Raw genomic sequence first — 230,686 nt, forward strand, 5'->3', positions numbered from 1 at the left:
AAACATTTCCAGCCGTATTATATATTTCAGCTTCACCGTCAATCACTATGTCTACACTTCTTTCCATCAAATCCGGAAAATCAATAAGACAGCCAAGCAGTGCTTCATACTCATTCGAAAGAGCAGGGCGAATTATTTTGTTTCCATCATCAAAGGTTTGCACATCATATGTATGTTGAATCAATTTCTTCTTTCTCCTATCACATTTCTTTGGCACAGGCTCAATATATAAACTTCAAAATGTCACGTGCTACATACTTTCTTTAATTTCTCCATACCAGCTCATCAATTCTGACACAGGGGATATTCCACTTTTGGTATAGTCATCATAACGATAGGACGCATCAAATTTATGAGTTGCAACATCAAACTCCAGCTTATATTCATTCGGACATTTTTGTTGGTACATATCACACAACTCAACTAGCTTACTAATATCTTTTGTTCCAATTGATAAAAATTCATCAGAGGCTTCATCATCAGCAAAATTACCGGCAGGTATGACCCTATCTCCTTTGACAAAAATAGCATTGAACATTTTCTGTGATGCATCCTGATAAATATAGATATATATTTTATCAACGCATCCGCCCGTATATTCCATACACAGAGAAACAAATTCTGACTGTAAATCAGTGAACGCATCTTCAAAAACCATATCAACATCTCCTTCATTAGCCGCAAAGCCTGTACATCTTATCTTTTCATTAAATTCTGCTTCATCGAATCTGAACAAATTCTCTGAAATTTCATATTCTTCATCCATCGGTTCTATGATGAATGCAGGAGTCAATGAGACTCCTTTTAGGAATTTTTCATATACCATTCTGTTATCCAAATCAAGATGTTCAGATTGTAAAAAATCATTTATAAGCTCCGATGTATTCGAACCGTATTCATCTCTCTGGTAATCTTCTATAAACTCCTCAAAACCATCAAATACTTTTTTCGTAATTGGAATATATTTGTACCATAATAGTATATTTATAAAATCATCTACAGAAGCTGCGATATATCCGGCTCCACCTTCCGAATCAATCATGGAAACATATTGATTATCCACCAATACACATACTCCACCATCACCATCACTGGCAAATGGAATAAGTTCATAATTCTGTTTACAGCCACCCTCCATTAGAGATTCCAAGTCATCCTGTAATTCGTTAGGTTTCCATATTTCCAATCCACATTTCCAATATATTTCATCCTTAAGCTCGGTGCTATTATTTATCCTGTCCAAGTAATAAAATAGTTTTTCTTTCTGTGTCATTTTTCAATCCTCCTTTTCTGCTGCAAAATCTACTGCTTAAATGCGAAAGTTTCTTATTTTTTAGACTTCAAATGAGCAGAGTACAACATATCCAAAAACAAAGAAAATGAATCCGCAATCTAAATTATAGCAAATCCGATGCTATATATTTTGAATCGCAAAGCTTTCTCCTATTCCATCCTTTTGCGTATTTCCCTTGCAGGTTACTGTCTACCATAGCTATAACTGCCTGATTATCATCAAGTTCTCTGATTACCACAGGCATTACATCAAGACCTGCCCATTTACTGGCAGCCTTTCTTCTATGCCCGGCAATCAGCTCATAGCCGCCTTCTGCTCTCGGTCTTGCCAATGCTGGAACAATGACACCCTCTTTTTCAATACTCTGCATCAGCTCAAAAAGTGCCATATCATTTTCTACCTTAAAGGGATGCCCCTCAAAGTCGTGTAAATCCGCAATGGGAACCATCTTTATATCCGTTTCAGCCATTGCATTGTGGTCTTGTTGCGAACAAGAATACAATTCTTCCTTTTTCTTCATAAATTCAATTACCTCCTAAAAAATACTGTTTGCCAGATAATCTCTGTCAAAACAAAACGAGCCGCTTATTTTCAAAATCACTTGAAAATAAGCGGCTCAAACCTCTTTGTTACCTTATTGAATTGTTAGTTATTATTGATGAAATATGAACGATAGATTTTTGTGTTTCCGAACTACACCTTCACAACCACTTGGACATTTACTCCGTTGGAAATTGCCTTTTTCTTCTCTTTTCGGTCACTTTGTGAAAACAGGACATGTCGCTCAAAGTGCCTAAATTCAAGGAGTTTCAGGTATTTTTCCTTTGGAGCAATGTCACGCACTCTACATGCCCGCTATGGCAAAACTGATCAACAACCGCCACCTTTTTCGCCTCATACCCCTTCTCCTGAAGTATCTTCACATCCCTCGCCAGGGTTGCCGGGTCGCAGCTCACGTAGACGATACGCTCCGGTGCCATGTGGATCAGAGTGTCCAGAAGTACCTGATCGCAGCCCTTTCGCGGTGGGTCTACGACCACAACGTCCGCGTGGGAGCCGTCGCCACCCTTCTTATATATATCTGGAACGACTTCCTCGGCCTTGCCGACGAAGAACTCGGCATTTGTGATCCCGTTGATCTCGGCGTTATGTCTTGCGTCATCTATAGCCTGTGGAACGATCTCCACTCCGTATACCTTCTTTGCCTTCTGTGCGAGGAACAATGATATGGTTCCTATTCCGCAGTACATGTCCCACACGGTCTCATCGCCTGACAGGTCCGCATACTCCAAAGCCTTGTTGTACAGGACATTTGTCTGGACAGGATTTACCTGATAGAAAGACAATGGGGATATCTGATATTTGATGTCGCCGATATAGTCCGTGATGTATGACTGTCCCCAGAGGGTTATGCACTTATCACCGAGTATCCGGTTCGTATTCTCCATGTTGACGTTCAGGCAAATGGATGTCATGCCGTCTATCTTAACCAGTTCATCTATCAAAGCCTCGCTGTGCGGAAGCTTGTTGCCATTTGTCACAAGACACACCATGATCTCTTTGGTGGTAAATCCGACTCTGATAAGGATATGTCTGACCAGACCTCTTCCGGTCTCCTCATCGTAGGTTGATATGTGATTGTCCTCAATGAAGCTTCTGACGATAGCAACTATCTTGTCATTTATAGACGCACCGATAGCGCAGCTCTCTGTGTCTATGATATCGTGGCTTCTTCCAGCGTAGAATCCGATGACAACATCGCCGTTCTTGTCCCTTCCGACAGGGAACTGTGCTTTATTCCTGTAATGGAATGGATTGTCCATGCCGTAGGCTGGCTTTTCCATGATGGCTTCCACGTTCTCCATCTTGCCGATCCTCTGCAGACAGTTTTTCACCTTGTTCCACTTGTATTCGAGCTGCTGCTCATAGGAAACCTGCTGCATGGTGCATCCGCCGCACCTCTTCGCTTTGTCGCACACCGGCTCCACACGGTATGGAGATGGTGTGATGAGCTTCATCAGTCTTCCATAGGCTATGTTCTTCTTCACCTTGACGATCTTCACCTCCGCCAGATCGCCCACCACGGCATCCTTGACAAATACAGTCATGCCCTGAACATGTCCAATGCCCTCTCCATCATTGCCCATGTCCTCGATGAGTACCTGGTAGTTCTCATTTTTGACAAGTGTGACCTTATCAACATTCGCCATATTCCGGATCGATGTTTTTACGCACGAGCCAACATTCGATTCATCTGTTCCAGATGTTCTAACAACTGAACTGGCATTATTCACTGCCTCCCCGGTATTTTTTCTCTGCACACCATTTACTCGTCTGTTGTTCTTAGGGCTTCTATTGTTCCTAATATTTGACATACACTATCTCTCTTCCTATTGCCGTTATTAATTATCCGACGTCTTCCTTATATTAGACTGCAATGCTCTGTTGAAGCCCAGCCAGCCATTGTTGTCCTTTGCCGCATCCAGCTCCTGGATAAATGTCTGAATCTTGGCGTCTGTGTTGTCCGCCATGGACAGTGCCAGAGCCTCGATGAGTGCCGGCTTCTTTGGTGAGCCGTACTCAAGCTCCCCGTGGTGAGCCAGTATGCAGTGCTCCAGCTCATTTGCCGCCTTGGCAGGGAAATTGTCTATGGTATTGATCTTATCGCGGATCATCATCGTTCCCATGACTATGTGTCCCAGAAGCTGACCTGCGTCTGTGTAGTCGTTCTCAGGGAACTTGGAGATCTCGTAGACCTTGCCAATGTCGTGGAGAAGTGCCGCTGTAATCAGCAGATCCCTGTTGAGCACCGGATAATATGTGGTGTAGTAGTCACACATCTTTGCAACTGCCAGTGAATGCTCAAGTAAGCCTCCTATGTATCCATGGTGTATAGATTTTGCCGCTGAATGATTCTTGAATTCCTTGACAAATGCAGGATCCTCGGCGAAGAATTTCTTCAGAAGCACCTTGTAATAATCCTTGTCGAGTGATTCCACGAGAGCCATAAGATCCTTGTACATCTGCTCTATATCTTTCTTGGTACACGGCATATAATCAGCCTCTGAGTATTCTCCCTCATCTGCAATACGAATCTTCTTGATATTGAGCTGAAGCTCATTGTTAAATGATGTGACCTGACCATCCACCTTGATAAAGTTCTTTGACTCAAAGTGTCCTATCGCATTGCTCAGCTCCCAGACCTTTCCGGCTATACTTCCTGTCTTATCCACAAGCTCCAGGTTGTAATATGTCTTTCCTGATTTTGTAGTTCCTGTCTGCTTGTTCTTGCAGAGATAGACATTCGATATCATGTCGCCTTCGTTGAAATCTGTTATAAATACCATTTTTCTTTTCCTCTTTCTATGTTTAATTATTATTGTATGCTTTAATTTTAATCATATATAAGAATACAATAGGCGGTTATGAAAATCCAGTATTTACTGAACATTTCCACAACCGCCTATATTACTATATTCCCCCACATCACATCTTATCATACTCATGAAGCTTATCTGAAGCAGCCTTCCCATTCTTCCGTGATTCTTCCCTGTCAAGCTTTCTCACTCCAAACAGCCCCTTGATGACAAATGCTATTCCCACGCAAAGTGTTCCAAGGATCAGTGTGAGCTCAAGTCCTGACATATATCTCAGTGAAACATTCAATGATATTATGATGCATACAAAGAATGCTATACAAAGTCCTGTGAACACAAGTCCTGTTCCCATGTTCGGCTTAACCAAAAGTGCGATAAATGCGATGACCAGCAGGACAATAAAGATTCCTCCAATATTCACACCACCACCTATACGAAACAGTGAACTTAAAAGTCCCCAGTCGGACACGACGACATTCTTAAGAAACATCACACCGCCTGCTATCATCAATACTATCCCCAACAAAAACTGCAATAACTCTTTCATCCGCTTTTTCTCCTCTTCCTTTTGTAATACGTAACTCTCTTTGTCTTAAGTCATATATCGCTTTATTTTTCCCAGATCAAACTGTATTTTATAATATCAGCTTTGTGTTCCTCCCGCAACCACAGCCGCTGAATTAATCAGGGAAAATGTGCCTATTTCTACACCTGCAATATGTTGACGCTCTATAATTATAAGGGGTATAATCAATTATGTATGTGTAGAATTAGAGACTTTATGTATATTTAATTATGCTTTTCATGCACTTATCATGTTTAGTACCTATCCGATTCAAAATCTACATATTATATACATAAAATATAGAACACGACATTAAAAACAAATAAGGAACACAGAAAATGAATCTAAGAACATTAAGAGTTATAGAATACAACAAAATAGTTGAGATGCTGACAACATTTGCCTCATCACCCATGGCGAAGAGGAAGTGTCAGCGCATAAAGCCCCGCAAAGACCTCTCCATGATCGAGACGCTCCAGCAGGAGACAAGGGATGCTCTCCGCCGTCTGAACACACAGGGCAATCTGTCATTTGCAGGACTTAAAGATATCGGAGCATCTCTAAAGAGACTTGAGGTTGAGGGAATCCTCACAACCGCAGAACTGCTTGATGTGGCAAGCATGCTGGACCTCGCACTCACCGCCAAGAGATATGGTGAGAACGAAGGCACCAGCATGACAGATACGAGAAGACGCAGCAAGGAGCAGATCGAGGAGGAGAAGGCCTCCAACAAGATGCTGGGATTGAGCATGAACCCGGATGGCACCACATGTCCGGACAGCCTGCGCACGAGATTTCTGGAGCTCATGCCTCTGGAGCATCTGTCCAGAGAGATCCACAGATGCATAATTTCCGAGAACGAATTTGCCGATGACGCTTCATCAGGGCTCAAGGCCGTGCGAAGGAACAAGCGTCTGACAAATGAAAAGCTGCACAACCAGCTTGCAAAGCTTGTCAGCGATACCAGCAAGCAGACCATGTTCCAGGATAACCTGGTAACCATGAGAAATGGCAGATACTGTATCCCGGTCAAGGCCGAGTACAAGAACCATTTTCCTGGTATGATACACGACCAGTCGTCGACCGGAGCAACAGTGTTCATCGAGCCTATGGCCATCGTGAACCTGAACAACGAGCTGAAGGAGCTGGACAATCAGGAGCTTGCCGAGATTGAGAAGATACTTGAATCTCTGTCAGCGCAGACCGCAGCGGAGATCGAATACATAAAATACGACTTCGACACTCTGGCTGAACTGGATTTCATCTTTGCAAGAGCTTCATTTGCAAGAAGCTACAAGGGAACCGAACCGGTATTCAACACCGATGGGATCGTCGATATAAAGCAGGGAAGACATCCGCTGCTGGAGAAGCACACCGTCGTACCTGTGGACATCAAACTGGGTGAGGACTACAACCTCCTCATCGTGACCGGTCCTAACACCGGTGGTAAGACGGTATCGCTTAAGACTCTGGGACTCTTCTCACTCATGGGACAGTCCGGACTTCATATTCCGGCACTTGACGGTTCAAGACTGAATGTATTTGACGACGTATTTGCCGATATCGGAGATGAGCAGAGTATAGAGCAGAATCTATCCACATTCTCATCCCACATGAGCAACATCGTGTACATACTGGATCACGTAACTCCGGGCAGTCTGGTCCTCTTCGACGAGCTGGGCGGCGGTACGGACCCTATAGAGGGTGCAGCACTTGCCATCGCCATCCTGTCACACCTGAACGACATGGGTGTCAGATGTATGGCGACCACACACTACAGTGAGCTCAAGACATTTGCCATGAGCACACCGGGTGTCGAGAATGCAAGCTGCGAATTTGACGTGGCAACACTCCAGCCGACATATAAACTGATGATTGGTATTCCTGGAAAGTCAAATGCTTTCGCCATAGCGAAGAAGCTTGGAATCGACGATAGCATCATCGAGAGCGCCAAGGCCAATATCGACAGCGATACAGTTGACTTTGAGACCCTGATTGCGGATCTTGAGAGAAGCAAGAGGGAGATTGAACAGGACAAAGCCGACATTGCAAGACTCAAGGAGGATGCAAAGCAGCTTCAGGAGCGCGCACAGATGAAGGATACAGAGCTCTCAGACAAGAAAGCCGAGATTCTGGCAAAGGCGCGCCAGGAGGCATCCGAGATCATAGAGGAGGCGAAGGCTGAGGCCGATGCCGCCATCAGGAAATACAACAAATGGACCACTAACCCGGCAAAGGCCGATGCCAAGGCGATGGAGGCCGAGAGACAGAAACTCCGCGCGAAGATCAACGACCTCGGCAGGATGAACGAGGAGAAGCGCAAGACTGTAAAGTCAGATCACAAGGCATCCGACTTCAAGGTTGGCGATACCGTACATGTTATCAGCATGGATTCCGAGGGAACCATCATGGCACTGGCTGACTCCAAGGGTAAGCTGAAGGTCCAGATGGGTATAATCAGCGCGGCTCTTCCACCTACTGATCTTCTGCTGGTTGAGCATGAAAAGAAGAAACCGCAGAAGGCCACAGTCACAGGTGGCAAGAGCATGAACAGGATGATGAATATCAAGCCTGAGATAAATGTACTCGGTATGACGGTCGACGAAGCCACATCACTTGTGGATAGATTCCTTGATGATGCCCTTATGGCTCATCTGCACAGAGTCACCATCATCCACGGAAAGGGCACCGGAGCCCTCCGAAAAGGAATACATCAATTTCTGAAATCACAGCCACATGTCAAGTCCTTCCGTCTCGGAGAATTCGGAGAGGGTGATGCGGGAGTCACCATAGTGGAACTTTAAAATAATGCTTCAACAATGAAATCGGTGTACGCCTTCGGATTTTTTACAAACTATATTATTATAAATTTACTGGGAGGGTTATATATATGAGCAAAAATAATATTCTCATCGTTGACGACGACGAGAACATCGCAGAGCTTATATCACTCTACCTCAACAAAGAGTGTTATGAGACCGAGATAGCCGCAAGCGGAACGGAAGCTCTACAGTTATTTGAGGAATATTCACCTGATCTGGTTCTCCTGGATGTCATGCTTCCGGGAATGGATGGCTACCAGGTGTGTACAGAGATAAGAAAGACATCGAACACGCCTATCATCATGCTCTCTGCCAAGGGTGAAGTATTCGACAAGGTGCTGGGGCTTAAGATCGGTGCAGATGATTATATCGTCAAGCCATTTGACTCAAATGAGCTTGTGGCAAGGGTCGGCGCCCTTCTCAGAAGGTCAGCCATGACTGAGAGTGCACAGAAGCAGCCACAGAGCGCAGCTTACGATGTCACAAGTGCGGACCATGTAGGTACATTTGTGGAGTATGACGGGCTGGTCGTAAATATCTCCAACTACACTGTAACCTTTGAGGGACACAATCTCGAGATGCCGCCAAAGGAGCTGGAGATCCTCTACTTCCTCGCCAGCAGACCAAATCAGGTATTTACCAGAGAGCAGCTTCTGGACAAGCTGTGGGGATACGAGTATGTGGGCGACACTAGAACCGTGGATGTACATATCAAGAGACTTCGTGAGAAGCTGAACAACAATCATAACTGGAGCATTGCCACTGTATGGGGCATAGGCTACAAGTTTGAATGGAGATCATAATGAAGAAAACAGCATTTGACAAAATCGTGGTCGGATTCGTAGTGCTGGTTGTGATCATATTTGCACTGCTCATGGTGTACAGTATATCAACAGCACAGAATTCTGTTCTCTCAGAGCGCAAATCCACCATGAAGAACGAGATCACAATGCTTGCCGACGGCGCCATGACTGATTACAGCAACGGAGCCATTGACAGCAAGGAATTATACAAGGAGCTTCAACATGCGGCGGATACCCTGGACATGGGAATCTGGCTCACCGATGAACGCAGCAACATTATTTTCAGGTCGGGAAGCTCTTCAGGAAGCAGTGAATCCGGTGGGTCTTCCAAGGATTCAGATTCACACAGCAGCACAAATGACAACCTCAAGAATTATGTGGAACCGGATGAATTGTTTGCATCATTCTGCTTCGAGGATACATTTGGCGGCTATTTCTCGGAGGACACTCTGGTGATCGGCCAGCCTCTCTACTCGTGGAACAATTACATGGGAACTATCATCCTGACATCACCTATGACATTCAAGCAGGATATAAAGAGCAGGATGCTTTCAACGACATTTGTGCCATTCCTGATCCTCATGCTGATCGCCATGATCGCGCTTATGCTCATGTCAAACAGCCTGCTCAAGCCTATACGTGAGATCATCAAGACGTCCAAGTCATACGCCCAGGGTAACTTCAATGCCAGGGTAAATGTGACCGCGAAGAACGAATTCGGCGAACTTGCGAGATACATGGAGGAGATGGCAGATGAGCTGAGCCGTTCAAATGAGTACAGGAAGTCATTTATATCAAATATATCCCATGACTTCAGATCGCCACTCACATCCATCAAGGGTTACATAGAGGCCATGCTGGACGGCACTATTCCACTGGAAAAGCATGAGAAGTACCTCGGCATAGTGTTAAATGAGGCACAGAGACTGACCAAGCTGACACAGGGACTTCTGGAGCTGAACAACTTTGACTCATTTGACCTGCAGCTTGACAAGTCCAACTTCGATATCAGGGATATCATCACACCGACCATCAACACATTTGAGAAAAGGTGCAAGGACAGGGGAATTTTCCTGGACAGCGTATTCCTCACCGACAACACAGTGGTATACGCCGACAGAACCAAGATACAGCAGGTTATATACAATCTGGTTGACAACGCCATAAAGTTCACACCTGAGGGACGCCAGATCAGGGTTCAGGTGACTGAGAAGGACAACAAGATATATACAAGCGTCAAGGATGAAGGCGTGGGAATTCCAAAGGATGCCCAGAAGAAGGTATTTGAGAGATTCTACAAGACGGATCCGAGCCGTGGCAAGGACAAGACCGGAACCGGACTGGGACTGGCCATAACCAAAGAGATCATCAAGGCTCACGGCGAGCAGATCACCCTCACATCCGAGGAGGGCGAGGGAAGCGAATTTATCTTCTCTCTTCCTAAGGAGAAGGATATGCAGGTGCCTATCAAGCCTGTGCATGTCGAGCACACTGAACACCACTCCGATACAGACATATCATCGTCTGGCGTGAAGAGCAATGGCAAATTCAGGATCAAAGATTCATAACATATCGCAGAATATTAAAGCCCGGGTATTACCCCAGAGAATGTCTCTGTTGTAATACCCCGGCTCTATTTATTTCACTTTACATTTCCTACCATCTATCCACACATTTTTCACCTGTGAAACATCTATCGGCTTAGTGAAGTTCAACTCCATTCTCTGTATGCTGTCGCCATCACCGGTCTTGCCGATTCCATATACTACATCTTTCAATTCTTTATTGTCTGTCATCTCAAGTATTATATTCTCCAGCGAGTCATCATCGACCGCCGCATTTTCAGCAATGTCAATGGTTATGCCCTTTGTATTTATTGTACATTTTTCAATGCCATCTATGCCGGATACATCCACACTATGTCCCTGCATATCATCCTGAACCTTAAACTGTAAGGTCCAAGGGCCATCCACCTCGTCTGCTACATAGGTGACCGCGCCATCACTTGATTTATTTTTGTTGAACAGGGTAATGCTGTTACATCTCATGGTGATGACATCCCCCACCTTGTATGCATTTTTCTTTTTTAACTTGTATACAATATCAGACATTGTCTGCTTGTTCGTGAGCGAGATTCCATCGCCAGGAGCCGTGCTGCCCGCATATTCACTGACGATGTTCGCACCGCCTTCTATTATCTGCATCTGAGCATCAAAGCTCTCATATTTTTCTGTGTCAAAGTCATCGTATGTTATCACCATCGCAATGTTGACCTGATTGCCATCCACTGCTACCTTCTTCAGATCAAAGCTTACTTTTGCATCGGACTCGGTTATCACCTTTACACTGCCCTTATACTCGTTATTTATGTAGCTCTCGTCCACATATTTTGATGGAATAACACTTCCTGTCTCCCTGCTCAGACTGTCAAAAAACCATGCCAGCGAGCCGTTCTCTGCCGCATATGTCAGTCCGCCTCCCGACAGGATCAGAACAGCCGCCACTGCCGCTGCCGCCGTCTTCCATCCATGATTTCTTCCGGTTTCCCTCGCCTTCACCTTGTGCCTGAGCCTCTTCACACAGGCATCCTTCTCTTCATCCGACATATCCATGGTCTCAATGTCCACATTTACATCGTTCATAACATCATATACATTTCTGTCTTTTCCGTTTTTCATGATCATTCACCGCCTTTACACTTGTTTCAATCGACTTCTTGCTCTGGACATTCTGCTGTAGATAGATGATGAAGATACCCCATAATCTTCCGCTATCTCATCTACACACTGGTCATCCCAGTAGTACCTCAGAATGATGTCCCTGTCTTCGTCCGACAGACCACTCAGCAGCTTTTCCATGCTGTCCGATATCTCCTCATTGAGTATCTCCAGCAGGTTGTCATTTGCAAGCTTGTTCTCATAGTCTGCTATGTCTTCCTCCGAACATCTTCTGCTGTATCTTCTCAGATAATCTATGGATCTGAATCTTGCAATTGCCGTTATCCAGCTTCTGAACGAGCCTTTGCTCTCGTCAAATCTGTCTATATTGTTCCATACATCCAGAAACACATCGTCCATGCACTCTTCAATTTCCTCCGGCATGCCCGAAAGATTCTTGTACACAGCAGCTTTCACCTGCCCTCCATATTCCTGAACCACAAACTCCAGAGCTTTCTCATTATGCCGTTTCAGCTTCGATATATAATTGTTCCTAGTTACCATATCATTCACCTCCCCGTGTGTTTCTAATATATATTCCGATCAAAATCTGTGTTTTCTTGCGGTAAAAGCGATTTTTTTTATAAAAAAGCTGCCAGTTTTTTGAATTATACTGACAGCCATCTCTTTAATTATTATATTTGTTATTCATTTCCTTTACAGCCTCACCGATCTGGGCTCTGAGCTCTGTGGGATAAATGACCTCCACCGAGGTTCCATACTGCATCGCCCAGTGCGCCATCGCCTGACGGCTGCACACAAGCCGCACGTAAGTTACATCATCATCAGTCTCCCTGAAGCCTTCGTACTGTCTGGCTATATTTTCATCGACCACATCAAAGTTTCTTCCAAACCAATCCACCACATCCGATATGGCAGCCTTTCTGACACGCATCACTATGGTCACCGGCTCATCGGCAAACATATAGATATGCTCAGCCATATGCTTTGGAAGGTTGAGTCCATGCTCCATTCCCTTTACCTCTGTGCGGTTCTTCACAGGCCTGTCAACTATCTGGACCTGTGTCATCTTATCCACTCTGTAATTCGACAGATTGTCATACTTGTCGTAATTGCAGATGAGGTAATACTTTCCGTCATTCGCCACCATCTGATACGGATTGACTACGTACGGCTCCTCCCGCCTCGGATGAAGCTTCTTGTCCTCACCATAATTATTGTAAACAAATGATATCTGCTTCTTCTCAGATATGGCATCGTCTATCATTCCCACGTTGAACAGTGTCTGCTTGTTGCTGGTGTGCTCGAGACCCGGAAGACTGCTCACATGCGTCATCTTGTTTGTAAAATATATATTTGACAGACCTGCTATCTTGTCTATGAGCTGACTTGCCTGACCAGCCGGTATGGTCTTGGAGAACAGGATACTGTCTATCATCATTCGAAGCTCTGCATCGTCAAACTCGTGGTTGTAATACCAGTTCGACGTGAGTATCTCCTTTGTGCCATCCTTCTTTTCTCGCTCAGTCTCGGTGTACTCAATGTCATAGCCATAATCCACCAGACAGTTGAGATTTGCCTTTACGGATTTTCTGTCCACAGTTATATCATAATCCTCTTTGAGCTTCGCAATGATATCCTTCTGATCCATGGTGTGGTCACAGTCCGTATATTTCTTCAGTATATCCAGAATGCATATGTTCAGCATCTTTTTTCCACTTGTAGGATACGCCATGTATATTCCCCCTCTATCACTACATGTCCCAACTAAGACGATGTAGATTTCCCGCTTCCTCTAGACCTGGGAAATCATTCTGTCTGAGTGCTTCATACAGCACTATTGCCACAGAGTTGCCCAGATTCAGTGAACGAATGTCTGGGAACATCGGAATCCTGATAGATGTATCCTTATAATCAACCAGGATCTCCTCAGGTATACCCGCGCTCTCCTTGCCGAACATGATGTATGCGTCATCCTCAAACTTCACATCTGTATACTTCTTCCTGGCTTTGGTTGTCGCCATGTATATCTTTGCTCCGGGATTCTTTGCAAGGAAATCCTCGAAATTCACATACGTTGTCACATCCAGCTTGTCCCAGTAATCAAGCCCGGCACGCTTCAGCTGTTTCTCATTTATCTGGAAGCCCAGCGGCTCTATGAGATGCAGTCTTGCGCCTGCTGCCACACATGTTCTTCCTATGTTGCCTGTATTGGCCGGGATCTCCGGCTCATGTAATACTATATTTAGCATACTACTCCTCCTATAAAAACCTTGGCGGTGTAAGAAATCTCCTCTCGTCGTCGTGCACCACAACCCTATCGCTTTTTTCCGTAAGATGGCCTATGACTGAAGCCTCATATCCTGCCTCATAGAGCTTATCAGCCAGCAATTTTCCATCCGGAACTACGAAGAGTGCAGAACCACAACCATCTATCATATACGGATTATCCCCGGTGTGCTCACATATCTCTATTGTTTCCTGAAGTATCGGTATATTGTCATGACATACCTCAAGCCCGCACTTCAGCGCATCTCCCATCTCCCAGAGAGCTGCAAATACGCCGCCCCTCGATATGTCGTGTGAATATATACAGCCATGATCTAATGCTATGTCAACCTGGCCGCCAAGCAGTATAAGCTGCTCGAGCTGCTCCACAGGTCTCAGATAGCTCTCCGAATACCTCTCAAAAAGTTCCTTCTGATTGTCATAGTAGAGCTGCAAAGTTCCCCCAACGCCAGTCTGTCCACACATAACAATGTCCATACCGGCCAGTCGTTTTGATCCACACAGGTCTAAATCATCATATCCTGCATGTTCCTGACCTACAGATATTCCCATCATTGTCAAACTTATAATTGGCTCGGCAACAGCACTGTTCACCTCAGTATGTCCCGTCACTATGTCAACGCCGTACTCCGCACATATGCCCGCAAGCTTTCTGAGCAGTTTCTTCATGCGTCGTTCATCGTCATCAGGCATAACTATGGTATCTACTGCCGCCCATGGCATATATCCGCCAATCCTTATACTGTTGTAAAGTCTCGCTATATCAAGTCTGAGTCCCATATACCCGCTGTCACAGCACACACCAGCCGCAACATTCACGCTTTTAGCTGCGCCGGTGTCTCCGCTACCCCCATCACGCAACAAGAGCCGGGCATAGTCATCTCCTATTCCGGCTCTTGTCACATCGTCGTGGACAGTACGTGGCAGACTCTTAAGTATCGATCGCACCGTCTGGTGCTCTCCAAACTTTCCTCTCATATCTACTCTCCAATTCGACCTGTTTTCCTATTAGAATGCTGAAACTAAAAGTGTAACAACCATAGCGATACACAGAACCACAACAATTATTCTGGATACCAGTGTCTTACCTTTCTTGCTGCTAAGATCTATCATCTTTCCACACTCCTTATCAAAGTATCTTGCTCTACAAAATTAACTTAATAATAACAAAATATAAACCGTAGTTCAACAGCAATTATTTTTACAATCCCTGCCCCTTAAGGTAGTTGATAAACTGCTGTGCAGTACGTCCGCTTATGCCGCCATGTGCAAGCTCCCACTTGTTTGCCTCTGCGCAGAGCTCCTTCTCGTCCATGGTGATGTGCTCCTTCTCAGCAAGTCCCTTGACGATCTCAAAGTATTCCTTCTGTGAAGGTGCGCTGTAGCTGATCGTGACTCCGAATCTGTTGACCAGTGACAGCTTCTCCTGAATGGTATCACTTCTGTGAATACCATTGTTATTCTCCATATCATTCCTGTCGTTCCATGTCTCCTTGATGAGATGACGGCGGTTGGATGTGGCATATATGAGCACATTGTCAGGTCTGATCTCAAGTCCACCCTCGATGACAGCCTTGAGGTACTTGTACTCTATCTCAAATTCCTCAAATGAAAGGTCATCCATGTATATGATAAATCTGTAATTTCTGTTCTTGATAAGCGATATGACCTGCGACAGATCCTGGAACTGATGCTTGTATATCTCTATCATACGAAGTCCTCTGTCATAGTACTCGTTGATGATCGCCTTGATCGTGGTTGACTTTCCTGTTCCACTGTCACCAAAGAGAAGTGCATTGTTCGCCTTGCGGCCCTCCACAAATGCCTCAGTGTTGTCCACGATCTTCTTCTTCTGGATCTCATATCCGATGAGATCATCCAGCATGACATCCTCTGTGTTATTTATAGGTACAAACTCCAGATCTCCATGCTCACGGGTGATCCTGAACGCTTTGTTGAGACCGAACATACCAACACCATATGCCTTGTAGAATGATGTCACTATGTCAAATATCTGGTCCTCGTTCTCAGCCTCCTCTATCGCATTGCTGACAGCCTGAACCTTCTCGCTGACATTCTTATTGTACATTCTCTCCTTCTTGCCAATAGACCTATAGTTGTTGATAGTTGAGAAACAGTCTATTCCAAGTGCGCTCTCTATCTCTGAGAAATCAAAGTCGAACAGCTTCTTGAATATCCTGAAATCATTCTTGGCGAAATAATTAACGGTTCCGTCATTTGCTCCTACCTTCTCACTTGTTATACTGAATGAGTTCTCATTGGTGATAAGTATAAATGCCAGATAGTTGTGCCACAGATTCTTGTCGAATCCATAGCTGGTCGCAAGATCGAGCAGTCTCTTGATCTGATCGTATATGCGGGCACACAGCTCCGCATTCTCACACCTCTTGAGATCAAAATCCTCAAATATTCCAGACAGCTTCATAAGTATGCTGTCCTCTCCTAGATCTCTGTATAAAACCAATTTCGCTATGTCTCTGTACATGTGTATATCCTTCTTTCTGAACGGCTATATGTATCACCACACAGATGATGCCATATATGAGCCGTCATTTTTTTCTCTTCTTGTAGTTTTTATTTCTGTTACTGTTTCTGCCTGTGTTATTTCTTTCTATGTTATTTCTTTCTGTGCTATTTCTGCCTGTATTATTTTTTCCAGAATTGCCGCTTCCGGCTGTACCGCTCGGTGCATTTGACTCATTCGTCCCGGTCTGCCCGGCGTCCACCTTGCTGACATCAGACGCACATTCCTCATCCAGCCTTCCATTCCATCGCCCCTCGGGGATGTTGCATGCCAGATTATATTTCCTCCACGATATGCCCTTGTCTCTGAGTCTCTTAACCACATATTCTTCAGACATCGCATACAGGACGGAGAAAAGCGGTACAAATATGAGCATACCCAGAATGCCCAACATATCACCTCCAAGCATGACCGCCACAAGTACCCATATAGATGGAAGTCCCACCGAACCGCCAACAACATGAGGATATATGAAGTTTCCCTCTATCTGCTGCAACACGACAAATATGATCAGAAACACTATGGCACGCTTCGGATCCTCTACCAGGATCATAATCGTTCCGGCAAAACATCCGACAAATGCTCCAACAACCGGGATCAGTGCAAATACTGCTATGATGATGCTGACCGTAAGCGCATACGGAATACGGAATATGGTCATCGTAATGAAAAACATAAGTCCAAGTATGCACGCCTCAAGGCACTGACCTGAGATAAACTTGGAGAAGGTCTTATCCGCAAGAACACAAGTCTGAATGAATCGGTCCGCCTTTTCTTCCCTGAACACCGCATACAATACACCCTTTACCTGCTTCTCCAGAGTCTCCTTCTGAGCCAGTATGTAGCACGCAAAGAACAGTCCCACCAGAACATCGACCACGGCGCCTACCACACTGCTGGCAATGGAGAACGTGGAAGACAATACACTGCTGCCGCCGTTCTTCACAATACCAACCACATTTGATATAAGTGCATCCCAATTAATATTGATACTCTTTATCTTATCCACTATCTCCGGCTGGTCCTTCATCAGCTTGATCGCCTTCCTCTGTATATCATCCATGGCCGATGGCAGCTTCTCTGCAAACATAGTTATAGTCTTGGACATCTCAGGTATGATCATAGTTATTGCAAACGTGAGAACAGCTATTATGCACAGGAACGACAGTATGAGGCACACTGGTCTCCTGAACCTGTACAGTCTGCTGTCTTTATTCTTAAACAATACCTTTTCAAGTCCCTTCATAGGTACATTCACCACAAATGCTATGGCAAATCCTATGACAAATGGCATGAGTATATTGATGAGCCAGCTGAACATACTGGACACCTTATCAAAATTAAACAGTACATATGCAAACAGCACCACACCGCACAATATAATCACGGTCCTCACTGTATCCCTCTTATTCCAGTTCATGAAGTCCTCCTAATAATCCACATTATTATTCTATGTAGTCATCAATTACATATCTATTCACCCAGATGTATATCTCCAAATGCCTCGGACAGGGAATATGTCAGATTCTTCTTGGGCTTGTACACATCGATGACCGGGGCCATGATCCTGAAAAAATTCTCCTCATCCTTTGAGAGCTTGAACACCTCAGCGGTATTCCTGGCATCCCACAGGGCATCATGCTCTGCCCCCTGAAAGTTTTCTCCCAGATAAAACACAGCGTCCGACAGTGATATCCTTCTTGACGTTCCTATGAGCTTGGCATATTCCTTCTGGAAATCCTTCCACCTTGATATGATACTTTCCAACCCGGGGTGCGTGTATTCCTTCAGCCTGGCCTCCTTGCGGAGCTGTCTCAGGTCATTCTCACTCCATGCGTATATCACATCGGCATCAGCACACCACTCTATAAAGCTCCCCATGGCAAAAGCATATGAAGGAGCATCCTCCACCATATCATCTGTTATTCCTGTGAGCTTTATTATACGCGAAGCCATGGTTCCATATGCCGGCTTCACATAACTCTTAAACGAATCTATCTCATTATAATCTTCATCCAGTTTAACCGCACCGATCTCTATGATCTCACTCTTACATATTTTCTTTTCCTTCTTATACTCTGAATCTATCATATTCATTTCAAAGTCCACAAATACGTATATCATACACTGTATTTCCCCTTACATTGCCGATTTAATCATTGTAACACTGTGACCGGAAAACTGTAAACAAGCATATTAGGTATTTGTCAGCATTTCCGCAAATATTTGAGTATATTTTTGTCCTATTATGAGTTAAAATTTCTGTGACGACATAATCTGCACTTATACGGCAGCATACGACACGAAAGGAATATACATATGAAAAATATAATCTTTGATATTGGCATGGTCCTCGTAGACTTCCACTGGAAAAGCACCATGGAGAAGCTTGGCATACCAGCGGACGTGATAGATACTCTTGATCACAACATGATAAACCACCCTATGTGGAATCATTTTGACCTGGACGATATGCCTGAGCCAGAGCTCATCAAACGTTTCAAGGAACTCAGCCCGGAATGCAGCAGCTACATAGACCTGTTCATGAACAATCTCGATGAAGTGGTGGACATGTTCCCGGGAGCCGACATGTGGCTCAAGGATCTCAAGTCCAGAGGTTACAACATCTACCTCCTGTCCAACTACCCAAGAAGACTGTTTGCACTCCACACGCCTAGATTCCACTTCCTGCCTTACACGGACGGAAGAGTGGTCTCCTATGAATACCACGTGACCAAGCCAGACGCCGCCATCTATGAGCATCTCTGCAACAAATATAACCTTGTCCCTGAGGAATCCATTTTTCTTGATGACAGGCAGGCGAATCTCGATGCCGCCGCAAAGCTTGGTTTCCACACTCTTCTGGTCACAGATCCTATAGGAGTGAGGGGTGCACTTGACGACATACTCGCACGCGAATAAGGAGATGCCAGATGAAAACAGATACAACTCAAAGCAGACACTGTGGTCTGCTGTGGCGTTCCATATTCTTTCCGCTAGCCTTTATTTATATGGAGCTCCTGTTTCACATTGCAATTTATGGATCTGCAGGCAGCAGCATACTACATCCCCTGACATTTGCGCTGGCATGCGGACTTACCCTGTCAGCACTGACCTCCTTCTGGCACAGATATGCAAATGCAGCCATAGCCTACCTGCTGTGGAGTATATTTACGATCTACTATATTGCACAATTTGTATACTATAAGATATTCAGAACATTTTTGAGTCTGTTGTCCATCGGCGGTGCTCAGGATGCTATGAACTTCAGGACTGTGCTTTTTTCAGCATTGCGATCCAACTGGTATATCATAGTGCTGTTCCTGCTGCCACTTATATGTCTTATCATCATGAACAGGTTCTGGTTTTCATTTGGCAGATGCCGCATCGGGCAGAAGCCTGGTGTGCTCAGGGCAGTGCTGGTGCAGCTGGGTATCTCCGCAGCTGCATGGGTACTTGCCATCTGTATTCTGGCAGTGCACGGGACTGCGGCCTACACTCCATATGCGCTGTTCCACGGACGCTATGTACTTGAACTGTCCATGAACAAGCTTGGAGTCATGGTCACCACGGGAAGAGACTGTGTGACCATGGTGACTCAGAGCAGCCAGAGCAAGACATTTGAGCTTGCAGATATTGGAGATAATCAGTCAGATGCACAGACTGCCGCATCAGATATCAATGCCGCATCTGCGGACGAGACAGATTTTTCATCAGCTTCTCAGACCGGCGGCTCAGATCAGGCGGCAGGATCAACCCAGGCCGACGAGCCTGTATATGTTCCGCAGGTCGATGAAAGCATAGATTTCCAAAGTCTGTACAATCAGACAGATGACGAGGAGCTTAAAAGCCTGACGGCATATTTCTCGGGGGTACAGCCAACTTACACGGACGAATACACCGGCATGTTCGAGGGGTACAATGTGGTATTTGTCACCGCTGAAAGTCTCAGTACATATGGAATATCCAGGGAGGCCACACCGACACTGTACAAGATTTATCACGAAGGCTTTGAATTTACTAACTTCTACAACCCACTGTGGTATCACAGCACCATAGACGGCGAATATACCAACTGCCTCAGCCAGTATCCGGCATCCTCCAAATGGAGCTTTGAGGCATCCGCGGACACCTACCAGCCATACGCCCTCGGCAATATGCTGAACGCACAGGGCTACAAGAGCTACGGCTACCACGACTTTGATGCCACATACTACGACAGAACAAGAACCCATCCGAATATGGGCTACACCACCTTCAAGGCCATCGGCGCAGGATTGGATATTCCTGACCACGTTATGTATTCCGATCTCGAATGTATGGAGGCTGTGTATGGGGATTTCATTCAGGATGACAAATTCAACATGTATTTTATGAGTTTCTCCGGCCATCTGCCTTACAATTACGACAATCAGTATATATGTATGATTAACAGGGATGGAGCCGAGAATGTCCTCTCCGAAAAAGGGTACTCAGATGAGGCCATAGCCTATGTTGCAGCCCAGATGGAGCTTGACAAGGCTCTGGAATTCCTGATGGATAAGCTGGAAAAGACTGGCAAGCTGGACAACACTCTGTTCATCGTGGCACCTGACCACTATCCTTACGGACTCAGCGACGGCACCTACAACGAGCTTGCGGGCAAGGACATAGAGAATGATGACTTTGAGCTTCACCACAACCAGTTTGGTATATGGAGCTCATCCATGGAGAAGCCAGTAGTTGTCGACAAGCTCTGCTCCAGTGTGGACATACTTCCAACTGTGTTAAACCTTCTCGGAGCCGACTTTGACTCAAGACTTCTGGCTGGCCGCAACATTTTGTCCGACTCCGATGAGCTTGTGATCTTCGCGGATCAAAGCTTTATGACCGACAAGGTCAGATATGATGCCAGCACGGGGGAGACCTCTTACTTCGTCCCTGAGTCACAGATCCCTGATGGATACGTGGATCAGATGATCGAGGAGGTTGAAAACCGACTGTATATATCGGACGAGATGATAAACACGGACTATTTTTCATTTGTATATAACAGATAAAAGGCCGAGACAATCCCCGCCAGCACATCGGCGGCGGCCTGGACAAAAGCCACTCCATCTACGCCATACATGTGCGGCAGTATGAATACCAATGGTATAAAACATACTCCCTGCCGCAGGGCGGATATGAGGGTGGCTTTTCCATATGCTCCAAGAGCCTGATAGTACATTCCGGTCACCAGACACACAGCTGCAAACGGCATGGATATGGCATGCGCCCGGAGAGACAGCGCCGCAAGCTGCATAGCTTGAGTGCCACCTTCATGCAAGAATACACCGGCCACCTCGGATACCCACACCCAGGTCGCAGCACCCATAGCGCACATGAATATCACCGCAGTTATCATGGTAAATCTCAGCGACCTTTTCACTCTGGATTCAAGTCCTGCACCATAGGCAAACCCGCACACCGGGGCAAATCCCTGCCCATAGCCCACCAGCGCCGCAAATATGACTGCAAATATCTTATTTGCAACTGTGACGCCCGCCATGGCTCCATCTCCGTACTGCCTACAGCTTCTGCTTATCATGATCGCCGCAAGGCACATGAGCCCCTGTCTCAGGAAGGATGGCAGCCCTGTTCTCACTATACGCACCCCATATCTGAAGCTCCACACATCAGACACATGAAGCCTTACCACGCTGCACCTTGACCTGACACATATATACATTATGGCAAGACTTATCCCCTGTCCGGCAAGGGTCGCTATGCCTGCACCGGCTATTCCAAGTCCAAGCACTCTCACCAATATATAGTCAAATAACGCATTTGACAGTCCTCCTGCCAGAATACCCAGCAGAGCAAGATACGGCTGCCCCTCAGCCCGCAGGGCATTGTTCAGAACATAGGCACCGCACATGACCGGAGCCGCGAGCATGATATATATTCCATACTGCCCAGCAGGAGCAAGACTTGTGTCCGTGGCCCCCAGAAGTCTTACCACATCCTCCCTGAACACGGCAAATATAACCGCCATGACCGCGCCCGACAGTATTCCTCCCGCCAGTGCCGTGGCAAGCGTCTGCTCCGCCTCACGCTTCTTCTGCTTACCGAGGAGTCTCGCTATCTCACTTCCAGCTCCCATGCCCCAGGTGTAACCCACAGCCTGTATCAATGCCATAACAGAGAACATGATCCCAACTGCGGCCACACTGCTTTCTCCAAGATCTGAGACAAAATAAGTGTCCACAATATTGTAGGAGGTTGCAATCAACATGGTGAATATTGTAGATACCGAAAGTGACAGTATGAGCGAAGGCACAGGAGTCTCAGCCATTTTGCTGTGATTCTCCTGTGCCTTCTTCTGTGTATCCACACTCTCAGGAATGTCCATTCCCGAAAGTATCAATCTGTCATATATTCCATTATCGGGTCTGCTGTGTAACCGCCGTCTGTTGCTGCGCCTGTCCATGTGTGTAGTCCCTGCTTTCTTCCTTACTCTCACGCAGGAATTTCTTAACCTGCTGCAATTTCTCCTTTGCATCGTACACACCCAGCTCATACATGGCCTCGATCATCTCCGGCTTCTTCTCAAGCCTTGATATCTCTATAGTCTCACTCGGTCTGATTATCAACGTATCACCCTCCTTTTCAAGCTCCTCCAGCTTGTCCAGGGTCTTGTTGTAATACATGTGTCTCATGTGACATCTTTTAACGAACTCAGGGTACTCCCTGTACCTTCCGGCCTCCAGCCTGAGCATCTTGTCCGGGCCCTTGCGGTATCCCTCCGGTCTTGTCAGAACTACTATATTTCTCCTGTAGCCCATCCTTCTGAATGCAAATATCGGTATGCTGTCGGATACACCTCCATCCAGCAGCTTCATTCCATCAACCTCTACAATATTGGACACCAGTGGGAGGGATGCCGAAGCCCTCACCTTATTCACATCCTCAGGCTTTCTCATATCTGTACACTCCAGATACTCCGCCTCTCCTGTATCCAGATTAGAACATCCCACATAGAGCTTCGTAGGATTTGCAAGGAATGCATCGTAGTCAAGTGGATCCAGTTTCTCCGGGATATCGTGGTAGCAGAACTGCTCACCACATATATCTCCTGTAGTTAAAAGGGAGTACAGGCTCATGTAGTGCTTGTTGTTCCTGTACTTCATATTGTAACGCATGTTGCGTCCCCTCTGTCTCGCAACAAAGGAGAGTCCATGTATGGCTCCCGCCGACACCCCTATGACACCGTCGACCTCTATATCATTGTCCATGAACACATCCAAGACTCCGGCGGTATATATGCCTCTCTGGCCGCCGCCCTCAAGTACCAAACCTGTCTTTGCCATATCGATCACCTTTCATCCAAATATTTATATGTCCGTCTTTGTCTGAAAAATCCTCAGACTCCTGTCAAGAATCCCATTCATATGAGCTATAGCAGTTCCATAATTCGTCATCGGGATACTCTGCTGCTCCGCACTTCCCTGACGACTCTTCATCTCGCGTTCATTCAGCATACAGCCTCCGCAGTGTATCACCAGATCATATCCTGTCAGATCCTCCGGGAATTCCGTTCCTCTGACAAATGTAAATTCAGGCTCAAGTCCCGTGTATCTGCGTATCCATCCTGGCAGCTTTACAGTTCCTATATCATCACACTGTCTGTGATGGGTGCAGCCCTCAGCTATGAGTATCCTTGGAGGTCTGCTGTCCGCATCTGTACGCTGGCCTTCATCCCTCAGCCTGTCCAGGACATATGCGCCATTTACCGCCGCATCAAGCTGCCCTTTAAATCTTGCCATCAGTATTGAGAATGACGTCAGATATATGTCATACGGCACGATCTTCATAACCTTTGCAAATGCCTGGGAGTCAGTGACCACCAGAGATACATTCCCCTCCAGCCGTCTCAGAGTATCCTCAAGCTCCGTGTCCCTGCACACCACAGCCGTAGCTCCGGTCTCAAGAACATCCCTTATGACCTGCTGCTGCGGAAGTATCAGCCTGCCCTTCGGAGCTGCAGAATCTATCGGTATGACCAGCACCACCATATCACCCGGCTGTATCAGATCTCCGACCAGTCTCCTGGTCATGGTGTCTGTCACCGTGAGCTTTCCTATCAATTCCTTCAGCTCCTCTATTCCCTGTCTGTGCTCTGCGCTGACCCATATGGAATTCTCCGCTGAATTCTGAACCTGTGTATCATCCTTAACTAGATCACTCTTATTGTACGCAATTATATAATTTATATTCTTCTCTTTGAAAAGCTCTGTGAGCTCCCTGTCCGCCGCCGAAAGGCCAACCGAACCATCAACCACCAGCACAGCGACATCTATCTTCGCAAGCACCTGTCTGGTCTTCGACACCCTGAGTTCACCCAGCTCGCCGGTATCGTCTATTCCCGGTGTATCTATGATGACCACCGGTCCAAGCGGAAGCAGCTCCATGGACTTGTACACCGGATCCGTGGTGGTTCCCGCCACATCCGACACAACAGCAAGGCTCTGCCCCGTCACTGCATTTACCAGACTGGACTTGCCTGCGTTCCTGCATCCAAAGAAACCTATATGCACTCTGTTTGCCGACGGCGTATCGTTTAAACTCATTTTGCTCCTCCACAATGTGTTAGAATCTAAAATCTCTGTCTCCGTGCTTTATCCTGTCAAGTCTCTCGACCACTATCTGTCTGACTTTCTCATTCGGAATGTTCTTAAGCTCATCCTGTATGAGTCTCCTGCCTATCTCCGCAGTCTCCGGAGATGCATAATCTACCAGATATTCCTCCAGTGTCATGAGCGCATTCGGATGACAGCAGTTCTGTATCTGTCCGCTCTTGCACAGGCTCATAAATCTGTCACCGGTTCTTCCCTCTCTGTAGCACGCTGTACAGAATGATGGTATATACCCCTTGGTCATCAGCCAGTTGACAACCTGATCCAGAGTTCTCGTGTCGCTGACATCGAACTGCTCCGACTTCTCATCCTCTGGCTCCGGCTCATAGTAGCCACCCACACTGGTCTTGGAACCACCGCTTATCTGCGACACTCCAAGCCTTATGATCTCGTCCCTGACCTTTGGATTCTCCCTTGTGGAGATTATCATTCCTGTATAAGGAACGGCGATTCTGATACATGCTGCGATCTTGCAGAATACATCGTCGCTTATTCCGTTGTCAAATGCCTCAGGATCTATGTCATCAGCCTTCTTGACTCTTGGCACACTGATGGTGTGCGGACCAACTCCATGAACAGCCTCAAGGTGCTCCGCATGCATCAGCAGCCCCGCAAATTCGTACCTATACTTGTCCAGACCAAAGAGCACTCCCAGACCCACATCGTCTATACCACCTTCCATAGCACGATCCATAGCCTCTGTGTGATATGCATAGTCATGCTTTGGTCCGTAAGGATGAAGCACCTCATATGCCTTTTTGTCATAGGTCTCCTGGAACAATATATATGTTCCTATCCCAGCTTCATGAAGTTTCCTGTAATTCTCAACGGTCGTTGCCGCTATGTTTACATTTACACGGCGGATTGCTCCATTCTTATGCTTTATACTGTAAATAGTATTGATACATTCAAGTATATACTCTATAGGATTCATCTGAGGATCCTCACCGGCCTCGATGGCCAGTCTCTTGTGCCCCATATCCTGCAGTGCTATGACCTCCCGTCTCACCTCTTCCTGGGTGAGTTTCTTTCTGGCTATATGCTTATTCTTGATGTGATACGGACAATACACACACCCATTTACACAGTAGTTGGACAGATACAGCGGCGCGAACATAACTATTCTGTTGCCGTAGAAGTCCTTCTTGATCTGCTCCGCCAGATCATATATCTCATTTATCTTGTCCGGCATCTCACACGCAAGAAGCACGGATGCCTCCCTGTGGGTAAGCCCCTTCCTGAGCTTTGCCTTCTCTATGATACTGTCGATAAGCTCCACATTGTCCTTGTTCTGATCCGCATAGTCCAGCGTCTCACGGATCTCGCCATCATCTATGAAGTCCTCTGCCTTCATGGATCTCACATCATACATTTTTTGTCAGCCTTCTTTCTTGTATACTGTATGCCCTTCCAATCTTATACACACAATATTATTCAGTGATCTCCGCCTCTGTTGTCTCCTCACTGTCAGCATCCCCGGAATCGACCGGCGTACTCATGCTGTCTATTTCATCCGGCATACGGACATAGTCCACATACCAGCCATCGTCGCACTTCAACATACATTCCTGAACGTGTACCGTGACCTCGCCGCCATCCTTGCCTGTCACTATCCAGTCGGCTTCCACACTTCTGTACTGGGACACGCCCTTAACTCCGTTGTCCGCAAATTGCTGCTGCACATCCTCTATATTGCTCACCGCCTGTATATCGGTGACCTTGCACTCGATCGTATCTATATCCCCGACCTGCTCATCTGTATACGCTCTGAACTTGTTTATATATATGTCCTGTATGTCACTCACCGACAAAACCTTTGACGAATCCTCAAACTTCTTCACGTATCCCGGGGCTATCATGTCAGCCATCTCTCCGCCATCGCCAAATGCGTATATGCGGGCGGTCTCCTTTGCCAGCTTGTCCGCCTGATATGAAAATCTGTAATAGATCACATAAAATACCGCAAATACTACCACGATCGCCACTGCCAGAACTATTATAAGCTTCTTGAGGAATCCGCTTTTTTCATTACTGTTTCTCTCTTTACTCTGTCCCATATCTCTACTTCCCAATCCTTGTTTTTGTGGTTAAATACCCTTTTATATTGTATTCACCTGATTTGATATAGTCAACACCAAGCTTCCGTAACACCCGAACGGGCAGATCATCAACATGACCTGCCCGTTCAGAATAATTATCCATATATCGTTACCAACAATTCATTGTCTCCATCGTATCAAGCTTCCTCTGGATCTTGTCAACGACCATATCCCTGATCTCTGTGGTAGTCTTATCAGCTATAACCTCATATGGGATCGGCTCCAGAAATGCAAGCTGTGTCGTCACACGCCTCAGTGACCATCCCTCAAATGGCTTGAAGGAATCATACAGCACGACTGGAACGATAGGACACTTCGCCTTCTTGGCGATCTTGAAGCTTCCCGGCATGAACTCCTTGAGCTCATTGTGACTGTGATCGTATCCTCCCTCCGGGAATAAAATATATCTCCTTCCCGCCTTGATTTCCGTGGATACATCGTTTATAACCTGTACCTGCTGCTTTATGTCTTCCTTGTCAAGTCTCTGTGCCTTCACAAGATCCGTAAGCTGATCTGCTATGAACAGCTTCGACCTCTTGGCATCCATGACATACGTAATCGGTTTGTCATGGGAAACTATAACTCCCAGTACATCATACTTACCCTGATGATTGGCATACATGATATATCCGCCCTCCTTAGGAAGGTTCTCCATACCCGTGGCAACCGTCTTGATAAAAGCACGACGTCTCACATGATTGCACATAACCTGTGCCATCTGATAACATATATCTTCACCATATTTTTCCGGGTGTCTAGCATAATACGACATCTTTGGCACATAGTACATGATCAGAAACAAGCACGAAACTATTACCCAAATAAATCTTAACATAAATACCTCTAACCAAATACCTTTAACTCAAAAATGTGTGCATATACATGCACACGTCCTCTTTTTCATAAACTCTTATATACATAGTTCACTGTATATACAGTTCACCATATACTATCTAGTAATTTTCTCAGTAAAGGCAAAAGTTGTCAAGTAACATTTTACCTATTGTGTCTGCACATAAAAAGGCAACGCCACATCGGTTTCATCGTCCCGCTGCTGGCACTGCCTTTTATAATAGACTCGAAGTCCCGCGCTGACGCGCTCTATGTTCGGCTTACGCCGAACGACTTCTCGTTAAAACCGCTTGAAACCCCCAAATGCCTGCAAGCAGGCGCTTGGGGTTTCTGCGCTGGGTTTTATATCTTTTCTGTTACTTTGAGTCTTGTGAGTGCACGGGCAAGGGATGCCTCGCTCTGCTTGTATTCTTTCAGACTCTCTTTCTGTCTGAGTCTCTCTTCCGCTCTGATCTTTGCCTCCTTGGCTCTGACCCTGTCGATATCCTCCGGCTTCTCTGCGGAATCCACGATAAGGACAACTCGGTTATTTACTATCTGAACAAATCCTTCGCCCACAACACCGATGACCTGTTCACCTTTACTCGTGGTGATCCTGATCTCTCCTATGCTGGTAGCTATGACCATATTCTCATGATGTGCAAGAACCGCTTTCTCTCCATCTTCAAGTGGAAGAACTATTTTCTCTGCCCGGCCGTCGAAGAATATCTTATTACTGGAAATAACTCTCAGATAAAATGTATTCATCTATGCACTTCCTTTACTGGCCCTTCTCGGCCTTTTCCTTTACTTCCTCTATAGTACCTACATTGAAGAATGCCCACTCAGGATACTCGTCCATCTCACCGTCAACGATCATCTTGAAGCCCTTGATCGTATCCTTGAGACTTACATACTTTCCAGGAATACCTGTGAAGTTCTCAGCAACATGGAATGGCTGTGACAGGAATCTCTGAACCTTTCTGGCTCTGGTAACTGTAAGCTTATCCTCATCTGACAGCTCCTCCATACCGAGGATTGCGATGATATCCTGCAGCTCCTTGTACTTCTGAAGTATCTCCTGTACACGTCTTGCAACATTGTAATGCTCCTCGCCGACTATATCAGCCTCAAGAATTCGTGAGCTTGACTCCAGCGGATCTACTGCCGGATAGATACCCTGCTCAACGATCTTTCTTGAAAGAACTGTATTTGCATCCAGATGCGCAAATGTTGTGGCTGGGGCAGGATCTGTAAGGTCATCGGCTGGCACATATACGGCCTGGACTGACGTGACTGATCCTTCCTTGGTAGAAGCGATTCGCTCCTGAAGCTCACCCATCTCATTTGCAAGTGTTGGCTGATAACCAACGGCTGATGGCATACGTCCAAGAAGTGATGAAACCTCTGAACCTGCCTGTGTAAATCTGAATATATTGTCGATGAACAGAAGCACATCCTGATGATTTACATCACGGAAATACTCTGCCATTGTAAGTCCTGTCTCTGCAACTCTCATTCTGGCTCCAGGTGGCTCATTCATCTGTCCGAACACCAGGGCGGTCTTGTCGATAACGCCTGACTCGCTCATCTCTGTCCACAGATCATTTCCCTCTCTTGAACGCTCTCCAACACCGGTGAATATTGAGTATCCACCATGTACGGATGCGATATTCTGGATAAGCTCCTGGATAAGGACTGTCTTACCAACTCCGGCACCGCCGAACAGACCGATCTTACCACCCTTTGAGTAAGGTGCAAGAAGATCTATGACCTTGATACCTGTCTCAAGTATCTCGATGACAGGACTCTGATTCTCAAATGTTGGCGGCTCTCTGTGGATTACCCAGTGCTCTGTGTCTGAGAGATCCTCCTTGCCATCTATTGTCTCACCAAGCACGTTGAACAGACGTCCAAGTGTCTGATTTCCTACTGGAACTTTGATTCCTGATCCGGTCGCAACGACTTCCATATCTCTTGAAAGTCCCTCGCTGGCGGACAGCATGATACATCTTACTGTATTATTTCCTACGTGCTGTGCTACTTCCATAACACATTTTTTTCCATGATTATCTACTTCAAGAGCATCCTTGATGTATGGCAGATCGTTGTCTGGAAATTCTACGTCTACGACAGGTCCCATGACCTGTACTATCTTACCATTTTTCAAAACATCAGACCTCCTTTACAATTATTTATTGAGCTTATTAGCTCCTGTCTCTCTGAGCTCTGGCGCCGCCCGCGATCTCTGTGATCTCCTGCGTTATGGCTGCCTGCCTTGCTCTGTTGTATTTGATATTGAGATCATCCAGCATCTCCTTGGCACTCTTTGTGGCTGAGTCCATCGCCATCATTCGGCTGTTCTGCTCACTGCAGAAGGACTCTACCAGAGCGCCGTATATATATCCCATGACACAGTTTGGTACGATTCGGTCAAGCACTGCCTTCGGTGAAGGCTCCATGGTAATCTCCTCGTGGAACACATCCGCAGGAACGCCTGCGAAGTCAGTCCTCTTCATAGGGAGGAGCTGTATCATCTGCGGTTCAACGACCACACTGCTCTTCATGTTGGTATATATGATGTATACCTCATCTATATCGCCATTCTCATAGTTCTCAAGCATCTTGTCCGCTATGACTCTGGCTCTGTGAAGACTAGGATTCTGCGCTGTATACTGGAAATGTATATCTATAGGCACTCCCTTCTTTGCGAAGTAGTGTCTTCCCACCTGGCCGACTACATACAGCTCACTGTTTGGGTGGGCTGCAAGCTCCTGCTCAGCGATCTTGATTACATTGTGGTTGTAGGCACCAGCCATACCTTTGTCGGCGGTAATGACCAGATAACCTCGCCTTCTGTCCTCTTCCTTGATTCCCTCTCTGCTGTCGAAATACAGATGCTCCATCTCAGGAACATGTCTGAGCATTCTGGCAAGAGCAACCTGGAGTGTGTAGAAGTAAGGCTCCGTGTTCTCAAGATCTGTCCTCGCCTTTTTAAGCTTGGAAGATGAGATCATATACATTGCATTGGTGATCTTCTGAGTATCCTTGATACTCTTTATTCTATTCTGGATTTCTTTGGTATTTGCCAATCAAATCACCTCTCAACGAATCTTCTTATTTCTCCTGAGATCTATCTCTCGATAAACTCCTTAGCGGCTGCGACTATCTTGTCCTTCAGCTCATCGGTAAGCACCTGCTTCTCCTCGATCTCATCCACGATATCCTTATGGGCACTGTGGAAGTATTCAAGCATCTCAAGTTTCTTCTTCTTGACCTCTGAAACCTCAACTGGAAGGAATACCTTATTGGTAGCTGCTACCAGAATGATAACCTCCTCGGCCATTGACAGCGGATTACACAGAGGCTGCTTTAAAAGCTCCATAAGTCCCTTGCCATACTGAAGCTGTTCCTTGGTGTTCTCATCAAGATCTGAACTGAACTGTGTGAACACCTCCATCTCTCTGTACTGTGCCAGATCGATACGGATACTTCCTGCGGCCTTCTTCATCGCCTTTGTCTGCGCTGCACCACCAACTCGTGATACCGACAGACCGACGTTGACAGCAGGTCTCATACCTGAGAAGAACAGATCGCTCTCGAGGAATATCTGTCCATCTGTGATAGATATAACATTTGTAGGTATATAAGCAGATACATCGCCTGCCTGTGTCTCGATAATAGGAAGGGCTGTGATGGAGCCTCCGCCAAGCTCATCCTTAAGCTTACTTGATCTCTCAAGAAGTCTTGAATGGAGATAGAATACATCTCCAGGATATGCCTCACGTCCTGGTGAACGTCCGAGAAGCAGTGACAATGTTCTGTAAGCAACAGCGTGCTTTGACAGATCATCGTACACGATCAGCACATCCTTGCCCTTATGCATGAAATACTCAGCGATCGCTGTACCTGAATAAGGCGCAATATACTGAAGTGGTGCTGAATCACTTGCTGTAGATGCAACGACTATCGTGTAGTCCATGGCATCATATTTGTTCAGGTTATTTACAACCTTGGCTATTGTTGAAGCCTTCTGGCCTATAGCCACATATACACAGATGACATCCTTGCCCTTCTGATTCAGAATGGTATCTATCGCTATGGATGTCTTACCTGTCTGTCTGTCTCCTATGATCAGCTCTCTCTGTCCTCTTCCGATTGGGAACATGGCATCTATCGAGAGGATTCCTGTCTGAAGCGGCTGGTTGACCGACTTACGATCAACTATGCTTGGAGCCGGATTCTCTATTGGACGATAATCCGTTGACTCTATGCTGCCCTTTCCATCTATAGGTGCTCCAAGGGCATCAACTATACGTCCGATAAATGCATCGCCTACAGGGATGCCTGCACGCTTTCCCGTTCTGCTGACCTTTGTTCCTTCTTTGATTCCTGTATCACGACCGAACAGAATACATCCTATCTCTGTTCTTCTGATATCCTGAACCATACCTTTGACACCATTCTCAAAAACAACGATCTCACCGTACATGGCATTGTCTATACCGTATACGGTTACGATTCCATCACCTACATAGATGACCTTACCGACTTCTTTGTCCCTGGAGTCAAAATCATAATTCTCTATCTCTTCTTTGAGTATAGAAATAATATCCTCTGAACTAATTGAACTCAATTTATCACCTCATAACCAGTTTCTGTCTAAGGGATTTGTACCTGCCCAGAATGCTTCTGTCGTACTCGCGGTCTCCCGTTCTTATGACAAATCCACCTATCAATTCTTTTTTCTCCACCATAGAAAGCTGTACCGCCTTGCTTCCATACTCTTTCATAAGGAAGTTCTCGATACCTGCCTTCTGCTTATCAGTTGGCGGTGTGACATAATAGAGAGTTGCCGAAAGGATATCCTGCTGCTCTCTGGCATACTTCTCATACTCGTCAAATATGTCATGTATCATGTCAAATCCATCGTTGTCACACAGGGTCTTCATGAAATTTACCAGATCCTTATTGCCAAATCTGTCAAATACCCTGTCAACGACCTTGCGCTTGTCCGCGTGGCTGACCACCGGATCTGCCAGTGCATATACCAGCTCCGGACTACCATCCACAAGCGCCTTTATCTCCTCCACCATGTCCTGACTGATTCCAAGCTGATAGAGGACAATTCCGTAATTAATTGCCTTCTGTGTCACCTGAATCACCTACTTCATTCAAAAACTCGTCATACATGGCAGCTCCTGCTGATTCCGCATCACCTTCACCGCCCACGATCTTGCCGGCTGCTGCCATTGCAAGCTCTGCGATCTGTGACTGCATATCAGAAAGTGCCTTGTTCTGCTTGATCTCTATGGTCTTCTCCGCATCCTTTATCATCTTGACTGACTTTGCATCAGCCTGATCTATGATACGGCTGTACTCATTCTGGGCCTCCACACGGGATTTCTCACGGAGATCCCTGCACTCAGCATCAACCCCTGCAAGGGTATCCTCATACTGAGACTTGAGTTTCATTGCTTCAGCCTTCTGATTGTTGGCATCCGATATGGTGCCAGCGATCATATCTTCTCTCTTCTTGATGACATCGTTGAGCGGTCCTATCAAGAACTTCTTCAAAAGAAGAAACAGAACTATTAAGTTGATAATGGTGAATGCTATTGTAGAAAATTCTATATCAATCATATAGCCACTCCTATCTTTCTGTTTCTATTATCCGCATCTCTTCTGCAATTCCAGATTTCTATTAGATATTTCTATTAAAATATCCATCTGACCAAAAATCTGATTACTTAAGAAGAATGATTGCAAGAAGTCCGATTACGAAACCGTAGATAGCTGTTGCCTCTGCAAGGGCACAACCGATGATAAGAAGCTTTGTGATCTTTCCGTCTGCCTCCGGCTGTCTAGCTACAGCCTCAACTGCCTTTGATGTTGCAAGACCGATTCCAAGTCCTGCGCCAAGTCCTACTAATGCTGCTATACCTGCTCCAATTGCTAATAATCCGTTCATATCATTTTCTCCTTCTTATTTTCATTTTTAAAATCAGATAATCTTTACTCCATCGCTTCCTGCATGTAAAGCGTAGTCAGGAAAGTAAATACAAATGCCTGTAAAAATCCATCAAAAAAATCAAAGTACAGGCTGAGTGGGATAGGGACAATGAGTGGAACTACTGCCTCTATCAGCTTCATGATGACGAATGCTCCGAGAACATTACCAAAAAGTCGCATACACAGCGACAGCGGCTTGATGACAAGCTCAAGTACATTAAGCGGTGCAACTATTGCTACCGGCTCTGCAAAACTCTTGACCCAGCCTTTTGTCCCCTTTCCTCGTATTCCTGCCACCTGTACGAGTATGATACTCATGATGGCCAGTGAGGCTGTCACATTCAGATCCTTTGTCGGTGGTTTAAAGCCAAATACACCCATGATGTTGGCCATGCCGATGTACAGAATAACCGTTATCAGATACGGAACATACTTCATGCCCGCCTCTCCGATAACACCTTTGAACAGGTTGTTAAAAGTAGTTATTATGGTCTCCAGCACAAGCTGTTTCTTACCCGGATTCTCAACTTTGAGATTCCTTACAAGGATAATCGACAACAGCACAAGCACTGCCATAATGATCCATGTTACCACCACAGATTCCGTTACCGGTATTCCACCAAATATTGGTATTGTAAATACTGTTTTGCATTGGAGTTCATTGGATAACTCTTCTGCCAGATCCGTAAGACATCACTTCCTTTCACACTGTTTTATTGTATGTCAAAATGCTATTCCAGTTTATTATTGGTTTATTATAGAAATAGCATTCATGGCATCTGCCTCAGACAGCCCCACAAGTACGTTCTCTGTGTTGATCCAGTGAGAATCGAGTTCATGAGCCTCCCAGTCCATATCCATGTCATCAAATATGACATATCCCTCTACGGAATTCGCAACCACATAATCCTTGACTGCACATGCTCTGGTATAATCCCCGTACTTGTTTCTGAGCTCATCCCCTGAAGAAGTTGCCCCATATACTTCCATTCCAGCATCCGCAAGTCTGTCTATCAGTTCCCTTACGTGTGCCTTACTGATATCCTTATCAATCACCTGTTTTCTCCAGTCACTTGTCATGACCAGCTTCGCTCCTGTGGCATCCACAACCATCTTGAGGTTAGCCACATTCTTAGGATTGATAAACTCCCCATGCTTCTCACACAGAAATTTCTCCGAATTCAGTACGCCGTCTACATCAAAAAATACTACATTCATACGGTCATACTCCCCTATCTTTTTTTCTAAAAAGCTACTCTCGCTCCTTGCTTGCGTATTTTATCACCATTCAAAACAAATTTAAAGTCATTTATTTGCCCTTATAGTCAAATTTTAATCATTTTTTATTTTTGTATTATTTTTCGTAACAAAAACAGTTTTTTGTCACAGTTTTCCCAAGAAGCCCGCATAAAACCTAGTGTATCACCAGTTTATACTTTTTTTATAATTTTAACATTTCGTTTATAATTAGCTTTTCTTCCAAATCATCAAAGTAAAATTCGCCACTCCCATCACCCTTCCGCCAGAAACAGGCTGGGTATTCTTCCGCGGCTGTATATCATCTGCTATATATGTGGTATCGGTAGCGAATACGACTGAGCTTCGGTGCTTCTTGCCGAGTTGGAAGCCGCATCGCCCTTATCGCGGCCGGAAACGAGTGCATATAGAAGCTAAGCCGAAGCGAAGGAAGTAGAGCGTGATACCACATATATAGCAGATGATATACCCGCCCCGCGGAAGAATACCCAGCCGTCCGTCCTTCGCCCCCACGAAAAAAGGCTATCTCGTGTTCGACGCCCTAACGCTCGACACGTGATAGCCTTGTTCCCTCTGCCGTAATCCGTCACCCCCATTGTGACAGACTATTGTAGAAAATGACCCCCTTGTCATCTCTCGATGTAACAGATAAATTCATTATATCATATTTAATTTCATATTAAAGAGCAGTTCATACACTTTCCTGCGCATACACAAATCGCAAAAGTGTATATTCTTACACTTTTCAACTGGACAAGCCTGTTTCTTCTATTATATAATGTTACTGAGGTGAATTACATGCAGCAACAATACGATATAGGGAAAAGACTCAGGGAAGTCATGGCTGAACGCGGGGTTACGATCAGTCAGTTAGCTGAGTTGACAGATGTCTCTGAGGATACGATAAAAGCCATCAGGAGCGGCAAGACCAAGAGCCCGGGAATACAGCTTATGATATCCATCGCAGACGCACTTGGATGTACCATGGATGGATTTCTCCATAGGCGCAGCCTTACGGACGAGGAATTGTATCTCCTGCAAAAATACAGAACACTCAACATCCACGGCAAGCGGATGGTCATGCTAATGGCGGACTCTGAAGATCACATGCAGAAGAAGCTTCCTTCAGCGGATGCGTACCGCGCCAAAACGCGCAGGATTCCGTGTATTTCCTCAACTCACACGCTTGCTTCCAATTCAGACTACTCAACACACGCGACAGAATTTATAGAGATACCCGCCGATTATTTTCCAAATGCAGATTATTGTCTGAGGCTCACGACCAATATGCTCCATCCTATCTATATTAAGGATGATATTATAGCCGTGGAACAAAACTTTCCTCATTTCGGAGATATTGCGTTATTCCTGAACGAGAATGGAGTCGAGATGATCAGAAAATATACAGAAAAGGATGGCTCACCATACCTTGAAGCTGTCAGCAGATGTGATAGATCCCTGTATCTCACAAGTGATATCATTTGTCTGGGAACGATCCTCGGAATCGTCCGTCTGGAGGACACAAGAAAACCGCCTATTACATAAAGGCGGTTTTTCTTATATATAAATATTATGATGTCGATTACTCTGCTCCACCGGTGATAAGCCATGGTGACGGCTGGGTAACGAACATGTTGTCCTTGTTGGTTTTGGATACAGATATCTGAATAGCCTCCATATTCTTTATTCCGAGCTTGTCAAATATGAGCTTTGCCTGTGCAAGTATTCCAAGATCAAGTGTGTATATGACAAACTGCATATTCGGATTGATCTTGAGCAGTCTCTCCATATCTGACTCCAGATAATGATTTGCAACTATGAATGCCAGTCTCGGAACAGGTATGGCTGCCAGAGTGTCCTCGCTCATATCTGGGATTATCTGTACATTATGTACTCCGAACTTGTCAACATTCTCCTCCATGGATCTTCTCGAACCCTCGTCCGGCTCAACGGCTATAATGTTGCCCTCGCTTGCCACGATCGCAGCCTCAATGACTATACTCTCGGCCTGGAGTGCCAAGATGGTGTCATGCGTATCCACATCCAGCAGACTCATGATGACTGCTCTTATCTCCTTGCCGACATAGTGTACTGTTCCAGCCGAGAAGAAATCATTTGCAATTCCGTATCTGACGGATTCCCTTGTCTTCTCATTCATGATGAATATAACTGTTGGCCCTGTTATCTTCCTGTTCAGCACCTTCTCCAGCTTGTCATGATGAACCTCGCCGCCGGGCTCCACACCCTCTGCATACCACATGTCATACTCGCCAAAGCCCTTCTCCCAAAGCGTATACAACAGATCCTCATGACTCTGATCTGCAAATATAAGAACTCTCTTGTGTGTGTCTATAGTCGGAACAACGTTCTTCTGCTTTCCGCATATATTCAGCATCTTTATCTTCTCAGGACTGACCTTCATCATGTCTGCAAAATAGCCAAGCCAACTGAGCATATCCTTGTTCTCGTACATAACCATAACCCTCCTTTAGTTGTCCGTCCAATCTTTTATATAGCACATTTATTATACTATTTTATCGATCTTCTGTACACCCAAAGAGAGGCAAACAGACACTTTTTTGACTGTCATCAACTTACCACGTTCAGCTTGTGATCTCTATACATATTGTATACGGACTCCGGAAGCTTATCGTCGGTTATGATGGTGAATTCAGGCTGGAGATCACTGAGCTTGAAATCTCCCTTTGTCTCGAATTTCGTGCTGTCCGCCAGCAGAAATACCTCGCTAGCATGGCCTATCAGCATGCACTGATTCTCATAGGTCTCCCTTATAAAATCATGTGCGCCATCCTCGACCGAAAGTGCCGAAGGTACTACAAATGCCTTTGAAAAATACAGTTTCTGCATCGCCTCATGTGTCAGGAAGCCATAAAACAACTTCTCCTTCGGGAGATATTCACCGCCCAGCAGGGTTATCCTGTAATTTCCACATTCCGATAATATGGAGAACACCTCCGAGGAATAGGTTATGACGGATAGTGAGTCAAAATTGCGCGCCTTCAGTGCCATGGCGAACAATGACGCCGTGCTGCCTGAATCTATCGCTATGGTGTCTCCATCCTTCACATACTCAAGCGCTTTCCTGGCTATCTGCTCCTTGAGTTCCATATTGGATGTGCCCCTGACATCCATATCCTCAAACCGGTATCTCTTCTTCACAGAAACCGCACCGCCGTGTACCCTCGTGAGCATGTTGTTATTTTCAAGATCCTCAAGATCACGTCTCACCGTCTCGGTCGACACGCCCAGCAGCTCAACCAGTCTGGCAACAGTAACCGAATGATTAAGATTTACCTGATCCAATATTATCTGTTTACGCTGATCTGCTAACATCTGTCCCCTCCCTTACTTCCTTATAAACTGAGCCCTATGTTTTCTGACCTGCAACATGATTGTATCAAAATAAGCGGTGCCGTGTAAACCTTTATTCCGACATATCCAGTCCATACAGCCTGCAGAGAACCGCAGTATATCCCTCTATACAGTCGAGGATCCTGTCGATCTCCACATGCTCCTGTGCCTGATGCGCCTGACTCATCATCGCACCCGAATATCCTATAGTCGGTATGTTGTATTTGCCGCATATAACGCTTCCGTCGGTTCCAAACTGCCAGTATATCTTCTCAACATCCTGACCAAGCTCCTTAAGCGTCCTGTATGTCAGCTCGACATACTCATTATCCTTGCCGGTCACCCACGCCGGATGCTGCTTTGCCGCCTCCGTCTCATAACCGGTGTAACACGTCCTCTTATTCATTCTCGGATGAACGACAGCTCTGAGCTCAGGATCCTTTTTCTTCTGCTCATCCAGGAATTTCTGAACCCTGCTCACCGTATCCTCTATGGTAATAGGTGGCACATATCTCTGATCCACTGTGATTTCACAATAGTCCGGCACACAGGAATACTTCTGTCCCGGTGTTACCACCACATCAGTGATGACCATGGACGTCTTACCCATCTCATGTACGAGCGGTTCACTGCCAAAGTTATGCATGATCGCATCCATTATAGGGAGCGCTTTCTCAACAGCATTTATGCCCTCCTGCGGAGCGGACGAGTGCGCCACCTTACCGTACACCTCTATGACAAGCTCGATCTTGCCTCGCTGTCCGATGGCAAGATTGCCGTCTGACGGCTCCCCCAGATAGCACAGGTCAACATCAAGGCCGTGCTCCGGAAGAGTGTGCTCCATAAGATAAATCGTTCCGATACTCTCCGCCGGCTCCTCATAGACGACTGTAGCAAATATAAGATTGCCCGATATCTTCGCCCCGGCATCCACCAGCTTTTTGATCTCCATAAATGCAAAGAATTCCGAAGTCAGGCCAGCAAGCATATCGCTTATGCCTCTGCCGTATAACTTTCCATCCTCCACCTTCGGCTCAAATGGCAAATACGGACTCCATGCATCTATGCTTCCCTCAGGCACAACATCCATATGTCCAGTCAGAAGCACGTTTGGACCGTCACCCTCTCCGCGGATGACTCCGACCACGTTGCCGCACTCATCGCGGAAATGCTCAATACCAAGCTCATCCATGGCCTGCATAAACACCTCCGAGGTGGCTTTCTCCTCCCCGGAATATGCCTGTGCGCGTATATTCTTACTGACAAATTCTACCCATGAATCTTCCATATTCTTATAATAATCCTTCATGCTATACATCTCCCTTTCCTGAACCGGTTTCATAATACGATCTGCTGATCATCAACTGATACGGGTACTCTTCTCCCTCGCAACGTCGAGCCAGTAATCCAGCCTTGAATCGAGCCAGAAATGCTGCAGTCTCGCCATCTTCTGTCCATACCAGTTCATGTAATCAAACTCCACGTTGGAGCTGGCCGCCTGATACAGTGCCCAATACGCCCACTTGATATCGCAGGCTATCTTGTTCAGCTTCATTCTAGCAAATGCTCTCTCATCAACCTTGCCTCCGCCGTATATCTTCATCATCTCCACGTCCATATCCTCGGTGAAATAGTTCACAGCAGATATCAGCCCCAGATCCACATAAGGATCATTCATGGACGCATACTCATAATCTATGATCTTCAGATCATCTGTCTCCTCGTTGTACATCAGGTTGTTTGTCCAGAAATCATTGTGGCACGGACACAGCTCCTCACTGCCCGCCAGCGCCTTCTCAATAGCAGAGAGCAGATACTCCATCTTGTCATTAAACGGTGATATATAGCCGCCCTTCTTCGCCCTTGCGTTCATATCCCACGCCTGTTCAAATATGCTCTGCTTCAGGTTCAGCGGCTTTGTCTCGAGATGGTGGAAGTCCCTGATCCTCTCGAATATCGACTGGAATATATCTTTGTCATACACATCGCCAAATGTCACCTGGCGGTAGCCGTCAAGCCACTGGAATATCTCAACACCTGTATCCTCGAAATAATAATAGACTCTTGGGCCTGCCTTGCTCTCGTCCGCGATCACATTTGCCTCGTGGCATACTTCACGGTTTATGTAATCCGTGCCGGCTCCCGGTATCTTGAGGAAGAAATGCTCTCCCTCCACATCCACTTTGAAATTCGGATTCGTTATTCCTCCTGAAACGGGCTTGTAACTGATCTCCTTGCCCTTCCAGTCATCGACCCTTGCGATCGCCTCATCAATTGTTGTCTTGCGCATAAAAAAGCCTCCTCTCCTACTTGCTCTCATCAATCAATGCTTCTCTTCCAACCTCTCCGGTTCTAACCTTCACAACATTTTTCACATCGTATACGAATATCTTGCCATCGCCATAGTTACCGGAGTACAGCACCTTCTCCGCAGTTTCCACAACCCTGGACACAGGTACAGTGCTGACTATGACCTCGACCTTCACCTTAGGGAGCAGGTTCAGATCCGCATCCGAGCTGCGGTAATATTTGTCATTATTTCCCTTCTGTATACCATATCCGGTCACATCCGTGATCGTAACTCCAGTTACATTTATGTCATTCATGGCGTGAAGCAGTGCGTCAAGCTTGTTCTTTCTCGCTATGATGACCACCTTGGATATGTTAAGATTCTCCGCATTTTCTGTGCTGTCAAATGCCTTGCCATCGATCTCAGGCACATTCATCATAGGCGCGCTTATTCCGTCTGAGGACAGCACCTCTGTGTAAGTATTTGAAAATCCGTGCTCACTGATATCCAGTCCATCCATCTCATCCTCAGCCGATACACGAAGGCCGATGGTCTTCTGAACGATCTTGAACAGTAGTGCCGAAGCTGCAAATACATACAGGAACACAACTATTCCGCCAAGGATCTGGATTCCGCACTGGTAGCCACCACCGCCGAGCAGCAGGCCCTTTGTCTTTGTGGCGGTTCCGTCTGAGAACAATCCAACCGCTACAGTTCCCCACAGGCCACCGAATCCGTGTGCCGCGATGGCTCCCACAGGATCATCTATCTTTACCACGTTCTCTATGAAATGCATTCCCCCAACTACTATCGCTCCGGCCACGATTCCGACCAACACCGCAAGTGGTGTACTTATAACGTCGGCTCCCGCAGTGATAGAAACCAGGCCTGCCAGAGCGCCGTTGAGTGTCATGGCGATATCTGGCTTCTTCTTCCACGCCCAACTTATACACATCGCTGTGACTGCTCCAGCCGCAGCGGATAGATTGGTGTTACAGAACACCTTGCCAACTAGCGACACCGTATCTCCTGTCAGTGGCAGAACCGAGCTTCCGTTGAAGCCGAACCAGCCAAACCACAGGATAAATATTCCAAGCACTGACAGCGGCATGCTGTGTCCCGGTATCTTCTTCGACTTTCCGCTTCTTGAATACTTTCCGATACGCGGGCCGAGCATCCACGCTCCTGCAAATGCAGCGGCACCGCCCACCATATGTACAACTGTGGATCCGGCAAGATCATGGAATCCGAGCTGTGCCAGCCAACCGTCTCCCCATATCCAGTGTCCCGATATAGGATAGATCACCAGACTTATCATCAGACTGTAGATACAATATGCTGCAAATTTAGTTCTCGCCGCCATGGCACCCGACACGATGGTCGCCGCCGTCGCAGCGAATACTGTCTGAAATATCAGGAATGCCCAGAATGGGATCCCGTCAGGAAGCATGCCGCCTCCATATACCGATTCCATTGCCACACCTTTGATCTTACCCAGTACAGCTCCGTCGCCGCCATACATAATTCCGAATCCTATCAACCAGAACGTCACCGAACCGATACAATAGTCAACCAGATTCTTCATGGCGATATTTCCTGCATTTTTTACCCTCGTCATGCCGGTCTCAAGCATCGCAAAGCCCGCCTGCATGAAGAAAATGAGTACCGTTCCTACCATAATCCATATCGTACTGACTGCACTATATTCCATCACGATTCCTCCTTAATCTCTGTTATATCTGTCCTGCCTTGTGACAGCGAACCGTATGTCCCGGTGATACCTCTGTCTCCTCCGGGCGCTCCTTCATGCAACGTTCATCCGCATATATACAGCGTGTACAGAACGGACATCCCGGCATCGGCTTTGCCGGATCAGGTATATCACCTGGCTTAAGGTCTATGTCAAAGCCCGCATCCTCAAGTCCCTTGCTTATACTCGGAGCCGCCTTGAGCAGAACCTTTGTATATGGGTGCTGCGCATTCTTGTATATCTCGCTGCTCGGTGCACTCTCGACTATCTCTCCGAAATACATGATCTTTATCTGATCCGCGATCTGTCTCACCACAGCCAGATCGTGGGCGATCAACAGCATGGACAACTTATATTTGTCCTGCAGATCCATCAGCATATTTATGACCTGTGCCTGCAATGACACGTCCAGTGCCGATATAGGCTCATCGGCAAATATGATCTTCGGTGTGACAACCAGACACCGCGCTATGATTATCCTCTGTCTCTGTCCACCGGATAACTGATGCGGGTATCTGTCAAGGAACATCGGTGCCATTCCGACCTGTGAAAGTGTGTCCAGAATGATCTTCTCCCTCTCCTCCTTGTCCTTCACTCCATTCAGGATCAATGGCTCCTCAAGTGATTCACGGATACTCATTCTCGGATGCATCGATCCCAGAGTGTCCTGAAAGATCATCTGTATCTTTGCCTTCATATCGCTCTTTTCCTGGGGCGTCATATCGTCCACTGATTTCCCTTCAAATATGATACTTCCGTCCGTCTTGTCCTCAATTCCCAGCAGGACTCTCGTCAGCACCGTCTTGCCACAGCCCGACTCTCCGACGATCGCAAGTGTCTTGCCCTTTTCCAGCTCCAGCGAGACATGGTCGACTATGTTCTTCTGTCCGACAACCTTGTTGAACATTCCCTTTTTCACCGGATACTGCTTCAACAGATTATCGCAAGATAATACTATATCCTTCATATGATCACCCCAATTCTGTATCTTCGTTAATGTCATAATCCAGTGGGAAATGGCAGGCACACATATGTCCCTCTCCAACCGGTTTCAGTGCCGGCACCTCTTTATGACATATATCTTTCGCATATTCACAACGGGAAGCAAATGGACATCCCTCCGGGACATTTGACATATCCGGCGGGAATCCCGGAATGGATTTCAGTCTCTTCGTCTTACGAGCCTCGAGAAGCGGAACAGAACGGATAAGTCCAACCGTATAAGGATGCTTTGGATTTCTGAGCAGATCCTTCTTGGATGCCGACTCCACGCATCTTCCCGCATACATGACAAATATGTCGTCTGAGAACTGGGACACCACGCCAAAGTCGTGGGTGATTATCATGATGGAGATGCCGGTCTGCTTCTGCACCTCACTGAGGGCTTCGATGATCTCCGCCTGAATGGTGATTCCAAGACTTGTTGTAGGCTCGTCCGCTATGAGCAGATCCGGGTACAATATCATTGACATCGCTATGAATATCCTCTGTCTGAAACCCGCTGAGAACTCACACGGGTATTTCTTTATGACCTCCTCGCCGTTGGTTATTCCGACAAGCTTGAGAACTCTCATTATCTCCTGTTTTGCCTTTTCTGAACCCGATGGGGTATGTGCGTTATAGGCCTCGGCAAGCTGTGCTCCAATTGTCATGTAGGGATTGAACGATGTAGTAGGATCCTGGAATATCATGGAGATCTCATTTCCACGGATGCTCTTCATCTCCTTCTCCGGGAGCTTCAGTATATCCTGACCTTTGAACCTGATCTCGCCGCCTGCTATGTAACCCGGAGATTCCACGATCCTCAGTATCGATCTCGCCGTCACGCTCTTGCCGGAACCACTCTCTCCTATTATTCCAAGCACCTTGCCCTTCCGCAGTGAGAAGTTGACTCCCTCAACTGCTTTCACGACTTTGTGCGGACCGGTCTTGAAATAGGTCTTTAAATCCTTTACCTCAAGGATCACATCTGTATCTTTTTCTGTATTATTATCCATACTGTTATCCTCCTATTTGCGAAGCTTTGGATCGAAATGAACCTGAAGATTGTCACCGATAAAATTCAGTCCGAGAACCATGATGATAAGAACGATGCCGGGGATCATGATATACCATGCATCAGATGCAATATAGCCACGGGCATCGGACATTATGTTTCCAAGGGATATCTTTGGCGGATTTATACCGAGTGACATGTAGCTGAGCAAGCTCTCGTTGATGATCATTCCGGCGATATCAAGCGGTATAAGAGGAAGCATGGCAGGGATCAGATTCTTGCCGATATACTTCGTGGATATCCTCCATGAGCTCGCCCCCATGAGCTTTGCCGCTGCGATATAATCTGTGCTCTTCTGGGGTATTACATTTGACCGCACCGTTCTCGCATAGGCCGGCCACAGTGCCAGACTCAGCACTATGGTTACCGACACCTCATTAGGTGCGAACAGTGTGAGTGCGATCATGGCAAGTACGATAAATGGGAATCCCATCTGTACATCGGTGATTCTCATCAGCACTGAATCCAGAGGTCCCGGACTTGTGAGACCGGATATGATTCCGACTATCAGTCCTATGAGAGCGGCCAGCAGAACGCTGCAGAAACCAATTATGACTGAGGTACGGATTCCATACAAAAGTCTCGAGAACAGATCACGTCCTATGGCATCAGTTCCCAGCCAGTGTGCCGGATCCTGAAATGGTTTCAATAATCTGATGGATGGATTTGCCTTGCCCGGGTCCGACGGCGCGATGAGCGGCGCAAAGATTCCGGCAAGGAGATAGATTCCTACAATAATGATTCCAAGTGTAAATAATTTGTTTTTACCAATCCACTGAAGGACTGATCTAAATTTACTTTTTTTCTTCATAATTACAGTCCTCCCTGTGCTTTTCTCATTCGTGGATCAAGACGGATACTTCCAAGATCAATGGCAATATTCAAAACAATAAAGAATACGGAAAACAGAATGATAATTCCCTGGACCAGGTTGTAGTCTCTTCGAAGGATCGCATTTAACACCGTGTATCCGATTCCCGGGAAGTTAAATACATACTCGACAACAACGATACTTCCTACCAGAAAGCCAAGCTGTGTTCCTAGGGATATCAGTACAGGGATAAGTGAATTCCTGAGTGCGTATTTGAAATATATCGCCACTGTCGATATTCCTCTCGCATATGCAACCTTGACAAATTCCTGATTGTAACTGTCGATCAGTGAGGAACGCACCACCTTGGTGAGCACCGCCGTAAGCGGAAGTGCCAGTGCAACTGTCGGGAGCACGCAGGATGCAGGTCCCGAATAATCCATTGACGGCAGCAGTCCAAGTCTGACTGAGAAAATAATGATCAACACGGAGGATACCCAGTAGTTAGGCATTGACTGGAACAGTACCGCAATACTCGAGATGAGACGATCCTCCCATTTATTTCCATTTAGTCCTGCGATGGTTCCCAGGATCAGGGATAATATGATCGATATGACCACTGAAGATATCAGCAGTATCAATGATAAAGGTGTGGCCTGCTCCATAACATTCAGGACTGTATCGCTCTTGAAATATGACTCTCCAAGATCTCCATGGAACAGATTCACCATGTACATTTTAAACTGCTCCGGGATGGACTTTTCCAGTCCCATACTGTCTCTGATCGCCTGCTGCTGTTCTACTGTTGCTGTCGGAGCCATGACCTTCGCCGGATCTCCCGGTATCATTCGAAGTATTACAAAGCTGATAAATATAACGCAAAAGGTAACAAAAATGCCCTGTGCAAGTCTTTTTAAAACGGTTCCCAGCACTTTGATTTCCTCCCTTCTTAAAAAGGGCCACATGCTGTATCCTTACACATGCAGCCCCTTTTTGTGAATCTAATATATTGCTATACGCTTACTCTTTTGTGACATTTGTGAAGATATAATCTGCACCACTTGTGTACTCAAGACCCTTGACATTTGATCTTACTCCGAAGATAGTCATGGACTTGATGATAGGGATATCAGGCATCTCCTCTGCCAGGGCCGGAAGGTACTCGTCCTGAAGGATCTGCTTTCTCTTATCTGGGTCTGTCTCAGTTGCGAATCTGTCCATGATGTCCTGAAGCTCTGCCGTAGGCTCATAGTGGCTGATTCGACCTGCTGCATACCATGAATTCAGCTTCAGCTCAGGCTCGATACCTGATGGCTGCCATCCACAGTCGATCATGTAGCAAGGAGTTTCTTCATATAACACATCGCCCCATGATGAAGTATCAAGTGGAACGACCTTACAGTTGATACCGACAGCCTGTAAACAAGCTGCAATGTACTCGTAATATTCCTTTGTTTTAGGGTAAAAACCAACGGATGTGTAAATGTTGAGCTCTGGAAGGCCCTCGCCATTCTCATAGCCGGCTTCCTTCAGGCACTCTGCAGCCTTCTCAGGATCATATTCACCAACTCCGCCAACTGCCTTGTATCCCCAGATAGTTGAGGAAATAAAGCTGTCTGCCTTCTCTGCATATCCGCCAAATATATCATTTACGATTCCGTCATAATCGATCGCGTAGGCTATCGCCTTTCTGACGAGCTTCTCATTCATAGGCGGCATCTTGAACTTTGGAATAAGGTGCTTACACTCTGTGGTGAGAAACTTGTCAACCACGATATTGCTGTCTGACTCAAGCACAGACACCGCATCGGAATCAACACGCTCGATGACATCGGCCTCACCTGACTGCAATGCTGACAGACGTGTTGTGGCATCCGCAACGTACTTGTACTCGATCTTCTTTATCTTAGGAAGAGTTCCCCAGTAATCGTCGAACAGCTCATATGTCGCTGTATCGTTCTCAAAGCTTACCATCTTGTATGGGCCGGTTCCGTTGTATCTCTTATCCAGAGTGTTCTCAGGATCTGCAAGATCGTCAGCGGACATTATCGGAGTTGAACAAAGCATGTTGACCAGAGAGCCAAGAGGCTTTCCCGATGCCGGAGTTATGGTAAATGTATAATCGTCTATGACCTTACACTTTAACTCATCTGCCCACCATGAACCGGATACGTTCTGTGAGCTTGAATATGCCTCACATGATGCTGCGGCATCCTCTGCGGTAAAGTCTGAACCGTCGTGGAACTTTACGCCCTCACGAAGCTTGACCGTCAAGACTGTCTGACTGTCGTCATATGACCACTCAGTAGCAAGATTAGGCTGTGGCTCCTGTGTCTTCTCATCCATGACCAGTAGATGTTCCAGAGCTATGGCCTCTGCGTGAAGCATCATCGTGGAAGTGTGCTTCAGTGGGCTGAGTGATGCCTGCCAGTTCTCTGCTCCCAGGATCACCAGTGTGTCCTTGTCCGTCTTGGACTCAGAGCTTGTTGTCACTGCCTGTGTGCTCCCATCTGTACTTCCTCCAGAGCTTCCACATGCAGTCACCGTAAGTGCCAGTGCGGCTGCCAAAAGTATTGAGCAAATCTTCTTTTTCATAATTCTTCCTCCTTTTCGTGTGTTATCTATGACTCAAGCTGATGCAGACATTTATCGAGGGTTGATGCTATCCAGTCGATATCGCACTCCTGGAATGCCATAGGCGGACGAAGCTTTAAGACATTTCCATAAGGGCCTGCAACAGAAGTCAGTACATTGTTGTCTCGCAGAAGTTCGATGGCATCCAGTGCCTTCTGCTGATCCGGAGTCTTCTTGCCGTCATTCTTCGCAAGCTCAAATCCAATGAACAGGCCTGCGCCTCTGACGTCTCCCACAGAATCAGGATGTCTGTCCTTTACCTCCTGCAATGCTTTCAGAAGCTTTGCACCGACCACCTTGCAATGATCCTGCAGCTTTTCTTCTTTTATGACATTAAGCACAGCCTGTGCGGCTGCGATAGCCACTGGATTTCCTCCAAATGTATTGAAATATGGAAGTTTGTCGCTGAATGCGGCGAGTACCTCATGCTTGGCGGCAAGTCCTGATATCGGGATTCCGTTACCCATAGGCTTTCCTGTTGTCACCATGTCAGGTATGATCCCATGTCTGGCGAATCCCCAGAACGCATCTCCCGTTCTTGCAAATCCCGGCTGCACCTCATCAGCTATGAATACACCGCCATTCTTATGTACCACATCGATGGCCGCCTTCAGGAAACCGACCGGATTCGGATGTACTCCATCTGATGAGAATATAGAATCTGCAAGGAAGCATGAGAACTTATATCCTGCAGCCGCAAGCTCATCGATCTTCTTCTGCATCTCTCCTGAGTACCATGCGGTGAACTCCTCAGGTGTACCGCCATGTCTGTAATAGTCAGGTGTCTCAATGAGTCTTACATTCGGAAGCAGTGGCTGCTCACTTCCAAGGGCTGGTGAACATCCAGATGTCAGAGCACTTGTTCCGTGGTACGCCTCCCTTGAAACTATGATTCCGGTGCCGCCCGTGTATTCCTGTGCCACTCGGAGTGCCAGGTCATTTGCCTCAGAACCGGTACACATGAACATTATCTTGTCTATCTCGTCCGGCATCATCTTCAGCAGATCCTCACTGTAATCAATGATCCTCTCATGCAGATAACGTGTGTGGGTATTTAAAAGCTTCATCTGCTCTGTAACTGCCTCGACCACAGCAGGATGGCAATGACCGATTCCTGCCACATTGTTGTACATGTCCAGATATTTATTCCCCTCTGCATCCCAGAGGTACTGTCCCTGTCCTCTCACAAGGTTGACCGGCTTTCTATAGAAAAGTCTGTATGCGCCACCCATCCATTTCTCACGGCGGTTTATCATATCCCTTGTCGTGTTACTGAGCAGTGAACTGTAGTCATCACTGTAGCTGTTAGTGTCCATAATGCTTGATTTAGTAGCCATATTCCACCTCCAAAAGATTTCCCTGTTAAAACAAAAGGGGCACAGAGATGAAACTTTACAGTTCTATCTCCGTGCCCCTTTGCACTCTAAAATCAGATACGCGCTTCTGTTTTGCTTTGTATCATAGCCACGCCATGTGGGATTGTCAACACATTTTGTGGGTTTTTCTGGTTTTCATTTGTTTTTCATGTTTTTTTGTGTTGTTTTGTGGTTTTATTAGTTTATGTCCCCCAAATATTTATTTTATTAACCTGGGGCAGCGCACAAAAAAACATCACCCCTGTGTCTGAAGTGATGTTTTCCTGTTATATGTAATTATCAGTAATCCTGCCTGTATTATGCCTCGAACTTCTTCACAAGTATACTTGCGTTGTGTCCGCCAAATCCCAGTGAGTTGCTGAGCGCATATGTAATATTCTTGTGTACACCTTCGCCCATGGTGTAGTTGAGATCCATCTCACCCTCTGTCTCGCGGAGACCAACTGTTGGATGGATGTATGAATCCTCTATGGACTTCACACATGTTATGAACTCAACTGCTCCGGCAGCTCCAAACAGATGTCCTATCATGGACTTTGTGGAATTGATGTTCACGTTGTATGCGTCATCGCCCATAGCATACTTGATGGCTCTTGTCTCAAAGAGGTCATTGTGATGGGTACTTGTTCCATGTGCGTTGATGTAGTCAACGTCAGCAGGTGTGATTCCGGCCTCCTCCATGGCAAGCTTCATGGCACGTCCTGCACCACTTCCATCCTCCTTAGGGGATGTGATGTGATATGCATCACAGGTTGAACCATATCCGACTACCTCAGCCAGGATCTGGGCACCTCTCGCCTGAGCATGCTCAAGTGACTCAAGTACAACAACTCCTGCGCCCTCTGCTATTACAAATCCACATCTGTCCTTGTCAAATGGTATGGACGCTCTCATAGGATCCTCTGCACTTGAAAGCGCTGTCATTGAGATAAATCCTGATACATTTGTCTCACAGATAGGTGACTCTGCACCACCTGCAACCATGACATCGGCCTCTCCTGCCTGTATATATCTGTAAGCCTCTCCTATAGAGTTTGTTCCTGTGGCACAGGCTGTAACTATGTCAGTACATTTGCCCTCAAGGCCAAACTGTATTGCAACATTGCCCGCAGCCATGTTGGATATCATCATAGGAACCATCATTACACTGACTCTGTTCGCTTTGCCCTCTACAACCTTCTTGTGCTCCTTCTCTATGGTTGCCACACCGCCAAGTCCGTTTCCTATACATGTTCCGATCCTTGTTCTGTCTTCCTTCTCAAGGTCAAGACCTGCATCCTTGATCGCCTCGCCTGTAGCTGCTATGGCATACTGACAAAATGGCTCCATACGTCTTGCCGCCTTTGGATCCATATACTGCTTTGGATCAAAGTTCTTCACCTCAGCAGCAAGCTTGCACTTGTAATCGCTGACATCAAACTTTGTGATCTCTCCGATACCAACTGTATTCTTCTTTATATTATCCCAGAATTCTTCTACACTGTTTCCTATAGGTGTCACAGCACCCATGCCTGTTACAACTACTCTTTTCATCTCATACCTCGTATTTTTCATTCTATCTGCTGACAGTGCATTTTTGCACCCCAGATAAAAACAATTTTACCACAATGTAATATATATAACAAGGTTAAATAGTTTTGATTACTACATAGTTTGCTATTTGAGCAGTCCGCGGCTCTCCTTCAGGGTGAGTATCCTTCGGACGCTCTCGTCTATCCTGTCCTCTGACAGCTCGCCGTCCGCCACTGCCTGTTCTATGGAATTCACCGCCGACGCCATATCCTTCGGCTGCAGTATCATATCCATTCCGGCTTTTACCGACATCACTACCGCATCATCCACACTGTAATTGTCCGCTATGGATTCCATCTCAAATGAATCGGTTATGGCAACTCCTTCAAACTTCAGTTCATCCCTGAGAATACCGGTCGCTATCTTGTATGAGAGAGTGGCTGGAACCTCGTCTATATCCGGGACGATAAGATGTCCGACCATGACAAATTCTGCCCCCGCCTCTATACCCGACCTGAACGGCTGCATCTCATCCGCCATAATCTCTTCCTTTGTTCTATGCACATAGGCACTGCTATAATGTGAGTCCTCCGCCGTGTCTCCATGCCCCGGGAAATGCTTCAGGGTGCACATGACTCCTCCGTCGTTGAAGCCCTTCACCGCATTTCCAACGAGCTCTGCCGCCTGGGCGTAGTCATCACTGTATGCGCGCTCGCCAATAACCGTATTGTCTGGGTTCGACCATACGTCCGCCACCGGCGCAAAGTCGAGATTGAAGCCAAGCGCCGACATATCATTTGCTATGGTGTATGCGTTCTCATATGCCGTTTCGTCTCCGTCGTCCTTGTAATAGTACATGGAGCCTATATATGTGGTTCCGACAGTATCCATCAGGCGGTTTACTACGCCGCCCTCCTCGTCGGTCGCCACAAATAATCCTATACTGCTGTACTTCTGGGAGTTGTCGATCATCTCCTTCACCTGATCCTGACTCTCAAGGTTCTTCGCAAAGTACACGATACCGCCAACAGGATAATTCTCCAGAGCCTGTCTGGTCGCATCCCCTGCCACAGTCACGCCGTCCTCTCCCGTGAGCTCCTCCGGAGTCACAAACATCATCTGACAGACCTTTTCATGAAGCGTCATCCCAGCAAGTGTCTCATCCACCAGACTCGGCTTCTCCTCCTCGGTCACCTCCGTCGTTTCCTGGCTATCCTCGGTCTGCTCTTCTGTCGTAGTTCCTCTCTCCGTGACATCAGCAGCTACGCCTGTATTTCCATTGTCATTTTCTACGTGGCCCCCGGCTTTCCCCGCACTGCCTCTCAGCATGAAGATTCCCCATATTCCTGCTGTCAGGCACACCATTACGATCAATACCACAATTGCTTTTTTCATTGGTTTTCTCCGTGATTCAATTACAACTGGAACACAACCACCAGAAGCATCTTGAACTGCTCCTTGCCGTATACGGCATGTGGATGCTTTGCAGGCATTACTATTGACTCGCCCTCGTGGAGTTCATACTTGACACCGTCTATTGTCACCTCGCCCACACCGTCAAGGCACGTCACAAATGCATCTCCGTCAGACTCGTGTGTGCTGATCTCCTCATCCTTGGCAAATGCAAATAAGGTTATACTCATACATACATTCTGGGCAAGTGTCTTACTTACGACCTGTCCCTCCTGATATGCCACCTGATCCTTGAGCTTAAGTACCTCTGACTGTGCGATATTCTTCATGATTCCCATGTTCGTTACCTCCTGATATATTCTGATATATTGTTCGCTTATAGTATTATTCCACTTTTTAGTATTCTAGTATGTTGAAAAATCAACGTACTAGAATTGTTGTAATGATTTATTATGACATTTGTACGAATCAAAACAACCTGGCATGCACACATTACTATCAGAGTACATCTGATCAATAACAAATGCCCAAAATATGACAAAAAAAGCCATTTTTCTATTATAAGTATAGTTTTATCTTTTGTAAACCCAATACCATTCAGCTATTATTAATTAGTGAGGGTCACTACGTTTTTTTGGATTTAAAGGAGCTCTGATTATTATGATAGGTGAACAATTAAGAACACTGCGCACCGCGAACAAGATGACACAGAAAGAGCTTGCAGGGGAGTTATCAGTGGCATTCCAGACTATAAGCAATTGGGAGAACAATTCCATCGACCCGTCTGTGAGCATGATTCTCCGCATCGCTGAATATTTCAACTGCTCCACTGATTATCTTCTCAAAGGGGATGATTCAAGTGCCAAGTATATTGATACAACCCAGTTGACAGAACATCAGCACGCACAGCTTCTTGGGCTTGCAAAGGAATTCTCCAAACTGAACAAGAAATAAAATATAACTTTATAATGTTCATATTACAGATACAGGGTATCACAACATTGTTGCGATACCCTGTTTTCTATTTGTATTATTCCAGATCGTGATCTGTATATCCTACAGGCTCATTCCACCGTCAACCTTGATGACCTGTCCTGTTATATATGATGCCTTGTCCGAAGCAAGGAACGCTGCTGTCTCAGCGATGTCTGATACTTCACCAAGTCTCTTGACTGTGATATGGTCAAGCATAGCCTCCTTTGCCTTGTCTGAGAGTGCATCTGTCATGTCTGTCTTGATGAATCCAGGAGCGATGGCGTTCGCTGTGATTCCACGGCTTCCGAGCTCCTTGGCTATAGACTTGGTGATACCTATAACTCCAGCCTTGGATGCTGCGTAGTTCACCTGTCCTGCATTTCCCTCTATACCTACTACGGATGACATGTTGATGATACGTCCGTACTTCTGCTTCATCATGGTTCTGTACACATGCTTGATACAGTTGAATGTACCCTTGAGGTTGATATTGATAACATCGTCGAAATCAGCCTCCTTCATTCCAAGTACAAGATTGTCTCTTGTGATTCCCGCATTGTTCACGAGAATATCTATTCTTCCATATGTAGCAACTGCGAACTTCATGAGTGCCTCTGCCTCAGCGAAATCTGCCACATTTGCCTTGAAAGCCACTGCCTCTCCGCCTGCTGCCTTGATCTCCTCAACCAGGCTGTTTGCACGCTCCTCTGAGCCATTGAAGTTTACTACTACCTTTGCGCCATATCCGGCAAATGTCTTTGCTATCTCACGTCCGATACCTCTTCCGGCACCTGTTACTACTGCTACCTTATCCTTAAGCATTCAGTTCCTCCAATTTCGCTAAATCGTCTACAGTTGCAATATTTATACTCTTTACCTCTCTGTTGATCTTCTTCATGAAGCCTGTGAGAGTCTTGCCTGGGCCAACCTCGATAAATGTATCAACGCCGTCAGCTATCATGTTCTCTATTGTCTGCTGCCATCTTACTGATGAGTACACCTGTCTCTTCAGGAGCTCCTTAACCTTTGCTGCGTCTGTGATCTCCTCTGCGTCTGCATTGCAGTAGTAAGGAGCAAATCCCTCTGCAACATCCACGCCCTGAAGGAAGTCGTAAAGTTTCTCACCTGCAGGCACAAGCATCTGTGAGTGGAATGGACCACTTACGTTAAGTGGGATAACTCTCTTGGCTCCAGCCTCTGCAAGTGCTGCTGATGCTGCCTTAACAGCCTCTGCCTCACCTGATATAACGATCTGTCCAGGACAGTTGTAGTTTGCTATCTGTACCTTGCCAGGTGTGTTCTCACATATCTCGGCAATCTTGTCAGCGTCCATTGCTATGACTGCTGCCATTCCGCCCATTCCGAGAGGTACTTCGTTCTGCATAAGGATACCTCTTCTTCTAACTGTCTTGATGCCGTCAGCGAGAGTCATGGCTCCTGCTGCAACAAGTGCGCTGTACTCACCGAGTGAGAGTCCTGCAAATACATCAGCCTTGAGACCTGCGTTCTTCAGGTGCTCATATATGGCAACCTCTGCAGCAACCATGGCCGGCTGTGTGTACTCTGTCTTGTTGATGTCATCGTTCTCCTCGAAACAGATCTTCTTAAGCTCTATATCCAGAACGTCATCTGCCTCGTCAAATACCTTCTTGCTGTCCTCAAAACTGTCATAAAAATCCTTTGCCATGCCCACATACTGTGCGCCCTGACCTGGGAATATAACTGCTGTCTTACCCATTTCTTTTTTACCGCCTTTATTATATTTTGTAATTGATTTACATTCGCATATCATTGATGTCTGTCTGTACTGGATTTTATCAACCATCTCTCATGCTACATCCAGAAGCCAAGTCAACCATCCCTTATTATAGAACAGGGCTCCGCAAATCGCAAGGTCAAGAATTAATACTGCGTTAATACTTCAGCTTGCTCCGCACTTCGTAATGCCGGATTTTTTCAAGCGAGCTCGAAAATCCGGCATCGCTTGGCGGTGTATTAACGCATAAAAAAAGCACATGCCATCAAGCCCCACGGCTCAAAGCATCTGCTGTAAATAAACTCTCATATAATATATATAACCTTGGATGGTCAGTCAGGACTCATGTCCTGGCTGGCTACCAAAGTTATGTCATGTCCGATACATGACAACTTTGAATAACAAATGTATTCAAAACAGTCCAATCTGTTCAGTTAGCAATATTACTCCTCAACACCCTTGCTCTTAAGGTAGTTAAGTACGTCCTCAAATGTAGCTACGTCATCGAGCTCCTCAGCAGGGATCTCAACATCGAACTCATCCTCAAGCTTCATAACGATCTCGTAAAGATCAAGTGAATCAACACCAAGATCATCCTTGAAGTTTGTGTCAAGCTTCATCTCGTCCTGTGAAACTCCTAACTGCTCCTCGAATATTGCCTTAACCTTATCAAACATGTTTTAATCCTCCTAAACTATAGTAAATGTTACCATTATCCTCACGGACGCTTATACTATAACCTAAGGCTACAGTAAAGTCAACACGAAGATTTTCATTGTTTTTTCGCTTATTTTTCAGCGTCAGACTTGATCGCATCTGTCTCATATATGAACTTAACTGTGCTCTTTGTACCATCGATCGTACCTGTGAAGCTTGTGTAAGTTGTGTCGTCTGAGAAGAGTGCCTCTATATAATCAATGTCTGCCTGATAGTTGCCTGCAAACAGCTTTGTGATCTTCTTGATACCCTCTTCGTTGAACTGCTTCATTCCATCGCTGAGAGTCTTTGAACCTGTTACAAGCTCCTTTGCTCCGTCATTCAGAGTCTTGCTTCCGCTGTCAAGCTGTGATGCTCCATCACTGAGGGTCTTTGCTCCTGCTGCGATCTGGCCTGCACTTGAATCAAGAGTTCCTGCCGCTGTCTTTAACTGGCTGCTTCCATTTGCCAGTGTTAAGCTTCCCTGATACAGTGTGTTCATATTTGTTGATATTGTAGCTGCTCCATCGCTGAGAGTCTTTGTACCCTTCTTGAGTGCTGCTGCACCTCTTGAGAGATCTCCAGTTCCCTTTGCGATTGCCTTGACACCTGCATATGCGGAATCGATTCCTGTTGAAATGCTTGAAGCACCGTCACTGATGGTCTTGAGTCCTGTTGACAGCTCGCCCATCTTGGTATCCAGTGTCTCAGCACCCTGCTGTAATGCTGTTATCTGTGCTGTTGTCTCCTCTGAAGTCAAAGTAGCTGTGAGGGTCGTTCCTATCTGATCGATCGCATTGAGAGCACCCTTTGCCTTTGCAAGGCCTGTGTACTGTGCAAAATATGCATCGTATGTTCCATCGCCCTTTGCCGCATCCAGAGTAGTCTTACCTAGTGCAAGTGCTCCTTCAAGCTGTGACATAGCCGCATCTATTCCGGCCTCGCTTGTTATGGAACCGCCGAGCTGGCTGTATACATTTGACTGAGCCTGGCTTACGATCTGTGATGGCATTCCTGTCAGCATGGTGATCAATGTGTTCACACCATTATTGAGCTCTGTAGCGCCCTTTGCAAGCGCCTGTGAACCTGCATATGCATTGCTTGCTCCTGATGCCAGTGAGCTTGCGCCCTTGGAAAGTCCAGGATTGCTGTCTGTTCCCTCAAAGCCTGCCTGAAGTTCCTTTGCACCACTGCTCAGCTTGTCAGCTCCGCTCTTGAGTGTGCCAACGCTTGTATCGACTGTCTTTGCTCCTGTTGCCAATGTCTTTGCACCATCGTTGAGAGCTGATGAACCATCCTTTATGGACTTGATTCCATCGTCCAGAGTTCCCATGGCTGTTGATATCTGTGAAGTACCTGCTGCAAGCTGGCTTGTGTAAGTCTCAAGTGAAGCTGCACCGTCTGCCAGTGTGTCAGCGCCCTTCTTCAGTGAGTAAGTACCATCCTTCAGAGTCTCCAGACCATTTGTGATCTTTCCTGAACCCTCCTCGAGCTGATCTGCAGAATCACCGAGCTGACCTACGCTGTCTGTGAGTGAGCTCACATCTGCCTTGTCCTCAACCTCGTCTATGGCATCCTCTGCGCTTGATCCAAGAAGGTCACTTGCTGCAACCGTCATGGTCATTGAGAGCTCGAAGTCTGTGACATCCGCTGTAACCTCAACATAATCAGGTACATCTATGTTATCAAGTGCTGTCTCTATCTTGCTGTCATTTATACCATCCTGTAAGCACTGCTTGAATCCAGGAACTGCATATCCGACTACGATCTGGTTGCTTCCCTCTGAGATGACCTTACCATTCTCAACCTGAACGTTTGAGAACTTATCTACAGGAAGGATCATTCCTGAGAGCATTACAAATGGTGAGATGACCTCTGTATTCTTGCTGTCCACTGTAACTGTCTTCTTGGTGTTGTTGGTATAATCAAATCTGATGGTGACCTTACCGCTCTTGCCTGCAAGCTCTGAAGGCTCTATCTCCTCGCCGTCCAGCTTGTATGTTACCTTTACGTCAACAGGGAGCTCCTCATTTGACTTGCCCTGATAGTAGATATCTGATCCATTTGCAGCCCATGTTATAGTGCCATCGCCGTTGTCCTTGTATTCCTCATAGCCCTTTACGTTCTGGATGTCTGTGAGGTTTGTCTTGTCGTTGAGTCCCTCTGCACCGTCTGAGTTCTTCAGCCATGTGCTGACTGTAACGTCATTTGCATTTCCATTTGCATCGGCAAGGACATATACTGTCTCTTCCTTGTCTGCGTCAGATGCGCCATCCTTGGATATCTCAGATGTAAGTGCATCCTGAAGTGTGTCTGACTCGCTCTCGGTTGTAGCCTCGGCCTTGTCTGAGGATGAGCTGTCATTTGTATCTCCGCATCCTGTTGCCAGTGATGCCATCATAACTGCTGATAATGCAACGCATATATATTTCTTCCATTTGATCATATTATTACCTCTTTTCATAGATTACAAAAGTTCCGTAGTTACATCTGTTTATAACTGCTATGCCTGAGTGGCTGCAGTGTCCTCATCGCTAACCTTCGCTGATGGTCCATCCATCAGGTTCTTCCTGTATCTGAACATGATGACCTTATCGAAGAGCATCAGTGCTGATGGAAGCATCAGGATAACTGCACACATACTTATGAGTGCTCCACGAGCCATAAGTGTACACAGCGCGCTGATCATATCTATATCTGAGTAAAGACCTACGCCAAATGTTGCAGCGAAGAATGAAAGTGCGCTGACAACTATGGACTGTACTGACTCCTGGCATGCTGTTGCCACGGCGTCAAACTTTCTGTATCCGTTCAGTCTGTTTCTCTTGTACTTCGTTGTCATCAGTATGGCGTAATCAACCGTCGCGCCGAGCTGGATAGTACCGATAACTATTGAAGCTATGAACGGTATCTCTGTTCCGGTGAAGCACGGGATACCCATGTTGATGAATATCGCAAACTCTATGACTGCCACAAGTACGATTGGCAGTGATATTGAACCGAATACACAGAGGATGATGATGAATATCGCTCCGATGGATACTGTACTTACAGATGCGAAATCCTTATCTGTTATAGTGATAAGATCCTTTGTACAAGGAGCCTCACCAACCAGCATGTTCTTCTCGTTGTATGAATCGATGGTATTATCGATCTCTGTACACTGATTGTTAACCTCATCTGAAGCAACCTCGTACTCTGATCCGACGAGTATCAACTGCCAGTCATCGCTCTTGAGCGCCTCTGTGACATCTGAAGGTATGAAGTCGGTTGGAATACCTGCTCCAATGATGCTGTCAAGTCCGAGACAGAACTTAACTCCATCGATGTTCTCGATATCTGACATCATGTTTCTTGTGTCCTTGTCACTCTGATCATTTGTGACAAGTATCATATGTGTTGAATTCATGTTGAATACCTCAGCCAGCTCTGTGTTGGCCTGAACACTCTCCAGGCTGTCTGGAAGTGATGAATCCAGCTTGTAATAAACCTTTGTATGATTGTATCCGTATATTGCAGGGATCAGGATGATCACGAACAATACAAGGAATACTTTGTAGTGCTTAGCTATGAATTTTCCTAATCCCTTGAACTCTGGAAGTATTACTCTGTGTGTTGTCTTCTCTATCGCCTTGTCAAATACAAGGATGAGTGATGGAAGTATCGTTACACATGCGATAACTCCGAGTACGACACCCTTTGCCATGACGATACCAAGGTCAAGTCCGAGGGTAAAGCTCATGAAGCACAGTGCAACGAATCCGGCAACTGTTGTTATGGAACTTCCCACAACTGATGATATTGTCTCTGCGATGGCGTGTGCCATAGCCTCTTTCTTATCCGTGTATTCCTTCTGCTGTGCCTTGTAGCTGTGCCACAGGAATATGGAGTAATCCATTGTAACTCCGAGCTGAAGTACCGCAGCCAGCGCCTTTGTTATGTATGATACCTGACCCATGAGGATATTTGATCCAAGGTTGTACACGATCGCCATTCCTATACTTGCAAGGAAGAGTACCGGGATCATGATAGAGTCCATTGTGATCGCCAGGATGATACTACTCAGGATAACCGCTATAAGTACGTATATCGGGGTTTCCTTCTCTGACAGCTTCTTGGTATCGACGACAACCGCTGACATACCGGACAGGAAGCACTGCTTGTTTGATATGCTTCTTATCTCCTCGATGGCATCCATTGTGCCGTCCGCCGATGTGGTATCATCAAATATGATGGCCATCATGGTGGCATTCTTTTCGTCATTATTAAATGCATCATAAAGGCTTTCAGGAAGCATATCCTTTGGTACTGACAGGTCTGCAAAGCTGTCATACCATATAACCTTTGATACATGGTCTACTTTTTCAATCTTTGATTTCAGTGCGGATACATCTTTGTCTTCCATCCCCTCTACCACATACAGCGAGAAGGCTCCTGTACCGAACTGGTCAACCAGTATATCCTGACCTTCCATGGTCTCGATATCCTTCGGAAGATATGACAGAATATCGTAGTTTACCCTGGTCTTGATATAACCGTATGCCGCTGGTATGAGAAGAACTAAGCTGAGAATCAGTATTACGACCCTCGCACTTACTATCTTTTCTCCTAGTTTTAACATAGCCATAACATCTCCTTTTTCTATTCTGTGGTGGATTATACAACCTGATATTTCTTAAATAAACTACCCAAAATACGAAAACGTTTACATTTTGTTACAAATATGCTAATCTGTAACAAACGTTTGAACACATATTCAAAATTGATTATAAACAAATTATAAACTGAGGGAGGTTTGGGAAAGTGCCTAATCCAAGCGAGGAAAAGACTGAAGATAAAATTATCAAAAGCTTCAAAAAGCTTGTAAACGAATATTCCTTTGATAAGATCACTGTCACGATGATCGCTGAAGACGTCGGAATATCAAGACCGATATTCTACAGACATTTTAAAGACAAATATGAGCTGATGGATTACATGCTCTACAATGAGGTGACCAAGGAACTGGAGGTACTGCTTGAGCACAACATGATCCTTGAGGCCATAAAATATCTCTTCACACACATTATTAATGAAGCGAAGCTTTACAGAAAGCTTTTTGAGACAACCGGGCAGAACAGCTTTGAGCAGGTCATGATCGAACAGTTCACCAGTTTCTTCAAGGAACACCTGAAGATATTTGACACGGATCAGATTCCTGACAATCCTATGCTGTCTCCTCTTATTATATGTAAGTATCTGGTAATGGGTCTCACCGTTGCCATCAAGGGATACCTGAACAGCCCGGAGATCACGAGTATCAACGTGGATCAGGCTGTGGAGGCTTATTACTTCTTGGTGTCACACTCCATATTCGAGCTCACCAAGGAGGACTTCCGGCCGAAGCTGTTCCAGGCGGTGGATCGAAATTACATTACGCTGCCTTCCAAGAATTAACTGCCGGACGCCCATGGGTGCTGAGACGGACGCCCATAGGTGCTGACGAGGGATTGTGCCCATCCGGGAAAGCGCAAAAAGCCTACACGGTGGTAATCTACTTTTTCGTTAACACCTATGGGCTGGTTTTTTATAACATTAAATTACACTATATGTCATTTAATATTTTCATAATTATACAATTCCTCCTTATTCCTTCTTTTCCATTTACTTCTATGTTTTCGCTGCATGATGCATTCTGATTTTACTTCCGGCAGTTATTGGAAGCATGTGGAATTACAAAACTTGAAAATACAGGTTGCCAGTTACATATACATACGTCCTTATACCTCTTATCATTTAGCCTCTGACTGTAATCTGGCTTGATATATCTCGTTATTTCGGATGATCTCGTCAGCGGTGCACGGCATGTAGTTGTTGATCATGCAGCCTACATTGTAAGCACGTCCCTGGCCGGTCATGAAGCTGTACACTTCAGGACTGCTCTTGTGGATATGTCCATAGAAATGGTATGCCCCGCTTTTCTTCTTATTCCACTCAGCTATCGGAAAGTGACACATAACTATCAGCTTACCTCTGTCGCTCACATAGTCCATCTTCTGTATATCGTCGAAGTAGGACTGCAGCTTCTCACTTCCCATTATTACCTGATCGTGATTGCCAAGGATGAGGCGCTTGTGTCCTTTAAGTCTTGCAAGGATCGGCTCCGGATCTTTCAATTTAAAGCAGAAATCCCCGAGAATATACACTGTATCATTCTTTCCTACCCTGCTGTTCCAGTTATGTATCATTCCATCAGCCATATCATCCACATCTGTAAATGGTCTCTCATCAAATTTTATAGCATTTGCATGTCCAAAATGAAGATCTGACGTATAAAATATCATACAATATCACCTCTCATTCCTACTCAGCGTACCATGTAAATATATGCAGCAGCCTGGATAATTTTCTATGTCTGGCTGCTGCCATGATATAACATAACCCGTCAAACATTCACCGTGTTATCTCTTATGATCACCTATATCAGGCTATCGCCTTCCGCCTGCTTCATGTCATTATAAAACCATCTTCTAAGCGTGCATATATCCCTCGGAACATTTGCGGGATCCTCTGTATCGTGAAGCTTTCTCACCCACGCATAGTACTCATTTGCAAGAGGGGTGGTGAGTGCCGATGTCTTCTTGATATATCCGTTTCTGATAGCCTCATAGGATATTGTCCTCATAAACTTCCAGAAATTGTAGTATGCAAGCTTGAGCTTTGTCATATATCCGGCGCTGTCCTCGATGACAAACCCCTCTATGACTCTGCCGTTATACTCGTAATCATCCTCAAGGATATCATAATACCAGTCATAGAACTCCTGCCAGGTTGCAAGCTCGCAAGCCTTCTTCTTTGGTGTCAGGCCGAACCGGTGGGCTGTATCACACATCGCATCGTAATCATACTTTGCATAGTTTATCTGGTTGTAAACTATATCAAGCAGATACAGATTGCTCTCCGGGTACTCTATGATGTGAGGATCATGCTTCATATCAACACACTCAAATACAAATGTCACATTATTGTCCTTCGCAAACCGCTTCATATTCTCTATATTCTCCGGTGTCACCTTCTCATATATCATATCCTTCAGCCAGCCGGCGGATGGTCCCTCTATGGTGGATTTGCTCGCTATCAACAGATCGTCGTTGTACTCATCGTAGCTCACGAGTCCCAGGAAACCGTTCTCCTTGACATAGGCAGTCACCGGAAACTGCAGCTTATTCTGCAGCATATCAAACTTTGTCTCAGGGCGCTCATTGATATTAAAGAACTTGTCATACGCCCTCGCTGCGACTCTTCCCTTGAATGTGTCAATGTACAAGCCCCTTGCTCTTGTGGTCTGCTCATCCCACACCCTGTCATTGAATGCCTTGCTCGTGAAGTTGAATGACGAAATATTGCCAAATGTCTTCTCCTGTATGTACCTGTTCCCCCGCAAGGAGATGATCACATCTGCAACAGAGCTTGTGGTAACGGTCTGTTCCTCCTGTATCTCAGGTGCCTTGAACACATCATTGTGGATCTCCACCTCATGGATTCCATCAGCATCCACCCGAACGCATCTGAGTTCCCCGCCATACTCGACTCTGCCCTCAAGGTTGAACACTCTGTCATTCACCCGCACCGGGAGCAGCTTGGTGTTCCTGTGTCCATGGATCTGATAGTAATTCGCCGGCATCTTCCCGTAGAATGTCTCTGCGATCTTCTCGAAATCATTGTAAGCTCCGACTCCATGTATCATCTGATCAGTTGCCACAAATGTGAGATTGTCGGGAATCACACTGAGTCCCGCATGGGTCACCAGATATACATTATCACCGTAGCTATAGTAAGCACACTGTCCAAACCTTCTGTAAAGCTTCCGCACCTCCTTCTTGTCGATTCCGGAAGCATCGAGGATTGGTCTTGTCACAAGCTCAAACTCCTTCGACCTGCCGGTGCAGTCATTTGCCCACAGCCACAGCCATCTCTCGTGATTGCCCTCAAGCATGAGAACATTCTTCCTGTCCATGATAGATATCAGGAAATTTACAACCTCCGCATTCTCCACGCCTCTGTCGATATAATCACCTGTAAATATATAGAACTCATCATCCTTTATACCGCCATTGTCATCCAGATACTTCATCAGCGCTGTATAGCATCCGTGAACGTCCCCGATGTGATGGATCCTCTTATACTGGGAGAAATCCCTCTTCTTCATCCAGATGCTGTCAAGCTCGTCCGGCTTTATGACCGTGATTCCCGAAGGGATCTTTTGTGTGGCAAAGCGGGAGTACATCTTGTCAATAACGTCATCTGATACCCTCTTGAACTCCTCCCTCCCGGCATTTCTTCTCTTCACCTCTTCTATAGGTATATCTGTAAAATCTACACAATACATTCTGTATCTGTACGTCTCACACATATTCTTATATCTGTTTATCTCCGAAGTCTTGGAATTCGTGGCATCTATCACCGTAAATTCGCCCTTCTGCATGCGGATCTCAAGAAGGCTGAACAATGTCTTCCACACCGTACCATCATTGTTCTGACTGATTCCTCTCGTACCATCCACCTGCAGCACCGGACTCTGACAAAGCAGTCTGATGTCGTCCGCTGAAAGTGTGTATGGTTTTAATCCATTCTGCTCGATCCATGTAGATTTGCCACAACCGGCAGATCCCCTAAGCAAAAGCAATACTCTCATATTCTATCTGCCTCCTTCTTTACAATACTATTTTGTCCAATATACCCTATCTCCCTATATTTTTCACCCAACCTGTAGTTTAATCTATCTGTTTTCTAAATTGTGTTTCTTGGATGGTGTTTCTTGGATCGTTACAAAGTCATGGACAAACATAGAATTCGGCTCGCCGCAGATTTAGACGATAACACGGGCAAGCAATTCCATTTTCAATCCATTTTCTGTGCAAGCATTACTCTTGCAAATAAAAAAGCTCCCCGGCAAATGATTCTTTCAATAACATCATTCGTCCAAAGGAACTTTTTTATATTTTTATGTCATATATCTTTGTCTTGTATATCTTTGTCTTCCGGCCATCAGGCACGAACAAGCACCATCGCACTCATCTTCGGAGCTTTGATCGTGAGTACGTTGTGCTCCACCATGAAATCCTGTGGCTCCAGCGTGTACCCCTCTTCATTTGTCAGCATGACTCTTCTGAGGATCGAATGGTTGTACACTCCGATCTGACGGATATGAAGCTTCAGATCCACATCCTCATAGTTGGTGTTCATGATGACTACCACCTGCTTGTTGTCAGTAAATCTTCCATAGCAGAGTATCTTGTGTCCGCCGTGGAGATATAATACAGAGCCAGACTTAAGTGCCTCGTAGGACTTGTGTATTCTTATCATATCCTTGTGGAACTGTATAAGCTCCTTGTCCTCGTGGCCCCACGGATAAGTCCTTCTATTATCAGGATCTGTCCATCCGCACACACCAGCCTCATCTCCATAGTATATGGTAGGAGCTCCCGGCCACGTCATCTGGAATACGACAGCCTGTCTGAATATACCCTTGTCCACGCCCTGATCAGCAGCATCCGCTCCCATGGTGTGAAGACGTCCGACCTTTCTGTTGGTTCTCGTAAGGAATCTGGAATGGTCGTGGTTGGACAGCTCATTCATGGACACGTCTATCGATGGTCTCAGGAATCTGGACATGTGATAGTTCATCGCGCCCTTGAACGCGTCATAATTACCCAGAAGGTCACCGCGGAACTCGTCGCTGTGCTTCTCAACACCGCAGAGGAACCATGTGATAGGCTCCATGAACGCATCGTAGTTCATGACAGTATCCCACTGATCTCCCTTCAGCCAGCTCTTTGGATCACCATAGTGCTCAGCCAGAATTATCGCATTCGGATTTGCCTCTTTAACATTTCTCCTGAACTCCCGCCAGAACTGGTGGTTGTACTCTGGGGAATGTCCCAGATCCGCAGCCACGTCAAGTCGCCATCCATCTGCATTATACGGAGGTGACACCCATTTCCTTGCTATCTTCATGATGTACTCAACCAGCTTCGGCGAATCCTCGTAGTTGAGCTTTGGCAGGGTGTCATGACCCCACCAGCCATCATATGTTGTATTGTATGGCCATGCATTGTCATTGTAGAACTTGAAGAAAGTGTTGTAAGGGCTGTCCTTCGATACAAACGCACCCTTCTCGTAGCCCTCCTGATTCTCGTATATACACTCCCTGTCCATCCATTTGTTGAATGAACCACAGTGGTTGAACACGCCATCCAGGATGACCTTCATGCCACGCTTGTGTATCTCCTCAACCAGCTCGGCAAAGAGCTGATTGCTGGCCTCAAGATTCTTTTTATTTGTAACTCTGTTGATATATCTCGACGACTGCTTGTTCTCAAGGCATCCGCCCGGAAGGCAGTCACCCTCATCGTCAACTATTCTTCCATAGTGTGGATCAACGTAGTCGTAATCCTGTATATCATACTTATGGTTGGATGGTGATACGAATATAGGGTTCAGATATATTACATCCACTCCCAGATCCTGCAGATAATCAAGCTTATCCTTGACACCCTGGAGATCTCCGCCATAGAAACGTCCCACATCCATGATGCTCGGCCTTTGATTCCAGTCCTTTACCTGAACTGAACCGGTACCTATATATGCGTACTCATTATCCAGCACATCATTGGAAGTATCCCCGTTGCAGAACCTGTCCACAAATATCTGATAAAATACCGCACCCTTTGCCCACTCCGGTACCTTGAATCCCGGACATATCTCAAAGTCGTACTCTCTGTCGTTCTGCTTCGTAGGTCCCAGCTTGTCATAAAAGCATGTGACCCTTCCCGAATGTATCTCAAAATGATATCTTATGAATGGCAGACCTCCAGGTATCGTTGCGGTATAAAAGTCAAATATTCTGTTGGAACTCTCCTTTGTCATCTGTATCTTTTCTTCATTATATATAAGGAACACTTCATCCACATTATCGGCTGTAGTCCTGAATCTGACATTCACATCCTGATCCACATCCGGCTCCTGTGGGCTGACATAATATTTGCTTCCGTCCGCAAACAGTCCGCCTTTATTTAGTATGGGCTTTACATTATATACATAATCATGTATCTTCTGCCCATTGGTCTTCTTTTCCACCATACAATAAAATCTCCCTTGCACATACTCTTTTTTATATTAATACTTTTCGGGAGATTAGGCAACAAGATAAAACATATATTAGCTGCAAATATACAGCAGGAATCGCCTCATATCAGACCATCCTGCCCAATTTCTGTTTTCACCAAAAGTAAAAGAGACAGTCACCGAACGACTGTCTCTTTTGGAGAAGGTATTTTGTTACTTTTATGGGGTGTAGCCAAAACTATATAATGTATTGGGGGTTACAAGTATTATTATATACAATTCCCGTCAAAAGTCTGCCCAAACATTTTTTTATTTGGCAAATGTCATTGTGCAATATCACAATACATTTCCTGAATATTACCTGATTTTTACTTTTTATTGTTCACATTAGACAAAACACCTGGCATTTTCTAAAAACCGCGTCTCTTCAGGTCACTCACAAGCTCCACATAAAATTCCCTCACATCAAATGTATCTATATTTTCCCTGTTCAGGTCTATCACGTCTCCGTGGGAGATTCCACGCCTGCCCTGAGGCTTCAGATATATGAAGTTTGAGCCCCATTTGAAAGATTCATATCCGACAAGTCCATCGTTCTCACCATCAAACTGCTTTACGAATGCGTTGGTGGTGTTGAGCGGGAAGCGTCCGCCGGAAGGCTTCTTCATACATGAACCCGTGCTCTGTATGTATACCCCCTGCGGATCAGGGAGCTCTCTGTTCAGGTTTTCACACGCTGATGCCGTGAGATCCGTCACCGCAGCTATGAAGTCCGGGTTTGTGTCACCCAGCTTCTTGAGTGCAGAATTGTAGGCATTTGCCACGGTCTGCTGCTGTTTCTCCGGTATCTTGCCCAGAAGATAATCCGCAAATTCGCATCCCCTATGCGGAGTGTTAATCGTTGTGAGTGATGCTACATAAGGGGCCATGCCGAGCTTCGATATGGCATATCTGCTGTCAAGGCCTCCCTTGGAATGGGCTATGATATTCACCTTCCCGCATCCTGTTTCCTTCAATATCTGCTGTATCCTGTCAGCTATCTCCCGTCCGGAGTCAGCCACAGATGCGGCGGACTGATGGTTTCCGTAGAATATGGTCGCACCATTCGCCTCAAGTGCCGCAGGGATCCTTCCCCAGTAATTCAGATACCTGAAATCCCTGAAGAACACTCCGTGTACCATGAGTATTGGATATCTGGTGGCGCAGACCCGGTCAGCCTGTCTTGCCTTATCCTTTATAATCTTCTCGTTCTCCAGAACCGTCTCACCTGATGCCAGACTTATCAGCTTGCCAAGGACTATCAGATGTACCACCGGAATCCAACCGCACAGTATACCGATCACTCTCCATTTAATACCGAGCTGCCTGGATGACACATATATCCTTATTATTCCAACCCAGAATGTGACCGCCAGCACAGTCACCGCCGTGAGTATGTACAGAACCCAGTTCTTCCATGTCCACGCACCAACATCTATCACATGCACCAACATTAGTATCAGCACAGCCACAGACATGACCGTTGCCGCCAGGAAAGAGTACAGATTCTCGCATCCCCTCTGACACCTTCTGATCCCACTCGACTGGATATTTTTCAGTCCGAGAAATGGCATAGCGGTCAGCAGTACATATACTGCTATGAACACCACAACTATAAGCGGCATGAGTGGTATATTCCACTCCGGACACCTTGCCAGCAGATATACATTTGCCAGCAGGAACGGTATCACCGCATTTATCCCTCTCTTTATTATCTTCATCCCTTGTTCTCCCTTCCGTCATATATCCAACATAAGCCAAATGCCCGCAAGAAAACTGCGGGCATCTGTATTGTCTTTATATATTACTGTTTGTCTGTCTGAGTCTCAGCTTTCTGCTCTGCAACAGCATTATCTGCTGCATTTACATTCTCTGCTGTACTCTGCTCTGCACCGTTGCTCTGAACATGTGCATCTGCATCCTTAGCATCGTCTCTATCGAACAGTGCTTCAAACTCAGCTCCTGTTATTCTCTCCTTCTCAAGAAGAAGCTTTGCAGACTTGTGAAGAACATCCACATTCTGCTCCAGAATCTCATAAGCCTCCCTGTAACACTCGTCAACGATCTGCTTAACCTCCTCATCTATGGCGGCGGCTATCTTTTCGCTGTATGGCTTGGTATGTCCAAGATTTTTCCCGAGGAATACCTCCTCCTGATCATCGCTCTCATAGTTGATAAATCCAAGATTTTCGGACATTCCATACTTCGTAACCATGGATCTTGCATAACCGCTGGCCATCTTGATATCCTGTGAAGCACCCGTGGTAAAATTGCCAAATATGATCTTCTCTGCAATTCTTCCGCCCATGCTAACTTTTATCTCGTTGAGCAAATGCGCTTTAGTAATATATTCCTGATCACCCTGTGGAAGCGGCATGGTATATCCTCCGGCTCCGGTACCTGTAGGTATGATAGACACAATATGCACCGGGCCAACATATGGAAGGAGATGGAACAGTATCGCATGTCCCGACTCGTGATATGCCGTGATTTTACGATCCTCCTCGGAGACCACATGGCTCCTCTTCTCACCACCGACTCCAACCTTGATATATGATTTGTCGACATCTTCCTTATTGATATATTCCCTGCCGGCCTTCGCAGCAGAGATCGCAGCCTCATTCATCAGGTTCTCAAGATCAGCTCCCGAAAATCCGGCTGTTGTTCTGGAGATCTCGTTGAGATCAACATCTTCTGCCAGAGGCTTGTTCGCAACATGAAGCTTGAGGATTTCCTCTCTGCCCTTGATATCAGGAGGATTGACAGATATCTTTCTGTCAAAACGTCCCGGACGGAGGATCGCTTTATCCAGTATGTCCACACGGTTGGTAGCTGCAAGAACTATGATTCCCTCATTCGCTCCGAATCCATCCATCTCTACAAGGAGCTGGTTCAGAGTCTGCTCACGCTCGTCATGTCCACCGCCAAGTCCTGTACCTCTCTGTCTGGCAACGGCATCGATCTCATCTATAAATACGATACATGGTGCGTTCTTCTTTGCCTGTGCAAAAAGATCTCTCACTCTCGCTGCACCGACACCGACGAACATCTCCACGAAGTCTGATCCTGAAATACTGAAGAACGGAACCCCCGCCTCTCCTGCTATGGCCTTTGCCATGAGTGTCTTACCTGTTCCAGGAGGGCCGACAAGAAGAACTCCCTTCGGTATACGTGCACCGACCTTGATGAATCTGCCCGGGTTCTTGAGGAAGCACACTATCTCTTCGAGATCCTCTTTCTCCTCACTGAGACCGGCAACATCGTCAAATGTTATTTTCTTCTTATTATTTTTCTTATCTTCCTTCTCTTTCTCATCAGGCTCTGTCATTTTCGCCCTGCTCTTGCCAAAGTTCATCATCTGGCCTCCACCGCCCTGTGATGATCTCACGAACAGCAGCATGACAAAGAACATGACGATCATGACAAGGGCATACGGAATTATCACACTCCATATGCTCGTCTTCTCCACATCGTTCAGGCTGCATCTGGCAACGACCTTCTTATCGTCATCCGAGCTTACGGTCGCATTATACTTGTCCACACTTGCCTGATAGTCGTTATAAATCTTCACGACATCATTGACATCTGTGGAATAAAATGCAAGAGTCTTTCCGTTGGTGAACTGCACCTGAACTACCGCCGTAGGAATCTCTGCATTTGGCTGTATCGACAATGCCAATATCTTGCCATCATCCAAATCCTCTGTCAGATCTGTGTAACTGTAAGTGGTGGTCACTTCAATCTTGTCGCTCTGCATCCATCTGTTTATGAGGATGAAAGCAACTATCAGGATCAACAGATAGATTATCATTCCATTCCTGAATTTTCTCTTATCCATATTTTCCATGTATATGCTCCTTAATCAATATATTACTGCTCTATGACACCTATATATGGAAGGTTTCTGTACTTCTGGGCACAGTCAAGGCCGTATCCCACAACAAATCTGTCAGGGATCTCAAAACCTGTCATATACAGCTCAACCGGGATAACTCTTCTGTCCGGCTTGTCAAGCAGGGTCACAACCTCAAGGCTTGCAGGCTTTCTCTCGCCGAGAAGCTTCACAAGGTATGAAAGGGTTCTTCCCGAATCAAGAATGTCCTCCACGATGATTACATCCTTTCCCTCTATAGACTCATCAAGGTCCTTGTTCAGCTTGACAATACCTGATGACTTTGTTCCATCGCCATAGCTGCTCACAGACATGAAGTCCATGGTGACCGGACTCTTCATTCTCTTCGCAAGCTCACACATGAAGAACACACTTCCCTTAAGGATTCCGATCAAATGTATCGTCTTTCCCTCATATGCCTTATCTATGGCTGCTGCCATCTCGCTTATTCTGTTTTCCACCTCACTGCTGCTGAGCATAACACCAATCTGTTCTTTCAACTCTGTTTCCTCCTGTTAAAATTCAACTCAATTATCTTTTGTGTATCTTCTGTCACTTTATAATTCTCGCCAATCCTAAGTCCCACGGCCCACACGACCTCCTGCCCGGATGTCACAAGTGGAATATGACGCCGCTTGTCCACCGGTATCTTACAGTCAGTATACAGACGGTTGAGCTTCTTTCTCGAGCCCGCAGAATTAACGACTATATAATCCCCGTTTTCAAATGTCCGCAACTGCAGACACTGTTTTATTTTACCATAATCAAGAAACTTCGTACACTCTTTTTTTGCAAGATCAAGGGCTTCAGGTCTGTCGTAGATCCTGACCGTAAGCCTTCCCTCACACAGCTCATACTCACCATCACAGGTGATGTCTATGTCCACGCAGCCCGGCAGCCCGCCGTCCTGACAGCTCTGGTCACCGGCGCGGTTCTCACCGCCGGCAAATACCAGTCTGCCGTACTCCAGCCACACCCTCGCACCGGCAGGAAGATTGATCCCCGCCCCGGTGTCAGCCGAGTACAGCTTCGTAACCTCCGACACATGGCTCATGCCGATATCCTTCAGGCCTCCGCACACCATTCCGATGAGCTTTCTTATGACAAGCTCCTGCACGAGCCTGTCCTGCTCCTTGAGAGCCGCCATGTCCAGCTCATATCTCCGGTCAGTGCTGTCTCCGGTCCAGCCACAGCCTTCACTTCTGACATCAATTCCCTGTCCCGTCAGGAAATCATCAACCAGTCCGGCAGCAAGCCGCTCGTAATCAGCCGCCATCATGGCCATCTGGCAAATGTGCTCCGTGGCCTGTCCATTTATCTCATTCATAAGAGGAAGTATCCTGTGTCTTATCTTGTTCCTAGTGTAATCATCCTCATTGTTGGTGGCATCCGTACAGTATCTGATCCCCTTCCGGTCAAGATATTCCTCTATGTGGCTCCTGTCGCTCCCAAGAAGCGGTCTCACTATGTGATCCCTCACCGGGGCTATACCCTTTATGCCGCCCATTCCGGTTCCCCTCGCCATGTTGAACAGAACCGTCTCAGCCACATCGTTGCGGTTGTGGGCGACTGCGATCACACAGCCCTCATCCGCATACCTGGCACGCATCCTGTCAAATGCATCATATCTTGCATGGCGTCCGGCCTCCTCCACGGTCTGTCCGGCCTGCTCCGCAAGCTTCCTGACATCGATCCTGTAAGAGTCGCATGTGACACCATATTCACCACACAAAGTCTCAACGTAGCTCTGGTCACCATCCGCAGCCTCACCGCGTATCATGTGATTTATGTGTACAACGTGTATATCTATTCCCAGCTCCGCCCTGTGCCTTGCCAGCACCGTGAGCAGGCTCACCGAATCCGCGCCGCCGGACACACCGCACACGCAGTGACTTATACCATCAAACATGTGGTATTTTCTTATATACTCAAGAACATCTTTTTCAAATACATCCATACATTTATCCTTCTGTAAATATCATAATTTCATATTATAGCATAGAGTTACTCAGGCTGCGCTACTTTTCTCAGATCCTGATATCACCGCCGCCATGACCGTCACATCATCCCGAAGCGACACATCCCCCTGTCCTATCATGGCGCCCAGTATATCATCGACCATCCGTCTGCTGTCACCCACTCTTATTCCCTTGAGCACATCCTGCATGTGATCGGACACATCCATATCCGAGAGCCCATCGCTCACCATGACCACGGCATCCCCCGCCGCAAGTTTCACATCCGCCATGTCGCACTCGGCATCGTCCAGCACGCCCACGGGAAGAGTAGTGCTCGTTATCTGGCGGACCTCATTTCCATCATCGCCTGGGTGTATCACATAGGTCACCGACGCCCCCTGCTTGAAGCTCCTCATGGTGCCGTCGTACATGTCTATGACCACCATATCAAATGTCGTGAATATTCTGCCCTTATTTCTCCTGGACATACATCGATTGGCAAATGCAATGCTGTACTCCGGGGCAAATCCCGCCTCCAGCAGCTCCTCCATGGTGTCCAGCATCATGCAGCTCTCGCAGGAGGCCAGGCTTCCGCTTCCCATGCCGTCAGACAGCATCATCACCAGCCTGCCATCCTCATACTCCTTCACCGAGAAATTATCCCCCGACACCGGAGAGCCATATTTCTTTATCCTTCTGACATGGTAACGCCCCTTGTAACGCGCCGCCTCCTCGTACACGGCAGATCTGTACTCATCGAAGAAAAGGCTCGGCGAATCCATGCCCGCCCTTATATTCTTCCTGAAATACCCACTCAGTACATCAGCCACCTGTCTTGACAGCACCATGCCCTGACCTGACGTTCTTCCCGCCACATAGTATCGGCTCCTGTTGCCACTGTCCATGGATGCCGTGACCCTGACCTCGTCCATCCCCAGCGATCTTATCTGCCCCAGCAGCTTTTCATCGGATATCTCCCTCGCCTCACCTATCAGATCTATCTGTCTCCTGAAGCCATCCACGAGTTCGCCGATCTGTCCCAGGCTTATCGCCGGCTCATCGCTCCCGGCAAATGTATAATCGAGCCGTCTGAACACATTTGCCATATCTTCTATCTTGCAGACCGTGAGTCTGTTAATCTCCGCAGCAGCCGCCTGAAGACACGCCGGATCTGTCTCCTCGTCCATGGCGCCCAGCAGAGCACCAGGTATACACGCAAACAATACGACCGGAACGGCGATATTTATATAGTAAAATGCGGTCTCCCGCCCAGAGCCGTTCCACAGCACTGTTCCATCCGCCACGGAGGCAAGAACGCACCCCAGAACATAGAACAGACTTGCAGACACCTTTCTTCTCCCGGTGAGTGCCCGGCCTATGAGCATGACCAGCGTCACAAGGAGCATCCACATGAGCCACCTGCTGTCATTCAGCTTGACCGACACGATGCTTCCCGCCACCGCCGCCATTCCGCATCCGTACACCGCTCCAGTTCTATACACCGCGTACAATATCAGAACCAGAGCTAGCATAAATGCCGGATTCACACCGTAGATATCCTCACCCGGAACAACCCACAGAACGACCGCCGCCAGCGCCATGAGGCTCACTATGCCCTGACTTATATTCCAGCTCTCATCCCTCTCCACATCCGAGGCATCCCCGCAGATATATGTATATAGAAGTCCAATCCCCGGTTTCAGTATCACACTGGCACACATGAATATCGCAGCCTCCACCACTCCATAAGCTGCAGCCATAAGCATGTTATCCGCATATACCACTATGTTTCCCATAAGCACGGCAGCCGACATGACGACGATCACCCTTACATACGATCTGGAATTTCTGGAGTACACGATCTTCATAAGACACATCGCAAGTCCCAGCAGCACCAGATATTTCTCCGTCACCATCACACCGGAATACACAGGCCCCGGTATCATATACTCATATGCGTGCAACAGCCCTGCTATGCCCATAGATCCGGCTGCGACTCCCGCCGCACACCCGATGCAGGTTATCATGTATCTCCCACACACCGCACAGGCCGCCACATACACAGCCAGAACCACCGGGGCTATCCCCCAGACCATGCATAAGCCGCTGACCATACACAGAATAGCCACCGCCATCACTCCGACGAACCCATTCACCTTTTCTCTCATCAACATTTTCCCGCCTTCCTGTTCATAGTGACAAGAAGTATATCCGTCAAATGCGCAAAAAAATAGCGAATGCTGAAATCAGCATCCGCTATGTTCTGACTTTATTCCTCAGGCTTTACCACGATCTCGTCAGGATATATGAGACCGAGCTGTGATCTGGCCACATCCTCAACATACTCATCTGTCTGCATATATTTCTCACGCTCTTCAAGCTTCTTATAATCTTCCTTCGCACTGTCAAGCTGTTCCTGAAGCTCCGCAGCCTGAACCTGCAGGCTCTCCTTCTGTGCTTTCAGGCTCTGTGCTTTGTACAGTACAACCACTGCCAGCAATATCAGACAGCTCACAACCAGAACCATTCCAAGCTTCGTTGTGATCTTGTTATTCTTTTTTGACTTTGATCTGCCGACCGTCTTATTCATTAGAAACTCCCCATTCATTACTTTATTACTTGTCTTTTCTTGTAATAATATACAAAAAGTTCGTAGCCAAACGAACATATTGACATAATTTTACTATTTAAGACTAATTATGTCAACGCACTTTTTGCCGTCACATTTTCACATTTTTTGAATCTTGTTTTTTCTTACACAATATATGGTTTGCAATTTTCGAAGCAGCCCAATTTATAGTAAAAAATACAAGTAAAAAGCTTGAAAAAAATCCTAAAAAAATATATAGTCTCAGATCTCCGTCACAGCATATGTAACTGACCGCCATAACTACTACACTTAATATCAACCAAAGTGTAATATCGCATATCCACGCCACCGCGCGGCTGTTCCTAAAGAGCTTTGAGATGAACCAGAACAGCGATCCCAGTACACCTGAGCACGCTCCGGCTGCAACACATATCCCATATCCCCAGAGCTGCCCTGCCGCCATATCGCTCATCACTTGAACAACCCCTTTATAGAAAAAGCACCTTCCTTGTCACCCGAATATATCATGGAGTTGATATTTCCTGTGAGATCCAGCATTCCCTTGTCAAGGTCCAGATTTGTCGCCTGCATATTCTTGCCTATTATCTTGAGTTTCCCCTGCTCGGTCACCAGCAGAACCAGATCAGGATCTATGGATGTGACCTTGCTGATCCCTGTCATGGACAGACTGTTCCTGTTGTCCATGACCACCTTGTGGGTTTTTGCCTTATTAACTTCCCCCATGTTCAGAAACCTTCTCAAGCTATTTAATAAACTATATGAGCCCACAAAAAAAATATGCTGGAATACACTATGTATATTCCGGCATATTTTTACACATACTCAAACATATCCTTGGCATCTTCCTTTTTAGTGGAATCTGCAATCATTGTAACTCTGACCTTCACCGTCTTGTTGCCAAATTCTATCTCGATAACATCTCCAACCTTGACATCGGTTCCGGCCTTAGCCACTTTGTCGTTGACCATGACTCTTCCGGCATCGCATGCCTCGTTCGCCACGGTTCTTCTCTTGATGATTCTGGATACCTTAAGGTATTTATCAAGTCTCATATCAAACCCTTAAAGATTAGTTGATTGAATCCTTTAATGCCTTTCCAGCCTTGAACTTAGGTGCCTTTGAAGCAGCGATTGTCATTGTCTCGCCAGTTCTTGGGTTTCTACCCTCTCTAGCTGGTCTCTCTGATACCTCGAATGTACCAAATCCAACTAACTGAATCTTCTCACCTTTCTTTAACTCATCTGCTACAACGTCTGTGAAAGCCTTTAATGCTGCCTCAGCGTCCTTCTTTGATAATTCTGTCTTCTCAGCGATTGCTGCAACTAATTCTGTCTTATTCATTAGATAATTCCTCCTTTAAAAAATAAATGCTCTCTGTCATCCGCCTGCTACCCGCAAAAGCAGAAAACTCTGAGCTCAACATGTATAGTTATACCTAAAATGGTTATATTTGTCAAGGAAAATAAGGGATTTCGAGGCCGAAACCCCTTGATTTTACTCACTTTTTGCCAAATTCTTGCATTACCGGCTACCCTTCCATCTGTTTGCCCAGAAATGCCGCCGCGATCACCGCTGCTTTTTGCTCTATCTCACCTATTCTGTGTCCGCTGTCACGCACTATCACGATGACAGAGCCCACTGCATCGCCCTCTGATATAATGGTCTGCACCACCTGTCCATCGTAATCCAGGTCGTCTGTGGTTATGTGTATGAACTTCGCATCGCCTTTGCGGGCAACTATCGCTTTCCTGTCGTTTATCACGCTCTCAAGCTCACTGTGAAGCTCCTTGCCCATCAGCTCCTTCTTCGGCATTCCCGCCACCGCTATGACTGAATCCCGGTCCGTGATGGCAACCGGCAGTCCAAGGCTCTGGGATATTGCCTCCACATACTGCTGTGCAAATGCAGTCAGATCAGCCATGGGCGAATACTTCTTGAGAACTATCTCGCCCTCCTTGCCGGTAAATATCTCCAACGGGTCCCCCTCTCTTATCCTGAGAACCTTTCTTATCTCCTTCGGAACGACTATCCTTCCGAGATCGTCTATCCTTCTCACTATTCCTGTCGCCTTCATAAACAGTATTAACCCTCCATTGCATGTTAAATAATTGCTTTGGAGTTATTATGTGGAAAATCATCAAAATTATTCTTCCACGATCCCAGCCAGCGTCATCTTTAGATCCTCTGCGCTTATCGGCTTGGCTATGTATCCGTTCATGCCCACCTCAAAGGCTTTCTTACGGTCTTCGTTGAACGCATTTGCAGTCATAGCGATTATAGGTATATCCGCCAGGCGTCTGTCGTCCAGCTTTCGTATGATCATGGTTGCCTTGTAACCATCCATGTTCGGCATCTGTATATCCATGAGGATGAGATCGTAGTATCCCGGCTCCGCTTTCTCCAGCATGTCTATACACTGGATTCCGTCTGCGGCTCTGTCGACCTCCATGCCCGCACCGGCAAGTATCGTCATTGTTATCTCAGCGTTCAGATCGTTATCCTCCGCCAGGATTATCCTTCTGCCCTCAAATGAATAATCCTCGTTGCGCTTCTCTACCGAACCAGCATCCTCAACATTCTGGGATATACGATGCTCAAGTGTAACAGTAAATGTCGTACCCTTTCCCGGTTCACTCTGCACATCTATATCTCCCCCCATAAGGTCGACTATCTTCTTAACTATAGCCATGCCAAGTCCTGTTCCAAACTGTCCGCTCTCCGTGGATGTCTGTTCCCTGCTGAAATCCTCAAATATATGCTCCAGGAAATCCTCCGACATTCCAATTCCCGTGTCACTGACCACTGTGCGTATCCTCACATAACCATCCCTGTCGCATGGAAGCTCATCGATCTTCACCGCAACGCTGTCTCCTGGAAGAGAATACTTATATGCGTTGTTGATGATGTTCATGAGTATCTCTTTTATCTTCACTACATCACATAGAATATTGTTATGCTTCACATTCACATTCCATGTAAAGTCTATGTTCTTCTCCTTCATCTGACTTTCAAACAGCCAGTACACCGAATCAAGACTTTTAAGTGATATACTGCTCTCGTCCAGTTCTGTCTTGCCGCTCTCTATCCTTGCCATCTCCAATACATTGTTGATAAGGGACAGCAGATAATCACTTGATGATCTGATCTTGGCTATATAATCGCGCGCCTTGTCCTGGTCGGACAGGTTGTCATTCAGAAGGTCTGTGAAGCCTATTATCGCGTTCATAGGGGTTCTTATATCATGAGACATGGAGTTGAGGAACACCGTCTTAGCGTTGTTAGCCTTATTCGCCATATCCAGGGCATTCTCCAGCTCGTGGTTGGCCTTCTCGATAACCTCAAGCTTCTCAACCTTTCTGATATCCTCCATGCAGAGCTCTATATACACGAACATCGCCGAAAGCGTCAGTCCAGCCAGAACATAAGAACCACCCGCAACAATCTGCAACACTGAACATATAAGCGCAGGTATGAGTGCTATAGTTAAGATGACGGCAGATCTTTTCTCTCTTCTGGTAATGGAATATACTATCGCACTGACGAGTGTCACAAATACATAGGTATATGGAAGTACCACCTGAAGTGCGAACAATGCTCCTCTGCGATACATGCCCGTATCATCCACGTAGAAAAGCCAGCCTGTCCACCACGAGACCACACACAGCACAATCATCAGAACAAGCGGAATACTGCGCAATGCCCGTATTATCTTTTTTTCCACAAATAATGAATTCTGTATGCTCTCGAAAAAATAAAACCATTCATATGTCACAAATGTCTCTGCGATCATGAATCCGCAATTCAACACAAAAACCACCGTGGCCGGCATACGCACCAGTCCTGCGTCAACCATTCTTACAGGTATATTTATTATCTGGAAAGCAATTACTCCGAATACAAAATGAGAAAACGATCTTATGATCTTATTATTTCTTTGATTAAGACATCTCACACCTATATAGAGCATGATTATCAGTATGGTGTATTCACACATCATCGTCTGCAAGTGCTGTGTCATATTTATCCCCCCCTTAGCGCAATACGCTGAATTCTCTGTTATGACTGCTCCATACCTCGTAGAGCATTTCCTCAAACTTTCCTATGTTCACCGGCTTGGACAGATGTCCATTCATCCTTGCCCTTGGTAGCATTGAACTCATCAACCAGATCATCAAATATCGCCTGCTGGGTTCCATTGTAGTAATGCCATATCTTCAGTGATACCGGATGATCTGGATCAAGGTTCACCTTCTTCGCTGTATCGCCGTCTGAATCACCACAACCAGCAAGCATACTCACGGCCATAACAGCTGCCATCATTCTGGCAATAGTCCTCTTCTTCATCTCATAAATCTCTTCTATTTTCTCACACTACAATGATCTATTCAACACTCTTAAGAGCATTTACAGTTATCTTATACTGCTCACTGACCTTCTCATACAAAGCCTCATATCCATCAAGCTCTCTCCCCCTGAGCTTCTCTGTCAGATCCGAGCTCACTGTATACAGATTCTTAAGTCCAAGGTTCAGACATATCCCCTTCAGTGTATGTGCTGCCCTGAATGCCTTCTCAGCATTCTTCTCCGCAAGAGCCTCTGTCAGTTCATTGTAGCTTCCATCATCTATAAACTTAAGTGCGAATCTCTGTATAAGGCTCTCACTGCCAAGTCTGCCAAGTACATCCTCAAAATCTGCTCCTATTGTATCATAACACTCTCTGATGTTCATATCTGGTTCTCCTTCTTCATCTCATATCTGCACACAAGCTCTTCAAATTCCTGTCTGGACTCCTTGAAGCACTCTATAAGTCTCGGTGAAAATGTTCCACACTCTCCATCAAGTATCATCTGATATGCCTTGCCCTTCTCTATCGCTTTCTTGTACACGCGATCACTCACAAGAGCGTCATACACATCCGCTATGGACACAAGCTGTGCCGATATCGGTATATCCTCACCGGCCAGTCCGTCAGGATAGCCCTTTCCATCATATCTCTCATGATGGTGGCGGCATATCTCATAGCTGATCTTCTCGTATTCCTCACTCCACGTGCCTGCAATCTGTGTAAGTATCTCACAGCCCTTTGTCGTGTGGGTCTTCATATATTCAAACTCTTCATCTGTAAGCCTGCCCGGCTTCAGGAGCACACTGTCCTTAATGGCTATCTTGCCTATGTCATGAAGTGGACTGGCTGCAACTATTACAGCTATCTTCTCCGGTGTAAGGCCGTACTCCGGATATTTCTCCGCAGCCTTCTCTGCAAGTATATTGGTAAATTCCTTTACCCTCTTGATATGCTCACCGCTCTCAAGATTTCTGTATTCAACAACCGTGCCTAAAACATCCACTATCTTCTCATTGGTCTCACGTATCTGCTCTGCCTGAGCCTGAAACAGTTTGTTCTTCTCCTCCAGCTCTCTTGTCTGCAGTCTGACTTTATCCTCCAGATGATTCTTGTACATGAACAACTCGGCTGTGTTCTTGACTCTTCTCCTGACCGTAACACTGTCAAATGGCTTTCTTATGAAATCCGTAACACCCATCTCAAGACATTTCACCTCAACATCCCTTGCGGATTCAGCACTTATGACGATAACCGGTATCCTCTCCAGCAGACCATGCTCTCTCATATAATCCAGTACAGCGTATCCATCCACATTCGGCATGATGAGATCCAGCAGCATAACAGTTATCCCCTCGCTATCCGTTTTCAGGATCTCTATCGTCTGTACACCATCTGATGCCTGCAGTACCTCGTACTCATCGCCAAGCGCAACCGCCAGAATCTCTCTGTTCAGTTCGATGTCATCAACAATCAAAACTTTTTCTCTCATTTGATCCACTCCTCAATGTAGTATTATCACTTGCAACTGCTTTTGTATTTTTCACATATTGGATCTTTTGTATAATTACGCAAAATCTTTGTAAATACCCGCATTAATTCTATTGTCTTTAACAAATATTGTCTATGGAATTAATTGACATTAATATGGATTTTTTCTCTCAAAATAGGTAAAATTGTCTTAAAAACAGAGCTTTATGTATTAATATATCAAAAATCTACACACCTAAAGGGGGGGTATTTTATGGATAATTTTGTTATACTACAGCAGATGGTTGCCATTGACAGAGCCCAGAACCGTTTTGAACTCCGAGCATCCATACAGACTCTGCTCCGTATCATCGGAAGTTGCACTTCGTCAGAACGAGTTTATATTTTTGACTGGGATGAGACTGACAACGTATTCCGCAACTCATATGAGTGGTGCGGTGACAATGTGCAGCCATGGATTGACAATCTTCAGTCCGTGGATTCCGCCGACATGCCTTACTGGCTGGAAGCATTTGAGCGCGGCGACAGTATGATCATAGATAACGTGGAGGATGTGAAGGATCTCATGCCTTCCGAGTATCAGCTTCTGGTCATGCAGGATATCCACTCTGAAATAGCATTTCCTATCTTCTATAAGGACCAGCTCAAAGGCTTTATCGGTGTGGACAATCCCCACATAGAGAGTTCGGAATCCTTTATAAGTCTGCTTGGGGTTGTGGGCGGTCATCTCGGAAATGTAAGGGAGACTCTCAGAATGACCGAGCTTCTTGAGCAGCGCAATAATTCTCTCGAAAAGAGCCTGTCGGATCTGAACCGCGAAAGGACGTTCATGTCTGTTCTGTGCACGGACTACATATCCGTCTACTGCGTGGATCTTCAGAATGATTCTCTCGAGCCTTTAAAGCTTGACCCAGCGGCAAATGCTGCCCACATACACGACATCAAAGCTGGGAAAACATTCTGCTACTCAGAGCTGATCGGACAGTATTACGAAAAATATGTCATCAAAGAATCTGCCCCGGACTTCACAGAAATCCTCAGCGCAGAGCATATACAGAATCATCTTGCCGCTCACCCTAAGCTTTCTTACAGATACCGGGTGACTCCGAACGCAGCGGGCCAGGAAAACTTTGAGGCTGAGATATTCCCTTTTTCAGCGGCTTCATCTTCAAGGGTGCTGATTGGCTTCAAGCAGATAGACGAGCTTGTGAGCTTTGAACAAAATTCGAGGAGGCAGCTCCAGGAGGCACTTGACGAGGCTAACCTGAACAATGAGATCATATCTGCCATAAGCAAGATCTACTTCTCAATATACAGGATAGATCTTACACAGGACATGTACGAGGAGGTGTCCAGCGATAACAAGGTACACAGACTTACAGGCCGCATGGGAAGAGCTTCCTCCAAGATGAAGGAGCTGTGTCACCGCTTCGTCGTTCCCGAATATCAGGACAAGATACTTGATTTCTTTGATCTGTCGACCATCGCAGAGCGTCTCCACACAGACGAGACCATAGCCATGGATTATCTTGCCAACGACGGCAACTGGCACTCGGCAAGATTTATTGTGAAGAAGCGAGATGCTCTTGGCAACGTGACCAACATACTGTATGTAACAAGGCTTATCAGCGAACAAAAGAGACGTGAACAGAGCTGGATGCTCCTGGCAGAGGAGGCCAACAAGGCAAACGAGGCAAAGTCCGAGTTTCTGTCCAAGATGGCTCACGACATAAGAACACCTCTGAATGCCGTAATGGGATTTGCCGACATAGCAAAGCGATCACTAGGCGATCCAAGCAAGATAGACGACTGTCTGGGCAAGCTCAGGACGTCCGGGGCTTATATAGAACAGCTCGTCAGCAACATCCTTGACATAACGAATCTGGAAAACGGCAGACAGCAGCTTAAGCCTTGTGAAACATCTGTATCCGAGCTGTGTCATACTCTGAACATGGTTTTCGATCAGGCTCTCATGAACGACGGACTCAATATAACCTTCAACTGTCACGATATATATCACGACTGCATCCTGGCCGATGGACTCAAGCTGAAACAGATCTACTCTAACCTGCTGTCTAACTCCATCAAGTTCACACCTGGTCATGGCGACGTTGGGTTTGAATTATATGAGGAGAATATACCGGGCTCCGATAAGATACGTCTCGTCGCCAGAATAAGCGACACGGGAATTGGAATAAAGCCTGAATATCAGGCGAGCATGTTCAACAAATTCTCCCGCGAGACAGACACCAGGATCAGCAAAGTGCGCGGAAGCGGTCTGGGGCTCGCCATAGTGAAGGAGCTTGTGGATCTAATGCAGGGTACCATCACAGTACAGAGCAATCCGGGTGGTGGAACTATCATCGAGGTAAGCATCGACGTCCCTTATATCATAAAGGATGATCTGTGGTCTGGACAATCCGGTGATAGCAGCGACGCAGAATCCCTGTGTGTAGGAATGCACCTTCTGGTGGCAGAGGATAACGAACTCAACTATGAGGTCGTGTCTGAACTTCTGGGTATGAATGGTATTTCCTGTGAGCGCGCTGAGGACGGCTCCGTGTGCGTTGCCATGTTCTCCACATCTGCTGCCGGAACCTACGACGGCATCCTTATGGATCTTCAGATGCCTGTGATGGATGGAATCTCGGCGTCCTACGCCATAAGAAAGCTTGAGCATCCGGATGCACAGAACATTCCTATCATCGCCATCACCGCCAACACATTTGCTAAAGATCTCGAAAGATGCCGTCTGGCGGGCATGAACGAACACCTGTCAAAGCCGCTGAACATAAGACAGCTTATAAGCATCCTCTCAAAATTCAAGAAATAAAAAAGTCAAGAAATAAAAAAGTCCCTGTATGATATTTCAATCATACAGGGGCTTTGCCGTTATTACTTATTCATGATCGCATCTATAGACTTAATGCATGCACTCCTGAGGCCTGACTCCTCGAGGGATGCAACACCGCAGATGGTTGTTCCCGCAGGGGAACATACATTGTCCTTCAACACGCCGGGATGCTCCCCTGTCTCTAGCTGAAGTTTTGCTGAACCAAGTATCATCTGTGATATGAGTCTGTACGCAGTCTGTCTAGGCACACCATACTTAACCGCTGCATCCGCATATCCCTCTATGAACAGATCCACAAATGCAGGACCACAGCCGGTTACTGCGCCTCCTATTCCCATGAGATTCGATGGAAGCTCCTCCACAATTCCCACAGCCGCGAACAGCTCTTTGATCTGTGTCCTTTCTTCCTCCTCAAGGGAATTCTGTGCTTCAAAGAGCATAACTCCCTCATATACCATTGCCGGAGTATTCGGCATCACAAACTGCACTCTCACCGAACTGTCAAAATACTCACTGTACTTCTTAAAATCCCAGCCAGCTGCCACCGACACAAGAGCCTTGCCGTGAAGTCTCTCTCCTATCTCAACGAGAACGTCATTGATCTGATAAGGCTTGCATGCCATGATGACCGTATCCACGGCATCCACCAGCTCTGCAAGTGTCTTACACGGAGTAAATCCATACTTCTCTGAGTTCTTCACCAGCTTGTCATAGTGTGGTGCATATGCATATACACTCTCAGCCGCTATCTTCCCTGAATTCACAAATCCTGCACAGAGTGCCTGTGCCATATTACCCATGCCTATGAAACCTAATCTCTCCATGATACATCCTCCTTCTTTCAAGCCTTTATATATTTTGTCTTTTATATCTGTCTTACTCAGCCATCCGGCGAAGCTTCTTTGCACGCTTCTCCTGATAGAGAAGTCTGTCGACAGTTGCAAGCGCCTGGAACACATCCACATCCTTGCCATTATCTATGGTGCAGAACATGAACAATCCTCTGGTACCTTCAGAAGCAGTCTCCATATATCTGTTGACCATCTCCGGGCATCTGTCTGCAAATCCTCCGATTATGCCCTAGTGCAGCAGACTGCTTATAGTAGCCGCCACATCTTTATCTCCTATGAGAGATATGTTATTTATACAGATAAAATCATTGACCTTTTTGCTCTTCACAAAGTCAAGGATGTTTACCTGTGAATATCTGTAATCTATGATATATATTTTGGAGTAGTGATCCACGAGAAATGGAATAAATGCATTTCCGTAGGACTCCTTCATTACTACACACGATGAACCGTCTGTCACCTTCGGGTTCTCTATCACTGCCATCGGCGTGTCACCGCCCACAAATGTAGAATACATGGTTCCCTTATCCCATCCATTCACATCCATTATGACATTCCACTTCTGCTCCGAGCCATCCTCGTTCCAGTAGGTCATGTCATTTGTTCCTATCGGTTCGTAGGCGTATATCGTATCAGGATTATTCTTCATGTCAGAGTTCTGCAGGGTGCTGTAGAAGCTTCCGAGGAATCCCTTGAAGGTATCCGTCTTCCTCTTGTCACGTGGAATGGCCGTTATGCCCTTCGTCTTGCAGAAATCCTCATACGCATAGTACGCGCCATCCGCGGTCCAGTGGTGATCTGTCCTGAAGAATATATATTCATCCTTATGCGCCTTTAACGTGTCAAATATATCGACCGTCTTCACGCCATTCATCATGCCATAGTAATACTCTATCGCCTGTTTCTGATCGGAACCGCCAAGCTTATCCAGCTCGTCATCCGATAGCAGGACACCTGAATTGTTCGGCACAAGAATATCGTACACATTTGTCTGGCCCGAGAGCTGTGCCGCTGCATTGTTGATAGCATCTATATATTCTGTTGCGGAGTCCTGAACGAAATAGTACAGGCTGTACGCAGAACCATCCTTCACATACAGGTTGTCCTGAAGCTGCTTCTGGAACGCATTGTCCATAGCCTTTGAATCTGGTGGATCGACCGTCTGGACCGAACCGCTCTCAGTTGTCGCATCCTGCTTGTTCTTCGATGTCAGACTCGCAGGAAGTCCTATCTCAGGATCCTCTGTCGTAACCTCCGTGGTACTCTCAGTTGTCGCCTTGCCTGCATCATCAGGAGTGGCGGTCACCGCACTCTTGTCCACATCAGGTATCTCATCGCCCTTGGCATTTCCTCCAACCACCTGCGTTCCGAGCTGTATTCCGTACAGCTTCTTAAGGCTCTGGTCAGCCGACACAAGCTTATCCCTCATAGGGTATGTGTCAGAATACCACAGTGACACGTCCTCGAAGTATGATCCGTCGAGGAATGACGTTATGGTGAATGACGGAAACTTTGCAAGTGTCCTCTTCTCCATCATGGATTTCTTAGGTCTGACAAAAAACAGCAGACCGATAAATGCTCCTATCGCCATAACTGCGGCAAATATAAGAACACCCAGAGTTCTGAATTTCTTTAATTGTTGTCTCTGACTTCTGGTATATCTTCTCTTCATAAAAATCACCCATTAAAACTGGAAATACAGGAAAGGATTATAGCTTGCACCCACAAGCGCCAGCACTGAGATCACGAGCATAAGTACCGGTGTTATCATCTCAGTTACATTGAACACGTTGAATACAAGTGGGTTGACCTTTCCAACTTCTATAGCCCATTTTCTGAGTCTCTTGCCCAGATCCGTACACGCAATACATGCAAATATCAGGAAGAATATGTTCTTCACAAATATTGTTCCAAGTGCCATATTTGCAAATCCCGATGTTCCTATTCCAAACATTCCCGCAAGCACTGTTCCAAGCTCACGAAGGCTCTCAAATCTGAATATGGTCCATCCGAACAGGATAACGAGCAGCGTATATATTCGGGATGCCACAGGGCCGAGTCTTCCGCCCAGATAAAACTTCTCCAGAAGGAGGAAGCCCAGATAATAAATTCCCCAGAATATATAATTCCAGCTTGCTCCGTGCCACATTCCCGTGAGAAACCACACGATAGCCATGTTGCGGATGTACTTCGCTGTGCTGCATCTGTTGCCGCCAAGCGGTATATATACGTAATCCCTGAAGAATGAGCTGAGTGATATATGCCATCTCCTCCAGAAATTATTTACCGATGTAGCCATATATGGGTAGTTAAAGTTCTCATCATAGTGGAAACCTACCATCCTTCCCATTCCGATGGCCATGTCTGAGTATGCTGAGAAATCAAGGTATATCTGAAGCATATACGCTATCATTCCAAGCCACATTCCAAGTGTCGTCTGAGCCTTGAGGCTCGCTACTCCCGCCGGGAGCAGGGTGTCGGCTATGCTGGCACAGGAATTGGCCAGTATCGCCTTCTTTGCCAGTCCGACTGAAAATCTTCTCAGTCCCATGTATATGTCGTTCGCTGTTATCTTCCTGTTGTCTATCTGATCAGCAACGGTCTCATATCTGACGATAGGTCCCGCTATACACTGATGGAACAGACTTGAATACAGAAGGAGCTTCCAGTATTCTCTCTGTGGTCTGACTTCGTTCCTGTACACATCCACCACATATGATATGAGCTGGAATGTATAGAAAGAGATTCCTATTGGGAGAGCTATTCCAGGCACGGTCTTCGGCACGCCGAACACTGCCTTTATGTTACCGAGGAAAAATCCCAGATACTTGAATATCGCAAGACAGCCAAGCATTATCACAAGGTCACACACAAGATAAAACTTCTCAGATCTCTTAGTATATCCGGCACGTGCCTCATCTATGCGAATGGCAAACAGCCAGCTCACCAGAGTCTCTCCCGCCAGGAGCAGAAGATATCTCGGGCCTCCCCAGGCATAGAACACCAGTGAAAATATCAGCAATACATTATTGCGTTTCTCAGGGCTCACCGCAAAATATGCTATCAGGTTTGCAGTGAGAAAAACAAACAAAAATATTAAACTCGAAAAAACCATAAATATTCTCCCATCATGTCAATCGGCTGTATTATACTTCACAACAGTCAACAACACAATATTAATAATGATTAACTGTACGCTTCGGAATAGGCGCCTACAGATCGGCCATCTGCACTTCCCTGTTCTTTGATATTCCGTTCACCATGAAGCTCACTCTGCCGTTACCGATCACGATATTTTTCTCCTCTGCACCTATATCAGTTCCCACACTGTTGATCACCTGTGTGTTGATATCCGAGTTGGAGAATTCCAGTCTGGCGGTGTGGGTGCTGTTACCCATGGCGTAGGCATCCTTGCCCTGTGCCACCACCTTGACGTAAGCGTACTGTATGCTGACGTCCGTATCGCCCTCACGGCAGCCTATACCATAACATTCATTTGCCCTGATGTTCATGGTAATATTGATATTCTTCATGGCAACCCTGCAGGACTTTCCATTCATGGTTCCTATGACTGCTGTAGAGATGGATGCCCCGGATATCTTGCCGGATATATTGTCAATAGCTATATCCGCGCTTCCGTTATATGAGCCTATGGATACACTTCTGGCGATTCCATTGTATATCTCCATGTCGCAGTTCTCTATGTGAAGAGTGCAGTCGCTGTCCATACAGCCTATCATCACACCCTCCTGACCTCTCTGATCTATCTCGTATCGTCCGTGTCCAATATATATATTACCGCCAAGGCCGGATCCTATTCCAATGCCCCTCATTCCGGTGGCCGTTATGGACAGCGTTCCATCCTGATTGAAATACAGATCTCCGTGTCTCGACGCAAAATCGTTTCCTATTCCAAAGTATCTGCCACCCGCAAGGGTGATCCTCAGATCTCCATCTCCCGCAAGCTCGAGCTTTGACGACTCGGCTACCTGTATACCGCCTGTGCGCAGCTCATTGTCCCCGGTGAGGACTATCCTGACATCGCAGTTGTCTTCTATCTTTATACAAGGTATGCCCTTCTCTCCTCCAAGGCTTATGCTGTCCACCCTGAGCTCGCCTCTGAAGCCGTCTCCTATGGTTATCAGCATGTTGGACTTGAAGCCCGGTGTACCTGTCATGTTGACGTACCTGTACTGGTCATCTATCTTCTTGAAATCAAGCGCCGTATATTTGTTAAATGCAAGCTGAACCATCGATATCTCGTCTTCATCGGTTATGACATAGGTCTTCTTGCCATACTTTGTGATCTCGTTCTGATTGTACTGGACTATCTCGTTTATGATCCTCTTATCTATCTCGGCAATCGCCTCCGGTGAAGGCTTCGCCGTGTAGTAACCCTGAATGAGATCTGCGCCAAGTCTGATGACCTCCTTGAGTTCAACATCCAGCTCAACGCCCTCCGCCAGAGTGACGATATCATTGTCATGCGCAAATTCTATAATATCCTTAACAAAATGCTGCTTCTGCGGATCCTCATGTATATTTGTCATGAGCATCCTATCTATCTTCACGTAACGCGGCATATATCTGAGAAGATTGTTGACATTTGAATAACCTGAGCCATAGTCATCTATGGCGGTCTCTATGTTCATCCTGCCGTACTTGTCCTTTATCTGATCCAGTAGCTGGTCGCTCATCTCAGCCTCCTCGGTGAATTCCACGACCACCTGTCCACCAAATTCCCTAAGTTTGCTCTCTATGACAGCGGTGTCCTCCTCCGACAGCCTGCAGCCCGGTATACTGTTAAAGAATATCTTTCTGCCCTCAAGTTCCTCTCGCTTGTCCTCAACGAGTCTCAACACATTGATAAATGTGGCTCTCTCCACATCGCTCAGACGTCCAAGTCTCTCAGCACTCTGTATTATGTCGAGAGGAGACATGTACTGCTCTCCTGCCGATCTCATGAGCACCTCATAGGCATAGATCTGACCTGTGCGGGCATTAACTATAGGCTGGAAATGATATGTGAGCAGATTCCTGTCAAGAATCTCCGTGGCAAGCTTGTCCTTCTCTATATCCTCCTGTGACAGCTCTGCATTTCTCGTGCTCTCAATGTACGCCTTCATCTTGGCATTGTTCTTGTTGCTTATGAGTGCGTTCACATAGTTGTCCAGAGCCTCCGCATTCGCAACCATCTGTCTGTCCACCGCATAGCATATCTCCATGACAAAATTGTCGCCATTTTTTCTGTTAAACTCCCTGGTACGGCTCTCCACACTCTTAACTATGGCGTCTGCGTGATCCTCCGCATCTCCCATCACCTGATATGCCACGATGAACTCATCGTTACACATTCTCATACATACGTCGGATTTCTCAAGGGATGCCGAGATCATTCTGGCAAGTGCCTGTATGGCCTCGTCCCCGACCTTTCTGCCGAGACTTGCATTTATCTGTCCCAGTCCCTTTATATCTATAGCCAGCAGCTCAATGCTCCTGCCATGTGCAACGGCATCGTTACACATATCCCTGCACCTCGCCATAAATCCGTTATAATTGTACACTCCGGTCAGATCATCACGGATCTGCGATGCATTGACCTTGTCCAGAAGCTTCTGAAGACTCGCCTGTCTGTAGAACGCCTCCATGCCCTGCATGATCTGCTTGATCCATGTGCTATATGAAATATCGTACGCCCTGCACTCGCTTCCATAGCTCACAACCGCATATCCAAAACATCTGTCGTCGAAATTGAGTGGAGTGAATATGTAAGCCTCAGGTCTGTCCCTGTCTGCATCCAGCTCAGGTATCAGTCTGGACACGTCAAAACAGTCATCGAAATCTATCGCACCGTCTCCATCACCGCAGCTTCTGATGACCCTGTACATATTCTTCGTGTATCCGACTCTCAGTGCATTTGACCCCATCATGACCTCAGGAAACTTCCAATATTCATTCAGGCAGAGACTGAAACTGCTCATGTTGCCATCCGTGTGGGCATACTGGAATATGGTATTGTAGAATTCCCTGTAATCTCTCTGGGATAACAGATCCTCCATCATATGGTTATAGTATGAACCATAGCTTCTCGGCTGAGCGTTCATATCCCATGCCGTCACGTCTCTCTTTCCCGGCTTCTCCGTACACTGCTCACATCCACAGCTTTTTCCCCAGTGTATAGACGCACTGCTCCTATAGTTCTCCAGAGATCTTCCGTTTATCTCTGCGTCTATCCATTTTGCGGCGTACTCGCCGTCAACCTTTGCAGGTATATCAACCGATGTCAGCGGTATGACTCTGTCATCGTTCGTCTCCGCAGCGTCATATCCCGTTATCGCTATATCCTCAGGGACCCTCACGCCTCTCTGTTCCAGCTCAGCCGCCAGCCCCAGTGCCATGTGATCACTGGCACACACCACAGCCTGTGGAAGTCTGTCTCTGTTCTCTGTTATCTCCATTGCGGTCTGGCGTCCTGAGTCAAACCAGTTATTGCCATAGTAGACCGACGATTCATCCACATCGATACCATGACTCTTCATGCTGTCAAAGAATCCCTGCTTCTTCAGCTCGGAATTGGCAGTATTCTCCCAGCCATCAAGCAACACTATATCACGGTATCCGTGCACTTCTATGAGATGATCCATAAGCCCGCATATATTCTTTCTGTGATCAATATTTATGGATTTATATCCTTCTATCTCGTCGCCGACTATCAGTACCGGGCCATCAAACTCATGCTCCACACGCCACCGGAGTCCCTCCTCTGTTCCCGGCGTCCTGATCCTGTCAGTACATATGACCACCGCATCATATTTGTCAAATTCTATCAGGTTGAATATGTTGGCGTCCCCCACTTCTCTGCTAGCTGTATCCTGATACTTCAGATACATTGAGAACACGCACACATCATAATCAAGCTGAAATGCCTTCTCAAAAAACCCCGAGAGGAATCTACCCTGGGTGTACTCATCAGCCTGGGCTGTCAGTACCGCAATCCTCTTCCTTGTCATAACATATACACCCTTTACCCTTTTAATTTTTACCCCCTGGGCATCGTATCCACCAAATAACATGCCCATAATTAGTATAATTCTATCACGTTCTGTCGAAAGTGTATATCTTTTTTATTTTGCCGTATCACCCATGCTTCCGGCACGCAAAAAGGACGCATATACGAAAAATCTGTATTCCGGTATGCGTCCCTTTGTATGGCTTTATAATATGCTCTATCTCACGATTAGAACTCTGCCTCAACACACTCAAGTGCTGCTGCGATTACCTTGTCCATATCATAATACTTGTACTGTCCAAGTCTTCCGCCGAATATTACATCCTTGCGTGTCTCTGCAAGCTCCTTGTACTTCTCGTAAAGCGCATTGTTCTTGTCGTTGTTTACAGGGTAGTATGGCTCTACGCCCGGCTTCCACTCTGCTGAATACTCACGGCTGATAACTGTCTTTGGCTGCTTTCCAAACTCAAAGTGCTTGTGCTCGATTATTCTTGTGTATGGAACATCTCTGTGTGTGTAGTTCACAACAGCATTTCCCTGGTAGTTCTCCTCATCGAGTACCTCTGTCTCGAATCTTACTGAACGGTACTCAAGCGGTCCGTACTGGAATCCGAAGAACTCATCGATCATACCTGTGTATACAGTCTTGTCTGCGATGTCAGGATTCTCCTTGATAAAATCGAAGTAATCTGTGTCAGTCTTGACCTCAGCGCCCTCAAGCATCTTCTCAATGATCTGTGTGTATCCGCCCATTGGGATTCCCTGGAAACGGTCATTGAAGTAGTTGTTGTCGTATATGAATCTCAGAGGCAGTCTCTTGATAATGAATGCAGGAAGCTCTGTACATGGTCTTCCCCACTGCTTCTCTGTGTATCCCTTGACAAGCTTCTCATACACATCTGTACCGGCAAGCTTGAGTGCCTGCTCCTCAAGGTTCTTTGGCTCTCCAATGTTCAGATCTGCGATCTGCTTCTCGATGATTGCCTTTGCCTCTGAAGGCTTCTTGATTCCCCACATCTTGCTGAATGTGTTCATGTTGAATGGAAGGTTGTACAGCTCATCCTTGTATGAAGCTACAGGTGAGTTAATGTAGTTGTTGAACTCTGCAAACTGGTTTACATACTCCCAGATCTTCTTGTCAGATGTGTGGAATATATGTGCGCCATACTTGTGAACATTTATACCCTCCACCTGCTCTGTGTAAATGTTGCCGGCAATATGTGGACGCTTGTCTATAACCAGACAGCTCTTGCCTCTCTTGCCTGCCTCGTATGCAAATACTGCGCCGAATAATCCGGCTCCTACTATGAGGTAATCATACTTTGCCATGTTACTTAATCCTCCTTATCTTCCGCCAATCTCTTATCTATAATTGGATATGCTCTATAACCCTCAAACTCCTTAGGTCTGAACAATACTTCCTTAAGCCATGCAAGGGATCTCTCCCTCTCTGACATAAGTATCTTATTAACATTGTCGTAATCCACAGGCTTCAACAGCTCATCATTTCCAAGAATGTCTGCCGCATCCTGAACGTAATGATCTCTCACCTGGAATACATCCACGAGGGATTCAAATCTTGTCATTCCTCTTGCACTGTTTGCAAGTCCGATAAAGTTTGTCTCAAATACAAGTGAGAAGCTTATTCCGTGGCATGAATCAGTGAGAACGAAATCTGCATTTCTGAAATAGTTCAGCCAGTCCTCGACTGTTATGTCGTCGACGATCTTGTCGTCCATATCCATGATCTGACGGTTCTTCACCGGGTCCTTTGGACGTCCGTCCAGAAGAACAACTACCTCAAGGCCGAGCTTCTCTGAAACCTCAACCACTGCGGCTCTCTTCTCCGGAGTTGGATCAAGTATATATGCAAGCATATATTTGCCATCGTGCTTCTTCTTTGCCTTGTCTGCCAGTGAATCGAATACCTTTCTGTCTGCAACAAATACAGGATCGAGAACTCTCACCGCATCTATTCCATACACATCCTTACAGATCTCAACTCCACTGGTCTCTCTAATGGATATTCCATCAAACTGTCTCATGTATTCAGATATCGTCTCCCTGTCCTGTACATTACAGAAATCCCTGTCATGTCCAAATGATGCAGAGAATGCGATTTTCTTCTTATCCGGCTCAACAAAATCGAAATAGAATGAGAAGCCGAAGCCTCTGCTTATACCTCTGTTCCACACCTGATCTGATCCCATGATGAATGTATCGACCTTGGAATTGAGCTCCCTCATATCCTTCAGTGTGTATCTCTTGCTCTCATGGTAATGTGCCTTTGCAAATCTTCTCGCATGGGTGTCAGGCTTGCCGGCTCCGGTCTTGGCTGCAGGCATGTCTATCATGAGCACTGACAGACCAAATGATCTGATGATCTCGTGAAGTGCGTAATAGGTAGCAACACTTCCGTAGTTTGCACCGAACCACACGCCATATATACCTACATCGTACTTGTCCTTTATGGCATAATCGTATGCCTTCTCCATGGATGAGCCATTCTTTATCTGCTCAAAATATCTCTGTCTGGCAGGATGATTCTTGAAGCAGTGGTCAAATGGCTGTCCTGTCTTGAGTACATCATCACAAGGTATCTCCTTGTTCAGGAGCAGCTTGTCTGCTATGGCAGCATATATCTTCTCACCCTGTGGACTGTTGACTGACACAATGGATGTTCCCTTGCCGTCAGTGTAATCTCTGTTGTACTTCTGGATTCCCCAGAAATCTGCAAGTGTTATATCACCTGTTCTCGGAAGCTTCGCATATGCGCAGTGTCCACAGAACTTTCTCGTCGATATACAAGGAAGGAATGCTCTGTAATATGGATCCTGTGTCCTTGTTCTGTGATAAACTGTTCCGTCAGTGTACTTTACAGTCATCTCTGTAGACCAGCCGAAGTAGTCCTTGTCTCTGAATCCAACATCAGCAACCTTGCCCTGATCCTTGCCGTGGTATTTGTTCAGATAATCATCGAACAGCTTTGGCGATGGGCCGCCGTGGCACATCAGATCTATTGTGTAGAGATTTGATATATCCACATTCTTGAGTGTTGCGTAAAGTCCTGCGACCTGACATCCGCATCCGCAGAATACTACCACTCTGCCTTCCTTGAGTATCTTCTTAACGTCCGCATACACCTTCGATGCATCAGCCTGAACATACTTGGATTTTCTGAGCTTGTCCAGATCATCCGGGCTCTCTATGATAAAGTGTTCAACCTTGAAATCGTCTGTGTATCCTGCTCCGCATACAGCTCCACCCTGCTCAAATGCATACTCAGCCAGCAGTGTGAATATTCCACCTGACGAACTCTTTGCCCTTATCTCATCGTCTGCATATGCCGCATAGCATGCAGGCTCGACAGTGTTCTTATACTCAAGATTTATAGATGGACAGATCTTTCTGCACAGACCGCAGTTTGTACATTTGCTGCGATCCACTACAGGAGCAAGAAATCCCTCTGAATCATACTTCATGCTTATAGCATTTACCGGACATACACTGTAGCACGCGCCGCAGCCACAGCAGTAATCAGGATGTATGCATCCGACTGTCTTGTCGCTGTCGCGTCTCACCGCTTTCTTTCTCCACTCTACTCGCTCTTCTTCTCTCTGTCTGGCACTCTCCTGCTTCTCAAACACTTTGATCTCAGGCTCTGCTTTTTCCTTCGTGGTGAATACCTTATTCATCCTGATCTCAGCAGGCTCGACCTTTACAACAGGCTTTTTGCCGTCTCTGAGAGCGTAATCACCGCTCATCGCCCTCTGCGCCGCATTTACTCGCTGGGACGCCTTGAGCTTATCCTTTGGCTTCGAACCGTTCTTCTCTGAGGTGTAATCTCCCCCCAGTGCTCTTCCCGCAGCCGCCAAACGGTTTTTTATACCTTTAATAGTAGCCATACCCTAAAGATACTCCTTCCATATCACTTTATATATGCAGATATTCCTTCCAGAACTTAGTTGTCTTCATCTCGTCAAATGCATTTCTGTAAGCCTGCTCAACTTCCACATGTGTCTTCTTGTATTTAGCCAATACTTTTCTATATCTCTTTATAAGCGCAAAACAACGCTTTCTGTTGATTGTTCTTCTGACTCCTGTTCCACCGTTCTTGTTCACGGCAACGAGAGTCTTCTTCATGTAATTCTTTCCCGGAACAAAGAACCAGTCGTACGCGATGATATACGGTGTTCTTCTGAGCATGAAGTTTGGAAGAAGATGTCCGTTTATCGTGAGCACATACATTGCCTTGCGGAACAGATTAAGACTCTCATACTTGTATGGATCTGTAGGGAGATCCCCTGCATAGCCAAGCTCTGCCAGCGGCACAAGCTTCTCGTTCTTAGCATTGTGCTCCTTGAGGCTCTGCTCTCCGTCAAGATGCATGATATACTCTGGTCCCTTGAGGTAATCCTCAATGGAATCTATGAGCAGCTCAGCATTGTTGTATGCAAATCTGGTTATATCCTTCCAGAACATTCCCTTTACTCTCGCAAGGAAATCCACATCCTGGCATATTCCGCTTGCCGCCTGGATAACAAAACTGTTTCTGTGAACCTGATAAAGCTCCATGGCGGCGTTGAATTTGCCTGCAAATCCCACATGCCATATACAGATACCATTAAGTGCTATAAATCCCGGCTTATTTCTCAGTGAGAACTCTACATCGTCACCTCTGACAAATACCGGAAGTGGTAAGCCTCTGTCCTCGATGTGCTCCACAGGTATACAGCAGTACCACCAGCCTGCATATGCATCATCGACATTGAAACTGTAGTTCTCATTTGCAACTATGTTCTTGAGAAGCCTCATATCCATAGCTGACTTGACCGGACCGTATGATCCGTCTGCCTTGTGGACAAATCCCACGTCCTCATACTGCTTCTGGCGTATGTCGTAATCGAACATGGCTCCACTCAGGAAGCACTTCTTGTACTCGTCTTTGAGGAGTCTGAGCAGATAATATGTTCTGAACAAACTCTCTGGCATGACCATAACGTCATCATCCATGAGGAGTACATGTGTAGGCTTCTTTGGAAGCTCCAGTGCCTCTATCATTCCACGGGTGAAACCGCCGGCTCCACCTACGTTGTTATTCATATAAACCTTGAGATCCTCACTGTCGAGCTCTGATGGATCGAGTTCTCTGTCATTGTCAATGACATGTACGAACATGTGTCCCTTGATGTCGCTTCCATCATAGAGTACATTTGACTTGATGAGGTCTATATTACGCTTGATATATTCCTGCTTCTTGAATGTTGTTGTGACAAGAGAGATATTTACATCTCTTATTCTGTCCTCCTCGATGTCAGCAGAATAGTATCCGCTGTATATCTCTGTATCTTCCAGGGTATCCATATAAAAACCTACAAGAGCCTTATCTGTCTCTGGTATGTTCACAACCACCTCTGAAACCTCATCACTCTCAACTACCTGTGATACAAGTGGATTGTAGGTAACCGCAACGGATGCTGAATATATTGCATATACGGATATTGTAGCTTTTCCCTTCATTGTGAGGTGGAGCTTGAAGTTCTTTACCCCTGTATACTCTGACCAGCGTTTTACCTGAATGCAGTTGTAATAGCTCATGAAATTAACCTTTGTGAGCTTCTCAACAACATGACATTTCTTCTCTGAGTCGTATATAAATGGTGATTCCTCTCCCTTTCCAATGGCGCTGAATTCAGGATACTCTATCAAGTTCACATCCAGATTCATCTGCAGCATCACATTCTGCAACTTCACATTCTGTAACATTATCCAATCCTCCTGTGTTGTATATCAAACATCTTGCCTGATTTCTTGTTATTTCTTGTCCTTGCTCTGGGCCTTTGCCGGTGCAGGTGCATCCATCTCGGCCTTGAATGCATCGCATACCGTATCGGCATCTCCCACCATAACTACATTTCCATGATCCAGCCACATAGCCTTGTTACACTGCTTCTTGACAGCAGCTATGTTGTGGGATACATACAGCAGGGTCGTTCCATCCTCCAGCATGGCAGTCATCTTGGCCGCACACTTCTTCTTGAATCGCATATCACCTACAGCAAGTATCTCATCCGCAATGAGAATATCCGGCTCAACCGCCGTCGCTATGGAAAATGCAAGTCTGGTCTTCATACCTGAAGAAAAGTTCTTGACCGGAGAGTCAAGGAAATCCTGCAACTCTGAAAACTCAACTATATCGTCAAACTTTGACTCTATAAATGCCTTTGAATATCCCAGCAGAGTTCCGTTGAGAAATATATTCTCACGGGCCGTGAGCTGTGGATCGATTCCGGCTCCAAGCTCTATGAGGGCTGCCACAGTTCCCGATACCTTAACAGTACCGCTGGCAGGCTTCAATATTCTGCTGACTACCTTGAGCAGGGTGGATTTTCCGGCACCATTGGTTCCAAGGAAGCCCCACGCCTCGCCCTTCTTTATATCAAGATTGATGTCCTTTAACGCTATGAACTCCTGGAACATCAACTGTTTTGTCACAAGTCTTATAAAATACTCTTTCAGATTGTCCACCTTCAGATTGTTCTTGTTGAATCTTATGGTCACATCCTTGAGCTCTATAATGGTCTCACCCTTTGCCACAGTTGTTGTACGCTGTGCATTTGAGGTGAAAATCTTCTTATCATCAAGTTCGTTCTTTTTCTCTTCTACGTTAGCCAACTGCCACACCTCCTAAATATACAGAATGAACTTGTCCTGATTCTTCTTGAAACACAGCACTCCCAGTCCAAAGAAAAAGAATGCATAGAGGAATCCGAGACCGATAGTAGTGAGATCAGGCATCACTCCCTGATGCGCTATGCATCTAAACTGCTTGATATATACATACAGTGGGTTGAAGTAATTCACAAGTAACTTCAACCAGTCTGGCAGCATATCTATAGGATAGAATATCGCTGAACAGTACATCCACGCTGTGGTGACCGCATTCCATATATATCTTGTATCTCTGAAGAATACATGGAGCTGTGCAAGAAAAAAGCCCAATCCGCAGGCAAATATATAGGCCTGAAGGAATATGAATGGGAACAACAGCATCGTCCAGTAAAATGGTGAACGTGTGAATATGATAACGATAAGAAACGCTCCCAGTGAAAACAGGCAGTCAACAAGTGAGCTTGTGATCTTTGCCAGCGGGAACATAAACTTTGACACATACGTTTTCTTAAGCAGTGACGAATTATCTGTTATACTTCCAAGTGCCTTACCACATGCACCTATTACAAATTCGTACAGTATACGTCCTGCAAAAAGGTACACAGGGAAGTGTGGTATCGATCTGTTGAACATCTTGGAGAATACGATAACCATTACGATCATGATGAGCAATGGGTTCAGGATACTCCACACATATCCAAGAAAACTTCTTCTATACTTTAACTTTATATCTCTTGAAACAAGCTGATTTAAAAGATCTTTATAATTAAAAACTTCTAAAAAGCTTCCGCTTTTTACTTTCATTTTTCGTTAATCCTCCATAGTAAATCTATTCAAAACTCTTATTGTGCCTTACCTTGTTGTAAAGCTTTGAATTAAGCATTTTGTTGTAGCCTTCCAGACCCACATGCGCAGCATTCAGAAGCTTAAGTATCTTATAATGCTTCAATGTCATATCAACGACGTGTCTGTCTCTCTTGACTATATAACTCATAAGCTGATCTACCCGTGCAACACCTCTCTTTCTGTCGGAATCGCATAGCATGGAAGTTACCATGAAGCTCAGCAGAAGAAGATGTATCTTCTTGTCGCAGTATTCAAGAGCCCACTGCTCCGAGATGTCCTCTCTGTTCTTGAGCATCTTTACTATGACCATCTTGGTATGGTCGATTCTCTTGAACTGATTCTGCGCGGATACGCTCTGGGACACATCCCCGATCCTGTACTCGTACACGAACATATCGAGTGGCAGTATGGTTTTTGCCAAGCAGCATGGATATGTCGCATATTCGTGATCCTCGTAGAATACTTTTTCTGCAAGTCTGACTCCATTCTCACGGTAAAACTGTGTTCTATATGTTATTCCATGGAATGTGAGGCTTCTGTCAAATTTTTTCCAGTCTGACATGACCTCTTCCATAGTATATTCTCTGTCGAATTCATCAGGGAAACATCTCCAGTTCTTTATCTCCCCTGTTGTTATATTGATGGTGTGGTGACATGTCAGAACAACATCCGCACTGGCATTCTCGAGCTTTCCTATAAACTCAGGAATACTCTCTGTGAGAAACCAGTCGTCGGCGTCAAGCACCTTCATGTATCTGCCCCTGGCCTTCTCAGCTCCGGCATTTATCGCTGAGCCATGTCCTCCGTTCTCCTTATTAATAAGTGAATAGCTGTCAGGATACTTCTCAATGTACTCCTCACATATACTCTCACTGCCGTCTGTCGAGCCATCGTTTACCACTATCACGTCTATTTTGTCCATAAGCTCCGGAACAACAAGTGATCCAAGACATTTGTCAAGATATGGCTTGCTGTTGTAAGACGGAATTATCACACTTAATATTTTTTCACTCATTTCTTCTTCCCTAACCTGTTCTCATGTATTCCCTTCATAATAAGTCTGAAGGCCTTAAACCATGATATATCACTGTCAAACTGATGTCTCTTCCTTATGCTGTAATACGCTGCGTACAATACCGCCGGTACATAACCCATGATGTATCTTGTCGTATTACCTCTGTTTATGAAAAATTCTTCGTTATACCCCTTAAACCATGTTGACTTTGTCTGCGCAACATCCGCTATGACAAATGGTACATAATATATTGCAAGTCCGTTCTTCCTGCAATCCGTGAGGAATCTGAATTCCTCTTCAGCTCCGTTGCCCGAGCCCGCACCCATGTGCTCATCAAAATATACATTATTATTGACTATGCTCTCTCTCTTGAATGATATCTGCCAGGATGCCACATGCATGAGATCCAGATATCCAAGCTTCTTAGGCATGTCGCCCCAATGGGCAGGTCTGTTGCCTATGTTGAATATGATGACATCCGCCTCTGGCAGATCTCTGTACGCAGTCAGTATCCCTTCTTCGTAATTCCTGCTGAACACCTCATCGTCATCACACAGCAGACACACATCCGCCTCGGAATGCTTTATAGCATAGTTCCTGCTCTTGGTAAGACCCTTGTCATTCACCGAAAAAATTCTTGTCTTATGTCCGTTCCTGTCATATTCATTGTACCCATCATATCCACACTGGTTGACTATGATCGTGTCGGACTCTATATGGGATTTCGTTATGATATCCTCATCCTGAAGGTTCATACACGAAAGCAGTATTTCTAGTCTCATATGTCAAACACCCATTTCTATCTGATAAAGCCCTAAAAAAGGGCATAATTAACAAAGACCGCAGAAAGCGTAGTTTACTTACTTATACAACGTCTCTTTTAAAAAGTCAATACATAGAAAAGAGCACCGGCAAATCTACATCTGATTATATATAGTATTTGTCGGTGCTCTGCCGCTTTATGTTATTTATATTTTGGAATTAGTCATTATATCCATTTGGATTCATCGACTGCCACTTCCATGAATCAGCACACATCTCGTCGATTCCGTACTGAGCCTCCCAGCCAAGCTCCTTCTTGGCAAGTGAAGCGTCTGAGTAGCATGTTGCAATATCTCCAGGACGTCTCTCCTTGATCACATATGGAACGTCATGTCCACAGGCCTTGCTGAACGCCTTGATAACATCAAGGACACTGTAACCATTTCCTGTTCCAAGGTTGTATACCTTAACTCCAGGATTCTCCTTGATCTTGTTGATAGCCTTTACATGTCCAACTGCAAGGTCTACTACATGGATGTAATCTCTCACACCTGTTCCATCCGGTGTGTCGTAATCATTGCCAAATACGCCAACGCTCTGAAGCTTTCCGATTGCAACCTGTGCAACATATGGAAGAAGGTTGTTAGGAATACCCTTTGGATCCTCTCCGATAAGTCCGCTCTTATGAGCTCCGATTGGGTTGAAGTAACGGAGAAGAATTACATTCCACTCTGGATCTGCTGTGTGGAGGTCTGTGAGAATCTGCTCGATCATCCACTTTGTCCAGCCATATGGGTTCGTAGGTGTTCCCTTTGGGCACTCCTCCGTGATAGGGATAAATGCAGGATTGCCGTATACTGTAGCTGATGATGAGAAGATGATGTTCTTGCATCCGTTCTTTCTCATAACCTCGCACAGATTAAGAGTTCCTGTGATGTTGTTCTGATAGTACTCAAGTGGCTTTACAACTGATTCACCAACTGCCTTGAGTCCTGCAAAATGTATTACACAGTCAGGCTTCTCATCTGCAAATATCTTGTCCATAGCTTCCTTGTCAAGGATATCTGCCTTGTAGAATGTGAGATCCTTTCCTGTTATCTCCTTGATTCTGTCGACTGCCTTCTCGCTGGCATTGTAAAGGTTGTCGAGAATTACTACCTCGTAGCCTGCATTAAGCAGCTCAACACATGTATGACTTCCTATATAACCTGCTCCGCCTGTTACTAAAATCTTCATAATGTTTTCCTCCTTTATGATACTGTGACTCATAACCATCTGCCGGACACCTGTGCTTTTTGGGGCACTGTTAATGTCTTGCGCAAATGTCGATCACCAGTTTATAAACATTTTTATTTTGCAATGACGTTTTCTCCAACACTATACCACTACATCCTGTTATGCACAATAAAATGTGGCATTAATAAATATTAGTTATGGAATACGTCTGTCACAGATACACATATATTATTGCATTTTTAGTGCACACTATATTACTGTGCATTCACATAATCTACGAACTTGAGGAATGCAGCCTTTCCGGCCTCATCTCTCTTGTAAACGCCTGCACACTCAAGGATCTTTGCGAATACATCGCCGATCTCATCCCGAAGTATCTTGTGTACGTTATCCGCATTTATATCGTACTTTCCAATGAAAGTCTGTACCCAGTCGTAATGCTTTGCTATATTCTCGTGGGCCTTGATGTCTCCACCTGCCACAAGAACCTCTGCAAGCTCTTCCATCTCGCCCTTGAGTCTTGCAGGAAGCACCGCAAGTCCCATAACCTCGATGAGTCCGATGTTCTCCTTCTTGATGTTGTGATACTGCTCCCATGGATGATAGAGACCAAGTGGATGCTCCTCTGTGGTGATGTTGTTACGAAGGACTAAGTCCATCTCGTACTTGCCATCTCTCATTCTTGCGATCGGAGTGATCGTGTTGTGAGGCTCTCCGTCTGTCTCCGCGAATATGTACGCATCCTCATCTGTGTAGCCTCTCCATGCGCCGAGAATCTTGTCGGCAAGCTCTATGATCTTGTCTGGATCCTCTCCGTCAAGTCTAATGACTGACATAGGCCACTTCACGATTCCTGCCTCAACATCCTCATGTCCTGCAAATGTAATCTTTGTCTCAACAGGTGCCTTTGTCATGGCAAATGTATAACGTCCGCCCTGGAAGTGATCGTGTGTGAGGATAGATCCACCTACTATAGGAAGGTCTGCATTTGATCCCAGGAAGTAATGTGGGAACTGTCCAACAAATGAAAAGAGTTTCTGGAATGTAGCCTTTTCTATCTTCATAGGGATGTGCTGTCCGTTGAACACGATACAGTGCTCATTGTAGTATACATATGGAGAATACTGGAATCCCCACTTGCTGCCATTTACCTCTATAGGAATGATCCTGTGATTCTCTCTTGCTGGATGGTTGATCCTTCCCGCATATCCCTCGTTCTCCATACACAGCTGGCACTTTGGATATGATGACTGTGACATGGTCTTAGCAAGGGCAATCATCTTCGGATCCTTCTCAGGCTTTGAAAGGTTGATGGTGATGTCGATATCACCATACTCTGTAGGCTTTACCCACTTGATGTCCCTTGCAACTCTGTATGTTCTTATATAATCTGTTGCTCTGCTGAGCTTATAATAGAAGTCTGTCGCCTCCTCTGGGGACTTTGCATACTTCTCTCTGAATGTCTTTATGATCTGGCTTGGCTTTGGAACCAGTGCGTTCATGATCTTCGTATCGAACAGGTCTCTGAGAACAACTGAATCCTCTGCGATAAGTCCGTTCTCAACTGCGTAATCCAGGATACCCTTGAGACACTCCTCAAGTTTTTCCGGTGTATCTATAGCTGGCACCTCACCCGGCTCCTCGTAGCTGTCCTTCTTCAGCATCTCGAGGATGGTGTTGGTCGTATATATTCTATCCTCTTCCTCTATCAGCTCATTTGCAATTCCGTACTCAACGAGCTGCTTGATATTTGTATCTATCATGGTTGTAACCCTTCTTTCTACATATCCTTATATTTTTTCACGCACAGATATTTGCGAAACCCATAAACCTGTATTATGTTTGAGGTAATTTAACATTACCAAATCAGGGGAATACGAGGCCGCCGGTCCTTAGGTAATAGTCAATGCTAAAAAATCAGCATTGACTATTACCCGCAACAGCTGGCAAGCCAGCTGTTACATGCGCTGCAGGCTGAGTTAAGTGGAAACGACCCCTGATTGGTATGTTAAATTGCCTCAAACACTATACACTGTCATGTTTCGCAAATATCTATTCAACTACCTTGATTCCGCCGTAAGGTCTTACCTTGAGGACGTGGCATGCGCCCTCTCCGAAGATCGACTCGATGTTCTTCTTGTACTCAGCAACAGCCGCATTCTTGACAAATGCCTGGATTGTTCCGGCAAATCCGCCGCCGTGTACTCTGCACACACCGTTCTTGCCGATGAACTTCTCCGAGAAGCCAAGTGCTATTGATACATTCTGTGTGAGTGGATCCTTTGCGCTGTATATATTCTGAAGAAGCTTGAATGATGAATCTCCGCTTCTCTTTATAACATCGAGGAAATGGTCAAATTCCTGATTCTCAAGTGCTGCAACACCCTCTGCAACTCTGTCCTGCTCTGTGTAGAAGTGGAGTGCGCGAAGGACTGCTCTGTCATTCACCTTGCCGCTTGCTCTCATCTCGCCAACCTTACTGATGAAGTCCTCCTCTGAAACTCTGCTGAGGAGCTCCTCTCCGAAGTAATTTGCTACCTGCTTCATCTCTACAGGGATCGCTGCATAGTCGTCTGTGAGATCTGCATGTGAACCCTTTGTGTCAACGATACACAGGCTGTACTGATGAGCCTCAAAGTCAACCGGAACCTGCTTGATGACAGGATTTGCCTTGTCAAAGAAATCGATATATATAAGTCCTCCGACTGCACATGCCATCTGATCCATAAGTCCGCATGGCTTGCCGAAGTATACGTTCTCTGCGTACTGTCCTATCTTTGCAACATCAACTGATGAAACCTTCATGTCATTGTAGAGGCCTGAAAGGATAGTTCCTATAAGACTCTCAAATGCTGCTGATGATGACATTCCAGCTCCCATGAGCACATCGCTTGTCACAAATGCTGTGAAACCGCCTACCTTGAATCCGTAGTCTCTGATCCCTGCAACAACGCCCTTGATAAGCGCTGTTGTTGTTCCCTCAAGTGCAGGATCCTGCTCGATATCATTTACATTGATAACTTCCTTTGGCATATCGTCTGACACAAGCTCGATCACGCCGTCCTCTCTAGGTGCCACAATTGCTATGGCATCAAGGTTGATCGATGTAGCAAGTACATGTCCGTTCTGATGGTCTGTATGGTTTCCACACACCTCGCTTCTTCCGGGAGCGCTGTAGATAGCAACCTCCTGATCTCCGAATAACTCTGTAAATTTATCAAGAGCTTTTACATATCTTTCCCTGTTGTATGGGATCATATCCTTGTCGAGATAGATCTGTGCAAGCTTCTCGTCAAACTCTCCACCTGCGATAATTTCCTTTAATTCTGCGATTTTCTTCATTGACTGTAACTCCACCTTTCTCCATCTTTTTATATTTTTTTCTTAATGTCCGTTATTTTGTTGTCCATATTGCGCACATTTTCTGCGCTACGCCGTTGCGCTTCTTGCTTTGTGAATATAATTCTATAACAATATACAGATTTTGAACATGGCATAGCGTTGCAAATATATGTCCATTTGTTAGATTGTTTTTTCTGGCGGAACATATTATTGTATGGATAATCCGGTTGAATGTATGTTATACTCTTATATAATGAGAGAACGAGTTCATATGCCTTCATTACAGAAACGTTCAGATCTTATAAATTTAGAACAGTACGAGAATCTGTATATGGGCTTTGCCAAAATCTCCTGAAGATTATCAGATCAATTTATGAAGTTACTTTATTAAGAAAATGCGGAGTTTGTAAAATGGAAAATAAGATCGTAATGGAATTCCCTCAGGAAAATGACACAGACCTCTACCTGAACGTGTTCGGTCACTCAATAACCGAGCCTCTTCATAAGGCAGGTCCTGCGGTCAAGACCTTCTACCTCATACATTTCGTGCTGGAGGGAGAGGGCGACTTCTATGTAGGGAACGCACACTATCATCTGAAAAAGGGTCAGGGATTTCTGATTGAGCCGGACACCCCTGCCACATATATATCAGACGAACACCATCCATGGAGGTATGTCTGGTTCGGATTCTCTGGCAGATGTGCCCAGGACACGCTGAGCAGTATTGGTCTGACACAGAACCAGCCTATATTCACCTGCGAGGATGGCGACAAACTGAAAAAGTACGTATTTGATATGCTTGCTCACAACACCTCGGATCACGCAGATCACTTCAGGCTCATGGGCATGCTCTACCTCGCTCTGTCTGTCATCGCAAATGCACAGAAAGACAAGCTGGAGACTCCATCGGGAAATGCCTACGTAAACCACGCCATCTCCTACATTCAGAACCACTACAGTATGCCTATGAAGGTGGAGGAGCTGTCGGATTACGTAGGCATCAACAGAAGCTATTTCTCTGACCTGTTCAAGCAGTACACCGGGATGAGTCCTGTGAAATACCTGCAGAATTTCCGCATAACAAAAGCCCAGCATATGCTTACCATATCTGAGCTTTCTATAGAAAGTATTGCATTTTCATGCGGCTACCAGTCCGCCGAGGCTTTCCACAAGATTTTCCGCAAGACCACTGGCATGTCGCCTAATGCCTACCGGCAGGAGAAACGCCAGAGAACCATCTCCAGCCAGGAGACCATGAACAACAACCGGCCGGATTATATTGATACAGATGATGATTTTTAAAATTATCTCCAGTGGCAAAGGCACCAGACATTATTACTGTATGCTAACCAAAAGTAAATCAATGCCATCAGCATATTCTTCTAAAAATCAGCAGGCGTCTGTGTGCAAAATTCTCCAATATGGTGAGCCTGTGATCGTCATCTGTGATATTACAGAATATAAGTGCTGACACATATTACAAATTCCTACTTTCTTTTCCACCAAATTATCATCATAATAATAGATGCACATACGCACAATCCCCCTACAGCAAATGCCACAACAGCTATTTCCTGCCACATTTGTGCATTATACAATTCTACCCCCGTAACTATTATGCAAATACCTAATAATGCCATTGCCGTAATCACCAAAGGCATCTTTTTAGTCGCTATACCAACTATTGATACAAGGACTGCCACAACTCCGATGGCAGCCACAACAATTGCCATATTCATATTTTCTTCTCCTCTACTTCTTTTTTGACGGAACCTTTATCGATGTTTGACACGCGACATAGCTCGCACCAGTATTTTTCATTGCTATGTATCTTGTTGTGGTACTCCAGCCATCGTGGACCACCAAAAACGTATACACCTTTCCCGTTCTCATATTCTTATATTCCTTATAACCTACCACTGCAACAGTATGATTATAATAGTATCCATTTGCAATAGAAAACATACACGGATTTCCACTGTCAATTTGTTTCTTCAAAGTTGAATATGTCCACATATAGTTACTGTTTCCAGTGCCTGAAGAATAACCAAATCCCTTTTGCCACGTCCTTTTCACCAAGTTATTATTTTTATTAACTGGCAATCCCCTTTTCTTTGTATAGCCAACATCTATCGCGCACTTTTTTACTATATCATACATCTTGTTATTATCTTTTGGTATTTTATTATATCCCTGTGTTCTATAATATTTTAATATATTATAAAATGCTGTCAACGTACAATTATTATTTCCTCCTAAAGAATTACATTTTGTATTTCCAATGCCCGGCAATATTTTCGAGCTTTTTAGGCTATAAACATCTGTCTTTTTACCAACATTCTTTTTCAAATAACTTACAGGATTTTCTATCGCCGAATTAACTTTCGGATTGTTCTTACCTCCAACAAATTTATTAGAATTTATTAGCATTTAATATTTTATCGATTTCTTTTTGACTTTTCCCAATTAAAATATTATTATCTGTATTAATTTTGTTTGATGTTCGTCCATTATATTTATTTTTTCCCTCTTTTCCATATGCCTGCTGTGAACTTTCTACAGGCACTTCCGCCCCATAAACTTTAATCACTGTAATTTTTTAAAAATTAACGGAGCATATAATAGCCAACATTACCAGAATTAGTCTTATTTTTTTCATTGTGTTTTATCCCCCTCTTTAATTATATATAAGTTCAGATCAACCTAGTTTGTAATTCAATAATGTAGTATATCTATATTGATGTCAACAAATTATTTTGCTAATATGTTCAGTTACAACGACATCTCTATATGCCAATGAAGGTGGAGGAGCTGTCTGACTACGTTGGAATCAACAGAAGCTATTTCTCCGACCTGTTCAAGCAGTACACCGGGATGAGTCCTGTGAAATACCTGCAGAATTTCCGCATAACAAAAGCCCAGCATATGCTTACCATATCTGAGCTTTCTATAGAAAGTATTGCATTTTCATGCGGCTACCAGTCCGCCGAGGCTTTCCACAAGATCTTCCGCAAGACCACCGGAATGTCGCCTAATGCCTACCGGCAGGAAAAGCGCCAGAGAACCATCTCCAGTCAGGAAACCATGAACAATAACCGGCCGGATTATATCGAGACGGACGACGAGCTGTGATCTTTACAAGGCCACAGCTCGCTTATCATTTTGACATATTCTATTTATCATAAGCACAATATAAACGCAATTACATGAATCACCAGATCATTGTCGGATGCCACATTATCAGCAATAACAAACACAAACCAAATCTCCTTTGAATCAAACGCATTTATATTTTAAAAAGTGTTAGCAGTAGAATACTTACCATTTCCATACCTTGACTATAGTTCAAGAGATTACATATGTAATCTCTCTTTCTACCATTAACACTATGTTCTGATTTAGGTTAAACTCAATCTTTGTCATTTGCTTCACGATATTATAATCTTTACTAATTTATCTTATAAAGTTCGTCTGGTTGCCTCTCTCCGTGTCAGGGAGTGCAACACCTGCTGCCTTGCCGGCTTCAAAGCATTTGAGCATCCATGCAAGGTTCTTAGCAAGATTCCTCATGGTCTGCATACCCTCCGCATCCAGCTCAGCCTCTCCAGGCACGCGTCCGTGTACAAGATTCCAGTATGTAGAGCCAGCCACCGGCATCTGTGATATTCCAAAGTATTTATTCATCACATCGAATGATGCTGATGTTCCGCCACGTCTTGCAACTGCCACAGATGCACCCGGCTTGAATGCAAATGCACGGCCGCTGCTGTAGAATACTCTGTCAAGGAATGACTGCACACGTCCGCTTGGATGAGCATAGTATACAGGTGTTCCAAATACCAGTCCGTCTGCTTCCTTTGCCTTGGCAACGAACTCATTTACCTTATCGTCATCAAACACACAGCCTTTTTCCGTACACTGTCCACAGCCTATGCAGTCTCTCAGTGGAGCTGCTCCGATCTGGAATATCTCATAGTCTATTCCCTCTTTCTTGAGCTGCTCGCCTACCTCGTAAAGTGCACGGTATGTATTGCCCTGCGGCTTCGCGCTTCCATTCAACATTAAAACCTTCATATTCAGTTCCTCCAATCATTTACACCACTATTTATATGTAACTGTCGATTACTTATCAGCAGTTCTCTTTTCTTTTATATATTTGACTAAAAATATTATCGCCAGTACAAGCAAAACGCTGACACAGAATACCATCATGCCCAGGGAATACACTGACTTTTTTATCAGCTTAGCCACCACAAATACTATAGCCAAAATTACAAATAATATTGATTTGTATAAATTGCTGCTCACGTTTTATCCCTCCATGTTAATTTCCACCGCCACACACACATGGCAGTTTCTTCTATATTATATATACACTTATTGATAAATTTTTTCCAGTTATTTGTCAATGTCTGAGCGACTTCCTATACTCCATAGGTGACATACCCTTTTCCTTCTTGAATACTCTGCTGAAGTAGAGCGGATTATCGTATCCAACTATCTTTGCTATCTCCGTCATGTTGTAGTCCGAGCTCTCGAGAAGCATCTGGGCGTTGGCTATACGCTTTGACATAATGTACTGTGTGGGCGTGGTGCCGATGCGCTGTCTAAAGTTCCGTATGAACCAGCTCACGCTCATGTTATGCTCATTTGCATAACTTTCCACCACTATCTCTTCGTTATAATGCTCTCCCAAATATGCCGCCGCACGGTCCATCTCCTCTGCCATGACCGAAAAGGTTTTTGAATCATCCTGCTCCTGCTGTCTGTGAGCTGAGATAAGCATCTGTCTGAATATGTATTCCAACATCTCCTCATAGTCATCCCGGCAGAGCTGTAGCTCCTGTATCATTTGCCTGAACAAAATTCTGTACTCAGCATGGTCTCCACCATAGAACATATTCACATCGTCATTTATTCCGTATCGCCTGAGTGTCTGCTTCACCTCTCCCCCGGTAAAATGCACCCAGAACACCTCCGTGTGTTCGTCTCCGTAATACACATACCGTTGCATCTGTCTCGGCCTGTATATCACCATGCTTCCGGGACAGGCGATCACATCCTGCCCATCTATCTCAAAATATGCCTTTCCCGCCGCCACATATATGAGCTGATAATCCTTACGCCCCTTAGGTCTGTAGGTCGTAAACTCTTTCTGTGTATACAGCTTGTACGTTCCGCAGCTTGTGACTATGAGCGGTCTGCTCTTGTCCACTATGTCGAGCAGTGAGTTGTGAAGATATGCTGAGTTTGTATACATGTGTGGCTCCTTTCTATATGGCAAATCACACTATTATTTCACTATTTTTACACTATTTTGAAGCGTGTGCAGACACATCCTGTATGCTTTATACTTTTTCTTTTGTCTGTTCAGAGACTTCACCCTGCAAGCGGACTTGCAGGGTGCGGTGTATCCGCCTTATAAAACTAGAATGTGCATATTTTGTCTCATTATATGTATGGACTTTTCATGTGCCGTTATCTTATAATATATCTAACAAACGACGAATATACAACGTTTTATATATTAAATTAACCACAGGAGGTATTGTTATGATCATTCCGCGTCACTACGAAAATCTGCATATTCTGCATGAGAACACCATGCCGGATAGGAATTACTATATTCCTGCTGGGAAGGCATACAGCACATCCCTTGATGCAAGGGATCTCTCGGACAGAGTACAGTTTCTGAATGGAACCTGGAAGTTCCGCTACTACGACAGCATTTACAAGCTTCAAGACGAATTCTACAGTGAGGGATATGATATATCCGGTTTCGATGATATTCCGGTTCCATCAGTATGGCAGATGCACGGATACGACTATCATCAGTATACCAATGTCAGGTATCCATTTGCATTTGACCCACCTTATGTTCCAAAGGACAACCCATGCGGAGCATATGTGACCGACTTCGACTACGATCAGAACGAGGACGCACCACTCGCGCACTTGAACTTTGAGGGTGTAGATTCCTGTTTCTATGTATGGCTCAACGGCAGGTATGTTGGCTACAGCCAGGTGTCCCACTCAACCAGTGAATTTGACATAACCGGATTCATAAGAAACGGCTCCAACAGGCTCTGCGTGCTGGTCCTCAAATGGTGCGACGGAAGCTATCTTGAGGATCAGGATAAGTTCCGCATGAGCGGTATTTTCAGGGATGTATATATCCTGAAACGCTCTGAGGGTGCTGTATACGACTATTTCATAAAGACCAGCTGTGACGATATAAAGGATCCAACTAAGGCAGATGTAACCATAGACTTCACAGCATTTACAGAATATTCCTGCGTTGAAGACCGTTTTTCATCAAAACCGGAAACAGTGGTTGATAAAGGCGCTGATTCAAATGTTGATATTGAAGTTACTATTCTGGACGCCGATGGCAGCATATGTTCATCAGGCTGTGTAAAATGTGAAATTTCCGCTCAGAGCGATGCCAATACCAATGCAGACGAAGGCAAAACCGCAGCCAGCTCCAGCAGCATTACTTTGTCGATCGACTCCCCTGTGCTGTGGAATGCAGAAAAGCCATATCTCTACACTGTCATCATAAGATGCGCCGGTGAGGTCATCACTGACAGGATAGGAATCAGGGAGATAACGATAGAGAATAAGATCGTGTACATCAACGGCATGCCGATCAAGTTCCATGGAGTGAACAGACATGATTCCGACCCTGTGACCGGTTTTACGATCAGCAGAGAACAGATCATCAGGGATATGTCTCTCATGAAGCGGCACAATGTCAACGCCATAAGGACAAGCCATTATCCAAATGTTCCTTATTTCTATGATCTCTGCGACGAATATGGATTCTATGTGATAGACGAGGCTGACATAGAGGCACATGGTCCAAGTGAATTGTTCTATTCTGATAATAATTGGGATAACAAGGCAGCAAGGTGGAATGAGCCGATCGCCAACAATCCTGAATTCTGTGAATCCATTCTTGACCGCATCAGGCGCTGCGTCATCAGGGACAAGAACCGTGCCAGCGTGGTCATCTGGTCCATGGGAAATGAAAGTGCTTACGGCGTGACATTTGAGGAGGCTCTGGCATGGGTCAAGTCCTATGACAGCTACCGTCTCACCCACTACGAGAGTGCCCAGTATACAGACGGCAAGAGAAAATACGATTACAGTAATCTGGATCTCTACAGCAGAATGTATCCATCCATATCCGAGATGGCTGAATATATAGATGGTGATGGCGACAAGCCTTACATCCTGTGTGAATATTGTCATGCCATGGGCAACGGCCCTGGAGATCTGGAGGACTACTTCCAGTTCTTCGACAGCCATGAGACCACCTGTGGCGGTTTTGTATGGGAGTGGTGCGACCACGCCATATACAGGGGCAAAGCGACAAACGGCAAGGATATGTACGCCTATGGTGGAGACAGCGGTGAGACTATCCACGACGGCAACTTCTGTATGGACGGTCTGGTGTATCCGGACCGCAGACCACACACAGGGCTTCTTGAATTCAAGAATATCCACCGTCCGGCCAGGATCGCTAACTATGATGGGGCAAATGGAGTTCTGACGCTGCACAACTACATGGATTTCACTGATATCAGGGATTACCTCACTATGAGCTATGAAGTCACTTGTGATGGACAGGTGGTTACATCCGGGAATATTGATGTTCCTTCCGTGGCACCTCACGGCGATGTAACTGTCAGCCTGAGCCCTGTTACAAATATACAGAAGTCATTGTCAGACTTACATGCAGCAAGTCATGCTGACATTTCTGGCAGCTCAGATGTTACCGATTATTCAAGTGTTGTTGAATGTTCAGATGTCGCCGATTGCACAAAAGATATTATTACACACAGAATGTTTCTCCGTGTGATATATAAGGCAGCTTGTGACAGTGCATTTGTCAAGGAAGGTGATGTGTTGGGATTTGACGAGATAGAACTTGCCACACAAAAACAGAACGCAGACAAGGTCCTGGATAAAGCATCGTCTTTGGACAAGGCGCAGAATTTGGCGGAACAATATCTGACTACTCAGGATACAGCTTCTGCCCATCTTCATGTATCGGAAAGCGACACAGAATTTGTTGTCAGCGGAAGTAATTTTGAATATATATTTGACAGGAATACAGGAAACTTTACGGACATTGTGGTTGATGGTCAGGAACTTCTATCTGCACCATGCGACAAGACTATCTGGCGCGCACCTACGGACAATGACAGAAATATAAAGAACGAGTGGTTAAGAGCCCACTATGACATGATATCCGAGAGGACATATGAGACTGGCTGCATTATAAAAGATGGATGTGCCGTGATATCGTGCACGTCAAGCCTCTCAGCACCAACGGTACAGCCTGTTCTGAGGATAAACGCTGAATGGATAATAACACCTGAAGGAACTATAAAATCAAAAATGCATGTAATGAAAAATGCTGAATTCCCTACGCTCCCAAGATTTGGCGTGAGGATGATTTTGAGAGAAGATATGCGAAATGTAAATTATATCGGTATGGGTCCATATGAAAGCTACGCAGACAAGCACCATGCAAGCTGGCATGGCTCATTTTCTGCATCCATTGACGAGATGCACGAGGACTATATCATGCCACAGGAAAATGGAAGCCACTTTGACTGTAGCCTTGTTCAGGTCAGTGCCCCTGGAGCAAGCGACGAGTCTGACAGGAATAGCTCCGACAAAAATAACTTTGTCAACGGTTCATCATATCAGAGCATTTGCAATGCGCAGACAGCCGAAACGATCGCAGCTACAACAGCCCACAGCATAACCGTGACATCCGCTGTGCCATTTTCAATGAACGCCTCGCCTTACACCGCAGAGGAACTCACAGTGGCAACCCACAACTACGAGCTGCCAGAGAGTGACAAGTCCGTCCTGTGCATAGACTATCGCCAGAACGGAATCGGCTCCAACAGCTGCGGCCCCGAGCTTGATGAGAAATACAGATTTGACGAGGATGAGTGGGAATTTGGATTTACCATGCATGTGAAATAGATACAAAATTATCGCTAAATTAAGTTTATCTCATGAAAAAGGACAAAGCCTCCAAACTTTGTCCTTTTTTCCGCTTATATGAGTATTTAGATACAATTTTGTATCTTTTTCACCATTTTGACTGTGATTAGCGAGAATCAATTATCAGATTTACCCGAAATCTGCCAAGCAGCGGTATTCCTCTTCATCCGGCGCATCTTCTCCGGATCCTTGCCCGATTTTTGGACGCCACCTACCACATCGTACTCTATGCCAGATGACACATCGACTACGTCAGGATGCACCTGCTCTATCGCCCGCCGCACATTGTCCGGCGTGAGACCTCCGGCAAGCACAAACAGCCTTCCATCTCTGTCGATATCCGTCAAACTGTTCCAGTCAAATGTCTTGCCACTTCCAGGTTCACCGGCATCGAACACATAACCTGCAACATTCGAAAGGCTTTTATAATGTGGGTACATATCCATATCCTTCACATTGAACGCCTTCCACACAGGCAAATGCGCACTCTCTATAAGCTCATCGCTGGTCTGTCCATGAATCTGTATCACATCAAATCCCAGCTCACCTATCTCCGCTATCTGCTCCGCATCCGGGGATACCACCACTGCAACCTTCTTCACATCTTTCCTCAGTTCTTCAAGCAACCTGCGCGCAGTCTCCACGCTGACATTTCTCTTTGACTTTGGGAAATACATCACCATTCCTATATAATCAGGTCTCACCTCATTCACCGCGGCCACATCGGCCGGGGTCGTGATTCCGCACATCTTTATCTTCATGCTGTCTCTCCTATTTTTTTAACATCGGCTCGCCAACAGGCGAAAACTGATGCTACATATCCTTATCGAACGTCACCCTGAGAGGTCGAGTTTATATACCGTATCAGCCATCTTTTCGTTTTCCAGAAACATTGTCATATATATCGGAAAATATACTTTTTTGCCGCTGACCTCTACATTTCCCTCCGAAAAAACATATGCATATTCTATTCCGTAATTTTCATCAGCCAAGACATTGCACAGCGCAGAGTGTCGTTTGTAATCCTTACCCGATTTTATCTCCAGTGGAACTACTTTACCATTCAGTTCTATTACAAAATCAAGCTCACCCTGCTTTTTGCTGTTAAAATAATATTCTTTATGACCTTTGCTGAGTAGTTCCTGGGAAACCACATTTTCAAATAGCGCACCATTGTTTATAGACTTTTCTTTATTCAGTATCGCCATTTTCACCTGATCCGAATACCTACTTGTCAGCAGCCCTACATCGGAGAAAAATAGTTTAAACAGATTCCTATTCTCACTGATCACAAGCGGAAGTTTCGGCTCACTTATATTATAGACCGGTATCGCAACCCCAGCATCCTTAAGCCACAGAAAATCATTTGCAACCCTATCATAACTGAGGCCTTTACCTATACTATTGATCTGGAATCGTTTATTTTTCTGATCAAGCTGTCCCGGCATAGCATCATATATCTCCTGCAGTTTCAGCTTGTATCTTGTCTCATACTTTGTAACTTTTCCAACCTTTTTTCGGCAAATTATGCAACTTTGCGAGCTTTAGTAACAATTTTCTTTTATTTTACAGCGGGTCCTCCTTATGAAAATATCTGTCCGGGCAGTGTCTTTTTCTCTTTATATAGAAACTGCCTGTCGAATTCTTCCACAGCCTTTTCGTCCACGAAATATCCTTCTGGCGGAGCGTACTCACCCGTGACTCCATCAAGATATCCGGAAATCAGCTCCTTGCAGAGGAAAAACGATGCATCCTCCCCCTCATCAAGTCCATGATAGCGAATGCCAAACTCGCTTGCCGGTCTGAATCCGCTTTTGCCATAAAAATCAATATTCCCCTCAAAGCATAGTGCACCGCAGCCGAGCTCTGCAGCTTTCTGCAACGAATAATCCAGCAGTATCTTTCCATAGCCCTTACGCTTAAGTTCATTCTTTATGCATATAGGGCCCATCGTCATAACCTGAATACTTCTTCCGTCATCCGCAGTTATTTCTGCTCTCATAAACATATTCTGGCCGATGAGTTCTCCTTTTTGCAGCATAACCAAATCCAGTTCCGGGACAAATGCACTGTCATTTCTCAGCTGATTGAGCACATAGTGTTCCAGGCAGCCGGGACGATACACATTCCAGAAACTGTCCCGCACCAGGTTCTCGACTTCCCGGTATTCATCCTCTTTCTCCAGCCGTATAACCAGATCATCATTATGACTGACTTGCGTAATATTTATGTGAATTTGTCAAGCATTTTATATATTATTTTCTTACCTGTCTGGCAGCCTCAACCATATTTCTGAGGCTGGCGTCAGTCTCAGGCACACCTCTGGTCTTAAGACCGCAGTCCGGATTGATCCAAAGCTTATCCCTGCCTATCTTCATGAGCATGATATTTACCGCCTTCACGATCTCTGCCACCGACGGAACTCTTGGAGAGTGAATATCATATACGCCAGGTCCCACCTCTGTCTCGAAGTTGTTCTCCCTGAGAGAATCCAGGATCTGCAGATCGGATCTTGACGCCTCAAATGTGATCACATCCGCGTCCATATCATCTATGGCAGGTATGATATCCGTAAATTCACTGTAGCACATATGTGTGTGTATCTGTGTCTCAGCCTTCACACCGCTGTGTGTCAGACGGAATGCAGGTATCGCAAAATCAAGGTACTCCGTATACCAATCAGATTTTCTGAGTGGAAGCTTTTCTCTGAGTGCAGCCTCATCTATCTGTATCATCTTTATTCCATGCGCCTCCAGATCCAGCACCTCATCTCTGATCGCAAGCGCTATCTGTGATATAGATTCCTTGATTGATATATCCTCCCTTGGGAATGACCAGTTGAGTATCGTCACCGGACCGGTCAACATTCCCTTCATGATCTTGTCTGTGAGCGACTGCGCATATACAGACCAATCAACCGTGATCGGCTTTTTGCGGTATACGTCACCCCATATCACAGGCGGCTTTACGCATCTCGTTCCATATGACTGTACCCATGCTTTCTCAGTGAACAGGAATCCGCCAAGTGCCTCACCGAAATATTCAACCATGTCATTTCGTTCATACTCGCCATGCACTAGCACATCCAGTCCGATGTCCTCCTGCCACTTTACACATTCCTTTATCTTTCCCTTTACAAAGTCCACATATTCCTGCTCAGATATCTCTCCCTTTCTGAGCTGTGCTCTCTGTGACTTCACATCCTTAGTCTGTGGGAATGAACCTATAGTGGTTGTCGGAAGCTCAGGAAGCCCAAATTCCTTCTTCTGAAGTGCCTGCCTCTCGCTTCTCTTCGGAAGTCTTGCATAATCTGCCTCAGTCACTGCCGCAAGCCTCTGTCTCACCTCGTCGCTGTTGCAGTCTCTTGTTCCCGCAAATAACTCCTGATTCTTGTGGTATGCCTCAAGCTCTGTATAGTTATAACTCTCGGCAAGTGCCGCAAGCTCCGAGAGTTCAATAAGTTTCTCCTCTGCAAATGCAAAGAACCTCAGATAGTCCTGTGATAGCTTCGTCTCTTGCTTAAGTGTGTATGGCACATGAAGCAGTGAGCATGATGTAGACAGAACCACATCTATCTTCTTATCGCGGAGCTGCCCTACTACATTGAGAGTCTTGTCGTAATGATTTCTCCATATATTTTTGCCATTTACCAGGCCGGCAAAAAGTACCTTATCCCCAGGGAAGCCGTATCTGTCTATAAGCTGACCGGTCTGTTTGCCCTCTATAAAATCAAGGCCTATTCCGGCAAATGGCATATTTATGATATCTTCATACACATCCCTCACATCACCGAAGTATGTCTGGAGAAGTATCTTACAGTCTGCACGATCTGCAAATACCCTGTCATACACCCTGTGGAAAAGTGCCTTATCATCGTCATCCATATCTCTCACCAATGATGGTTCATCAAATTGCAGCCACTCCACATTCTCTTCATCGCACTCGGCGATAAGCTGTCTGTAAGCCTCTGCCACATCATCAGCAAAATCTTCTGCATTCTTTGATCCCACATATCTGCATAGCTTAAGCATTGTGTATGGTCCTATAACCACAGGCTTTGTCTTGATCCCCAGCTCCTTGGCCTCCTCGTATTCACCTGTAAGTTTCTCGCAGTCAAGGCTTATCACTGTGTCATCCTCTATCTCCGGAACTATGTAATGATAGTTTGTGTTAAACCACTTCTTCATCGCAAGAGCCTTCACATCCCCGGATTCTCCCTGATACCCCCTTGCCATGGCAAAGTACGTGTCAAGCTTTGAGACATTTAGCTCTCTGTATCTCTTTGGCACTATTCCGAGAAGAACTGCTGTATCAAGCACTATATCGTAAAATGAAAAGTCGTTGCACGGAATAAAGCCTATCCCTGCTGCCACCTGTGTCATCCAGTGTCTGTGTCTGAGATCCGCTGCAATTCCTGTAAGCTCCTGCGCCGTTATCTCATGTCTGAAATATTTTTCAGATGCAAATTTTAACTCTCTTAATGTTCCCACCCTTGGAAATCCTATAACCGATGTCTTCATCATATCCTCCTGTAATTTCATGCGTCTGCTCCACAAATTTTCGTAAGGAGGACCCGCTTGCGGGAGATTCCTTGCGTAGTACGCAGACGCCGTGCGAAGCGCCTTTCATGCGTCTGCTCCACATTATATAAAGACATCCCTCACTTGTATAATACATAAAAATATAGCGTGAATATAGTTTTACGCTATATCCGCGCTATATTTATATCTTGTATTCTATGTCAGCTATGTGGCTTTAACCCTTCTCATATGTTCCGCAGCCTTCTCCGTCACATCTCCACAGGCAGGCTCTCCGTCATCCCTCATCTCGTTGAAGCGTCCCCTGTGCTGGAGCTTTCTCTGAGGAATTTTTACTGAATCTTCCGGCTCGTCACTGCCAGCCGTGAGATAATTTGCCAACGCACCGAGATAGGTGTTTCCAAGTCTGCTGAGGATCGCCTTCCTGTGGACGATATACCCTATCCTCATATCGCTCTCATCCGCAAGTGGCACCGATATAATGTCCTTGCCGTTCAGCTTTTCATCTATGACACCGCTGCACACAGTATATCCATTCAGACCTATCAGCAGATTGAACAGTGTCGCTCTATCCCTGACTCTTATATTCTTCTTTCGCTCCGTCGTAGAGAATATTTCCTCCGAGAAGTAAAAAGAGTTGTGCTCCCCCTGCTCAAATGACAGATATGGATACGCCTCCAGTTCTTCATTTGTTATGATATCATTCTTCGCCAATGGATGCTTTCTGCTTATGAACACGTGAGGCTTTGCCACAAACAGCTCATGAAATTCCAGGTCATTTGCCCGGAGGATCTTGTTCAGCACCTTCTCATTAAAGTCATTCATGAACAATATTCCGATCTCGCTTCTCATCCTGGCGACATCATCTATGATCTCATAGGTCTGTGTCTCCCTTATGCTGAAATCATATTCGTCCTGTCCATACCTCTTTATCAGGTCAACAAATGCATTTACCGCAAATGAATAATGCTGGGTGGACACGCAGAAGCTCTTCTTTCCGCCATCGTCCCCCTTGTATTTGTCCTCAAGGACCTTCGCCTGCTCAAGCACCTGTCTCGCATAGCCGAGGAAGACCTCGCCCTCTATGGACGGACTTATTCCCTTATTTGACCTGTTGAATATATTTATCCCCATCTCTTTTTCCAGCTCATGGATGGCATTTGTCAGGCTTGGCTGGGATATATACAGCCGGTTCGCTGCCTCGGTGATCGTGCCCGTATCCGCAACCATCACCACATATCTAAGCTGCTGAAGTGTCATATTCTCACCTGCTTTCTACTATTATTTTCTTGAACTGCTTTGCTGCCTCATTCAGCGGGTGCAGGCAGTCATACACAAGACATACATTCCTGTCCGGAAGCTTTTCCTCAAGTGAAAGTTTTACAACCTCTTTGTTCTTTACTGCCTCCCTCGCCATCAGTTCCGGTATAAATGCAAGTCCAAGCTCACACTTCACAAGTGGCAGTATCTGATCCGTGGTGGCCGCCTCCGTGTCCGGCGCAAGCTCCACGCCATGCTCCCTGAATATTCTGTCGTAGAATCTGAATGTCATAGTCTCCCTGCCCAGACAGATCATAGGATAGTTCCTCATCTCCGCAATGGACAGTTTTTGCTTTTTAAGTGAAGAAAATGTCGTTCCGCCGATAAGTATCTCACGATATGACTGCAGCACGATCTTCTTGAGAGGAGCCTCCACATCAGCCGGAGTTGTAACTACTGCAAAGTCTATACTTCCATTCTTCACTTCATCCACAGCCTGAGGTGTAGAATGGTTGTATATCTTGAGATTTATACCCGGATACGCCATGTGAAATGCCCGCAGTCTGTCCAGCAGATATATATTTAACGCCGTCTCACTGACACCTATCGTTATACTTCCGTGAGTGAGATTCTCACCATCTGCCAGCTCATCCTCCGCCGTCAGAAGCTGTGACATTGCAGCCTCCACATATGAATAGAGCTGTTCCCCGTCTCTTGTGAGCTGTACACCCCTGTTTGTCCTGACAAATAGTATCCTTCCAAGCTGCTGCTCCAGGCAGTTCATCGCCCTGGTCACATTTGGCTGACTGTTTCCAAGAACCTTTGCGGCTTTGGTAAAGTTATGATATCTCGCAACATAATAAAATATCTTATAATACTCGAAATTAACGTTCATAATCTATTGTTAGCCACAGACTATATTACATGTCTGCTATACTCCCTTTCTTAAAATTATTTTCCATGCAGCATCCCCAACATATCATTTTATTATCACTGCCATATCAATTATGATTTTCACTTATTGCTACTCCAATAGTATAATCTAACCAGATTTAAATGACAAGACAGCATTTATCATATGAAAGGATGCGCATATCTATGGAAGGAAAGACCATTTTCCCAAGGGAAGAAAAATCAGAAATATTATTTGAAAAGATCCTCAGGGATCCCTGGGCATGTGAAAAGCTCATGGACACATTCTGTAATTACCTGTTCTGCAATGATGACTTCGACTGCAATCTTTCACCGGAAGAATTTACAAAATCACTGCTCTCAGCTTATCTGGACAGAGATATGTCGGCATTCCTCATGTCCATCTGCAACAATACAATGTTCGATCTGCTAAGAAATTCCTACCTCATCCCATATCGCTTCAACGCCGATGGCAAGACCAATCCTGTCATCATGACCGGTGAGCACGGCGAACTTCTGCCTGAATTCAGAAACTCTGTAAGAGAAAAGGATTATCAGCACTTTCACGATATATACACACATATGACACACAACGAGAATATGTATCTTGCAAAGGCGTACAGATACAGCCATGAATACACTTCTGACAACATGGAAGTCGGGCAGAAGATCCTTGAAGAGTGCACCGGAGTCCTGCTCATCAGGGAGCTGCCGGACACGGTAAAGCTCAAGGAGACCGAAGCTGAGGCATACTGTGCTGTGTGGGATATCATGGTTGAACTGGAGAAGAATCTTCCCATGGCATTTGTATTCTACGGTCAGGATACTTTGGGCAAACAAGGCATGCGATATGACGAGCTTGGAATATTCCTGCCGGATTCACTGCTCATGAAGAATCTGGAAAGACACGTTGCGAAAGCCGAGGCGATCATATATGCGGAAAAGTAAGAATGCAAAAAACGCAAATGCAGAATCGTACATAGACATTATGGAGAAAAATCACATGGAGATCCCATGGCATGACTACGCCAGTGCCGACAGCAATGTACTCATATGCAAGGCAGGTCTGATTGAAAAGGCTTCTGTCATAGGCAGAGTCGGTCTTATCATGCTCTCATGCGGAACAGGTGCATGGCGTGTCCGTACTTCCATGAACAGGCTTTCCAAGGAACTGGGCGTCACATGTACCGTCGATGTCGGACTCATGTCCATAGAATTCAACTGTTTTGACGGTCACGACTGTGTATCACAGTCCCTGTGCATCGCCAATACAGGCGTGAACACCTCAAAACTCTACAGAATGGAGCAGTTTGTTGACAATTTTCCAAATGAAGAGGCGCATCTGACCGGTGAGGAAATCCATCAGAGACTTGATGAGATAGAAAAAATACATACCTTGTACTCTCCTCTCCGTCTCGGACTTGCCTCTGCCCTCGCTTGCTGTGCCTTCACATTTCTTCTAGGCGGCGGGCCTGTAGAAATGATGCTGGCATTTGTCGCAGCTGGAATTGGAAACCTCATAAGGACAAAGCTTATCAAACACCATTTTACTTTATATATGAACATAGCGGTATCCGTGTCAGCCGCTTGTCTTGTGTACGCACTGCTGCTAAAGGCCGCTGAACTGGCATTCCATATACCCGCCTTCCACGAAGCCGGATATATCTGCTCAATGCTGTTCATCATACCGGGTTTTCCATTCATCACCAGCGGCATAGACCTTTCAAAGCTGGATCTGAGATCAGGACTTGAGAGGCTTACATACTCGATCATCATTGTGCTTGTGGCAACGATGTTCGCATGGATCATGGCGCTTCTGCTGAAGCTTCACCCACAGGATTTTGTAGCACTCGACATAACACCAGGACTTCATCTGGTATTCAGATTGATTGCCAGCTTCTGTGGTGTGTTCGGATTCTCCATCATGTTCAACAGCTCCATACACATGGCCGCCACAGCCGCTGCCATCGGTGCCATAGCCAACACTCTCCGTCTTGAACTGGTAGATCTTGCCGGCATCCCTGCAGCTGCCGCCGCATTTGCCGGAGCCCTCACGGCCGGACTGCTCGCTTCATTCATCAAAAGCACCAACGGTTATCCGCGAATCTCTCTGACAGTCCCATCCATAGTCATCATGGTTCCAGGGCTTTATCTTTATCGTGCAATATACAACTTTGGAATCATGTCACTTTCCGATGCCGTGTCCTGGTTTGCAGCTGCCATCATGATCATCATAGCCCTGCCACTTGGACTGATATTTGCAAGGATCCTGACGGACAAAACCTTCAGGTACTGCACCTGATCCCCAAATGGGGACAGGCACCTCCGTCCCCCAGATGGGATCAGCGCCTGAATGTCAAATCTACAACCAAGGAGTATATGAACCATGAAGTTTTATCCACATAGACAAATGTCAGAATCTTTCATCACTGCGGCCTTCCTGTCAGTATCAGGAGGTCTGCAGGATGCATATACCTATATATTCAGAGGAAAGGTATTTGCAAATGCACAGACAGGCAACATAGTTCTTCTCGGTCAGAATCTTGTAGACCGAAACTGGAGAATGTGTGTACACTATGCCGTTCCTCTATTATTTTTTGCGCTTGGAATTGCTGCTGCCGAGTGTATAAAACAGAAATTTCAGAATATGCAGCAGTTTCACTGGAGACAGATCGTTGTATTGTGTGAGATTTTTCTGCTTCTTATCGTGGGATTTCTTCCCATAAAACTCAATCTTCTCGCAAATGCCATGGTTTCATTTTCATGTGCCATGCAGGTTCAGGCATTCAGGAAGGTCAATGGCTATGCATTTGCCAGCACCATGTGCATTGGAAATATCCGAAGTGGCACCGATGCCCTGTGTGCATACTTCAGAACAAAGGACAGGAACACACTGTTCAAATCCCTATGCTACTGGGCGATCATCCTGCTATTCGGAATCGGTGCCGCTGTGGGCGGTCACTTCATCCGCATATTTGATATGAGGACCATCTGGTTCTCCTGCTGTCTGCTGTTCGTGAGCTTCCTGTTCATGTTCATCAAGGAAGAGAGAGAGTAAAAATGAGCTTACGCGGGTCCTCAAGGAGCAGACGCAGATCAGTAGTCTCCTCTATCGACAACTACCTGGAATCCGAACGCCTCTGCGCGCCTGTCAAGGCAGCCGCGGCACTGAGCTGATTCCTCCCCCGTGCATATCTTGTTGTCGTAGAGCTCGTATTTCTTTCGGACAGACACAGGAGACAGATTCGGCATGACCACATTCGCACCGTGCATAAACCCACGCTCCCTGCCATCCGCCGCTATCGTTCCGAGAGATGTGGTGGATGGTATGAGTGCCTTCGGGAACATCAGTCTCAGCATGCTTATCATCACCAGCGTCTGCCTGACCGTTCCCTGCTCCATCTTCGCAAATGGCGTCTCCTTGTGAGGAACATACGGCCCGATCCCTATCATCTGTGGCTGCAGCTTCGCAAGGAAATGCAGATCCTCGGCCAGATTCACCGGCGTCTGATACGGCGATCCCACCATAAATCCACTTCCCACCTGATACCCAAGACTTTTAAGATCGTACAGACATCTGACTCTGTTGTCATAGCTCATCGAATCCGGGTGTAATCTTTCATAATGCACCCTGTCCGCGGTCTCATGTCTCAGAAGATATCTGTCCGCCCCAGCCATCCGCCACAGCCTGTAAGTCTCATATGGATGCTCGCCAAATGACAGCGTGACAGCACAGTCCGGATATCTCTCCTTGATGCACCTCACTATGTCAGCTATAGCCTCATCCGAAAAGCCTCCGTCCTCGCCTCCCTGAAGCACAAATGTGCGAAATCCCAGCACATATCCCTCATCGGCGCAAGCCAGAATCTGATTCTTTGTCAGACGGTATCTGTCAACGTGGCTGTTGCTCTTTCTGATGCCGCAGTAGTAGCAATCGTTCTTGCAAATGTTCGTAAACTCGATAAGTCCTCTTATATATATCCTGTTGCCAAAACTCTGATGAGCCAGATCGTAAGCCTTCCTTCTGAGATACTCAAAGTCAGTGAGATCATCCTGAGAGCTCTGAGGGTTTTCTGAATCCGACAAAATTCTTATAGCTTCAGCCAGCTCATTGACTCCCGGCAGTTCACCTCTGCCCTGTCCATATTCAAATGTCTTATCTATGATATCTCTAACTTTTCCCATATAAACTCTATACCCTGTTTTTACATTTATAACTCTGTATGATCAAGTGATTTCCGATACAAGGTAAACAAAGTTACATCCAGATACTCCATTCCATCTCTTTCTACTCCGTCATACACAGCAGACTCCGTATGTGCGCAAGCCTGGCATCAAACTGCTCATAGAAATCTGCCTTTTCATCATACATTCCCACATACATGACCTGCAGCACCAGCATAGTCTGGTTTCTGGCTGTCTCATCCTCTCCGGCACGCATATACTCTATGAGATTCTTCTGCATGTCCTTCTGGAACTTGTGCCAGTCATTTATATATTTCGTGTACCGCGGCAAGTCCTCTGTATCTATCCATTTCGACACCTTGACCTTAGTCCTGCCCGCGCGCTCACACTCATGTATCTGCAGGATGTATCTGAATCCGTCATCGGTGTAATATCTGCCAAGTGGAAAGAGTCTGCAAAAGCCAGGTCTCGCGCTATGGATGCTGCATCTGCCCTCATCGTTTAAGAATGGGCACTTATCCGCCGTCATCCTTATATTTGGAAGCACCAGACCATCCACCACATTGACCTCAAGCTCCTTTTCAAGCAGCTGTGTAAAGTTCTTTCCGGTCTCCTTACAAAGTCTCATCACGTCCAGTGGATCAAGGATGATGGAACTCCCCATCCCTGTGCAGCAGGCATGGCACCCCTTGCACTCATCGCAGTACGCCTTCACCATATCATTTGCATCGTATAATCTTCCATCTGAGATATCTTCCAGTTTCTCATTTCTTATCATAGCAGTAATCCTCAATCATTTTATTATTTGTCTACAGAACACCATACTTGAGCCGCACCCTGTCAAGCTTCTCAAGAAATGGTCTTGCCAGCAGCCACAGGAATATCACCGTTGCAGTTCCATGCACCACGTCAAATGGGAATCCCGTCACATATGACGCTATGATCATGCTCCTGTTCACAGCCGGCTGCCAGATTATCACCGACGCCGGATTCATTATTCCGCCGTATATCAGGATACAGATAAGTGCACCGAATATGCACAGTCCAAGCTTTGTCGTGTTCTTTGTCCGCACTCCGCTTTTGGAGAAGAAGAGTCCCGCCATGAACCCCACCAGTCCCATGGCAAACATCTGCCACGGAGTCCACGGGCCCTGCCCCATCAGAAAATTAGACACGAACATGGACATTGCGCCGACCACAAATCCTCCTTCGCAGCCAAATGCCACTCCGGATATGATCACTATGGCCATGGTCGGGCTGAAGTTCGGGAGCACGAAGAATGCCGCCCTGCCCGTGACGGCCAGAGCACACATAACCGCCAATATGACTATATCCCTTACCTTGGGCTTTCTTCCCTCAAATGATACGAAGAACGGGATCATTGCCTCTATTATAATCAGCAGAGATATAAAATAATATTTTTTGTCTCCAAGTCTCTCGCATCCAAACCATATCGTAAGTGGAATCACAACGAGCATAGCCGCTATGCTGAATATCGTTCTCCTGACGGATCTGTGACCGGCAGCTTCCATGACGATATCCTCGTTCTTCTTTCTGGTGACAGGCCTTATAGCAAGGAGCAGCCCCGCTATGGCACATATCATCACTCCATACATAGCCAGATATTTCCATCCCTTTGACGTGATGGTCATCCCTCTCTGCACAAGATCTGCCAGATTGGACTGGGCCATGGTCTGCCAGAAGCAGAATATGATGATCACCGACGTGACAGATATCGTGAGTATCTGCCACCATTTCAGGGGGTCCGTCTCCCGCTCCTTCGTCAGCACAATATCTCTGGTTATTTCAGCGTCAGGAATCCTGTTATCATCATCCACATCTGCATCTTCACATCTGGGCTCACGTGAGTCACCACCAGAGCTGCCTTCCCCTCCGGCTTCGCTGTCAGAAACGCCATATGCCCTCAATATGTCGGTCACAGTAACCGCACCGCAAAGTATCCCCTGGGAGATCCTTGCCGCCGCAGTGGTGAAGAAATTGTTACCTGTCAGATATTCCTGAACACCGCTGACTGTAGCCAGTTCCCCATCAAACAACAGAGCTATTCGGTCTCCCGCCACAGCGCAGAATTCCACATCATGACTCACCACCACTATGGTCTTGCCATGTCGCTGCAGATCTCTGAGCATACACTTGAGTTCTGCCTTGAACCCATTATCAAGCCCCTTTGTCGGCTCATCCATGAGCAGAATATCAGGATCATACAGAAGTACCTTTGCAAGTGCCAGCCTCTGCTTCTCTCCTCCTGACAGATCGTAAGGATGTCTGTCCATCAAATGCTCCAGCTTACAGAACCTCACTATGTCCACCAACTTTTTTCTGTCACTTGCGTCCACCAGTTCTTCCCGTACAGAACGTCTTGTGAAAAGAAGCTCCGGGTTCTGTGGGAGCATGCCCACACTTTTACCCTGTTTTATCTTTATTCTTCCACGGTACGGCTTATTTACCCCCGCTATCAGGGAGAGCAACGTCGACTTGCCGCATCCGTTGCTTCCATTTATCATGAGTATCTCATTCTCGTATATGTCAAGATCCAGACCGCGAAGTACTTCCTGCGAACCCTTGTCGTATCTGAAGTGAACCTCATCTATCCTGACTGCCCAGGACTTGTCCTGACGATTCGCAATTTTTCTTGTAGTTTCTACAGCACCATGGTCAGTTTTCTGACCATCTGCCTCCCTGGCATCCCCTTCATCCACCAGCACATACCCAGGCGCAACCTCATGCCCCGATTCCCTGTACTTACTGTCAAACTGTGACAACCAGTTTCGCCCCTCCGCTACGGTCACCGGAGATTCATCCGAGCCATCAAGCCCCAGATACACCTGGACAGCCGCCGGCATGGAGAGATACAATCCATTTCTGTTTATACCTTTTTCCTTTAACCTCTGTCCTTCATTTTTCAGGGTGGCAGCTACCTCCTTGACAGTTCCCTGACACAGCACTGTGCCTTCATCCATGACCACCGCTCTGCTGCACACCGGAAGCACCTCCTCCAGCCTATGCTCAGTCATGATGATGGTCGTGCCAAGCTCCCTGTTGATTCTCACAAGACATGCTATGAATTCATTCGCAGCTATCGGATCGAGCTGGCTAGTCGGTTCATCCAGTATCAGCACCTCCGGAGACAGAGCCATGACCGACGCAAGATTCACCATCTGCTTCTGTCCGCCAGACAGCTCTGCGACACGCCTGTGGAATATCCCGGATAACCCGAAGAATGAACACATCTCCGCAACGCGTCGTCTGATATATCCATTATCGTATCCCAGACTCTCCAATCCAAATGCCAGCTCATGCCACACTTTATCAGTGACAAGCTGTGCATCGACATCCTGCTGTACAAATCCGATCTGCCTTGCTGATGTCCGGTCATCCATCTCCTCCAGGCTTCTTCCTTTGAACTCTATCTTCCCGGACGATCTTCCGTGAGGAGCGATACTTGTCTTCAACTGCCTAAGAAGTGTGGTCTTTCCACATCCGGAACTTCCCAATATGACCACGAATTCCCCCTGTCCCACTGATAGTGTCACATTTTTCAATGCATCAGGCAAATATCTCTCGCCCGAATCATCATTGCTATCGGGATATGCAAATGTCAGTTCTTTTATATCTAATATATTCACCGCTTCTCCTTTGTCACATTTTGCGAATCTTAAAATTTTCTTTTGCCTGCATATATATTGGAACACATATAAGACATACATACACTACATACATACTTACAGTAAGTGTACCACTTATACTTCCTCTTATAGACGGATAATACCAGAACGCAAATCCTCCGCACACACTGCCGGCCAGCACATACAATCCACACACAAGTATAAATGCAAGCGCTTTAGTATCACTTTTTCTAAATCTATACAGTGAATATGCAGATCTTCCGGAAAGTCCATATCCCCTTGATCTCATACTGTCTGCAGTGACAAGCGCCCGTTCAAGAGCCCAGGTTACAACGGCAGAAAACACATGGCAGCCCGTTCTAATTCTCACAAAATACGAACCTTTTGGTTTGTATCCAGATGCCCTCTGAGCTCTGTACACCTTTCCAAACTGTCCTGCTATGTCCGGAATAAACCTCAGTGTCATGGAAAGTATCAGAGACAACACTGGCGCCGCCTTGCCGAACAGATACACCATCTTGTCCGATGATATAACGCAGTTAAAGCACGAAAACCAGCATATCACTGTCACCAGCATAAACGCAGCCATGATTCCATACATTATAGACTCCAATGTCAACGGATTTCCAGACGGAAAATATGTGAGTATCGTCACTCCCTGATGGCTGAACGCCGGGTTGATGAGCGCCGTCAGCAATATAAGTGGGATCATATATTTTATATTAGTCCTGAAGCCATCATATCCCCTAAGCAATACCGAATACACAAATGCCCCTATAAAAGACATGCCCAGGCAAACCGGATGGGTAAATGCCAGGGCATATCCTATAGTGAATATAAAGTATACCAGATTGACTATAGGGTGATATGTGGAAAATGAATCCTGTCTTTTCACAATTATATTTTTATCTCCTATCAATCACTATGTCCAGTACCCATGTCTCAACGAATCTGTCAATGCATCTCGGATCCAACATCTGCTCCCAGGTCACATGTATAGAGCCATTTTATCACATCTCCCTGCTTGAGTTCATAGCTTGAACAGCCATAATTCGGGAACCAGCCATTTACCGAGTACATCCAGCCTGAGCCATCACCACAGTCAAATTCATACAGATTGTGAATTCCTTCTATATAATAGCTTCCGTACATAGGTGTCCATGAATATTCAAGCTGTATACCATAATCCCTGCACACCGACTTAAGCACTTCGAATACTGTGTCCCCCTCTTCAAATGTGGCTGTCACAGTTCCCAGAATGACACCATCATCAGGTACATAGTCCTTTTTCTCCGGTCTTAGCAGTTCCAGATTGTCAAATATTGTGGAACATCCTATTGATATAGTGCAGCTGTAGGTTTTCTTCGGCGCCTCAGTTGTATTCTCTGTGGTTGCCTTTGTCGTGGCAGAAGAATCAGCAGTTGTCTTATCCGGTTTCCGCTTTTCCGTAGTCGCCGTGGTACCCGGCTTATTCTCCGTTGTTTTTTGAGACTCCGTGGTGGTATTCTTCTTTGTAGTAGCCTCCGTCTTCTTCTCCGTGGTAGTCTCAGAATTTCGCTCCGTCACATTCTCCGATGTGCTCTCAGCGGAAGTCTGATATTCTGTTTCCGATGTATCAGAATCCGAATGAGTCTCTGAGGAGATATCGGTTACAGAACTGTCTGATTTCTTTTTCCTGTCATTCCCTGCATCAGTATTTTCCTCTGTCGCACTCTTCGTTGTCTCCGTCAGTTCCGCACCGCCTACAGCTTCAGTTGTGAGTCCCTCTTCGGTCTTTTCCAGCTTGAAGCCTCTGGCTCCCGGCGCATTCCCCCCGTACCAGAAAGCCCACACCAGGATCAGCAGAACAATCACAGCTCCGCTTATGTGTTTCTTATATTTTTTTACAAATTCTTTGATCTTATCCATATGCCTACTTCTTTCGGATCACAACGTTTACAGTCTTGCTCCATGCTCCGTAATAATAAGTCTTTCCAACCTTCTTGAATCCCTGAACTCTGACATAATACCGCTTTCCCGCCTTGAGTCCGCTCAACGTCACATTTGTCTTCTTGTTTACCGATGCCCTGTACACCTTGACATTCTTTTTAAATGTCTTATCCGTGGAATACATCACCCTGTAACCCGAAGCACTCGCATTTTTTTTATAAGTCACAGTGCACTTTTTCTTCACCGTTGACTTTATCTTTGTTATCTTTTCCTGATTGACCCTGTATATTGTCTGGGTCGTATACGCAGCCTCCCCGCCACTTCCAACAGGCTTAACTGCATAGATATATTTCTTGCCATTTGCGACCTTCCGGTCAGTGTAGCTCAGAGATTTTGTGGTGGCCACAGTCGTCCAATTCTTTGCATTTCCAACCTTTCTGAGCACCACATATCTGTCAGCCCGTGCCGCTTTCTTCCACTTTACTGTTATGCCTGCTGCTCCATTACCCGCCGACACACTCGTCTTAGCCGGCGCAGCCATCTTTATGACAAATGTCTTGCTGGCTGAGCCCTTGAATATTCCCTTTCCGGTCACCACTACCTTTGCCGAATTGCCAATATTGACATTGTTCTGATATGAAATGGTGTAATCCACGCCATCCTTAAGCACTCTGTCACCAATCTTCACCGTCACGCCCGGCTTCTTGGCCTTGCCGTCGTACACATACGTGCTGGTGCTGAGTTTCACATCCGCTGTCGCCACGGATCGGATATATAATGACTTTGCATCAGACATATCATACAGTGTGTTCTTTCCTTTTTTGAATCTGTCATAGGCAACCAGAGCATATCCAGCCTGCTGCGAAGCCATTCCATTTACAACCAGTTCTCCATTCTGATTTGCCGCATGCGCAAATCCACCGGCACTTGCAACATAGAATTCCATCAAAGCATCCAGCACAGAATGTCCATTTTTGACAAATGCCTCATCTGTTCCGGCATCCCTGCCTATATCAAGCAATCCACATATCACCTGCGCACAGCTCTCAGAATTCACAGTTCCCCATGAAGCAAATCCACCATCAGCCTTCTGCAGCCCCGACATTACATCAAGCGCCCTGTCAACCGCCGTCTTAACCTCTGTGTTAGACTTGTAATACGGCGCAAGTGCCTGAATTGTCATACCTGTCATATCCGGGTCAGCATTACTACCAGAAAATGCCCAACCACCACTAGAAAGCTCCCGTCCAAGGATATATTCAACAAGTCCTTCTCTTGTCGTCTGAACACCGTCACTTCCATCCGGAAGCTTCGGAATATCATAACCTACCGTGTCAAATGCAATCAACGCAAACACCGGGCCATTGATTCCCTGTGTTGTTACATAATTCATATCGGCCAATGGCTCAAGCAGATTGTATCCACCAACATCTGTGGCATCAGCGCCAATCGCAGTTAAGGCCAGTATAGTTCTTGAATTGTCCGTACTCTTATTCTTGTGAAGCTTTGCCGAGCCTTTTGCCTTAACATACTCCACAACATTATCATAGTATTCCCCATACCATGCCTCATCCTCATAACCATATCTGGCAAGAGTCATCACGTTCCACTCAGCTCCAAACTGAGGATCATCCGCAGTCTTCCGCAGATATACAAGAGTATTGCCAAGGGCCTGTGTGTAATCAACTGCAGCCACATCTGCAGTTTCCTCTGTCGCAGTTCCTGTCACCGGATCCGTCTCGTCATTCGTCGCTGTAGATACTGCTGGATTCGTCATATCGTCTGGCACTGTGTATATCGTAGAATCTGTTACACCATCCGACTCTGCATATATCGTAGAATCCGTTACATCAGCCGCCGCATACACGTTCACAGCATTTCCTGTTGTTCCCGTGAACATAACCATTGCCATCGTGCACATCGCCATACACACAGCAAAAATTCTTCTCTTCATAATCGTGTCTCCTTTCACATTATTCCGAATGGATATATAGCAAGCGATCTGACTTGCCAGAGTCTATGCTCTGCATACAGTAATGGCTGTTGCGACGGATTCTCACCGCACTTCTCTTCTTACTGAGCACACCTCGTTTACAACATCCTCCCAGGCACCATAAGCTTCCTTATACGCCCAGTCCACAATGTGTGTGGTATGTCTCATTCGCCGGAATTCTCCGGGACTATACACCCAACATATTATATTGTCACAATTACCCCAATCTTATCAACGCCCATGTTCTATGTCAACCTGAAGCAAGCAAGTCAAATAGCACAAAATTTTATCTTTTTTGCAAAAAAGCACCTAAAATAACACCAATTCCCAGAAAAGGGGGTACTGTGATATCTGCAATCGGTAGCGCGGACTACAAAGCTTCGATGCTTCCTGCCGAGGTGTAAGCAGCAACGCCCTTATCGCTGCTGGAACCGCATATAACGCAAATGTCCTTCCTCACACAACGTAAGACCCGCTTGGTAATATATATATCCGACAATCGTTAGCGCAGACGTCTGTGCTTCGATGGTGCTTGCTGGTGCACAGATCCGCCGACGCCCTTTTGGCGGTCGGAGCACCATGCAGATAGCACCCAATCGAAGTGCAGTAAGTCAAGCGTGATTGCGGATGTATATATTACCAAGCGGGTCGTCTGTCACAAAAGCTTCTTAAAATCCTCCAGACAAACCGGTCTGGAGAAATGATATCCCTGATAGTAAGTGGAACCATACCTATGAAGATAATCGAACAGTGCCTTGTCCTCGACACCTTCAATGCAGCTCTTGTATCCGAGTTCATGTGCACAGGACACAACCGCCTGTACAAGGACCTGATTAGGCTTGCTCTCCTGTATTCCCCTGACAAATGACATATCGACCTTAAGCTCATCTATCGGTAATTCCGTGAGCAGATTTAAGGTAGCATTTCCCGTTCCAAAATCATCGATAGCGATCTTTATTCCAAGTTTCCTGAAATATTCCAGCTCGTTTTTCAGAAATGCTATATCCATATTCTTACATCTCTCTGTGAGCTCTATGCACAAATACTCAGGAGGGAACTTCGTCTTTTTTAATATATCCACAACAGCCTGCCTGAAGCCATGATTCTCAAGCTGAGTCGCTGATATATTGACATTCACCACAAAATCAGGTCTGATCTTGCGAACCTCCATACCATCCGTGAGTGCCTGCTCTATTATCCAGTTGCCAAGTTCAAAGAAACACGGCTCCATCTCAAGCCACGGTATAAATATTCCCGGTGGAACCACTCCAAATTCCTTGTGTTTCCATCTGAGAAGAGCCTCCATACCTACTATGTGTCCCGTCTCGGAATTTGCTATAGGCTGATAGCACATGAAAAAGCCTTCCATGTTGTTTGCCACACATTTGTGTATTGTGCTGTACAGCTGCAGTCTCATTCTATCATTGTCCTTGATCTCCTCATTGAAGAATACAAGTTCACCATGATGATCCTCCTTGGATCTCTCCAGGGCATATTCCACACTGCTCTTTATCACATCCTCATCGGCTCCTACATGGTCATATATCAGACCACCTCCGTACAATTTAAGCGGGATCGATGTGCCACTCAGACCTACATTGTCAAGTGCAAGATTCTGTACATGTCTGTATACCTCTTTGAGTTCCTGTTTGGTATACACGTTTGAACAAATCGCAAATTTTGCACCGTCAAGTCTGAACACGAGTCCCTTTCCACCGACAACATTTTTGAGCTTTGTGGCAAAATCCTTAAGAACAGCATTGCCATATGCATATCCATACATCATATTGATACTGTTGAACATGGATATTCCTATTGCCAGAATGCTCATCATCTGCTTGTTTCTCAAATGTATTGATATATACTTGGTATACTCATGCTGATTGTGCAGGTTAGTCACCGGATCAACCCCATCTATGACACCGTGGTTTATGACAGTGCCCACAAAGAACTCCGGATCACCATTTTCTTTCTTGGTTATGAAACCTCTGCAGGTGCAGACCACATATTCACCCTTTTTGTTTCTCATTCTATATTCTACATCATGATACTTTTTGCGCCCCGCAAATACCTCTGTAATATCCTGTTCAAATATTGCTCTGTCATCTGGATGTATAAGCTTCTCCCACACTTTCTGTGTATCATATATGTATTGCCCCGGAAGCCCAAAGTAATCCACCGCACTTGCAGACCATTTTGTAACATTCGTATCGAGATCATCCATAAATATATAATTTCTGAGTGTTGTAGCTGCAAGGGCATCAAATATCCTGTCTGTCTTTCCAAGATTCCTGTAATGCGGGACTCCATCCTTTGTAGTTCCTACAGCTATATTTGCCTCATTCTCCACGCTCTCGCGCCTCTTGACCTCAGGATGCTTCGAATAGAATCTCTTCTTATCCTCATACATCAGTCTTTCGGCTTCGTTCATTATCTTGTCTATGGAATCAGCCTCAGCCTTCCAGACTGCGCCGAACGCAACCGGAGCCTCCTCCTGCTCATCAATTACCTCTTTATATCTGGCGATCATTGAGTTAAACGACTGCTCAGCAATATCCATAATGATGACAACAAATTCATCGCCACTTATCCTGTAACATGCATTTTCGCCAAAATGCTGTGCCAACATCTGCGATACCCTCTGAAGATATAGATCTCCTTCTTTATGTCCATAATGATCATTCACGTACTTCAATTTGTTCACATCGTTGAATACGAATCCGACCGACCGCTTATCATTTCGGTCTGCATACGCGTCGCACAGAATGTTAAATGCATTTCTATTGCCGAGACGAGTGAGTGTATCCTTGTAACTGTAAAATTCCAACAGCTCCTGTTTCTCTATGCTCTCAGAATACTCCTCATGTATATCCCTCGTATAAAGATAGAATACCTTATTGTCATCTCTATAGTCAGCAGTAGGTATGACCTCTGTCATCACCCATCTGTACACCATATCCATTTTACGCTTATATCTAATGGTAAATCTGTCATGTCCATTTGCAAAATATTTTATGAGGAACTCAGGAGACAGGCACTTTCTTACCCTGTCCACATCGTCAGGGAATATCTCACCACCCATAGTCATGTCTTTCATGTAATCTCCAAGGCAGTCATGCTTAACCTCATCTCTGCTTCTTATATATCCGCCTCTCAATGTCTCGCAAATATTGTGCGTCACATCAATCCTGAATATACGCCTGTATACCCTTGTCAGTGTCCTGAGACTATCCTCCAGCACCAGGGTGTCAAGGCTGACTGCCCTCATGCCGAACACAACCCATTGTCCGTCCTCTCTCGGCTCTTTCTCAGCTTCTATATCCATGGAAACCCACTCATAGTCCTCGCCAAGTCTCAATCTGAACCTGAAATTACGCACGATGGATCTGGCTCCGGCTTCTATGAGTGCTTTGACATGCTTCATATCACACATATATGCAAATTCTCTGACTTCATCAGGATGACAGCAGTCCAGTCCCTTGTTATCTTTAAAATAGGAAGATACGTCAGAGGTACTTTTATAATTATCTGCATTCTTGTCCACACTGATAACACTCACATACTCCCCAGTATCAATGTTGACCAGCGCCAGTTTCACATAATTATCATATAATATGTTCTGTATATGTTCTTTGTAGTATTGTTTATCAAGTGATACTTCTTTCAAAAGATCCCTCCTTGCAGCAGCATCCAGCCTGCCATATATTCCCACGCAACCGTTTCCATTATAGCATTTACGCCATAATATAAAAAGGATGTTTTAACTAATTACATGTCTAAATAGATAAAAATAGCTGATAAAAAAGTTACACAAACAATTTTACCAGCTATTAATAACCATCAATTAATACAATATTAAATTATTTATACACCAGACAACAGCTCTGTTTATTTGCTCTGACGTTTCTTGTAATCCTCAAGCAGCTCCTTAAACAGCTTATCATGCTCAGGATATGCCTTTCTGATGAACACAAGCTTGTTGTTGCCATCCAGCAGACAATGTGAGCTTGTGCAAAGTGTTCTAAGCTCGCCTGTCTTCTTGTCCACGATCTCATATGAAAACCCTACACGGACACCTGTATACTCCGAAAGACTGACATGTATCAGCACATCATCGCCGAAGTGGCACATACTCTTATACTCAGCCGTCACACCAAGCACAGGAATTATATATCCGTCATCCTCTATAGACTTGTAATCCCAGCCTATCTGCTTCATCCAGTCCAGCCTTGCCTCCTCGATCCATCTGATGTAATTGGAGTGGTGTACTATCTGCATCCTGTCCGTCTCATAATAATAAACCGATCTATCATATGGCTTGATCTTACTCATATCTATCATTTTTCTTCACCTGATTTCTGACTTACTTCCAGTCCTTTTCCTTGATCTCAACACGTCTTACCTTGCCGCTGATGGTCTTTGGCATCTCATCAACGAACTCGATAACTCTAGGTCTCTTGTAGCTTGCGATGTTCTCTTTAAAGTATCTCTTGAGCTCCTTCTTGAGGTTCTCATCGCCAACTGTACCCTCTGTGAGAACTATAGTGGCCTTTATTGCCTGACCTCTTGTGCTGTCAGGTACTGATGTAACTGCACACTCAAGGACATAAGGTATTCTCATGATCTCATTCTCTATCTCGAAAGGTCCTACTCTGTAGCCTGCAACCTTGATGATATCATCCACACGTCCAACGAACCAGAAATATCCATCCTCATCCTGGTAAGCCGTATCACCTGTGTGATAGAAGCCGTCATGCATAACCTCGGCTGTTCTCTGTGGATCCCTGTAGTACTCCATGAACAGTCCGTCCGGCGCACCGTCTGCGATGTTGATGACGATCTCACCTGTCTCACCAGGTGCAGCAAATGTTCCGTCTGCCTTCATGATCCTCACGTCATACATTGGGCTTGCCTTACCCATTGATCCCGGTCTTGGAGTAGTATTCTCTAGGTTACCAATGGTAAGAGTCGTCTCTGTCTGACCAAATCCTTCATATATAGTGAATCCTGTCTTCTCCTTGAATACGTCAAATACCTCAGGGTTAAGTGCCTCACCCGCTGTTGTACAGTATCTGAGGGATGAGAGGTTGTACTTACTCATATCCATACGGATAAGGATTCTGTACAGTGTTGGAGGTGCACAGAATGTTGAGATATTGTACTTCTCTATAAGCTTGAATATAGTGTCCGCACTGAATGTATCAAAGTCAAATACGAATACGCATGCCTCGCACAGCCACTGTCCGTAGAGCTTGCCCCAGAGAGCCTTACCCCAGCCTGTATCTGAAACTGTGAGATGAACCTCACCAGGTTTGTTGCAGTGCCAGTATTTTGCTGTGATGTAATGTCCAAGTGGATACAGATGATTGTGTGCAACCATCTTTGGATGCTCTGTTGTTCCCGATGTGAACATGACGAACAGTATATCATCCTTTCCTCCTACGGCATCCTCGCCTGTAGGTCTTGGAAACTCGGTGCTGCACTCCATGATTCCCTCATCGAAGAAGTTCCAGCCTTCTACTGGATGATTTACAACGATCTTTGTCAGCTTGTCATCAGCAAATGTATCTATGGACGCCGTGATTCCGTCATCTGATGTACACACAACCGCTGATACGCCTGCTGCCTCAATTCTATACTGATAATCTGTTGCCTTTAATATATTTGTCGCCGGTATAGCTATGGCACCGATCTTGTGGAGAGCCATCATGGTGAACCAATACTGATAATGTCTCTTTAACACGAGCATTACCTTGTCACCCTTCCTGATGCCCAGGCTCTTGAAGTAATTGGCTGCCCTGTTGGAATAATCCTTGATATCCTGGAATGTGAATTTCTTCTCGATCGTTCTATCCTTTGATACATAGATGAGCGCTGTCTGATCAGGCTTCCTCTCTGCCAGAGCATCCATTACGTCGTATGCGAAGTTGAAATTCTCGCTGTTGGTGAACTCAATCTTGCTGAGAACTCCATTCTCATCAAGAGCTGACCTCACAAACTTTCCTGCTATTCCCTGCTCTGGTCTCATTTCTGTTGACATGTTAATTTCCTCCATAAACTATAAGTTCTGATAATATATATGGTAAAACGGCTTTTCCGCCTTTTAACGCCGGCGATACATGCCGTTTTTTATCACATTATGTATTAACTTAGTATAAAAAGTCTTCTAAGTTCGTATTTCTATCTAGCAATCAAAATAAACATTACTTTAATTTGCGTTTTCAATTAACTTTACATGTAGTTTCGATTACTACATCCATATATTATCATATCTCTTTGTCATGTCAACAGAAAAATAAAAGTTTTAATTTATTTTCACATATTGGTATTACATTTTGACTGCACAGGTTTTTCCCTCAATCCATAAAATTAAGGCGTACAGCAATGAATCCCCCCGGATAAGTCCAGTTTCATCTCCATCGCTGCACGCCTTAATTTTCTTATTATTTCATTATATATCACAGTCTCTACTGATCCTGTACCTGCTTGGAATCCTGTGTCTGCTGCCGGCTGTCCCACTGAAGCTTCTTCTTACGCATCTGTGACTTGTATACAAGTATCGCCGTAACCACCGATACGCACACAAATATAAGCACACATATCACAAATATCAAAACTGTTGTCATGTCTTTGTCCTCCATGCACTAATCTCTCACCATATCAATCTTGTCTGCTCCCTGCTTCTCAAGATTCTCTGTGATGTTGATATCTGTAGAATTATCAAGGGCTGCCTTTCTGTCACGCATCGCCATGTTCGGATCCCTGTGTCTTGAAGGGCCGCCCACGCAGCCACCTTCACACGCCATACCTTCCATGAAGTCATCCTGGAATCTGTTGAACTTCATGAGAGTCAGTGCCTTCTTACATGCATCTATTCCATCGCATTTGCACACCTTAACCTCGTCCTCGCAGCCGAGTTCCTTCATGCTCTCTATGACTGCCGCTGTGACTCCGCCTGCATTTGCAAATTTCTTGCCGAACAGTGTGGACTGGTCGTTATCTTCAGCCTCAGGCTCAAGCTTGACATCCTTTGCTCTCAGCATGGCTCTGATCTCTCCGTATGTCAGCGCATAGTCCGCAGATTCCTTCTCTCCGGCTGCGCTCTCCGCCTTCTTGCCGATACAAGGGCCTATGAATACTGTCACGGCATCCTCATAATTCTCCTTGATGTATCTCGATACTGCACACATAGGTGATACGGTCTCAGATAACCTGTCTGCCAGCTCAGGGAAATGCTTCTCCACCAGAAGCTTGAATGCAGGACAGCATGAGGTTGTCTTCTTCCTGCCCTCTGCCTTGGCCTCCATCCATTCCTTTGCCTCTGCCATGGCTGTCATGTCGGCACCAAGTCCCACATCCACCGCATCGTAGAAGCCTATCTTCTTCATGGCTGTTCTCCAGCTCGCCATGGTGATATCCGCACCGAACTGTCCGTATGTGGCAGGTGCGAACATGGCAAATACCTTCTTGCCGGCTCTCATGTCATTTATTATATCTACTATATAAGACTTTGATCCGATCGCACCAAATGGGCACTTGTGGATACATGAACCACAGTCTATACATTTGTCCTTGTCTATGACCGCAATACCTGTTCCATTCTCAGCCACAGATATGGCACCAACCGGGCAGCTCTTGATACATGGACGCATCAGATCTGCAATGGCATTGTACGGACATGCTTTGGCACACTGTCCACACTCCTTACACTTTGATGGGTCGATGTAGGACTTGTCACGTCCCATGCTGATGGCACCGAAACGGCACGCCTGCTGGCACGCTCTTCCCATGCACTTCTGGCAGTTATCAGTTACTACGTAACGTGAGATCGGACAACCCTCACAGGCAGAATTGATGATCTGGACTACATTCCCATCATCCTCTGTTCCAGGGGCTTTGCCCTCGGCAAGTCTGATCCTCTGTCTGATGACCTCCCTCTCTCTGTATATACAACATCTGAAAAATGGCTGTGGACCGGGAACCATCTTATATGGAAGATTGTCCCTCTCATCATCCAGCCTGCCTTCATACGCAAGCTTTGCCACCTCATAAAGCACCTCGTGCTTTACCTTTAATAATGTAGCGTCATTTGTAATCATATGTTAACCTCTACTCATATTATATTGATCTTTGCCCCTGTATACCTAATATGTATACCTCTTAGATCCAGTTATAATCTCCGCCCGTTATAGCCAGGCTGAGCAATGCATCCATCTTCTCTACCTCTTCTGCGCCCTCTACGATCCGCATGAGCTTTGCAGTTTTCTCCTCAGCTTCCATCACACTACCTCCATTTATAACATAATTTTCGTTCAATAACAATCTATGCAATTGACCAAAACCATTTATTTTCATTTGAGGGCAGTTATGCTATAATAAAAAACACTTTTAAATATAGTAATCAATCTTTTATATAAGGAAGGCGAAATACAAATGTACAAGATCAATTTTTCAAAGCCAATCAACGTCCATTTCATGGGAATAGGCGGAATAAGCATGAGCGGTCTCGCAGAGATACTTCTGAAGGCCGGATTCAAGGTTACCGGATCAGATATGAAAGCATCCGAAATCACCGATCAGCTTGCCGACATGGGAGCGCTTATCAACATCGGTCAGTGTGCATCTAACATAACAGACAACATAGATCTGGTCGTATACACAGCAGCCATACATCCTGACAATGAAGAGTTCAAGGCCGCAGTGGAGAAGAACATTCCTATGCTCACCAGAGCCCAGCTTCTCGGCCAGATCATGGAGAATTACAAATATTCCATAGCCGTCAGTGGAACCCACGGCAAGACAACAACGACTTCCATGCTGTCCTACATCCTCATAGATGCGGACACTGATCCTACCATATCAGTCGGAGGAATCCTCGACAGCATCGGCGGCAATATCCGTGTAGGCAAATCTGAATACTTTGTAACAGAGGCATGTGAGTACACCAACAGCTATCACGCATTTAAGCCTTTTATCAGTATCATACTGAACGTGGATGCCGACCACCTTGATTTCTTCAAGGATATAGATGAGATCGCTGAGTCATTCCATGTATTTGCCACCAAGACTCCAAAGGAGGGCCTGGTCATCGTGAACGGCGATATGAAGTATTATGATACCGTTGTCAGAGACCTCGAGTGCCGCGTGGTAACATTTGGAAAGGGCGCACAGAACAAATATTCAGCACACAATATACGGTTCGATGACTTCGGCCATCCAACCTATACACTGGTTGTGGACGGCAAAGAGATCACCGACATAACTCTCAAGGTATTCGGTGAGCACAACGTATACAACTCACTGTCAGCCATAGCGGCATCCCTTGAACTTGGAATCTCCATAGATGTCATCAAACAGGGACTGTCAGAGTGTGTCGGTGCCGAGAGACGTTTTGAGTACAAAGGAACCATCCTCGACAACGTGAGAGTCATGGATGACTACGCTCACCATCCAACTGAGATAGCAGCCACACTGAAGGCAGCAAAGAACACAAGCTACAACGAACTGTGGTGCGTATTCCAGCCACACACTTACTCAAGAACCTACGCTCTGTTCGATGAGTTTGTAGACGCACTCAAGGTATGTGACCACGTCATCGTGGCAGATATTTATGCAGCCCGAGAGAAGGATACCGGACTTGTCTCAGCAAAGCAACTCGCCGAGAAGATCGCCGAGACGGGTACTGATGCGTTCTATCTTCCATCTTTCGACGATATAGAAAATTATCTCTTAAAAAATTGCAAAAAAAATGATTTGTTGATAACTATGGGCGCCGGAAACGTCTATTCTATCGGAAATGACCTGATAAAAAATTAGTTATCCACATTATCCACACAGCTCTGTGGGAAAGTTTTCCCCACAGAGCTTATATTTTTTTGTTGACATAATTTTTACAGAAATATTACAAAGCCCTGTTAAACTATGACTTTTGTATTTTTATGTCTCTTTTTCGTCCACATTATCCACATTATCCACATCCCCACCATTTTTCCCAACCGACTGTATGTTCTGTTTGCATTCCAAAAAGTTCATGTTATAATGCATTTGCGCTAAGGGAAATGCGCTATTTCAGGAGTATGATCAAGGAGTTTTTTGACATGAGCTACATTACTATTACAACAGAAAAAAACGAAACATATTCCTCTATATCAAACTTTTTTATAGACTATTACATGACCTCCGCCAGCGGAGAGTTTGTTAAGGTATATCTGTATCTGGTCAGACTTATGTCTTCCAGTAAACCCGTGTCTGTCGCCAACATAGCAGATCATTTTAATCTCACAGAGAAGGATATTTGCAGAGCCATAAAATACTGGATAAGCCAGGATGTTATGAAACTCAACTACAACAAGAAGAAGGAGCTTACAGGAATAACTCTTCTCCCTCTTCACGACAAGGGCATCTCCTCCGACAGCGGAGTTGACGACCTCTCTATTCTCGGCATGGATTATTCCACCGGGGATGACGATAACAACAGCGAGATCACGGCGACGATCACAGACGAAGACAAGGCCGAGGTGCCGGAGCGCACTCTGCCTGACAAGATAACAGTTACACCAGAATTTCTTAGGAAGAAACAGGAGGACGAGGTTCTCTCTGATATTATGTTTGAGACAGAGGCATATTTTGGCAGACCGCTTTCCATGCCTGAATCAGAAAGTCTCATATACATATACGACCAGCTTGGCTTCTCCCAGGAGCTCATCGAATATCTGATCGAATACTGTCTGACCATGGGCAAGGCAAGCTTCAGATATGCGGAGACCGTAGCCATAGCATGGTATGAAAAAGGAATCGACACGGTTGACAAGGCCAAGGCAGACAGCTCCGCCTACAACCCATTTTACAGAAAGGTCTTCTCTGCACTCGGAATACGCAGAAGCAATCCTACCAGCATAGAGACCGCATACATTGACGCGTGGACAGGTGAGATGAATTTCTCAGAGGATCTTATCCTTCTGGCATGTGAGAAGGCCATAATCTCCAAGCCACAGTCCGCCAACTTCGCATATGTCAATGGAATTCTTGAAAACTGGCATAAGAATGGTGTACAATCCATTAGGGATGTCGAACTGCTCGATCAGGAGTTCCTCAAGAAGAAATCAGCGGCCACAGCGCAGCCTGCAGCCACCAGGAATCCGAATGGATTTGCGAACTTCAAGCAGACAGACATGTCCAACCAGTTGGACAAGCTGGAACAGATGCTTGCAGATGAACTCAATCTTGACAAGAGGTAATATATACATATTATGGGCAATATAAATTATGATGATATTTTGTCCCGACTGAGCAGGATCAGACAGGACAATCTTCGCAGACAGGACAACAGAAAAGCTGAGGTATATGCCAGGATCCCTCGTATAAAGGAGATCGACGATGCCATCGCCCACAGTGCCGTCCAGGCATCAAGGGCAAGGATACTGCATCAGGAAGTGGATGAAGAAGCACTCTCCATGAAGAACCACGCTCTCCGCGATGAGAAGCATCAGCTCATGGCACAGACCGGATACCCTGACGATTATCTGGCACCGATATACAACTGCCCCGCATGCAGAGACAGCGGATATGTAGATGGTAAGCCATGTTCATGTCTGAAACACATGGTCATCAGCCAGTTGTACCAGCAGTCCACCATAGAGAAGGTGCTGGAGACGGAGAATTTTGCCAGCTTCAATCCTGATTTCTACAGAGATGAACACATTGCTGGCTACAATTACACTCCTTACCAGAATGCACAGAGCATATTGTCTGCATCAAGACAGTTCACAGAGAATTTTCAGGACAGCAGACCGGGCATTCTTATATATGGAGAGACCGGAACAGGCAAAACCTTCCTGACAAATTGTATCGCTAAGGAACTTTTAGACAAAGGTTATACAGTTTTATACTTGTCGGCGATAAATTTATTTGATAATATCTTACAGGACATTATAATAAAGGGTGGTCATGAACCGCATCAGAAGATGCTGTATGACTACATATATAACTGCGATTTTCTTATAATTGACGATCTTGGCACAGAGTACACCAACTCATTTGTCCTGTCTCAGTTATTTGAGATTATAAATACGAGAACTATCAAGAGACAGTCTACTCTCATTTCTACCAATCTTGATCTGCAGGAATTCAAGAACAGGTATACAGAGCGTATCATGTCACGAATAGTTGATAGCTATCTCATCTTCAATCTCTACGGAGATAACATCCGCTATGTAAAAAGAATGAAAAGCATAGCCAGGAACAAAAGGTAGACAACGAAAGCAGATTAGGAGGATTTTTATTATGCCAGACGATAGCAAGTTGGAAACAATACCTGTAGGAAGCTTAGGAATCATTGCTCATAAGAGCATTGTACCTCTCGGAGAGAAGGTCGATTCTTATATCGTAAAATGGAGAAAGAACCGTCAGAACGAGAACAAGTCAAGCATCGTATTCCACGGTTACGAGAAGGACTCTTACCTTATCAAGGCAGACTGCCCTAGATTTGGTTCAGGTGAGGCAAAGGGTATTGTCAACGAGTCAGTCCGCGGTAAAGACATATATATCATGCTTGATGTAGGAAACTATAGCTGCACATACACCATGGGTGGCCAGACTCAGAGAATGTCTCCTGACGATCACTATGCTGATCTGAAGAGAATCATCTCTGCCATGACAGACAAGCCTAGAAAGATCACTGTCATCATGCCTTTCCTGTATGAGAGCCGTCAGCACAAGAGATCAGGACGCGAGTCCCTCGACTGTGCAGTTATGCTCCAGGAGCTTCAGCAGTATGGTGTAGACAACATCGTTACATTTGACGCTCACGACCCACGTGTTGTAAATGCTATTCCAAAGAGCGGTTTCGAGAACGTAAAGCCTACTTACCAGTTTGTAAAGGCACTTCTTAGATCAACTCCTGATCTTGAGATAGATAACGACCACATGATGGTTATATCACCTGACGAGGGTGCTATGCACAGAGCTATCTACTTCGCTAACCTTCTCGGTGTAGATGTAGGTATGTTCTACAAGAGAAGAGATTACTCAAGAGTTGTGGACGGACGTAATCCTATCGTTGCCCATGAGTTCCTCGGTGATTCAGTTGAAGGCAAGGATGTTATCATCATCGACGACATGATCGCATCAGGCGAGAGTATGATAGATGTTGCCAAGCAGCTCAAGGCAAGAAAGGCTAAGAGAGTATTTGCACTTGCTACATTTGGTCTCTTCACCAAGGGTCTTGAGGTATTTGACAAGTGTCACGAGGAAGGTCTCATTGAGAAGGTCATCACAACCAACCTCACTTATCAGCTTCCTGAGCTTGCAGACCGCGACTGGTATGTATCAGCCGACATGAGCAAGTACATTGCACTCATTATCGATCACCTCAACCACGATGCATCTCTCAGCGATCTTCTTGATCCATCAGAGAGAATCAGTGCGAGAATTGCTGAGTACAAGGAGAAGCACACTATCTCAGATAACTACGAGAATTACTAATATACAATTATAGACTTACAAAAAAGACCTACGGAAGCTCACCTGATACATACCATGTATCGCAAACTTCCGCAGGTCTTTTAATTATTTATTATTAGAAACTTTCTACAATGTCACCACATTGCATGCTATATGCATATCCTCAAGTCTGTTAACCAGATCCTTATCGGATGTAAGCAATATCGTCTGCTCCGTGTTCACCATACTCATCGCCTTGAGCACTCCCGTGAGCTGACTCTCATCGGTCACATCTATCACATCGTCCAGCACAAGTGGCATTTTCTCGTTGTTAAGTATCTCTGCAACAGCCAGCCGCACAGCCAGATACACCTGCCGAACGACCTCATGTCCCAGGAATTCCGCCCTGAAGAAATGGTCATTCTTTTTCACTGCAACATGCATCTCATCATCGAGCTTTGCCTCCTGATACTGTCCACCGGAGAGTGCGCTAAGAATATCCGATACTCTGCCGTCTATACCGGCAAACAGTCCTGAGAACTCCTCCGATATGTCCATTATGGTATTGATAGCCTTATCTATGGCCTTCTTCTCAGTCTCAAGCACATCATAATCGGCAAATATGGCGTCTCTCTTCTCCTTGAGTTCATAGTAGGCATCCCTCTTCTCTATGGCATCATGCTCCTGGAACTTGAACATATCAAGCTTCCTGTCATGCTCCTCCTGAAAAGCTCTGTCTATCTCAACGCGAACCGTCCTCGACTCAGTTGCTCTTCCCATCTCATATATGGTTCTCCTGAACTCCTCCTCAGACGGAAGCTTATCACCGTCAAATGCGCCTTTCCTGAACAATCCATCTATGATGGTTATAGCAACAAACGCAATCGTACATATCGTGAATAGCTGCTGTATGGACTTCTGAAAACCAACAAGGTGAACCACTAGCATGACCACTGCAACAACCAGTATTCCTGTTGCCATTATGACAAATATATTGTCCGTCAGCTTCTTGTCCTTCTTCTCCTGCTTCTTTTTCTCCTTCAGCTCGTCCTCATCATCTATAGCTTCAACCTCGAGGAATATTCTGCTTCGCTCCCTGTCCTCATCATCGTCAGGGATCTCAGCATCCTTTTCATTCACAAGCTGCCTTGCCTCTCTCTTCAAACGTGCGATCTCCATATTATAAGCATCAAGCTCCTCACGTCTGGCAGTTCGGATGTCTTCAAGCTCCTTATCAACTTCACCCAGCTCATCCATCTGGGCTTCCAGCTCTTCTATCTGAACCAGATACTTCTGATTGTCATATTTCTTCTTTTCGTTCTCAAGATACGCCACTGCGTCTGCTCTGTTTATTCCGCTGCAGCCCGTCTCCTTCATATTCTGAAGATACTTCTCGAGTCTGTCACACAAAGCTTTGTCATCTCCGCCCATCTCCTCCGGCGGATCAACACACATTGCATCCACAAATGTGCTCTTGTCCATATCAAACAGGACACCTCTGTAGGAATTCTTAGACACAAGTCTCTCATCCTTCCCGCTCTCTATATCAGTGAGCGTTGCACCGTCCGTGGACATGTTGAAATTTCTCTCCATAAGATGACTCTTTCCAGCATTTGTCACCTGTGCCTTTCCGGCATATCCATTTCCACCGGATGGCTTTCTTAATGCAAAATTGTCTCCCCGGGCTCCAAGACCCTTGGTTTTATTCATACCATACAGTATACCGGACACAAAATCCCTGATCGTACTCTTGCCGGCTCCGGGCTCTCCATAGAGCACATTCAAGCCTTTGTCCAGCTTTATTTCTTTGTTATTGAATTTTCCAAATTCTTTCAAAAAAAGTTTATTTATATACATTACTTTTCTCCAGTTGCTATGATCGCCTCAAGACCATATTCAAGTGCCTTTTTGCTGACCTCGTCATCCTCACCGGACAACTCAGCGATAAATCTTCCAAGTACATTGTGCTCATTGTCCCTCTTGAGACCATCAGCATTGTACTCGAACATCGTATTATCCACAACCTCATATATCTTGTAATCCTGAGACACATCATCAAACTGAGGTCTCACTCCGCGCCCCTTCTGGCCCTTCAGGATAACCCGATATATGTTCTGCGTTCCCATCTTATCGATCTGTTTCAGAACAGCATGCTCGATCTGTCTGTCAGTATATTCCGGCTTTATCTCAAGTCCAAGGTTGATGTAATTCCTGCAGGCAACAGGCTCCCACTTTATCCTTGTCTCTCCGTTTATTATCTGTCCATAAATAAAGCCATGCTTTCCTGTGTCAGAAGGTGACAAAGGCTCCGGCGATCCCGGATATGCCATACGGTTCTTCACCATGTGCTTCGGCTTTCTCAGGTGTCCGAGTGCCACATAGTCAAATCCTGTGTCAGCCAGCTTTCGGAAATTAAATGGACTGTGGCTGGCATCTCCTCCATGCATGAGAAGTATATTGACAGCGCCTTCCGTCTGGGCATCTATCCCCTCTGAGAAATCCTCCGTGTATTCCGCCTGTCCATAGCTGAAACCGGTCACACAGGTATTTATATCTTCAAAATACGCATTGCTGAACTCCCCAGCCGGAAGAAGCACTGTGTTCGATGTGAACTCATAATTCTCCGATGGAGATCCACTTTCAATGTAATCACTACTGCCCGCAATGATCACCGTTCTTGTATTTGTAAGTTTTGCAAGTCTGGCATCAAGCTTTGCAAGATCCGCAGCCTTCGGCGCACTGTGATACAGATTGCCGGCAATGAGGAGCAGATCTACCTTTCTCTCCTCCGCAATATCCAGGATCCTGTCAAATGTCTCTTCTATCTCTTTCGCACGGACATCGCTCCAAGGCTTTCCCTTGTCAGGAATCATCCCCAAATGCACATCCGAAACATGAATAAATCTCATATCCTAACCTCTAATCTATAGTTAAACTGCCATTTTCTAATAGCCCACACTTAGTCCACTATTATACAATCATCAAAAGTTTAACCCAAATCAGAGAAAAATACAACATAAGCTATGTTAAAACTTTGTGACATGCAGATACTTCTCCCTCGTGGCAAGCCCCCCTCTTATATGTCTCTCCGCCTTGTTGGCATCCAACACCACCCTGGCCTGGGCCGCCAGCATGGGTCTTATACGGACCAGCCGTTCCGTTATATCCTTGTGCACCGTTGATTTGCTTATACCCATCTTGTCCGCTGTCTGTCTCACAGTCGCCCTTGTGTCTATGATATAATTTGCCGCTTCGATTGCCCGCTCTTCTATGTAATCCTTCAAAGAAAAAGCCCCCGCATATTCTGTTTTTACAGTCTATGCGGGGGATCTGAATGCTATGAAAGAACAGCCAGAGTTTTGTTTATTTTATACTATTTGGATATTGGGAACCTCACAATAAATCTCGAACCTATATCCGCTCTGGATATTACCTGTATGGTACCTCCGTGGGCATCAACTATCCATTTAGCGATGGACAAGCCAAGACCTGAACCTCCGGTCTCATTATTCCGGGCCTCATCCGAGCGGTAAAATCTGTCAAATATATGAGCCAGATCGCCCGGATTCATTCCGGTTCCCTCGTCCTCTATCATATAACTGACATAACCGGGCTCCTCTTTTACACCGAGTATTATGGCCGTGCCGGGTTCAGAATACTTCGCCGCGTTCTGGACAAATATCCTGACGGACTGCTTGATCATCGCCACATCGCCGAGCACACACGCCTCATTCTCAGTACCACGGAACTCATATCTGTGGCCCTCGTCTATCATCATGGACTCCTCCCACACCTCACTTACCATGCGGTTGAGATCGGTTTTCTCCATGTTCAGGTGCTGCCTTCCACTGTCGCCCCTTGCAAGGAATAACAGCTGTTCCACAAGCTCCTTCATGTGCTGGGATTCATTTTTCAGCGCCTCTATGGACTCTTCCAGAACCTGTTCGTCCTCCTTACCCCAGCGGTCAAGCATATTTACATACCCCTGAATTACAGCTATAGGCGTCCTGAGCTCGTGGGAAGCATCCGACACGAATCTCATCTGACGTTTCTCATTCTCTTTCATATTTCTGAGCAGATTGTTGAGCGCGATCTCTATGCTCTGGAGATCCTTGTCTCCGGTGTGTATAACCTGCTCGTCATCATCCGCGGACAGATGGGATATGGCTTTCTCCAGATCGTCTATCTTGTTGTGATCCATAGGCTCCTTGCTGAGTTTTTCCGCCGTCACCGCCAGATCATTCAGCGGTTTCAATCTTCTTCTGACATCCGCTGTCCTGAACAACGCAACAAACAACACTATAGTCTCCATCCCCAGCAATATAACGCCCGGAATCTCTATGATATCCCAAAGGATCTTAACGTCATATCTGTACTTCTTCTCATCTGACCCTTCTATTATATATTCATACGCTCCGCCATCTTCATTTTTCTCAACGTAATATCTCATTCCACCCACGCCCTGTGGCAGCTGTTTCCTGCCCCACACAGCAAATACACTTACAATAAGAAAGGCAATGACGATATCTATAAGTATCACATTGCCCAGTTCTTTGAGCCAGAAGCTCATATTTATCCTTCTGGCTATCGATGACATTCTTTTGTTTTCGTTAGTTTTCTTTCCCATGTATTTTCTCTCTATCTGTGCGTATCCGTGCCATGCGTTGCTGGCTTGTCACATATCTGTCTGCTCTGCTACGATATCCGGCTTGTCACATATCTATCTGCTCTATCCTGGCATCCAAAATGGTCATTCTTTGATAACATATCCGACACCTCTGACGGTGGTGATCAGCTTAACTCCAAATCTGTCATCTATCTTTGTTCTCAGATACCTCACATACACATCTATGATATTGGTCTCTCCCAGGTAATCATATCCGCACACCGCATTCAGCAGCTTTTCCCTGTCCATAACGATGTCCTTGTTTTCCATGAGCGTCCTGAGCAGCTCAAATTCCCTGTTTGTCAGCTCAACTATCTCGCCGCACACTGTAACCTCATGCCTGTCGGTGTCCATGCACACTCCACGGATCTCTATCCTGTGTGTGTGAACCTCCGCAACTCCGCGTCTCTTCAACGCAACCCTTATCCTGGCAAGCAGCTCCTCTATGGCAAATGGCTTGGTGAGATAATCGTCTGCACCGGCATCAAGACCAGATACCTTGTCCATGACCGCATCTCTCGCGGTCAGCATGATGACCGGCACATCACTCTCCTTGCGGATTCTTCGAAGCACCTCCAGACCGTTGAGTCCCGGAAGCATCACATCCAGCACCACGAGGTCGAAGCCACCGGACAGAGCTTTGTCCAACCCTGTTCTTCCATCAAATACCTTCTCCGCCTCGTATCCCTCGTGCAGCAGCTCCAGCTCCACAAATCTTGCAATTTTCTCTTCATCCTCCACAATGAGAATCTTCTGTGCCATATCTTTTTCCTTTCTTTTATGACTGACGCTGATATAGTTTGGTTTTGAAGTAAGCCTGTGAAATATACCTCTGCAATTACGCCTATCTTCCTTCACTTTGGCTTGTTTCTATCTGCACTCGGCACCGACCGCGATAAGGACGTTTGCGGTCTCTGCCTCGGCAAGAAGCACCAAAGCTCAGTCGCCACGGCTACCCATTGCAGGGATGTGTCCAACAGACATTACCTTCTTCGCAACAAACGATGTCAGCTGGTAATTAACAGAATATCGGTAAAAGATATTCTTTTTTTCATTTTTTACTTGTTGTTGACGTCGGACTTAAGGTTGTCAACTGAGTCTGCCATTTTGTCACATGCGCTATTAAGGTTTACGTTGATGTCGCCGATTCCTTCAAAATGGTACCTGCACTCACAGAAGAGACCTACCACAAGAAGTGGAAGCACTACCCAGAATGCAAGTATAAGTGCGATCACAAGCACCAGCACTGGAACGTTTATCATGGTCTGGCCTTTGCGTTCTACTATGAATGTGCTGTCCACACTCTTCTTTAACACCTTGCCGCACCATTTGAAAAATCTGTCCATCATCTGTCCAAATGTCACCTTATTGCAGTCGTTTGTATATGTCCGCTGTGCCTGCTCGAACTCTGTTGAGGTCTGCTGCTCTGCACCCGTGGTGAAGCTCTCCACCTCAGGAGCTTTCACCTTGTCCAGCTTCTCCAAATAAATGATCGCATCCAGCAGGTCATAATCACATGCCTCCAGAGCGTTCTTCGCATCCTCATAGCTGACGCCTGTCTTTTCTCTTAACTTTTCTACCTTTTCAAGTTTATCCATAATCATTACACCCTTTCTCTTTATCTTGGTTACATCATCTTCCGACGATCTGTCGTCTTTCTGATTGCTTGTTGCTGATATCATCAACTGATGTTGTTACTATACTAATCGATGATTAAACCAAGATATGAGAAACATTAAAATCAGATTAATTATATAATGAATAGAAGGATATGTCAAAGTTTGTTCCCCTTTTTATCTCGCTGTTATTTTTTACTATAAGTTAACTTATAGTTATTTTATATTGTATTAAATTAGCTTTAAGTGTATAATTTGTTCAAAAGGAGGTTGATTACTATGTCCGATATAGAATTTGAAAGAAGAATGAATGACCAATTTGCAAAGAATCTTTTCTTTTTTCTTAATAAATATCAATATACTCAAGCTGCCTTTGCTAAGCAGATGAATGTCAGCACTGCAACTGTGTCAAATTGGTGTAACGGGCTAAAGTCTCCCCGAATGGACAAAATTGACCACATGTGCTCTATTTTCAATTGCTCTAGGTCTGATCTTCTGGAAGAAAAAGATATCATAAGAAGCCAAAAGAAATCAGAGGCATATGCAATTCCTGTATTTGATTATATATCATGTGACAAAACATTTTGTTCAACCGAAAAGATTATTGATACAGAAGAAATACCCGAAAGTCTTGCTAAAACTGGCGAATTCTACGCTCTTAGAATAAAGGGGGATAGCATGGAACCCAAGATCAGCAGCGGCGACGTTGTAATTGTCCGTCAACAGGATGATGCAGACACAGGGGACACTGTTATTGCTACAATAGCTGGTGAATACGCCGTGTGCAAACGCCTGAGAAAATATAAAGAAGGACTGGAACTGATTTCCACCAACCCCAGCTATGCACCGCTCTATTTTGACGATGAAACCATAAAAAATAAACCTGTCAAGATCATTGGTAAGGTAGTGGAGTTAAGGGCAAAATTTTAATGGATTGGAGTGATTATTATGCTTTTTTATGTATATGATGAGAATACTTCCTCGACTGTTCCTGTTGAGGTATCAGATATACCAGAGTTAAGCGAACAGGAACTTGAATTTATATATGATGATAAAGTCAGAAAAGTATGGCACTCACAGGAGGAGGAATGGTATTTTTCCATAATTGATGTAATTGACGTTTTGACCGATAGTTCCGACCCAAAACAATATGTAAAAAAGTTACGATCCCGCGACCCAGAATTATCAGCTAACTGGGGTACAATTTGTACCCCTATTCAAATGATAGCCGCTGATGGTAAAATGCGTAAAATCCAAGCAACCAACACACATGGGCTATTGAGAATTATCCAGTCCATTCCGTCAAAAAAGGCTGAGCCATTCAAGCAATGGCTGGCAATGGTAGGCAAACAACGTCTGGACGAGGAAGTTGATCCTCAGATTGCTATAGATCGTGCTATAGAATCATACCGCAACAAAGGATATTCTGAAGAATGGATAGCCCAGCGTATGCGTGGGATAGAGATTCGTAAAGATATGACCAATGAGTGGAGACGTGCCGGCATTACCGATTCCAGACAGTATGCTTCTCTTACAAACATACTTACTGCCGCATGGTCAGGAAAGACAGTGAAGGAATATAAAAAGTTTAAAAGGCTGAAAAAAGAAAATCTCAGAGACAATATGACTAACACAGAGCTTGTCCTGAATGCTCTTGCAGAGATATCGACAACAGAGATATCAAAGGCAACTAATCCTCAAGGTATAACCGAGGCCACAGATGCTACCATCCAAGGTGGCAATATTGCCAGAAATGCACGTGAATCCCTTGAAAAGCAGATAGGGCGCAGCATACTATCCCCATTAAACTCCAACACTCCCAAGCTGCTTGATGACAGCAAGGAAAAGTAATATAACCCGAATATGTCACAACTATAAAATGCGTATGAATCCTCAGACAACAGTCTCGGTTATTCATACGCATTTTTATCTTTTCCATATCACACCGTTCCCGCAGCAATCTTCGCCGTGGACTTCTTCACGCAGTAGAGACATGTCGGCAATATGTAGATGGTCGCGGTGACCCATGCCGTCTGATCAGCAAAGCAGATGGCTGTGAATCCAAATGTTCCGACAAATCCCAGGCTCACTATGATCCTGGCCGCCATCTCTGTAACACCTGAGAATATAGCCCGACCGGAATATCCAAGTCCCTGTGTCACCATACGCGCCACGTTCAGTATACCGAGACTCCAGTAGAAGAATCCCATACATCTGAGGTATTTCGCAGAGGCATCAAGTACGTCGACTGCGCTCTTCTTTACAAATATCATTGAGAGCGGTCTGCCAAAGAATATCATGATAAGTCCTGCTATCAATCCATATCCCACTGCGACTGCTATCGCCTGCCTCAAGCCCTGTTTTATACGTTTCGCCTGTCCGGCCCCAAGATTCTGGCTGCAGAATACAGAAGCCGCAGTTGCAAATGCGTCAAATGGACACATAGTAAACTGCTTTATCCTCATACCGGCTGTAAAGCCTGATACGTACACGCTGCCCAGCTTGTTATTTGCGGACTGCATGACCATACTTCCTATGGCTGTTATAGAGAACTGCAGGCCTGTCGGAATTCCCATGACGAGAAGTTCCTTCACTGCAGATCCCTTTATCTCCCTGTCCTCCGCCTCAAGATGCATGATCTGAACCTTCTTGAAGATATATACAAGACACAATATTCCACTCACCGCCTGTGCCGTGATGGTTGCTATAGCCGCACCGGCGCAGTCCCATTTGAGGACAACTATACAGAACAGGTCAAGGAATATGTTGAGTATTGCCGAGAACGCCAGAAACATGAACGGCGTTCTGCTGTCTCCCAGAGACCTGAGCACACTTGACAGATAGTTGTACATGAGTGTGAACGGAATTCCCAGGAATATAACTATAAGATAAGCATATGCCTTGTCATATATATCCTGCGGAACCGAAAGCAGATGAAGTATCTGATTACAGCACACCGAACATACAATCGTGACCATCAACGCTATGATGCCCGTCAGCACCGCGCCGTTAAATATATACTTTCTCATCTTGTGCAGATTATTTGCACCAAAAAACTTTGCAACAGGAACACCAAATCCTGTGCAACAGCCCATACAGAATCCCAGAACCAGAAACTGTATACTGCTGCTTGCTCCAACTCCCGCCAGAGCCTTATCTCCCAGTATCTGCCCCACAATAGCCGCATCTATTATGTTGTACGTCTGCTGGAGCAGATTGCCGAGCAAGAGCGGGGTGGCAAACTGCAGCATCAGACTGAGGGGCTTACCGGAAACCATGGACTTAGCCATGTCTTACACCTTCCTTACATTATTGATAGGACGGTGAGTTGCCAATTCTATCTTTGAACACAGAACTGCTATACATATCATTCGCTGGGTCGCTTCCGCTTATTTTGCCCTGCAGCGGTACTAAGGTGCCGCCTCACAGCGCCACCTAAGGACCGGCGGGCTCAAATTCCCTGCTCACGATATGTATAGCAACTCTGTGTAACAACTTTATTGTAGCAACTCACCTGTTAGATGAATAATAACTACGTATGTAAGTCGGTTTCAGACTTACTTTATGTTTATTATCCTTATCTCTTATAACAGTTTTCCAGCCAGCGCCTCGAGCGCTGCCACATCCGACTGCTTGAACGCAGACCTTATGGTCACGTGCTCGTCCACGATCTCTATATCCTTCATCGCTGACATCTGTTCCTTCATGAGCTTGGCTGCCATTGGAGCCCACGAACCATTCTCAATGAATGCCACTTTTCTCTTCTGATACGCCTTCATCTTCAGGTGGTTGATGAAATCCGCCATGACAGGCATCACACCGCCATCATATGTTGGGGCTGCCAGAACCAGTCTGTCGTATCTGAATGCATCCTCTATACACTCTGCCATATCATCCCTTGAGAGGTCTGATATCGCAACCTTTGGCGCCCCCTTTGCCTCAAGTATCTCCGCCAGTTTCTTTGCAGCCTTCTCTGTGTTGCCATGGAGACTGCAGTATGCGATGAAGATTCCCTCATCCTCAGGTGTGTATGTTGACCACAACTGATATTTTCCGATGTAATATCCAAGATTCTCTGTGAGGATTGGTCCGTGGAGTGCACATATCTTCTGGATATCCAGTCCTGCTGCCTTCTTCAGAAGTGCCTGTGCAGGCATTCCATACTTTCCTACTATATTGAAGTAATATCTTCTCGCCTCGCATGCCCAGTCCTCGTCGGTATCCAGAGTGCCGAACTTGCCAAATGCATCCGCTGAGAAGAGTATCTTCTCACTCTGTTCATATGTGACCATAACCTCAGGCCAGTGGACCATAGGAGCCATGAAGAACTGGAGCATATGGCTTCCAAGTGAGAGTGTCTGTCCCTCCGCAACTGTCACGCTTCTGTCAGCCACAGGAACCTCGAAGAAATTTGGAAGCATTCCGAAAAGCTTGGCATTTGATACGATCTTGATATCCGGATACTTCGCAAGCACATCACCAAGATTGGCGGAATGATCCGGCTCAAGATGGGATATGATGAGATAATCCGGCTTCCTGTCGCCAAGCACCTCTGCCACATTTGCAAACCACTGGTCTGCACACTTTGCATCCACCATGTCCATGATAGCGATCTTCTCGTCCATGATGACATATGAGTTGTACGCTATTCCGTTTGGCACGATGTACTGATTCTCGAACAGGTCTATGTCCTTGTCATCCACACCCACATAAAATACTGTGTCTGTTACATTCTTAAGCATTGTATATCCTCCTTTTGATCCTAAGTATCTAATATAAATAATCCACGTTGTGTCCACATGATATAATGAGCGCAAGTGAGCCAACATGCTCGCATGATTGGCGAGCGGCGAATTGGATCATGATAGTTGCGACAGCAACGAAAAGCACCGTAGGTGCGAATCATGATATAATGAGCATTGCGACGGATGCGCTTGCGCAAGACGTCATAATGCGAATGTCCTCATTGAGCCGACAGGCGATATGATATAATGAGCGCAAGCGAGCCAACACGCTTGCATGATTGGCGAGCGGCGAATTGGATCATGACAGTTAATTATAACATACTAAATGAAAATAGAGAATCAGCACATAAGACCTGATTCTCCATTTTTTGATAATTTTTTATTATTATCTGCTTACCCTTCTCTGTATCTTCTCCTGATACATGCTGTGATCCGCTTCCCTCACATACTCCTCAAGGGTTTTATCACCATCCGGGTCTGTTATAACATAACCTATACTAAACTCCAGGGCAAATGGAAGTTTCTCCTGCGACGCTATCTCCCTGGCTTTCTCAAGGATTGCCGTCTTTCTTTCCTCAGGAGGTTCCGCCTCATCGTATATAGATATGGATACAAATTCATCTCCGCCATATCTAACCGGAATACTGCTTATTCCGCCTCCGCCTGCTACGGCTCTTGCGGCACTCCTTATGGCTTTGTCTCCGTACTCGTGACCATAAGTGTCATTTATATATTTGAGCCTGTCCATGTCTGCAAACATTATGAGAAGTGCCCTGCCCTGGCCCGCAGCCTTGTCAAATGCCTTTGCGGCGATCTGTCTCATACCCTCCCTGTTGTATATCTGGGTAAGTGGATCCTTTATGGATATCGCCGTAAGCTCCTGATTGATCTGCTCTAGCCTCCATTTGTTGAACAGGTTTATCATGGCTACATTCACTTCGCTCATTACAGTTGACCAAAGCTGCTTATCCATGAGGTAATATCCATTTTCGACACAGCAGAACCCAACTGCCTTTTCTCCGAAATGAAATGGCGCAAATAAAAATATATTGCCGCCTGTCTCATCATCCAAAAGAGGAAACATACTATGGTATGTATCGTCACCGTCATCAGCTATGCCCTGCCTGTACACGATCTGCATTCTCTGAGGATAGCCTTTCACAGCAAATACATCCTCATCGTATGCTGCTGAGAGAGTCGGGCCAGCTTCCCCCATCTCCACAAGGGATCTGTCGACAACCATAACGCATTTCTTACACTCTGCCTGTGAATATGCCGTCTGTACACATGGATAAAGGCCACTGTAATCACCACATTTGCTGAGCAAATGCGTGAAGTCAAGTGTGCTCTCATCTATCTCCTCGCGTTCCACAACTCCCATTATATAATTCTTCAGGTACTGTCTGCCGTTCAGCATAGCATCCGTGCCACAGCCACAACTCTCCGTAAATATACAATTATAATCTATATAAGAGCTGGTATCCGGATTGTTTCCCGCCCAGATATTCAGCATAATCTCTGCAGCCGCAGCTCCGATCTTCTCACGGATCCTGCTCACCGTTGTTATGCGCGGCGTATAGTACGCTGCTTTATCAAAGTTGTCGAATCCTGTAACCTTAAAATCCTTTGGCACTGAAAGTCCAAGTGCTTCAGCTCTGTTGCATACACCCACAGCCAGGTTGTCATTTGCACAGATTATTGCATCCGGAAGGATCTTCTTCACTATCTCCCGTTCTTCCAGCCTTCTATCGTCCATCTCATCATTATTCGAAGCCTCGGCATTCGGAGCAGAATCCGCAAAACTGCCACTGGTTATCTCACCGTACACCTCCGCAGGGCCGCCGTAATCAGGTCCATCCTTCTCGTGTTTTATACACGTATGTCCATGTGCTCTGAGCAGCTCCTCAAAGCCCGTCACACCGTCATTGAAACCAAAATCTCCAAACAGGACATCCTCATCATCCACAGTCAGGCCATATTCATCCATACAGTCCCTGAATGCCCGGCATCTCTCCTGAGCCTCATAGTTGTCCTTCGGTCCGGCAAGATACCACACCTTCTTCGCACCGTGTTTCTCTATCATATGCCGAGTCATGTCATACATGGCATCATAATTGTCTATACCCACAAAATGCAGACCATCAAAAGCAGTCTCGAGGCTTATAGCCGGAACTCCGCTCTTCCTTATCCTGTACAGCAGTTCCGCCGTGACTTCCGGATATTTAATATTGTTGACAGATATTATGATCCCATCAAAGTCTGTCAGCTCCGGAAGATTGTATATATTGTATTCTCCATAGCTGTAACCGTCGTCCCTGTTCCAATTGCCATTGCTGTTGAATATGTACAAATTCACATCAGCCCTGGCTTCCTTTATCTTCTGCATAAATCCCAGCGGCCAGGCGTAGGTGAAATACCTCTTCCAGCCATCCATGAACAATGCTACTTTTTTCATACCTTACCTCCTGATCAATCAGAACAACCCGTCCTGTCCCCCATCTGTAAATTTGCCAAATATATTAAAAGGGCGCATCTGTATATATTATACACAGACCCGCCCAACCAAAACATATCCAAATGTATCAAAAATATGTACTTTACTATCAGAAACCACGGGGACGGAGGGGACAGACACCTCCGTCCCCATAATTCACTTAAGTGGATAGTCGCTGTGCAGCGGCTTGTAATCACGTATAGTCTTAAGTGCCGGCAGAGCATGTCCGTCATAATCAAAAAGTGCCTGATTTGCCCATTCATTTCCGCATGGTCCAGACTCATCTATATATGACAGAGCACCTTCCGTAGCCCAGCCGCTTCCCGGTACTGGTATCCAGCCTGCCTCCCAATAATAAAAGCCATCGCCACCGGGAACATCATCTATCAGTTTCATTATGTCGTTCATAAATTCCGCCTGTCCCTCAGGTGTCATAGGGTAGTCAAGATTCTCCACCAGTGAAGGTTTTGTGGCATAGCCCTTTCTATCGTCAGGCCCCAGTTTCTCATAGTCAGCATAGTCTTCCATGGTAAATCCCATGGAAACCTCAGCAATAACTATCTTTTTGCCATATCTATCCGCCATATCCCGCATATTTGCCTCCAGCTCCTTCATGGTTCCATGCCAGAACGGATAATACGACATTCCAATTATATCAAAATTTTCTCCTCTTTCCATGTAGTTATCAAACCAGTCCACATACATAGGATTGTTGCCGCCATTGTCGAGATGTATCATGACCGGAATATCAGAGTCAACCGATCTGACCGCCCTTATTCCTGCGCTCACAAACTTCGCGATATTGTCATACTCCGGCTTCTGTCCCAGCGGCCACATCAGTCCGTTTGTAAGCTCGTTTCCAACCTGAACAAGCTGAGGTAAAACGCCCGCATCTTTCATCTCTAAAAGAGTCTCCCTTGTGTAGTCGTACACAGCCTGCTCAAGCTGATCCGCATCCATGCCTCTCCACGCCTTCGGCACCCTCTGCTTACCCGGGTCAGCCCAGAAATCACTGTAGTGATAATCAAGTAGAATGCTCATTCCATGATCCATAGCGCGCTTCGAGAGTTTCTTGTATACCTCAAGGTCATTTGTGCCCGCACCATAAGGTACGCCGTCCTCCGTGTACGGATCATTCCACAGACGAAGTCTCACAGAATTCACACCATAGTTCTTAAGTATGTCAAATATATCTCCCTGCACACCATTGTCATAATATTTCGCACCCAACTCTTCAACCTCGGCAACAGCGGAGAGATCCACGCCCTTTATATAATCTGCCATATTTTTGTCTCCTTCACCTGCATTTATTTTACTGCCTGTTATAACCAAGAACAGCCGCCGAAGAAAAATGTTCTGCATACTCCTGATGTACCAGTTCATCTTCATCTGTCGGCGGCCTTCTATCAAGATGACATCTGTCACCTAGTCGTCAAATGTAATCCTGTCATACATTCTTCCATATTTTATTCTGATGAGCTCGTTCTTTGCCAGAACGTCCTCCTCTGGTCCAACATACTGACAACGGATACAGTAGTATTCCTTCTTGTCCTTATCATAGAACATATCTATATCCAGATCTCTCATAAAACACATTGGACATCTGTAATTTAATTTGCCTTTTCCAGACTGAGCCATGTTGAAAATACCTCCTTATCCTTAAGTGTCTTTGTATAACCAAGAGTGAACATTGGCGAGAACGCATATCCCTCTTTGAAATATCCTGTTGCATCGCTGCCAGATGCTCCCATGGCAGCCTTTGTCTCGATCGCAGGTATAACTGCTGACACCTCATCGGCGCCTGCGAGATCCTCTTCTCTGCACTTGTACTCATATATAAGTGACTTGCTCTCTGAAGCATTCTTTGCTGTGAGAGTAATTCCTGTCATGTCCTCTGGGTACTCTGTTGTACCGTAGCATGCCACCATGTACTCATTGATCTCAACCTCTGCATCAGGGTTGCTCATCTCGAGGATAGTTCTCTCATGTCTTATCTTGGATGAACCCTCCTCAAAATATATCTTTGTCTGAAGTTTAACTGTCAGATCGTAGAACTCGATGTCAACCGGGTCAAGTGTAAGGATTCTTGTGCTTCCCTCCTGCGAGAATGTTGCCTTTGTTCTGCACAGACAGAGGTCGACCTCCTCACCCTTGTAGCTGATCTTGGCACTTCTTACAGTACCCTCTCCAGCATAGTGTGTGAAATATCCTGCTCTGTACTTCTCCTGGATCAGGAATGGATATGAAGCATCCTGAACATGTGGAGTTCCGATACCTACAGGCCAGTTGAGCTTTGCAGCGTATGGTCTGAGGTCAACGATCGCACCGCCCTGATCCATGTTGATCTGGGCTCTCATGTATGGATCGCAGTACCAGAATATCTGCTTGTCTGATCCGTACAGTATATCCTTCCAAAGAGCACACTCAGGCTCCTCGTATGTCTTGTTCTCTCTGTAGAAGTCAGCAAATTCAGCCATTGTCATGTCGATACATTTGCCTTCCTTCTTCAGGTCGCCATAATACTTCATTCCATCCTCGTAGCTCTTCTTGAGCAGCTCGTATGGAGCCTCCCAGCGTCCCATCTTGTTCAGCCAGCCTGGTCCAACGAACATCATGTTGTATGAATATCCATTGTTGAACTTAGCCAGATGACGATACTGGTCGATAAGGTTGTACAGATATGGGTACTCCCATGTCTTGCTGTCATAGATCATTCCACGGAGAACGTTCTGTGGATGTGTACCAAAGTTAGAACCATTTCCATCATAGCATGCCAGCAGATCTCTTGAAAGATGCGGGATGGCAACGATTCCGCTGTCCTCAGCCTCATTTGCTGCAGGTGCATGTGTGTTCTGCTTTGAAGGTATCCATGGATTCCATGGGCCGCCATCAAACAGTGTGTACCATGAGTTGTTACATGTGTGGTAAGCCTTAGGGCCCTCCTCCCAGCATGTTGCAACTGCACACTTAACTGATGGGTACTTCTCCTTAATGTAGTTTGTGAGCTCTGCGTCCATGTAGTATGAACCTGTAGACACTGGATAAAAGCCAAATATATCATGGAACTTTCCAAATACGTCATCAACGATATTCTTCTTGTCCTCCATTGAGAACATCCAGATACAGAAGTCCTTGGTCTTGTACTTCTCTCTGAACTCTGTGCAAGGAAGTCCAAGAAGTGAGAGCGCTATCTCATCTCCGTACTTCTCGTGATGCTCCTTTGCCAGTGACACAGCCTCCTCATTGAAAAGACTGGCATATGTCATCTGAATAGTAGTCTTGAGTCCGTTCTTGTGAGCTGTCTCCTGCTGGAACTTGAATATGTCCAGTGACTCTGTGAGGAGAGCTTTTCTTCCGATATCCTCTGCCTGACCATGGCCTGTAACCTTCTCGGCATACTCAGGAACCATCTCAGGACGATGGATAATGTTTACAATAAATGTATTCTCCATATCTTAAATCTCCTATTTCGTATATGTTGTAACCTTTTGATCTAAAGATAATTGTCCCCAAATAAGCGACAATATCCTCATTTTTCATCCTGTCTGCCCTATTTTAGGGCTAATTATAGCAGGCATCCACACCACCATCCATATGTGGTCCATCCGGTACGCAGACACCTGCCCAAAATAAATTTTCTCATTTCTCTCAGACCGTCCGCCTTAACCCTTTACAGAACCGCCAGTTACACCCTCTACATAGTACTTCTGCATGATGACGAACAGTATTGAGATAGGGATAGCTACCACGATACCGCCGGCACAGAATACTGAGAAGTATTTGTTGACCAGTGATTTTTCAAGCATATTGTAAAGACCTATAGCTACTGTCCAGTCCTTCGAAACTCCTGAGTTGAGCATAAGCTTTGCGAATACAAAATCGCCCCAAGGTATAAGGAAAGAACTGATTACCTGATACACTACTATTGGCTTACACAGAGGAAGAATTACCTTCGTAAATATCTTTGCCTCCGAAGCGCCCTCAAGTCTGGCAGCCTCCTTAAGTGACATTGGTATTGTGTCCATGAATCCCTTCATGATGAGGAATCCAAGTCCCGATCCCGCTGAGTAAACTATGATCATACCGAAATGGCTGTTTGTAAGTCCCAGCATCTTCAGGATAAAGTAAATTGCTATCATGAGAAGTGGGCCAGGGAACATGTTGAGTATCAGCGACGCACTCATGATCTGTTTTCTGCCGTTGAATCTCATACAACTCATCGCATAGCTGACCATAATTACAAATATAGTAGAGATGATACATGTAAATACTGCAATGATAAGTGTATTCTTGAACCATGACACATACTGCACAACCGAGTCAGGTCTTGTGAGCAGCTGAACAAAGTTGTCCATAGACCAGCTAGTTGGGAAGAAATGCGCTGTGTTGATTCCCTTATATCCGCTGAATGAGGTGACAACCAGCCAGATGATCGGAACCAGCCAGATAACTGCGAGGACAAGTAATACGATATGTTTAACGATCGAACCTATTGTTTTCTTCATTACTGGTACTCCTCCTCTTTATCTCCTGAGATCATTCTTGAGAATGATATAAGTGTAAATGCTGCACATATGATAAATACTATGATACCGATAACAGATGCCATCTTGTAGTCGTAGTATTCATTTGTAAGTCTGAACAACCATGTAACAAGAAGGTCAACTTCCTTTGCATGCGAATTGGCAAGCGCCTGATTCTGTGTGACGAATACATCCTGTGTGAGCAGGTAGATTACGTTGAAGTTGTTGATATTCTTTACAAAGTCTGTTATAAGTGCCGGGCCCTGAATGAACAGGATATATGGCATTGTGATCTTCCAGAACACCTGGAAATTTGTTGCTCCATCAATCTTTGCACTCTCAATCTGATCTGTAGGTATGTTCATCAGAACACCTGTTGCGATCAGCATCTGGTATGGAACACCGACCCAGATATTGATGAGAATGATCATTACCTTTGCCCAGTGAGGATCGGTCAGGAACGGTATATATGTAAGATGCTCACCGACAAGTCCTGCATGCTTAAGCATGTCTGTGATACCAATATTTGAGCAGATAGTGTTCACAATACCTGAATCAGCAAAGAAGTTTCTAACCAAAAGCAGTGTTACGAACTGTGGAACTGCTATTGATATGATGAAAAGTGTTCTCCACATCTTTGGCAGCTTGGTTGTCTTGGAATTGATCGCCTTGGCAAGAAGGATACCGCCTATGAATGTGGTAAATGTTGCCATGACCGCCCATACAAGTGTCCAGCCAAGAACCTTTCTGAATGAATATCCAAATGTAACTGTCATGCTGTTTGAGAACAGGCTTGCGAAGTTCTTGAAGCCCACCCATGTAAACAGTGAGTTTGGTGGAAGGTGCTGCTGGTCATAATTGGTAAATGCCACCGCTATAAGAATAAGTATCGGCAGAATATTCATTATGACTACACCAATTGTAGGAAGTGTGAGAAGTGTTATGTGGAACTTCTCGTTGAAGAGTGACTTCATATCTTCCTTGAATGTATTTATATGTTCTCCATTTTCCTTCATCTGCTGAAGCTTGTACACTGTCTTGATATTGTGAATGTAGAAAAGCACGAATATAAGAATGATGAACAACGCAACCACCGAATTGAGAAGGATCTGGAAAGAATTGTCGTAATTATTAGTGGTTGTCTGCATGGTGAGTGGATCAAATACCTGCTCAAACTTTACAGTTCCAAGAGTTCCAAATTTGGCAAGGTTTGGTGCCGCATAGCCTACGCACATCAACACAAACGCAGCCTCAACGATGAGCATGATCAAACCATTGACGATCTGCTTTCTTGCGAAGTAACCTGCACCCATGATAACCGCTGAGAGCTTAACCCATATATCACCTTTTGCAAAAGCAACACCAAAATTCTTGAAGTATCTTCCTATGGCTTTAAAGAATCCTGATATTTTCTTCATGAAAAAGCTCCTCTCTTTTTAAAATGCCCCATATGCCACGAATGACATATGAGGCATTCTCATTATAACTTATAAATATTATTCAAAGTACTTCTTATTTAAAATTACTCCTGTGATACAGGTGCTTCAATTCCTTCTACAGCATTGTCGAGAAGCTTCTGAAGATCTGTTCCGTCCGGATTACCCTGGGCAAGGATTGAACCAAGTGTCTCAGCTGGTGTCCAGTAGTTGCCGCCTACACGCTGTGGTGTTGCATATGCTGCCTGAGCTGCAAGAGCTGATATAGCTGGATCAGCCTTAACTTCTTCTGACTCTGAAGCGTTGATGTTTGAAGGACCAAGACCTCTCTGCTTAAATCTTGTAACCTGTGTATCCTCTGATGTAAGATACTCAGCAAGAAGCATTGACCAGCCTACGTTCTTTGAATGTGGGTTTACACCTACAAGCTTGCATCCTGAGAATGAAGCCATCTGAACCTGCTTGCCTGCAACTGTGTATGTAGGAAGCTTAGCTGCTGCATAGTTCTCGCCCCATGCTGCCTGAGCGTCTGCCGCTCTCCATGTTCCGTTAACTGCTGCACAGATCGTACCCTCAGCGATTGCTGTTGCCTGTGTAGGATCATCCATATCTACAAATGCGCCAGTCTTAAAGAGATCAAGAATTGCCTGAGCTACGTCTGTACCGCCTGCCTGATTCCAAGTACATGTATTTGTAAGTCCGTCATCGTTAAGTGTAAGGTCAAGACCTGCACCCTGGAAGAATGAGTATACATACCAGGCATCTGATACGTTCATAGCAATCTTCTTATTTGCCTTCTTTGCTGCCTCGATCATAGCATCCAGTGACTGAACATCATCCTCTGTGAATACTGATGAATCATAGAACATGAAGTATCCGTTATCTGCTGTCATTGGATATGCATATAATGTTCCATCAACAGAAGCTGCCTCAACAGAAGCTGCTACATTCTCGTTTGCAACATCAAAAGTATATGTAGCCTGTACCGGCTGAAGTGCTCCAGCCTTAACCAGCTCATTGATCTGATCATCAGCAAATGCGAATACATCAGGAGCAGCCTCAACGTCTACCAGGATATCATCCTTTGTCTTTGACTCTGACTCGGCTCCGAGTGTGATGTTGAAGTCAACATCTGAATACTTTTTCTTGAATTCTTCAATAACCTGTGTTGTGAGATCCTGATCTTCCTCAGAAGCCCATACCGAAAGATCTACAGTTCCTGTTGTTGCATCAATTAAGTTCTGAATCGCATCATCTGATGCTGCAGCCTGTGTTGTGCTGTCGCCAGCAGCTGCTGTTGTTCCTTCGTCCTTTGAATCTGCGTTGCCACATCCCGCAAGGCATCCTGCCATCATCGCAGCAACAAGTGTTAATGATAAAACTTTCTTTCTCATTCTTATGTCCTCCTCTTTAAATAAATAATAAGAAAATTAGTTGCCCTTATTGTTTCCCGTGCGCAATCGGTTGTTCTTTATGGTTATATATTATCAGTTCTGTTTATTGTTGTCAACTACTAATTCATATAACTTTTAAAATAAAAAAATATACATTTTGCACAAGCCGCTTCATTCGGAAACGTTTCCATGTTCGTTATATTTTGCGCACCCGTTTGCGTTGCACACTATATATGGTAATATTTGTTAATCATCCGCAATCCCATATGTGAGATTTTCATGTTTCATTTCCTTTTCTAGCCATTATTACACTCATTTAGGCCGTTTTTTCATTACTTTCCTCTTTGTTACACCATAGAATATTGCTATAACAGCAATATTCTATGGTGTATTTTCATGCCCGTCGCGCATCATTTTTTGCGCATATTGCGCATATTCTGGCCCTTTTCACATAAAAACAGGGCGTCAGCCAAACACTGACGCCCCTCTAGGAAGGATATATAACTATGAATTACTTCGTTGACTCTTTTAATCTGAGTTCATAACCCAGATGTGTCTTCTTCTTAACTTCGTTGCCCTCTATAAAATCCACCAGCAGTTTACATGCCACCATTCCAAGCTCACGCGGATCAAACTGGAGCGATGTGATCGCAGGCTGGTAATTGTTCAGAAGTGAGCTGTTGTAGAATGACGCAACTCTCACATCAGTTGGCACCTTTATGCCCTTCTTATCCAGTATATTAAGTACATTCTGGCATATTCCATCATCCATACACAGTATGCATTCTGCTTTCTGCTTCATTATCTCTTCAATGGCATGTTCACATAATACGGAATTATCTATATCAAAGTATACCAGGCTGTTATCTACCGGTACCTCCATATCCTCCATCGCATCAAGATATCCTCTATACCTGTTGAGGGTTACCACATGATTCTTATTGCCACCCATGAGGGCTACCTTAGTCATTCCTTTGGCAAGCAGTATAGATGTAAGCTCACGGCATGCACTTCTGTGATCATGATCAACCTGGACAACATTGTCATCATCCATACTTCCAACCACAACAAATGGTATCTTTTTTTCCTTGAGATATTCTGCCGGGGCATCATTCACAAGAGTTCTTCCAAGTACAACCCCATCCACCTTATGATTCTCAACAATTCTCTCCAACTGGCTCATATCATCCGGTGACACTGTACACACAAGCACATCATAATCCACTGGCGCAGCCATCTCCAGCAATCCCATCAGGCACTTCTGAAAGAACGGCAGATCCACCACGCTGTAGTCGCTCGGCATGACCCATCCTATATTATAGGATTTTGACTGTGCCAGCCCCTTCGCTATAACGCTTGGCTTATAATTATGCTCCTCTATATACTCGAGAACTCTCCGCCTTGTCTCGGCACCGATCCTTCCCTTTCCGGAAATCGCTCTCGATACTGTAGTCTTAGATATATTTAACGCCTCAGCCACATCAGAAATGGTCATCTTCTGGCCTGACTCTTTTGTCTCCATGTTCAAGTCTCCTTTTGTTCAGCACATATCTCCGCATTTGCGCAACGCTCCATGCGCAATCGGTTGCCCTTGATATTATCATAGCTTTTTTTGTGCACAAGTCAAGATTTTTTTGATTTTTACCATGTCAAGTTGGATATTTTGTCAAAAAGAACAAAGATATTTTTTTTATTTGTGCAATTATATCTTACTTTGATGCCCACAGATCCCTGAGAGCCTGCTGCAAATAAGAGAAATCCACAGATGGCACATCCTGATTCAGTCTGCCCTCTTTCCTGCACACATCATATAATCTTATTCCAAGAGATGCCACATCCCGTCTGTCCTCCGCAGGCAGACTTGCATACAGCATGTCAAATTCAACCAGAGCTTTAAGGTCACCTGACCAACCCGATGCAAGCCAGGCTATATCAGCCGTCTTGTCATCTCCAAGTGCTTTAACGCTCTCAACCAGTTGACTATATTTACTGTTGACAGTTCCATTCTTCATACCCTGCCAGTGAAAAAGTGCAGTCTCAGACACACCGAGAACACTAGCTATAGCCGGAATGTGCCGCGCTGTCGGAAGCCTCTCCTCATTCTCCCACTTGTAATATATCCCTTCTGTTATCTTATGATTCTCCGGCAGGAGCTCATTTATCTCCGCAACCATATACTTTACCGTATACTTCGAAGATCTGCTGTTTTTGCGGATATCCCGCATATTGAAGCCTATCGTATCTACCATTTCTGTAGAATCCGACGCCCCCTTTTTTGTTCTCCTTCTATTCATCTCTCTCCTCCATTGTATACATTTATACATATTGTTTATTTTATAATTAATATATTGATATGTCAAAATATCTCAAAATGGCTTAAATACGTTACTTTTTGAAGGTACTTCGTGTAATAACATATCATGGCAAATCAATTTTTTGCCCCTAAATTGCCCCTAAATTGCCCCTAAATTGCCCCTAAAAAAAGCCCACCATATTGCTATGATGGGCTCTCTGTTCTACTTCAAAATCTCATTGACTTTGTTCTGGATTATAGTTGGATTATACCCCGCTGCCTTAAGCCTATTGATACGCTCCTGTCCGTTGCCCCACTTGCCTATGATGACTTCATGAGCAACTGCATTGATGATCTTGTCCTCTGACATCTGTGAAGCCTTGACGAGCTTGTTGACTGCTGCCTGTACCTTATTGTAATCATATCCAGCCTTTGTGAGTCTATTCTTACGATCAGTACCGTTGCCCCACTTGCCCGCCAGCACCTCTTTAGCCAGTGTGTTGACGCTCTTCTTTACCGGCTTAATAGTGACAATCTTCACAGCCTTAGTAGCTAGCTTGTGCCATGATGCTGCACTTATGTATGCTTTGTTGAGGTCAAGGTTGCCATTGTAGCCTGAGAGCTTGCCAACAGATGTATACTGCCTGATCAAGCAATTATATTTTCCTTCGTTCCATGGGTGCTCCTGGTATCCAGTCTCAACATAATCTGGGTACTGAGCGACCCACAGGCCAAAACCAGTTTTCTTCACTGCATCCATAGCGCTCTTCTGGATGTATATCAGTGGCTTAATGCCTGTCTTTTTCTGCACATAACTGCACCACTGCAAGCACCATTCCAGATCCTTGACACCAAACAGATGGTTGTCCTTGGCTTCCCAATCCAGAATAAGTACCGCCTTGCCGATATACTTCTTTACATACGCAAGGAAGTGGTCAGCCTCTTTCTGTGGATCTCCGCCATTTGAATAGTGGTATACTCCCAGAAGTTTTTTTCTACTCAAAACTTTATCGCAATGCGCTGCAAAGTATCTGTTCTTGTAGTTCGTTCCCTCGGTCGCCTTCACGATGCAGAAGTCGTATGGCACTTTGGCAAGGTCTATATTTTTATCTCCCTGCCATGCACTGATGTCTATTCCATTCATATTATTCCCCACCTTTCTCTTCGCTCTTTGAGGTTAATATATCTATTGCTTTATTGATTACCTTAGGAAGCGGTACACCCATGAGACCAGCGTTCTCCACAATACTGATCGTCTCATTTACAATAAATCCTATTATCACCGCATCCCGGATATAGTTTGACCCTATCGCCAGATCGAGCCTATAGGCTATCAATACAAACAAAAGGGACATGCCCTTACGACATAATCCCTTCCATCCTGCCTTGCTCTCTAAGGCTCCTGACGTTGTTTTCTTACTGTTGTGAAAAACTCCAGCCACCACCAAGCCACTCACATAGTCTATGGCCATGAACATGACCAGTGTTGCCAGCCCTGCATCCCATCCACCAAACAGGGATGCTATCACACCGCCTATTGCTCCGGCGGTTGTACATATTGCATTTTTCATACTTTTTATCCTCCTAAATTAAGATGTCAATTTATCGCCTGTCAGCCATGTTCCAGAGAGTGATATCTCATCATTTGCTGCAAGTTTCACTGTAGTACCCATCATGCAGATGTTTCCGTCAGGCCCCACGATTCCTGTAACCGGCGGTCCCTGCTGACCGGATGATACAGCTACGATCGATACCGGCCTGAAACCAGTCGGGACGGATGCAACACCTACAGTTCCGGTCCTACCAACAGCGTATGACTTCTTGACCTTACATGACATGTACATCTGCACAACATTGCCGATACGTCTGAGGTTTCTGTTTGTTATATTAGATGCATTTGTGCTGTTAACCGTTATTGCTCCAGATACACCTGTACCATCGAGAGCCATTCCAATGCCGCTGTCAAGATAAGATGAGTTGCCTGTCTTCCTGTTTGTACCGGCTGAATAGTCACTATCTGTTGTCCTCGTAAACGCAAGTGCATTTCCATACACACTATTGTATGCCGCTACTGCCCAAGTCGAATTTAGGGTTGGAAGCGATATGAGCGGGTAATAGTCGTTGTCAAGAATGGTATCGCCAGCATTAAATACCGCATTATCCCTTGCGGTCAGCCAAGTCGATGCTAAGATTGAGTCTATTACCTTAAAAAGTGACGCTCCCACATCTCCTCTGACTGTCAGTGACGACTCGCCAGAGTTATCACCGATGATAGTATTCTTTCCAAGCCATACCACGCCTGCCTTAGCTGCGCTCACCGAACTGTCATTCGTTATGTATATACCATCGCTTCCGATCACAAGCTGCTGCTTCAGTCCAGCGATACCTACAATGATGTTGCCATCCTTGAATGTTATATACTTTGAATAGTTGTCCGGATCCGCTTCGTCAACGTTTATAAGTTTCTCCCAGAATAGCTTCAATTCATTCCCAGACTTCTCAACTGACAGAGCCTTGTTGTAAGCTGCCTTTGCCGCTTCATAGCTGCTTGACTTAGATACATCTGAATATGACACAGAACCATCACTCAATATTGTCTGATCTACAAAGTACAAAGTATTGGTAGATCCACTGGTGTAGCTTGGCTCAGTTGTAACCCATTTCCCACCGGGAGGATTTGCCGTTGGCTTAGCTGGTGCTGTAGCCGTGGATGACTGAAGTAGATAATATCTTGTTACACTCTTGACATCCTTGACATTAAATATGGTTATTTCTGCCTTGGCTTTGATTGTAGCCATAGAAACACCCCCTTACGCTTCAAGCTGACATGTTATAGCCAGTGAGTTAGGTACATCTCCTGCACCCACCGCATAAGTATTTGAAGACTTCTGGTATACTCCGCCTGCATACCACTTGACTGTACCTATCCCAGATACTACTCCTGTTGAAGAAATAGTTTGTTCAGCACTGCCCTTGAATACATGTGCTGTAAGTACCGTAGAACCGGTGTTATTCTTAAAGATGATTCCGGCACTTGATGTAATTGTTAATGTCAGTGCATCCGCTCCTGCATTGCCCTGAGGGCCCTGTGGGCCTGTTGCTCCTGTTGCGCCTTTCTCACCCTGAGGGCCAGTTTCTCCAGTTGCGCCTTTATCACCCTTGGCGCCCGTTTCGCCTTTGATTCTTGCCCATGTATAAGCCCCTACTGTTGCCGGGTCTGTCGGGTTATAATCTGTACATGTACCTATATACATTCCAACATCTTCACCCGAGTTTGATGTGAATGTTTTTCCTCCATCGTTTGAATATTTTACATGAAAATACGATGTCTTGCCGTTTGCCCCAGCTGCCCCTGGAGTTCCATTAGTGCCGTCCTTAACAGTCTGGGTATGTGTACCGTCTTTATCGGTGATGGTTATGGTTGTCACGCCGTTTGTTTTAGTGACTGATACAGTTGGGGATACACCCTGCGGGCCCTGAGGTCCCTGTACTCCCTGATCACCTTTATCGCCTTTAGCTCCTGTTGCTCCTGTCTTCGCTACGGCAAACGAGAACTTCTTGTTGATCGTTACCCCATCAACAACAACTGGGATAGTTGCCTCGCATGCAGTTGTCAGCTTCGCCGTCAGAGTAAACGTGATTGTGACTTTTGAAGTTCCACTGTTACTTACCGCAGCTGTCACTCCTGTTGGGCAAACTATTGCCTTGGCATCTACTGTAACAACGGAACACATGTTATTACCACAATATGCTGCCGCATCTGTTGTGCATTTAGAACCGGCCGCAGCTCCCTGCGTGTCCCCAAGGAATGTGTATGCTTCGCTTGACAACACTACGTTGTAAGCATCTGATACATCAAGTACAGTAACCTGATCTGCTGCTTTTATTGTTGCCATATATATAATCCTCCTTAATCTGTTATAAGTTCACACATGAAAGTTACTTTTGTGTCCACGTCATCTGGTGAAAGGGTAAAAGAAAATCCGTCGTTACTCATTCTTGAATCGGCGGATGATATTATTCCATATTCTTCTTCATCAAGTTTCTGCCATTTCCACTGGATGTAGGCTGAACTTCCATACACTTCATGTAACTTATCTATTTCTGTTATCCTGTCTTTTCCGTGGTATATCACCACAGACAAGACTGTTGATACTGCATTATTTTTAAATACGGTTCCTCTTGATGATTCTATCCTCAGGAGTGTGGTTATCTCATCTCTAACATTATCAACATCCTGTTTTATGTCGCTTATAACGTCCTCTATGTTCTGCTTACCGAGGGTAAATTTATCTGCCGATATGGCAAGATGGGATTCTCCCTTATTGTCAACATAGAACATTATGAAATTGTCAGAATCACCAATGTTTATCTGGCCATCACTTCCGAGATATGTTCCCCGGGATGTATTACTCATACTCTCTTTTGCGCCAGAGTATAAACCACCATCCGCTATGTGCCAGCCGCCTATTGTTGCTCCAAATGCCACAAGATCATCAACAGCTATCTTAGTTGCCGTGATAGACTTGGCTCTGATCACACCGCCATCAAGGCTGTTGTAATCCGTCTGCTCTTTCTCTACTGTGTTACCATCAGTATTCAGTTTGTAATACAGACCATCTTCACCCTTGATGACGAGCTTATCCGCTATGACTGTACCACCCTTGATACTGTCTCCCAGGATAGTCACACCAACGAGTGTTCCTGTGACCTTCTGATCACCGACCACAACATCTTCAATCAATCCCGACTTGGCGAAAAACTGCTCCAGAGCTGCCTTACCTATATTTGCAAAATCTATCTGTGCATACTTGATAGCCGCATCTTTCGCATCCAGCTTATCTGCGTACAAACGCCTGTATACCTGCTGCACATAGTTCTCGGTTGGGCTTACATATGTCGCTTCACTGAGTTCTGTACTGCCATATGATCCGATAGCCGTTATAAGCCCGCCGTCATAACTGAAATCCAAGCTCATGACCGGCACCGGATATGCTTTGCCATCTCTGCTCAATACCTGTACTATATCTCCAAGCTCAAGTCTCATATCACCCGCAAAACTGCATGTCGTTGGATGATAGCTCATATCCTTCAGCTTTGCATACAGGCCGTCAAGAATCTCCTGTGTCATCAGGAAGTTGCTTGTTGCTATTCCTGTAAGCCCCTGTCCTGATTTTATTGTGCTGTTCTCATCAACAGCACATGAGATATACCCAACCTGAAACATGTTCTCTTGCACAACAACATCATCAAACGACCTGTTAAGCCCTACCGAATAATCCGTTGTCGTGTACCACCTGAAATCAAGCACTCCGTTCCTGTCAAATGTCGCAAACTTACCAGTAAGGCCGGCTATGAACCCAACTGCCTGTCTGTATGTGTAGCCATCAAAGTTTTTTGATATGTTGATTCCTGACGGAGCATTCTTCATTCTGATGCCTGTCAATGTCTCTATCTCTGCACATACCTCCGATATATCACAAGGATATAAGAGATTAGACAGATAATATCCTGACATCTTGTAAGCCATCCTGTCGTATGCCGTGAATGTGATCCTGCCATCATCAACAGTAGGTTTCTGGGCCATGAAGTATCCCATCTTGACATACTCTATACTGTCATCATCAAGCATGAGGCCTATCTCAAGCAGAAATTCCTTGCCGGTCAGACTTATATCCGGCTGTATCATTGTGATATCAAGCTGCGTGGAACTGGCGCACCCTATCTCTAAGGTGCTTGTTCCAGTTCCGGCTATACACTTCATATCAACACTGACAAAACCGGATTCTATGACAGTGTCATCACATGTTATACGTGCTCTGAAGGTTCTGCCATCGCCCATTATTCTATTGCCAAAGTTATCTGATACTTTCGTGTACATCCGATATCTCCTACTTCTCTATCAGGTCAACTCCAACCCCTGTATACCTGTACATTCCATCACGTATGTCATATACCGGGTATGTCGGAGTGCCTGCATACATCCTCTTTGTTACATATTGCTTTGTTCGTGGATCCTTGAATTTAACATCAAAAAAAGAATCATAGATTGCACTCTCTATAAGTGCTATCTGTGATTCTGTGAGGTAATTCCACTTAATCTTCAATGTCATCTTTCTGGCCACGATATCACCGAACATTTCTCCATCCGAGACTCGCCCAGTGTTCTTGCTCCAGATCTTCTCTGGCGCATAAGTGAGACCACCATTGATCGCTGGATCTGGCATGTCCACTCCATTTATAACAAGCTCTGCTGCCACAGTCTCACTCCTTTCCTATACCAATATTGGATTCTTGCCTGTCTGGATGGTCCTGCCGTTGATGTCCTTTATAACAACATCTGTAACCTGTTTGCCGCCGACATATACATTTATCACAGGTGTGTTTCCACCTGGCTTGCCGCCACCGCTGTTCGCCGCTGTGACCGCCCTGTATACACCAGCTTCAATACCTTCGACTATCTGAGCATTATTCGCAACTGCTGTCTTACCATTGCTGAACTTACCAACAAGCTCTCCGTGGTTCGCCATGAACAAGCCGTCCTCCGGGAAACCGCCAGTCGCAAATGTGGATATATGTCCAACATTAAAACCAATTGTAGTTCCATCGAATAATGTCTTATATTTTCCGTGAATAATATCATAATAACGGATAGGATTAATCTTCCAACTCAGCTTGTTAAGATTGTCGATAATGTAAGTATTTATCCATCCAATAACCGTATTTATGGCTGATCTGAAACCGTTTTTTAGTGCCTGCGCAGAAGTAGCTGCTACGATTGTGAACCTTACAGTCTTATTCTTCCACTGTGCCGCTCTATTGTTCCACCACGTTTTTATGCTCTGAATCGTTGTCACGGAATTAACGCTAAACTTTGATATCTTATTTTTCCACTGTGCCGATCTATTGTTCCACCACGTTTTTATGTTCTGAATCGTTGTCACGGAATTAACGCTAAACTTTGATATCTTATCCTTCCACTGATCCGCCCTGTCCTTCCACCATTGTCTTATAGCCGCTGGTGTAGTTGCTACAGTGGCAGTCAATATAGCGGTTTTATCTTTCCAGTCCTGCAGCTTATCTGTTGCCCAGCCTTTTATCTTACCAACAGTTTCCTCATCAAGCGCCGCTGACAACTTTGCTGCTATAGGCAGTGACTTGTTTTCTGAGTCTCCCCACAGGCTCTTTATCGATTCCCAAATATCTGACAAAGTATTCTTCAACTTGAGACCAACCTCAAGTGCTGTATCCTTGAGTTTAGCCCATACATCTTTGATACCTTCCCATATCTTCTGTGCCTGATCTGACCAGTCTGTGCTCTTGATCTGATTGATAATAGCATCCCAGATAGCAAGTACCAATTTGTAAAACGCGCCTGCAACACTGATGACAGCCTTGATAGCACCTGTAATGATTCCTATCCAGTCTACCGATGTTATTGCATCGACAAGATCTGTACCAATAGAATCCCAGTCCACTTCATCGAAGAATGTCGATATACTGTTCAGTACACCCTTTACACCCTCACCGAAGGTCTTACCACCCTCCTTAAAGTCTATCGCTCCAAAGAAGTTATTAACTGTCTTGCTTGCACTCTCCCCGGCTTTCTTCCAATCAAACGTCTTGGCAAAGCCAAAGCCTGTATCTATGACATTCTGAACCGCTGTACCAAGCGTATCTCCAGCCAGCGACCAATCTGTAGTGGACAGCGTGCTGTTTAGTGTTTCCGCAAGGGACTCTCCCCACTTCTTAAAATCAAACTTCTTCTGGAATGTATTGATTGCTCCCAGAATTGTGTTGATTCCATTACCAAGTGTGGATCCTACAAGATTCCAGTCTGTCTCCTCAACTGCTCCATTTAAAAAGTCGGCTATCTTCTCGGCTATGCTGTTGCACTTCTTCTGGACACTGCTCCAATCAATAGATCCTAAAGCACTGTTTATCTTGTCTCCAAGGGCCTTTCCAACAGCTTCCCAGTTGCCACTCTTGATAGAATCTGCAAGGCTGCTTGATATATCAACCTTTGTGGTTTTCCAGTTGCCTGTATTCAGTCCGTTTCCGGAGCTGCCGCTTCCGGAGCTTCCACTGTTATCATCCAGCTTGGTGATCTCGTCAAACCCCAGCAGCACATTCTGCAGTTTCTTTGCACTTGCCGCCGACTGGTCAAGGCTTGCCGAATAATCTTTCTGAGTATATACAGCCTTTTCAAATGTTGTTTGACCTGTAAGGTATGCAAAGAACTCAGCTAGCTTGTTGAATGCATCAGCCACAGTGTTCACTATACTTGTAAGTATTGGTGTTATATAGCTGAGTAGCGGCTGAAATGCTGATAATATGCTACTTTTCAGATAGGTAAATGATGATGCCAGCAGTGACAGATCATTGTTCACAACTGCCGATTGCTTCGCAAAGCTCTGCAAGGTCTCACCCATGCCACTCATAAGCTGCATAAACAGCATTGAGAGCACCATAGACTTCACCATTCTGGCAGTCTGTGTAAACTTAGAGCTTAATCCTGACAGCTTATCTTTAAGTGATGATAATCCTCTTCCTATCAGTGTTGTATTCTCATAAAGAGAGAGCAGTCTGTGCCCAGCATTGCCCGCCGCAGTTCCAAAGTTTCTTATGTGGGACACACCATTTTGGAACCTATGAATCAGTGATGCAGTAGCATTACCGACATTCTTGACAGTAGATGCAAGTCTGCCAAAAAAGCCAGTAGATGTATTCTGAGATGTATTCTGCAAAGCGGCACTGAGCTGTGATATGCGTTCCTGTGCCTGCTGTATAGAATCCCTTGTCTGCTGCATATTTGCCTGAAGCATTTCCTGCTTACCGCTTAAACTTGCTGACTGTGCCGATGCCGTACTATATGCGTTCTGAAGTGATCTCAGTTTATTCTCCTGCTGAGTAATAATAGAGTTCATTCTCTGAAGCCCCTGTGTGCTTCCAAAGTTTCTGCTTTCGGCACTGACTCCTTCCATGGCTGTTTCCAACTTCTCAAGTCTTCCCCATGCCTGTTCACTTGATGTATCCAGTTCATTCATCTTTTTAGTCATGTCTTCCATGGACATGAACGAATTACCAACATCTATGATGTCATAAGGAGACTGCTTGAGTCTCTCCATGGCATTGAATAACTCGTTGGCTGATATTTTATTTTCATCAAGTGTAGTCTTGAGTCTGACCATCTCTGCATTTATGCTGTCGTCAATATTCAGCTCAGACATTATTGAGGACATCGCCTCATAATCTCTTTTTAAACCATCAAGTCTTGTTTGCTGTGCCTGTATATCATTACTGGTTTTCTGAACCTTCTGATTCTGTATATCGTACTTCTGATTCACTGCGTCCAGCTTTATCCTGTACCCATTGAGGGTATTCTGCAACTTCTGGAGCTTGGCCTGTTCCGCATCAAGAGCTTTCTGTGCCTTTTCCTGTGTTGCATCACCGGGATTTCTCGAAACCTTATACGATCTCGTCTCACCGCCATTGTTTGTATTCCCACCCCAATTAGCTGTTGGCCTTGAGTTGAATACATCCTGCATAGTTTCTTTGACTTTTTTCCATCCGGTCGTTATTTTGGCCGTTTCAGCAGTGCTCTGCTTTGATACAGTCTGCATCTTGGAATTTATCTCACCAACCGCCTTGCCTGTTCCGCTAACAGTCTTCGTAACCTCTGACATCTGCTTGTTATATGCAGCACTCTGCTCTGTGAGCGTCCTGAGGTCTTTTGACATATCCTTGATAGGCTGCGTTATCTCATCCAAGGCACTTGCTATGTCCATGGTCTGTGCTTCAGTTCCCTTGAGAGTTTCGGTAATATCTGAAAGAGCTTTCTTCAGCTCATTGGTGTCAGCAGTAAACTTGACGGATATCTCCTCTATTGTCATATTCTGTCCCACCTCCTTCCTTTTCGTATTTCTTCATGATTTATTTTTTGCTCTTATCCACATGCCTGTACATTATTGCCTTGTACTTCTCAAGCTCTGCCTGTCTCTTTTCTTCCTCGTTCCAGTATGGGAATATATCTGATACATTTATATCTCCATCATTCTTCCATACCCACATGGATATAAGCTCAGCCTGCCTGAATGCTATGTTGGCTTCTTGCTGGTGCTTCCTGCGTTCCCGCTCGTTGTAAACCTTTATCATTTCAACAAGCTCACCCCAGGTATAATCCAATGCCTCAAAGAAGCCCACACCGGCTATCCTTGCTTCAAAGAGAAGCCTATCTATATCATAAGGGAGTGCTGTCTGACTTATCTTCGGAATCGCCCGCCGTTGGGGTCTGTCCATTATCCTTCTGCAGCTTCTCTACCCTTTCCTCAAGGCTGTCAAACATAGTCTTATATGTTGTATTGATGCTGTTCACAACACTGTTTGCCTGATCCTTCTTGATGATTCCAGAATTGACTGCAATGTCGGTAAGGACCTTTGCAAAGTCCTCAGCTCCGCTTCTGCCGTTCTCAACAAGCAGATCGTAAAACTCCTCTCCATCTGTGATCTCGTTGTCATTGTCCTTGTAACCCAGAGCTATGCCAAGAATATCAACCGCTCTGTCTATATCATCTACTGCACCCATAAGAGTTGCCAGCATGTTCTCTTCGTACTTCTCCTTGAGAATCTTCTGACCACCTGCTGTAAGTCTCAAGTGAAACTTCTTCTCTGCTCCATCTACCTTGAGTTTGATTTCCAATGTCTGCATATCTGCTTTACCTCCTAAAAAGGCAGGGAGACCATGCCCCCTGCCTGTGATGTATTATTTCATATTGTTGTATTACAAAAATGGATTACGCTTCTACCGGATCAGTAACCTCCCACTCACCCTGAAGGTTTACAACTGCCTTTGCCTTAATGAGGTTGTTGACCTCGGCACCGGTAACTGTCGTTGTAACATATCCCTTATTCTTGAATACTGTCTTGTCAGGGAATGTGACCTCAACATCAACTATAGCCCCAGCATCCTCAAGGCCCTTGAGTATACGATAGTCTGAGGTTGTTGCTCCATTGTCATAGAGATACTCTACCTCCCAGCTATCGTTCTCCTGCACACCTGGAACACTTTTCTTTGACTTATCCTTGAAGCATGTAGCATCAAGTGATGAAGGTGTTCCTCCAATGTCTCCTATCTTTGTTTATATGCTTGTCAGCCTGGTCTCTCTCATAGAGTATAGCTGCGATCTCGACCGCCTTTGAGGCAAAGGCTTCATCGAACTGCTTCACATTCAGAAACAGAACTATCTCATCCTTCGCCTCTTCCAGATAATCGGTAAGGATCTCATCGCTTATATCCTTATCAGAGCCTATCTTCCTCTTAAGCCTTGCCAGTGAATCCATCATGTATCACCTCTCAGTCGGTCGCCTTTGTGGCTGTCTTTGTTTTCTTCTGAGGCTTTGGCTCTTCCTCTGCCTCGGTATCCTCCACCGGCTCATCCTCTGCCGGGGCCACGCTGGCCGGCTCATCCTCTATAACAAAGGTCTTTATGTCCTTGCGGCAATGCTCTACAACACGCTCATTCCGGCAAGTGAAGCTGTGTCCTGTGATAATATTCTTTATAATAGCCATATCTGCCCTCCTACTTCCTGTTCACTGTGAGAGTTGCAAGTGCATTCTTCTGGAGTACCTTGACACCACAGAGGTGAAGTCCCTTGACAGCATCTGAGAAGTTGCTCTCTGGTCTGTAGCCCTCTGTCTCAGTGATCTGCTCAGCGAATGAAGCACCGGCATTTGTACCGGCAAGTATCTTGTACTTTGCACCATCTGTGTTTGGTACATTGTTTGATACATAGATCTGGAAGCCTGCAGCAGCTCCGATGTGTCCGCCCTGAAGGATTGCCATGTTTACATCTGTACCATTGCCAACGAATCTTGAATCCTTCTGGAGAAGTCCATGATAGAATGGTGGCACAACTACCCAACGGCCTAAAAGTGGAACATTCTTCTCTGTGAGTTCTGTTCCAAGATCTACAAGCAAGTCATATGCATCATCCTTAGTCGGAACAAATGGCGACTCATCACTTCCGATTGCTCCAGCGGCACCGGCTACCATGATTCCTGCAAGCAGTGAATCAACCGTATCATTCAGACCATATGCGGCTCTTGCCATAGCCTCGTTCATCAGCTTAGGGTTGGTCTGCGCATTGTCCACATCCTTGATGGCAAAATTGAAGTAATTAGCCTGATCAATAGTAAGTGTGTCCTGCTCACCTGTAAGATCATCTGGAGCATCGATAGCCGCTCCTGTATACTTCTTGATCGTGATATCTCCGATCTGGTTGATCTTTACAGTATCACCAAACTGCTTGATCTCACCCTCATAATCTCTGTTGACAAGTCCTGCATATACATGGATCTTGTCAAGATGTGCAAGAAGTCTTGCACTCCATATCTGTGGAATAAAATTCTTAACTGACATATTTCATCGTCCTTTCTTACTTGTTCTGCTTGAGCACATTCTGCACCTCATCCCAGTGTGCATTGATCTCCTCGGCACTCATAGACTTAATGCTATCCATGGTTATTGTCGTGCCCTGGGTCTTATCCCTTGGTGCTGTGCCTCTCATTTTGTCGCTTACAGAATCCGCAACGGCTGTTCTGAAAGATGCTTCAAACTTATCAATCTTATCCGCTGTCTCTTCTGCTGTGTCGCCTGTCAGAACATCAGCAAATGAAGCATCAAGCCCTCTCTTGATCAGCTCCTTGCCTGTCGCAAGTACAAGCTGCTGTCTCTCAAATGCTTTCTTCTCAGCGTCAAAGGCGGCCTTATCCTTATCAAACTGATATTTTGCTCTCTGCTCCGCTGTCATCTTCTCCAGCTTCTTAGCCTCGTCAAGGTTTTCAATAGCTTCCTTGTCCCACTTCTCCTTGGCTGTAGCAAGTGCCTGTGTGACTCTTGCGTCCGAAGCTGACTGAACAGCCTTTTTGAACTCTGGTCTTGCCAGAATCTCCTCGACTGTCATAGTCTTAAGCACATCTTCAAGTGATGCTGTGCTTGTTGCCTGGTTCTGCTGTGCTCCCTGTGTCTGTGTACCAGGCTGTGTTGTTGCCTCACCAATCTGTGCCTGTGTCTGTGTTGTCTGCTGTGTTTCATCCATAGCTTATACATTCCTTTCTTGTGCCTGTCAGTTCATGCCTGCCAGTAGTCTATTGATATGTCCCCAGCAAGTTCATGCCTTGCTGTTGAGGTTTTAATGTCTTTTCCTTGACAATAAAAAAGACCATGTTTTTACCATGATCTAAATTAGCTACTATTCTGTTCTTATTCCTCTGTATAACACGTATTTGTCAACTTATGGTATACATCCTCATACAGTTCCTGTTTATTGCCATTGTAGGTATACTCAGCATATATCCCATCACCACTGATATTTGTTGACGCAAGGCATTTATAATTCTGTAATGTCTTGCATGACCAGACAATATATATGTCGCCCTCATCTATCTGTATATCTGGGTGATTCTTACGATACCATTCAGTCAACTTCTTGCGACATACATTCTCAAAGTGTTTCATTCCTGTTACTATCATTACTTATCCTCCTATTTTATGCATTAAAAAAGCACCATACATCTCTGTACAGTGCTTGTAATCACATCTAGCATTCTTTTCTACTCTTCTCCTATATGCCTTTTTCCGGGCTTATATAGTTCTTCTATAACTCCATTGGCTATATCTCCGCCTACGTATCCTGGACCATACAGTTTGTCCAAATGTGCTCTAACCTCCGAATCTCTAGGCAATGACCTAAATTTTTCTCTCTGCTTATCATATTCCTCATATGATGTAATACTTAAAAACTCTTCTTTTAAAGTCATCTTAATGCCTCCTCTATCAATTTGATCTCGTACTCATTGAGCATTGTTTTGTCCTTTTGATACACTCTGAAAAGCTCTGAAATAGCCTCCCACATAAATTCTGTATTTAAATTACCATCTGGGGTGATAGCCTCAGTTACGCTATCAATATATAATCTACCTTGATATTCGCTTATAAACTTATCACCATGCAATATATAAATATTGAATTTTTCACCTGAATCATTTTCATATATTTCCGAAGTAATATCTGCATCGCTTAATCCCTCAGTTAAGTATTTCTTATACTTTTCCACAATTTTAGGATCCATCATGCGTTCTTCTATCAGGTGTCCAAATTCATGATCTATATCCTCTTTCTCAGCGCCTTTGGCAATGTTGATAATGCCTTTTTTTACATCACAACTACTGCCATTCTGCCCCATATTAAAGGTTACATCAGCCATTGCTTTCTGCACTTTATCTGGCAACTGTGAGTATGCGTCAACAACAGCTTTTTCATCTCGAATAATGTTTACATCCGACTTTGACGCTTTAAACATTATATCTCTTATATTATCACCATTTTTTGTATTATCAACATCTTTCTTCTCCAACACATACTTCCTGTACCACTGTGCATAACTCATATCAAATGGTACATGAATGTTCTTGTTGGTCTCCGGATCCCTTGCAATTCTCTCTTTTGGAAAAATCCCATCCTCAGGATATGCCATGGTTGTTGATCTGCAGTTGGGGTGCATAGGAGGGAAGTTTACACCTACCTTGGCCTTTGAAACAAAGAATACTTCCTTGTCCAGACTACGGCATATAGATGATGTTCTCATATCAAGTGTAGCAAGATAAATATACCTGAGTGTTCCTGCCGCCTTATATGACATCAAGGTGCCCTGATTACAACAGTGATTCACCTCTGTGCGGATAATACGATTTATCTTATATCTTTCGCTTACTACCCTTGCCTCAAGTGCCAGCTCCATATCTCTGATACTCTGTCCTGTCATAAGGCCCTGTGTTATAACCTCTTCAAGGCTCTCTGCCAGCTTCTTTGTATTCTTCCATACCCGCTTTGAATAATTGGAGCCCGCCCAATTGGTTGCTATTGCCGCTTGTACATCCCTGTCAGTCAGCTTCGTGAAGTCAAAGCCTGTCTCTGTTCTTCTCTGCTGGTCGTATATGCTCCTGTAGTAGCTCTGCTCATATGTATCTATAAGCCTGTCTGTGAGCCTGTAATGAGCTGCAGAGCCAACTTTATAGGCTTGCGCATGTATCAAATCCTTTAATGCCTCAAGACGTGATATGCGAGCCGCATAAGCCGGAGCATTGAGCCTTGCAAGTATAGCCTGCCTGGCTATCTCCTCCTGACACTGTGCAAGTGTGATCATAAGATTGCGGCGCATAGTCTCCGTCTGTTTTTCATTAAGAAGCCTCAAGGCGGCATCCTGGCTTATTCCTGAATCACGTGCATACTTACCAAATATCTCCTCTATCTGCTTCTCTACGATATCCACAGCGCCATCAAAGAGCTTGTTTACATGCATAATATCAACATCGGCTCTGTCCTGGGAGAGCTTCTCAAGATCTACAGCTCTCTTCTCCCAATAGTTGTTGTCGCTCATAGATCACCTACTCTTTCTCAGGATCCTTTTCTTTGTCATCCTTTATAGGTGTCTCCATATCTTGTGCATGCTGTTTAACAAATGTATCTAAATACTGCTGCTGTTCTTCGGCTTTCTGCTTCTTCACATTCTCTATGACCTCATCAACATCTTTGATAAACCAGAGCTGTGAAAGAAGTGTCTTATCATCCACTATACCCCTGAGCTGAGTTACCATATTGATGATTGTTGGCTTATCTATTGGCATTGCAACTGTGAATACAACATCAAGCTCTTTCTTGTCTATGAGAGACATTTCACCCTTGACATTAAGCCAGTGGTTGTACATCTCGAATCTCTTCTTGAGCCCTTTCTCAAGGCTCCTCATCTTGTTCTTCACAAGCATATTCATAACCATCAACTTGAGCATGAGGGCCTGTCCTGAGCTGTTTCCTGCAAAATTCTCATCTGTCATATCAACTGTAAGGGTCATCTTGTGGATTTCTCGGATAATATCATTACAGAGCACTGAAACACTGTTTTCATCAAATGCTTTCTGTATGTACTCTATCTTTCCATCCAGTGGCAAGCCATCAATGAAGCGGTTCTTCTTCAGTTCTTTCTCGTCATCGTCATCTAATGTCATACCGAACATGGCAAGGATTGAATTGACGAACTTCTTCTTGTCTGTCACTCGGTCGCTGAAAAGCTCGTTGAGTGCATCCTGCATAGGAATGATCTGTTCAAAGTCACCCTGTCTCTCATCGTTGTTCTGGTACTCCACCACAGGAACCTCACCAAAGTAATGCTCCTGTTCGCTGCCCTCAACAAGGTAAAATTCAAAGTTATCAAGGTCACGACTCCTGTATTCTTTGGTGTTGTGATCATTGCATACAGTGATTGAATAATACTTTGATTCATTCAGATCTTCCTGTATCTCATAAATAATCGCAAATAACTTATTGTGCTCCACTGTATTGTCTCTGACCATGATACAGTTCATAGGGTTCACTACTGTACTTCGTGGCTCTGGATTTTCATCGCTGTTCCTCTCCTGTCCGATCTGATACAACGCTAGGGGAGCTGGCTGATGCTTATATAGCATCATTACGGCAGTGCAAGAGGAAAGAAAGTACAATTGTGACTGAGAAATCATATATATATCGTTGTGTAAGCACAATTGGTAATGATGTACTCGTTGACAAACTTCCTCCCCGCTATATATATGATCAACTTCTTGCTACCGGTAAAAAAATCAGCACAATAAACGGATATATAAAATATCTGAAATTCGCTCTAAAATGGGGGGTGAAAAACGACTATCACTCAAATCATGATATACTATTAAAACTTGACTATATCAGCGAAGAGAGCTCCGACGAAATACCAGAGGTATATGACATCAGCAATGAATATCTGGAACATGATGAGATAACAAAATTACTTAATTACTTTATAGACAATAACCACTGGCAGGACTACTATATATCCTATTTTCTGATTCTTACAGGCATGAGGATTGGGGAGCTTGTGGCACTTGAAGATTCAGATGTGGATATTACATCCAAAACTATTCGTGTTACCAAAACTTACTACCCTGCAACCAAATACGCAACGTCAGCCAAAACAAGTGATTCAATCAGAAATCTTCATATACAACCTGAGCTTCTCTTACTTATAAAAAAACTCAGACTTTGGCGAAAAGAAACAATGTTTGAAAATGGAATTAAAAGCACACTTTTTATGCCGCACTTGAAGACAGGCGGCTATTTATCCTATGGAACCTATAACCTACACTTGAAGACAGCCGCCTCTGAAGTTCTTGGCAGAGAGATAACTCCGCACAAGTTGCGCCACACACACGCTTCCATTCTGGCAGAAACTATGTCAGCAGAACAGATATCACGTCGTCTAGGCCACCATGACGACAAAATAACAAAAGCTATTTACATTCATATCACTAAAAAAATGAAGCAAAAAGACAATGCGGCTGTCGACACAATATCAATTATCAACTAAAAAAAATGACCACTCAGTTTTCACACTGAATGGTCATCTTTTATTTTTTTGCCCCTAAATTGCCCCTAAAGGCTCTCTCACAATTGTCGTACACAGCATAAACCCTTGATTCTTCTAGCTATTCATACATTATAAAATTATACATATTGTACAATTTTGTATCCATAAATATCCTACCACTTATCGCGTTAAAGTGCTACATTTTTATCCATACAAAAACAAAGGAGATCATTATGACAGACTTAAACAATGCCGAAACACAAACCGATGCCCCCTGTTCCGCCATCAATTATTGTAACCTCAACGGATACGAACTCACCGCAGAAGAGAAGATAATCTTTCTTAGTTCCTATGTATCCCGCATTGACAACGAGACAGTGTATCAGCCCGCAACCAGGGAATTTGTCCAGAATTTCAATGTAGATGCCGCCATCAGCATAATAAACAATTATGCCACAGCAGACTCATTTTTCAGAAGAATGACAGGTTCATTTCCGTATATCAAAAACTCGCAGCGTTTTTCATCCCCGGATATATATTTTCTTCTATTGGAGTTAAAACTGTACATCAACGAGAGACGGCGCGTAATAGCAAAAAATAATTCAGCGGACACGCTCTCTATCATTGAACAATACAAAAACCGTTACTCGTTCAACCAGTCAGCCACCCAGAAAATGGAAGCCCTGCACAGCATAAAAGGTTTCGCACATCCATCTTTCTTTGTGCCGGAAACCGTACTGTACATAAACGAAAACTCTATCCTGTACGTACACTCAGCTTTGCGCTATATCGATATGCTTCTCGAATACATGCAGCGGAATGACAATTCTATAGATTATGAAATTTATTCTTTTTTTCAGAACTTCAAATCCATGTTATTCAACAACGAGCACGACACAACGCCAACATATATAATCGAACAGTCAAGAGATTATATCTATAGCATTCTCGGAAATAGCAAAAGAAAATCTAAGATGACTGACATATGCAAATACGCAGCCTTCGTGGAAAGTCTCACAGAACTCGGTAACGCCATAAGCGCATCCAATATGAAACTCTAAATCCCCCCTGTTTTTCAGAACATAAAAACAGCCCGTCGCTTATGCGACAGGCTGTTAAGAAGGGGGGAGTGGAGGATTCCTATGTTTTGGGGTTTGGGGTTATGGGGTTACATTACATCGTATAAAGGGATTTCTACGAATTTCGTGCTAAGGGAACCCTCCGTCTATCAAAATATAAGTGATTGTCTTTTTTATAACCAGAAGGCTTGTTGATCACAACTCATCTCCTTGTTATGCCCATATACTATCAAAACACTTTGAAATTGTAAATACGCAAAAATTTATAAAACGAAGGCTTTTTTTTGTGGTAATTTATCAACAGTTGCGCATTTCAATAGTTTTTAGAAGATTTTTGAATGCAAAATGATTGTTTTTTTCACGTTTGAACGGTTTATTGTTCATTATGATCACTTTTCGCAACAATAAATTTCAGATTATCGTGCAAAGCTGTCAAATTCGTTTGACTGTTGGCGAAGATCGGAGTGTTGTAATATAATAGTAAGAAGTCAATCATCTCGGAGGACATGCTATGAATGAAAACGATATTCTAAAGGGGCGGTTAAAGGATCTGGCAAATGCCGCCTTCCGCCAGAACAGATATACATATACTAATTTTCTGAGTGCTGCAGACATGGAAGTATTTTACAGTAATCTTGAACAGTTGTCATTTGCAGGATATACCATCTTTGGAGGCAGGGAATCCTGCGACCGCGTTATGATCGCCTTTGGAAATGAAGCCGACTGCGGCTACGCACCGGCTTTTCCCATCTGCACCATGAAGGTTTCCGCTGTTTCGGACAAATTCTCAGACGATCTGAACCACAGGGATTTCCTTGGGGCACTTATGAATCTTGGCATTGAGAGGGAGATGGTGGGCGATATACTGGTCACCGAATCCACTCATTCTGGCAAGCACAACAATGCCTATATATTCTGTGTGGACACTGTTGCCGATTATATCGCAGAAAATCTGACAAAGATAAGGCACACAAATGTAAAATGTACTTTTTGCAGCACCCAGGATACTGATGAGATACAGATAAAAAAGGAACCTCTGCACATAATCGCGGCATCTGCAAGAGCGGACGCAGTGACCGCCACAATAACAGGCCTTTCAAGAAGCAGCACATCCCTGTTGTTCAGGGAAAAGAAATTTTCACTAAACAACAGGTTGTACGAAAACAGCAGCTACCAGTTAAAACCGGGCGACGTATTTTCAATACGTGGATATGGCAAATATGAATTTGTCGAGACAGGCAGCGCAACCCGGAAGGGCAGACTGAACATAGAATTACTCAGATATATTTGATCTTCTAACAACTAGCAATTGATCAGTTCACTGTAGTATCTTTTCACATCAGCGCGTCTTGTTGCGCTGATGTGTATACTTTTACCATTTGTCAGTATCATTTCATGAGCCGTGCATCTGCTCACATGATCCGGATTTACAAGATAGGATTCATGTGGTCTGATAAATCCCCCGTAGCCCACCTTCATGCGTTTTTCCATCTCGCCAATACTTCCATAAAAAACATATTTTTGTTCCGTTGTGACCAGATTTATGCGACGTAGTTCGCTTTCAAAATACATTATGCTCCGGGTATCTACACTGTATCTCACCCTTCCGGATACAAATGTGAATCTTCTCTCATCCCGGCTCCCCTCAACCGCCATCGTCATCACCTTTTTGAAATTTGCCGCATTAACAGGTTCATACAGAATATAACACGGTTGGATATCATACAATCTCCGGTTTATTCCTGCTGCTATCATCACGAGACTACCTACCCTGCGGTCTTTTTTCAAGACATCGGCCACATCCCAGGAACGATACACCACCACTACATCGTAAATTCCTTCAAGATCCATGTCGACCATGATCGCATGCACATTGTCATAATATCTCACAGCGCACACACATCCCGCATCTCTCTGCCATATACCCATGTACTCCTGCAACAACGGGCTCATTACTTTCTCCTCACTGTACACAGCAATCTTCAGCATATCTCCCTCCAAAGCTGCAGAAGCTTCCGCTCCTGTTCATCCCGGATAACGATTTCCTCCCTCGGAGTCATATCCTCCTCCATCACATCGATATCCCATATGAAATAATCACATGTGCGGTTAAGCACCCTCGACAACAGCACCAGCCGCTTCAGGCTCGGCAGACTTCCGCCATTTTCAAGACGGCTTATATATTTGCCATCTGCATAGATAAGATACCCCAGCTCCTTCTGTGTGAGGTTCATAGACTTGCGGGCATCCTTTATTCTCTGCCCAATAATAACACTGTTCAATTTTTTCTCCTCCCTATCCGTCCCCGCGGACAACAATATTACTTTACAATAAAATCGCAAAATAAAAAACCGCATCCCATGCGGACTTTCCACATAAGATGCGATTTTTAGTACACTTATTTACTAAATATTTCGAAAAACTTTATTTTTATTCTTATTTTGTAATTCCAAGCTTTATTGCCTCGTCAGCTACAGCCTTGGCAACCACCTTAGCAACTCTCTCGTCAAATGCTCCAGGAATGATGTAATCCTCCTTGAGCTCATCATCTGTTACAATGGATGCGATAGCCTTGGCTGCTGCCATCTTCATCTCTTCAGTTATGCCTGTTGCCTTGGCGTCCAAGGCACCTCTGAATATTCCCGGGAATACTAGAACGTTATTAATCTGGTTTGGATAATCCGAACGGCCCGTCGCCATTACTCTTACTCCGCCCTTTGCCGCTTCCTCAGGCATGATCTCAGGTGTAGGGTTTGCCATGGCAAATACTATAGGATCTGCTGCCATAGATGCAACCATCTCTGCTGTCACGATATTTGGAGCTGAAACTCCGACAAATACATCCTTACCCTTCATTATCTCGGCAAGAGAACCTGTCTGTCTGTCCTTGTTTGTAATCTCTGCCATCTCTGCCTGTGCCGGATTCATCCAGTCCTGTCCAGGACACAGAGCACCCTGCCTGTCCACAAGAACCACATTGCCTATACCGAGCTGAAGCAGAAGCTTACATATTGATATACCTGCAGAACCCGCTCCGTTGATAACCACATTTGCCTCGTCAAACGGCTTGCCGACAAGCTTTAACGCATTGATGAGTCCTGCTGACACAACGATAGCTGTACCATGCTGATCGTCATGGAATACAGGAATGTCAAGTTCTTCCTTAAGTCTTTTCTCTATCTCGAAGCATCTTGGAGCTGATATATCCTCCAGATTGATTCCGCCAAATACAGGTGCAATGCGCTTTACTGTCTCAACAATCTCATCCACATCCTTTGTGTCAAGGCAGATAGGGAATGCGTCAACTCCGCCGAACTCCTTGAAGAGTATGGACTTTCCTTCCATTACAGGTATAGCTGCCTCAGGTCCTATATCTCCCAGGCCGAGAACCGCTGTTCCGTCTGATACCACGGCAACCATGTTGCCCTTGCATGTATATTTGTATACGTCAGCCTTATTGTCACGGATCTTTCTGCAAGGCTCTGCAACGCCCGGTGTGTAAGCTGTGCTCAGATCGTCTCTGTTCTTCACTGCTACCTTGGACACTACCTCTACCTTACCCTTGTGCTCCTCATGCATCTTAAGACTTAAACTATTGTAATCCATGTCTGTTCCTTTCTGCGCACCCGCGCATCCTGTATTTTATCTACTGTATATATAACAGCGCCTCTCCTATATAGCGCTGCTCCGGAATCCCTGTTTTCCCCGGCAACACCGCTTATTCCATAATAACCTTGACTCACATTTTAGTCAACGATATGTGCCAGCATATGTACTCTGTTGAATGGGAACGAGAAGTAATATCCATCTGCAAAATCCGAAGTGTACTCAAGTATATCTCTGGCGATCTGTATGCCGCACTCCTCGCCTTCCTGCCTTGTGGCATTTTCACTGTATCTCTCTATGATCTCGTCCGGGATCTCTATGCCCGCCATCTCATTTTTCATGAACAAGGCATTTCGCCTGCTGACAAGCGGCATGATTCCCACAAGTATTGTCGCGCCGGTCTCAGCCTTCATGTCTCTGAGGATCTGTGCCTGCTCTCTGGAGAACACCGGTTGTGTCAGAAAGAATTCAGCCCCGGCTTCCATCTTTCTTTTTATTCTGTCTATCTCAAACTTTGTGTTAAGTCTGTTCTGGTTGATCGCTCCGCCGTAGGTGATCTTATCCCCGCTGAACACCTCTTCGTTCATAGACTGCAGCAGCTTCATCATTCCGACTGAGTCAAAGTTGAACACGCTCCTGGTCGTCTGTCTGAACATGACCGGAACCGGATCACCTGTTATGACAAGGAAATCCTTTATGCCATTAAGCTGTGCACCGAGCACGCTTCCCCTTATGGCTATGGCATTCTTATCACGGCAGCACAGATGCGGCATGACCCTAAGTCCTGTCTCCTTGTGCACTTTCTCCGCCATGAGTATGGAATTCGCTCTGGTTCTTCCCGATGGAGAATCAGGGAATGTCACCACATCCACATGTGACTGCTTAAGTATATGGGCTGCATCAAGCAGCTTCTGATCGTTGACATCCACCGGAGGTGCCAGCTCCACAGCAATCAGCTTGTGCTTGTGTCCGTCGGCATTTTTTGTGGCTGCCCCGCCACGCTCCAGACGTCCTTTGAGGAAATTGTCCTTTACAGCACTGTCAGCCTGTACCTTTTCCACATGAATCTTGGCAGCCTTTGCAATATCTCCGGTTTTCACCCGTTCCATGATCTGATGTATGTATTCAGGATTTGTTCCGCAGCATCCTCCTATGATATCTGCACCAAGCGCCGCTATGTCCTGGATCTTATCTATGAATCCCTCTTTGTTGTCATTGAACACCAGTCTGCTCTGTGTAAACTTCGGGTATCCCGCATTCGGCATGACTGATACAGGCTTTCCGCAGTCTATATCCAGCTTTTTCAGAAGCTGAAGCATATGGTACGGACCAACTCCGCAGTTGAATCCAACACAGTCCACGTCCTGATTTCCTGCCACCTGGGAGAGCAATGCCCTTGCCGAAAATCCACAGTTGCTGTACCCAAACTGGTTCACGCAGAACGACACCATGACCGGCGTGTCCTTTCTTGCCTTCAGGTGCTTCACCACAGGCTCGAGCACATTGAACTCAGGAAATGTCTCAAACCAGATGATATCCACTCCCATGTCCTGCATCGCCTCACCCAGCAGCTTGTACTGTGACACCCTTTCATTCAGTGTGAGACCGGCATCCGCAGGTATTGGGCCTATATCTCCGGCAATGTATACCTTTTTGTGATCCGTTCCAGCTTCGCCGTCCGCAGCCTGCTTCGCAAGCTTTACCGCCGCACGCACATTTGAAATAACATAATCCGTGTCAGCATCAAGGCTCGCTGTATTTGCCGCAAATGTATTTGTCCTTATAAGCCCGGCTCCCGCCTTCACATACTCTTTATGGATTTCAAGTACCCGCTCCGGGTGGCGCATGTTTGCAAGCTCAGGAGCGACAGTTCCCTGCTCTCCGTACATTCCCACATAACAGGTTCCAAATGCCCCGTCTGCGACAAGTAATTTATCCTTTAAGCTTTCAAGTATATTCATCTAACAACTCCATCCTAATATTATTTTTCACCTGCGTCTATATCCGTACGATTATACAGTACTTTTTGAGCAGATGTATCTATTTCTGCGCTAAGTGCGCATTTATCTTTAGCACTTTACCATATTAAACTGTCCTATATAGAATAATATAGGAATTGCGATTAGTCAAATTTACGCTAAAAAATTGCCAGGTTCAAAAAATCTATTTGAACCTGACAATTTTATAATATCTGATCACTGGAGCAGCGTGTACTGCTCCAGATTCCACACGTCTGTCACAAGACCATCATAAAATTCAGGCTCATGACATACCAGAAGTATAGACCCCTTATACTCGGAAAGAGCACGCTTCAATTCATCCTTGGCATCAACGTCAAGATGGTTTGTCGGCTCGTCAAGCAGAAGCACATTTGTATCAGTGTTGATTAACTTGCAAAGTCTCACCTTCGCCTGCTCGCCACCCGAGAGGACCTTCACCTTGCTCTCGATATGCTTGGTGGTAAGTCCGCATTTGGCAAGAGCCGCACGTACCTCATACTGGGTATATCCCGGGAATTCCTTCCAGATTTCCTGCAGGCATGTATTCTCACTCGGCTTGACCTCCTGCTCAAAGTATCCAATGTGCAGATAGTCGCCAAGCTGCGCCTTGCCGGATATAGCCGGGATAAGTCCAAGCACACTCTTCAGGAATGTCGTCTTTCCTATACCATTCGTTCCTGTGATGGCTATCTTGTCACCGCGCTCCATGCGGAGATTCATCGGTTTGGAAAGCGGCTTGTCCTTGCTGTAACCTATCACCAGATCATCAGTCTCGAATATGACCTTACCAGAGGTTCTCGCTTCCTTGAAGTTGAACTCAGGCTTCGGTTTCTCACGCTCAAGCTGAATGACATCCATCTTGTCAAGTTTCTTCTGTCTGGACATAGCCATATTTCTTGTGGCAACCCGGGCTTTATTTCTCGCCACAAAATCCTTCAGCTCAGATATCTCCTGCTGCTGCTTTCTGTACGCAGCCTCAAGCTGGGATTTCTTCACCGCATACACCTCCTGGAACTTGTCATAATCGCCGACATATCTGCCCAGCTGACAATTCTCCATATGGTATATGATATTTACAACTGAATTCAGGAACGGAATGTCATGGGATATAAGAATAAACGCATTCTCGTATTCCTGAAGGTATCTCTTGAGCCACTCTATATGGTGTGCATCAAGATAATTTGTAGGCTCGTCGAGCAGAAGTATCTCCGGCTTTTCAAGCAGAAGCTTCGCCAGCAGAACCTTGGTTCTCTGTCCGCCCGACAGCTCAGTTACATCCTTGTCCAGTCCAAGCTGCAGCAGGTCAAATGCTCTGGCAACCTCCTCAACCTTCGAATCTATTATATAGAAGTCATGGCTGTCCAGAAGATCCTGAAGAAGTCCCATCTCCTCAAGAAGAGTGTTCATCTCATCCTCGTCAGTGACCTCCGCCAGCTTGTCACATATCTCATTTATCCTCTTCTCCATATCGAAAAGTCTGGAGAACGCATCCCTCAGCACTCCGCCTATGGTCATGCCCGGCTCAAGGACCGTGTGCTGATCCAGATATCCGACCTTCACATTCTTCGCCCAGGTCACTGTACCCTCATCCGGCATGAGACTGCCCGTCACTATATTCATGAAGGTTGATTTACCTTCACCATTTGCGCCGACAAGCCCTATATGCTCACCTGCCAGAAGTCTGAATGACACATTTTCAAATATTGCCCTGTCACCAAATCCATGGCTAAGGTTGCTTACATCTAATATCATAATCTCTCCTTTTTACTAATCCACCGGCTTTAAATACATTACAGACAGAGCCGGAAGATCAAAGCCGAAGTCACCGCATACGCCCTTGATACTCTTCACGGTGTCTTTAGTGTTTCCACCGTATTTATTCCAGTCCGTGTTCATGAGAACTTTCATGGAATTGCCCTCGCCGTATCTGAAATGATAATCCCTGTATGTATTTCCTGATAGGTTCATGACTACTACTATCTTATTTTCCTCAATAACTCTCTGGAATATATATACAACATCCTGCTCTTTGCCACAGAGTATCCAGTCAAAGCCGTGTGGGTCGTCGTCCCACCCTGACAGCGCAGGCTCTTTCAGATAGAGCTTATTCAAATCTTTTATAAATCTGTTAAATGAATCGTGGTTCGGGTATTTCAGTATATCCCAGTCCTGCTCACGCTTCTCGTCCCACTCTCTTAGCTGGGCTATCTCGTTACCCATGAAGTTAAGCTTCTTGCCCGGATGCGCATACATGTAGGCGTAGAGCGCCTTTGCATTTGGGAATTTCTCTTCATATGATCCCGCCATCTTCTGGGCTATGGTTGCCTTGCCATGTACAACCTCGTCATGCGAGAGTGGCAGCATGTATCTCTCATTATAAAAATACATCATGGAGAATGTCAGCTTGTGATACTGGTCGCCTCTGCAAAACGGCAGAGTTCTGAAGAAATTCAATGTGTCATTCATCCAACCCATATCCCATTTGTAGTCAAATCCCAGTCCGCCGTATCCGACTTCCTTGGTGGTTCCCTTGTAGTCCGTGGAATCCTCGGCGCAGAGAATACATGACGGGTGTCTGTCCTTAAGTCCCTGGTTAAGCCCCTTTATAAACTCAACCGCCCTGTCATTTACACCTCTAGACTCGTCGCCCATCCAGTAGATTATCCTGCTGATGGCATCCATTCTTAGGCCATCAAAATGATACTCTGTGAGCCAGTAATTCGCCGCACTCTTGAGAAATGTCTGAACTTCTCCCTTGGAATGGATGAAATTCTTACTACCCCACTCGCTGTAGCCCACATCATCGGTCGGATGCTCATACAGATTGGTTCCGTCATACTTTGCAAGTCCATATCCATCCAGTGCAAAATGCACAGGCACATAGTCCATGATGGCGCCTATGCCGTTCTTGTGAAGCGTGTCGATGAGGAACTTCAGGTCATCCGCCGTTCCGTATCTAGCCGTCGGACTGAAGAATCCGGTATTCTGGTAGCCCCATGACTCATCACATGGATGCTCCGAAAGTGGCATAAACTCCACATAATTGTAGCCCTGCTCTTTCAGATATTCCACAAGCATCGGTGCTATCTCTCTGTATGTATACCAACCCTCAGCAACTCGGTCAGTCTCAATGACTTCTTCCGGTGTCAGCTGTTTTCCATTCTCATCATACACCGGTTTGCAGTGCCATGACCCCATATGCATCTCATACACATTGAGCGGACCACCCTTGCACTCATTCCGTATCCTCATCCATCTTGCATCGCCAAATGTATACTCATCCATATCTCTTATTATAGATGCAAATGCCGGTCTCAGCTCCATGCCGAATCCATACGGATCACAGTGATCCACACAATATCCATCTCTCTGGTATATCTTATATTTATACATCTGTCCGGCCTTTGCCCCCGGCACAAAACACTTGAAAAAGCTGCCATCGTAACACCTCTCCATGGCAGTCTCTCCCCATGAATTGAACTCACCTGTAACCGTCACCGACTCCGCATTCGGTGCATACGTCACAAAGTCCACTCCTGTCACTGCTTTCCTCCTGCTCTTGCCCACGTTCTCCTTCACAACGTGTGCGCCGAGCTCATTGTAGGCATCAAAGCACCTTCCCGAATAAAACTCATACAAATCCATAACTTTTCCTCCATACAAAGTTAGTATTCAAGTTCCATCATCCAAGCCCTCTCAGTCATTTCTTGACTGTAGTAAATTACCTTCAGTATACCGTTGCACATCCGCTATATGAATATTCGTTTTTTGATAAAAGTAAAATAATTTACTCCAGACAATTATTGACAATTAGATTTAATATGTATATACGTTTTTTTGACTATATCTTTCTTTTGTTGTATTCTATATTATAATGCATAGAGCGTCATCAGGGCGCTTACAGCCATTTATAATCATTACCCGCGTACAGCTTTTGTATGATCAGAAAGGAGCTTTTATGGACAGAAGGATTCAGCGTACACGCAACAGCTTATTCAGCGCATTTATCGAACTGCGTGCCACCAAACCTGTGGAGAAGATCACAGTGAAGGAACTCACAGAAAAGGCCAATATCAGCAAGCAGACTTTCTATCTGCATTTTCAGGATATATATGATCTGTCGGAATACCTCGAAAATGATGCTCTTCTGTCCCTCATCGGTGACATTCCAAATCCAGAATATATGCTTACCAATCCTGCAGAAGCAAGCAGGCAGTTATGCAACGCATTTATCAACCAGGGACATTTGTTCTCCATACTCTTTCCTGATGACAATAGAAGCTACGGAGTCCTGACCAACAAGCTCGATGCCCTCATCAAGGAGAAGATATATGACGTCCGTCCCGAGTTCAGAGATGACCTTGCCAAGAATGTTGAGGTGTCAATGTTCGTACAAGGCTGTGCTTATACTTTCCTGAAATACAAAGATCAGGATGCCGCTATGGTCATAGATACCCTTGCTGGAATCATAGACAGGGCAACCAGAGCGTAAATAAATGGCATGTGAGCTTTTCAGACGACAAGCTCGCATGCCACATATTCATAATTCACTTTCTCTCTCCGGTTTATCTTAAGCTGATATCCTTTATCTATACCACCAGAATGACCTGTATCAGCATTTTCATCGGAATGTACCTCCAGCACAGCATATACAGTTTCGTCTCTGCCAGCAAGCGTCTCATATGGATACTCTGCAAGCAGCCTTCCTTTTCGCACCTTCTCACCATCACCACATGTAAGTCTTATATCTACATAGCTCTGTGTCCTCTGCCATCCGGTGTCGATCTCTGATATCAGATATATCCTGACCACGTATCCTTCCTCAGATGTACACTCTATCTGACCTTCTCCGGCTTTACTATATCCAGCCTTGCAGTCAAACGGCGCTCTGATCTCTCCCCGTGTGGCTCGAATCGCACACAAGCCGACACTCCCGTCTCCCAAGTTCTGTAGGCAATGTATATCAGATACGCGCACAACATCACCTTCAACAGGCACATACACCTTCTTAAGCACTCTTTCATAATCGATCTCAGCCTCCTGTTCAATATTATCTTTCCTGTGTCCATCTATATATCTTCCAAGCTCTCGGCATATCCTTTCCACCTGATCCTCATAGAATACCTGCACCTGCCTGCCCTTTGCCAGTATTCCCAGAGCTCCTGTGGCTTTCAGTTTTCTCCTGTCCACCAGCGCCCCGTTGTTCACCGTAACTCTAAGTCTTGTATCACTGCTCCTCAGACTGTAAATATTTGCTGTTCCTCCCAAAGCTCCAGCAATGGCAATGGCTACAGCATCACCATCGATGTAGTTATCCTCCGATGAATACTCCCTGTCCTCCCGCTCATCCTGACTATCTTCCAGACTGCCTGAGGCATTTCCCCTGACGTATTTTCTTATCCATACGGTCAGACATACCGCAGCCGCCAAACAGACAATCACCAGCACCATTGCCACCATAAACTCATTTTCAATATTATTGATCCCAGTCAAAGCAAAAAGGACATCCATATCCGCATTCAAATTTCTCATAAGAATTCCTCCTGCAAATATAATGTCCTTCTCTTAATTTTAATATTCATTTATAACTTCCGCAAACCTGTTCACATCCGCTTCCGGCAGCCTGTATATCTTCTCTATCTTGTTCTTAGTCATCTCCAGAATCTGCCTGTCAAACTGTGCACCTTTTATGTACTCAATCGTCTTGTCCGGGAACACGAAATAGCTCTCCGCCAGGCCAAAGGCTACACCGTCCTTTGCATAGTAGCCGCCATCCTGCATATGTTCAAATGCATAAAGGCATTTGTCGATATACTTGTCATTCACAAAGTAGCACTTCAGCATGATAGCCACGAACCTGAGTCTGAAGTCATCGGACATATCCTGCCAGGTTCCTACTGCGATGCCTCCCTGTCCCTCTGGAATCTCTGCCTCCTCCTTCTTTCTCCACGCAGGATTCAGCTCGGAATCTCCCATATACTTCATGATGAATTCCCACACTATCTCCGGGTACATGGATGCCGCCACAAATGTACTGCAGAACGAGTCACACACCCACCAGTTGTCTATCTTGGGAACAAATTCATCGGCATATGCAAGTATCTCCTCCAGCTTGCCCTGTGCGAATCCAAGGACAAGCCCCTGAATGACCACATCCTCCAGCGTATCATCCGGCGCATGCTTCAGATACTCCTTCCAGTTTATGTCGGCTATCTGTCTGGCTATCTCCTTCAGGTCATCCAGCCTCACACCTATTATATTGCCACAGCCCGGAAGGTTCATGGCCAGATATTTGCCAAATTCCGGATCCATGTGCTCATACAGTTCAGACCTAACCAGTCTGTTCACATCCTCAAAAGAACTGCTCTCCATCTTCCTGATCTATCCTTTCTTCTTACAGCTAAATTTCTGCTCAATGGCTAATCTTATTCTTTTTATACTGTATTTACAGGCTTTCCATTGAGAAACGCCTCTATATTGCCACCCGCTATATTGAGAAGTCTCTCCCTGACCTCCTTCGGTGCCCAGGCGATATGTGGTGTTATGATCACATTCTTTGCCGTGAGAAGCGGATTGTCCGCCGCCATAGGCTCCTGTGCTATGACATCCACCGCGGCTCCAGCTATACGTTCCTCGTTCAGGGCATCTGCCAGATCCTTCTCCACTATGCAGCCGCCTCTGGCAGTGTTTATGATGAATGTAGTCTTCTTCATCCGGCCTATCGCACTCCTGTCTATCATTCCCTCCGTCTCAGGGAACAGAGGACAGTGTATGCTTATCACATCCGACTGTGCGAACAGTTCATCCCTCTCAGCCCAGCTTATCCAATCGCCATCCGGCAGGGCTTTCCTCGTCCGGCTGTTCACCAGCACCCTCATGCCAAATGCATGTGCGATCTCAGCCACCTTCATACCTATACTGCCATAGCCTATGATACCCATAGTCTTGCCCGCAAGCTCCATGGTCGGCATCACACTGTAGGAGAAATCCTTACTTCTCACCCAGCCACCGTCCTTCACTGACGCATCATGCGCCCCGACCCTGTTTGCCAGTTCCAGAAGCAGTGCAAATGTAAACTGCGCCACAGCATCCGTACTGTATGCCGGAACATTTGTAACCACTATGCCGTGCTCATGTGCCGCCTCCACATCGACCACATTGTAGCCGGTGGCAAGCACACCTATATATCTGATGTTCGGACAGGCCTCGATCACAGCCCTGTCTATCACCGTCTTGTTCGTTGTTATGATCTCCGCATCGCCTATCCTTGAGACCACCTCTGACCTGTCGGTTCTGTCATACACCGTCAGCTCGCCATACTTGCCAATACTGTCCCAGCTAATATCGCCGGAATTCGCCGCACATCCATCCAGAACAACTATCTTCATGTCCATCACCCTGCCTTATCGTATATTGTTGTTCTATATTTTACATCAACTGTCTGATTTTTTTAAAAAAATTATAATATTTTATTCAACTATACCATATTTTACACCATATACTTCACGGTAATTTTAACATTTAACACAAAAATGCACAAATATTTCTGTACGGATTGAATAATTTTATTGAAAAATACTGTCAAACACATTAAAATATAAGTAACGTGCATTGGTAACATATCAAAACGAATGGGAGGTTTGAAATGGACAAAGACACATTAACAAAAAAAGTATTGGAGGTTTTTTCTGATATTCTTCCAGACATAGATGCGGGCAAGCTGGACATGACTGCAGAACTCACCACCGAATATGGCGTGAATTCCGTTTCCATCATTCAGTTCATCGTCGGACTTGAGCAGGCTTTTAACATTGAATTTGATGATTCTGAGCTTGCACTTGGCCTCTACTATGACATGAACGATGTAGTCAAGGCTGTAGCAGCCAAGGTCAGCTAACATCACGTAATCTTAATATGAAATGGAGGTAATAAGCACATGAGCAAAAAGATTTTGCCAATAAGCTATCCAATGATAACATCCTGGCAGTGGCATGCCACACTTTTCTCGATCATAGGGGACGACGAGAAAGCCAAGAATTGGATATTCAGCAATTATATACAGTTAAGATGTTACAACATCGAAGAGATCTTCACAGGAGATGAGATGCTTCTTGCAGATATGATGCCGGGAAGCAGTTCACTTAAGGAATGCCCTTATCTTCTCTTCTCTCTCATGACAAAGGAGCAGGTGGAGAGCTACTGCGGAGATATTCTCACTTTCATCAAGAAGACCATCAATCTGGGCGGATATGTATACGGAGTATTTGACGAGGCTAAGATCCTCTGCGATTCCGGTGCCGACTACAAATTCCCACACGAGCTCTTCATCTACGGATATGACGACGAGGAGCAGCAGTTCTATGTTGGAGATTTCACATTTGGCGAGCATTATTCCTACTCAAAAGTATCATACTCAGATGTGAGAAACGGCTACGACACCATCACAGCCCAGGAGGATCATATTTTCAAGGACGACTACAAGGGACGCCGTGGAATATACGTGATCCAGAAGAATCTGGCTGATACATACTACGAACTCGACACACAGTATATCAAGGATACCATCATCGAGTACCTTGAGTCAAAGGATACCAAGAATCACTTCCGTATGATGAGGAATCGTTTTAAGGACACAGTATTTGGGGTTGATGTCTACGATGCGGTTCTGAAGCAGATCGGCAAGCAGCTTTCAGCAGAGGATCCAGACTTTGATATACGTGCTCTTCACATCCTGTATGACCACAAGGTTCTCATGATGGAGAGACTCAAGTACATGATGGATCACGGATATATCGAATTCAACGGTGATATCCTGAATGATTATATGGAGGTTGAGAACACCATGCTCACCGCCAGAAACCTTCTCATCAAGACTTCCATCACAGGCAAGGTTGACTGTATGGACAGATTTGAGAAGTACCTTATGGGTGCAAAAGAAAAAGAGATCGCAGTTCTGGGCAAAGTTGTTGAGCTTCTGTAATCTCATATCATTCTTTTCATGTTTTCCCTTTGCGGGGCAGTCCTATGGCTGCTCCGCATTTTTTTGCGATTTTACATTATTTTATAAATAATTTCTTCCAAATTATCATTTACTTCTATATACTGTTTAATAAATGGTTTTTCGGCAGTTCAGGAATACCTGGCATTGTCACATTGGAGGTTTTTATGAATATATGTGTATACGGCGCGTCAAGCAACGACATTGACAGATCTTATATAGAAGAAACAGAATATTTAGGAAGGGAAATCGCCAAAAGAGGCCACACTCTTGTGTACGGCGCTGGAGCAAATGGGCTCATGGGCGCAGTGGCAAGGGGTGTATACGAGGAAAATGGCACCATAATAGGCGTCACTCCTTCATTCTTTAATGTTGACGGAATACTGTTTGAGAATGTCTCCGAGCTGATAACCACTGAGACCATGAGAGAGCGCAAACAGATCATGGAAGATAAGGCAGACGCTTTCATCGTAACGCCCGGCGGAATTGGCACTCTCGAGGAATTCTTTGAGATCCTCACGCTCAAGCAGCTCGGACGCCACGGCAAAGCAATCGTAATTTTCAATCAGAACGGATTCTACGATCATCTTCTGTCCATGCTCAAAGAGACGTCGGACAAAGGCTTTATGACGCCTGCGACCAACGAGATATATACCGTCATGGATAATTCAGATGAGATCCTTGACTATCTTGAAAGCTACAAGACAGACATAGGTCGTGTATTCAAGTTCTGATAAGCTTCTTCACAGCTTCAATAGCCACACGTATGGCTTTATCGGTGTCGTGTACCTCAGGATTCGGGAGACCGGCTGCAGCCCTCTCCTGATTCGCCACCACAAGGAAGCACGCACCGACCCTGACCCGCAGGAACGCTCCAACTATTAACAATGCAGCAGATTCCATCTCAGAGGCCTTGCAGCCCATCTTCTTCCACGCTTCCCATTTGTTCATAAGCTCATATCCAACCGGCATGATTCCCGGCGAATGCTGTCCATAAAATGAGTCCTTGCTCTGAACCACACCTGTGTGTGCCGTCACTCCAAGTGCTCCTGCTGACTCTCTGAGCGCATTCACCACATCTATATCCGCAACCGCAGGGTACTCTATAGGCGCATACTCTCTTGACGTGCCCTCCATCCTGACAGCTCCCGTGGCGATCACCACGTCTCCGCCGACGATCTCAGTCTGCATACCGCCACAGGTTCCAACCCTGATAAAAGTGTGGGCACCGGCGTGCACCAGCTCCTGCATGGCTATGGCCGCCGACGGGCCGCCTATACCTGTGGACGTGACACTGACCTTCTCTCCATCCAGATAGCCTGTATACGTGACGAATTCCCTGCTGTCCGCCACCAGCTCCGCATCTTCGAGATACGCTGCTATCGCCTTACATCTCTTAGGATCCCCAGGCATGATAACATACTGGCCTATCATATCCTCATTTACCTTTATATGGTATTCCAACCCCTGATCCGCTTCGTATATCATAATCATCCCTCCTGACACTTGTCTCACAGCATAGGAAAAGCAGGCTTGCAGAAAATCTGCAGCCTGCTTTTCTAAGCTTTCTTATGTATCCTATAGAATTAGCACTTAAACTCATCAAGCTTTGCCTGAAGCTCTGGTGCAACTTCTCCATGAAATTTCACTGTAAGTGGCTTCTCAAGATTTAAACTGAACACACCTAAGATTGACTTTCCATCTACGACGTACTGAGCTGATGAAACGTCAACATCATTTGGAAACTGATTCAGGTATGCAACAAACTTCTTGATGTCATCCATAGTGTTAACTTTAGCTTTCATCTCTGTAATCTGCATTGGCTGCGCCCCCTAATATCTCTTAATATTTATAAGGACATTCTAACACTCCATCAACGAATGTGTCAATGCATACAGACCACGAATTAGCTATGAAAATTATTGTAATAAATACTCCTTATGCAGCCAGCATAAATGGCTGTAATGTATTTATAAACGACTCTGTCGCTCCGTTATAGAACTTTACTGTGAGTTCCTGATCAAGTCCAAGACTGAAAACTCCCAGTATTGATTTGCCATCTACAAGATAATTCCTGTTGGATGAATATACATCAACGTCTCCATCATATTTTCTCATTGTCTCTACAAACTGTCTTACCTGCTCTACTGAATTGAGCTTAACCCTGATATTTGTTGATTCCATGATAATTACCTCCATTCCTGTCCGTAATCAATGTTCAATTTATACTACTTTTTGGAATAATTTGCAAATTACAAAATTGTAATTTTGTAAACCAATTTGTGCAAATGGCTTGTTTTTATTAACCTAAAGCGCCTTTTCAGGTTATTTTTTAGTCATGTTGTATAAATTCAGGAATGTTTTTTTACAAATATACTGTCGGGTGGAGATCATTGTCTTATATATTTTCGTCTATTTTTAATTATTCTCAAATGGTATTTCTATTATGATATGCTTCTTGACTCGTCAATTCTCCCCAATTACAATAATACTTACATGCAAAGCCGTTTTCACGGCTCATTTTGACGAAAGGGCGGGCACAAAGCCCCATAAGAACATATATGAACCTACTTACAATAAAAGGATTTTCAAAAGCATACACTGACAAGATTCTGTTCGATGACGCAGACTTTTCAGTAAATTCAGGAGAAAAGATCGGTGTCATAGGCGTAAACGGCACGGGTAAATCAACACTCCTCAAGATCATAGCCGGCATAGACGAATGTGATTCAGGACAGTTGTCAAAGGGAAACAACGTGGTCATAAAATATCTTCCACAGACCCCCGACTTCGCAGAGAAGGTCAGCATATACGACTATGTCATCACTGCAAATGTCGACGAGGAGAACAAATGGAGCATAGAGGGTGATGCCAAGGCATTTCTTCACCGTCTCGGATTTGACGACACCAGCCTCATGGTGAGCACACTTTCAGGAGGTCAGCGAAAAAAGGTCGCTCTGGCTGCGGCACTGCTGTCAAGATGTGACATTCTTGTTCTGGACGAGCCCACCAACCACCTCGACAACGATATGACAGAATATCTGGAGGATTACCTTAACAACTACAAGGGCGCTCTGGTCATGGTCACCCACGACAGATACTTTCTTGACAAGGTGTGCAACCGCATAGTAGAGATCGACAAAGGCAAAACCTACAGCTACAATACCAACTACGAAGGCTATCTCATGCTGAAGGCAGAGCGTGAGAACATCGCACTTGCCACTCAGAACAAACATCAGAATATCCTGCGCAAGGAGATCGCATGGATGCAGAGAGGTGCTAGAGCCAGAAGCACAAAGCAGAAAGCCCATATCCAGAGATATGAGAAGCTTGCAAGTGAGGAGCTTATAAAGGAAACTCAGTCTGTTACCATGAGCTCAATCGCGAGCCGGCTGGGAAACAAAACAATAGAGCTCTCCCATATAGCCAAGACCTGGCCGGGCAGACCAAGTCCGGTCATAACGGACTTCTCATACAACTTCCTGAGGACTGACAGGATAGGTGTTGTTGGCCCAAACGGCTGTGGCAAGACAACGCTCATGAAGCTCATAACCGGTGTCACCAAGCCGGACAGCGGAACCATAGAGATCGGAGACACCGTAAGGATAGGATATTTCTCTCAGGAAAATGAAGCCTTGGATCCCAACATGAAGGTACTCGACTACGTCAAAGAAACCGCAGAGTATATCCAGACCACCGAAGGTCTCATGTCAGCATCCACAATGTGTGAGAGATTTTTATTTGATGGCACTCTGCAGCACCAGCGCATAGAGAAGCTCTCAGGAGGCGAGAAGCGAAGACTGTATTTGTTGAAGGTTCTCGTATCATCTCCAAATGTACTGATCCTTGACGAGCCGACCAACGATCTGGACATTTCCACACTGTGTATACTTGAGGACTATCTCGATTCCTTCCAGGGCATATTGATAGTCGTATCACACGACAGATATTTTCTGGACAGAGTCATAAGAAAGCTTCTGGTGTTTGACGGCTGCGGCGGGATCTCACAGTTTGAGGGCGGTTATACCGATTATTATCTGACCCACGGTTCATTTGCCAACAGCACATCGGCAGGGGCAAATACCCAGACAAAGCCGGAGCGTGTCAGCACAGCGGACAAGGAACCTGCCCAGAAAAAGAAAACGCAGAATCCATCCGTGAAGAAAAAGTTCTCCTTCAATGAGCAGAGGGAATATGACACCATAGAGGACACCATCGCCCAGAAAGAAGCTGAGATAGAGCAGACGGAGACCGATATCAACAACTCTGTGTCAGATTTCGTGAAGCTTAACGAACTCACGCAGAAAAAGGAACAGCTTGAATCAGAGCTGGATCAGCTTCTGGAGAGGTATGTGTATCTCACGGAGCTGGCGGAGTCATTTGAAAAGAACTGATCACATTGATCATTTGCCAGAAAAACGGGAGACGCGCTGCTGCACATCTCCCGTTTTTCTTCAATCGTCACATCTGATGTCTCACTATCCTGTATTCATCATCCAACTGAAAATACGGACAATTGTCGTAGCCTCTTGCCACAAATCTGGCAAAGTCATCCTCATCCATATTCACCAGGCACTCATAAAAATCATCTTCGTCATCGTACACATAGTGTGCACACATATCGCAACTGGAAGCCATGTGTTTCCTCCTTCCATCCGTTAACCATCAGGTTTTTACTATTATACACATATGCGAAGCAAAATCCAACCGCTTTAACCCATTTTCTCTGGCAATAATAACCATAATGTGTTATTATTGAAGGAAGTATATAAAGGGGCTTTGCATAAGCAAAAGAAGGAGTGTGTTCCAGTTATGAAGAAAAAATTTCTTGTACTGCTGCTTACGCTTACCATGATATTATCATTTTCTCCATATGTCGCAAAGGCGGCGGATACAGATGATACGGACAGCAGTAACAAAACCGATACCATAGATGGCAGAACTTATTTCTATGACCAGTTTGACAACAGTGCGTACAGAACCGTCTACAAACAGATCAACGATGCAGCTCAGAAATTCAACGAGTCGACATCCAATGCTTCTTATCAGGACGGCGGATATTACACAGCATTTACATTGTCGGTCAGCAACAAAGACTGGGAAGTTATCGGAAACGATGGAATGGATCAGATCGTCAACGCTGTACTCGCCGATCATCCTGAGTATTTCTGGATGTCCGACAGCTATCAGTGCAAGCAGGAATCCTCGGGAGAACTCAGATATACAGCTCTCACCATCGAGTGCTATTCACTGTATGCCAACGGAGATACACGTTCCATATACAAGAACAACTTTGACCTGACCGTCAAGAATTATGCAGCTTCTCTGGATGAGAGCGCAAAGGATTACGAGAAGGTATATCTCATACATAATTCGATCATCAACAAAGTTTATTATGCCTCAGATGCAACATCTAAGAGCAAGGACAACATATACGCATACACCGCAGACGGCGTGTTCAACTCCAAGTATCAGTCGGCAGTCACCTACGGATATGCAAAGGCTTTCAAGGCCATTATGGATTACGTCGGTGTGCCATGTCTGTACATTGAGGGACAGAATTCAGATCTTCTGGACGACTCGATGGACACACAGAAGCAGCTCAAAGAAGAGAGTTACATCAACAACTGTGCATGGAATGCCGTTTATCTCGGCGGAGAGTGGTATCTCATCAATCTCGGTCTGGACGATCCTATAACCACAACAGGTAAGGAGGCATTGTCATATACATACTTCAATGTAACCGACGAACAGGCAAGCAACCTTACAGCCATCACATCAAGACTTCCGGGTATACCAAAGTGTACCGGAACAAAGTACTGCCTCTCAAAGGTTCAGGCAGATCTTGAAGCGGATGGACTGTGGGAGAAGTCAAGCTACAACATAATCGACAAGATACTGGACAAATACGGTTTATCCGTAGTCCTCATAAGCATAGGTCTCATCCTGCTTCTGGTGGTAATGCTCATCAAGAACATACACAAGAGCAGATCGAAGAAGAAAAAGGAAAAGGTTAAAAAGACCAAGACAACAGTGGTTGACAACTCAGAGCTGGATGCAGAGCTGAGAAAGCCGCCTATCTCATAAAATACTAAAATCAAAAAGCTCAATGCTTTCGGATTTCATCCCCGTCAGCATTGAGCTTTTTTCTGTCATTTTTCAAGATATTTTATTTCGTTCACACCCTACTCATCAAAGTTACTCTTGAGTACATTTACGGTGATCTGTCTGGACGCCTTGTTGCCTGCCCAGTCCTCCGCTGTGAGAGTCACTGTTACGGTTCTCTCCTTGCTTGTGTCCACATCCTGAGAAGCTTTAAGCGAATCCTGCACATCCGGATCCTCATCTGTGACATTGTAATAATCACTCCAGTTTATATCCGTTCCCATAGAAACGTCTATCTCGTCCGGGCCGTCTATGTATGGATTTACCTCATCAACAACATTTATCACAGCCTTTTTTGTCTTGCTTAACTTTCCACGTCTGATCTTATATTTGATGGTGTACTTACCAAGCTTATCCGGTGCAAATTCTGAGTTGTCATATTCCAGCCTGGCATCATTGCTGTCCGGCTCAATATAGTTTGTTATATCAAATATATCACCCATATTATAATCCGTCTGGATCTGCTTGACCCTGAGCATGCTGGATCTCATGATCATCGTGATCACAAGTGCAAGCACTATTCCAACCACCAGAGCCGCCACGACCATCATTTTCGTATTCAGCTCATATCGCTTCTTTTTATTTCTGCTCTGCGCGGATTTTTTACCGGAACCTGTTGACGATCTGCTATTCGCCGGTCTCCTGGTCTTGCTTCCTGAAGACACGGACTTCACCGACTTTTCAAGTGGACGTCCCGTACTTGTGCGCCTTTTGTCCTGCGCAGTTGCACTTTTCGGACGACTCGCCGATGATAAGTGGCTGCCCGATGCCGGACGATTTCCCGACACAGGACGGCTGCCTGATGCTGACCGACTGCCTGACGCTACTCCCTTGCACGGCTGTGTCTTTTTCACACTGCTCGTTGTTGCACGGCTCACAGTTCCCTTATGAGCTCCTGCGCTCCCTTTATTCTGCCCCATATCCTGTCTGTCTGCCAATTTATATTACCTCCTAAAACATTTGTCTTAACTTTATTCTCAGTACATTATACATAATATTTTACACCCATACAATCATTTCGGATTGCAATAGTTGTAAATAAGTGAGATAATTCAATGAAGACTTACCTGAAAGGAGTATTATATATGTCAATCAATAATCTTAGTTCATTTACGAAGGAGCGTCTTGGTCTCTGTATTGAGAACGATACCATAGATAACAACCTCTACGAGGAATACGGCGTAAAGCGTGGACTTCGTGATCTGAATGGAATAGGAATAAATGCCGGCATCACCAACATTTCACTAAGCCGGGCGTATACAATGGAGGACGGAAAGCATACTCCTGCTGACGGTGAATTATATTATAGAGGTTACGAGATCCGCCAGTTGATAGACGGATTTACAAAGGAAGGACGATTCGGTTTCGAGGAGTGTACATATCTGTTACTGTTTGGAAAGCTTCCGGACGAGAATGAGCTTGCCAAGTTCAAACAGGTCCTCAACCTTGCATACGACCTTCCACACAACTTTATACAAGATGTCATAATGAAGAACCCTACCAAGGATATCATTTCAAATATGACCAAGAGCATCCTTGCCCTCGGATCATACGATAAGTCTGAGACGGATATATCTCTGGACAACGTTCTTCAGCAGTGTCTTATGATAATAAGTGTATTCCCAAGACTCGCTGTATATTCTTTCCAGGGATACAGACATTATGAGCTTGGCAAGAGCTGTTATATACACAAGCCGGATCCTGAGCTTTCATTTGCGGAGAATATCCTGAGCATGCTCCGTTCAGACAGAAAGTACACACAGCTTGAGGCAAAGGTTCTCGATCTTGCCCTTGTTCTCCACATGGAACACGGAGGCGGAAGCAACTCTACGTTTACAACACGTGTTGTCACATCATCTGGCTCAGATACATACGCCACAGTCGCAGCAGCACTCTGCTCACTCAAGGGACCGCTCAACGGCGGTGGAGACCTCAAGGTCATGGAGATGATGAAGAACATACACTGCAATGTCGAGGATGTTACGGACGAGGAGCAGATCCGTGAGTACATCAGGAAGATCGTTCGCGGCGAAGCATTTGACAAATCGGGCGTGGTATACGGAATGGGCCAGCCTGTATACTCTCTGTCAGATCCAAGAGCTGTCATTATCAAGGAGTATGTAGAAAAGCTCGCCGAGGAGAAGCACGAGAAGGACGAATTCAAATTATACGAGCTCATAGAGCGCATCGCACCTGAGGTCATTGCCGAGGAGCGCAAGATCTACAAGGGTGTGTGCATCAACATAGATTACTATTGCGGATTGTTATACAAGATGCTCAAGATCCCTTACGCCCTCTACACACCACTATTTGCCATTGGCCGAGTGGTTGGATGGAGTGCGCATCGTATGGAGGAGCTGATCAACAGCTACAAGATAATGCGTCCGGCTTATCCAAGTCTTGTAGAGCCTAAGGACTACGTACCTATCAAAGACAGGTAATATGCCATGAACAATTCTGATAAATTCAAATATTCTGTCGTCAGGAGCAGGCGCAAATCTATCTGTATCGAGATAGACAGAGACCTCAACATAAAGGTTCGTGCGCCCCTCAGAATGACCGACAGTCAAATCCAAAGCTTTGTGGATTCCAGACAAAACTGGATCCGCAGCCATCTGGAAATCATGCAGAAAAGAATTTCCAATATGTCAGACGAAAAAAATCCAAGCACTGCCCTGACAGATGCCGATATAAAGGCACTGTCAGAACAGGCTCGGATATATATGCCTTCACGTGTAGAACATTTTGCTCAGATAATAGACGTGACTTACGGAAGGATCACCATCAGGCATCAGAAGACCCGCTGGGGAAGCTGCAGCTCCTCCGGTAACCTGAATTTCAACTGTGCACTGATGAACACCACTCCCGAAATCATAGACTACGTGGTAGTCCACGAGCTGTGTCACAGAAAGCAGATGAACCACTCCGCACTTTTCTGGGCCGAGGTAGAAAAAGTACTCCCAAACTACAAGGAGCTCCGTTCCGCCCTCAAAAATTACAGGTGTTAAAGCCTCTACCACTCCATAACCACAGCGCCGTATGTGAGCCCTGCGCCGAATGCCGACATGGCGATCTTGTCGCCGCGCTTCAGGCCGTGCTCTCTCACGAGCTGGTCGAGAAGTACAGGTACACTCGCCGCAGACATATTTCCTGTGTAGTCGAGAGTCGTAGGGAACTTCTCAAGCGGTGCCTTAAGTCTCTTGGCAACAGATTCAATAATTCTTACATTTGCCTGGTGGAGTACGAAGTAATCCACATCGTCAACGGTCATTCCAGCCTTGTCAAGAGCCTCCTGGAGGCACTTAGGACACTGTCTCACCGCAAACTTGTACACCTCCTGTCCATCCATATACAGATAGTCATGATTGATCTCATCTTTTACAAATATATTGTTAGTCTTTCTGCTCTCGCAGTTCAGCACCATACCCTTCTTGCCGATTGAACCCTGGACAATGCTTATGATTCCCTTGTCAGACTCCTCTATATAAGCGGCACCTGCGCCATCTCCAAACAATACGCATGTACCTCTGTCATTCCAGTCAAGTATCTTTGACAGCGTCTCCGAACCTATTACAAGAGCATTCTTCACAAACCCTGTCTCTATATACATCTTTGCAACATTGAGGGCAAATACAAAGCCCGAGCATGCCGCATTCACATCAAACGCAATCGCCTTATCCGCACCTATAGCCGCCTGAACCTGACACGCCCCGCTTGGTGTGTAATAATCCGGAGTGACTGTGGCAAGCACTATAAGCTCCACATTCTCTGCGGACTTCCCTGCCATCTCAAGTGCCCTCTCAGCAGCCTCAACAGCCATGCTCGTCGTTGTCTCCTTAACAGCTATTCTTCTGTTCTTTATACCTGTTCTTGAAGATATCCACTCATCAGATGTATCAACATACTTTGCAAGCTCATCATTTGATACCTCTTTCTCCGCAAGGTAGCTTCCTGTTCCTAATATTCTGATTGCCATTATATATTTTCTCCCTTTTATCCGTTATTCTCTTTATTCTTCCTTGTCTCCAAGCAGCTCAGTCACATACTCGCCCCATTTTGTGAGTTTCTTATATCCCTTAGTAAACATGGATGGCTCCACCGTATCGTCATATCCAACTGCAATCCATCCTATATCATGCTTTTCCAGATATCTGGTAAATTTTATTCCAAATACATTTCTGGTGCCCTTCAGCTTCTCATTCTTGACCTCGACATCATCGTCTGCATATCCCCACTCTGTCACTATAAGAGGATAACTTGTCACATAGCCCGACAGGAACTTCTGCCAGAACACCTTGTCCGGGTAAACATGAACAGAGAACGCAGTATTGTCATTCTTCACGCCGAGCTCGTCAAGCCATCCGAGATCATAACAGTAATCCGGACTTCCAACGATTATAAGCTGCTTTGCGCCGGCATCCCTTATAACTCCTATAAGGCTCTCCGCGCATCTCTTCCACTCTGAATCACTCATGCCAACCGGCTCATTGTATATCTCAAATATAACATTTGGAGTGTTCTTGAAATAATCCGCAATGTTCTTCCAGAATTCAGCAGAATAATCCAGCGGATTCTCGTCGAGATCCGGCATCTCATCCCCGGAACCATCTATCGGGTTACCTGTATAATCCCAGTCGAGAATAACATAGTTATCGTTCTCTCCGGCCCAGGTAACTATGCGGTCAAGATATCTCCACATATAGTAATCGTCATTCTTGTACTCCACAGGGCTTATTGGCACCCTTATGGCATTACCACCCTTGGCAAATACATCCTTGTAGAAATCCTCATTAAACTTCTTCTCCTCATACAGACTGCGCGACTCTGGAACCATCACACCCTTGAGAACAACCTGTTCTCCGTCTGCATTCAGGATCTGAGTCCCCTTCGCTGTAAGCATGGTAGGATATTTGTCTGTATCACCGATAAATTCTGCACGTGTTCCCACAGGTGTCAGCAGATCCTGCTCCTTGCCCCACAGGTACATCACGTACCATATGATTGCTGCCGCAATGATGGCGGCCACGATAACTATCAAAGTAACCTTTATCTGTTTCTTCATAAACGCTCCTCCAATTCAAGCTGTATCTTCAGCCATATACATAAAGTTTACCAAAAAAACACCATCACTTCAACATATGCATGAATAAAAGGCATTCCCCGTGAGATAAATTTCTCACTTGAGAAATGCCTTTCATCTATAGTATATCTGTGATCTACAGATTTCTGAATCTGTCGTATCTGTCCTGTGCGATCTCCTCAGGAGTCTTGTCTGAATACTTCTTGAGGAATTCCTTAATGTTCATCTTAAGGTACTTGCCTATATATGGAACTGACTGCTCATCTGCTCCGCCGTACTCAGGTACGACCTGCTCGATAACGTTCAGTCTCTTGAGATCCTGTGCTGTAATCTGCATAACTTCTGCAGCCTCCTCAGCTCTGTTGCTGTCCTTCCAGAGGATAGACGCATATCCCTCAGGTGAAAGGATTGAGTATGTCGCATTCTCAAGCATCCATACCTCATTGCCGACTGCAAGGGCAAGTGCTCCACCGCTTCCGCCTTCTCCGATAAGGATACAGAGTACAGGAACCTTGAGTGATGACATCTCATAGAGATTTCTCGCTATGGCTTCACCCATTCCTCGCTCCTCAGCCTCAAGTCCACAGAACGCACCCGGTGTATTTACAAATGTAATGATAGGTCTGCCGAACTTCTCAGCCTGCTTCATCAGACGAAGAGCCTTTCTGTAGCCATCAGGAAGAGGCATACCAAAGTTTCTCTCCATGCACTCTGCCATGGAAGCTCCCTTGACCTGTGATATAACTGTTACAGGCTGTCCATCTATATGACCGATACCACCCACAATGGCTCTGTCATCATTCATGGTTCTATCTCCGTGGATCTCACGGAAATCATCGCATATATACTTCACATAGTCGAAACCTGAAGGTCTGCTCATCTGACGAGCACCTCTGAGCTTCTCCCACGGAGTCTTAGGCTCGTCATCCTTGAGTCTCTCCTTGAGGATCTCGCTTATGTCAAATTTCTCATCTTCAACAGCACTGTCAAAGTTAGCATAGCCCTGTCTCTGCTTATGTGTGACGATGAGATCATACATTGTGTCCTTCATCTTGTCTCTTGTGATTATGCCATCTATGATACCATGCTCAACAAGGAACTCTGATCTCTGGAAGCCCTCTGGAAGCTCCTGACCAATAGTCTGCTTGATAACTCGTGGTCCTGCAAATCCTACGAGCGCACCTGGCTCTCCAAGGATAATATCTCCAAGCATTGCAAAGCTGGCTGTAACACCACCTGTTGTAGGATCTGTAAGAATAGATACATACAGAAGTCCTGCATCAGAATGTTTCTTGAATGCAGCGGATGTCTTGGCCATCTGCATCAGAGAAATGATTCCCTCCTGCATACGTGCACCGCCTGAACAGCAGAACATGAATACCGGAAGCTTCTCCTCTGTAGCCTTCTCGACAGCTCTGGCAATCTTCTCACCCACAACATATCCCATGCTGCTCATGAGGAATCTTGCATCACATACACCAACTACAGCAGGCTCACCATTGATGGTTGCCTTTCCTATAGTAACAGCCTCCTTGAGGTTTGTCTTGGCCTGTGCAGCCGCAACCTTATCCTCATAGCCCTCTGTTCCAAGAGGATTTGAGCTTGGCATATCCTCAAACCATGGCTCAAATGACTTTGGATCTGTGACCATTCTTATTCTGTTCTTGGTCTTAACTCTGAAGTAAGAACCGCACTCATAACAAATGTACTTTGCGTTCTTCACTCTTTCCTTCTCAACTTCTCTTCCGCACTTAGGGCACTTTACAAGCTCCACCTTTGGTGCTTCCTGAATTCCCTCAGCAGCCTTTGCCTCCTCTGCAGCCTTTGCTGCAATTATCTCGGCATCCTTTGCCTTTTTTTTGATAAATAACATGATATTTACTGCTCCTTATACTTCTGTAAGACGATACATGCATTGTGTCCGCCAAATCCAAGTGAGTTGCTGATTGCAACATCAACGTCCATCTCGCATGGCTCCTTACAATAATCCAGATCAAGCTCCTCCTCACTCTCCACAAGTCCTCTTGTTCTGTGGATATAACCTTCCTCTATACTCTTGACACAGGCAATACACTCGATGGCTCCTGCTGCACCGAGAAGATGTCCTGTCATAGACTTTGTTGAATTGATCTTGATGTCCTTTGCGTGATCGCCAAATGCCTTCTTGATAGCACGTGTCTCAACAAGATCGTTCAGATGTGTGCTTGTACCATGAGCATTGATGTACTGAACCGCATCAAGTGGAAGTCCTGCATCCTTAACCGCATTGGTCATGGCAACTGCTGGTCCCTCACCTGACTCCTCAGGTGCTGTGATGTGGTGTGCATCACTTGAACATCCGTAACCTGAAAGCTCTGCGTAGATCTTTGCACCTCTTGCCTTTGCGTGCTCAAGCTCCTCAAGAATAACAATACCTGCACCCTCACCGAGAACGAATCCGCTTCTGTCCTTATCAAATGGAATAGAACATCTGTCTGGATCTGTTGATGATGTAAGTGCTGTAAGTGAATCAAATGTTGATATACCGATAGGTGAAACTGCTGCCTCACATCCGCCGGCTACCATGACATCAGCGTCTCCGTACTGGATCGTTCTGAATGCCTCACCGATACTGTTTGTTCCTGAAGCACATGCTGTTACAACATCTATACTCTTGCCCTTGAGACCAAACTGGATCGCAACGTTACCTGCTGCGATGTTGCTGATCATCATAGGAACTACGAATGGACTTACACGAAGTGGTCCCTTTGTAAGTATGGTTCCATATGCGTTCTCAAGCTCCTGAAGTGAACCAACACCTGAACCAATACATGTACCAACTCTGTAAGCATCTTCCTTTGTCATATCAAGTCCTGAATCTGCCATAGCCTCCTGGGTTGCCTTCACAGCAAACTGTGTGAATCTAGCCATACGTCTTGCAGACTTTGGATCAATGTAGTCCTTTGCTACAAAGTTCTTAACCTCGCCGACAAGCTTGCACTTGTATGCTGAAGCGTCAAACTGTGTAATAGGTCCGAAGCCATGCTTTCCTTCCTTAAGTGAATCCCAATACTCGTCAACTGTATTGCCGACTGGAGTTATGGCTCCTATGCCTGTTATTACTACTCTCTTCTTCATACTTATCTCCTTGCATTACTTATTCTGCTTTTTATACATATTTAACCATTCAATTATACTCCAACTGTCAAATGTTTGGAAGTAATTGTGTCCATGTTTTTCTATAAAATTTCGATAAACATTCGCATTTATACATATCTCTTACAGTTTTTCCTTTATCTTTCTGAATATAAACTTCTTGCTTATATAATAATTGAGGAATATCACCAGCACTGATGTGAACGTCTTTATGCCCATCGCCCACAGGTGAAGCCTGTCAACCAGTATATAGATCAGGCCCTCCTCCACCACCAGTGTGAACACCCTGCTCACGTAGAATGACACCAGTTCTTTTATGAACTCCCACGCAGTCTCTGCGACAGTGTGGAACACCGATTTTCTATTTGTTATGAATGACACAAAATTGTACAGTATCCATGCCAGGAAGTTGGCCCTGACAGGTTCTATCCCGCATTTGTACATAAATATCCAGGCGGAGCCAAGATTTACCGCTCCCACGACAATTCCCCACAGTATATATATGTATATCTCCCTGGGTATCTTCTTCAACACTTTATCTACAAACATGTAACTCCCTTATAACATCCGCCTCTTCCGGAAACTCCCGCTCTATCCGCTCGCAGAGACGCCCGTTAAACTCAACCCTTTTCCCATAGTTAAACTTCAGAATATTCTTATATCCCCACAAATGTGTGAACACATCCTGTCTCTCTATATCCGCCGCCTCAGGAAAAAATGAAGCAATGATCTTTCCCTTTCTCGCAGCACACATCGCAAGCAGTCTCTGCTCCGCAAATACCATGTGGCACAGATTTTCCTCAGTCTCCCTACAATTTTCCATAAATTGTATGGAGCTGTCCACATAATAGTTCTTAAATTGCTCCTTAGCCATATATAGCATACAGGTATTTACCGGCGGAACATCCCAGCTCCACAGGGGATCAAAGCTGTACGAACTGTCCATATTGAAAAAGTCCCTGCCGGGATATACATCCGGATATATTCCTTCTCTGTGTATTGCACAAATATCCGTCCCCGCTATGTATTCCCCTATATTCTTCCACACTATAAGGTCCAGATCCACCATGACCGCCGGCATATGCGCCGCCTTAAGCGCATACAGCTTGCCCGCAGCCCAGAACACTCCCGGGGATATGCTGTCAGGAACCTGTATCTCTTTTATGCCGCCATTCCATATATGCGACAATCCCTGTCCCTCAACATAATCAATGGCCCTTGCATCACCGTAAAGTGTGATAGGGCCATTCATTTTTCTCCACATAAGAGCAGACAGGATCATGGTCAAAAGCTCATAATCCTGCATGCTGTAAGTGTTATCTTTACTTTTCTCAAAATAAGGAGCAGTCCACAATATGTGGAATCCCTCTATATCCTTCATATATCCTCCAAGATCCGGTCATGTACTAGATTAGGTCCAGTCCATATCCAAACTTAGCATTGCCACCAATCCGGCTGGTCGGTCTTCTGCTTCTGTTGATAAGCTGCCACTCCTGAGGGAACTCAACCATCAGCTCCTGGCTTGTTCTGATTGAATCCATACTGTCCTGTGGCTGCTGTGTGTCACTTTCAAGCACCATCAGCATATTTTTTATCCGCTGGCTTCCAAATATTCTATATTGGCTTCCTGACAATATTCTCTGGCTACCCAACAACATACGCCGGCTGCCAAACACTCTGTACTGGCTTCCCGCCAGGTATCTGAAGCCTCCCTGACTTCCAAACAGCAGTCTCATCTGACTGCCATTCCACCGGAACCGCTGACTTCCTATCATTCTATACTGGCTACCCGCCAAGTATCTGAAGCCTCCCTGACTACCGAATAACTGTCTCATCCGGCTGCCATTCCACTGAAAACGCTGGCTTCCTGTCATTCCACTCTGACTTCCCATCAAAAGCTTCTGGCTTCCAGTATCCACAGTCTGTTTCGCAGCTTCGCATCCAAGCTCTTCGTATCTGTCCTCAAAAGGGATCAGAACTCCACCGCCGAATTCCACACTGAAAGGTCTGCCGTCCATCATGACATATGTCCTGTAAGGATACAGTCTGCCATTCTGCGCTATCAACTTCATATATACCGGCAATCCACTGTCGAGCCTGTGGAATATGTACGCCTGCGGTGTGGTTGCTTTGACGAAATATCCTCCCGCCGGCAGTGAATATCCAAGCACTGCCTCAAGCTCACCATCCCATTCAATATATACTTCGAATTCTCCAGTCTGGGCATCATAATTCCTGAGGTCAAAATATGCCTTTCCCGTGACAAAAGGAAGCATCCTGGCTATTCTATTGTCAAATAGTGCCACACTCTCGCCGGCACCTCTATTTAAAGACGAATATATGAAACCCACACACAATCTCCATTCCCAAACTAGCCAAAATCTATATCCGACTATTTGCCTTATACTATGTATGGTACTCTATTTCTCCATATAATTCAATTTAATTTGAGGGATTTAACAGTCTTATTTTCCACTAATTTCCTAATTAAAATTACTTGCCAAATGTAAGGACATAATATCTCTTATATCCCTGTTTATCATTTTTGAGAGCCACAAATACTGCAACGCCCATGGTCTTGTATGTAGTATTCAGCATATTGCTGTCATGTGCGGTCGACTTGGACCATGCTCTGAATACGAGATCTCCACCACTGAAACCACATGCAAGATTCTCTCCGTACAACTCGTACATGGAGTTGAGACACAGTGTTCCATTTGGTCTGTAATGGCTGTACTTGTTGCTTATCTCCTTTGCTCTTGTGGTAGCGGTCTCTGTCAGAGATGTTGACACCTTAAGGCTTGAAAGTCCATTTTCTGCACGATGCTGGTTGACCATCTTACTCAGCCTGTTTGCCGCGCCTATATCATAATATCCATATACTCTTGTCTTTCTGCCCTTACCAAGATCGATAGTGTAATATCTCTTGACCGAGAGATCGTACTCTCTCTTATATACAACGCCTCTTCTGTTGACATATGCTATGTAGCCATCGGCTGTCTTATACTTTCCAGCCTTTACAACTCGCTTTGCAGCGCTGTTGAAATAGTAATTGGCTTTTCCGATCTTCATTATGAGCTTCTTTGCAGGCTTCCACTTTCTGCCTGTAAACTTGTATGCCTTCTTGGTGCTGTTGTTATAGCTCATTGTGGCTACGCCTTTAGAGCCGAAATAATATCTGCTGCGGTAGACAGTCTTCCACATATTTTTCTTCTGCACCCATGTGTTCTTCGAGTAATCAAAGTCGTATACCTTCTTTGTACCCTTCTGATCTGTATATCTTGAGGTAACATATCCGCCGTCACATACGTAGTAAGCGGTACTTCCATTTACCTTCTTCCATCCTGATGATGTACGTCTGTTTCCATTTGCATCATAGAAGTAGTATCTGCTTCCGTTGAGCTTGTCGATCACATTTGAGACTCTCTTGTATGACTTGCTGCTTGATATGTATCTGTACAATATATTCGATGCCTGATCATACAGAATGGTACATGTGCCTGATCCATCAAAATACATCAGCTTTCTGCCTGTATTCTTCCACAGGTTCTTGTTCATATCCCAGCTCTTCTTTGAATCGTTAAATGAATACTTTCTGAAAATGCCTGATGCCTTGTAGATCCTCTCCTTTACATAGTGGGATCCACCGCCTGTTACAAATACCATATTGTCATAATTTATATGATACCAACCGCCCTTTGTGACCTTGTCACCATTTGAATTGAAATAATATGTTCTGCCATCGTTGAGAATAAGCATCTGGTTCTTCACCTGGACAAGCTTGCCGCTGCTCAGTGACTTTGCCTTCTTGCTGCTATTATCGTATATCTTTTCACACAGTCCGGAATTGTTCAGATAATAGAGAACGTTATCCACTGTCTGCCACTCGTTCTTGCAGATCGTCCAGTCCTTTGAATCAGCGCTGAATCTGTATATCTTGATGGTATCGCCAGAACGTGTAAACTTCATAGCTGCCACGCCATTTTCATCTATAAGATATCTGGTGCCATCATCGGCATCTATCCAGCCTGCAGTTTTCTGCACTTCACCATTAACATAATATCTGAAGTAACCATCCTCATCCTGTATCACTCCACTCTGAACTACATCTGATGCTGTGGCCAGAACTGCCGTGCCGTCAGCTTCCATCTCATCTGCCTGTGTCACCACATTTGTAGAAAAAATCACAATAGCCAATACAGCAATCGCCATAAGACTGCCTATAGCTTTTGCCGCCATCAGGCTCTTTTCTCTCTTTGCAATATTAGTCTTCATTGTAGACATCTTTACTGTCCTCCTTTTTATTAAACATCAGTTTCCGCAGGGAATCTGACGTTTGTGTGCATTCTGCTACGTTCGTAGTATACACGTGTTACATATTTTTTACAAGTATAACTTTTTTACAAGTTTTTTGTTACAAATGTGTTAAGTTGCCCCATCTTGGATTATTTGTCTACATATGGTAAAATAAATCCGCGAAATTCAAAAACAGACAACGAAAAATGTCTGCCAACGGCAGTACAGAGAAAGGATACATATATTATGGGAGCTATTGTTACATTAAAAAAGGGAGAGGGACGACTTCTGAAGTCCGGCGGAGCATGGATATTTGACAATGAGGTCGACACCATAGTCGGCAGCTTTGAGAACGGCGACATCGTCATAGTAAAGGACTTCGACGGTTATCCACTCGGCAAAGGATTCATAAATACCAACTCCAAGATCTTCATCCGCATTCTCACAAGACATGTGGACACCGAGATCAACGAGGCATTCTTCACAAAGAGACTTCAGGATGCATGGGATTACCGCAAGAAAACCGTCGACACCAGTAGCTGCCGTGTCGTATTTGGCGAGGCTGATTTTCTGCCGGGAATCGTCATTGACAAGTTTGAAAACGTGCTTGTTGTCGAATCACTGGCACTCGGCATCGACAAAGTTAAAAATTTGTTAATAAATATTTTAAAAAATATACTTAAAAATGATGGTATAATAATCGAGGGTGTTTATGAACGAAGCGATGCAAAAGTCAGAAAACACGAGGGGATGAATACCTATAAAGGGTTTATTGGTGACGAATTTAACACAAAGGTTCATATAAATGAAAATGGCGTTCGATATATTGTTGATGTGAAAGACGGTCAGAAGACCGGATTCTTTCTGGATCAGAAGTATAATCGTCTTGCTATTCAGAGAATATGTAAAGATGCAAAGGTTCTTGATTGCTTTACACACACAGGCTCCTTTGCTCTAAACGCAGGCATAGCCGGTGCTTCCAGCGTTTTGGGAGTAGACGCTTCAGAACTTGCTATTGCCCAGGCCAGAGAAAATGCAGCGCTCAACGGATTGGAGAGCACTGTATCTTTTGAGTGCAGAGATGTATTTGATCTTCTTCCTGAACTGGAATCAAAAGGCGAACAGTTTGACGTTGTCATACTTGACCCGCCGGCATTCACAAAATCAAGAAATTCAATAAAGAACGCAGTCAAAGGCTATCGCGAGATTAATCTGCGTGCTATGAAACTCGTAAGGGATGGTGGATTCCTTGCAACTTGTTCATGTTCACATTTTATGGATTTCGAGTTATTTACCAAGACCATAAAACAGGCCGCCATGAATTCACATGTAAGACTTCGCCAGGTAGAGTTCCGCACACAGGCTCCTGATCACCCAATATTATGGGCTGCAGATGAATCTTATTATCTGAAGTTCTACATATTCCAAGTAATAAAGGAGAGATGACACAATGCAACTAATTCAGAGAAATAAGGATTCAGCATATTTGCAATACGACAAGTATGTAAATTATGACAATCCTATCGTCGCTGCAAAGGCAAAGGAACTTGCTGCAGATTGCAAGAGCAGTGATGAGATCATACAGGCATGTTACTATTTTGTCCGGGATAGGATTTCTCACACATATGACAGCAACTTTTCAGTAATAACTATCAGCGCTTCCGATGTACTGGAAGCCAGCACGGGCATCAGCTATTCAAAGGCCAATTTGCTGGCAGCACTGCTTCGTGCCAACAACTTATATACAGGATTCTGCTATATCCGTATCAAGCACAAGGGCGGACTTATGGCTATGCATGCACTTAATGCGGTATATCACCCAGATCTCAAGAAGTGGATACGTCTTGATGCCCGTGGCAATAAATACGGCGGTTTCAACGCCGATTACACACATAATGAGACTCAGATGGGACATGTGATTGATTCAGCAGCCGGAGAGTATGAGTTCAACGACCTCATCGCCGTACCGCTTCCATCAACCATGAGGGTTCTCGAACAGAGTACCAACTTCTACAAGATGTACTTTAACGATATGCCAGATTATGACGCTTAAAAAAATATTACCAGCGGATGACCGCTGGTAATATTTTTCTATACTATATGAATAAGAGGGGAACCGATCCATGTCAAAGACAAAATCCAAAACCATATTAAGAATATCTTTTAACTCACCTGTGGTACTTACATTTGCACTCATTTGTCTGGGAGCTTATCTCCTGAATATCCTCACAGGCGGCAAAAGTAACTTTCTTCTATTTGAAGTATACAGAGCCCCTCTCACCGATCCTTTAACCTACATCCGCATGTTTGCCCATGTGTTTGGTCACGCAAGCTGGAGTCACCTTATCAACAACATGACGCTGCTGCTTGTGATCGGCCCACTACTTGAGGAAAAATACGGCTCAAAGGATCTGCTCATCGTAACCATCACTACCGCACTGGTGACAGGAATCGTGCATTTTATATTCTTCCCTGGTACAGCATTGCTCGGCGCCAGCGGAGTGGTATTCGCATACATTCTTCTGTCTTCTTTTGCATGTATAAAGGACGGCTCCATACCGCTCACCTTCATACTTGTTGCAGTGCTTTATATCGGCGGACAGGTGGCTGACGGAGTGTTTGTGAAGGACAATGTGTCGAATCTCACCCACATTATCGGGGGGATCATCGGAGCGTTCTTCGGGTATATCTCAAGTGTCAGGAGATGATATGACGAACGGACGGATGACATACTCTCCAGGGACAGAAATTGGGTCTCTATATATGTAATCACGCTCGACTTACCTCACTTTGCTTTGCTTATATCTGCACGCGGCTCCCGCTCGCTATAAGGGCGTTGCGAGCTCCGCCTTAGCAGTAAGCAGCAAAGTTCAGGCGTCTTCGCTACCGATTACATATATAGAGACCCAATTTTTATATCCCTGGAGAGTATGTCATCCTGATCTTGTTGGATATATACTTTTCAGATCATTCTCCTGACATATTTCGATAAGAATTTTTATTATACATACTGATTTTCTCAAATTAAGCGTAATCTTTTCTCAAAACATGCCGCCATCTTTTTTCTTCAGATTGCTCTGCAATCTACAATTTCAGGATTTCCTCTGGGCTTTCTACTATGTTGTCGGCGCCGACTGCCTCGAATTCTTCCCTGCTGCCGTAACCGTAGAGGACTCCTATGGTCTGGAGGCCGCAGGCTTTGCCACCTTCTATGTCGTAGCGTCTGTCGCCTATCATCACAACCTGGTTTGATTTTATCATATCTTCTGTCAGTCCGTGATCCTTCTTGAGGCTTTCAAGGACCTGGGATATGATGTGCTTCTTGTCTGATCCTGTTCCGTCGGGATTACTTCCAACTACAACGTCAAAATATTTTCCCACATCGAACTTCTCAAGGATACGGAGTGTCGGCTCTGTCGGCTTGCTGGTTGCAACTGAGAGTATGCAGCCCTTCTCCTTAAGGGCACGCAGGGTGTCTGCCACTCCGTCGTACACCTCAGCCTCGAAGAGACCTACCACGTTGTATCTCTCTCTGTACTTGGCCACCATCTCCTTTGCCCTTGCATCATCCATGTCGAATTCTCTCACAAAAGAATCATACAGGGACGGCCCTATAAAGCTTCTGAATACTCTGTATTCAGGATATGGAATTCCAGCCCAGTCCAGAGCATATTTTATACAGTTGAATATTCCTTCCTCAGACTTGGTGATGGTTCCATCAAGATCAAATAATAAATATTTGTACATATACCGTCTTCCTCCTTGCGAAAATAATGGGTCAGGCACACCAAAAAAGCGCTTACCGAAATGCCCCGCAAATTCTATGAATCTGTGGGGCATTTGTAGTATTTATATATTGAAACTACCCATGAATATTACATGATATCAACATCTGCTGAGTAATCCACACCGTCGATCTTGAAACCGAACATGTTGTAGAAATCCTCCCAGTATCCATCGATGTCTGCTATATCCTTGACATTGTCATTGTTGACTGTATCCCAGTGCTCAGCAACAACTTCCTGAACATCATCTCTCATCTCCCAGTCGTCCATACGGATGAATCCGTTGTCGTCCACCTGGGTGTCATCCAGGATCTTATCCATGAACAGTCTCTGCATCTGCTCTATGCATCCCTCGTGGAGTCCCTTCTCTTTCATAACTTTGTAGAGAAGTGTGATATACAGAGGTACGATAGGGATAGCTGCACTTGACTGTGTGACAAGAGCCTTGTTGATGGCTATCTTCGCCTTTATGTTAGGGAACTTTTCATTTATAATGTCTGCTGACTTGTACAGATCCTTCTTTGCCTGTCCGATCGATCCCTCAGCGTAGATAGGGAATGTGATCTTTGGTCCTATGTATGAGTATGCAACTGTGATCACGTTATCTGCCAGAACTCCGGCATCTGAGAGTGCCTGCATCCAGTCGATCCAGTCCTCACCGCCCATTACCTTGATGGTGGCATTGATCTCGTCATCATTTGCCGCTGTTATATGTGCATCTGTGATGGTGTTGTCCTTGAGTACAAGTGTCTTGTTGGTGTACTCCTCACCTACTGTCTTGAGTACAGATGTGTACTTTGTTCCATCTGGAGTTGTTCTTCTAGGGGCAGCCAGGCTGTATACGATCATGTCTATCTTGCCCATGTCTGCCTTGATGGTCTCGATAACCTGCTCCTTGATCTCGACTGAGAACGCGTCGCCATTGATGGACTTTGCATAGAGTCCGGCCTTGTGAGCCTCCTCCTCAAATGCTCTGTTGTTGTAGAAGCCAGCGGTTGCTGTACGGCGTCCATTTGACTCCTTCTCAAACATAACGCCGAGGGTATCTGCGCCATAGCCAAATGCAACTGCGATACGTGATGCAAGTCCGTATCCTGTTGACGCTCCGATCACCAGAACCTTCTTAGGTGCGTTATCGCTCTTAACTGCTCCCTTTGACTTGACATACTCGATCTGATTCTTTACATTCTGTGCGCATCCCACCGGATGAGCTGTTGTACAAATAAAATCTTTAACTCTTGGTTCAACTACCATTTTCAATTCTCCTTATAAAACATAATATATTTAGTGCTCTTTGTTGGCAAACTTCGTGTATTCCTGCAGCCATACCAGATCCACAGATCCGGTGGCACCTTTTCTCTGTTTAGCTATGATTATCTCCGAGATACCCTTCTTGTCGGTATCAGGATTGTAATAATCATCTCTGTATATGAACATAACCACATCGGCATCCTGCTCGATAGATCCCGACTCTCGGAGATCCGCAAGCACAGGCTTGTGATCCGGTCTCTTATCAACCTCTCGGTTAAGCTGTGACAGCGCTATGATAGGCACATCCAGCTCCCTGGCAAGCATCTTCAACGATCTCGACATATCAGATACGAACTGCTGTCGCGACTCAACTCGTCCCGTCGTGCTCATAAGCTGCAGGTAGTCGATGATAATGAGTCCAAGATTGTTCTTGCTCTTGAGCTGTCTGCATTTTGATCTCAGTTCGGATATGGTGAGTGCTGAACTATCCTCTATGTACAGCGGTGCGGCAGCTATACTCTCCGCACTGGCAAGCACCTGATCCCAGTCGTCCTCAGCCAACTGTCCCGTCTGTACCTTCTGGGAATCAACCAGGGAATCCATGGCTATCATACGCGTTACAAGCTGCTCCTTGCTCATCTCCAGGTTGAATATCGCAGTGGCAATTCCCTTGCGCACAGCAACATGGTGGGCAATATTAAGGACAAATGCCGTCTTACCCATGGCAGGTCTAGCAGCCACCAGTATAAACTCCGATCCATGGAGACCGGTGAGCATATTGTCCAGATCTATGAATCCCGTAGGGATACCTGTTACTCTTGTGTTCTTTCTGGAAGCCTCCTCTATCTGCTCGATAACGTTCATGACGATCCTGTCGATCCCCACAAATTTGCTGGAGCCGTTCCTCTCCTTTATCAGATTGAACACACCGCTCTCGGCCTGTTCAAGAAGCTGTTCAACTCCCTCAGAATCCAGATAACAGTCCTTCTCCACTTCCTCGCACAGCTTTATCATCTTCCTGAGTATGGATTTGTCCGCCACGATCTCTGCGTAATGCTTGGCATTCACCGATGTCGGAACCGTCTCCAATATCTCCGCTATGGATTTGGTGCTTATGACCTCATCAGGTACATTGTTCTCCTCAAGCTTGTTCTTCAGGGTTACCAGATCGACCGCCTTACCCTCCTTGAACAGTTCTACCATATTCTCGAACAATATTCCGTACTGACCGTAGTAGAAATCCTCCTTGGTCAGCATATCGGACGCCTCCACTATGGCATCTCTGTCCATGAGCATGGAACCTATAACAGACTTCTCGGCATCCAGATTGTAGGGAAGCTTTTTTCTTGCAAATGCATCTTCCATGTTTTATCTATACTCCTTATGCTTCCTCGACCTTTACAGCAAGCTCTGCCTGAACCTCAGGGTGAAGCTTGACCTTCACTGAAAAGCTTCCTAACGCCTTGATGGAGTCCTTCATAACGATCTTCTTCTTGTCTATATCCTTGCCGAGCTGGCTCTTGATGGCATCTGAGATCTCCTTTGTGGATACTGAGCCAAATGTTCTTCCGCCCTCTCCAACCTTGATCTTAACAGTTACTGAAGCCTTCTCAAGCTCTGCCGCAAGTGCCTTGGCATCAGAAAGATTCTCTGCTGCCACCTTCTCCTCATGAGCCTTGCGGAGCTTGAAATCATTCATATTCTTTGGAGTTGCCTCCATGCCGAGCTTCTTAGGAATGATGAAATTTCTTGCGTAGCCCTCATTTACCTCTACCATTGCGCCTTTCTTTCCAAGGCTTTTAACATCCTGTAATAATATGACCTTCATATCCTAAATATCTCCTTCCTTATACATCTCATTCAGGAGCTCAACAAGCTCCTTCTTTATATCCTCTGCCTTCGCATTTTCAAACTGAGCTGCCGCGATATTTGCATGACCGCCGCCACCCATTCTCTCCATGATTATCTGGACATTGACATCGTCAATGGCTCTTGCACTTATCTTGACATCCGCACCCATCTGCGCTATTACAAACGAAGCTCTGACACCTGCGATGTTCAGCATCTCATTTGCAATCTTGGCGGTGAGTACCACCGGCGACTCAGGGCCATCCCCAGGTGTAATGATTGATATGGCAAATGCATCAAGCACCATCTCTGCGTGGCTGACACCCTCCGCCTTCTGTCTGTAGGTCTCTATGTCAGTTCTGAACATCTTCCTTACTCGCATGACATCCGCACCGCTTCTCTTCAGGAACGCGGCTGCCTCAAAGGTTCTGACACCGGTCTTGCTCAGGAAGTTGTCGGTGTCAATGAGTATTCCGGCATACATGGCGTCCGCCTCTGTAGGCCTGAGCTTTATCTTCTCATCCATGTACTGGAGCATCTCTGCGATCATCTCACATGCAGATGACGCAAATGGCTCTATATACGACAGTGTCGCATTTGCAATGACATCCTTTGTCTGCCTGTGGTGATCGAACACCACTATGCTCTTCGCATATGCCAGCAGTTCCTCACACTCCGTGAGCGTAGGATTATTCACATCCGTCACAACTACGACCGTGTCGTCATCGACCAGACTGAGCGCCTGATCGTTGTTGATTATCATATCTGCCGGGTAGGAATTGCTCGAAGTGAAATTGCCGTATATCGGACTTATGGCCGATGACACCTCATTTACAACTATATGCGCCGTCTTGCCCAGCGCAGTCACCATCTTGTATATTCCTATACCTGAACCAAAAGCATCCATGTCCGGATTCTTGTGGGCCATGATTATAACCTTCTCCTTGGTCTCAAGAAGCTCCTTGAACGCAAGAGTCTTAACCCTCGCCTTAACTCTCGTGGACTTTTCCGTTCCCTGACTCTTACCGCCAAAGTAGGTGATCCTGTCGGCGGACTTGATAACCGCCTGATCGCCGCCTCGGCCCAGAGCAAGCTCCATGGCGGAACGCGCTGCCTCAAAGTTTTCTATAAAGCTCTTGTAATCAGTACCAAGACTTATACTGAGTGTAAGCGGAAGATCATTTCCGATATTTATAGCCTTGACCTCATCGAGCAGGGCAAATTTGTTCTCCTTGAGCTGATCCAGATACTTCTGTGGCATCACGAACATGTACTTGTCCTTCTCAAGGCTCTTGACTATGGCGTCGACATTTGCCATGTATTTGTTAATCTTTCTGTCGACCAGGGCAACAAGAAGAGAGTGTCGTACTTCCTCAAGCGACTCAAATATCTCATCGTAGTTATCAATATATATGAGACCCGCAACCAGCTTCTGGTCATGGTTCTCCTGAGCGAGCTGATTCACCACTGTCACATCAAACATGTAGAACGCAAGGAAGGTGTCCGTCTTGCCGTGGTGTCTTGAACCACCGTGCGAAGACTTCGTCTCTTTCTTCTGCTCATCAGCCCCATCTCCGTCTGTGCCGGCCTCACCCGGCTGGGCATCCGTCTCTTCCATAGCAGGCTCAACCTTATTCACCTGTACACGTCTGATCTCATAACGGTATTCTCTTCCGTTAAATGCTATCTCTCCCTCGGTGACATCCTCCTGATAAGGAAGACTCTCCTCGGTAACCTCCTCAAATACCTGAACTATATTCAGCTTCATGAGCTTTCTCTTACTGGTCTCCGTTATACCTGAGAACTCGTCGTTCACCCACACAACTTTTCCATCCTCGTCAAGCAATGCGTACGGAACCGGGAACTCCTTTATGAGCTCCTTCTGCATCTTGCCGTGCTCCATGGCAAATTCCACATATCTGTCGCGGGACAAAGCATTCATCCTCAGGAAAACAACAATGCTCACCGCTCCGTATACTGCCGTAAAAATGGTGGCTATAACGCCGGCTCCT

General features: G+C 45.3%; 200 protein-coding genes (2 of these 200 cut by a window edge). 35 read left to right on the top strand and 165 right to left on the bottom strand.

The window, feature by feature from the left end:
- From GT575_RS01105 to GT575_RS01130, 6 genes are all read right to left on the bottom strand, one after another.
- Positions 1-184, bottom strand: the 5' end (the start) of a protein-coding gene (locus GT575_RS01105; RefSeq protein WP_022215865.1) for a hypothetical protein. 374 nt of this gene lie to the left of the window's left edge; 184 of the gene's 558 nt are visible here — the first part of the coding sequence; it begins with the start codon at positions 182-184; its stop codon lies off the left edge, out of view.
- Between the two features lie 66 nt (positions 185-250).
- Positions 251-1,273, bottom strand: a complete 1,023-nt coding sequence (locus GT575_RS01110; RefSeq protein WP_021938297.1) for a hypothetical protein — start codon at positions 1,271-1,273, stop codon at positions 251-253.
- Positions 1,274-1,397: 124 nt separating this feature from the next.
- Positions 1,398-1,814 carry a ParB N-terminal domain-containing protein gene (locus tag GT575_RS01115; protein WP_161171322.1) on the bottom strand — a complete coding sequence of 139 codons (417 nt, stop codon included), beginning with the start codon at positions 1,812-1,814 and terminating at the stop codon, positions 1,398-1,400.
- Positions 1,815-2,103: 289 nt separating this feature from the next.
- Positions 2,104-3,669 (bottom strand): 23S rRNA (uracil(1939)-C(5))-methyltransferase RlmD, encoded by a 1,566-nt coding sequence (gene rlmD / locus GT575_RS01120; protein ID WP_243147801.1) that lies wholly within the window; start codon positions 3,667-3,669, stop codon positions 2,104-2,106.
- A gap of 27 nt (positions 3,670-3,696) precedes the next feature.
- Positions 3,697-4,641: a 3'-5' exoribonuclease YhaM family protein gene (locus tag GT575_RS01125; RefSeq protein ID WP_022216953.1), complete on the bottom strand. Its 945-nt coding sequence runs from the start codon at positions 4,639-4,641 to the stop codon at positions 3,697-3,699.
- A 139-nt stretch (positions 4,642-4,780) separates the two neighbouring features.
- On the bottom strand, positions 4,781-5,218 hold the full coding sequence (locus GT575_RS01130; protein ID WP_022216954.1) for a hypothetical protein: 438 nt from the start codon (positions 5,216-5,218) through the stop codon (positions 4,781-4,783).
- 356 nt (positions 5,219-5,574) lie between these two features.
- On the opposite strand from GT575_RS01130, the gene GT575_RS01135 reads away from it, so the two are divergent.
- The 3 genes from GT575_RS01135 to GT575_RS01145 all read left to right on the top strand — a co-directional run bounded on the left by GT575_RS01135 (position 5,575) and on the right by GT575_RS01145 (position 10,429).
- Positions 5,575-8,040 carry an endonuclease MutS2 gene (locus tag GT575_RS01135; RefSeq protein ID WP_161171323.1) on the top strand — a complete coding sequence of 822 codons (2,466 nt, stop codon included), beginning with the start codon at positions 5,575-5,577 and terminating at the stop codon, positions 8,038-8,040.
- 86 nt (positions 8,041-8,126) lie between these two features.
- Complete coding sequence (locus GT575_RS01140) at positions 8,127-8,861, top strand: response regulator transcription factor (protein WP_015534659.1); 735 nt, start codon at positions 8,127-8,129, stop codon at positions 8,859-8,861.
- Positions 8,861-10,429, top strand: a complete 1,569-nt coding sequence (locus GT575_RS01145; protein WP_243147802.1) for a HAMP domain-containing sensor histidine kinase — start codon at positions 8,861-8,863, stop codon at positions 10,427-10,429. Before GT575_RS01140 ends, GT575_RS01145 begins: the two co-directional genes overlap by 1 nt.
- 69 nt (positions 10,430-10,498) lie before the next feature.
- Here GT575_RS01145 and GT575_RS01150 read toward each other — a convergent pair whose 3' ends face one another.
- The 8 genes from GT575_RS01150 to GT575_RS01185 all read right to left on the bottom strand — a co-directional run bounded on the left by GT575_RS01150 (position 10,499) and on the right by GT575_RS01185 (position 18,497).
- Positions 10,499-11,539, bottom strand: coding sequence for a hypothetical protein (locus GT575_RS01150; protein WP_015534657.1), 1,041 nt, complete (start codon positions 11,537-11,539; stop codon positions 10,499-10,501).
- 15 nt (positions 11,540-11,554) lie between these two features.
- Positions 11,555-12,082, bottom strand: coding sequence for a sigma-70 family RNA polymerase sigma factor (locus tag GT575_RS01155; protein WP_015534656.1), 528 nt, complete (start codon positions 12,080-12,082; stop codon positions 11,555-11,557).
- Between the two features lie 124 nt (positions 12,083-12,206).
- On the bottom strand, positions 12,207-13,274 hold the full coding sequence (locus GT575_RS01160) for a WYL domain-containing protein (RefSeq protein ID WP_161171325.1): 1,068 nt from the start codon (positions 13,272-13,274) through the stop codon (positions 12,207-12,209).
- A 19-nt stretch (positions 13,275-13,293) separates the two neighbouring features.
- Positions 13,294-13,791, bottom strand: a complete 498-nt coding sequence (trmL, locus tag GT575_RS01165) for a tRNA (uridine(34)/cytosine(34)/5-carboxymethylaminomethyluridine(34)-2'-O)-methyltransferase TrmL (RefSeq protein WP_022216959.1) — start codon at positions 13,789-13,791, stop codon at positions 13,294-13,296.
- Positions 13,792-13,801: 10 nt separating this feature from the next.
- Positions 13,802-14,806 carry an AIR synthase family protein gene (locus GT575_RS01170; RefSeq protein WP_118649626.1) on the bottom strand — a complete coding sequence of 335 codons (1,005 nt, stop codon included), beginning with the start codon at positions 14,804-14,806 and terminating at the stop codon, positions 13,802-13,804.
- A 223-nt stretch (positions 14,807-15,029) separates the two neighbouring features.
- Positions 15,030-16,334, bottom strand: a complete 1,305-nt coding sequence (locus GT575_RS01175) for an ATP-binding protein (protein ID WP_161171326.1) — start codon at positions 16,332-16,334, stop codon at positions 15,030-15,032.
- A 64-nt stretch (positions 16,335-16,398) separates the two neighbouring features.
- A complete protein-coding gene (locus GT575_RS01180) occupies positions 16,399-17,793 on the bottom strand; it encodes an AI-2E family transporter (protein ID WP_161171327.1) in 1,395 nt (464 codons plus the stop codon).
- 53 nt (positions 17,794-17,846) lie between these two features.
- Positions 17,847-18,497, bottom strand: a complete 651-nt coding sequence (locus tag GT575_RS01185; RefSeq protein ID WP_022216962.1) for a 3'-5' exonuclease — start codon at positions 18,495-18,497, stop codon at positions 17,847-17,849.
- 195 nt (positions 18,498-18,692) lie between these two features.
- Here GT575_RS01185 and GT575_RS01190 point away from each other — a divergent pair, with 195 nt between their 5' ends.
- Together GT575_RS01190 and GT575_RS01195 are read left to right on the top strand one after the other, a co-directional pair.
- Entirely contained in the window at positions 18,693-19,295 is a 603-nt protein-coding gene (locus GT575_RS01190; protein WP_055145127.1) for an HAD family hydrolase, read from the top strand.
- Positions 19,296-19,306: 11 nt separating this feature from the next.
- Positions 19,307-21,412, top strand: a complete 2,106-nt coding sequence (locus tag GT575_RS01195) for an LTA synthase family protein (RefSeq protein WP_161171328.1) — start codon at positions 19,307-19,309, stop codon at positions 21,410-21,412.
- Here GT575_RS01195 and GT575_RS01200 read toward each other — a convergent pair.
- The 15 genes from GT575_RS01200 to GT575_RS01270 form a co-directional block, all read right to left on the bottom strand.
- On the bottom strand, positions 21,385-22,824 hold the full coding sequence (locus GT575_RS01200; RefSeq protein ID WP_161171329.1) for an MATE family efflux transporter: 1,440 nt from the start codon (positions 22,822-22,824) through the stop codon (positions 21,385-21,387). The genes GT575_RS01195 and GT575_RS01200 overlap by 28 nt on opposite strands.
- The gene (locus GT575_RS01205) at positions 22,778-23,704 is read right to left on the bottom strand and encodes a patatin-like phospholipase family protein (RefSeq protein ID WP_015534645.1); all 927 of its coding nucleotides are present in this window, start codon (positions 23,702-23,704) and stop codon (positions 22,778-22,780) included. Before GT575_RS01205 ends, GT575_RS01200 begins: the two co-directional genes overlap by 47 nt.
- Before the next feature lie 24 nt (positions 23,705-23,728).
- The gene (hydF, locus tag GT575_RS01210; RefSeq protein ID WP_161171330.1) at positions 23,729-24,964 is read right to left on the bottom strand and encodes a [FeFe] hydrogenase H-cluster maturation GTPase HydF; all 1,236 of its coding nucleotides are present in this window, start codon (positions 24,962-24,964) and stop codon (positions 23,729-23,731) included.
- A 19-nt stretch (positions 24,965-24,983) separates the two neighbouring features.
- Positions 24,984-26,402, bottom strand: a complete 1,419-nt coding sequence (gene hydG / locus GT575_RS01215; RefSeq protein ID WP_161171331.1) for a [FeFe] hydrogenase H-cluster radical SAM maturase HydG — start codon at positions 26,400-26,402, stop codon at positions 24,984-24,986.
- Between the two features lie 58 nt (positions 26,403-26,460).
- Positions 26,461-27,087, bottom strand: a complete 627-nt coding sequence (locus GT575_RS01220) for a hypothetical protein (protein ID WP_015534642.1) — start codon at positions 27,085-27,087, stop codon at positions 26,461-26,463.
- A gap of 151 nt (positions 27,088-27,238) precedes the next feature.
- Positions 27,239-27,964 carry a lysophospholipid acyltransferase family protein gene (locus tag GT575_RS01225; protein WP_022216968.1) on the bottom strand — a complete coding sequence of 242 codons (726 nt, stop codon included), beginning with the start codon at positions 27,962-27,964 and terminating at the stop codon, positions 27,239-27,241.
- A 359-nt stretch (positions 27,965-28,323) separates the two neighbouring features.
- Positions 28,324-28,728: an ATP synthase F1 subunit epsilon gene (gene atpC, locus GT575_RS01230; RefSeq protein WP_055224042.1), complete on the bottom strand. Its 405-nt coding sequence runs from the start codon at positions 28,726-28,728 to the stop codon at positions 28,324-28,326.
- 13 nt (positions 28,729-28,741) lie between these two features.
- Entirely contained in the window at positions 28,742-30,130 is a 1,389-nt protein-coding gene (gene atpD, locus GT575_RS01235; RefSeq protein WP_022216970.1) for a F0F1 ATP synthase subunit beta, read from the bottom strand.
- 37 nt (positions 30,131-30,167) lie between these two features.
- The gene (gene atpG / locus GT575_RS01240; protein ID WP_022216971.1) at positions 30,168-31,052 is read right to left on the bottom strand and encodes an ATP synthase F1 subunit gamma; all 885 of its coding nucleotides are present in this window, start codon (positions 31,050-31,052) and stop codon (positions 30,168-30,170) included.
- 41 nt (positions 31,053-31,093) lie between these two features.
- On the bottom strand, positions 31,094-32,596 hold the full coding sequence (gene atpA / locus GT575_RS01245; RefSeq protein WP_022216972.1) for a F0F1 ATP synthase subunit alpha: 1,503 nt from the start codon (positions 32,594-32,596) through the stop codon (positions 31,094-31,096).
- 4 nt (positions 32,597-32,600) lie between these two features.
- Complete coding sequence (atpH, locus tag GT575_RS01250) at positions 32,601-33,116, bottom strand: ATP synthase F1 subunit delta (RefSeq protein ID WP_055145112.1); 516 nt, start codon at positions 33,114-33,116, stop codon at positions 32,601-32,603.
- Positions 33,097-33,603, bottom strand: coding sequence for a F0F1 ATP synthase subunit B (gene atpF, locus GT575_RS01255; RefSeq protein ID WP_022216974.1), 507 nt, complete (start codon positions 33,601-33,603; stop codon positions 33,097-33,099). Before atpF ends, atpH begins: the two co-directional genes overlap by 20 nt.
- 103 nt (positions 33,604-33,706) lie before the next feature.
- A complete protein-coding gene (gene atpE, locus GT575_RS01260) occupies positions 33,707-33,931 on the bottom strand; it encodes an ATP synthase F0 subunit C (RefSeq protein WP_004852001.1) in 225 nt (74 codons plus the stop codon).
- A gap of 44 nt (positions 33,932-33,975) precedes the next feature.
- Entirely contained in the window at positions 33,976-34,653 is a 678-nt protein-coding gene (locus tag GT575_RS01265) for a F0F1 ATP synthase subunit A (protein ID WP_071849465.1), read from the bottom strand.
- A 63-nt stretch (positions 34,654-34,716) separates the two neighbouring features.
- Complete coding sequence (locus tag GT575_RS01270; RefSeq protein WP_022216975.1) at positions 34,717-35,190, bottom strand: HAD domain-containing protein; 474 nt, start codon at positions 35,188-35,190, stop codon at positions 34,717-34,719.
- Between the two features lie 837 nt (positions 35,191-36,027).
- Here GT575_RS01270 and GT575_RS01275 point away from each other — a divergent pair.
- Complete coding sequence (locus tag GT575_RS01275; protein WP_015534638.1) at positions 36,028-36,774, top strand: helix-turn-helix domain-containing protein; 747 nt, start codon at positions 36,028-36,030, stop codon at positions 36,772-36,774.
- Positions 36,775-36,811: 37 nt separating this feature from the next.
- Here GT575_RS01275 and GT575_RS01280 read toward each other — a convergent pair whose 3' ends face one another.
- From GT575_RS01280 to GT575_RS01345, 14 genes are all read right to left on the bottom strand, one after another.
- Complete coding sequence (locus GT575_RS01280; protein WP_022216976.1) at positions 36,812-37,702, bottom strand: precorrin-6B methylase 2; 891 nt, start codon at positions 37,700-37,702, stop codon at positions 36,812-36,814.
- Positions 37,703-37,818: 116 nt separating this feature from the next.
- Complete coding sequence (locus GT575_RS01285) at positions 37,819-38,583, bottom strand: DeoR/GlpR family DNA-binding transcription regulator (RefSeq protein WP_022216977.1); 765 nt, start codon at positions 38,581-38,583, stop codon at positions 37,819-37,821.
- 91 nt (positions 38,584-38,674) lie between these two features.
- Positions 38,675-39,910, bottom strand: coding sequence for a M20 family metallopeptidase (locus tag GT575_RS01290; RefSeq protein ID WP_161171332.1), 1,236 nt, complete (start codon positions 39,908-39,910; stop codon positions 38,675-38,677).
- Between the two features lie 51 nt (positions 39,911-39,961).
- Positions 39,962-40,891 carry a choline kinase family protein gene (locus GT575_RS01295; protein WP_161171333.1) on the bottom strand — a complete coding sequence of 310 codons (930 nt, stop codon included), beginning with the start codon at positions 40,889-40,891 and terminating at the stop codon, positions 39,962-39,964.
- A gap of 16 nt (positions 40,892-40,907) precedes the next feature.
- Complete coding sequence (locus tag GT575_RS01300; protein ID WP_161171334.1) at positions 40,908-42,602, bottom strand: ammonium transporter; 1,695 nt, start codon at positions 42,600-42,602, stop codon at positions 40,908-40,910.
- 22 nt (positions 42,603-42,624) lie between these two features.
- Entirely contained in the window at positions 42,625-43,608 is a 984-nt protein-coding gene (locus GT575_RS01305; protein WP_161171335.1) for an ABC transporter ATP-binding protein, read from the bottom strand.
- Between the two features lie 4 nt (positions 43,609-43,612).
- Entirely contained in the window at positions 43,613-44,638 is a 1,026-nt protein-coding gene (locus GT575_RS01310) for an ABC transporter ATP-binding protein (RefSeq protein WP_015534631.1), read from the bottom strand.
- A gap of 12 nt (positions 44,639-44,650) precedes the next feature.
- Entirely contained in the window at positions 44,651-45,508 is an 858-nt protein-coding gene (locus tag GT575_RS01315; protein WP_015534630.1) for an ABC transporter permease, read from the bottom strand.
- Between the two features lie 2 nt (positions 45,509-45,510).
- On the bottom strand, positions 45,511-46,440 hold the full coding sequence (locus GT575_RS01320; RefSeq protein ID WP_055145097.1) for an ABC transporter permease: 930 nt from the start codon (positions 46,438-46,440) through the stop codon (positions 45,511-45,513).
- 88 nt (positions 46,441-46,528) lie between these two features.
- On the bottom strand, positions 46,529-48,103 hold the full coding sequence (locus tag GT575_RS01325; RefSeq protein WP_015534629.1) for an ABC transporter substrate-binding protein: 1,575 nt from the start codon (positions 48,101-48,103) through the stop codon (positions 46,529-46,531).
- A gap of 26 nt (positions 48,104-48,129) precedes the next feature.
- Positions 48,130-49,479 carry an aspartate aminotransferase family protein gene (locus GT575_RS01330; RefSeq protein ID WP_161171336.1) on the bottom strand — a complete coding sequence of 450 codons (1,350 nt, stop codon included), beginning with the start codon at positions 49,477-49,479 and terminating at the stop codon, positions 48,130-48,132.
- 336 nt (positions 49,480-49,815) lie between these two features.
- Positions 49,816-51,051, bottom strand: coding sequence for a beta-ketoacyl-ACP synthase II (gene fabF / locus GT575_RS01335; protein WP_161171337.1), 1,236 nt, complete (start codon positions 51,049-51,051; stop codon positions 49,816-49,818).
- A gap of 123 nt (positions 51,052-51,174) precedes the next feature.
- Complete coding sequence (locus GT575_RS01340; protein ID WP_161171338.1) at positions 51,175-52,425, bottom strand: glycoside hydrolase family 3 protein; 1,251 nt, start codon at positions 52,423-52,425, stop codon at positions 51,175-51,177.
- A 20-nt stretch (positions 52,426-52,445) separates the two neighbouring features.
- Positions 52,446-52,781, bottom strand: a complete 336-nt coding sequence (locus GT575_RS01345; protein WP_117874424.1) for a cupin domain-containing protein — start codon at positions 52,779-52,781, stop codon at positions 52,446-52,448.
- Positions 52,782-53,103: 322 nt separating this feature from the next.
- On the opposite strand from GT575_RS01345, the gene GT575_RS01350 reads away from it, so the two are divergent.
- The gene (locus GT575_RS01350; protein WP_015534624.1) at positions 53,104-53,397 is read left to right on the top strand and encodes a helix-turn-helix domain-containing protein; all 294 of its coding nucleotides are present in this window, start codon (positions 53,104-53,106) and stop codon (positions 53,395-53,397) included.
- Positions 53,398-53,499: 102 nt separating this feature from the next.
- Here the strand turns inward: GT575_RS01350 and fabG are convergent, their stop codons facing one another.
- From fabG to GT575_RS01375, 5 genes are all read right to left on the bottom strand, one after another.
- Positions 53,500-54,240 carry a 3-oxoacyl-[acyl-carrier-protein] reductase gene (fabG, locus tag GT575_RS01355; RefSeq protein ID WP_022216988.1) on the bottom strand — a complete coding sequence of 247 codons (741 nt, stop codon included), beginning with the start codon at positions 54,238-54,240 and terminating at the stop codon, positions 53,500-53,502.
- A complete protein-coding gene (fabD, locus tag GT575_RS01360; protein WP_015534623.1) occupies positions 54,233-55,156 on the bottom strand; it encodes an ACP S-malonyltransferase in 924 nt (307 codons plus the stop codon). The genes fabG and fabD overlap by 8 nt, the downstream gene beginning before the upstream one ends.
- Positions 55,157-55,617: 461 nt before the next feature.
- The gene (gene acpP / locus GT575_RS01365) at positions 55,618-55,851 is read right to left on the bottom strand and encodes an acyl carrier protein (RefSeq protein ID WP_022216990.1); all 234 of its coding nucleotides are present in this window, start codon (positions 55,849-55,851) and stop codon (positions 55,618-55,620) included.
- Positions 55,852-55,961: 110 nt separating this feature from the next.
- Positions 55,962-58,316: a hypothetical protein gene (locus tag GT575_RS01370; RefSeq protein ID WP_161171339.1), complete on the bottom strand. Its 2,355-nt coding sequence runs from the start codon at positions 58,314-58,316 to the stop codon at positions 55,962-55,964.
- Positions 58,317-58,373: 57 nt separating this feature from the next.
- The gene (locus tag GT575_RS01375; protein ID WP_161171340.1) at positions 58,374-60,491 is read right to left on the bottom strand and encodes an efflux RND transporter permease subunit; all 2,118 of its coding nucleotides are present in this window, start codon (positions 60,489-60,491) and stop codon (positions 58,374-58,376) included.
- Positions 60,492-60,673: 182 nt separating this feature from the next.
- Here GT575_RS01375 and GT575_RS01380 point away from each other — a divergent pair, with 182 nt between their 5' ends.
- Entirely contained in the window at positions 60,674-61,306 is a 633-nt protein-coding gene (locus GT575_RS01380; RefSeq protein ID WP_055145091.1) for a TetR/AcrR family transcriptional regulator, read from the top strand.
- A 335-nt stretch (positions 61,307-61,641) separates the two neighbouring features.
- Here the strand turns inward: GT575_RS01380 and GT575_RS01385 are convergent, their stop codons facing one another.
- The 18 genes from GT575_RS01385 to GT575_RS01470 form a co-directional block, all read right to left on the bottom strand.
- The gene (locus GT575_RS01385; RefSeq protein ID WP_015534620.1) at positions 61,642-62,193 is read right to left on the bottom strand and encodes a Predicted phosphoesterase or phosphohydrolase; all 552 of its coding nucleotides are present in this window, start codon (positions 62,191-62,193) and stop codon (positions 61,642-61,644) included.
- Positions 62,194-62,327: 134 nt separating this feature from the next.
- A complete protein-coding gene (locus GT575_RS01390; RefSeq protein WP_055280205.1) occupies positions 62,328-64,544 on the bottom strand; it encodes an RNA ligase in 2,217 nt (738 codons plus the stop codon).
- Between the two features lie 353 nt (positions 64,545-64,897).
- Entirely contained in the window at positions 64,898-66,991 is a 2,094-nt protein-coding gene (locus tag GT575_RS01395) for a glycoside hydrolase family 13 protein (RefSeq protein WP_022216996.1), read from the bottom strand.
- 395 nt (positions 66,992-67,386) lie between these two features.
- Positions 67,387-68,736 carry an esterase/lipase family protein gene (locus tag GT575_RS01400; protein WP_022216997.1) on the bottom strand — a complete coding sequence of 450 codons (1,350 nt, stop codon included), beginning with the start codon at positions 68,734-68,736 and terminating at the stop codon, positions 67,387-67,389.
- 83 nt (positions 68,737-68,819) lie between these two features.
- Positions 68,820-70,862, bottom strand: coding sequence for an ATP-dependent zinc metalloprotease FtsH (gene ftsH / locus GT575_RS01405; protein WP_055145084.1), 2,043 nt, complete (start codon positions 70,860-70,862; stop codon positions 68,820-68,822).
- Positions 70,863-70,885: 23 nt separating this feature from the next.
- Positions 70,886-71,407 carry a hypoxanthine phosphoribosyltransferase gene (gene hpt / locus GT575_RS01410; protein WP_022216999.1) on the bottom strand — a complete coding sequence of 174 codons (522 nt, stop codon included), beginning with the start codon at positions 71,405-71,407 and terminating at the stop codon, positions 70,886-70,888.
- Complete coding sequence (gene tilS, locus GT575_RS01415; RefSeq protein WP_161171341.1) at positions 71,404-72,864, bottom strand: tRNA lysidine(34) synthetase TilS; 1,461 nt, start codon at positions 72,862-72,864, stop codon at positions 71,404-71,406. Before tilS ends, hpt begins: the two co-directional genes overlap by 4 nt.
- A gap of 51 nt (positions 72,865-72,915) precedes the next feature.
- Positions 72,916-75,039 (bottom strand): SpoIIE family protein phosphatase, encoded by a 2,124-nt coding sequence (locus GT575_RS01420; RefSeq protein ID WP_161171342.1) that lies wholly within the window; start codon positions 75,037-75,039, stop codon positions 72,916-72,918.
- A 95-nt stretch (positions 75,040-75,134) separates the two neighbouring features.
- Complete coding sequence (locus GT575_RS01425; RefSeq protein WP_015534613.1) at positions 75,135-75,455, bottom strand: FtsB family cell division protein; 321 nt, start codon at positions 75,453-75,455, stop codon at positions 75,135-75,137.
- 130 nt (positions 75,456-75,585) lie between these two features.
- The gene (yabQ, locus tag GT575_RS15515) at positions 75,586-75,927 is read right to left on the bottom strand and encodes a spore cortex biosynthesis protein YabQ (RefSeq protein WP_015534612.1); all 342 of its coding nucleotides are present in this window, start codon (positions 75,925-75,927) and stop codon (positions 75,586-75,588) included.
- Positions 75,927-76,199, bottom strand: a complete 273-nt coding sequence (locus tag GT575_RS01435; RefSeq protein ID WP_015534611.1) for a YabP/YqfC family sporulation protein — start codon at positions 76,197-76,199, stop codon at positions 75,927-75,929. The genes yabQ and GT575_RS01435 overlap by 1 nt, the downstream gene beginning before the upstream one ends.
- Positions 76,200-76,288: 89 nt before the next feature.
- Positions 76,289-76,528, bottom strand: a complete 240-nt coding sequence (locus tag GT575_RS01440) for an RNA-binding S4 domain-containing protein (protein ID WP_015534610.1) — start codon at positions 76,526-76,528, stop codon at positions 76,289-76,291.
- Positions 76,529-76,544: 16 nt separating this feature from the next.
- A complete protein-coding gene (locus GT575_RS01445; protein WP_015534609.1) occupies positions 76,545-76,817 on the bottom strand; it encodes an HU family DNA-binding protein in 273 nt (90 codons plus the stop codon).
- A gap of 187 nt (positions 76,818-77,004) precedes the next feature.
- On the bottom strand, positions 77,005-77,550 hold the full coding sequence (gene spoVT, locus GT575_RS01450; RefSeq protein WP_015534608.1) for a stage V sporulation protein T: 546 nt from the start codon (positions 77,548-77,550) through the stop codon (positions 77,005-77,007).
- A 69-nt stretch (positions 77,551-77,619) separates the two neighbouring features.
- On the bottom strand, positions 77,620-79,494 hold the full coding sequence (locus GT575_RS01455) for a hybrid sensor histidine kinase/response regulator (protein ID WP_161171343.1): 1,875 nt from the start codon (positions 79,492-79,494) through the stop codon (positions 77,620-77,622).
- A 71-nt stretch (positions 79,495-79,565) separates the two neighbouring features.
- Positions 79,566-79,820: a hypothetical protein gene (locus GT575_RS01460; RefSeq protein ID WP_055280188.1), complete on the bottom strand. Its 255-nt coding sequence runs from the start codon at positions 79,818-79,820 to the stop codon at positions 79,566-79,568.
- A gap of 37 nt (positions 79,821-79,857) precedes the next feature.
- On the bottom strand, positions 79,858-80,205 hold the full coding sequence (locus GT575_RS01465) for an Hpt domain-containing protein (RefSeq protein ID WP_022217002.1): 348 nt from the start codon (positions 80,203-80,205) through the stop codon (positions 79,858-79,860).
- A complete protein-coding gene (locus GT575_RS01470; protein WP_161171344.1) occupies positions 80,202-81,311 on the bottom strand; it encodes an HD domain-containing phosphohydrolase in 1,110 nt (369 codons plus the stop codon). Before GT575_RS01470 ends, GT575_RS01465 begins: the two co-directional genes overlap by 4 nt.
- Positions 81,312-81,563: 252 nt before the next feature.
- Here GT575_RS01470 and GT575_RS01475 point away from each other — a divergent pair, with 252 nt between their 5' ends.
- Positions 81,564-84,143, top strand: coding sequence for a hybrid sensor histidine kinase/response regulator (locus GT575_RS01475; RefSeq protein ID WP_161171345.1), 2,580 nt, complete (start codon positions 81,564-81,566; stop codon positions 84,141-84,143).
- 62 nt (positions 84,144-84,205) lie between these two features.
- Here GT575_RS01475 and proC read toward each other — a convergent pair whose 3' ends face one another.
- The 15 genes from proC to GT575_RS01550 all read right to left on the bottom strand — a co-directional run bounded on the left by proC (position 84,206) and on the right by GT575_RS01550 (position 105,897).
- Positions 84,206-84,988, bottom strand: a complete 783-nt coding sequence (gene proC, locus GT575_RS01480; protein WP_055272153.1) for a pyrroline-5-carboxylate reductase — start codon at positions 84,986-84,988, stop codon at positions 84,206-84,208.
- A gap of 52 nt (positions 84,989-85,040) precedes the next feature.
- Positions 85,041-85,208: a hypothetical protein gene (locus tag GT575_RS01485; protein ID WP_161171346.1), complete on the bottom strand. Its 168-nt coding sequence runs from the start codon at positions 85,206-85,208 to the stop codon at positions 85,041-85,043.
- 36 nt (positions 85,209-85,244) lie between these two features.
- Positions 85,245-86,687 (bottom strand): DHHW family protein, encoded by a 1,443-nt coding sequence (locus GT575_RS01490; protein WP_161171347.1) that lies wholly within the window; start codon positions 86,685-86,687, stop codon positions 85,245-85,247.
- Positions 86,688-86,699: 12 nt separating this feature from the next.
- On the bottom strand, positions 86,700-88,130 hold the full coding sequence (locus GT575_RS01495; protein ID WP_161171348.1) for an MBOAT family O-acyltransferase: 1,431 nt from the start codon (positions 88,128-88,130) through the stop codon (positions 86,700-86,702).
- A gap of 97 nt (positions 88,131-88,227) precedes the next feature.
- On the bottom strand, positions 88,228-92,025 hold the full coding sequence (locus GT575_RS01500; protein ID WP_243147803.1) for an EAL domain-containing protein: 3,798 nt from the start codon (positions 92,023-92,025) through the stop codon (positions 88,228-88,230).
- Between the two features lie 227 nt (positions 92,026-92,252).
- The gene (gene glf, locus GT575_RS01505; protein WP_015534596.1) at positions 92,253-93,353 is read right to left on the bottom strand and encodes a UDP-galactopyranose mutase; all 1,101 of its coding nucleotides are present in this window, start codon (positions 93,351-93,353) and stop codon (positions 92,253-92,255) included.
- 5 nt (positions 93,354-93,358) lie between these two features.
- The gene (locus tag GT575_RS01510; protein WP_015534595.1) at positions 93,359-95,929 is read right to left on the bottom strand and encodes a polysaccharide pyruvyl transferase family protein; all 2,571 of its coding nucleotides are present in this window, start codon (positions 95,927-95,929) and stop codon (positions 93,359-93,361) included.
- Between the two features lie 28 nt (positions 95,930-95,957).
- Entirely contained in the window at positions 95,958-97,790 is a 1,833-nt protein-coding gene (locus GT575_RS01515) for a glycosyltransferase family 2 protein (protein WP_161171350.1), read from the bottom strand.
- Positions 97,791-97,838: 48 nt separating this feature from the next.
- Positions 97,839-98,699 (bottom strand): ABC transporter ATP-binding protein, encoded by an 861-nt coding sequence (locus GT575_RS01520; RefSeq protein WP_022217009.1) that lies wholly within the window; start codon positions 98,697-98,699, stop codon positions 97,839-97,841.
- A 12-nt stretch (positions 98,700-98,711) separates the two neighbouring features.
- Positions 98,712-99,500 carry an ABC transporter permease gene (locus GT575_RS01525; protein WP_015534593.1) on the bottom strand — a complete coding sequence of 263 codons (789 nt, stop codon included), beginning with the start codon at positions 99,498-99,500 and terminating at the stop codon, positions 98,712-98,714.
- 25 nt (positions 99,501-99,525) lie between these two features.
- Positions 99,526-100,557: a glycosyltransferase family 2 protein gene (locus tag GT575_RS01530; protein ID WP_015534592.1), complete on the bottom strand. Its 1,032-nt coding sequence runs from the start codon at positions 100,555-100,557 to the stop codon at positions 99,526-99,528.
- Positions 100,554-101,339, bottom strand: a complete 786-nt coding sequence (locus GT575_RS01535; protein WP_238051026.1) for a glycosyltransferase family A protein — start codon at positions 101,337-101,339, stop codon at positions 100,554-100,556. The genes GT575_RS01530 and GT575_RS01535 overlap by 4 nt, the downstream gene beginning before the upstream one ends.
- Before the next feature lie 199 nt (positions 101,340-101,538).
- On the bottom strand, positions 101,539-102,555 hold the full coding sequence (gene galE / locus GT575_RS01540) for a UDP-glucose 4-epimerase GalE (protein ID WP_022217011.1): 1,017 nt from the start codon (positions 102,553-102,555) through the stop codon (positions 101,539-101,541).
- Positions 102,556-102,809: 254 nt separating this feature from the next.
- Positions 102,810-104,318: a UDP-glucose--hexose-1-phosphate uridylyltransferase gene (gene galT, locus GT575_RS01545; protein ID WP_022217012.1), complete on the bottom strand. Its 1,509-nt coding sequence runs from the start codon at positions 104,316-104,318 to the stop codon at positions 102,810-102,812.
- Between the two features lie 289 nt (positions 104,319-104,607).
- Positions 104,608-105,897, bottom strand: coding sequence for a galactokinase (locus GT575_RS01550; protein ID WP_022217013.1), 1,290 nt, complete (start codon positions 105,895-105,897; stop codon positions 104,608-104,610).
- A 411-nt stretch (positions 105,898-106,308) separates the two neighbouring features.
- Here GT575_RS01550 and GT575_RS01555 point away from each other — a divergent pair, with 411 nt between their 5' ends.
- Positions 106,309-107,199: an AraC family transcriptional regulator gene (locus GT575_RS01555; protein ID WP_015534588.1), complete on the top strand. Its 891-nt coding sequence runs from the start codon at positions 106,309-106,311 to the stop codon at positions 107,197-107,199.
- A 185-nt stretch (positions 107,200-107,384) separates the two neighbouring features.
- On the opposite strand, the gene GT575_RS01560 is transcribed toward GT575_RS01555, so the two are convergent.
- Together GT575_RS01560 and GT575_RS01565 are read right to left on the bottom strand one after the other, a co-directional pair.
- Complete coding sequence (locus GT575_RS01560; RefSeq protein WP_055272145.1) at positions 107,385-107,636, bottom strand: hypothetical protein; 252 nt, start codon at positions 107,634-107,636, stop codon at positions 107,385-107,387.
- A gap of 13 nt (positions 107,637-107,649) precedes the next feature.
- Positions 107,650-108,327, bottom strand: coding sequence for a C39 family peptidase (locus GT575_RS01565; RefSeq protein ID WP_161171351.1), 678 nt, complete (start codon positions 108,325-108,327; stop codon positions 107,650-107,652).
- Positions 108,328-108,687: 360 nt separating this feature from the next.
- On the opposite strand from GT575_RS01565, the gene GT575_RS01570 reads away from it, so the two are divergent.
- On the top strand, positions 108,688-109,029 hold the full coding sequence (locus GT575_RS01570; protein WP_022217016.1) for a helix-turn-helix domain-containing protein: 342 nt from the start codon (positions 108,688-108,690) through the stop codon (positions 109,027-109,029).
- Positions 109,030-109,350: 321 nt separating this feature from the next.
- On the opposite strand, the gene GT575_RS01575 is transcribed toward GT575_RS01570, so the two are convergent.
- The 3 genes from GT575_RS01575 to GT575_RS01585 all read right to left on the bottom strand — a co-directional run bounded on the left by GT575_RS01575 (position 109,351) and on the right by GT575_RS01585 (position 111,157).
- On the bottom strand, positions 109,351-109,971 hold the full coding sequence (locus GT575_RS01575; protein WP_015534585.1) for a flavodoxin family protein: 621 nt from the start codon (positions 109,969-109,971) through the stop codon (positions 109,351-109,353).
- 48 nt (positions 109,972-110,019) lie between these two features.
- On the bottom strand, positions 110,020-110,205 hold the full coding sequence (locus GT575_RS01580; protein WP_055222235.1) for a hypothetical protein: 186 nt from the start codon (positions 110,203-110,205) through the stop codon (positions 110,020-110,022).
- 97 nt (positions 110,206-110,302) lie between these two features.
- Positions 110,303-111,157 carry a helix-turn-helix domain-containing protein gene (locus tag GT575_RS01585; RefSeq protein ID WP_161171352.1) on the bottom strand — a complete coding sequence of 285 codons (855 nt, stop codon included), beginning with the start codon at positions 111,155-111,157 and terminating at the stop codon, positions 110,303-110,305.
- A gap of 293 nt (positions 111,158-111,450) precedes the next feature.
- On the opposite strand from GT575_RS01585, the gene GT575_RS01590 reads away from it, so the two are divergent.
- On the top strand, positions 111,451-114,903 hold the full coding sequence (locus GT575_RS01590; protein ID WP_161171353.1) for a glycoside hydrolase family 2 TIM barrel-domain containing protein: 3,453 nt from the start codon (positions 111,451-111,453) through the stop codon (positions 114,901-114,903).
- Between the two features lie 137 nt (positions 114,904-115,040).
- On the opposite strand, the gene GT575_RS01595 is transcribed toward GT575_RS01590, so the two are convergent.
- The 6 genes from GT575_RS01595 to GT575_RS01620 all read right to left on the bottom strand — a co-directional run bounded on the left by GT575_RS01595 (position 115,041) and on the right by GT575_RS01620 (position 121,617).
- Positions 115,041-115,685 (bottom strand): phosphoribosylanthranilate isomerase, encoded by a 645-nt coding sequence (locus GT575_RS01595; protein ID WP_161171354.1) that lies wholly within the window; start codon positions 115,683-115,685, stop codon positions 115,041-115,043.
- A gap of 72 nt (positions 115,686-115,757) precedes the next feature.
- Positions 115,758-116,372: a DUF4143 domain-containing protein gene (locus GT575_RS01600; protein ID WP_243147804.1), complete on the bottom strand. Its 615-nt coding sequence runs from the start codon at positions 116,370-116,372 to the stop codon at positions 115,758-115,760.
- A gap of 134 nt (positions 116,373-116,506) precedes the next feature.
- On the bottom strand, positions 116,507-117,070 hold the full coding sequence (locus GT575_RS01605; protein ID WP_442872215.1) for a GNAT family N-acetyltransferase: 564 nt from the start codon (positions 117,068-117,070) through the stop codon (positions 116,507-116,509).
- A gap of 109 nt (positions 117,071-117,179) precedes the next feature.
- Positions 117,180-119,444, bottom strand: a complete 2,265-nt coding sequence (metE, locus tag GT575_RS01610; protein WP_161171533.1) for a 5-methyltetrahydropteroyltriglutamate--homocysteine S-methyltransferase — start codon at positions 119,442-119,444, stop codon at positions 117,180-117,182.
- A gap of 225 nt (positions 119,445-119,669) precedes the next feature.
- A complete protein-coding gene (locus GT575_RS01615; RefSeq protein WP_161171355.1) occupies positions 119,670-120,722 on the bottom strand; it encodes a LysR family transcriptional regulator in 1,053 nt (350 codons plus the stop codon).
- Positions 120,723-120,726: 4 nt separating this feature from the next.
- Entirely contained in the window at positions 120,727-121,617 is an 891-nt protein-coding gene (locus GT575_RS01620; RefSeq protein ID WP_015534579.1) for a LysR family transcriptional regulator, read from the bottom strand.
- A gap of 203 nt (positions 121,618-121,820) precedes the next feature.
- Here GT575_RS01620 and GT575_RS01625 point away from each other — a divergent pair, with 203 nt between their 5' ends.
- The 3 genes from GT575_RS01625 (at position 121,821) to GT575_RS01635 (ending at position 124,692) form a co-directional block, all read left to right on the top strand.
- Complete coding sequence (locus GT575_RS01625) at positions 121,821-122,582, top strand: DUF4866 domain-containing protein (protein WP_055147436.1); 762 nt, start codon at positions 121,821-121,823, stop codon at positions 122,580-122,582.
- Positions 122,569-123,936 (top strand): threonine/serine ThrE exporter family protein, encoded by a 1,368-nt coding sequence (locus tag GT575_RS01630; RefSeq protein ID WP_055147433.1) that lies wholly within the window; start codon positions 122,569-122,571, stop codon positions 123,934-123,936. Before GT575_RS01625 ends, GT575_RS01630 begins: the two co-directional genes overlap by 14 nt.
- 84 nt (positions 123,937-124,020) lie before the next feature.
- Positions 124,021-124,692, top strand: coding sequence for a YoaK family protein (locus tag GT575_RS01635; protein ID WP_015534577.1), 672 nt, complete (start codon positions 124,021-124,023; stop codon positions 124,690-124,692).
- A 38-nt stretch (positions 124,693-124,730) separates the two neighbouring features.
- Here the strand turns inward: GT575_RS01635 and hydE are convergent, their stop codons facing one another.
- From hydE to GT575_RS01685, 11 genes are all read right to left on the bottom strand, one after another.
- Entirely contained in the window at positions 124,731-125,819 is a 1,089-nt protein-coding gene (hydE, locus tag GT575_RS01640; RefSeq protein ID WP_161171356.1) for a [FeFe] hydrogenase H-cluster radical SAM maturase HydE, read from the bottom strand.
- A 103-nt stretch (positions 125,820-125,922) separates the two neighbouring features.
- Positions 125,923-126,597, bottom strand: a complete 675-nt coding sequence (locus GT575_RS01645) for a YkgJ family cysteine cluster protein (protein WP_161171357.1) — start codon at positions 126,595-126,597, stop codon at positions 125,923-125,925.
- A gap of 31 nt (positions 126,598-126,628) precedes the next feature.
- The gene (locus GT575_RS15055) at positions 126,629-129,466 is read right to left on the bottom strand and encodes an ATP-binding cassette domain-containing protein (protein WP_161171358.1); all 2,838 of its coding nucleotides are present in this window, start codon (positions 129,464-129,466) and stop codon (positions 126,629-126,631) included.
- Positions 129,467-129,479: 13 nt separating this feature from the next.
- Positions 129,480-130,361, bottom strand: a complete 882-nt coding sequence (locus GT575_RS01655) for an energy-coupling factor transporter transmembrane component T (RefSeq protein WP_330576989.1) — start codon at positions 130,359-130,361, stop codon at positions 129,480-129,482.
- 59 nt (positions 130,362-130,420) lie between these two features.
- A complete protein-coding gene (locus GT575_RS01660) occupies positions 130,421-131,374 on the bottom strand; it encodes a DUF4430 domain-containing protein (RefSeq protein WP_055147424.1) in 954 nt (317 codons plus the stop codon).
- Between the two features lie 4 nt (positions 131,375-131,378).
- The gene (locus GT575_RS01665) at positions 131,379-133,349 is read right to left on the bottom strand and encodes a fibronectin type III domain-containing protein (RefSeq protein WP_161171359.1); all 1,971 of its coding nucleotides are present in this window, start codon (positions 133,347-133,349) and stop codon (positions 131,379-131,381) included.
- Between the two features lie 694 nt (positions 133,350-134,043).
- Positions 134,044-137,055 carry a bifunctional diguanylate cyclase/phosphodiesterase gene (locus tag GT575_RS01670; protein ID WP_161171360.1) on the bottom strand — a complete coding sequence of 1,004 codons (3,012 nt, stop codon included), beginning with the start codon at positions 137,053-137,055 and terminating at the stop codon, positions 134,044-134,046.
- A 221-nt stretch (positions 137,056-137,276) separates the two neighbouring features.
- Entirely contained in the window at positions 137,277-137,729 is a 453-nt protein-coding gene (locus GT575_RS01675) for an acyl-CoA thioesterase (RefSeq protein ID WP_015534573.1), read from the bottom strand.
- Between the two features lie 22 nt (positions 137,730-137,751).
- Positions 137,752-139,428, bottom strand: coding sequence for an AMP-binding protein (locus GT575_RS01680; RefSeq protein ID WP_015534572.1), 1,677 nt, complete (start codon positions 139,426-139,428; stop codon positions 137,752-137,754).
- Positions 139,429-139,855: 427 nt separating this feature from the next.
- The gene (locus GT575_RS14850) at positions 139,856-140,014 is read right to left on the bottom strand and encodes a hypothetical protein (protein WP_165852775.1); all 159 of its coding nucleotides are present in this window, start codon (positions 140,012-140,014) and stop codon (positions 139,856-139,858) included.
- Positions 140,015-140,032: 18 nt separating this feature from the next.
- Positions 140,033-141,487 carry a 4Fe-4S dicluster domain-containing protein gene (locus GT575_RS01685; protein WP_161171361.1) on the bottom strand — a complete coding sequence of 485 codons (1,455 nt, stop codon included), beginning with the start codon at positions 141,485-141,487 and terminating at the stop codon, positions 140,033-140,035.
- Positions 141,488-141,821: 334 nt separating this feature from the next.
- Between GT575_RS01685 and murC the strand changes: the two genes are divergently transcribed.
- The 4 genes from murC to GT575_RS01705 all read left to right on the top strand — a co-directional run bounded on the left by murC (position 141,822) and on the right by GT575_RS01705 (position 146,870).
- Complete coding sequence (gene murC / locus GT575_RS01690; RefSeq protein ID WP_015534568.1) at positions 141,822-143,204, top strand: UDP-N-acetylmuramate--L-alanine ligase; 1,383 nt, start codon at positions 141,822-141,824, stop codon at positions 143,202-143,204.
- Between the two features lie 281 nt (positions 143,205-143,485).
- Positions 143,486-144,625: a DnaD domain protein gene (locus GT575_RS01695; protein ID WP_055280305.1), complete on the top strand. Its 1,140-nt coding sequence runs from the start codon at positions 143,486-143,488 to the stop codon at positions 144,623-144,625.
- A 12-nt stretch (positions 144,626-144,637) separates the two neighbouring features.
- Entirely contained in the window at positions 144,638-145,639 is a 1,002-nt protein-coding gene (locus tag GT575_RS01700; RefSeq protein WP_015534566.1) for an ATP-binding protein, read from the top strand.
- Positions 145,640-145,670: 31 nt separating this feature from the next.
- Positions 145,671-146,870 (top strand): ribose-phosphate pyrophosphokinase, encoded by a 1,200-nt coding sequence (locus GT575_RS01705; RefSeq protein ID WP_015534565.1) that lies wholly within the window; start codon positions 145,671-145,673, stop codon positions 146,868-146,870.
- 105 nt (positions 146,871-146,975) lie between these two features.
- On the opposite strand, the gene GT575_RS01710 is transcribed toward GT575_RS01705, so the two are convergent.
- From GT575_RS01710 to GT575_RS01735, 6 genes are all read right to left on the bottom strand, one after another.
- The gene (locus GT575_RS01710; RefSeq protein ID WP_015534564.1) at positions 146,976-148,685 is read right to left on the bottom strand and encodes an ATP-binding protein; all 1,710 of its coding nucleotides are present in this window, start codon (positions 148,683-148,685) and stop codon (positions 146,976-146,978) included.
- Positions 148,685-149,737 (bottom strand): metallophosphoesterase family protein, encoded by a 1,053-nt coding sequence (locus GT575_RS01715; RefSeq protein ID WP_022217036.1) that lies wholly within the window; start codon positions 149,735-149,737, stop codon positions 148,685-148,687. Before GT575_RS01715 ends, GT575_RS01710 begins: the two co-directional genes overlap by 1 nt.
- A 117-nt stretch (positions 149,738-149,854) precedes the next feature.
- Positions 149,855-150,112 (bottom strand): sporulation transcriptional regulator SpoIIID, encoded by a 258-nt coding sequence (spoIIID, locus tag GT575_RS01720; RefSeq protein ID WP_055222251.1) that lies wholly within the window; start codon positions 150,110-150,112, stop codon positions 149,855-149,857.
- An 89-nt stretch (positions 150,113-150,201) separates the two neighbouring features.
- Complete coding sequence (locus tag GT575_RS01725) at positions 150,202-151,455, bottom strand: sensor histidine kinase (RefSeq protein WP_161171362.1); 1,254 nt, start codon at positions 151,453-151,455, stop codon at positions 150,202-150,204.
- A gap of 123 nt (positions 151,456-151,578) precedes the next feature.
- A complete protein-coding gene (locus GT575_RS01730) occupies positions 151,579-152,256 on the bottom strand; it encodes a response regulator transcription factor (RefSeq protein WP_055222256.1) in 678 nt (225 codons plus the stop codon).
- A gap of 296 nt (positions 152,257-152,552) precedes the next feature.
- Positions 152,553-153,092 carry a DUF4342 domain-containing protein gene (locus GT575_RS01735; RefSeq protein ID WP_071849515.1) on the bottom strand — a complete coding sequence of 180 codons (540 nt, stop codon included), beginning with the start codon at positions 153,090-153,092 and terminating at the stop codon, positions 152,553-152,555.
- 297 nt (positions 153,093-153,389) lie between these two features.
- Between GT575_RS01735 and GT575_RS01740 the strand changes: the two genes are divergently transcribed.
- Together GT575_RS01740 and GT575_RS01745 are read left to right on the top strand one after the other, a co-directional pair.
- Positions 153,390-154,040 carry a LexA family protein gene (locus tag GT575_RS01740; protein ID WP_161171363.1) on the top strand — a complete coding sequence of 217 codons (651 nt, stop codon included), beginning with the start codon at positions 153,390-153,392 and terminating at the stop codon, positions 154,038-154,040.
- An 18-nt stretch (positions 154,041-154,058) separates the two neighbouring features.
- The gene (locus GT575_RS01745; protein ID WP_022217046.1) at positions 154,059-154,961 is read left to right on the top strand and encodes a BRO-N domain-containing protein; all 903 of its coding nucleotides are present in this window, start codon (positions 154,059-154,061) and stop codon (positions 154,959-154,961) included.
- A gap of 89 nt (positions 154,962-155,050) precedes the next feature.
- On the opposite strand, the gene GT575_RS01750 is transcribed toward GT575_RS01745, so the two are convergent.
- The 29 genes from GT575_RS01750 to GT575_RS01890 form a co-directional block, all read right to left on the bottom strand.
- Positions 155,051-156,400, bottom strand: coding sequence for an MATE family efflux transporter (locus tag GT575_RS01750; RefSeq protein ID WP_022217047.1), 1,350 nt, complete (start codon positions 156,398-156,400; stop codon positions 155,051-155,053).
- A gap of 294 nt (positions 156,401-156,694) precedes the next feature.
- The gene (locus GT575_RS01755) at positions 156,695-157,852 is read right to left on the bottom strand and encodes an FprA family A-type flavoprotein (RefSeq protein ID WP_161171364.1); all 1,158 of its coding nucleotides are present in this window, start codon (positions 157,850-157,852) and stop codon (positions 156,695-156,697) included.
- A 388-nt stretch (positions 157,853-158,240) separates the two neighbouring features.
- Complete coding sequence (locus GT575_RS01760) at positions 158,241-160,310, bottom strand: diguanylate cyclase (protein ID WP_161171365.1); 2,070 nt, start codon at positions 160,308-160,310, stop codon at positions 158,241-158,243.
- Positions 160,311-160,505: 195 nt separating this feature from the next.
- Complete coding sequence (locus GT575_RS01765; RefSeq protein WP_161171366.1) at positions 160,506-161,633, bottom strand: glycoside hydrolase family 53 protein; 1,128 nt, start codon at positions 161,631-161,633, stop codon at positions 160,506-160,508.
- 141 nt (positions 161,634-161,774) lie between these two features.
- Positions 161,775-161,987 carry a hypothetical protein gene (locus tag GT575_RS01770; RefSeq protein ID WP_015534553.1) on the bottom strand — a complete coding sequence of 71 codons (213 nt, stop codon included), beginning with the start codon at positions 161,985-161,987 and terminating at the stop codon, positions 161,775-161,777.
- Positions 161,960-163,801 (bottom strand): hypothetical protein, encoded by a 1,842-nt coding sequence (locus GT575_RS01775; RefSeq protein WP_161171367.1) that lies wholly within the window; start codon positions 163,799-163,801, stop codon positions 161,960-161,962. Before GT575_RS01775 ends, GT575_RS01770 begins: the two co-directional genes overlap by 28 nt.
- A 210-nt stretch (positions 163,802-164,011) precedes the next feature.
- Positions 164,012-164,854 carry a sugar ABC transporter permease gene (locus GT575_RS01780; protein WP_022217052.1) on the bottom strand — a complete coding sequence of 281 codons (843 nt, stop codon included), beginning with the start codon at positions 164,852-164,854 and terminating at the stop codon, positions 164,012-164,014.
- Entirely contained in the window at positions 164,854-166,290 is a 1,437-nt protein-coding gene (locus GT575_RS01785) for a carbohydrate ABC transporter permease (protein ID WP_015534550.1), read from the bottom strand. The genes GT575_RS01780 and GT575_RS01785 overlap by 1 nt, the downstream gene beginning before the upstream one ends.
- A gap of 104 nt (positions 166,291-166,394) precedes the next feature.
- Positions 166,395-167,702, bottom strand: coding sequence for an extracellular solute-binding protein (locus GT575_RS01790; protein ID WP_015534549.1), 1,308 nt, complete (start codon positions 167,700-167,702; stop codon positions 166,395-166,397).
- A gap of 511 nt (positions 167,703-168,213) precedes the next feature.
- Complete coding sequence (locus tag GT575_RS01795) at positions 168,214-169,224, bottom strand: LacI family DNA-binding transcriptional regulator (RefSeq protein WP_022217055.1); 1,011 nt, start codon at positions 169,222-169,224, stop codon at positions 168,214-168,216.
- 187 nt (positions 169,225-169,411) lie between these two features.
- Positions 169,412-169,996 carry a transcriptional regulator gene (locus tag GT575_RS01800; protein ID WP_015534548.1) on the bottom strand — a complete coding sequence of 195 codons (585 nt, stop codon included), beginning with the start codon at positions 169,994-169,996 and terminating at the stop codon, positions 169,412-169,414.
- A gap of 222 nt (positions 169,997-170,218) precedes the next feature.
- Positions 170,219-171,139, bottom strand: a complete 921-nt coding sequence (locus GT575_RS01805; protein WP_161171369.1) for a GH25 family lysozyme — start codon at positions 171,137-171,139, stop codon at positions 170,219-170,221.
- Position 171,140: 1 nt separating this feature from the next.
- Positions 171,141-171,566 carry a phage holin family protein gene (locus GT575_RS01810; protein WP_055222264.1) on the bottom strand — a complete coding sequence of 142 codons (426 nt, stop codon included), beginning with the start codon at positions 171,564-171,566 and terminating at the stop codon, positions 171,141-171,143.
- Between the two features lie 18 nt (positions 171,567-171,584).
- Positions 171,585-172,793: a hypothetical protein gene (locus GT575_RS01815; protein ID WP_161171370.1), complete on the bottom strand. Its 1,209-nt coding sequence runs from the start codon at positions 172,791-172,793 to the stop codon at positions 171,585-171,587.
- A gap of 12 nt (positions 172,794-172,805) precedes the next feature.
- Positions 172,806-173,891: a collagen-like protein gene (locus tag GT575_RS01820; protein ID WP_161171371.1), complete on the bottom strand. Its 1,086-nt coding sequence runs from the start codon at positions 173,889-173,891 to the stop codon at positions 172,806-172,808.
- Positions 173,892-173,905: 14 nt separating this feature from the next.
- Positions 173,906-175,876, bottom strand: coding sequence for a hypothetical protein (locus tag GT575_RS01825; RefSeq protein WP_161171372.1), 1,971 nt, complete (start codon positions 175,874-175,876; stop codon positions 173,906-173,908).
- A gap of 10 nt (positions 175,877-175,886) precedes the next feature.
- Positions 175,887-176,255: a DUF6711 family protein gene (locus GT575_RS01830; RefSeq protein WP_055222268.1), complete on the bottom strand. Its 369-nt coding sequence runs from the start codon at positions 176,253-176,255 to the stop codon at positions 175,887-175,889.
- 15 nt (positions 176,256-176,270) lie between these two features.
- Positions 176,271-179,888, bottom strand: coding sequence for a hypothetical protein (locus GT575_RS01835; RefSeq protein ID WP_161171373.1), 3,618 nt, complete (start codon positions 179,886-179,888; stop codon positions 176,271-176,273).
- Between the two features lie 40 nt (positions 179,889-179,928).
- Positions 179,929-180,294: a hypothetical protein gene (locus GT575_RS01840; protein WP_161171374.1), complete on the bottom strand. Its 366-nt coding sequence runs from the start codon at positions 180,292-180,294 to the stop codon at positions 179,929-179,931.
- Positions 180,236-180,703: a hypothetical protein gene (locus tag GT575_RS01845; protein ID WP_055222271.1), complete on the bottom strand. Its 468-nt coding sequence runs from the start codon at positions 180,701-180,703 to the stop codon at positions 180,236-180,238. The genes GT575_RS01840 and GT575_RS01845 overlap by 59 nt, the downstream gene beginning before the upstream one ends.
- An 85-nt stretch (positions 180,704-180,788) precedes the next feature.
- A complete protein-coding gene (locus GT575_RS01850; RefSeq protein WP_161171535.1) occupies positions 180,789-181,127 on the bottom strand; it encodes a phage tail tube protein in 339 nt (112 codons plus the stop codon).
- On the bottom strand, positions 181,093-181,338 hold the full coding sequence (locus GT575_RS01855; RefSeq protein WP_161171375.1) for a phage head-tail connector protein: 246 nt from the start codon (positions 181,336-181,338) through the stop codon (positions 181,093-181,095). Before GT575_RS01855 ends, GT575_RS01850 begins: the two co-directional genes overlap by 35 nt.
- Before the next feature lie 10 nt (positions 181,339-181,348).
- Complete coding sequence (locus GT575_RS01860; protein WP_161171376.1) at positions 181,349-181,564, bottom strand: hypothetical protein; 216 nt, start codon at positions 181,562-181,564, stop codon at positions 181,349-181,351.
- Positions 181,565-181,574: 10 nt separating this feature from the next.
- The gene (locus GT575_RS01865) at positions 181,575-182,414 is read right to left on the bottom strand and encodes a P22 phage major capsid protein family protein (RefSeq protein ID WP_161171377.1); all 840 of its coding nucleotides are present in this window, start codon (positions 182,412-182,414) and stop codon (positions 181,575-181,577) included.
- 16 nt (positions 182,415-182,430) lie between these two features.
- Positions 182,431-183,093: a DUF4355 domain-containing protein gene (locus GT575_RS01870; RefSeq protein WP_161171378.1), complete on the bottom strand. Its 663-nt coding sequence runs from the start codon at positions 183,091-183,093 to the stop codon at positions 182,431-182,433.
- A gap of 164 nt (positions 183,094-183,257) precedes the next feature.
- Positions 183,258-183,527: a DUF6275 family protein gene (locus GT575_RS01875; protein ID WP_055222280.1), complete on the bottom strand. Its 270-nt coding sequence runs from the start codon at positions 183,525-183,527 to the stop codon at positions 183,258-183,260.
- Positions 183,528-183,607: 80 nt separating this feature from the next.
- A complete protein-coding gene (locus tag GT575_RS01880) occupies positions 183,608-183,814 on the bottom strand; it encodes a hypothetical protein (RefSeq protein ID WP_055222281.1) in 207 nt (68 codons plus the stop codon).
- Complete coding sequence (locus GT575_RS01885; RefSeq protein WP_161171379.1) at positions 183,811-185,433, bottom strand: minor capsid protein; 1,623 nt, start codon at positions 185,431-185,433, stop codon at positions 183,811-183,813. The genes GT575_RS01880 and GT575_RS01885 overlap by 4 nt, the downstream gene beginning before the upstream one ends.
- Positions 185,434-185,440: 7 nt before the next feature.
- A complete protein-coding gene (locus GT575_RS01890) occupies positions 185,441-186,520 on the bottom strand; it encodes a phage portal protein (RefSeq protein ID WP_161171380.1) in 1,080 nt (359 codons plus the stop codon).
- A gap of 32 nt (positions 186,521-186,552) precedes the next feature.
- On the opposite strand from GT575_RS01890, the gene GT575_RS01895 reads away from it, so the two are divergent.
- From GT575_RS01895 to GT575_RS01905, 3 genes are all read left to right on the top strand, one after another.
- Positions 186,553-187,431, top strand: a complete 879-nt coding sequence (locus tag GT575_RS01895) for a tyrosine-type recombinase/integrase (protein ID WP_161171381.1) — start codon at positions 186,553-186,555, stop codon at positions 187,429-187,431.
- A gap of 233 nt (positions 187,432-187,664) precedes the next feature.
- Positions 187,665-188,492, top strand: coding sequence for a hypothetical protein (locus GT575_RS01900; RefSeq protein WP_022215969.1), 828 nt, complete (start codon positions 187,665-187,667; stop codon positions 188,490-188,492).
- Between the two features lie 529 nt (positions 188,493-189,021).
- Positions 189,022-189,801 (top strand): YlmH/Sll1252 family protein, encoded by a 780-nt coding sequence (locus tag GT575_RS01905; RefSeq protein WP_022215970.1) that lies wholly within the window; start codon positions 189,022-189,024, stop codon positions 189,799-189,801.
- An 11-nt stretch (positions 189,802-189,812) separates the two neighbouring features.
- On the opposite strand, the gene GT575_RS01910 is transcribed toward GT575_RS01905, so the two are convergent.
- The 6 genes from GT575_RS01910 to glgB all read right to left on the bottom strand — a co-directional run bounded on the left by GT575_RS01910 (position 189,813) and on the right by glgB (position 197,761).
- Complete coding sequence (locus tag GT575_RS01910) at positions 189,813-190,499, bottom strand: LytTR family transcriptional regulator DNA-binding domain-containing protein (protein ID WP_055272066.1); 687 nt, start codon at positions 190,497-190,499, stop codon at positions 189,813-189,815.
- Positions 190,493-190,792, bottom strand: coding sequence for a helix-turn-helix domain-containing protein (locus GT575_RS01915; protein WP_161171382.1), 300 nt, complete (start codon positions 190,790-190,792; stop codon positions 190,493-190,495). The genes GT575_RS01910 and GT575_RS01915 overlap by 7 nt, the downstream gene beginning before the upstream one ends.
- A gap of 154 nt (positions 190,793-190,946) precedes the next feature.
- Complete coding sequence (locus tag GT575_RS01920; RefSeq protein ID WP_022215972.1) at positions 190,947-192,116, bottom strand: NAD(P)-dependent malic enzyme; 1,170 nt, start codon at positions 192,114-192,116, stop codon at positions 190,947-190,949.
- A gap of 140 nt (positions 192,117-192,256) precedes the next feature.
- Positions 192,257-194,077, bottom strand: a complete 1,821-nt coding sequence (locus GT575_RS01925; RefSeq protein ID WP_161171383.1) for a bifunctional homocysteine S-methyltransferase/methylenetetrahydrofolate reductase — start codon at positions 194,075-194,077, stop codon at positions 192,257-192,259.
- Between the two features lie 234 nt (positions 194,078-194,311).
- Positions 194,312-195,871: an ABC-F family ATP-binding cassette domain-containing protein gene (locus GT575_RS01930; protein WP_161171536.1), complete on the bottom strand. Its 1,560-nt coding sequence runs from the start codon at positions 195,869-195,871 to the stop codon at positions 194,312-194,314.
- Between the two features lie 12 nt (positions 195,872-195,883).
- The gene (glgB, locus tag GT575_RS01935) at positions 195,884-197,761 is read right to left on the bottom strand and encodes a 1,4-alpha-glucan branching protein GlgB (RefSeq protein WP_161171384.1); all 1,878 of its coding nucleotides are present in this window, start codon (positions 197,759-197,761) and stop codon (positions 195,884-195,886) included.
- Positions 197,762-198,074: 313 nt separating this feature from the next.
- Here glgB and GT575_RS01940 point away from each other — a divergent pair, with 313 nt between their 5' ends.
- Complete coding sequence (locus tag GT575_RS01940) at positions 198,075-198,608, top strand: TetR/AcrR family transcriptional regulator (protein ID WP_022215975.1); 534 nt, start codon at positions 198,075-198,077, stop codon at positions 198,606-198,608.
- Positions 198,609-198,628: 20 nt separating this feature from the next.
- On the opposite strand, the gene GT575_RS01945 is transcribed toward GT575_RS01940, so the two are convergent.
- The 3 genes from GT575_RS01945 to GT575_RS01955 form a co-directional block, all read right to left on the bottom strand.
- Entirely contained in the window at positions 198,629-199,648 is a 1,020-nt protein-coding gene (locus tag GT575_RS01945; protein ID WP_161171385.1) for a PTS transporter subunit EIIB, read from the bottom strand.
- 39 nt (positions 199,649-199,687) lie between these two features.
- Entirely contained in the window at positions 199,688-200,488 is an 801-nt protein-coding gene (locus GT575_RS01950) for a DNA alkylation repair protein (RefSeq protein WP_015534538.1), read from the bottom strand.
- Between the two features lie 62 nt (positions 200,489-200,550).
- Entirely contained in the window at positions 200,551-201,504 is a 954-nt protein-coding gene (locus GT575_RS01955) for a D-2-hydroxyacid dehydrogenase (protein WP_161171386.1), read from the bottom strand.
- Positions 201,505-201,761: 257 nt separating this feature from the next.
- On the opposite strand from GT575_RS01955, the gene GT575_RS01960 reads away from it, so the two are divergent.
- The 3 genes from GT575_RS01960 to GT575_RS01970 all read left to right on the top strand — a co-directional run bounded on the left by GT575_RS01960 (position 201,762) and on the right by GT575_RS01970 (position 203,848).
- Positions 201,762-202,013: an acyl carrier protein gene (locus GT575_RS01960; protein ID WP_015534536.1), complete on the top strand. Its 252-nt coding sequence runs from the start codon at positions 201,762-201,764 to the stop codon at positions 202,011-202,013.
- 39 nt (positions 202,014-202,052) lie between these two features.
- Positions 202,053-203,096, top strand: a complete 1,044-nt coding sequence (locus tag GT575_RS01965) for a hypothetical protein (protein ID WP_015534535.1) — start codon at positions 202,053-202,055, stop codon at positions 203,094-203,096.
- A 185-nt stretch (positions 203,097-203,281) separates the two neighbouring features.
- Entirely contained in the window at positions 203,282-203,848 is a 567-nt protein-coding gene (locus tag GT575_RS01970) for a TIGR00730 family Rossman fold protein (protein ID WP_015534534.1), read from the top strand.
- Here GT575_RS01970 and udp read toward each other — a convergent pair.
- The 3 genes from udp to GT575_RS01985 all read right to left on the bottom strand — a co-directional run bounded on the left by udp (position 203,838) and on the right by GT575_RS01985 (position 205,298).
- Entirely contained in the window at positions 203,838-204,605 is a 768-nt protein-coding gene (udp, locus tag GT575_RS01975; RefSeq protein ID WP_416810460.1) for a uridine phosphorylase, read from the bottom strand. The genes GT575_RS01970 and udp overlap by 11 nt on opposite strands.
- Before the next feature lie 95 nt (positions 204,606-204,700).
- Complete coding sequence (locus GT575_RS01980; protein WP_015534532.1) at positions 204,701-204,934, bottom strand: HPr family phosphocarrier protein; 234 nt, start codon at positions 204,932-204,934, stop codon at positions 204,701-204,703.
- A 118-nt stretch (positions 204,935-205,052) separates the two neighbouring features.
- The gene (locus GT575_RS01985) at positions 205,053-205,298 is read right to left on the bottom strand and encodes an HPr family phosphocarrier protein (protein ID WP_015534531.1); all 246 of its coding nucleotides are present in this window, start codon (positions 205,296-205,298) and stop codon (positions 205,053-205,055) included.
- Between the two features lie 377 nt (positions 205,299-205,675).
- Here GT575_RS01985 and GT575_RS01990 point away from each other — a divergent pair, with 377 nt between their 5' ends.
- Entirely contained in the window at positions 205,676-207,508 is a 1,833-nt protein-coding gene (locus GT575_RS01990; protein ID WP_117874381.1) for an ABC-F family ATP-binding cassette domain-containing protein, read from the top strand.
- A 67-nt stretch (positions 207,509-207,575) separates the two neighbouring features.
- Here the strand turns inward: GT575_RS01990 and GT575_RS14855 are convergent, their stop codons facing one another.
- Positions 207,576-207,752, bottom strand: a complete 177-nt coding sequence (locus tag GT575_RS14855) for a DUF6472 family protein (RefSeq protein ID WP_165852774.1) — start codon at positions 207,750-207,752, stop codon at positions 207,576-207,578.
- A 174-nt stretch (positions 207,753-207,926) separates the two neighbouring features.
- Here GT575_RS14855 and GT575_RS01995 point away from each other — a divergent pair, with 174 nt between their 5' ends.
- Positions 207,927-209,201: a transglutaminase domain-containing protein gene (locus tag GT575_RS01995; RefSeq protein ID WP_015534528.1), complete on the top strand. Its 1,275-nt coding sequence runs from the start codon at positions 207,927-207,929 to the stop codon at positions 209,199-209,201.
- Between the two features lie 98 nt (positions 209,202-209,299).
- Here GT575_RS01995 and GT575_RS02000 read toward each other — a convergent pair whose 3' ends face one another.
- Complete coding sequence (locus tag GT575_RS02000) at positions 209,300-210,217, bottom strand: DUF5011 domain-containing protein (RefSeq protein ID WP_161171387.1); 918 nt, start codon at positions 210,215-210,217, stop codon at positions 209,300-209,302.
- A gap of 147 nt (positions 210,218-210,364) precedes the next feature.
- Between GT575_RS02000 and GT575_RS02005 the strand changes: the two genes are divergently transcribed.
- Together GT575_RS02005 and GT575_RS02010 are read left to right on the top strand one after the other, a co-directional pair.
- On the top strand, positions 210,365-211,720 hold the full coding sequence (locus GT575_RS02005) for a citrate synthase (RefSeq protein ID WP_015534527.1): 1,356 nt from the start codon (positions 210,365-210,367) through the stop codon (positions 211,718-211,720).
- 6 nt (positions 211,721-211,726) lie between these two features.
- Entirely contained in the window at positions 211,727-212,287 is a 561-nt protein-coding gene (locus tag GT575_RS02010) for a M48 family metallopeptidase (RefSeq protein WP_161171388.1), read from the top strand.
- Between the two features lie 5 nt (positions 212,288-212,292).
- On the opposite strand, the gene GT575_RS02015 is transcribed toward GT575_RS02010, so the two are convergent.
- The 8 genes from GT575_RS02015 to GT575_RS02050 all read right to left on the bottom strand — a co-directional run bounded on the left by GT575_RS02015 (position 212,293) and on the right by GT575_RS02050 (position 221,778).
- Positions 212,293-213,255, bottom strand: a complete 963-nt coding sequence (locus GT575_RS02015; protein ID WP_118649563.1) for a beta-ketoacyl-ACP synthase III — start codon at positions 213,253-213,255, stop codon at positions 212,293-212,295.
- 33 nt (positions 213,256-213,288) lie between these two features.
- Positions 213,289-214,341 (bottom strand): glycoside hydrolase family 5 protein, encoded by a 1,053-nt coding sequence (locus tag GT575_RS02020; RefSeq protein WP_161171389.1) that lies wholly within the window; start codon positions 214,339-214,341, stop codon positions 213,289-213,291.
- Between the two features lie 154 nt (positions 214,342-214,495).
- Positions 214,496-216,232: an acetyl-CoA carboxylase carboxyl transferase subunit gene (locus tag GT575_RS02025; RefSeq protein WP_015534523.1), complete on the bottom strand. Its 1,737-nt coding sequence runs from the start codon at positions 216,230-216,232 to the stop codon at positions 214,496-214,498.
- A gap of 5 nt (positions 216,233-216,237) precedes the next feature.
- A complete protein-coding gene (gene fabF, locus GT575_RS02030) occupies positions 216,238-217,476 on the bottom strand; it encodes a beta-ketoacyl-ACP synthase II (RefSeq protein ID WP_117550046.1) in 1,239 nt (412 codons plus the stop codon).
- Between the two features lie 141 nt (positions 217,477-217,617).
- Positions 217,618-218,043, bottom strand: a complete 426-nt coding sequence (locus GT575_RS02035) for a GtrA family protein (RefSeq protein WP_015534521.1) — start codon at positions 218,041-218,043, stop codon at positions 217,618-217,620.
- Positions 218,030-218,875, bottom strand: a complete 846-nt coding sequence (locus tag GT575_RS02040; protein WP_161171390.1) for a DUF6734 family protein — start codon at positions 218,873-218,875, stop codon at positions 218,030-218,032. The genes GT575_RS02035 and GT575_RS02040 overlap by 14 nt, the downstream gene beginning before the upstream one ends.
- A 25-nt stretch (positions 218,876-218,900) precedes the next feature.
- Complete coding sequence (locus GT575_RS02045) at positions 218,901-219,845, bottom strand: hypothetical protein (protein ID WP_161171391.1); 945 nt, start codon at positions 219,843-219,845, stop codon at positions 218,901-218,903.
- 142 nt (positions 219,846-219,987) lie between these two features.
- Complete coding sequence (locus GT575_RS02050; RefSeq protein ID WP_161171392.1) at positions 219,988-221,778, bottom strand: CAP domain-containing protein; 1,791 nt, start codon at positions 221,776-221,778, stop codon at positions 219,988-219,990.
- 258 nt (positions 221,779-222,036) lie between these two features.
- Here GT575_RS02050 and GT575_RS02055 point away from each other — a divergent pair, with 258 nt between their 5' ends.
- The 3 genes from GT575_RS02055 (at position 222,037) to GT575_RS02065 (ending at position 224,498) form a co-directional block, all read left to right on the top strand.
- Positions 222,037-223,236, top strand: coding sequence for a class I SAM-dependent rRNA methyltransferase (locus tag GT575_RS02055; protein ID WP_161171393.1), 1,200 nt, complete (start codon positions 222,037-222,039; stop codon positions 223,234-223,236).
- A gap of 4 nt (positions 223,237-223,240) precedes the next feature.
- The gene (locus GT575_RS02060; protein WP_015534517.1) at positions 223,241-223,843 is read left to right on the top strand and encodes a transglutaminase-like domain-containing protein; all 603 of its coding nucleotides are present in this window, start codon (positions 223,241-223,243) and stop codon (positions 223,841-223,843) included.
- Between the two features lie 70 nt (positions 223,844-223,913).
- Positions 223,914-224,498 (top strand): rhomboid family intramembrane serine protease, encoded by a 585-nt coding sequence (locus GT575_RS02065; RefSeq protein WP_161171394.1) that lies wholly within the window; start codon positions 223,914-223,916, stop codon positions 224,496-224,498.
- Positions 224,499-224,874: 376 nt separating this feature from the next.
- Here GT575_RS02065 and GT575_RS02070 read toward each other — a convergent pair whose 3' ends face one another.
- The 5 genes from GT575_RS02070 to GT575_RS02090 all read right to left on the bottom strand — a co-directional run.
- Positions 224,875-225,537 (bottom strand): HAD hydrolase-like protein, encoded by a 663-nt coding sequence (locus GT575_RS02070; RefSeq protein ID WP_161171395.1) that lies wholly within the window; start codon positions 225,535-225,537, stop codon positions 224,875-224,877.
- Positions 225,538-225,665: 128 nt separating this feature from the next.
- On the bottom strand, positions 225,666-226,829 hold the full coding sequence (fabV, locus tag GT575_RS02075; RefSeq protein WP_055222328.1) for an enoyl-ACP reductase FabV: 1,164 nt from the start codon (positions 226,827-226,829) through the stop codon (positions 225,666-225,668).
- 30 nt (positions 226,830-226,859) lie between these two features.
- The gene (gene dnaB / locus GT575_RS02080) at positions 226,860-228,191 is read right to left on the bottom strand and encodes a replicative DNA helicase (RefSeq protein ID WP_015534513.1); all 1,332 of its coding nucleotides are present in this window, start codon (positions 228,189-228,191) and stop codon (positions 226,860-226,862) included.
- A 16-nt stretch (positions 228,192-228,207) separates the two neighbouring features.
- Positions 228,208-228,654, bottom strand: coding sequence for a 50S ribosomal protein L9 (gene rplI / locus GT575_RS02085; protein WP_161171396.1), 447 nt, complete (start codon positions 228,652-228,654; stop codon positions 228,208-228,210).
- 3 nt (positions 228,655-228,657) lie between these two features.
- A protein-coding gene (locus GT575_RS02090; protein ID WP_161171397.1) for a DHH family phosphoesterase crosses the window boundary here: on the bottom strand, positions 228,658-230,686 show its 3' portion. Its footprint extends 110 nt past the window's final position; the window shows 2,029 of its 2,139 coding nt (coding positions 111-2,139); its start codon lies off the right edge, out of view; its stop codon occupies positions 228,658-228,660.

The organism is Coprococcus sp. BIOML-A2 (assembly GCF_009875795.1).
Classification (GTDB): domain Bacteria; phylum Bacillota; class Clostridia; order Lachnospirales; family Lachnospiraceae; genus Coprococcus; species Coprococcus aceti.

Excerpts from the sequence above, each read along its gene's own strand:
- GT575_RS01510 (WP_015534595.1), bottom strand. The coding sequence starts at position 95,929 with ATGGCTACTATTAAAGGTATAAAAAACCGTTTGGCGGCTGCGGGAAGA.
- GT575_RS01470 (WP_161171344.1), bottom strand. The coding sequence starts at position 81,311 with ATGAGAGAAAAAGTTTTGATTGTTGATGACATCGAACTGAACAGAGAG.
- GT575_RS02005 (WP_015534527.1), top strand. The coding sequence starts at position 210,365 with ATGTCAATCAATAATCTTAGTTCATTTACGAAGGAGCGTCTTGGTCTC.
- GT575_RS02035 (WP_015534521.1), bottom strand. The coding sequence starts at position 218,043 with ATGTTTGTAGATAAAGTGTTGAAGAAGATACCCAGGGAGATATACATA.
- glf (WP_015534596.1), bottom strand. The coding sequence starts at position 93,353 with ATGGCAAAGTATGATTACCTCATAGTAGGAGCCGGATTATTCGGCGCA.
- GT575_RS01575 (WP_015534585.1), bottom strand. The coding sequence starts at position 109,971 with ATGAAGGTTTTAATGTTGAATGGAAGCGCGAAGCCGCAGGGCAATACA.
- fabG (WP_022216988.1), bottom strand. The coding sequence starts at position 54,240 with ATGCTTAAGGATAAGGTAGCAGTAGTAACAGGTGCCGGAAGAGGTATC.
- GT575_RS01145 (WP_243147802.1), top strand. The coding sequence starts at position 8,861 with ATGAAGAAAACAGCATTTGACAAAATCGTGGTCGGATTCGTAGTGCTG.
- GT575_RS01815 (WP_161171370.1), bottom strand. The coding sequence starts at position 172,793 with ATGGCTACAATCAAAGCCAAGGCAGAAATAACCATATTTAATGTCAAG.
- GT575_RS01270 (WP_022216975.1), bottom strand. The coding sequence starts at position 35,190 with ATGAATGTAGTATTTTTTGATGTAGACGGCGTACTGAATTCGGAGAAA.
- GT575_RS01810 (WP_055222264.1), bottom strand. The coding sequence starts at position 171,566 with ATGAAAAATGCAATATGTACAACCGCCGGAGCAATAGGCGGTGTGATA.
- tilS (WP_161171341.1), bottom strand. The coding sequence starts at position 72,864 with ATGGATGTATTTGAAAAAGATGTTCTTGAGTATATAAGAAAATACCAC.
- GT575_RS01280 (WP_022216976.1), bottom strand. The coding sequence starts at position 37,702 with ATGTACGAGAACAAGGATATGCTCAGTTGGCTTGGCTATTTTGCAGAC.
- GT575_RS01390 (WP_055280205.1), bottom strand. The coding sequence starts at position 64,544 with ATGAGAGTATTGCTTTTGCTTAGGGGATCTGCCGGTTGTGGCAAATCT.
- hydE (WP_161171356.1), bottom strand. The coding sequence starts at position 125,819 with ATGGGAAAAGTTAGAGATATCATAGATAAGACATTTGAATATGGACAG.
- GT575_RS02050 (WP_161171392.1), bottom strand. The coding sequence starts at position 221,778 with ATGTCTACAATGAAGACTAATATTGCAAAGAGAGAAAAGAGCCTGATG.
- GT575_RS01790 (WP_015534549.1), bottom strand. The coding sequence starts at position 167,702 with ATGAGAAAGAAAGTTTTATCATTAACACTTGTTGCTGCGATGATGGCA.
- GT575_RS01995 (WP_015534528.1), top strand. The coding sequence starts at position 207,927 with ATGAAGAAAAAATTTCTTGTACTGCTGCTTACGCTTACCATGATATTA.
- GT575_RS14855 (WP_165852774.1), bottom strand. The coding sequence starts at position 207,752 with ATGGCTTCCAGTTGCGATATGTGTGCACACTATGTGTACGATGACGAA.
- GT575_RS01860 (WP_161171376.1), bottom strand. The coding sequence starts at position 181,564 with ATGGCTATTATAAAGAATATTATCACAGGACACAGCTTCACTTGCCGG.
- rplI (WP_161171396.1), bottom strand. The coding sequence starts at position 228,654 with ATGAAGGTCATATTATTACAGGATGTTAAAAGCCTTGGAAAGAAAGGC.
- GT575_RS01845 (WP_055222271.1), bottom strand. The coding sequence starts at position 180,703 with ATGCAGACATTGGAAATCAAACTCAAGGTAGATGGAGCAGAGAAGAAG.
- galT (WP_022217012.1), bottom strand. The coding sequence starts at position 104,318 with ATGATAGATACAAATATCAAGCAGCTCGTTGAGTACGGAATTGCAAAT.
- GT575_RS01560 (WP_055272145.1), bottom strand. The coding sequence starts at position 107,636 with ATGAATATGGCAATTGTTGTGGCTGCCATCGGAGTTGTGGCAGTCCTT.
- GT575_RS01920 (WP_022215972.1), bottom strand. The coding sequence starts at position 192,116 with ATGGATTACAATAGTTTAAGTCTTAAGATGCATGAGGAGCACAAGGGT.
- atpF (WP_022216974.1), bottom strand. The coding sequence starts at position 33,603 with ATGATTGATATAGAATTTTCTACAATAGCATTCACCATTATCAACTTA.
- GT575_RS01680 (WP_015534572.1), bottom strand. The coding sequence starts at position 139,428 with ATGTCAACAGAAATGAGACCAGAGCAGGGAATAGCAGGAAAGTTTGTG.
- GT575_RS01425 (WP_015534613.1), bottom strand. The coding sequence starts at position 75,455 with ATGAATAAGACGGTCGGCAGATCAAAGTCAAAAAAGAATAACAAGATC.
- GT575_RS01765 (WP_161171366.1), bottom strand. The coding sequence starts at position 161,633 with ATGGCAGATTATATAAAGGGCGTGGATCTCTCCGCTGTTGCCGAGGTT.
- GT575_RS02065 (WP_161171394.1), top strand. The coding sequence starts at position 223,914 with ATGTCAAAGACAAAATCCAAAACCATATTAAGAATATCTTTTAACTCA.
- GT575_RS01770 (WP_015534553.1), bottom strand. The coding sequence starts at position 161,987 with ATGGCTCAGTCTGGAAAAGGCAAATTAAATTACAGATGTCCAATGTGT.
- GT575_RS01385 (WP_015534620.1), bottom strand. The coding sequence starts at position 62,193 with ATGATATTTTATACGTCAGATCTTCATTTTGGACATGCAAATGCTATA.
- GT575_RS02020 (WP_161171389.1), bottom strand. The coding sequence starts at position 214,341 with ATGAAGAAACAGATAAAGGTTACTTTGATAGTTATCGTGGCCGCCATC.
- GT575_RS01170 (WP_118649626.1), bottom strand. The coding sequence starts at position 14,806 with ATGAGAGGAAAGTTTGGAGAGCACCAGACGGTGCGATCGATACTTAAG.
- GT575_RS01835 (WP_161171373.1), bottom strand. The coding sequence starts at position 179,888 with ATGACAATAGAGGAGATATCCGTCAAGTTTACTGCTGACACCAATGAG.
- glgB (WP_161171384.1), bottom strand. The coding sequence starts at position 197,761 with ATGGATTTGTATGAGTTTTATTCGGGAAGGTGCTTTGATGCCTACAAT.
- GT575_RS01140 (WP_015534659.1), top strand. The coding sequence starts at position 8,127 with ATGAGCAAAAATAATATTCTCATCGTTGACGACGACGAGAACATCGCA.
- GT575_RS01615 (WP_161171355.1), bottom strand. The coding sequence starts at position 120,722 with ATGACACTTCAGCAGCTTAGATATGTGGTGATGGTTGCGGATACGGGC.
- GT575_RS01455 (WP_161171343.1), bottom strand. The coding sequence starts at position 79,494 with ATGACACAGCACTTGCAGACGATGATGTGTGAATACACCATACTGATA.
- GT575_RS01315 (WP_015534630.1), bottom strand. The coding sequence starts at position 45,508 with ATGAAGAAAAAAAGTAAATTTAGATCAGTCCTTCAGTGGATTGGTAAA.
- GT575_RS01530 (WP_015534592.1), bottom strand. The coding sequence starts at position 100,557 with ATGAGTGAAAAAATATTAAGTGTGATAATTCCGTCTTACAACAGCAAG.
- GT575_RS01180 (WP_161171327.1), bottom strand. The coding sequence starts at position 17,793 with ATGAACTGGAATAAGAGGGATACAGTGAGGACCGTGATTATATTGTGC.
- GT575_RS01465 (WP_022217002.1), bottom strand. The coding sequence starts at position 80,205 with ATGAACATCAGAGAGTGTTATGATACAATAGGAGCAGATTTTGAGGAT.
- GT575_RS01785 (WP_015534550.1), bottom strand. The coding sequence starts at position 166,290 with ATGAAGAAAATATCAGGATTCTTTAAAGCCATAGGAAGATACTTCAAG.
- rlmD (WP_243147801.1), bottom strand. The coding sequence starts at position 3,669 with ATGTCAAATATTAGGAACAATAGAAGCCCTAAGAACAACAGACGAGTA.
- GT575_RS01445 (WP_015534609.1), bottom strand. The coding sequence starts at position 76,817 with ATGAATAAGACAGAATTAGTTGCAGCAATCGCTGAGAAGACAGAATTA.
- hydF (WP_161171330.1), bottom strand. The coding sequence starts at position 24,964 with ATGAGTTTAAACGATACGCCGTCGGCAAACAGAGTGCATATAGGTTTC.
- GT575_RS01135 (WP_161171323.1), top strand. The coding sequence starts at position 5,575 with ATGAATCTAAGAACATTAAGAGTTATAGAATACAACAAAATAGTTGAG.
- GT575_RS01695 (WP_055280305.1), top strand. The coding sequence starts at position 143,486 with ATGAGCTACATTACTATTACAACAGAAAAAAACGAAACATATTCCTCT.
- GT575_RS02060 (WP_015534517.1), top strand. The coding sequence starts at position 223,241 with ATGCAACTAATTCAGAGAAATAAGGATTCAGCATATTTGCAATACGAC.
- GT575_RS02070 (WP_161171395.1), bottom strand. The coding sequence starts at position 225,537 with ATGTACAAATATTTATTATTTGATCTTGATGGAACCATCACCAAGTCT.
- GT575_RS01350 (WP_015534624.1), top strand. The coding sequence starts at position 53,104 with ATGATAGGTGAACAATTAAGAACACTGCGCACCGCGAACAAGATGACA.
- GT575_RS02010 (WP_161171388.1), top strand. The coding sequence starts at position 211,727 with ATGAACAATTCTGATAAATTCAAATATTCTGTCGTCAGGAGCAGGCGC.
- GT575_RS01435 (WP_015534611.1), bottom strand. The coding sequence starts at position 76,199 with ATGGGGGAAGTTAATAAGGCAAAAACCCACAAGGTGGTCATGGACAAC.
- GT575_RS01925 (WP_161171383.1), bottom strand. The coding sequence starts at position 194,077 with ATGAATATACTTGAAAGCTTAAAGGATAAATTACTTGTCGCAGACGGG.
- GT575_RS01565 (WP_161171351.1), bottom strand. The coding sequence starts at position 108,327 with ATGCTAATAAATTCTAATAAATTTGTTGGAGGTAAGAACAATCCGAAA.
- GT575_RS01590 (WP_161171353.1), top strand. The coding sequence starts at position 111,451 with ATGATCATTCCGCGTCACTACGAAAATCTGCATATTCTGCATGAGAAC.
- GT575_RS01475 (WP_161171345.1), top strand. The coding sequence starts at position 81,564 with ATGGATAATTTTGTTATACTACAGCAGATGGTTGCCATTGACAGAGCC.
- GT575_RS01200 (WP_161171329.1), bottom strand. The coding sequence starts at position 22,824 with ATGGACAGGCGCAGCAACAGACGGCGGTTACACAGCAGACCCGATAAT.
- GT575_RS01205 (WP_015534645.1), bottom strand. The coding sequence starts at position 23,704 with ATGGCAAAGACAGGTTTGGTACTTGAGGGCGGCGGCCAGAGAGGCATA.
- GT575_RS01990 (WP_117874381.1), top strand. The coding sequence starts at position 205,676 with ATGAACCTACTTACAATAAAAGGATTTTCAAAAGCATACACTGACAAG.
- dnaB (WP_015534513.1), bottom strand. The coding sequence starts at position 228,191 with ATGGAAGATGCATTTGCAAGAAAAAAGCTTCCCTACAATCTGGATGCC.
- GT575_RS01675 (WP_015534573.1), bottom strand. The coding sequence starts at position 137,729 with ATGATAGATATGAGTAAGATCAAGCCATATGATAGATCGGTTTATTAT.
- GT575_RS01460 (WP_055280188.1), bottom strand. The coding sequence starts at position 79,820 with ATGAAGAAGAGGACTATTGCCAGAATGATGGCAGCTGTTATGGCCGTG.
- GT575_RS01865 (WP_161171377.1), bottom strand. The coding sequence starts at position 182,414 with ATGTCAGTTAAGAATTTTATTCCACAGATATGGAGTGCAAGACTTCTT.
- GT575_RS01910 (WP_055272066.1), bottom strand. The coding sequence starts at position 190,499 with ATGCTGAAGATTGCTGTGTACAGTGAGGAGAAAGTAATGAGCCCGTTG.
- ftsH (WP_055145084.1), bottom strand. The coding sequence starts at position 70,862 with ATGGAAAATATGGATAAGAGAAAATTCAGGAATGGAATGATAATCTAT.
- GT575_RS01760 (WP_161171365.1), bottom strand. The coding sequence starts at position 160,310 with ATGAAAAAAGTAGCATTGTTCATGGATGGCTGGAAGAGGTATTTCACC.
- GT575_RS01800 (WP_015534548.1), bottom strand. The coding sequence starts at position 169,996 with ATGAATAGAAGGAGAACAAAAAAGGGGGCGTCGGATTCTACAGAAATG.
- GT575_RS01600 (WP_243147804.1), bottom strand. The coding sequence starts at position 116,372 with ATGCCGGGACAGCTTGATCAGAAAAATAAACGATTCCAGATCAATAGT.
- GT575_RS01755 (WP_161171364.1), bottom strand. The coding sequence starts at position 157,852 with ATGCTTAAGAATGTAACAGACACAGTATTTTATGTGGGTGTGGATGAC.
- GT575_RS01700 (WP_015534566.1), top strand. The coding sequence starts at position 144,638 with ATGGGCAATATAAATTATGATGATATTTTGTCCCGACTGAGCAGGATC.
- GT575_RS01705 (WP_015534565.1), top strand. The coding sequence starts at position 145,671 with ATGCCAGACGATAGCAAGTTGGAAACAATACCTGTAGGAAGCTTAGGA.
- GT575_RS01980 (WP_015534532.1), bottom strand. The coding sequence starts at position 204,934 with ATGCAGATTACAGAGATGAAAGCTAAAGTTAACACTATGGATGACATC.
- GT575_RS01420 (WP_161171342.1), bottom strand. The coding sequence starts at position 75,039 with ATGTTGATGAGAGAAAAGGTGAATGGGTTCGTCGGAGTGATGGCGGTG.
- fabD (WP_015534623.1), bottom strand. The coding sequence starts at position 55,156 with ATGGGTAAGACAGCAGTTATATTCCCAGGTCAGGGCGCACAGTATGTG.
- GT575_RS01900 (WP_022215969.1), top strand. The coding sequence starts at position 187,665 with ATGACAGACTTAAACAATGCCGAAACACAAACCGATGCCCCCTGTTCC.
- GT575_RS01780 (WP_022217052.1), bottom strand. The coding sequence starts at position 164,854 with ATGAAGAAAACAATAGGTTCGATCGTTAAACATATCGTATTACTTGTC.
- GT575_RS01820 (WP_161171371.1), bottom strand. The coding sequence starts at position 173,891 with ATGGCAACAATAAAAGCAGCAGATCAGGTTACTGTACTTGATGTATCA.
- GT575_RS01440 (WP_015534610.1), bottom strand. The coding sequence starts at position 76,528 with ATGAGACTTGATAAATACCTTAAGGTATCCAGAATCATCAAGAGAAGA.
- GT575_RS01805 (WP_161171369.1), bottom strand. The coding sequence starts at position 171,139 with ATGAATGGAATAGACATCAGTGCATGGCAGGGAGATAAAAATATAGAC.
- GT575_RS01485 (WP_161171346.1), bottom strand. The coding sequence starts at position 85,208 with ATGGTCAACAGATATATGGAGACTGCTTCTGAAGGTACCAGAGGATTG.
- atpE (WP_004852001.1), bottom strand. The coding sequence starts at position 33,931 with ATGAACGGATTATTAGCAATTGGAGCAGGTATAGCAGCATTAGTAGGA.
- metE (WP_161171533.1), bottom strand. The coding sequence starts at position 119,444 with ATGAAGACATCGGTTATAGGATTTCCAAGGGTGGGAACATTAAGAGAG.
- GT575_RS01625 (WP_055147436.1), top strand. The coding sequence starts at position 121,821 with ATGGAAGGAAAGACCATTTTCCCAAGGGAAGAAAAATCAGAAATATTA.
- GT575_RS01535 (WP_238051026.1), bottom strand. The coding sequence starts at position 101,339 with ATGAGACTAGAAATACTGCTTTCGTGTATGAACCTTCAGGATGAGGAT.
- GT575_RS01660 (WP_055147424.1), bottom strand. The coding sequence starts at position 131,374 with ATGGATAAGATCAAAGAATTTGTAAAAAAATATAAGAAACACATAAGC.
- GT575_RS02040 (WP_161171390.1), bottom strand. The coding sequence starts at position 218,875 with ATGAAGGATATAGAGGGATTCCACATATTGTGGACTGCTCCTTATTTT.
- atpC (WP_055224042.1), bottom strand. The coding sequence starts at position 28,728 with ATGAATACATTTTATCTGAGAGTTATTTCCAGTAATAAGATATTCTTC.
- galE (WP_022217011.1), bottom strand. The coding sequence starts at position 102,555 with ATGAAGATTTTAGTAACAGGCGGAGCAGGTTATATAGGAAGTCATACA.
- GT575_RS01220 (WP_015534642.1), bottom strand. The coding sequence starts at position 27,087 with ATGGGACAGAGTAAAGAGAGAAACAGTAATGAAAAAAGCGGATTCCTC.
- GT575_RS01825 (WP_161171372.1), bottom strand. The coding sequence starts at position 175,876 with ATGTACACGAAAGTATCAGATAACTTTGGCAATAGAATAATGGGCGAT.
- GT575_RS01775 (WP_161171367.1), bottom strand. The coding sequence starts at position 163,801 with ATGGAGAATACATTTATTGTAAACATTATCCATCGTCCTGAGATGGTT.
- GT575_RS01195 (WP_161171328.1), top strand. The coding sequence starts at position 19,307 with ATGAAAACAGATACAACTCAAAGCAGACACTGTGGTCTGCTGTGGCGT.
- GT575_RS01555 (WP_015534588.1), top strand. The coding sequence starts at position 106,309 with ATGGAAAATAAGATCGTAATGGAATTCCCTCAGGAAAATGACACAGAC.
- GT575_RS14850 (WP_165852775.1), bottom strand. The coding sequence starts at position 140,014 with ATGACAACAGTTTTGATATTTGTGATATGTGTGCTTATATTTGTGTGC.
- GT575_RS01735 (WP_071849515.1), bottom strand. The coding sequence starts at position 153,092 with ATGGATAAACTTGAAAAGGTAGAAAAGTTAAGAGAAAAGACAGGCGTC.
- GT575_RS01955 (WP_161171386.1), bottom strand. The coding sequence starts at position 201,504 with ATGAAGATAGTTGTTCTGGATGGATGTGCGGCGAATTCCGGCGATATT.
- GT575_RS02055 (WP_161171393.1), top strand. The coding sequence starts at position 222,037 with ATGGGAGCTATTGTTACATTAAAAAAGGGAGAGGGACGACTTCTGAAG.
- GT575_RS01645 (WP_161171357.1), bottom strand. The coding sequence starts at position 126,597 with ATGATAAGAAATGAGAAACTGGAAGATATCTCAGATGGAAGATTATAC.
- GT575_RS01500 (WP_243147803.1), bottom strand. The coding sequence starts at position 92,025 with ATGACAAGGAAGAGGATTGCGGTACTGACAGCCCAGGCTGATGAGTAC.
- GT575_RS01525 (WP_015534593.1), bottom strand. The coding sequence starts at position 99,500 with ATGAAAGTAAAAAGCGGAAGCTTTTTAGAAGTTTTTAATTATAAAGAT.
- GT575_RS01175 (WP_161171326.1), bottom strand. The coding sequence starts at position 16,334 with ATGTACAGAGACATAGCGAAATTGGTTTTATACAGAGATCTAGGAGAG.
- GT575_RS02025 (WP_015534523.1), bottom strand. The coding sequence starts at position 216,232 with ATGTTATTTATCAAAAAAAAGGCAAAGGATGCCGAGATAATTGCAGCA.
- murC (WP_015534568.1), top strand. The coding sequence starts at position 141,822 with ATGTACAAGATCAATTTTTCAAAGCCAATCAACGTCCATTTCATGGGA.
- GT575_RS01840 (WP_161171374.1), bottom strand. The coding sequence starts at position 180,294 with ATGGACAGACCCCAACGGCGGGCGATTCCGAAGATAAGTCAGACAGCA.
- hydG (WP_161171331.1), bottom strand. The coding sequence starts at position 26,402 with ATGTATGATGTGAGATCCATGAAGGCAGAGGACTTCATAGATGATGGC.
- GT575_RS01185 (WP_022216962.1), bottom strand. The coding sequence starts at position 18,497 with ATGATATACGTATTTGTGGACTTTGAAATGAATATGATAGATTCAGAG.
- GT575_RS01585 (WP_161171352.1), bottom strand. The coding sequence starts at position 111,157 with ATGTATACAAACTCAGCATATCTTCACAACTCACTGCTCGACATAGTG.
- GT575_RS01855 (WP_161171375.1), bottom strand. The coding sequence starts at position 181,338 with ATGATGGATTCACTGGCAAGGCTTAAGAGGAAGATAGGCTCTGATAAG.
- GT575_RS01225 (WP_022216968.1), bottom strand. The coding sequence starts at position 27,964 with ATGTTAAGATTTATTTGGGTAATAGTTTCGTGCTTGTTTCTGATCATG.
- GT575_RS01875 (WP_055222280.1), bottom strand. The coding sequence starts at position 183,527 with ATGATAGTAACAGGAATGAAACACTTTGAGAATGTATGTCGCAAGAAG.
- GT575_RS01310 (WP_015534631.1), bottom strand. The coding sequence starts at position 44,638 with ATGGATAATAATACAGAAAAAGATACAGATGTGATCCTTGAGGTAAAG.
- trmL (WP_022216959.1), bottom strand. The coding sequence starts at position 13,791 with ATGCTAAATATAGTATTACATGAGCCGGAGATCCCGGCCAATACAGGC.
- GT575_RS01685 (WP_161171361.1), bottom strand. The coding sequence starts at position 141,487 with ATGATTACAAATGACGCTACATTATTAAAGGTAAAGCACGAGGTGCTT.
- spoVT (WP_015534608.1), bottom strand. The coding sequence starts at position 77,550 with ATGAAGGCGACAGGAATAGTGAGAAGGATAGACGATCTCGGAAGGATA.
- GT575_RS01325 (WP_015534629.1), bottom strand. The coding sequence starts at position 48,103 with ATGAAAAAGAAGATTTGCTCAATACTTTTGGCAGCCGCACTGGCACTT.
- GT575_RS01295 (WP_161171333.1), bottom strand. The coding sequence starts at position 40,891 with ATGCGCAAGACAACAATTGATGAGGCGATCGCAAGGGTCGATGACTGG.
- GT575_RS01515 (WP_161171350.1), bottom strand. The coding sequence starts at position 97,790 with ATGTTACAGAATGTGAAGTTGCAGAATGTGATGCTGCAGATGAATCTG.
- GT575_RS01305 (WP_161171335.1), bottom strand. The coding sequence starts at position 43,608 with ATGAAGGATATAGTATTATCTTGCGATAATCTGTTGAAGCAGTATCCG.
- GT575_RS01190 (WP_055145127.1), top strand. The coding sequence starts at position 18,693 with ATGAAAAATATAATCTTTGATATTGGCATGGTCCTCGTAGACTTCCAC.
- GT575_RS01150 (WP_015534657.1), bottom strand. The coding sequence starts at position 11,539 with ATGAAAAACGGAAAAGACAGAAATGTATATGATGTTATGAACGATGTA.
- yabQ (WP_015534612.1), bottom strand. The coding sequence starts at position 75,927 with ATGAGCGATATGGCGGCAGGGCAGCTCTGGGGATATGGGATATGTGTT.
- GT575_RS01290 (WP_161171332.1), bottom strand. The coding sequence starts at position 39,910 with ATGAAGGATTATTATAAGAATATGGAAGATTCATGGGTAGAATTTGTC.
- GT575_RS01370 (WP_161171339.1), bottom strand. The coding sequence starts at position 58,316 with ATGATCAAATGGAAGAAATATATATGCGTTGCATTATCAGCAGTTATG.
- GT575_RS01940 (WP_022215975.1), top strand. The coding sequence starts at position 198,075 with ATGGACAGAAGGATTCAGCGTACACGCAACAGCTTATTCAGCGCATTT.
- GT575_RS01750 (WP_022217047.1), bottom strand. The coding sequence starts at position 156,400 with ATGGCTAAGTCCATGGTTTCCGGTAAGCCCCTCAGTCTGATGCTGCAG.
- GT575_RS01945 (WP_161171385.1), bottom strand. The coding sequence starts at position 199,648 with ATGAGAAATTTGAATGCGGATATGGATGTCCTTTTTGCTTTGACTGGG.
- GT575_RS01275 (WP_015534638.1), top strand. The coding sequence starts at position 36,028 with ATGCAGCAACAATACGATATAGGGAAAAGACTCAGGGAAGTCATGGCT.
- GT575_RS01710 (WP_015534564.1), bottom strand. The coding sequence starts at position 148,685 with ATGTATATAAATAAACTTTTTTTGAAAGAATTTGGAAAATTCAATAAC.
- proC (WP_055272153.1), bottom strand. The coding sequence starts at position 84,988 with ATGGAGAGATTAGGTTTCATAGGCATGGGTAATATGGCACAGGCACTC.
- GT575_RS01160 (WP_161171325.1), bottom strand. The coding sequence starts at position 13,274 with ATGGCGTATCCTACAAGTGGAAAAAAGATGCTGAACATATGCATTCTG.
- GT575_RS01960 (WP_015534536.1), top strand. The coding sequence starts at position 201,762 with ATGGACAAAGACACATTAACAAAAAAAGTATTGGAGGTTTTTTCTGAT.
- GT575_RS01125 (WP_022216953.1), bottom strand. The coding sequence starts at position 4,641 with ATGGTATTTATAACAGATTTCAACGAAGGCGACATGATATCGAATGTC.
- GT575_RS01330 (WP_161171336.1), bottom strand. The coding sequence starts at position 49,479 with ATGGCTACTAAATCAAGCATTATGGACACTAACAGCTACAGTGATGAC.
- fabV (WP_055222328.1), bottom strand. The coding sequence starts at position 226,829 with ATGGTAGTTGAACCAAGAGTTAAAGATTTTATTTGTACAACAGCTCAT.
- GT575_RS01110 (WP_021938297.1), bottom strand. The coding sequence starts at position 1,273 with ATGACACAGAAAGAAAAACTATTTTATTACTTGGACAGGATAAATAAT.
- acpP (WP_022216990.1), bottom strand. The coding sequence starts at position 55,851 with ATGTTTGATAAGGTTAAGGCAATATTCGAGGAGCAGTTAGGAGTTTCA.
- GT575_RS01550 (WP_022217013.1), bottom strand. The coding sequence starts at position 105,897 with ATGAAGAAAATCGCAGAATTAAAGGAAATTATCGCAGGTGGAGAGTTT.
- GT575_RS01870 (WP_161171378.1), bottom strand. The coding sequence starts at position 183,093 with ATGGATGAAACACAGCAGACAACACAGACACAGGCACAGATTGGTGAG.
- GT575_RS01795 (WP_022217055.1), bottom strand. The coding sequence starts at position 169,224 with ATGGAGACAAAAGAGTCAGGCCAGAAGATGACCATTTCTGATGTGGCT.
- GT575_RS01715 (WP_022217036.1), bottom strand. The coding sequence starts at position 149,737 with ATGAGATTTATTCATGTTTCGGATGTGCATTTGGGGATGATTCCTGAC.
- GT575_RS01115 (WP_161171322.1), bottom strand. The coding sequence starts at position 1,814 with ATGAAGAAAAAGGAAGAATTGTATTCTTGTTCGCAACAAGACCACAAT.
- GT575_RS01970 (WP_015534534.1), top strand. The coding sequence starts at position 203,282 with ATGAATATATGTGTATACGGCGCGTCAAGCAACGACATTGACAGATCT.
- GT575_RS01620 (WP_015534579.1), bottom strand. The coding sequence starts at position 121,617 with ATGAACGTTAATTTCGAGTATTATAAGATATTTTATTATGTTGCGAGA.
- GT575_RS01570 (WP_022217016.1), top strand. The coding sequence starts at position 108,688 with ATGCCAATGAAGGTGGAGGAGCTGTCTGACTACGTTGGAATCAACAGA.
- GT575_RS01985 (WP_015534531.1), bottom strand. The coding sequence starts at position 205,298 with ATGGAATCAACAAATATCAGGGTTAAGCTCAATTCAGTAGAGCAGGTA.
- GT575_RS01665 (WP_161171359.1), bottom strand. The coding sequence starts at position 133,349 with ATGAAGAGAAGAATTTTTGCTGTGTGTATGGCGATGTGCACGATGGCA.
- GT575_RS01495 (WP_161171348.1), bottom strand. The coding sequence starts at position 88,130 with ATGGTTTTTTCGAGTTTAATATTTTTGTTTGTTTTTCTCACTGCAAAC.
- GT575_RS01400 (WP_022216997.1), bottom strand. The coding sequence starts at position 68,736 with ATGAAGATAATAAAGAGAGGGATAAATGCGGTGATACCGTTCCTGCTG.
- fabF (WP_161171337.1), bottom strand. The coding sequence starts at position 51,051 with ATGAAAAGAGTAGTTGTAACAGGCATGGGTGCTGTGACACCTATAGGA.
- GT575_RS01340 (WP_161171338.1), bottom strand. The coding sequence starts at position 52,425 with ATGAAAAAAGCAATTGTGGTATTGATCGTAATGGTGTGCCTGACAGCA.
- GT575_RS01885 (WP_161171379.1), bottom strand. The coding sequence starts at position 185,433 with ATGAGCGACAACAACTATTGGGAGAAGAGAGCTGTAGATCTTGAGAAG.
- GT575_RS01395 (WP_022216996.1), bottom strand. The coding sequence starts at position 66,991 with ATGGTGGAAAAGAAGACCAATGGGCAGAAGATACATGATTATGTATAT.
- GT575_RS01890 (WP_161171380.1), bottom strand. The coding sequence starts at position 186,520 with ATGATGCTATATAAGCATCAGCCAGCTCCCCTAGCGTTGTATCAGATC.
- GT575_RS01950 (WP_015534538.1), bottom strand. The coding sequence starts at position 200,488 with ATGGAGAGCAGTTCTTTTGAGGATGTGAACAGACTGGTTAGGTCTGAA.
- GT575_RS01635 (WP_015534577.1), top strand. The coding sequence starts at position 124,021 with ATGAAGTTTTATCCACATAGACAAATGTCAGAATCTTTCATCACTGCG.
- GT575_RS01490 (WP_161171347.1), bottom strand. The coding sequence starts at position 86,687 with ATGAAGAGAAGATATACCAGAAGTCAGAGACAACAATTAAAGAAATTC.
- GT575_RS01300 (WP_161171334.1), bottom strand. The coding sequence starts at position 42,602 with ATGGAATATAGTGCAGTCAGTACGATATGGATTATGGTAGGAACGGTA.
- GT575_RS01345 (WP_117874424.1), bottom strand. The coding sequence starts at position 52,781 with ATGGGAATCATGAAGAATATCGCACAGTCAGAGGTACTTAAGCTCAAG.
- GT575_RS01745 (WP_022217046.1), top strand. The coding sequence starts at position 154,059 with ATGCTTTTTTATGTATATGATGAGAATACTTCCTCGACTGTTCCTGTT.
- GT575_RS01740 (WP_161171363.1), top strand. The coding sequence starts at position 153,390 with ATGTCCGATATAGAATTTGAAAGAAGAATGAATGACCAATTTGCAAAG.
- GT575_RS01630 (WP_055147433.1), top strand. The coding sequence starts at position 122,569 with ATGCGGAAAAGTAAGAATGCAAAAAACGCAAATGCAGAATCGTACATA.
- GT575_RS01965 (WP_015534535.1), top strand. The coding sequence starts at position 202,053 with ATGAGCAAAAAGATTTTGCCAATAAGCTATCCAATGATAACATCCTGG.
- GT575_RS01130 (WP_022216954.1), bottom strand. The coding sequence starts at position 5,218 with ATGAAAGAGTTATTGCAGTTTTTGTTGGGGATAGTATTGATGATAGCA.
- GT575_RS01725 (WP_161171362.1), bottom strand. The coding sequence starts at position 151,455 with ATGGGAAAGAAAACTAACGAAAACAAAAGAATGTCATCGATAGCCAGA.
- GT575_RS01285 (WP_022216977.1), bottom strand. The coding sequence starts at position 38,583 with ATGTTAGCAGATCAGCGTAAACAGATAATATTGGATCAGGTAAATCTT.
- fabF (WP_117550046.1), bottom strand. The coding sequence starts at position 217,476 with ATGAAGAAGAGAGTAGTAATAACAGGCATAGGAGCCATAACTCCAGTC.
- GT575_RS01730 (WP_055222256.1), bottom strand. The coding sequence starts at position 152,256 with ATGGCACAGAAGATTCTCATTGTGGAGGATGAAGAGAAAATTGCAAGA.
- GT575_RS01155 (WP_015534656.1), bottom strand. The coding sequence starts at position 12,082 with ATGGTAACTAGGAACAATTATATATCGAAGCTGAAACGGCATAATGAG.
- GT575_RS01595 (WP_161171354.1), bottom strand. The coding sequence starts at position 115,685 with ATGAAGATAAAGATGTGCGGAATCACGACCCCGGCCGATGTGGCCGCG.
- GT575_RS02015 (WP_118649563.1), bottom strand. The coding sequence starts at position 213,255 with ATGGCAATCAGAATATTAGGAACAGGAAGCTACCTTGCGGAGAAAGAG.
- GT575_RS01880 (WP_055222281.1), bottom strand. The coding sequence starts at position 183,814 with ATGACTTTAAAAGAAGAGTTTTTAAGTATTACATCATATGAGGAATAT.
- GT575_RS01375 (WP_161171340.1), bottom strand. The coding sequence starts at position 60,491 with ATGTTAAAACTAGGAGAAAAGATAGTAAGTGCGAGGGTCGTAATACTG.
- GT575_RS01905 (WP_022215970.1), top strand. The coding sequence starts at position 189,022 with ATGAATGAAAACGATATTCTAAAGGGGCGGTTAAAGGATCTGGCAAAT.